Source organism: Yokenella regensburgei, from assembly GCF_003634235.1.
Classification (GTDB): domain Bacteria; phylum Pseudomonadota; class Gammaproteobacteria; order Enterobacterales; family Enterobacteriaceae; genus Yokenella; species Yokenella regensburgei.
The window spans coordinates 573,911-748,436 of sequence record NZ_RBIZ01000004.1; the positions used below are offsets into that span (position 1 = coordinate 573,911).

Annotated in this window: 169 protein-coding genes, 3 tRNA genes, 2 rRNA genes and 1 other RNA gene (1 of these 175 only partly in view); 85 read left to right on the top strand and 90 right to left on the bottom strand. The window is 54.4% G+C overall.

Annotated features, from left to right (window positions below):
• From C7387_RS14160 to sstT, 3 genes are all read left to right on the top strand, one after another.
• Positions 1-105, top strand: the 3' end of a protein-coding gene (locus C7387_RS14160) for a Gfo/Idh/MocA family protein (RefSeq protein ID WP_120816937.1). It extends 894 nt beyond the left edge of the window; 105 of the gene's 999 nt are visible here — the last part of the coding sequence; the start codon falls outside the window, past its left edge; its stop codon occupies positions 103-105.
• Between the two features lie 273 nt (positions 106-378).
• Positions 379-1,347, top strand: a complete 969-nt coding sequence (locus tag C7387_RS14165) for a TerC family protein (protein WP_038255932.1) — start codon at positions 379-381, stop codon at positions 1,345-1,347.
• Between the two features lie 202 nt (positions 1,348-1,549).
• Complete coding sequence (sstT, locus tag C7387_RS14170) at positions 1,550-2,794, top strand: serine/threonine transporter SstT (protein WP_120816938.1); 1,245 nt, start codon at positions 1,550-1,552, stop codon at positions 2,792-2,794.
• A 45-nt stretch (positions 2,795-2,839) separates the two neighbouring features.
• Here the strand turns inward: sstT and C7387_RS14175 are convergent, their stop codons facing one another.
• Positions 2,840-4,327 carry a UxaA family hydrolase gene (locus tag C7387_RS14175; protein ID WP_006818197.1) on the bottom strand — a complete coding sequence of 496 codons (1,488 nt, stop codon included), beginning with the start codon at positions 4,325-4,327 and terminating at the stop codon, positions 2,840-2,842.
• Positions 4,328-4,345: 18 nt separating this feature from the next.
• Positions 4,346-5,758 (bottom strand): glucuronate isomerase, encoded by a 1,413-nt coding sequence (uxaC, locus tag C7387_RS14180; protein WP_120816939.1) that lies wholly within the window; start codon positions 5,756-5,758, stop codon positions 4,346-4,348.
• 468 nt (positions 5,759-6,226) lie between these two features.
• Here uxaC and C7387_RS14185 point away from each other — a divergent pair, with 468 nt between their 5' ends.
• The 11 genes from C7387_RS14185 to C7387_RS14235 all read left to right on the top strand — a co-directional run bounded on the left by C7387_RS14185 (position 6,227) and on the right by C7387_RS14235 (position 13,557).
• Positions 6,227-7,525 carry an MFS transporter gene (locus C7387_RS14185; RefSeq protein WP_038255938.1) on the top strand — a complete coding sequence of 433 codons (1,299 nt, stop codon included), beginning with the start codon at positions 6,227-6,229 and terminating at the stop codon, positions 7,523-7,525.
• A 123-nt stretch (positions 7,526-7,648) separates the two neighbouring features.
• Entirely contained in the window at positions 7,649-8,425 is a 777-nt protein-coding gene (exuR, locus tag C7387_RS14190; RefSeq protein ID WP_006818193.1) for a transcriptional regulator ExuR, read from the top strand.
• A 362-nt stretch (positions 8,426-8,787) separates the two neighbouring features.
• Positions 8,788-9,450 (top strand): DedA family general envelope maintenance protein YqjA, encoded by a 663-nt coding sequence (yqjA, locus tag C7387_RS14195; RefSeq protein ID WP_006818192.1) that lies wholly within the window; start codon positions 8,788-8,790, stop codon positions 9,448-9,450.
• Positions 9,451-9,452: 2 nt separating this feature from the next.
• Positions 9,453-9,836: an EnvZ/OmpR regulon moderator MzrA gene (gene mzrA / locus C7387_RS14200; RefSeq protein WP_006818191.1), complete on the top strand. Its 384-nt coding sequence runs from the start codon at positions 9,453-9,455 to the stop codon at positions 9,834-9,836.
• Positions 9,837-9,995: 159 nt separating this feature from the next.
• Entirely contained in the window at positions 9,996-10,364 is a 369-nt protein-coding gene (locus C7387_RS14205; RefSeq protein WP_038256096.1) for a DUF1090 domain-containing protein, read from the top strand.
• Positions 10,365-10,376: 12 nt separating this feature from the next.
• Positions 10,377-10,682, top strand: coding sequence for an ElaB/YgaM/YqjD family protein (locus tag C7387_RS14210; RefSeq protein ID WP_006818189.1), 306 nt, complete (start codon positions 10,377-10,379; stop codon positions 10,680-10,682).
• Between the two features lie 2 nt (positions 10,683-10,684).
• The gene (locus C7387_RS14215; protein ID WP_038256098.1) at positions 10,685-11,083 is read left to right on the top strand and encodes a phage holin family protein; all 399 of its coding nucleotides are present in this window, start codon (positions 10,685-10,687) and stop codon (positions 11,081-11,083) included.
• Positions 11,080-11,379 (top strand): YqjK-like family protein, encoded by a 300-nt coding sequence (locus C7387_RS14220; protein ID WP_006818187.1) that lies wholly within the window; start codon positions 11,080-11,082, stop codon positions 11,377-11,379. The genes C7387_RS14215 and C7387_RS14220 overlap by 4 nt, the downstream gene beginning before the upstream one ends.
• 253 nt (positions 11,380-11,632) lie before the next feature.
• A complete protein-coding gene (locus C7387_RS14225) occupies positions 11,633-12,025 on the top strand; it encodes a DoxX family protein (RefSeq protein ID WP_006818186.1) in 393 nt (130 codons plus the stop codon).
• Positions 12,026-12,098: 73 nt separating this feature from the next.
• Positions 12,099-13,085: a glutathione S-transferase family protein gene (locus C7387_RS14230; RefSeq protein ID WP_120816940.1), complete on the top strand. Its 987-nt coding sequence runs from the start codon at positions 12,099-12,101 to the stop codon at positions 13,083-13,085.
• A gap of 106 nt (positions 13,086-13,191) precedes the next feature.
• On the top strand, positions 13,192-13,557 hold the full coding sequence (locus C7387_RS14235; protein WP_006818184.1) for a DUF805 domain-containing protein: 366 nt from the start codon (positions 13,192-13,194) through the stop codon (positions 13,555-13,557).
• Positions 13,558-13,601: 44 nt separating this feature from the next.
• Here C7387_RS14235 and C7387_RS14240 read toward each other — a convergent pair whose 3' ends face one another.
• A complete protein-coding gene (locus tag C7387_RS14240; RefSeq protein WP_120816941.1) occupies positions 13,602-14,498 on the bottom strand; it encodes a LysR family transcriptional regulator in 897 nt (298 codons plus the stop codon).
• Positions 14,499-14,603: 105 nt separating this feature from the next.
• Here C7387_RS14240 and C7387_RS14245 point away from each other — a divergent pair, with 105 nt between their 5' ends.
• A complete protein-coding gene (locus tag C7387_RS14245; RefSeq protein WP_120816942.1) occupies positions 14,604-15,305 on the top strand; it encodes a pirin family protein in 702 nt (233 codons plus the stop codon).
• Positions 15,306-15,340: 35 nt separating this feature from the next.
• Here C7387_RS14245 and C7387_RS14250 read toward each other — a convergent pair whose 3' ends face one another.
• From C7387_RS14250 to C7387_RS14300, 11 genes are all read right to left on the bottom strand, one after another.
• The gene (locus C7387_RS14250; RefSeq protein ID WP_120816943.1) at positions 15,341-16,648 is read right to left on the bottom strand and encodes an L-cysteine desulfidase family protein; all 1,308 of its coding nucleotides are present in this window, start codon (positions 16,646-16,648) and stop codon (positions 15,341-15,343) included.
• 30 nt (positions 16,649-16,678) lie between these two features.
• Positions 16,679-18,010, bottom strand: a complete 1,332-nt coding sequence (locus C7387_RS14255) for an SLC5/6 family protein (RefSeq protein ID WP_006818180.1) — start codon at positions 18,008-18,010, stop codon at positions 16,679-16,681.
• A 292-nt stretch (positions 18,011-18,302) separates the two neighbouring features.
• A complete protein-coding gene (locus C7387_RS14260) occupies positions 18,303-18,710 on the bottom strand; it encodes a Spy/CpxP family protein refolding chaperone (RefSeq protein ID WP_006818179.1) in 408 nt (135 codons plus the stop codon).
• Positions 18,711-18,842: 132 nt separating this feature from the next.
• Positions 18,843-20,207, bottom strand: coding sequence for an L-serine ammonia-lyase (tdcG, locus tag C7387_RS14265; protein WP_040903286.1), 1,365 nt, complete (start codon positions 20,205-20,207; stop codon positions 18,843-18,845).
• An 83-nt stretch (positions 20,208-20,290) separates the two neighbouring features.
• A complete protein-coding gene (gene pflB / locus C7387_RS14270; RefSeq protein ID WP_038255945.1) occupies positions 20,291-22,585 on the bottom strand; it encodes a formate C-acetyltransferase in 2,295 nt (764 codons plus the stop codon).
• Positions 22,586-22,605: 20 nt separating this feature from the next.
• Entirely contained in the window at positions 22,606-23,814 is a 1,209-nt protein-coding gene (tdcD, locus tag C7387_RS14275) for a propionate kinase (RefSeq protein ID WP_006818176.1), read from the bottom strand.
• Positions 23,815-23,855: 41 nt separating this feature from the next.
• Positions 23,856-25,187 carry a threonine/serine transporter TdcC gene (gene tdcC, locus C7387_RS14280; protein ID WP_006818175.1) on the bottom strand — a complete coding sequence of 444 codons (1,332 nt, stop codon included), beginning with the start codon at positions 25,185-25,187 and terminating at the stop codon, positions 23,856-23,858.
• Between the two features lie 27 nt (positions 25,188-25,214).
• Positions 25,215-26,204, bottom strand: coding sequence for a bifunctional threonine ammonia-lyase/L-serine ammonia-lyase TdcB (gene tdcB, locus C7387_RS14285; RefSeq protein WP_006818174.1), 990 nt, complete (start codon positions 26,202-26,204; stop codon positions 25,215-25,217).
• Between the two features lie 103 nt (positions 26,205-26,307).
• On the bottom strand, positions 26,308-27,246 hold the full coding sequence (gene tdcA / locus C7387_RS14290) for a transcriptional regulator TdcA (protein WP_038255947.1): 939 nt from the start codon (positions 27,244-27,246) through the stop codon (positions 26,308-26,310).
• A gap of 773 nt (positions 27,247-28,019) precedes the next feature.
• Positions 28,020-28,396, bottom strand: an RNA gene (gene rnpB / locus C7387_RS14295) — RNase P RNA component class A.
• 45 nt (positions 28,397-28,441) lie between these two features.
• Positions 28,442-29,251 carry a DeoR family transcriptional regulator gene (locus C7387_RS14300; protein WP_006818167.1) on the bottom strand — a complete coding sequence of 270 codons (810 nt, stop codon included), beginning with the start codon at positions 29,249-29,251 and terminating at the stop codon, positions 28,442-28,444.
• 250 nt (positions 29,252-29,501) lie between these two features.
• Here C7387_RS14300 and kbaZ point away from each other — a divergent pair, with 250 nt between their 5' ends.
• From kbaZ to C7387_RS14355, 11 genes are all read left to right on the top strand, one after another.
• Complete coding sequence (kbaZ, locus tag C7387_RS14305) at positions 29,502-30,797, top strand: tagatose-bisphosphate aldolase subunit KbaZ (protein WP_038255953.1); 1,296 nt, start codon at positions 29,502-29,504, stop codon at positions 30,795-30,797.
• Positions 30,798-30,810: 13 nt separating this feature from the next.
• Positions 30,811-31,284, top strand: coding sequence for a PTS N-acetylgalactosamine transporter subunit IIB (agaV, locus tag C7387_RS14310; RefSeq protein ID WP_006818165.1), 474 nt, complete (start codon positions 30,811-30,813; stop codon positions 31,282-31,284).
• Between the two features lie 10 nt (positions 31,285-31,294).
• Positions 31,295-32,074, top strand: coding sequence for a PTS N-acetylgalactosamine transporter subunit IIC (gene agaW, locus C7387_RS14315; protein ID WP_006818164.1), 780 nt, complete (start codon positions 31,295-31,297; stop codon positions 32,072-32,074).
• Positions 32,064-32,945, top strand: a complete 882-nt coding sequence (gene agaE, locus C7387_RS14320; protein ID WP_006818163.1) for a PTS N-acetylgalactosamine transporter subunit IID — start codon at positions 32,064-32,066, stop codon at positions 32,943-32,945. The genes agaW and agaE overlap by 11 nt, the downstream gene beginning before the upstream one ends.
• Before the next feature lie 15 nt (positions 32,946-32,960).
• On the top strand, positions 32,961-33,395 hold the full coding sequence (gene agaF / locus C7387_RS14325) for a PTS galactosamine/N-acetylgalactosamine transporter subunit IIA (RefSeq protein ID WP_120816944.1): 435 nt from the start codon (positions 32,961-32,963) through the stop codon (positions 33,393-33,395).
• Positions 33,392-34,525, top strand: coding sequence for an N-acetylglucosamine-6-phosphate deacetylase (nagA, locus tag C7387_RS14330; protein WP_038255957.1), 1,134 nt, complete (start codon positions 33,392-33,394; stop codon positions 34,523-34,525). The genes agaF and nagA overlap by 4 nt, the downstream gene beginning before the upstream one ends.
• Before the next feature lie 285 nt (positions 34,526-34,810).
• The gene (locus C7387_RS14335) at positions 34,811-35,965 is read left to right on the top strand and encodes an SIS domain-containing protein (protein ID WP_120816945.1); all 1,155 of its coding nucleotides are present in this window, start codon (positions 34,811-34,813) and stop codon (positions 35,963-35,965) included.
• A 12-nt stretch (positions 35,966-35,977) separates the two neighbouring features.
• On the top strand, positions 35,978-36,850 hold the full coding sequence (kbaY, locus tag C7387_RS14340; RefSeq protein ID WP_006818159.1) for a tagatose-bisphosphate aldolase subunit KbaY: 873 nt from the start codon (positions 35,978-35,980) through the stop codon (positions 36,848-36,850).
• A 117-nt stretch (positions 36,851-36,967) separates the two neighbouring features.
• On the top strand, positions 36,968-38,539 hold the full coding sequence (malX, locus tag C7387_RS14345) for a maltose/glucose-specific PTS transporter subunit IIBC (RefSeq protein WP_006818158.1): 1,572 nt from the start codon (positions 36,968-36,970) through the stop codon (positions 38,537-38,539).
• Between the two features lie 12 nt (positions 38,540-38,551).
• Positions 38,552-39,727: a MalY/PatB family protein gene (locus C7387_RS14350; protein ID WP_120816946.1), complete on the top strand. Its 1,176-nt coding sequence runs from the start codon at positions 38,552-38,554 to the stop codon at positions 39,725-39,727.
• 23 nt (positions 39,728-39,750) lie between these two features.
• Positions 39,751-41,640: an alpha-galactosidase gene (locus C7387_RS14355; RefSeq protein WP_120816947.1), complete on the top strand. Its 1,890-nt coding sequence runs from the start codon at positions 39,751-39,753 to the stop codon at positions 41,638-41,640.
• Positions 41,641-41,722: 82 nt separating this feature from the next.
• Here the strand turns inward: C7387_RS14355 and rsmI are convergent, their stop codons facing one another.
• A complete protein-coding gene (gene rsmI / locus C7387_RS14360) occupies positions 41,723-42,583 on the bottom strand; it encodes a 16S rRNA (cytidine(1402)-2'-O)-methyltransferase (protein WP_006818155.1) in 861 nt (286 codons plus the stop codon).
• A gap of 64 nt (positions 42,584-42,647) precedes the next feature.
• On the opposite strand from rsmI, the gene C7387_RS14365 reads away from it, so the two are divergent.
• The 4 genes from C7387_RS14365 to dolP are packed head-to-tail and all read left to right on the top strand — an operon-like array spanning position 42,648 to position 46,366.
• Complete coding sequence (locus C7387_RS14365) at positions 42,648-44,810, top strand: penicillin-binding protein activator (RefSeq protein ID WP_040903174.1); 2,163 nt, start codon at positions 42,648-42,650, stop codon at positions 44,808-44,810.
• Positions 44,768-45,157, top strand: coding sequence for a YraN family protein (locus C7387_RS14370; protein ID WP_006818153.1), 390 nt, complete (start codon positions 44,768-44,770; stop codon positions 45,155-45,157). Before C7387_RS14365 ends, C7387_RS14370 begins: the two co-directional genes overlap by 43 nt.
• A 27-nt stretch (positions 45,158-45,184) precedes the next feature.
• Entirely contained in the window at positions 45,185-45,775 is a 591-nt protein-coding gene (gene diaA / locus C7387_RS14375) for a DnaA initiator-associating protein DiaA (protein ID WP_006818152.1), read from the top strand.
• A 15-nt stretch (positions 45,776-45,790) separates the two neighbouring features.
• A complete protein-coding gene (gene dolP / locus C7387_RS14380) occupies positions 45,791-46,366 on the top strand; it encodes a division/outer membrane stress-associated lipid-binding lipoprotein (protein ID WP_038256102.1) in 576 nt (191 codons plus the stop codon).
• Positions 46,367-46,403: 37 nt separating this feature from the next.
• Here dolP and C7387_RS14385 read toward each other — a convergent pair whose 3' ends face one another.
• From C7387_RS14385 to C7387_RS14395, 3 genes are read right to left on the bottom strand one after another with little or no spacing between them, the layout of a single operon-like run.
• Entirely contained in the window at positions 46,404-47,441 is a 1,038-nt protein-coding gene (locus tag C7387_RS14385) for a permease (protein ID WP_120816948.1), read from the bottom strand.
• A gap of 36 nt (positions 47,442-47,477) precedes the next feature.
• Positions 47,478-48,122 carry an NAD(P)H-binding protein gene (locus tag C7387_RS14390; RefSeq protein ID WP_038255968.1) on the bottom strand — a complete coding sequence of 215 codons (645 nt, stop codon included), beginning with the start codon at positions 48,120-48,122 and terminating at the stop codon, positions 47,478-47,480.
• Between the two features lie 4 nt (positions 48,123-48,126).
• The gene (locus C7387_RS14395) at positions 48,127-48,555 is read right to left on the bottom strand and encodes a YhbP family protein (RefSeq protein ID WP_038255970.1); all 429 of its coding nucleotides are present in this window, start codon (positions 48,553-48,555) and stop codon (positions 48,127-48,129) included.
• 44 nt (positions 48,556-48,599) lie between these two features.
• Here C7387_RS14395 and C7387_RS14400 point away from each other — a divergent pair, with 44 nt between their 5' ends.
• Positions 48,600-48,896, top strand: a complete 297-nt coding sequence (locus tag C7387_RS14400) for a GIY-YIG nuclease family protein (RefSeq protein WP_112471506.1) — start codon at positions 48,600-48,602, stop codon at positions 48,894-48,896.
• Here C7387_RS14400 and C7387_RS14405 read toward each other — a convergent pair.
• Together C7387_RS14405 and ubiT are read right to left on the bottom strand one after the other, a co-directional pair.
• Positions 48,883-49,386 (bottom strand): GNAT family N-acetyltransferase, encoded by a 504-nt coding sequence (locus C7387_RS14405; protein WP_006818146.1) that lies wholly within the window; start codon positions 49,384-49,386, stop codon positions 48,883-48,885. The two genes, C7387_RS14400 and C7387_RS14405, sit on opposite strands and share 14 nt — an antisense overlap.
• The gene (ubiT, locus tag C7387_RS14410) at positions 49,380-49,904 is read right to left on the bottom strand and encodes a ubiquinone anaerobic biosynthesis accessory factor UbiT (RefSeq protein ID WP_038255973.1); all 525 of its coding nucleotides are present in this window, start codon (positions 49,902-49,904) and stop codon (positions 49,380-49,382) included. Before ubiT ends, C7387_RS14405 begins: the two co-directional genes overlap by 7 nt.
• Before the next feature lie 213 nt (positions 49,905-50,117).
• Between ubiT and ubiU the strand changes: the two genes are divergently transcribed.
• From ubiU to C7387_RS14425, 3 genes are all read left to right on the top strand, one after another.
• Positions 50,118-51,113, top strand: coding sequence for a ubiquinone anaerobic biosynthesis protein UbiU (gene ubiU / locus C7387_RS14415; RefSeq protein WP_006818144.1), 996 nt, complete (start codon positions 50,118-50,120; stop codon positions 51,111-51,113).
• Between the two features lie 8 nt (positions 51,114-51,121).
• Positions 51,122-52,000 carry a U32 family peptidase gene (locus C7387_RS14420; protein WP_006818143.1) on the top strand — a complete coding sequence of 293 codons (879 nt, stop codon included), beginning with the start codon at positions 51,122-51,124 and terminating at the stop codon, positions 51,998-52,000.
• A 79-nt stretch (positions 52,001-52,079) separates the two neighbouring features.
• Positions 52,080-53,087, top strand: a complete 1,008-nt coding sequence (locus C7387_RS14425; RefSeq protein WP_120816949.1) for a luciferase-like monooxygenase — start codon at positions 52,080-52,082, stop codon at positions 53,085-53,087.
• Positions 53,088-53,172: 85 nt separating this feature from the next.
• On the opposite strand, the gene mtr is transcribed toward C7387_RS14425, so the two are convergent.
• The 12 genes from mtr to C7387_RS14490 form a co-directional block, all read right to left on the bottom strand.
• Positions 53,173-54,417, bottom strand: coding sequence for a tryptophan permease (gene mtr, locus C7387_RS14430; protein WP_038255976.1), 1,245 nt, complete (start codon positions 54,415-54,417; stop codon positions 53,173-53,175).
• Between the two features lie 150 nt (positions 54,418-54,567).
• Positions 54,568-56,484, bottom strand: a complete 1,917-nt coding sequence (locus tag C7387_RS14435) for a DEAD/DEAH family ATP-dependent RNA helicase (protein WP_120816950.1) — start codon at positions 56,482-56,484, stop codon at positions 54,568-54,570.
• Positions 56,477-56,557, bottom strand: a complete 81-nt coding sequence (yrbN, locus tag C7387_RS14440) for a protein YrbN (RefSeq protein WP_112471483.1) — start codon at positions 56,555-56,557, stop codon at positions 56,477-56,479. The genes C7387_RS14435 and yrbN overlap by 8 nt, the downstream gene beginning before the upstream one ends.
• 105 nt (positions 56,558-56,662) lie before the next feature.
• Positions 56,663-57,547, bottom strand: a complete 885-nt coding sequence (gene nlpI / locus C7387_RS14445) for a lipoprotein NlpI (protein WP_006818139.1) — start codon at positions 57,545-57,547, stop codon at positions 56,663-56,665.
• Positions 57,548-57,657: 110 nt separating this feature from the next.
• Entirely contained in the window at positions 57,658-59,793 is a 2,136-nt protein-coding gene (pnp, locus tag C7387_RS14450; RefSeq protein ID WP_120816951.1) for a polyribonucleotide nucleotidyltransferase, read from the bottom strand.
• 248 nt (positions 59,794-60,041) lie between these two features.
• Positions 60,042-60,311 (bottom strand): 30S ribosomal protein S15, encoded by a 270-nt coding sequence (rpsO, locus tag C7387_RS14460; RefSeq protein ID WP_035891092.1) that lies wholly within the window; start codon positions 60,309-60,311, stop codon positions 60,042-60,044.
• Positions 60,312-60,460: 149 nt separating this feature from the next.
• Positions 60,461-61,405 (bottom strand): tRNA pseudouridine(55) synthase TruB, encoded by a 945-nt coding sequence (gene truB, locus C7387_RS14465; RefSeq protein ID WP_006818137.1) that lies wholly within the window; start codon positions 61,403-61,405, stop codon positions 60,461-60,463.
• Positions 61,405-61,806, bottom strand: coding sequence for a 30S ribosome-binding factor RbfA (rbfA, locus tag C7387_RS14470; protein ID WP_006818136.1), 402 nt, complete (start codon positions 61,804-61,806; stop codon positions 61,405-61,407). The genes truB and rbfA overlap by 1 nt, the downstream gene beginning before the upstream one ends.
• Positions 61,807-61,895: 89 nt before the next feature.
• Positions 61,896-64,586, bottom strand: coding sequence for a translation initiation factor IF-2 (gene infB / locus C7387_RS14475; RefSeq protein ID WP_006818135.1), 2,691 nt, complete (start codon positions 64,584-64,586; stop codon positions 61,896-61,898).
• 24 nt (positions 64,587-64,610) lie between these two features.
• Complete coding sequence (nusA, locus tag C7387_RS14480) at positions 64,611-66,098, bottom strand: transcription termination factor NusA (protein ID WP_006818134.1); 1,488 nt, start codon at positions 66,096-66,098, stop codon at positions 64,611-64,613.
• A 27-nt stretch (positions 66,099-66,125) separates the two neighbouring features.
• Positions 66,126-66,578, bottom strand: a complete 453-nt coding sequence (gene rimP, locus C7387_RS14485; RefSeq protein WP_038255984.1) for a ribosome maturation factor RimP — start codon at positions 66,576-66,578, stop codon at positions 66,126-66,128.
• A 206-nt stretch (positions 66,579-66,784) separates the two neighbouring features.
• A tRNA-Met gene (locus tag C7387_RS14490) sits at positions 66,785-66,861 on the bottom strand.
• 329 nt (positions 66,862-67,190) lie between these two features.
• Here C7387_RS14490 and argG point away from each other — a divergent pair.
• The 4 genes from argG (at position 67,191) to C7387_RS14510 (ending at position 71,178) form a co-directional block, all read left to right on the top strand.
• The gene (argG, locus tag C7387_RS14495; RefSeq protein WP_120816952.1) at positions 67,191-68,537 is read left to right on the top strand and encodes an argininosuccinate synthase; all 1,347 of its coding nucleotides are present in this window, start codon (positions 67,191-67,193) and stop codon (positions 68,535-68,537) included.
• A 180-nt stretch (positions 68,538-68,717) separates the two neighbouring features.
• A complete protein-coding gene (locus C7387_RS14500) occupies positions 68,718-69,347 on the top strand; it encodes a winged helix-turn-helix transcriptional regulator (RefSeq protein ID WP_038255986.1) in 630 nt (209 codons plus the stop codon).
• A 145-nt stretch (positions 69,348-69,492) separates the two neighbouring features.
• Positions 69,493-70,536, top strand: a complete 1,044-nt coding sequence (gene ompA, locus C7387_RS14505; protein ID WP_120816953.1) for a porin OmpA — start codon at positions 69,493-69,495, stop codon at positions 70,534-70,536.
• A 90-nt stretch (positions 70,537-70,626) separates the two neighbouring features.
• Positions 70,627-71,178 carry a YfaZ family outer membrane protein gene (locus tag C7387_RS14510; protein WP_038255990.1) on the top strand — a complete coding sequence of 184 codons (552 nt, stop codon included), beginning with the start codon at positions 70,627-70,629 and terminating at the stop codon, positions 71,176-71,178.
• A gap of 43 nt (positions 71,179-71,221) precedes the next feature.
• Here C7387_RS14510 and C7387_RS14515 read toward each other — a convergent pair whose 3' ends face one another.
• The 7 genes from C7387_RS14515 to rlmE form a co-directional block, all read right to left on the bottom strand.
• A complete protein-coding gene (locus C7387_RS14515) occupies positions 71,222-71,584 on the bottom strand; it encodes a hypothetical protein (RefSeq protein WP_134436747.1) in 363 nt (120 codons plus the stop codon).
• Positions 71,585-71,794: 210 nt separating this feature from the next.
• A tRNA-Leu gene (locus C7387_RS14520) sits at positions 71,795-71,881 on the bottom strand.
• A gap of 12 nt (positions 71,882-71,893) precedes the next feature.
• The gene (secG, locus tag C7387_RS14525; RefSeq protein ID WP_006818126.1) at positions 71,894-72,226 is read right to left on the bottom strand and encodes a preprotein translocase subunit SecG; all 333 of its coding nucleotides are present in this window, start codon (positions 72,224-72,226) and stop codon (positions 71,894-71,896) included.
• 229 nt (positions 72,227-72,455) lie between these two features.
• Positions 72,456-73,793 (bottom strand): phosphoglucosamine mutase, encoded by a 1,338-nt coding sequence (glmM, locus tag C7387_RS14530; RefSeq protein ID WP_006818125.1) that lies wholly within the window; start codon positions 73,791-73,793, stop codon positions 72,456-72,458.
• Entirely contained in the window at positions 73,786-74,634 is an 849-nt protein-coding gene (folP, locus tag C7387_RS14535) for a dihydropteroate synthase (protein WP_038255993.1), read from the bottom strand. The genes glmM and folP overlap by 8 nt, the downstream gene beginning before the upstream one ends.
• 98 nt (positions 74,635-74,732) lie before the next feature.
• The gene (gene ftsH / locus C7387_RS14540) at positions 74,733-76,667 is read right to left on the bottom strand and encodes an ATP-dependent zinc metalloprotease FtsH (protein WP_006818123.1); all 1,935 of its coding nucleotides are present in this window, start codon (positions 76,665-76,667) and stop codon (positions 74,733-74,735) included.
• A gap of 102 nt (positions 76,668-76,769) precedes the next feature.
• On the bottom strand, positions 76,770-77,396 hold the full coding sequence (gene rlmE / locus C7387_RS14545; RefSeq protein ID WP_006818122.1) for a 23S rRNA (uridine(2552)-2'-O)-methyltransferase RlmE: 627 nt from the start codon (positions 77,394-77,396) through the stop codon (positions 76,770-76,772).
• A 122-nt stretch (positions 77,397-77,518) separates the two neighbouring features.
• On the opposite strand from rlmE, the gene yhbY reads away from it, so the two are divergent.
• A complete protein-coding gene (gene yhbY / locus C7387_RS14550; RefSeq protein WP_038256110.1) occupies positions 77,519-77,812 on the top strand; it encodes a ribosome assembly RNA-binding protein YhbY in 294 nt (97 codons plus the stop codon).
• Positions 77,813-77,964: 152 nt separating this feature from the next.
• Here the strand turns inward: yhbY and greA are convergent, their stop codons facing one another.
• Entirely contained in the window at positions 77,965-78,441 is a 477-nt protein-coding gene (gene greA / locus C7387_RS14555; protein WP_006818120.1) for a transcription elongation factor GreA, read from the bottom strand.
• Between the two features lie 248 nt (positions 78,442-78,689).
• Between greA and dacB the strand changes: the two genes are divergently transcribed.
• Positions 78,690-80,123 (top strand): serine-type D-Ala-D-Ala carboxypeptidase, encoded by a 1,434-nt coding sequence (gene dacB / locus C7387_RS14560; RefSeq protein WP_038255995.1) that lies wholly within the window; start codon positions 78,690-78,692, stop codon positions 80,121-80,123.
• 32 nt (positions 80,124-80,155) lie between these two features.
• On the opposite strand, the gene cgtA is transcribed toward dacB, so the two are convergent.
• From cgtA to rplU, 4 genes are all read right to left on the bottom strand, one after another.
• Positions 80,156-81,328, bottom strand: coding sequence for an Obg family GTPase CgtA (cgtA, locus tag C7387_RS14565; RefSeq protein ID WP_006818118.1), 1,173 nt, complete (start codon positions 81,326-81,328; stop codon positions 80,156-80,158).
• A 15-nt stretch (positions 81,329-81,343) separates the two neighbouring features.
• Positions 81,344-82,309 (bottom strand): DMT family transporter, encoded by a 966-nt coding sequence (locus C7387_RS14570; protein WP_006818117.1) that lies wholly within the window; start codon positions 82,307-82,309, stop codon positions 81,344-81,346.
• Positions 82,310-82,400: 91 nt separating this feature from the next.
• Positions 82,401-82,658 carry a 50S ribosomal protein L27 gene (gene rpmA, locus C7387_RS14575; protein WP_006818116.1) on the bottom strand — a complete coding sequence of 86 codons (258 nt, stop codon included), beginning with the start codon at positions 82,656-82,658 and terminating at the stop codon, positions 82,401-82,403.
• A 19-nt stretch (positions 82,659-82,677) separates the two neighbouring features.
• Positions 82,678-82,989, bottom strand: coding sequence for a 50S ribosomal protein L21 (gene rplU / locus C7387_RS14580; RefSeq protein WP_003025032.1), 312 nt, complete (start codon positions 82,987-82,989; stop codon positions 82,678-82,680).
• A 256-nt stretch (positions 82,990-83,245) separates the two neighbouring features.
• Between rplU and ispB the strand changes: the two genes are divergently transcribed.
• Entirely contained in the window at positions 83,246-84,217 is a 972-nt protein-coding gene (ispB, locus tag C7387_RS14585; RefSeq protein WP_038256002.1) for an octaprenyl diphosphate synthase, read from the top strand.
• A gap of 201 nt (positions 84,218-84,418) precedes the next feature.
• Positions 84,419-84,688: a DNA-binding transcriptional regulator SfsB gene (gene sfsB, locus C7387_RS14590; RefSeq protein ID WP_006818114.1), complete on the top strand. Its 270-nt coding sequence runs from the start codon at positions 84,419-84,421 to the stop codon at positions 84,686-84,688.
• A gap of 59 nt (positions 84,689-84,747) precedes the next feature.
• Here the strand turns inward: sfsB and murA are convergent, their stop codons facing one another.
• From murA to mlaF, 7 genes are all read right to left on the bottom strand, one after another.
• A complete protein-coding gene (murA, locus tag C7387_RS14595; protein ID WP_006818113.1) occupies positions 84,748-86,007 on the bottom strand; it encodes a UDP-N-acetylglucosamine 1-carboxyvinyltransferase in 1,260 nt (419 codons plus the stop codon).
• 52 nt (positions 86,008-86,059) lie between these two features.
• A complete protein-coding gene (ibaG, locus tag C7387_RS14600) occupies positions 86,060-86,314 on the bottom strand; it encodes a BolA family iron metabolism protein IbaG (RefSeq protein WP_038256112.1) in 255 nt (84 codons plus the stop codon).
• A gap of 126 nt (positions 86,315-86,440) precedes the next feature.
• Positions 86,441-86,731 (bottom strand): lipid asymmetry maintenance protein MlaB, encoded by a 291-nt coding sequence (gene mlaB / locus C7387_RS14605; protein ID WP_038256004.1) that lies wholly within the window; start codon positions 86,729-86,731, stop codon positions 86,441-86,443.
• Positions 86,731-87,366 (bottom strand): phospholipid-binding protein MlaC, encoded by a 636-nt coding sequence (mlaC, locus tag C7387_RS14610; RefSeq protein WP_006818110.1) that lies wholly within the window; start codon positions 87,364-87,366, stop codon positions 86,731-86,733. The genes mlaB and mlaC overlap by 1 nt, the downstream gene beginning before the upstream one ends.
• A gap of 19 nt (positions 87,367-87,385) precedes the next feature.
• Positions 87,386-87,940 (bottom strand): outer membrane lipid asymmetry maintenance protein MlaD, encoded by a 555-nt coding sequence (gene mlaD, locus C7387_RS14615; RefSeq protein ID WP_006818109.1) that lies wholly within the window; start codon positions 87,938-87,940, stop codon positions 87,386-87,388.
• A gap of 4 nt (positions 87,941-87,944) precedes the next feature.
• Positions 87,945-88,727, bottom strand: coding sequence for a lipid asymmetry maintenance ABC transporter permease subunit MlaE (mlaE, locus tag C7387_RS14620; protein WP_038256005.1), 783 nt, complete (start codon positions 88,725-88,727; stop codon positions 87,945-87,947).
• Between the two features lie 7 nt (positions 88,728-88,734).
• The gene (mlaF, locus tag C7387_RS14625; RefSeq protein ID WP_038256007.1) at positions 88,735-89,550 is read right to left on the bottom strand and encodes a phospholipid ABC transporter ATP-binding protein MlaF; all 816 of its coding nucleotides are present in this window, start codon (positions 89,548-89,550) and stop codon (positions 88,735-88,737) included.
• 212 nt (positions 89,551-89,762) lie between these two features.
• On the opposite strand from mlaF, the gene C7387_RS14630 reads away from it, so the two are divergent.
• Genes C7387_RS14630 through npr form a run of 11 tightly spaced genes read left to right on the top strand, consistent with a single transcriptional unit; the run spans position 89,763 to position 97,668 of the window.
• A complete protein-coding gene (locus tag C7387_RS14630; protein WP_006818106.1) occupies positions 89,763-90,740 on the top strand; it encodes a calcium/sodium antiporter in 978 nt (325 codons plus the stop codon).
• Positions 90,741-90,754: 14 nt separating this feature from the next.
• Positions 90,755-91,741, top strand: a complete 987-nt coding sequence (gene kdsD / locus C7387_RS14635; protein WP_006818105.1) for an arabinose-5-phosphate isomerase KdsD — start codon at positions 90,755-90,757, stop codon at positions 91,739-91,741.
• A 14-nt stretch (positions 91,742-91,755) separates the two neighbouring features.
• Entirely contained in the window at positions 91,756-92,322 is a 567-nt protein-coding gene (gene kdsC / locus C7387_RS14640; protein WP_006818104.1) for a 3-deoxy-manno-octulosonate-8-phosphatase KdsC, read from the top strand.
• On the top strand, positions 92,319-92,894 hold the full coding sequence (gene lptC / locus C7387_RS14645; protein ID WP_006818103.1) for an LPS export ABC transporter periplasmic protein LptC: 576 nt from the start codon (positions 92,319-92,321) through the stop codon (positions 92,892-92,894). Before kdsC ends, lptC begins: the two co-directional genes overlap by 4 nt.
• Positions 92,863-93,420 carry a lipopolysaccharide ABC transporter substrate-binding protein LptA gene (gene lptA, locus C7387_RS14650; RefSeq protein WP_006818102.1) on the top strand — a complete coding sequence of 186 codons (558 nt, stop codon included), beginning with the start codon at positions 92,863-92,865 and terminating at the stop codon, positions 93,418-93,420. Before lptC ends, lptA begins: the two co-directional genes overlap by 32 nt.
• 6 nt (positions 93,421-93,426) lie before the next feature.
• A complete protein-coding gene (gene lptB / locus C7387_RS14655) occupies positions 93,427-94,152 on the top strand; it encodes an LPS export ABC transporter ATP-binding protein (protein ID WP_006818101.1) in 726 nt (241 codons plus the stop codon).
• Positions 94,153-94,198: 46 nt separating this feature from the next.
• Positions 94,199-95,632 (top strand): RNA polymerase factor sigma-54, encoded by a 1,434-nt coding sequence (rpoN, locus tag C7387_RS14660; RefSeq protein ID WP_038256025.1) that lies wholly within the window; start codon positions 94,199-94,201, stop codon positions 95,630-95,632.
• 22 nt (positions 95,633-95,654) lie between these two features.
• Positions 95,655-95,942 (top strand): ribosome hibernation promoting factor, encoded by a 288-nt coding sequence (gene hpf, locus C7387_RS14665; protein ID WP_006818098.1) that lies wholly within the window; start codon positions 95,655-95,657, stop codon positions 95,940-95,942.
• Between the two features lie 57 nt (positions 95,943-95,999).
• A complete protein-coding gene (gene ptsN, locus C7387_RS14670; protein WP_006818097.1) occupies positions 96,000-96,488 on the top strand; it encodes a PTS IIA-like nitrogen regulatory protein PtsN in 489 nt (162 codons plus the stop codon).
• A 56-nt stretch (positions 96,489-96,544) separates the two neighbouring features.
• Complete coding sequence (rapZ, locus tag C7387_RS14675; RefSeq protein WP_006818096.1) at positions 96,545-97,399, top strand: RNase adapter RapZ; 855 nt, start codon at positions 96,545-96,547, stop codon at positions 97,397-97,399.
• Entirely contained in the window at positions 97,396-97,668 is a 273-nt protein-coding gene (gene npr, locus C7387_RS14680; RefSeq protein ID WP_006818095.1) for a PTS phosphocarrier protein NPr, read from the top strand. Before rapZ ends, npr begins: the two co-directional genes overlap by 4 nt.
• A gap of 60 nt (positions 97,669-97,728) precedes the next feature.
• On the opposite strand, the gene mtgA is transcribed toward npr, so the two are convergent.
• The 4 genes from mtgA to mnmL all read right to left on the bottom strand — a co-directional run bounded on the left by mtgA (position 97,729) and on the right by mnmL (position 102,671).
• Entirely contained in the window at positions 97,729-98,454 is a 726-nt protein-coding gene (gene mtgA / locus C7387_RS14685) for a monofunctional biosynthetic peptidoglycan transglycosylase (protein WP_006818094.1), read from the bottom strand.
• The gene (gene elbB, locus C7387_RS14690) at positions 98,451-99,104 is read right to left on the bottom strand and encodes an isoprenoid biosynthesis glyoxalase ElbB (RefSeq protein ID WP_038256027.1); all 654 of its coding nucleotides are present in this window, start codon (positions 99,102-99,104) and stop codon (positions 98,451-98,453) included. The genes mtgA and elbB overlap by 4 nt, the downstream gene beginning before the upstream one ends.
• A gap of 235 nt (positions 99,105-99,339) precedes the next feature.
• Positions 99,340-101,673 (bottom strand): aerobic respiration two-component sensor histidine kinase ArcB, encoded by a 2,334-nt coding sequence (arcB, locus tag C7387_RS14695; RefSeq protein WP_120816955.1) that lies wholly within the window; start codon positions 101,671-101,673, stop codon positions 99,340-99,342.
• A 77-nt stretch (positions 101,674-101,750) separates the two neighbouring features.
• A complete protein-coding gene (mnmL, locus tag C7387_RS14700) occupies positions 101,751-102,671 on the bottom strand; it encodes a tRNA modification radical SAM protein MnmL/YtqA (protein ID WP_120816956.1) in 921 nt (306 codons plus the stop codon).
• 683 nt (positions 102,672-103,354) lie between these two features.
• Between mnmL and gltB the strand changes: the two genes are divergently transcribed.
• Both gltB and C7387_RS14710 read left to right on the top strand, forming a co-directional pair.
• Entirely contained in the window at positions 103,355-107,815 is a 4,461-nt protein-coding gene (gene gltB / locus C7387_RS14705) for a glutamate synthase large subunit (RefSeq protein WP_006818090.1), read from the top strand.
• A 9-nt stretch (positions 107,816-107,824) separates the two neighbouring features.
• On the top strand, positions 107,825-109,243 hold the full coding sequence (locus C7387_RS14710) for a glutamate synthase small subunit (protein ID WP_006818089.1): 1,419 nt from the start codon (positions 107,825-107,827) through the stop codon (positions 109,241-109,243).
• A 39-nt stretch (positions 109,244-109,282) separates the two neighbouring features.
• On the opposite strand, the gene C7387_RS14715 is transcribed toward C7387_RS14710, so the two are convergent.
• The gene (locus tag C7387_RS14715; RefSeq protein ID WP_006818088.1) at positions 109,283-109,909 is read right to left on the bottom strand and encodes a protein disulfide oxidoreductase DsbA; all 627 of its coding nucleotides are present in this window, start codon (positions 109,907-109,909) and stop codon (positions 109,283-109,285) included.
• Between the two features lie 109 nt (positions 109,910-110,018).
• Positions 110,019-110,390, bottom strand: a complete 372-nt coding sequence (locus C7387_RS14720; protein WP_006818087.1) for a helix-turn-helix domain-containing protein — start codon at positions 110,388-110,390, stop codon at positions 110,019-110,021.
• Between the two features lie 201 nt (positions 110,391-110,591).
• Here C7387_RS14720 and C7387_RS14725 point away from each other — a divergent pair, with 201 nt between their 5' ends.
• Entirely contained in the window at positions 110,592-111,476 is an 885-nt protein-coding gene (locus C7387_RS14725) for a LysR substrate-binding domain-containing protein (protein WP_038256035.1), read from the top strand.
• Positions 111,477-111,632: 156 nt separating this feature from the next.
• Here the strand turns inward: C7387_RS14725 and nanQ are convergent, their stop codons facing one another.
• The 10 genes from nanQ to zapE all read right to left on the bottom strand — a co-directional run bounded on the left by nanQ (position 111,633) and on the right by zapE (position 120,133).
• A complete protein-coding gene (gene nanQ, locus C7387_RS14730) occupies positions 111,633-112,097 on the bottom strand; it encodes an N-acetylneuraminate anomerase (protein ID WP_120816957.1) in 465 nt (154 codons plus the stop codon).
• On the bottom strand, positions 112,094-112,969 hold the full coding sequence (gene nanK / locus C7387_RS14735; protein ID WP_120816958.1) for an N-acetylmannosamine kinase: 876 nt from the start codon (positions 112,967-112,969) through the stop codon (positions 112,094-112,096). Before nanK ends, nanQ begins: the two co-directional genes overlap by 4 nt.
• Positions 112,966-114,450, bottom strand: a complete 1,485-nt coding sequence (locus C7387_RS14740) for an MFS transporter (RefSeq protein ID WP_120816959.1) — start codon at positions 114,448-114,450, stop codon at positions 112,966-112,968. Before C7387_RS14740 ends, nanK begins: the two co-directional genes overlap by 4 nt.
• A 63-nt stretch (positions 114,451-114,513) precedes the next feature.
• Entirely contained in the window at positions 114,514-115,407 is an 894-nt protein-coding gene (gene nanA / locus C7387_RS14745; protein ID WP_120816960.1) for an N-acetylneuraminate lyase, read from the bottom strand.
• Positions 115,408-115,539: 132 nt separating this feature from the next.
• Positions 115,540-116,322 (bottom strand): transcriptional regulator NanR, encoded by a 783-nt coding sequence (gene nanR / locus C7387_RS14750; RefSeq protein ID WP_038256044.1) that lies wholly within the window; start codon positions 116,320-116,322, stop codon positions 115,540-115,542.
• Between the two features lie 109 nt (positions 116,323-116,431).
• Positions 116,432-116,923 carry a ClpXP protease specificity-enhancing factor gene (sspB, locus tag C7387_RS14755; protein ID WP_006818080.1) on the bottom strand — a complete coding sequence of 164 codons (492 nt, stop codon included), beginning with the start codon at positions 116,921-116,923 and terminating at the stop codon, positions 116,432-116,434.
• A 4-nt stretch (positions 116,924-116,927) separates the two neighbouring features.
• Positions 116,928-117,566: a stringent starvation protein SspA gene (sspA, locus tag C7387_RS14760; RefSeq protein WP_006818079.1), complete on the bottom strand. Its 639-nt coding sequence runs from the start codon at positions 117,564-117,566 to the stop codon at positions 116,928-116,930.
• Between the two features lie 314 nt (positions 117,567-117,880).
• Positions 117,881-118,273 (bottom strand): 30S ribosomal protein S9, encoded by a 393-nt coding sequence (gene rpsI / locus C7387_RS14765; protein WP_000829815.1) that lies wholly within the window; start codon positions 118,271-118,273, stop codon positions 117,881-117,883.
• Between the two features lie 15 nt (positions 118,274-118,288).
• A complete protein-coding gene (gene rplM, locus C7387_RS14770; protein WP_006818076.1) occupies positions 118,289-118,717 on the bottom strand; it encodes a 50S ribosomal protein L13 in 429 nt (142 codons plus the stop codon).
• Positions 118,718-119,005: 288 nt separating this feature from the next.
• Entirely contained in the window at positions 119,006-120,133 is a 1,128-nt protein-coding gene (gene zapE, locus C7387_RS14775) for a cell division protein ZapE (RefSeq protein ID WP_006818075.1), read from the bottom strand.
• Between the two features lie 195 nt (positions 120,134-120,328).
• Here zapE and zapG point away from each other — a divergent pair, with 195 nt between their 5' ends.
• The 3 genes from zapG (at position 120,329) to degS (ending at position 123,424) form a co-directional block, all read left to right on the top strand.
• A complete protein-coding gene (gene zapG, locus C7387_RS14780; protein ID WP_038256051.1) occupies positions 120,329-120,727 on the top strand; it encodes a Z-ring associated protein ZapG in 399 nt (132 codons plus the stop codon).
• Between the two features lie 171 nt (positions 120,728-120,898).
• Positions 120,899-122,266: a serine endoprotease DegQ gene (gene degQ / locus C7387_RS14785; protein WP_038256053.1), complete on the top strand. Its 1,368-nt coding sequence runs from the start codon at positions 120,899-120,901 to the stop codon at positions 122,264-122,266.
• 87 nt (positions 122,267-122,353) lie between these two features.
• Positions 122,354-123,424: an outer membrane-stress sensor serine endopeptidase DegS gene (gene degS / locus C7387_RS14790; protein WP_006818072.1), complete on the top strand. Its 1,071-nt coding sequence runs from the start codon at positions 122,354-122,356 to the stop codon at positions 123,422-123,424.
• Between the two features lie 52 nt (positions 123,425-123,476).
• Here the strand turns inward: degS and mdh are convergent, their stop codons facing one another.
• Positions 123,477-124,415: a malate dehydrogenase gene (mdh, locus tag C7387_RS14795; RefSeq protein ID WP_006818071.1), complete on the bottom strand. Its 939-nt coding sequence runs from the start codon at positions 124,413-124,415 to the stop codon at positions 123,477-123,479.
• Positions 124,416-124,811: 396 nt separating this feature from the next.
• Here mdh and argR point away from each other — a divergent pair, with 396 nt between their 5' ends.
• The 3 genes from argR to yhcN-B all read left to right on the top strand — a co-directional run bounded on the left by argR (position 124,812) and on the right by yhcN-B (position 126,268).
• Complete coding sequence (gene argR, locus C7387_RS14805; protein ID WP_006818069.1) at positions 124,812-125,282, top strand: transcriptional regulator ArgR; 471 nt, start codon at positions 124,812-124,814, stop codon at positions 125,280-125,282.
• Positions 125,283-125,632: 350 nt separating this feature from the next.
• Complete coding sequence (gene yhcN / locus C7387_RS14810; protein ID WP_038256055.1) at positions 125,633-125,896, top strand: peroxide/acid stress response protein YhcN; 264 nt, start codon at positions 125,633-125,635, stop codon at positions 125,894-125,896.
• 105 nt (positions 125,897-126,001) lie between these two features.
• On the top strand, positions 126,002-126,268 hold the full coding sequence (gene yhcN-B / locus C7387_RS14815; RefSeq protein ID WP_006818067.1) for a DUF1471 family stress response protein YhcN-B: 267 nt from the start codon (positions 126,002-126,004) through the stop codon (positions 126,266-126,268).
• Between the two features lie 52 nt (positions 126,269-126,320).
• Here yhcN-B and C7387_RS14820 read toward each other — a convergent pair whose 3' ends face one another.
• From C7387_RS14820 to aaeX, 5 genes are all read right to left on the bottom strand, one after another.
• Positions 126,321-126,593: a barstar family protein gene (locus C7387_RS14820; protein WP_006818066.1), complete on the bottom strand. Its 273-nt coding sequence runs from the start codon at positions 126,591-126,593 to the stop codon at positions 126,321-126,323.
• Positions 126,594-126,613: 20 nt separating this feature from the next.
• A complete protein-coding gene (locus tag C7387_RS14825) occupies positions 126,614-128,068 on the bottom strand; it encodes an NAD-dependent succinate-semialdehyde dehydrogenase (protein ID WP_120816961.1) in 1,455 nt (484 codons plus the stop codon).
• 85 nt (positions 128,069-128,153) lie between these two features.
• Positions 128,154-130,121, bottom strand: a complete 1,968-nt coding sequence (gene aaeB / locus C7387_RS14830; protein WP_038256057.1) for a p-hydroxybenzoic acid efflux pump subunit AaeB — start codon at positions 130,119-130,121, stop codon at positions 128,154-128,156.
• Positions 130,122-130,126: 5 nt separating this feature from the next.
• Positions 130,127-131,059, bottom strand: coding sequence for a p-hydroxybenzoic acid efflux pump subunit AaeA (aaeA, locus tag C7387_RS14835; RefSeq protein ID WP_006818063.1), 933 nt, complete (start codon positions 131,057-131,059; stop codon positions 130,127-130,129).
• A 7-nt stretch (positions 131,060-131,066) separates the two neighbouring features.
• The gene (aaeX, locus tag C7387_RS14840) at positions 131,067-131,270 is read right to left on the bottom strand and encodes a p-hydroxybenzoic acid efflux pump operon protein AaeX (protein WP_006818062.1); all 204 of its coding nucleotides are present in this window, start codon (positions 131,268-131,270) and stop codon (positions 131,067-131,069) included.
• Positions 131,271-131,404: 134 nt separating this feature from the next.
• Between aaeX and aaeR the strand changes: the two genes are divergently transcribed.
• On the top strand, positions 131,405-132,334 hold the full coding sequence (aaeR, locus tag C7387_RS14845; protein WP_006818061.1) for an HTH-type transcriptional activator AaeR: 930 nt from the start codon (positions 131,405-131,407) through the stop codon (positions 132,332-132,334).
• Positions 132,335-132,341: 7 nt separating this feature from the next.
• Here aaeR and fucR read toward each other — a convergent pair whose 3' ends face one another.
• From fucR to fucP, 5 genes are read right to left on the bottom strand one after another with little or no spacing between them, the layout of a single operon-like run.
• The gene (gene fucR, locus C7387_RS14850) at positions 132,342-133,061 is read right to left on the bottom strand and encodes an L-fucose operon activator (RefSeq protein ID WP_120816962.1); all 720 of its coding nucleotides are present in this window, start codon (positions 133,059-133,061) and stop codon (positions 132,342-132,344) included.
• A gap of 51 nt (positions 133,062-133,112) precedes the next feature.
• The gene (gene fucU, locus C7387_RS14855) at positions 133,113-133,535 is read right to left on the bottom strand and encodes an L-fucose mutarotase (protein WP_120816963.1); all 423 of its coding nucleotides are present in this window, start codon (positions 133,533-133,535) and stop codon (positions 133,113-133,115) included.
• Positions 133,536-133,552: 17 nt separating this feature from the next.
• Positions 133,553-134,983, bottom strand: a complete 1,431-nt coding sequence (gene fucK, locus C7387_RS14860) for an L-fuculokinase (protein ID WP_120816964.1) — start codon at positions 134,981-134,983, stop codon at positions 133,553-133,555.
• 54 nt (positions 134,984-135,037) lie between these two features.
• Complete coding sequence (gene fucI, locus C7387_RS14865) at positions 135,038-136,813, bottom strand: L-fucose isomerase (RefSeq protein WP_120816965.1); 1,776 nt, start codon at positions 136,811-136,813, stop codon at positions 135,038-135,040.
• Positions 136,814-136,823: 10 nt separating this feature from the next.
• Positions 136,824-138,146, bottom strand: a complete 1,323-nt coding sequence (gene fucP, locus C7387_RS14870) for an L-fucose:H+ symporter permease (RefSeq protein ID WP_006818056.1) — start codon at positions 138,144-138,146, stop codon at positions 136,824-136,826.
• A gap of 472 nt (positions 138,147-138,618) precedes the next feature.
• On the opposite strand from fucP, the gene fucA reads away from it, so the two are divergent.
• Positions 138,619-139,266, top strand: coding sequence for an L-fuculose-phosphate aldolase (gene fucA / locus C7387_RS14875; RefSeq protein ID WP_120816966.1), 648 nt, complete (start codon positions 138,619-138,621; stop codon positions 139,264-139,266).
• A gap of 37 nt (positions 139,267-139,303) precedes the next feature.
• On the opposite strand, the gene tldD is transcribed toward fucA, so the two are convergent.
• The 7 genes from tldD to mreB form a co-directional block, all read right to left on the bottom strand.
• Positions 139,304-140,749, bottom strand: a complete 1,446-nt coding sequence (gene tldD, locus C7387_RS14880) for a metalloprotease TldD (RefSeq protein ID WP_006818053.1) — start codon at positions 140,747-140,749, stop codon at positions 139,304-139,306.
• A gap of 63 nt (positions 140,750-140,812) precedes the next feature.
• Complete coding sequence (gene yhdP / locus C7387_RS14885; RefSeq protein ID WP_120816967.1) at positions 140,813-144,610, bottom strand: AsmA2 domain-containing protein YhdP; 3,798 nt, start codon at positions 144,608-144,610, stop codon at positions 140,813-140,815.
• Positions 144,611-144,638: 28 nt separating this feature from the next.
• Entirely contained in the window at positions 144,639-146,108 is a 1,470-nt protein-coding gene (rng, locus tag C7387_RS14890; protein ID WP_006818051.1) for a ribonuclease G, read from the bottom strand.
• A complete protein-coding gene (locus C7387_RS14895; RefSeq protein ID WP_120816968.1) occupies positions 146,098-146,691 on the bottom strand; it encodes a Maf family protein in 594 nt (197 codons plus the stop codon). Before C7387_RS14895 ends, rng begins: the two co-directional genes overlap by 11 nt.
• A 7-nt stretch (positions 146,692-146,698) precedes the next feature.
• A complete protein-coding gene (gene mreD, locus C7387_RS14900) occupies positions 146,699-147,187 on the bottom strand; it encodes a rod shape-determining protein MreD (RefSeq protein WP_006818049.1) in 489 nt (162 codons plus the stop codon).
• Complete coding sequence (mreC, locus tag C7387_RS14905; RefSeq protein ID WP_006818048.1) at positions 147,187-148,215, bottom strand: rod shape-determining protein MreC; 1,029 nt, start codon at positions 148,213-148,215, stop codon at positions 147,187-147,189. The genes mreD and mreC overlap by 1 nt, the downstream gene beginning before the upstream one ends.
• Before the next feature lie 68 nt (positions 148,216-148,283).
• Positions 148,284-149,327 carry a rod shape-determining protein MreB gene (mreB, locus tag C7387_RS14910; RefSeq protein WP_006818047.1) on the bottom strand — a complete coding sequence of 348 codons (1,044 nt, stop codon included), beginning with the start codon at positions 149,325-149,327 and terminating at the stop codon, positions 148,284-148,286.
• Here mreB and C7387_RS22900 point away from each other — a divergent pair.
• Positions 149,305-149,637 carry a hypothetical protein gene (locus tag C7387_RS22900; RefSeq protein WP_147287520.1) on the top strand — a complete coding sequence of 111 codons (333 nt, stop codon included), beginning with the start codon at positions 149,305-149,307 and terminating at the stop codon, positions 149,635-149,637. The two genes, mreB and C7387_RS22900, sit on opposite strands and share 23 nt — an antisense overlap.
• Here C7387_RS22900 and csrD read toward each other — a convergent pair.
• Positions 149,634-151,574: an RNase E specificity factor CsrD gene (csrD, locus tag C7387_RS14920; RefSeq protein WP_006818045.1), complete on the bottom strand. Its 1,941-nt coding sequence runs from the start codon at positions 151,572-151,574 to the stop codon at positions 149,634-149,636. The two genes, C7387_RS22900 and csrD, sit on opposite strands and share 4 nt — an antisense overlap.
• Before the next feature lie 218 nt (positions 151,575-151,792).
• Between csrD and acuI the strand changes: the two genes are divergently transcribed.
• The 13 genes from acuI to C7387_RS14985 all read left to right on the top strand — a co-directional run bounded on the left by acuI (position 151,793) and on the right by C7387_RS14985 (position 163,833).
• Complete coding sequence (gene acuI / locus C7387_RS14925) at positions 151,793-152,767, top strand: acrylyl-CoA reductase (NADPH) (protein WP_120816969.1); 975 nt, start codon at positions 151,793-151,795, stop codon at positions 152,765-152,767.
• 77 nt (positions 152,768-152,844) lie between these two features.
• Complete coding sequence (gene msrP / locus C7387_RS14930; protein ID WP_120816970.1) at positions 152,845-153,846, top strand: protein-methionine-sulfoxide reductase catalytic subunit MsrP; 1,002 nt, start codon at positions 152,845-152,847, stop codon at positions 153,844-153,846.
• Positions 153,846-154,445: a protein-methionine-sulfoxide reductase heme-binding subunit MsrQ gene (gene msrQ / locus C7387_RS14935; protein ID WP_006818042.1), complete on the top strand. Its 600-nt coding sequence runs from the start codon at positions 153,846-153,848 to the stop codon at positions 154,443-154,445. Before msrP ends, msrQ begins: the two co-directional genes overlap by 1 nt.
• A gap of 234 nt (positions 154,446-154,679) precedes the next feature.
• Positions 154,680-155,132: a type II 3-dehydroquinate dehydratase gene (aroQ, locus tag C7387_RS14940; RefSeq protein WP_038256074.1), complete on the top strand. Its 453-nt coding sequence runs from the start codon at positions 154,680-154,682 to the stop codon at positions 155,130-155,132.
• 22 nt (positions 155,133-155,154) lie between these two features.
• A complete protein-coding gene (gene accB, locus C7387_RS14945; RefSeq protein WP_006818040.1) occupies positions 155,155-155,616 on the top strand; it encodes an acetyl-CoA carboxylase biotin carboxyl carrier protein in 462 nt (153 codons plus the stop codon).
• An 11-nt stretch (positions 155,617-155,627) separates the two neighbouring features.
• Positions 155,628-156,977, top strand: coding sequence for an acetyl-CoA carboxylase biotin carboxylase subunit (gene accC, locus C7387_RS14950; protein WP_006818039.1), 1,350 nt, complete (start codon positions 155,628-155,630; stop codon positions 156,975-156,977).
• 93 nt (positions 156,978-157,070) lie between these two features.
• Positions 157,071-157,313 carry a YhdT family protein gene (locus C7387_RS14955; protein ID WP_006818038.1) on the top strand — a complete coding sequence of 81 codons (243 nt, stop codon included), beginning with the start codon at positions 157,071-157,073 and terminating at the stop codon, positions 157,311-157,313.
• Positions 157,303-158,754: a sodium/pantothenate symporter gene (gene panF, locus C7387_RS14960; protein ID WP_006818037.1), complete on the top strand. Its 1,452-nt coding sequence runs from the start codon at positions 157,303-157,305 to the stop codon at positions 158,752-158,754. The genes C7387_RS14955 and panF overlap by 11 nt, the downstream gene beginning before the upstream one ends.
• Positions 158,755-158,765: 11 nt before the next feature.
• Positions 158,766-159,647, top strand: a complete 882-nt coding sequence (prmA, locus tag C7387_RS14965; protein WP_120816971.1) for a 50S ribosomal protein L11 methyltransferase — start codon at positions 158,766-158,768, stop codon at positions 159,645-159,647.
• 360 nt (positions 159,648-160,007) lie between these two features.
• Complete coding sequence (gene dusB / locus C7387_RS14970; protein WP_006818034.1) at positions 160,008-160,973, top strand: tRNA dihydrouridine synthase DusB; 966 nt, start codon at positions 160,008-160,010, stop codon at positions 160,971-160,973.
• Positions 160,974-160,997: 24 nt separating this feature from the next.
• Entirely contained in the window at positions 160,998-161,294 is a 297-nt protein-coding gene (fis, locus tag C7387_RS14975; RefSeq protein ID WP_000462905.1) for a DNA-binding transcriptional regulator Fis, read from the top strand.
• Between the two features lie 145 nt (positions 161,295-161,439).
• Complete coding sequence (locus C7387_RS14980; protein ID WP_006818033.1) at positions 161,440-161,607, top strand: DUF2556 family protein; 168 nt, start codon at positions 161,440-161,442, stop codon at positions 161,605-161,607.
• A 150-nt stretch (positions 161,608-161,757) separates the two neighbouring features.
• Positions 161,758-163,833 (top strand): putative bifunctional diguanylate cyclase/phosphodiesterase, encoded by a 2,076-nt coding sequence (locus C7387_RS14985; RefSeq protein ID WP_038256084.1) that lies wholly within the window; start codon positions 161,758-161,760, stop codon positions 163,831-163,833.
• A 4-nt stretch (positions 163,834-163,837) separates the two neighbouring features.
• Here the strand turns inward: C7387_RS14985 and envR are convergent, their stop codons facing one another.
• Entirely contained in the window at positions 163,838-164,488 is a 651-nt protein-coding gene (envR, locus tag C7387_RS14990; protein WP_006818031.1) for an acrEF/envCD operon transcriptional regulator, read from the bottom strand.
• Positions 164,489-164,843: 355 nt separating this feature from the next.
• Between envR and C7387_RS14995 the strand changes: the two genes are divergently transcribed.
• From C7387_RS14995 to C7387_RS15025, 7 genes are all read left to right on the top strand, one after another.
• Positions 164,844-165,983 carry an efflux RND transporter periplasmic adaptor subunit gene (locus C7387_RS14995; RefSeq protein ID WP_120816972.1) on the top strand — a complete coding sequence of 380 codons (1,140 nt, stop codon included), beginning with the start codon at positions 164,844-164,846 and terminating at the stop codon, positions 165,981-165,983.
• Positions 165,984-165,996: 13 nt separating this feature from the next.
• Entirely contained in the window at positions 165,997-169,104 is a 3,108-nt protein-coding gene (locus C7387_RS15000; RefSeq protein WP_120816973.1) for an efflux RND transporter permease subunit, read from the top strand.
• Positions 169,105-169,419: 315 nt separating this feature from the next.
• Positions 169,420-169,641 (top strand): lipoprotein, encoded by a 222-nt coding sequence (locus C7387_RS15005; RefSeq protein WP_038256116.1) that lies wholly within the window; start codon positions 169,420-169,422, stop codon positions 169,639-169,641.
• Positions 169,642-169,983: 342 nt separating this feature from the next.
• Positions 169,984-171,009: an amino acid ABC transporter substrate-binding protein gene (locus tag C7387_RS15010; protein WP_038256090.1), complete on the top strand. Its 1,026-nt coding sequence runs from the start codon at positions 169,984-169,986 to the stop codon at positions 171,007-171,009.
• A 67-nt stretch (positions 171,010-171,076) separates the two neighbouring features.
• Positions 171,077-172,258 (top strand): amino acid ABC transporter permease, encoded by a 1,182-nt coding sequence (locus C7387_RS15015; protein ID WP_038256092.1) that lies wholly within the window; start codon positions 171,077-171,079, stop codon positions 172,256-172,258.
• Between the two features lie 9 nt (positions 172,259-172,267).
• Positions 172,268-173,371 (top strand): amino acid ABC transporter permease, encoded by a 1,104-nt coding sequence (locus C7387_RS15020; protein ID WP_120816974.1) that lies wholly within the window; start codon positions 172,268-172,270, stop codon positions 173,369-173,371.
• 8 nt (positions 173,372-173,379) lie between these two features.
• Entirely contained in the window at positions 173,380-174,138 is a 759-nt protein-coding gene (locus tag C7387_RS15025; protein WP_006818023.1) for an amino acid ABC transporter ATP-binding protein, read from the top strand.
• A gap of 55 nt (positions 174,139-174,193) precedes the next feature.
• Here C7387_RS15025 and rrf (C7387_RS15030) read toward each other — a convergent pair.
• From rrf (C7387_RS15030) to rrf (C7387_RS15040), 3 genes are all read right to left on the bottom strand, one after another.
• Positions 174,194-174,309 (bottom strand): 5S ribosomal RNA (gene rrf / locus C7387_RS15030).
• Positions 174,310-174,348: 39 nt separating this feature from the next.
• A tRNA-Thr gene (locus tag C7387_RS15035) sits at positions 174,349-174,424 on the bottom strand.
• A 14-nt stretch (positions 174,425-174,438) separates the two neighbouring features.
• Positions 174,439-174,526 (bottom strand): 5S ribosomal RNA (gene rrf / locus C7387_RS15040); the annotation flags it as partial.

The following is a 174,526-nucleotide window of genomic DNA, read 5'->3' on the forward strand; positions in this document are numbered from 1 at the left end:
GGTCTCGAGGTCAGCCGTATTACCGCGAAGGTGCAAACTGAAATCCGTCGTCAGACGGGCGTGCGTTTCCCGGCGGATGACGCCAGCGCCGCCGCGACTGCGTAAAGGATTGTAAAATCCCCCAGGCGGGACATTGACGAAAGTCGTGTCCCGTCATATTTTGTCTCCCGCAAAGGGGAGTAACTTCCTGGTCGGTTGATCGTCATTACGATGTGTGCAAAACCACATCCGGTCGCCGGGCAACAAGAAAGCCATATGATGAAATTGGGCTTTCTTGTTGTAAGTGAGACCTTGCCGAAAGGCGAGGTCCGTGCAAAAAAAGCTGCAGCGGCTATCGTCTTTCGACGTTAGCCGTTTTTTTTTGCGTAAGGAAAATCTATGAATAGTGTCGGCACACCGTTGCTGTGGGGCGGATTCGCGGTCGTTGTGGTTATTATGCTGGCTATCGACCTGCTGCTGCAGGGGCGACGCGGGGCGCAAACCATGTCGATGAAGCAGGCGGCAGGTTGGTCCATCCTGTGGGTGACGCTCTCGTTGCTGTTTAACCTCGCTTTCTGGTGGTATCTGGCAACGACGCAGGGGCGCGAAGTCGCCGACCCGCAGGCGCTGGCATTCCTCACCGGCTACCTCATCGAGAAATCGCTGGCGGTGGATAACGTCTTCGTCTGGCTGATGCTGTTCAGCTACTTCTCTGTGCCGCCTGCGCTGCAGCGTCGGGTGCTGGTCTACGGGGTACTTGGCGCTATCGTGCTGCGTACGGTGATGATCTTCACCGGAAGCTGGCTGATTTCGCAATTTGAATGGCTGCTGTACGTCTTCGGCGCGTTCCTGTTGTTCACCGGCGTGAAGATGGCGCTGGCGAAAGAAGACAACGAAGGTATCGGCGACAAACCGCTGGTGCGCTGGCTGCGCGGACATCTGCGCATGACCGACAAGCTCGATAGCGAGCACTTTTTCGTGCGCCACAACGGCCTGCTGTACGCCACTCCGCTGCTGCTGGTGTTGATTCTGGTTGAGCTTAGCGACGTTATCTTTGCGGTCGACAGTATTCCGGCTATCTTTGCGGTGACGACAGATCCGTTTATCGTTCTGACCTCGAACCTGTTTGCGATCCTCGGTCTGCGTGCGATGTACTTCCTGCTGGCGGGCGTGGCGGAGCGCTTCTCGATGCTGAAGTACGGCCTGTCGGTGATCCTGGTGTTTATCGGTATCAAGATGCTGATCGTCGATTTCTACCACATCCCTATCGCCATTTCGCTGGGCGTGGTGTTTGGTATCCTGGCGGCGACCCTTATTCTCAACGCCTGGGTTAACCACCAGAACGACAAGAAAAAGTTAGCCAAATAAGTCACTCAAACCAACCGCACAAATGTTAATATTCGGTTGGTTTTTGGTTAAAAAATTAGACGCGGGCGAGGAATTCAGCATTTCTCGCTTTGCTCCCTCCCCAAATTCCTTATACTCAGCCAGGCAAACACTCGTTGCATCCTGCTAAGCGTGGCCAAAGAGCCATCGGGATGAAACCACATCACACTCAAAGGAAGAGCCTATGACCGTTCAACGTCATTCGGGGCTGCTGCATCGTTTTGCGCAAGGCAGCCTGGTTAAACAAATTCTTATCGGCCTGATTCTGGGCATTTTACTCGCGTGGATCTCTAAACCTGCCGCAGAAGCCGTTGGCCTGCTGGGGACGCTGTTCGTCGGTGCCCTGAAAGCCGTCGCACCTGTGCTGGTATTAATGCTGGTGATGGCTTCTATCGCCAACCACCAGCAGGGGCAGAAAACCAGTATCCGTCCGATACTGTTCCTGTATCTGCTGGGTACCTTCTCCGCGGCGCTGACCGCCGTGCTGTTCAGCTTCCTGTTCCCTTCGACACTACACCTCACCACCGGCGCGGGCGACATCACGCCGCCATCGGGCATTGTTGAAGTGCTGCGCGGGCTGCTGCTGAGCATGGTCACGAATCCGGTAGATGCGCTGCTGAACGCCAACTACATCGGCATTCTGGTGTGGGCAGTCGGTCTTGGCTTCGCCCTGCGTCACGGCAGCGAGAGTACAAAAAACCTGATTAACGACGTCTCTTCCGCGGTGACCTTTATGGTTCGCGTGGTGATTCGCTTTGCGCCGATCGGTATTTTTGGTCTGGTTTCTTCCACGCTTGCCACCACCGGTTTTGAAACCCTGTTTGGTTACGCGCAGCTGCTGGTCGTGCTGGTTGGTTGTATGCTGCTGGTCGCGCTGGTCATTAACCCGCTGCTGGTGTTCTGGCGCATTCGCCGTAACCCATATCCGCTGGTGCTGACCTGCCTGCGTGAAAGCGGTGTGTATGCTTTCTTCACCCGTAGCTCTGCCGCTAACATTCCGGTGAACATGGCGCTGGCCGAGAAGCTGAACCTGGATCGCGATACCTATTCGGTCTCTATTCCGCTGGGGGCGACTATCAATATGGCCGGGGCGGCAATCACCATCACCGTTCTGACCCTTGCTGCCGTACATACGCTGAATATCCCGATGGACTTGCCTACCGCGTTGCTGCTGAGCGTGGTGGCCTCGCTGTGCGCCTGCGGGGCATCCGGCGTGGCAGGCGGTTCTCTGCTGCTGATCCCGCTTGCCTGTAACATGTTCGGTATTCCAAACGATATCGCCATGCAGGTAGTGGCGGTTGGCTTTATCATCGGCGTGCTGCAGGATTCGTGCGAAACTGCGCTGAACTCCTCAACCGACGTGCTGTTCACCGCTGCCGCCTGTATGGCAGAGGATGACCGTCTGGCGAAGGATGCCCTGAGAGGGTGATCCGGATACAAAAACGGCACCCGAGGGTGCCGTTTTGCTTTTCCTTTACAGCGTGACGCCGCTTTTGAACAGCGCCAGCTCGCGGAAGTCGTTACGCTCGTTGCAGGTTTGTTTGCCGCTCGCCACATCCACCATCAGGTCAATAAAATCAGTCAGTAACTGATCCATCGCTTTACCGTGAATCAGCTGTCCGGCGTCGAAATCTATCCAGTGCTTCTTCTTTGCCGCAAGCTCGCTGTTGGTCGCGATTTTCACCGTCGGCACAAAGCCGCCGTACGGCGTGCCGCGGCCGGTACTGAACAGCACCATATGACAGCCAGCCCCCGCCAGCGCGCTGGTCGCCACCGCGTCGTTCCCCGGTGCGCTCAGAAGGTTCAGGCCCGGTTTGTGCAACCGTTCGCCATAGCGCAGTACGTCCACCACCTGGCTTGAGCCCGCTTTCTGCGTGCAGCCCAGCGACTTCTCTTCAAGCGTGGTGATCCCACCCGCTTTGTTGCCCGGCGACGGGTTTTCATAAATCGGCTGATTGTGAGCGATAAAGTACTGTTTGAAGTCGTTCACCATGGTCACGGTTTTCTCAAACGTTGATTCATCGCGACAGTGGCTCATCAGGATCTGCTCTGCGCCGAACATCTCCGGCACTTCGGTCAGTACCGTCGTGCCACCGTTGGCTATCACGTAATCGGAGAAACGACCCAGCATCGGGTTGGCGGTGATGCCGGACAGACCATCAGAGCCGCCGCATTCGAGGCCGAATTTCAGCTCGCTGAGCTTACCCGGCTCGCGCTTATCGTGGCGCATCACGTCATACAGCTGGTGCAGATGCGCCACACCATCTTCCACTTCATCATCCTGCTTCTGGCAGATCATGAAGTGCACGCGCTCAGGATTGAAATCTCCCAGCGTTTCGCGGAAGGCGTCAACCTGGTTGTTTTCGCAGCCAAGGCCAATCACCAGCACCGCTCCGGCGTTAGGATGACGAACCATGTTCTGCAACATGGTGCGGGTGTTCACGTGGTCATCACCCAGCTGCGAACAGCCGTAGGTGTGGCTGAAAAGAAAGACGCCGTCGGTGCCTTCGGCATCATGGGTCTCTTTCAGAAAACGATTCTGGATCTGGCGGGCAATGCCGTTGACGCAGCCGACCGTCGGCAGGATCCACAGCTCGTTACGTACGCCAACGTCTCCGTTGGCGCGACGGTAGAGTTGTACCTCCCGATCGGCAGGCTGCACGGTGCTGTCCGCCACAACCGGCTGGTAGCTATACTCATCAAGATCGCTCAGGTTGGTACGCGCGTTATGGGAGTGAATGTGCTCCCCTGGCAGAATATCCGCCAGCGCGTGGCCAATGGGCAGGCCGTACTTGACGATATTCTCCCCTTTCGCTATCTCCCGCAGGGCAAACTTATGCCCGCGAACGACATCCTGGCGCAAGGTAACCACCTGCCCATCCACCGAAACTTCCGTGCCCGCGGCAATATCCGCCAGCGCGACCACCACGTTATCCAGTGAATGGATCTTAATGTATTGCATATCAACCAACCTCAGGACTTAGTTCAGTTCAATGGCGAAGTAATCACGGGCATTGTTGAAGCAGATGTTGCGCACCATTTCACCCAGCAGCTGAATATCCGCCGGTGCTTCACCTGCCGCCACCCAGCGGCCAATCATCTGGCACAGGATGCGACGGAAGTACTCGTGACGGGTGTAGGAGAGGAAGCTGCGGCTGTCGGTCAGCATGCCGACAAAGCGGCTCAGCAGACCGAGCTGTGCCAGCTGTGTCATCTGGCGCTCCATTCCGTCTTTCTGGTCGTTAAACCACCAGCCGGAACCAAACTGCATCTTGCCCGGCATGCCTTCACCCTGGAAGTTGCCGGTCATGGTGCCCAGCACTTCGTTGTCGCGCGGGTTCAGGCAATAGAGGATAGTTTTCGGCAGCAGATTTTCTTCATTCTGCTTGCTGAGCAGCTTAGAGAGCTCTTCCGCCAGCGGGCGATCGTTGATGGAGTCAAAGCCGACGTCCGGCCCCAGCAGTTTGAACTGGCGCTGGTTGTTATTGCGCAGTGCACCGATGTGATACTGCTGCACCCAGCCGCGACGGGCGTACTCAGCACCCAGCCACACCAGCACCGCCGTCTTGAACTGCGCCACTTCATGTTCGCTCAGCGATTCACCGGCCAGGCGGCGGGCGAGAATGCTATCAAGCTCGCTTTCGCTCGCATCGGCAAACAGGACGACGTCCAGCGCGTGGTCAGAGACCTTACAGCCGTGGGCGGCAAAGTGATCCAGACGCTTGCTGAGCGCGGTCTGCAGGTCGGTAAAGCGACGGATGTCAGTGTCTGAAACTTCGCCGAGCTTCGCCATGTAGTCGTTAAAGGTCGCCTGCTCAATGTTGAAGGCTTTGTCCGGGCGCCAGCTCGGCAGCACTTTCACGCTGAAGCTGCGGTCTTTAGCGATGGCCGCGTGATGCTCCAGGGAATCCACCGGATCGTCGGTGGTGCCCGCCATCTTCACATTCATCTGCTGCATAATTCCGCGGGCGGAGAAACGATCCTGTGCCAGTAACTCATTGCACTGGTTCCAGATTTCGTCAGCGGTTGCCGGGGAGAGCAGCTTACCTGTAATACCAAACGGGCGACGCAGTTCGAGGTGCGTCCAGTGGTATAACGGGTTGCCGATGGTATGCGGAACGGTAGCGGCCCAGGCGTCAAACTTCTCACGGTCAGAAGCGTCGCCGGTACACAAGCGCTCGGCCACGCCGTTAGTACGCATTGCACGCCACTTGTAGTGGTCGCCTTTCAGCCAGATGTCATACAGATTTTTAAAGCGATAATCCTCCGCAACCTGCTGCGGCGGCAGGTGACAGTGATAATCAAAAATCGGCTGATCTTTGGCGTAATCGTGGTACAGACGGCGGGTAAACTCGGTGTCGAGCAGGAAATCTTCAGTCATAAACGGGGTCATTAGCGTCTTCCTCTTAGCGAGAGCGTCAGATGTTTATCTGTAATGCTGACAAAGTTATCACACCAATTTCCAGCCACCGAAGATTTTTTCGTGAGTTAGATCAATAAACGCCGACAAAAAAAGTACCCTCAAAGAGGTAAAACGCCCCGCGTACCGCACCAGCTCTGGCTTTATGCAGCCTGAATAAAGACCCTACTAAGATTCCTTCTTTTGTGATGTCACTCACCTTTTAAAGTTGTATGACAAGTTATCTTTCTGCCGTCGCAACCTATCAGCCGACGGAATGCATTTCCGATGTTTTAAGCATCAGATTTTACGGTACGGATACCGAATTAAGCACAAGCACTGATGGCAAGGTTCGGGCCGTACCGGATATTTTCGGCTTCGCCCCACCGTTACATCACCTACTCCGCCTGGAATGGAAGATGGCCGCGCAGAACGCGGATATAACATAACGATGAGGTTTACATGCGTAAGATTAAAGGGTTACGTTGGTACATGATCGCACTGGTGACGCTAGGCACCGTGCTGGGTTACCTGACTCGTAACACCGTGGCGGCCGCAGCGCCAACACTGATGGAAGAGTTGCACATCTCTACCCAGCAGTACTCCTATATCATTGCAGCCTATTCTGCTGCTTACACCATCATGCAGCCTGTTGCGGGCTACGTTCTTGATGTTCTTGGTACCAAAATTGGTTATGCCTTCTTCGCTGTAACCTGGGCTGTCTTCTGTGGCGCGACTGCGCTTGCCGGAAGCTGGGGTGGACTGGCGCTGGCGCGCGGTGCAGTAGGTGCCGCTGAAGCCGCGATGATCCCGGCCGGCCTGAAAGCGAGTTCTGAGTGGTTCCCGGCGAAAGAGCGTTCTATCGCTGTAGGCTACTTCAACGTGGGTTCTTCTATCGGTGCGATGATTGCTCCACCGTTGGTCGTATGGGCTATCGTGATGCACAGCTGGCAGATGGCGTTCATCATCTCCGGTGTGCTGAGCTTTGCCTGGGCGATGGCCTGGCTCATCTTCTACAAACACCCGCGCGATCAGAAAAAATTATCCGAAGAAGAACGTGAATACATCATCGGTGGTCAGGAAGCTCAGCACCAGACCGACAATAGCAAGAAAATGTCTCCGTGGCAGATCCTGCGCACCCGCCAGTTCTGGGGCATCGCGCTGCCGCGTTTCCTGGCTGAACCGGCGTGGGGGACGTTCAACGCCTGGATCCCGCTGTTCATGTTCAAAGTGTATGGTTTTAACCTGAAAGAAATCGCCATGTTCGCCTGGATGCCGATGCTGTTTGCTGACCTGGGATGTATCGTCGGTGGTTACCTGCCGCCGCTGTTCCAGCGCTGGTTTGGCGTGAACCTGATTGTTTCTCGTAAACTGGTGGTCACCATGGGCGCGGTACTGATGATTGGCCCGGGTATGATTGGTCTTTTCACCAGCCCGTATATCGCGATTGCGCTGCTGTGCGTCGGTGGTTTTGCTCACCAGGCCCTGTCAGGTGCGCTGATTACGCTCTCTTCCGATGTTTTCGGGCGTAACGAAGTGGCGACCGCTAACGGTCTGACCGGGATGGCGGCGTGGACTGCCAGCACCCTGTTTGCCCTGGTCGTCGGTGCTCTGGCTGATACCATCGGCTTCAGCCCGCTGTTCGCCGTGCTGGCGGTGTTCGATATCCTGGGTGCAATTGTTATCTGGACGGTGCTGCAAAATAAACCGGCCTCGGAAACCTCCGGTGGTGGGGTTGGCGATACCGCCGCGCAGAATTAGCGCTCCCGCACATTCCTGAGCTAAGCCGCCGTACTGGCGGCTTTTTCGTTGCCAGAAAGATGGAGCCAGGACGGTAAAAGTGGTATAACAAATCTATAATGCTGTACCTTGCCTGGAGCGCATATGGAACTCACCGAATCACGTCGTTTGTATCAACAGCTTGCCGCCGAGCTTAAAAGCCGTATTGAGCAAGGGGTATATCTTGTTGGTGACAAACTGCCCGCCGAGCGCGTTATCGCCGATGAGAAAAACGTCAGCCGGACCGTGGTGCGTGAAGCCATTATTATGCTGGAGGTTGAGGGTTACGTTGAGGTGCGCAAAGGCTCCGGGATCCACGTTATTGCCAGCCAGCCGAAGCATTACCAGGTACCGGATGAGTCGCTGGAATTTGCCAACTATGGCCCCTTCGAACTGCTGCAGGCGCGTCAGTTGATTGAGAGTAACATCGCCGAGTTTGCCGCCACCCAGGTCACCAAGCAGGACATCATGAAGCTGATGGAGATCCAGGAGAAAGCGCGCAAAGAGAAGTGCTTCCGCGACTCCGAGTGGGATCTGCAGTTCCACGTTCAGGTGGCGCTGGCAACGCAGAACACCGCGCTTGCCGCCATCGTAGAAAAAATGTGGACTCAACGCGTTCATAACCCGTACTGGAAGAAACTGCACGATCACATCGATGCGCGTACCGTGGATAACTGGTGCGACGATCACGACCAGATCCTTAAGGCACTGATTCGCAAAGATCCGCATGCCGCGAAACTGGCAATGTGGCAGCATCTGGAGAATACCAAGCTGATGCTGTTTAACGAAACCAGCGACGACTTCGAATTCAACGCCGACCGCTATTTGTTTGCGGAAAACCCGGTAGTGCATCTCGATACCGCCGCTAATGGCACAAAATAAGCCTCTTCTCATTGCCGGGGCAGGTCAGACCGCTCTGTCCCGGTAAGCAAAATACATATTGTGTCAGCGTTTGTAAAAAGCCTCGCACCCTTTCCCCGCAACCCGCAAAATCTAACCTCAACAACGTGCAATTTCTCTGACCAAATAGCGGCAGAGTTGTTACAATTAAATGCACTTCGTCGTTCCGTGCGTCAGACTTTACTGACCTCAGATAATCGACATGGAACAGTCAGGAACGCGCTATTCGCGAGTTTACCCAGGCGATTTGAGTTGCAGGATGGGTATAAAAAGAAAATGACAATCTCGCCGCGTTGTTACACCGCGTTCAGACGTGACGTTAACCGAAGTACCGGGGATTGAGAATGGAATTATTGAATCAATTACTTCATGCCTTGTGGAGCCAGGATTTCGAGACTCTGGCCAACCCCTCCATGATTGGCATGCTCTATTTTGTTTTGTTTATGATCCTGTTCCTTGAGAACGGGTTACTGCCCGCCGCATTCCTGCCAGGCGATAGCCTGCTGGTGCTGGTTGGGGTACTGATCGCAAAAGGTGCGCTGGGCTTTGGCGAAACGCTGGCCCTTCTGACGATTGCGGCAAGCCTTGGCTGCTGGGTGAGTTACATTCAGGGACGCTGGCTTGGCAATACCCGGGTGGTACAAAACTGGCTGTCGCATCTGCCGGCCCACTATCACCAGCGAGCGCATCACCTGTTCCACAAGCACGGGCTCTCTGCGCTGCTCATCGGTCGTTTTATTGCCTTTGTGCGTACGCTGCTGCCAACCATCGCCGGGCTCTCGGGTCTGAGCAACGGACGTTTTCAGGTCTTTAACTGGCTGAGCGGCCTGCTGTGGGTGCTTATCCTGACAACCCTTGGCTTTATGCTGGGCAGAACGCCGGTCTTCCAGAAATATGAAGCTGAGCTGATGTCATGCCTGATGATACTGCCGGTAGCTTTACTGGTGTTCGGTCTCATCGGCTCTCTGGTCGTACTGTGGAAGAAGAAACACGGAAGCCGTAGCTAACCATGGTGACAAAAAACCTTAACCTGCGCCGGGTCTCAATGGGAGTCGGCGCAATGGTCTTTCTGCTGCTCGCCCTGTATCTCTGGGCGGCATTGCAGCGGCACGAATCTACACTGGCGATTCGTCCAATAAGCCAGGGAGCCAGCACACCCGATGGCTTCTCTATCTGGCACCATCTTGATGCTAACGGTATTCGTTTTAAGAGCATTACGCCGAAAGACGACACCCTGCTTATCAAGTTTGACTCGCAGGCGCAAAGTGCTGCAGCCAAAGAGGTGCTGGACCGCTCCCTGCCCCATGGTTACGTCGTTGCGCTGCTCGACGAGGAAAGCACTACCGCCCTCTGGATTGCCCGTCTGCGCGACGGTACACACCGCTTCGGCTAACCTTCAATGTTCTGAATCTGCGCCAGGGTACTGCAATCTGGTTGGTTATTCGCGTCAGACTAACTATGATTGAATAGGCATCACCGTCTACACACCCCTGATTAACTGGAACGGAGCACATCATTTTGATGAGCTTCAGGCACAATGGAAGGTTCATACATGAAATACCGCATCGTCATTGCCCTGGTTTTTGCTTCTCTCAGCAGCGCGGTCTATGCTGCTTCTCCTTGTAAGGATAAAGCGCAGGATATTCAGCGCGAGATAAGCTATGCCGAGAAACACCACAATCAGCATCGTGTAGACGGCCTGAAGAAAGCCCTGAGCGAAGTCAATGCGCACTGCAGCGACAGCCAGGTCCTTGCCGATCACCAGAAGAAAATTGACAAACAGAAAGCAGATGTCGCTGAACGCAAGGATGATCTGCGTGAAGCCCAACAGAAAGGCGATCCTGACAAGATCAAGAAACGTGAACGAAAACTTGAAGAAGCGCAGGATGAGCTAAAAGCGCTGGAATCTCGCGATTACTAACAGGAGAACATCATGTCAAAAGATACTACGTCAGAAAATCTACGCGCTGAACTGAAATCACTGGCAGATACGCTGGAAGAAGTGCTGAATACCTCCAGTGATAAGTCAAAAGAAGAGCTGGGCAAATTGCGCAGCAAAGCAGAGCGAGCGCTCAAAGACAGCCGTCATCATCTGGGTGAAACCGGTGATGCCATCGCGAAGCAAACCCGTGAAGCCGCCGCGCGTGCAGATAACTATGTGCGTGAGAATCCGTGGACCGGCGTCGGCATCGGTGCTGCGGTCGGTGTGATACTGGGCGTTCTGCTCACGCGTCGTTAATGATGTCTGACTCACACCACGCGCAGGGCCCGGGCAAAAGCGTACTGGGCATTGGACAGCGCATCATCACCTTACTGGTGGAGATGGTCGAAACGCGTCTGCGGCTGGTTGTTGTTGAGCTGGAAGAGGAGAAAGCGAATCTCTTCCAGTTGCTGCTGATGCTCGGCCTGACCATGCTGTTTGCCGCCTTCGGATTGATGAGTCTGATGGTTCTTATCATCTGGGCCGTCGACCCGGAGTATCGTCTTAACGCGATGATTGCCACCACGGTGGTGCTGCTCTCGGCAGCGCTCATCGGCGGCATATGGACGATGCGAAAAGCGCGCCGCTCAACCCTGCTGCGCCATACCCGTAAGGAACTGGCTAACGACCGCGAGCTGCTTGAGGATGAAAAGCCATGAGCAGCAAGCAGGAGCTCGCGCGCCGCAAGGCGCATCTGCTGAGCACCATCCAGCAGCAGCGCCTCGACTTATCCACCTGCCAGCGTGACTGGGTAAGCGCGACGCAAAGCTACGATCGTGGCTGGAATATGCTGCTCAATCTGCGCTCCTGGGCGCTGGTTGGCAGCAGTATTGCGGCAGTCTGGTCGGTACGTCACCCGCGCTTTCTGATCCGCTGGGCGAGGCGTGGCTTCGGCCTCTGGAGCGCCTGGCGCATGGTCAAAAGCACGCTACGCCAGCAGCAGCTTCGTTCTTGATCCTCACCCGTTAGTGCCGGGTGGCGGCTTCGCCTTACCCGGCCTACTTTTCCCCGCTTATCAAGCCTGTCTTTTGCCTTCCGTCTTTCACGTTAATTACTCAATATCTTTGAAAAAGATCGACAGTTTTCCTTGCTAACAATTGATCTCCGTCACGCTTACACTCCTCTCCATCGACAGCAATCACGCGGTATCTCCGCGAAATTGCACACTAAATCAATACAGCCGCCGTTTGGGTTATCTGGAGAGTAAAATGAAAAAATTAGAAGATGTTGGTGTACTGGTAGCACGCATTCTGATGCCAATCCTGTTCATTACCGCAGGCTGGGGAAAAATCACCGGATATGCGGGTACCCAACAGTACATGGAAGCGATGGGCGTCCCGGGCGCGCTGCTGCCACTGACCATCCTGCTCGAATTTGGCGGCGGTCTGGCAATCCTGTTCGGTCTGCTGACCCGTACTACGGCGATCATCACCGCAGTCTTTACGCTGCTGACCGCGTTCATCTTCCACAGTAACTTTGCGGAAGGCGTTAACTCTCTGATGTTCATGAAAAACCTGACCATCGCAGGCGGCTTCCTGCTGCTGGCCGTCACCGGTCCGGGCGCTTTCAGCATCGACCGCGTGCTGAACAAGAAGTGGTAACACCGCTATACTGAACTGAATATGAAAAACGAGGGGCTCTCCCCTCGTTTTTGCCATCTGAAGGAGGGAGAAAATGGGACAACTGATTGACGGCGTCTGGCATGACACCTGGTATGACACCAAATCCACCGGCGGACGGTTTAAACGTTCGGTCTCTGCTTTTCGCCACTGGCTGACCGCCGATGGTGCACCAGGCCCAAGCGGTGAAAGCGGCTTTGCCGCCGAGAAGGACCGTTATCATCTCTATGTATCGCTGGCCTGCCCCTGGGCGCACCGCACGCTTATTATGCGCAAGCTGAAAGGGCTGGAACCCTTCATTTCGGTTTCCGTGGTGAATCCACTGATGCTGGAAAATGGCTGGACCTTCGACGACGATTTCCCGGCAGCCACCGGTGATACGCTGTATCAGCATGAATTTCTGTACCAGCTGTATCTGCATGCCGATCCGCACTACACCGGGCGGGTAACGGTACCCGTACTTTGGGACAAAAAGAATCACACCATCGTCAGCAACGAATCCGCTGAAATCATCCGTATGCTCAATACCGCCTTTGACGGCCTGGGCGCGCGTGCGGGCGATTACTACCCGGTGGAGCTCCGCAGCCAGATTGATGAGTTAAACAGCTGGATCTACGACAACGTCAATAACGGCGTCTACAAGGCCGGTTTTGCCACCAGCCAGGAAGCTTATGACGAAGCGGTTGCGAAAGTGTTTGAATCGCTGGCTCGCCTGGAGCAAATCCTCGGCCAGCACCGCTACCTGACCGGCGATCGTCTGACGGAAGCCGACATTCGTCTGTGGACGACGCTCATTCGTTTTGATCCGGTCTACGTTACGCATTTCAAATGCGATAAACACCGTATCAGCGATTACCTGAATCTGTACGGTTTCCTGCGCGATATTTACCAGATGCCGGGCATTGCGGAAACGGTGAATTTTGACCATATTCGCACGCATTATTACCGCAGCCATAAAACCATTAATCCTACGGGTATTATCTCAATCGGTCCGTGGCAGGATCTTGACGAGCCCCACGGCCGCGACGAACGTTTCAGATAAATTTATCGGGCATCCATGGATGCCCTTTTTTATTTCTCAGCCACCGACTATCCTTATTTCGATTGCTTAGGAAGCAAGTGATTGACCGTTAATTGAGGCAAGGAATATGGACTGGTATCTAAAAGTACTTAAGAATTACATTGGATTTGGTGGCCGCGCACGACGTAAAGAATACTGGATGTTTGTGCTGGTCAGCTTCATCCTCGCGGCAGTGATCAGTATTATTGACAGAATACTGGGCTGGGAACACAGCAACGGTGAAGGCGTCCTGACGACGATTTACGGTCTGCTGGTACTGATCCCAAGCTGGGCTGTTCAGTTCCGCCGTCTGCATGATACCGACCGTACAGCCTGGTGGCTGCTGCTGTTGCTCATTCCGATTATCGGCTGGATTGTTATTCTGGTGTTCAACTGCCAGAGCGGCACGCCGGGGTCAAACCGTTTTGGTCCGGACCCTAAACTGAACCCATAACGCTCTCAGGCCGGGCACACACAATGTACCCGGCCTGTTTTATTCTACTTCTTACCGAACAGCCTCTGGATCTCACGCAGGCACCAGGATTTGGCTTCTCCCATGCTGTCACGCCGCCACGCCATGATGATATCCACCTCGTTGGTATACTCCGGGCTGACCACCCGCAGACGCCCTTCGGCAATATCCTGTTCGACCAGCGGATAGGGCATCGTTGCCACTCCCAGACCTGCCAGCAACGCCTGGCGCTTATCTTCAATCGTACTGACGGTCAGACGCGGCTGTTTATCCAGCAACTGAACCGTCAGTACCGGGCGCTCGCGCGCGGTGTCCGCCACCGCCACTCCGCGATATTTCACACGGGTCACTTCAGAGAGCGGCTCTGGCTCCTGGTGAATCGGGTGATCCGGTGAGGCCACATAGACGTTCATTATTGAATAGAGCTTGCGGGAGTTAATTTCCGAGGAAGAACGGAAATGCATATCAGGGGCGATAACAATATCCGCTCTTCCCTGCTCCAGCCGCTCCCAGGCTCCGGCCAGCACTTCGGTGATAATAGAGAGCTGGGTATTCGCTTTCACGGCAAGCTTTTCCACCAGCGGGAAGAGCTCCGGGGTGGGCACCAGCGCCTCGGTGACTATCGTCAGGTGCGTTTCCCAACCACGCGCCAGCGCTTCAGCATCGGTGGTCAGTTTGTCGGCCGCCTCCAGCAATACCCGGCCACGTTCGAGTAACATACGCCCGACGTTGGTGAACTTCGTTCGATGTCCTGAACGATCAAACAACACCACATCCAGCTCTTCTTCCAGCTTCTGCATGGTGTAACTCAGGGCGGAAGGGACGCGTCCCAGTTCATCTGCCGCCGCCGCAAAGCTGCCTCGTCGGTCGATTGCATCCATGACGCGAAGCGCCTCCAGCGTCAATGCTCTTTCTTTAGCCATCGAGTTCTCATTCAGGAAATTTGAACATACCCGGCAGAATATCTGGCTAACAATGCAGCGTCCATACCTTTACCATTGTTTTAGTGTAAAGAGAGGTCAAGAATCATGATTACGACAAGAACCGCCAAACAATGCGGACAAGCAGACTTCGGCTGGCTGCAGGCCCGCTACACCTTTTCCTTTGGACACTACTTTGACCCGAAACTGTTGGGTTATGCCTCCCTGCGCGTTCTGAACCAGGAAGTGCTGGCACCCGGCGCGTCATTTCAGCCACGCGCATATCCGAAAGTCGATATTCTGAATCTGATCCTGGAGGGAGAAGCGGAGTACCGCGACAGTGAAGGTAACCATGTCCAGGCGAAAGCCGGTGAAGCATTGCTGATAGCCACCCAGGCGGGCGTCAGCTACAGCGAGCACAATCTCAGCAAAGATAAATCCCTGACGCGCATGCAGCTCTGGCTGGATGCCTGCCCGGAGCGTGAAAACCCGCCGGTGCAGAAAATGAAAATTGCCAATACCGGGCAACAGCTGCTGGCTTCGCCGGATGGCGAAAACGGTAGTCTGCAATTACGCCAGCAGGTGTGGATCCATCACATCGAGATGGCAAAAGGTGAGCAGATGAGTTTTAAGCTTCATGGTCCGCGCGCGTATCTGCAGTCAATTCACGGCACGGTCCATGCGTTGACCTCGCAAGAGGATAAGCAGGGGCTGACCTGCGGTGACGGCGCGTTTATTCGCGATGAAGCAAACATCACGCTGGTAGCCGATACGCCTCTGCGCGCATTGTTGATTGATTTGCCCGTGTAAAAAGATCCCTCTCCCTCAGGGAGAGGGTCCCTTAACTATCCCTTACTCGCCATAATCTCAATGATCTGCCGGTCAGTCTGCTGCATCGAACGACAGGCCAGCGCACAAAGGTTGGCGATAGACTGCTCGACATCATCCGCCACAATCCCTTCATTACCGGTTACTGCGGTGTTATCCAGCGCCATCAGCACCGCTTTCCACGCCGATGTGGCGCTGGTTGAGACTTTCATCGCACAGCTGTTGGAAGCCCCGTCGCAGATCATCCCACTGACATCACCAATCATGCTGCTTATCGCTTTGGCAATGGTGTCGTAGTGGCCATCCACCAACCATGCCATGCCTGCAGCAGCCCCCATCGAAGCGGTCGTTGCCGCACACAGCGCCGACAGCCTCGGCAGCTGATAGTGGATGTAGATAGCGCTCAGGTGCGACAGCATCAGCGCACGCGCCAGCTTCTCTTCCCCCGCGTTGAAGTGTTCAGCCACCACCACCACCGGCAGCGTTGCGGCTATCCCCTGATTACCTGAGCCCGAGTTGCTCATCGCTGGCAGCGTCGCTCCGCCCATACGCGCATCTGATGCCGCGCTGGTACGAATGACGATTTCACTCGACAGATCGTGGGTCATCAGCCCGCGAGCGCACTGTTTCTCAAGCGTTGCACCGATGTGCAGCCCCCATTCACGGCGTAGCCCCTCGCGAGACAGCGCATCATTGAGGCGTGCTGCGTCGAGGATGAAGCGAATATCCTCCAACGGTACCTGGTTGATAAAATCGAAGATCTCGTGCAAAGAGGTCTGCCCCAGCACCTGCAGCGGGCACTCCTGTTCGTCTACCGCCGTCGTTTCATCGAGCGTAAACCGCACTTCACCCTGTTTCTCGATACGAGTAATGCGGGTATGCCCTCCGGCAATCGTGACGCAGGCCCACTCATCGCCTGCGTACACTTTTGCCCGCGAAGAGAGCACTTCCTCACACGGCTCTTCGAGCATGACCCGAACCGCACCGCTTGCCAGCATCTGTTTGGCGCTGGAAACGGCCTCCACGGAGGCCTTATTCAGCACTTCCAGTCCAGCGCTGGCATCACCGCCGAGGGCACCGAGCGCGGCAGCAATGGGCAGCCCCACCATCCCGGTCCCCGGAACCGTTACGCCCATCCCGTTTTTCATCAAATTCGGCGACACCCAGGCTTCAATACGATCCACCCGCCCGTTGAGCTGCGCGGCGGCCGTGGCGCTGGCCAGCGCCAGAGAAACCGGCTCGGTACATCCCAGCGCAGGTTTTACTTCTTCCTGCACCGCGCGGATGTATTTTTTCCATAATGAATGACTTTCAGGGTTCAACATAATCACAACCTTAATACGTAATATTCTGCATCAGGAGAATGCGAGGAACGGTGAAACGCACAACAGCAGGCCGGTTACAATAATCAGCATCAGCGATGCGCCTTTGTATTTATGCAGTGCCGGTACTTTGTAGACCAGCCACGCCGGGATAAGGCAACCCACCATGCCAAAAATGGGGCTACAGATAGAGGTGAAGCTCAGGACCGGGGCATTCAGCACGATGGCGCTCCATGCCAGCAGGATGGCAAAGATCATAATCCCGCGCTGGACGTGTTTTTCATTGATGCTTTCAGCCGGATATTTACGACGCAGCAGGTTCATCACAATCCCCTGCGTGGCTTCACGGAAGCCCAGGTACACCCCGAAGAAGGCCGTCATCACCGCGAAAATATTGAGCACCACGCTAACGACTTTCACCCAGCCAGCACCATCACCGCTAATAAACTGGGCGGCAATCGCCAGCGCCGAAATATTTTGCTCGTAGGCTTTTACCGCTTCGTCATGCCCCATGGCGAGAGTGAATGACACGGCGTAGAAAAAGACGGTTACGAACAAAATGCCGAAGGCAATATTCATGGCTCGCAACGCTTTATGCCGTGCCACTTCAATCGATTTTTCACGTGAGCGATAAGAGATAACCATCGGGCTCAGGGTCTGAATGAAGAGGATCGACGTCAGGGTAAACGGCAGCGTAATGATGGCGTTTTTGATCAACAGCCCCATCGGCGGCAGTGCGCCAATATTGTGCAGATGCCACAAACCAATCATCGACAGGCCAAGCGCGGCAACCACCAGCAGTTTGGTCAATACCATAAAGCTTGAAATCTTAAACAGCAGCTGTTCACCGCGTGACGAAATTGCCACCAGAATACAAATCAGCACCAGGCCATAGAATGGGTTTTCAGACATTAAGCCATCGGTTACACCGAAAGTGTGCAAATAAGAAGCACTGTCGTTCGTGATAGCGGTGGAATAAACAAACATCCAGATAACCAGCATCACAAAATAAAGTGCACCGAGCAGTATGCCCCAGTTTTTACCCAGATAACCGCTAATTACGCTAGGATAATCTTTGCACTCTGGTGATTCCGCCAGAGTATTAATAAACAACCGCTGGAACAGATACATAGCGGGATAACCAATGACCGAGGAGAGTAAAAATACCCACAACCCCATCAGCCCCACCTGTACGGGTAAAAATACAATACCGGCACCGATAGCCATCCCAATACTCATGATGACCCAGCCGGTATCGGTGCTATCGAATTTAATCGCTTCCCGCCATTCGCTTTCACTCATATTTGCCCGCCGGGCAGGCGAACCATCATCCAGAATTACGCTATTATTTGACGCCGTTTCCATAACGTTCTCGCTTGTGTAGGTAGAGGTTTATTTTAATTATTCCGTTGCGATAATCGGACTATATTTGCAGGCGAGTTTTCTTTTAATGCGAAAAATCATACTCCTGAACAAAGAGAAAAAAGTCACAAGATTTGTATGGTTTTAGGCGATCGCTGACAAGAGTTTTCTACGTAATCAAGAAAAAGAGTATTTTTTTCTAACAGAATTGCTTGTGAGAGGCATATCACATTATATACAGCAAGAATAAAAAAAGCCCCGGTCAAAGGCCGGGGCTTAGCGAAGTACGCAGGCGTTATTCAGCAACAGCCTGCTGAATCAGATCGTCTCGTACCTGCTTACGCTGTTCAGGAGTCAGCACCTGATTAACGTCAAAGTAGTATTTCACGCGATAGTAGCGCACCTGCTGATCCACTTTGCTGAAAGCGGACAGCTGATTTTTGACCGTCGCTTCATCCCATTTACCAGACTGAATGACGTTAAGCAGCGCACCGTCTTTCACGTCTTTCATGGAGATGTTTTTCACGTTGTCAGCCATCTGCTGATGCAGGGTTTTGATTTTCGCGACCTGATCGTTCGTCAGCTTGAGATGCTGAACGATAGGATCCTGAGCCGGTGCCGGAGCGACTTCGGCCGCCTGCGCTGCCACGGAGAAACCTGTTACGGCAACGGCCAGTAACGCGATACGAGTAAATTTCTTCATAAGTTGATCCTGAAATTATCCGGTTAAAAAGCCAGGCAATTATTTTTCACTCTGACATAAATGTATGTAAGTAATTATTCATACAATTTTGTATTTAATGAAACTTGCACTGGCTTTGCCGGCTTTCAGGGCTTAATCACAAACCACTTTGATGGCGAGCCCTCCGCGTGAGGTTTCGCGGTATTTGTCGTTCATGTCTTTCCCGGTTTCGTACATGGTTTCAATCACTTTATCGAGAGAAACCCGCGCTTCGCTGGTGCGATGCAGTGCCATGCGCGCTGCGTTCACCGCTTTCACTGCGTTAATCGCATTACGTTCGATACACGGGATTTGCACCTGGCCGGCAACCGGATCGCAGGTTAGCCCCAGGTTATGCTCCATGGCGATTTCTGCCGCTACGCATACCTGCTGCGGACTACCGCCCAGAAGCTCCGTCAGGCCAGCGGCCGCCATCGAACACGCGACACCGACTTCCCCCTGACAGCCCACTTCGGCGCCAGAAATCGAAGCGTTCATCTTGTACAACGCGCCGATGGCTCCGGCAGCGAGGAAATAGCGCGCTACCGAGTTAGCATTCACCGTGCGGCGGAACTTGTCATAGTAGGCCAGCACCGCCGGAACAATACCGCATGCGCCGTTGGTTGGCGCCGTCACCACTCGTCCACCTGCCGCGTTCTCTTCGCTGACCGCGAGCGCGAACATGTTGATCCAGTCGATAACGATCATCGGATCCTGGGAGACGCGATCGCTCGATACCAGCATTCGCCGCAAAGCGACTGCACGACGCGGTACGGTCAACGGCCCCGGCAGCACGCCTTCGGTATTGATCCCACGCTCAATACAGGTGGTCATGGTTTGCCAGATCTGTGCAAACCCGGTATCGATCTCCTCTTTGCTGCGCAGCGCCAGTTCGTTCTGCATCATCAGACCGGAGATCGATAGGCCGTGCGTATTACAAAGCCGTAGCAGTTCACTGGCGGAGCGATACGGATACGGCACCGGCTGTTCGATGCTGTGATCCTGGCCAAACTGCTCCTCTTCAACGATGAAGCCGCCGCCGACGGAGTAATAGGTTTTCGTCAACAGCGGGCTATCACCCTGCCAGGCGGTAATACGCATACCATTTTCATGGCGAGAGAGCGCCGTATCGTGGAAGGCAACGCTTTCCGGCATCGGGAAGATAACGCTCGCCTGCCCTCCGGCAATCGCCAGTCGCCCGCTTCGGGTGACTTCCTCAATGAAGGCAGGAATAGCATCAATATCCACATTCTGCGGGCTATTGCCTGCCAGCCCCATAATAACGGCGGTGTCGGTCGCGTGACCTTTGCCAGTGAGAGAGAGCGAGCCATAGAGATCGACGCTGACGCGGTCGGTTGTCGCCACTAAGCCACAACGCGTCAGTTCATCAATGAAGGATTTTCCGGCGTTCATTGGCCCCACGGTGTGAGAACTGGAAGGACCAATACCAATCTTGAAAATATCGAATGAGCTAATCATATTCAGCACCAGGTCAAAAGTGAGTGATATCCCTGAGCAGGCCGCCGGGTGGCGGCCTGTCATGCTGACGGCTGGATGAATTATCAGAGCGCCTGGGTGAAGGTACGCGAGATAACATCCTGCTGCTGTTCGCGGGTCAGGGCGTTAAAGCGCACCGCATAGCCCGACACACGGATAGTCAGGTTCGGGTAGTTCTCCGGATGTTCGATAGCATCGAGCAGCATGTCGCGGTTCATCACGTTGACGTTCAGATGCTGACCGCCCTCCACCGCCGCTTCGTGGTGGAAGTAACCATCGAGCAGGCCAACGAGGTTGGTTTTCCGCACGCCTTCGTCTTTACCCAGCGCCGCCGGGACGATCGAGAAGGTGTAAGAGATACCATCTTTGGCATAGGTGAACGGCAGCTTGGCGACCGACGTCAGCGACGCTACGGCACCTTTACGGTCACGGCCGTGCATCGGGTTCGCACCCGGCGCAAACGGAGTTCCCGCACGGCGACCATCCGGCGTGTTACCGGTCTTCTGTCCGTACACCACGTTTGAGGTGATGGTCAGAATAGACTGTGTCGGAACCGCGTTACGGTAGGTTGGCAGCGCTTTGATTTTCTTCATAAAGCGTTCCACCAGGTCGCAGGCAATACTGTCCACGCGATCGTCGTTGTTACCGTACTGCGGATACTCGCCTTCAATTTCGAAATCGACCGCCAGACCGTTTTCGTCACGCACCGGCTTCACGCGGGCATATTTGATAGCGGAGAGGGAATCCGCCGCCACCGACAGGCCAGCCATACCACAGGCCATGGTGCGATAAACGTCGCGATCGTGCAGCGCCATCAGCGAAGCTTCATAGCTGTACTTGTCGTGCATGTAGTGAATAAGGTTCAGCGCACTGACGTACTGCGTTGCCAGCCAGTCCATGAAGTGATCGAGGCTGCTCATCACCGTGTCATAGTCCAGCACATCATCCATTAGCGGCGCGGTTTTCGGGCCGACCTGGATTTTCAGCTTCTCGTCCACGCCGCCGTTAATCGCGTACAGCAGGGTTTTCGCAAGGTTCGCGCGCGCGCCGAAGAACTGCATCTGCTTGCCGATGACCATCGGGCTCACACAGCAGGCGATAGCATAATCGTCGCTCTCGAAGTCCGGACGCATCAGATCGTCGTTTTCGTACTGCAGCGAAGAGGTTTCAATCGACATCAGCGCGGCGTATTTCTTGAACGCCACCGGCAGCGCTTCCGACCACAGGATAGTCAGGTTCGGCTCCGGCGCCGGGCCCATGGTGTGCAGGGTGTGCAGATAACGGAAGGAGCTCTTCGTCACCAGCGTGCGGCCATCCAGCCCCATTCCGCCGATAACTTCGGTTGCCCAGATAGGGTCGCCGGAGAACAGCGTGTCGAATTCCGGCGTACGCAGGAAGCGCACCATACGGATCTTCATGATGAAGTGATCGACCAGTTCCTGTGCTTCACGCTCGGACAGCACACCGTTACGCAGATCGCGTTCAATGTAGACGTCGAGGAAGGTGGCGGTACGGCCAAGCGACATGGCGCCGCCGTTTTGTGACTTCACCGCTGCCAGGTAGGCAAAGTACAACCACTGTACCGCTTCACGGGCGTTGGTCGCCGGGCGAGAAATGTCGTGGCCGTAGCTCGCCGCCATTTCCTGAATTTGCAGCAGCGCACGACGTTGTTCTGAGAGCTCTTCACGCAGACGAATGGTCGCTTCGAGATCTTCACCACGCTCCAGACGTGACTGCAGATCGGCAAACTGCAGCTCACGCTCACGCACCAGATAACGGATACCGTACAGCGCAACGCGACGGTAGTCGCCGATGATGCGTCCACGGCCATAGCCGTCCGGCAGACCGGTCAGAACACCAGATTTACGACAGCGCAGCATTTCCGGGGAGTAAACATCAAATACGCCCTGGTTATGAGTTTTGCGCAGGTGGGTGAACATATATTCAAACTGCGGGTCCATTTCACGACCATAAGCGTCAAACGAGCTTTTGATCATGTTGATCCCGCCGTACGGGTGCAGCGCACGCTTCAGCGGCCGATCGGTTTGCAGGCCGACGATGGTTTCCAGCGCTTTATCAATGTAGCCCGGCGCGTGGGCCGTAATGGTCGTTGCAACGTTGGTATCAAAATCAACCGGAGCATGCGTGGCATTCTCGGTGCGGATACCGTCCATCACTTTTTCCCACAGCGACGTGGTCGCCGGGGTGGCGTCGGCAAGGAAAGATTCATCACCTTCATAAGGCGTATAGTTATTCTGAATAAAATCACGAACGTTAATTTCGTTTTTCCATTCAGAACCAAAGAATCCCTGCCAGGCGTCGGTATACAGCATATCGCCGGTATCGATATTTACCTTCATGAAATTAATCTCTCTCAGAATTAAGCGTATTCAACAGGCGCGCTAATTTTCCCTAAATGAATGGCATCAAGCGCAATCATTTTTTCTTCATTGGTAGGAATTACCGCACATGTCACTCGGGAATCTGGCAGGGAAATAATGCGCTCACCGGCTTTTCCCGGTAATTTATTTTTCTCACTGTCGAGATGAATGCCGAGTACCTGTAAATGTTCAATCACCAGTTGGCGAATAAGAGTGGAGTTCTCTCCAATTCCGCCGGTAAAAATAATGCCGTCTAAACGATGCAGCGCCATGGCGTGACCACCAATATGGCGGGCAATGCGGTGGACAAAGGTTTTGATGGCTAACTGGGCATGGTAATGGCCTTCGTGCCAGGCCTTTTCCAGCGCCCGCAGATCGGAAGAGAGGCCAGAAATACCCAGCAAGCCAGACTCCTTATTCACCACACGTTCCAGGTCGCTCAGCGACTGGCCTGTCTGGTTGGCTATCCACGTCATAGCACCGAAATCAACATCGCCACAGCGGGTGCCCATCATCAGGCCTTCCAGCGGCGTCATACCCATTGAGGTGTCTACGCTCTCGCCGTTGCGCACCGCGCAAATCGAGGCACCGTTACCTAAGTGAGCAATCACTAACCCAGAATCCTGCTCGCTTAAACCAAGCAGTTCATGCGCTCGCTGGGAGACATAGCGATGCGAGGTGCCGTGGAAACCGTAACGACGCACGCCCAGCTCTTCAAAATAGCGCCACGGTAAACCATACAGGTAGGCTTCTGGCTCCATGGTCTGGTGGAAGCTGGTGTCAAAGACCGCCACCTGCTTCACGCCCGGGAACAGCCGGCGGGAAGACTCTACACCACTCAGGTTGGCATAGTTGTGCAGCGGTGCCAGCGGGGAAACCTGGCGAATTAATTCAATCACTTCATCAGTAATTAATACTGATTCATTAAAGATGCTACCGCCGTGGGCAATACGGTGACCAATTAAGGCCACGCTGTCCATGAGATCTCTTTTTTCCAGTTCGAAGGTAATGGCTTCGAGGGCACATTCATAATCCTGGTGAGCCAGCGGAGCTGGCTCACCTCCATTAACACTTAAACATGCACTCTCTGTATTAATACCTTCTGCAATACCCGTCAACAGCACATTCTGGGTATCTGCATCAATCACCGAAAACTTAATCGATGAGGACCCACAATTAATGACCAGCACTACAGATAAATCCATCATTTTATTTCTCCGCCCATCCTGACTTTGGGCTCTACAGATAATTAGAACAGTTTGTAGACAATATTCAGGATGGTCAGCAGACCAATCACGGTAACGAAGATATTGTCAGCTTTGCCTTTGTACTTCGCCAGAGACGGCGCTTTACGAATCGCGTACATCGGCAGCAAGCACAGCAGGGAAGCGATAATCGGTGCGCCCATGGCTTCAATCAGGTCCAGGATGTTCGGGTTGGCGTAAGCCACGACCCAGGTGGAACCCATGATGAAGATCATGCTGATAGTGTTCAGTTTGCCGACGGAGACCTTGGTCTTATCGCCTTTGTAACCAAACTTGAGCACCAGACCGTTCAGACCTTCCAGCGTGCCGAGGTAGTGGCCGAAGAAGGATTTGAAGATGGCAACCAGCGCGATGATAGACGCGGCAAACTCAAGAACCGTAGCGAAGGTAGATTTGCTGCCGGTCATGGTGGAGAAGTGGTTCGCCAGATAGGACAGCACTGGAATGTTCTGCGCTTTCGCTTCCGCCATGTTGGCCGGAGAGAGCGTGAACAGGCAGCTGAAGGCGAAGAACATCACCACGGCAACCATCAGCATGCTGGCACGAGAGATAATCTGAGAACATTTACGCTCGGTGAAGTCGCGGCCAAAGTCTTTCTCATACTCTTCACGCTTGGACACCACAAACGAAGAGACGATGGGTGAGAAGTTGAAGGAGAACACCATGATGGAGATACCCAGCCACACGGTAACCAGAATGCCATCGTGACCGGTCAGGGCGATATCACTAAGGTTCACATCCTGAATCACTGATGCGTTCCAGTAAGGGATAAGCGACAGGGAAATCAGTACCAGGCTCGCGATGAACGGGAACACCAGGAAACTCATTACCTTAACCATCAGGTCTTTACCAAACCAGATAACAAAGGCCATCAGCAGCAACAGGAATAGTGCGACCACGCCACGGTTGAGGGCGGCATAGCCCAGCTGGTTTTCCCAGAAGGTCATAAAGGTGTTGGTAATGGTTACGCCATAAATCCACAGCAGCGGACAGATAGCGAAGAAGTACAGCAGGGTAATGATAACGCCACCGGTCTTACCGAAATGCTCCTCAACGGTTTCAGTAATGTTTCCGGAAGGGTTTTTACCCGACAAGCACAGGCGCGCCAGTGCACGGTGGCACAGGAAGGCAATCGGGTACGCCAGTACCAGCATGATAAGGATAGGGATTAAACCGCCGTAACCTGCGCGAATAGGGAAGAACAGTACCCCGGCACCGATCGCGGTGCCGAACAGTCCAAGAGTCCAGGTGGTATCGGATTTACGCCATAGCGAGGCTTTTGCCTGGCTGGCGATGATGGTATCTGTGTTACTCATATCGTGTCCTTAGCAAAAAAATAACAATTAAGCACCGACAAAGCCGGTAATTTGTGAAACACGCGAGAGGTCAATATTGCCTCCGGAAATAATGCTGACGGTTTTCCGTTTCTGAATATAATCATCGAGTTTGCCGCTCAGCAGCGCAGCAGAAGCCAGGGCACCAGCACCTTCGGTGATGACTTTATTACGCTGAATGAGGGCGATCATGCTGTCACGAATTTCGTCTTCGGTGACCAGTACAATATCGTCCACCAGTTCACGGACGATTTCGAAGGTTAAGTTGCCAGGACGCGCGACGTCACAACCGTCGGCGAGTGTTGGGTTAATACGGTGGTTAGTAATTTCACCGGCATAGAAAGAAGCCGCCATGCCGTGAACGTTTTCTGACTGAACGCCGATAATTTTAATCGTCGGGTTGATAGATTTAATCGCCGTCGCGATACCGGCAATTAAACCGCCGCCGCCGATTGGCACAATCACGTTATCCACATCGTACAGATCCTGCAGAATTTCCAGACCAATGGTACCCTGGCCGGCAATAACGTGTGCATCATCGTACGGTGGGATAAAGATACGGCCTTCCATTTCAACGATTTCGCTCGCTTTAGCGATAGTATCGTTGAAGCTGTCGCCGTGCAGAATCACTTCTGCAGAGTAGTCCTGAGTCGCCGCTACTTTTGATTTTGGCGCCCCTTTCGGCATCACGACTTTGCCGTCAATCCCCAGCATGGCACAAGAAAGCGACACCCCTTGAGCATGGTTACCCGCAGAACATGCCACAACCCCTTTGCGACGCTCAGCATCCGTCAACGAGCTCAGTTTGTTATAAGCCCCACGAATTTTGAACGACCCGGTGCGCTGCATGTTTTCAAATTTGAGGAATATTTCACCTTTGCACTGCTCACTCAAATAATTTGAGCGCGGCATCCCTGTTTTATATATTTTTCCTTCGAGTCTTTGTTTCGCTACCTGGATATCATCAAGAGTGACCGGGAGATCATAGGTAATATGCATTTTATACTCTCTTCAGAATTAGACCTAAATTTATGTAAAATCTGGGCATCAGAGTTCTGAAATACAGAAACTCTGGGCTTGGTGTTGTGAAATTAAATTTAAATTAAATATTTTCTACAAATTGCCTTCGTCTGGTGCAGTTTTGCGATGAATATTGTTTTGCCAGCTCAACAAGTACCGAAGCTGATTTTTTAATTCGATAATTTTTAGACCACACCGCGGCATAACGTGCGACCGGTAATTCATCCTCAACGGGCAGCGTAATGAACTGGTTCGAACCGAATGGCGCCGTCATGTCGCACGGTATCACGGTCAGGAAATCGGCATTCAGGACCAGGTTATAAATGGTGACTACGGAGTCGGTTTTTACGATGTTTTCAGTGCTGATGTGGTGGTTCTGGAGGGTGTTGAGGAGTTCTTTGTAGTAGCCCATATTCGTGTCCGGTAAAACCCACTGTTCGTCTTTCAACGACTCCAGTGTGGTGGTACCCGTGCACGTTCGTGACTGACTGGCGACAACCGCAAACTCTGACTCAAACAGCGACTCCACATGCAGATCCTGTAGCTGCATGTCCTCACTCAGCGTTCCGATAGCAAAATCCAACCGTCCATCTCGCAGTGCGGGAAGGAAGGAGGAGAGCTGCGCTTCATACATGGAGACGTGCGCTTTCGGAAACACCTCTTTAAATGTCTTCATCATACTCGACAGAAACGTGAAACCGATGAGTGACGGGTAGCCGAAAGAGACGTCGAGCACGCTGCTGCAGCTCAGACTGTTCATTTCACTCACCATGTTTTTCATCTCACGGGTGATGGACTCCGAGTAGGCCAGCAGCACTTGCCCAGCGCTGGTCAGCGTAACCCCGGTGTTTTTCCGCACCATCAGCTCGATACCGAAGTAAGATTCAATGTCATTGATTACCTTACTAACGGCTGGTTGAGTCAGTCCAAGTTGTTTGGCTGCCGAACCAATTGAACCGCTCCGGATAACTTCCTGGAAAACGACCAATTGCTGAGTTTTTGGCAGAAGAACATTATCCATATCACTCTTCCCGTATTTCATGTTTCGAACAGAATTTTAATAAATATTGCCATCGGGGGTATGTGCTGTTACTCACAATTTGCCGGAACGCATGTTCAACACAGGTCACGAAATACGATAAAACACCATATTATCAATATGATAGACAAAACATCATTCGCTATTTGGCTGACTTTTATCAATAAATAATGAGGTAATAACTTTAATTTATGGCGATAACGATGAGGCCTAAGACCCTATTTAATGGTCGGGTATAAGACCATATTTCAAGCAATTAACGCGCAATTACTCACCACATCATTTATTAATAAAATTTGAAGATATAAAATAAATTTTTAAATTTAGAGGTGTCGCAATTAAATATGCGCCACCCATCACATTAAATTGTTAAACATACGGAGATGTTAATATATATTTATCATTTCATTGAGATATTAAATAACAAAACAAAAACATATAACCATGATTTGCAACACTGCTTTTTTTGCTATTTTTTGGTGAATTCAGGCGTGATTCAAGTCACATGCAGAATAAGAAACTAACAACAGAGTCACTGGCAACAGATTTGTGGAGTTTGTCGCAATTTTCCGAAAAAGTCTCAGAGAGGTCGGGCAGGAAAAAGCAAAAACCCCGCCGAAGCGGGGTTTTTTGAAGAGTTGAAGCTGACCGATAAGCCGCTTTCTTTTGGTATAGCGTCGTGGACAGTCATTCATCCAACCGTGACCACTCAACTTACATAAGCAAAAACCCCGCCGAAGCGGGGTTTTCTGAAGAGTTGAAGCTGACCGATAAGCCGGGTTCTGTCGTGGACAGTCATTCATCTAGGCCAGCAATCGCTCACTGGCTCAAGCAGCCTACCCGGGTTCAGTACGGGCCGTACCTTGTGAACCCCTATTTGGCCTTGCTCCGGGTGGAGTTTACCGTGCCACGGACTGTTACCAGCCGCGCGGTGCGCTCTTACCGCACCCTTTCACCCTTACCTGATCCCGCTTGCGCGGGCCATCGGCGGTTTGCTCTCTGTTGCACTGGTCGTGGGTTTCCCCCCCAGGCGTTACCTGGCACCCTGCCCTATGGAGCCCGGACTTTCCTCCCCTCCGCCCGTCTCCCCCGAAGAGGACGACGACGAAGCGGCGACTGTCTGGTCAGCTTCGGCGCGCAGTATAGTGGGTTTAAGCCGCAATGTCACGGCTCCACACTATTCCCGAACCAGAATCACTTCAATGCCGGAACGTTGCAGCTCTTTCAGGCTCTCGACCGGCACGCCCTCATCGGTAATCACCATGTCGATTCTCTGGGTGTCGATGATTTTATGCAGGCTGGAACGGTTGAACTTACTGGAGTCGGTGACCACGATAATGCGTTCGGCCACTTCGCACATCCGGCGGTTCAGTCGCGCTTCGTCTTCATTATGCGTGCTCACACCGCGTTCGGTATCAATGGCATCCACACCGAGGAACAGCATGTCGAAGTGGTAATTCTGCAGCGACTGCTCGGCCTGGTCGCCATAAAAGGAGAGCGACTGGCGACGCAGGTGCCCACCGGTCATCAGGAGCTCCACCCCTTCGGCTTCGAGTAGCGCCGCGCCAACGTTCATCCCGTTGGTCATCGCGATAACGTCATGATGGTGACGCATCATGCGGGCAATTTCATATGTTGTGGTACCGGAGTCGAGGATAACCCGGTGCCCTGGCTGAATAAGCTCTGCCGCTGCCCGGGCGATCCCACGCTTCAGGGCCGTGTTGAGGGAGCTTTTGTCCTCAACGGACGGTTCGCTCCCGGTGGCGTTACCTTCACAGATAAGTGCTCCGCCATAGGCACGAACGGCAATCCCCTGCTTTTCTAAAAACGCCAGATCGTTGCGAATCGTCACCGTCGAGACGCCAAACAGCGCAGAAAGATCGTTGACCTGAACGCTTCCCTGCTGCCGCAACCGCTGGATTATCTGCTCGCGTCGTTCACTGGTGCCAGTGACGCGCCTATCCGTTGAAGAGTCGGTGCTGCTCATACGTGATCCTTTAGTCAAATCTTTCGTTTCATTTCGATTGGTCTATTAACACCTTTCTTTTGCACGAATGCAAGTGCTGTTCAGGGATTAATGGTGATAGAGACAGCATTCAGATGCTTTCATTATGTTTCTTTTGTGAAACAGATCGGAAAACTATTATCTTTCGTTTTATTTTTATAACACCTTACTGCAGTATTAAATGAAACAAAACGAAAGATGAGTGCCGGAACTATCCGCTACGGAGAGGAAAGTGAAACATCTGACAGAAATGGTGAAGCAGCACAAACAGGGAACCGCTACGGGTATTTATGCGGTTTGCTCGGCACATCCGCTGGTGCTGGAATCCGCCATCCGCTTCGCTAAGAAGCATGACACCCCACTACTTATAGAAGCAACGTCTAACCAGGTCGATCAGTTTGGCGGCTATACGGGTATGACTCCCGCAGACTTCCGCGGTTTTGTCTGCCAGCTTGCCGACAAGCTTGACTACCCGACCGCACAGCTGATTTTAGGTGGCGATCACCTGGGCCCGAACCGCTGGCAAAAACTGCCGGCGGCCGAGGCCATGGCTCACGCCGACGACTTAATTAAAAACTATGTGGCCGCCGGATTCAGCAAAATCCATCTCGACTGCAGTATGTCCTGCGCGGACGACCCGGTACCGTTAACCGATGAGATAGTCGCATCACGTGCGGCGAGGCTTGCCAAAATTGCTGAGGCCACGGCGCAGGAGCATTTCGGTGAGTCATCGCTGGAATACGTTATCGGAACCGAAGTTCCAGTACCGGGCGGTGCGCATGAAACGCTGACCGAGCTTGCCGTGACTACGCCTGAAGCCGCTAAAGCTACCCTGCAGGCTCACCGCCATGCATTCGAAGCCGAAGGCCTGAGCGCTATCTGGCCACGAATTATTGGCCTGGTGGTTCAGCCTGGCGTTGAGTTTGACCACACGCACGTTATCGATTACCAGCCGCAAAAAGCGGTGGCGTTGAGCAAGATGGTAGAAGAGTATGACACTCTGGTATACGAAGCCCACTCCACGGACTACCAGACGCCTCAGGCGCTGCGTCAGTTAGTGGTGGATCACTTCGCCATTCTGAAAGTTGGCCCGGCGCTCACCTTTGCGCTGCGTGAAGCACTGTTCTCACTCGCCGCCATTGAAGAAGAATTGCTGACGGCGAAAGCCTGTTCCGGGCTGCGCCATATTCTTGAAAACGTCATGCTGGAACATCCGGAATACTGGCAAAACCATTATCACGGTGACAGCAACGCCCGCCGTCTGGCGCGCGGCTACAGCTACTCCGACCGCGTGCGCTATTACTGGCCGGACGGGCAGATTGATGAAGCCTTCGACCAGTTAGTTCGTAATCTGGCCGACGACCCGATTCCACTGCCGCTTATCAGTCAGTATCTGCCGCTGCAGTACAGCAAGGTCCGCGCCGGGGAGCTTACCGCCACGCCGCGCGAATTAATCATCGACCACATCCAGGACGTCATACGTCAGTATCACGACGCATGTCAGGGTGTTCAGACCCACAAAGAATAAGAGGAATTCCACGATGCCCAATATCGTTCTAAGTCGTATTGATGAGCGTTTGATTCACGGTCAGGTCGGTGTGCAGTGGGTCGGATTCGCTGGCGCAAACCTGGTGCTGGTCGCTAATGATGAAGTGGCTGAAGATCCGGTACAGCAAAACCTGATGGAGATGGTGCTTGCAGAAGGGATCGCCGTGCGTTTCTGGTCGCTGCAAAAAGTGATCGACAACATTCACCGTGCCGCCGATCGCCAGAAAATTCTGCTGGTCTGCAAATCTCCTGCTGATTTCCTCAAGCTGGTTGAGGGCGGTGTGCCGGTCACGCGTATCAACGTTGGCAACATGCATTATGCCGATGGCAAACAACAAATCGCCAAAACGGTTTCCGTCGATGCTGATGACATTACCGCCTTCAGTGGCCTGAAAGCTGCCGGTGTGGAATGCTTCGTGCAGGGTGTCCCGACCGAGACTGCTATGGACCTCTACAAACTACTCTGAGGGATTCGCGATGGAAATCAGTCTATTACAGGCTTTTGCTCTGGGCATTCTTGCCTTTATCGCTGGCCTGGATATGTTCAACGGCTTAACACACATGCACCGGCCGGTGGTCCTCGGTCCGCTGGTTGGCCTTATCCTCGGCGATCTGCATACCGGTATTCTTACCGGTGGTACGCTGGAACTGGTGTGGATGGGCCTCGCACCGCTGGCTGGCGCGCAGCCACCTAACGTCATTATCGGCACCATCGTCGGCACCGCGTTTGCTATTTCCACCGGTGTTAAACCCGAAGTTGCCGTCGGCGTTGCGGTACCGTTCGCTGTCGCCGTGCAGATGGGTATTACCTTCCTGTTCTCAGTGATGTCCGGTGTGATGTCACGCTGCGATCGCATGGCGGCGAACGCTGACACTCGCGGCATTGAGCGAGTGAACTATCTGGCGATGCTGGTGCTGGGGATTTTCTACTTCCTCTGCGCTTTCCTGCCGATTTATTTCGGTGCCGAACACGCTAAAACCGTGATTGATGTCCTGCCGACGCGCCTTATCGATGGTCTCGGCGTTGCGGGCGGCATCATGCCAGCTATCGGCTTTGCCGTACTGCTGAAAATCATGATGAAAAACGTCTATATCCCTTACTTCATCATCGGCTTCGTTGCCGCCGCATGGCTGAAACTGCCGGTGCTGGCAATTGCCGCCGCGGCGCTGGCCATGGCCCTTATCGATCTGATGCGTAAAGATCCGGAACCCACTGTGTCTCAGGCCCAGAAAGAGGAATTTGAAGATGGCATCTAATCAAACCACCCTGCCTTCAGTCACGGAAAGTGAAGAGAAGACCCTGCTGACCGGCGTCAACGAAAACATCTATGAAGATCAGACGATTGGTGAAGAGTTAACGAAAAAGGACATCAACCGTGTGGCATGGCGCTCCATGCTGCTGCAGGCGTCTTTCAACTACGAACGTATGCAGGCCTCCGGCTGGCTGTACGGTCTGCTGCCTGCGCTGAAGAAGATCCACACCAACAAGCGTGACCTGGCCCGAGCCATGAAAGGGCACATGGGGTTCTTTAATACCCACCCGTTCCTGGTGACTTTTGTTATTGGCATTATCCTCGCGATGGAGCGCTCCAAGCAGGATGTGAACAGCATCCAGAGCACCAAAATCGCCGTAGGCGCACCGCTGGGCGGCATCGGTGATGCGATGTTCTGGCTGACGCTGCTGCCTATTTGCGGTGGTATCGGTGCAAGCCTGGCGCTGCAGGGCTCTATCCTCGGCGCGGTGGTCTTTTTCGTGATGTTCAACGTGGTACATCTGGGGCTGCGTTTTGGTCTGGCGCACTATGCTTATCGGATGGGGGTGTCAGCCATTCCGCTTATCAAAGCCAACACCCGTAAGGTGGGCCATGCGGCGTCTATCGTCGGGATGACGGTTATCGGTGCTCTGGTGGCGACCTATGTTCGCCTCAATACAACGCTTGAAATCACCGCGGGTGATGCGGTCGTTAAGCTGCAAACTGACGTTATCGATAAACTAATGCCGGCCTTCCTGCCGCTGGTTTATACCATGGGGATGTACTGGCTGGTGCGCCGTGGCTGGAGCCCGCTGCGCCTGATCGGTATCACCGTTGTCCTGGGTGTTGTGGGCAAATTTGCTCACTTCCTGTAAGTCTTAGGAGTCATGATGTTAGGCATTATTCTTTGCGGTCACGGCGGGTTCGCCAGCGGTATGGAACAGGCAATGGAGCAAATCCTGGGCGAACAGCCGCAGTTTGTCGCCATCGACTTTCCGCAGGCCTCCACCACGGCGTTGCTGACCTCGCAGCTTTCTGAGGCAATTAACGCACTCGACCCTGAGCAGGACATCGTTTTTCTCACCGACCTGCTGGGCGGAACCCCCTTCCGCGTGGCATCGACGCTGGCGATGCAAAAGCCCGGGCGGGAAGTGATAACCGGAACCAACCTGCAGCTGCTGCTGGAGATGGTGCTGGAGCGTGACGGTCTTAGCAGCGAGGCGTTCCGCCTGCAGGCGCTGGAGTGCGGCCATCGGGGGCTGACAAGCCTGGTGGATGAAATGGGACGTTGCCGCGAAGAAAAGGCGGTTGAGGAAGGGATATGAGCATGCTGCTGCGTGCCCGGCGTGTACTCAGCGAAATCGGCTGGCTTGACGACCATCAGTTGCGTATCGACGACGGGGAAATCGTGGCCATTGAGCCCATCCCGTCCGGCGTGACGGTGCGCGATGCCGAACTGCTGTGTCCGGCATACATCGACCTCCACGTCCACGGAGGCGACGGGGTCGATGTGATGGACGACGCGCCGCAAACGCTGGACATTCTGGCGATGCACAAAGCGCGGGAAGGGGTAGGTGCATGGCTGCCAACCACTGTAACTGCGCCGCGCGAGTCGATTGAGTCCGCGCTGCAACGCATCGCCCAACGTATACACCACGGCGGGCCAGGCGCGCAGGTGCTTGGTAGCTATCTCGAAGGGCCGTACTTCACGCCGCAGAACAAAGGCGCACACCCGCCGGAACTGTTCCGCGAACTGGAAATAGCAGAACTCGACGCGCTTATCGCCTGCTCGCAAAACACGTTGCGCGTAGTCGCCCTCGCCCCAGAAAAACCGGGGGCGTTAGCGGCTATTCGTCACCTTAAGCAGCGCGGTATTCGGGTCATGCTCGGCCACAGCGCCGCAACCTACGCGCAAACCATTGCCGCGCTGGATGCCGGTGCCGACGGGCTGGTGCACTGCTTCAACGGCATGACCGGTCTGCATCATCGCGAGCCGGGCATGGTGGGCGCGGGGTTAACCGACCCTCGCGCCTGGCTTGAACTGATTGCCGACGGTCATCACGTTCACCCGGCCGCCATGCGGCTGTGCTGCCAGTGTGCCAAAGATCGCGTGGTGCTGATAACCGATGCCATGCGTGCCGCCGGAATGCCCGACGGGAAGTACGACATTTGTGGCTACGACGTCGAAATGAAAGACGGCGTCGTCCGCACCGCTACCGGCGGGTTAGCGGGCAGTACGCTGTCGCTTGATGCAGCAGTACGTAACATGGTTGAGCTTGCGGGCGTCAGCGCCGAAGCGGCGATTCGCATGGCCACTTTGCATCCAGCAGCGCTGATTGGCGTTGACGACCAGTTAGGTTCCATCCGCATCGGTAAACGGGCAAACCTGATTGCCCTCGACGCGGGTTTGCAGGTGCAACAAACCTGGGTTCAAGGTCAGGCTATCCCCCTATAGCCGTTTCAATGTGTGTCTCTTGTTCCCTGCGTGGCTCCCCGCGCAGGGCTTTTTATTCCCCTTTCGAAAGCTTTTGTTCTCCCTCCCTCGTTTAAAAGAAAGGTAAAGCAGCCTTATCAGGGATCACACTTTGCGTTTTATTTCACTTTCCTTCGTTGAACTTTCGATTTCTTTTCTGTAGATTTCACTTATCGACTTACGTAATTAAGTGAAACGAAACGAAAGGCAATCCACAACATAACGGAACCTGTCTGACGCTGATTTCACGCGACTAAGGACTGAGTTATGCCTGAAACCTATATCCCCGCCCCTGCCAAAACCGGCACCTGGACCGAAGAAGAGATCCGCCAGCAGCCTGGTACCTGGATCCGCTCGTTAACCCATATCGACAGCATCCGTCAGGCGATCGACAGCTTCCTCGCCCCGCTGCTGCGTAAAAACGATCTGCGCATCGTCCTGACCGGTGCCGGAACTTCCGCATTTATTGGTGACATCATTGCACCGTGGCTGGCGCGCCACACCGGGAAAAACTTCTCTGCGGTACCGACGACCGATCTGGTCACCAACCCAATGGATTACCTGAAGAGCGACAGCCCGCTGCTGCTCATCTCTTTTGGCCGTTCCGGAAACAGCCCGGAGAGCGTTGCGGCAGTCACGCTGGCTAACCAGTTCGTGACCGAGTGCTACCACCTGGCGATCACCTGTAACGAAGCGGGATCCCTCTATCAGGACGCTCACAACAGCGACAACGCCTTCGCGCTGCTGATGCCAGCTGAAACCCACGATCGTGGTTTTGCGATGACCAGCAGCATCACCACCATGATGGCAAGCTGCCTGGCGGTATTCGCACCGGAAGTCATCAACAGCCGTACTTTCCACGATGTGGCTGACCGCTGCCAGAGCATTCTGCAGTCGCTCGGTGATTTCAGCGACGGCGTGTTTGGCCGCCAGCCGTGGAAGCGCGTGGTCTATCTCGGCAGCGGTGGTCTGCAGGGTGCTGCCCGCGAATCAGCGCTGAAAGTACTGGAGCTTACTGCCGGTAAAGTTGCCGCGTTCTACGACTCCGCAACCGGCTTCCGCCACGGGCCGAAATCGCTGGTCGACAGCGAAACGCTGGTGGTGATGTTCATTTCAAGCCACCCCTACACCCGCCAGTACGATCTCGATCTATTGACCGAACTGCGCCGCGACAAACAGGCGATGCGCGTGGTAGCGATCGCCGCCCAAAGTGATGCGATCGTTGAAGAAGGCCCGCACATTCTGCTGCCAGCCTCCCGCGATTTCATCGACGTCGAGCAGGCCTTCTGCTTCCTGATGTACGCCCAGGTTTTCGCACTGACGGAATCACTGCACTGCGGCAACACCCCGGATACCCCTTCCGCCAGCGGCACCGTAAACCGCGTGGTGAAAGGCGTCGTTATTCATCCATGGCTGGCCTGAGAGGATTAAGAGATGGGTATTATTTCTACGAAGTACCTCCTGCTGGACGCACAGGCGAAAGGCTATGCGGTTCCGGCATTCAACATTCACAACGCCGAAACCATCCAGGCAATTCTGGAAGTGTGCCACGAAATGCGATCGCCGGTGATCCTCGCCGGTACACCGGGCACCTTCAAACACATCGCGTTTGATGAAATTTACGCGTTGTGTGAAGCCTACTCCAACACCTACGACATGCCGCTGGCGCTGCATCTGGATCACCATGAATCACTGGCGGACATCAGTCGCAAAGTTGATGCAGGTGTGCGCAGCGCAATGATCGACGGTAGCCACTTCCCGTTTGCCGACAACGTGAAGCTGGTGAAATCCGTGGTCGATTTCTGCCATCTCCACGACTGCAGCGTTGAGGCCGAACTGGGCCGTCTTGGCGGCGTTGAAGACGACATGGACGTGGACGAAGAGAGCGCGTTCCTGACCGACCCGCAGGAAGCCAGACGCTTCGTTGAGCAGACCGGCGTTGACAGCCTGGCCGTCGCCATCGGTACCGCCCATGGCCTGTACACCAAACGGCCGAAAATCGACTTCCAGCGCCTGGCCGAAATTCGTGAAGTGGTGAACATCCCGCTGGTACTGCACGGCGCAAGCGATGTGCCGGATGAGTTCGTCCGCCGCACCATTGAGCTTGGCGTGTGCAAAGTTAACGTAGCCACCGAGCTCAAAATCGCCTTCGCCGATGCGGTGAAGAAGTGGTTTGCCGACAACCCGGAGGGGAACGATCCACGCTACTACATGCGTGTGGGAATGGACGCCATGAAAGAGGTGGTGAGAAGCAAAATTACCGTTTGCGGATCGCAAAACCGCCTGTTGTTGCCCGCCGAAGTCTGAATACCGTCGCATCAGAACATCATTAAAAAATAACTATAAGCCTCGCAAAAACGAAGGCGCATCCTTAAACCGGGGTGCGCCTTCCATTAAAATTATTGTATCCGAGGAGTCCCCTACATGACGCAGGAAAAGTCGTTTAAATCGAAAGCGTGGGAGTTTTTTCAAAGCCTGGGGAAAACCTTTATGTTTCCCGTCTCCCTGCTGGCCTTTATGGGGTTGTTGTTGGGCGTTGGTAGCTCAGTCACCAGTCCTTCAACCATTAAAAGTTTTCCCTTTCTGGGCGGTGAGCTCACTCAGCTGACCTTTGGTTTTATCGCGATGGTGGGCGGTTTTGCCTTCACCTATCTGCCCATTATGTTCGCCATGGCTATCCCGATGGGACTTGCCACCCGTAACAAAGCCGTCGGTGCCTTCGCCGGTTTCGTCGGCTATATGCTGATGAACCTCAGCATTAACTACTATCTCACCGTCACCCACCAGCTTGCCGATGCGGCGACCATGAAGCAGGTTGGTCAGTCGATTGTGCTGGGTATTCAGACACTGGAAATGGGGGTACTTGGCGGGATCGTCGTCGGCGTTATCACGTATTTCCTGCACGAGCGCTTCCAGGACACCGTGCTGCACGATGCCTTCGCCTTCTTCGGCGGTATTCGATTTGTCCCTATCATCACCGCACTGACGCTGTCCCTGGTCGGTCTGTTTATTCCACTGCTTTGGGAATACGTGGCGATGGGCATCGCCGGTATTGGCCATATTATTCAGGGTACCAGCGTCTTCGGTCCGTTCCTGTACGGCGTGGGGGTTCTGCTGCTTAAACCCTTCGGCTTACACCACATTCTGCTGGCAATGGTGCGCTTCACCCCGGCAGGCGGGGTTGAAATGGTCGGCGGCCAGGAAGTGGCTGGCGCACTGAACATCTTCTATGCCGAGTTGAAAGCCGGCATGCCGTTCAGCCCGCACGTTACCGCGTTCCTCTCTCAGGGCTTTATGCCGACGTTTATCTTCGGTCTGCCTGCGGTCGCCTACGCCATTTACCGCACCGCTCGCCCGGAAAACCGCCCGGTCATCAAAGGACTGCTGCTCTCCGGTGTACTGGTTTCCGTGGTTACCGGGATCTCCGAGCCTATCGAATTCCTGTTCCTGTTTATCGCCCCTGCCCTGTATGCCTTCCACATTGTGATGTCGGGCCTGGCGCTGATGGTTATGGCGATGCTTGGCGTCACTATCGGTAACACCGACGGCGGGATCCTCGATCTGCTGATCTTCGGCGTAATGCAGGGGCTTTCCACCAAGTGGTATCTGGTTATTCCGGTCGGTGCGGTCTGGTTCGCTATCTACTTCTTCGTCTTCCGTTGGTACATCCTCAAGCACGATATCAAAACGCCGGGTCGTGAAGAGGACACCGAAGGTGCCGCTCAGGCGGTGGCCAGCAATACCAAAGCGCGTGGCAAATCGAAATACGATCACGGACTTATCCTGAGCGCGCTCGGTGGCAAAGAGAACATTGATTCACTCGATAACTGTATTACCCGCCTGCGCCTGGTGGTGAAAGACATGAGTAAAGTCGACCAGCAGTCACTGAAAGACGCGGGAGCGCTGTCGGTGGTGGTGCTGGATGCGCACAGCGTTCAGGTCATTATCGGCCCGCAGGTACAGGGTGTGAAAACAGGTATCGAAGCATTAATTTAACCGGGGGTTGTTGTGTTTGATTTTGACAAAATTATCGAGCGTAAAAGTGATAAATGCCGCAAGTGGGATCATGCTTTCGTCTGCTCCCGCTTTGGCAACGTCCCGGAGGATTTCATCCCGCTGTGGATTGCCGATATGGATTTCACTTCACCACCGGCGGTTATCGACGGCTTTCAGCGCATCGTGTCGCACGGCACCTTTGGCTACACGTGGTGCTTTGATGAGTTTTACGACGCGGTTATCGGCTTTCAGCGTGAGCGCCACCACGTCAGCGTTGAGAGATCGTGGATAACCCTGACCTACGGCACCGTCTCCACCCTGCACTATACGGTGCAGGCTTTCTGCAAGCCGGGCGACAGCGTGATGATGAACACGCCGGTTTACGATCCTTTTGCGATGGCAACGGAGCGCCAGGGCGTACAGGTGCTGGCAAACCCGCTTCGCGTGGAGGACAACCGCTACCATCTCGATTTCGAACTGATGGAGGCGCAGTTCAAAGCCCACCAGCCGAAGCTCTATTTCTTCTGCTCACCGCATAATCCATCCGGACGTATCTGGAGCGTGGCCGAGATCCGCCAGGTCTCTGACCTGTGTCAGCGTTATGGCGTGATTCTGGTGATTGATGAAGTGCACGCCGAGCATATTCTCGACGGCCAGTTCGTAAGCTGCCTGAGCACAGGCGCTGCCGCGCTGGATAACCTTATCGTCCTCACCTCGCCGAACAAAGCCTTCAACCTCGGCGGGTTGAAGACGTCGTATTCGATGATCCCGGACGACAAACTGCGCCAGCGTTTTCGCCAGCAGCTGGAGAAGAACTCCATAACTTCACCGAACATTTTCGGCGTCTGGGGGATCATTCTGGCTTATCAACACGGACTGCCGTGGCTCGACGAGCTGAACGTCTACCTGCGCAATAACGCCCTGTATCTGGCCGACGCCATCAAAACGCACTTCCCGCACTGGAAGATGATGACGCCGGAGTCGTCGTATCTGGCGTGGGTGGATATCAGCCAGGACGATCGCAGCGCTTCTGAACTGACACAGCACTTCGCCCAAAAGGCGGGGGTGGTGATTGAAGACGGCAGCCACTACGTACAGAACGGCGAAAACTATCTGCGTTTTAACTTCGGCACCCAGCGTCACTGGCTGGAGCAGTCGATCGAGCGAATGTTAACTCACTATAAATAAACGAAAACAAGGACCTCTGCCCCATGAAAAAAGTGCTCAATGTTTCGTTACTCGCCCTGCTGGTATCAAACAGCGCCTTTGCGGCGAACTATGCGCTGAATAACGAAAATATGGCCATTACCTTCGACGACGCTAATTCGGCAACGGTAATTAAAGATACCCGCGCCAACCACCAGCTGTCGCCGCAGGAGCTGTTTTTCCTGACGCTACCGGATGAGAAAGTTATTCACGCCGCCGACTTTAAAATTAAGCACGTCGACAAGCAGGATAACGCCATCCGCATCGATTACAGCCACCCGGATTTCAACGTTACCGTGACGCTGAATCTGCTGAAAGGAAAATACGCCAGCATCGACTACACCATTGCCGCCATAGGCAAAGCCCGTAACGTAGCGAAAATCACCTTCTTCCCGACGAAGAAGCAGGCGCAGGCACCGTACGTGGATGGCGCGATCAACAGCTCGCCGATCGTTGCCGATTCGTTCTTTATTTTGCCGAACAAGCCAATTATCAATACCTACGCCTATGAGGCGACCACGAATCTTAACGTCGAGCTGAAAACGCCCGTTCAGCCGGAAACACCGGTGAGCTATACCGTGTTTTTCGGCACCTTCCCGGAAACCAACCAGCTGCGCCGTAGCGTGAATCAGTTCGTTGATGCCGTGCGCCCGCGTCCGTATAAACCGTATCTGCACTACAACAGCTGGATGGATATCGGCTTCTTCACAACCTACACCGAGAAAGACGTTATCGGACGTATGGACGAGTGGAATAAAGAGTTCATCACCGGCCGGGGCGTGAAGCTCGACGCCTTCCTGCTCGACGATGGCTGGGACGACCGTACCGGCAGATGGCTATTTGGCCCGGCGTTCAGCAACGGCTTTGGCGTGGTGAAGGACAAAGCCGAGAGCCTGCACAGCTCGGTAGGTCTGTGGCTGTCGCCGTGGGGCGGCTACAACAAACCGCGTGATATCCGCGTGTCGCACGCCAAAGAGTATGGTTTCGAGACCGTCGACGGCAAACTGGCGCTTTCCGGGGCGAATTACTTCAAGAACTTCAACGAGCAGATAACCCGTCTTATCAAAGACGAGCACATCACCTCGTTCAAGCTCGACGGCATGGGCAATGCCAACTCACACATTAAGGGCAGCCCGTTCGCTTCGGACTTTGATGCCTCTATTGTGCTGCTCGACAACATGCGTAAAGCCAACAAAGACCTGTTCATTAACCTGACCACCGGTACCGATGCCAGCCCGTCGTGGCTGTTCTATGCCGATTCCATCTGGCGCCAGGGCGATGACATCAACCTGTATGGCGTGGGCTCTCCGGTGCAGCAGTGGATGACCTATCGCGATGCGGAAACCTACCGTTCTATCGTACGTAAAGGGCCGCTATTCCCGCTGAACTCATTGATGTATCACGGTATTGTTAGTGCAGAACATGCCTACTACGGGCTGGAGAAGGTACAAACCGACAGCGATTTTGCCGATCAGGTCTGGAGCTACTTCGCCACCGGCACCCAGCTGCAGGAGCTGTATATCACGCCGTCAATGCTGAACAAGGCGAAGTGGGACACCCTGGCGCAGGCGGCGAAATGGTCGCGCGACAACGCCAGCGTGCTGGTTGATACCCACTGGATCGGTGGGGATCCGACCGCGCTTGAAGCCTACGGCTGGGCGTCATGGAGCAAAGACAAAGCGATCCTTGGTCTGCGTAATCCATCGGACAAACCGCAAACCTACTATCTGAATCTGGTGAAGGATTTTGAGCTGCCGCAGGGCGCGACCTCGCAGTTCACCCTGAAACCGGTCTATGGCAACAACAGTACTATTCCGGCGAACTACAAAGAAGCGGTAGTGATTACGCTTAAACCACTGGAAACGGTGGTACTGGAAGCAACCCCACTGAAATAACCCACCATGCGTACTGCCCGGCCCCCGGGCAGTACGCTCGTAATGGCTTTTCTTCCGCCAGGCGGTCGCTATTGGTAATGCATTACCCCTGCTGCTCCAGCGCATATTTGTAGAGCGCGTTTTTCTTCACCCCGTGAATTTCGGCTGCCAGTGCCGCGGCTTTCTTCAGAGGCAACTCGGCCTGCAGCAGCGCCAGAGTACGCAGCGCGTCGGCGGGCAGCGCGTCTTCTTCGGCCTTATGACCTTCGACAATCAGCACCATCTCGCCTTTGCGACGGTTCTCATCTTCTTTCACCCACGCCAGCAGCTCGCCGATAGGCGCGCCGTGAATGGACTCCCAGGTTTTGGTGATCTCACGCGCCAGTACCACGTAGCGAGACTCGCCCAGCACCGTGCAGATGTCCTCCAGGCTCTCAAGCAGTCGATGGGTTGATTCATAGAAGATAAGGGTACGCGGCTCTTCTTCCAGCGCCTTCAGGGTATCGCGGCGCCCTTTTGATTTGGCAGGCAGGAAGCCTTCATAGCAGAAACGATCCGAAGGTAACCCGGCTGCGCTCAGCGCAGCGATTGCCGCACACGGCCCCGGCAGCGGCACCACGCGGATACCGGCTTCACGACAGGTGCGTACCAGATGGTAGCCGGGATCGTTAATCAGCGGAGTCCCGGCATCGGAGACCAGCGCGATGTTCTGCCCCTCTTTCAGCTTCGCTAAAAGTGTTTCAGCTTTTTGCTGTTCGTTGTGGTCATGCAGGGCAAATAAACGGGCGCTGATCGCGAAATGCTGCAGCAGCAAACCGGTGTGTCGGGTGTCTTCTGCGGCAATTAAATCAACAGACTGCAACACAGTCAGCGCGCGCTGGGTGATATCAGCCAGGTTCCCAATCGGAGTGGGAACAATGTAGAGCTGACCTTGAGAATTATCCGCGGATTCGTGTTGTTTCATTGTGTCGTCCGTATAGCCGATTTAATATTGAGCATTGCGTATAAAAATAATCACTGGATACAGTATGGTACCGTCTACTCTTTTACGTTCGAAAGCCGCACGCTGTCTGCCTCTCGTTGTGGCAGCGTTATTTTTCGCCGGCTGTGGCACCAAAGCGCCAGACCAGAGCGCCGCCCATCTTCAGGGCACCGCGCAGGCGGATTCAGGCTACTATCTCCAGCAAATGCAGCAAAGCGCTGATGATAGCAAGACCAACTGGCAATTACTCGCCATTCGTGCACTGCTGAAGGAAGGGAAGAGCCAGCAGGCAGGCGAGCTGTTCGCCCAGTTGCCACAAAACCTCAGCGCTGAACAGCGCCTTGAGCAGTCTCTGCTTGCCGCCGAACTGAAGCTGGCGCAGAAAGATTTCGCCGGTGCCCTGGCGCTGCTGACAAAAATCACGCCAGCAGATCTTGAAGCGCCGCAGCAGGCCCGCTACTGGCAGGACCGCATTACCGCCGAACAGGGTAAACCGTCCCTGTCGCTGCTGCGTGCACTGATTGCCCAGGAGCCGCTGCTGAGCGCGGTGAAAGACAAACAGAGTAACATCGACGCCACCTGGCAGGCGCTTTCAGCAATGACCCAGGATCAGGCCAAAACGTTGGTTATCAACGCGGACGAAAACGTCCTGCAGGGCTGGCTGGATCTGCAGCGCGTCTGGTTTGAGAACCGCAGCGACGCCAACATGATGAAAGCCGGGATCAAAGACTGGCAGACCCGTTACCCGCAGAACCCGGGCGCCAAAATGCTGCCGAGCCAGCTGGCGAATGTGCAGAACTTCAAAGCCGCCTCTGCTAACAAAATTGCCCTGTTCCTGCCGTTAAACGGCCAGGCGGCGGTATTTGGTCGCGTGATCCAGCAGGGTTTTGAAGCCGCAAAAAATGGCAACATCGGTACGGTTTCCGGTAGCGCAGTCCCTTCGCAGGTCGCACAGGTCGCGAACGTTAATCAGGCCGTGGTGAGCCCGTCACAGGCTGAAGTCAGCGATCTTACCGGCAGCAGCCCGGCAGCCGCACAGGCGCCGACACCGGCACAAACTCAGGCCCCGGTACAAACGCCAGCTGCCGAGCAGGTTCAGGCTCCAGCGCCGACCGCCGCCCCGGTGCAAACGCCGGTGCCAACGTCTGCGCCAGCGCAGGCACCAACCACTACGGATAGCACCCAGGCCGTTGCGCCAGCACAGCCCCAGGCGGTTGTCGCCGCACCGTCCAACCCGTCAGCAGAACTGAAGATTTACGACACTACGGCTCAGCCGATGGATCAGCTCCTGGCCCAGGCACAGCAGGATGGCGCCACGCTGGTCGTTGGCCCACTGCTGAAAAACAACGTCGACGAACTGCTGCGTAGCAACACGCCGCTGAACGTGCTGGCGCTGAACCAACCGGAGGCCGTACAGAACCGCGCTAACATTTGCTACTTTGCGCTCTCTCCGGAAGATGAAGCCCGTGATGCCGCACGCCACATCCGCGAGCAGGGTAAACAATCTCCGCTGCTGCTTATCCCGCGTAGCGCACTCGGCGATCGCGTAGCGAAAGCCTTTTCCGATGAATGGCAGAAACAGAGCGGCGGCATTGTGCTGCAGCAGCGCTTTGGCTCCATCTCTGAGCTGAAAATGGGTGTAAACGGCGGTGCGGGTATCGCCCTGAGCGGCAGCCCTGTCGCCTCCAGCGTGCCACAGCAGCCCGGCGTGACCATCGGCGGCCTGACCATTCCGGCCCCGCCAACGGATGCGCAAATCACCAGCGGTGGTAAAGTTGATGCAGTCTACATCGTCGCCACACCGGAAGAAGTGGCCTACATCAAACCGATGATCGCCATGCGTAACGGCAGCCAGGCCGGTGCTACGCTGTATGCCAGCTCCCGCAGCGCTCAGGGTACCGCCGGTCCGGACTTCCGTCTGGAGATGGACGGTCTGCAGTACAGCGAAATTCCGATGCTGGCAGGCAGTAACCCGGCGTTAATGCAGCAGGCGCTCGCCGCCGTTCGCAACGACTACTCCCTGGCTCGCCTGTATGCTATGGGCGTGGATGCCTGGACGCTTGCCAACCACTTCTCGCAAATGCGCCAGATGCCTGGTTTTGAATTGAATGGTAACACCGGCGATCTGAGCGCCACCCCGGACTGCGTGATCAACAGGAAGTTGTCATGGCTCAAATACCAGCAGGGACAAATCGTTCCGGCCAACTGACCGGGAAACAAACCGGCGACGCGTGGGAACAGCAGGCGCGTCGCTGGCTGGAAAACAAAGGTCTGCGGTTTATTGCCGCTAACGTGCGCGGCAGGCGCGGTGAAATTGACCTCGTCATGCGTGATGGCCACGTAACCGTGTTTATTGAGGTTCGCTACCGGCAGTCAGCCAGCTACGGCGGCGCTGCCGCCAGCGTGACCCGCAGCAAGCAGCAAAAGCTGCTTCACACTGCCCGTCTGTGGCTTGCAGGTCACAATGGGAGCTTTGACACTGTGGATTGCCGTTTCGATGTGGTAGCCTTCACCGGCAATCAGATCGAGTGGTTACAGAACGCCTTCGGCGAATAGCGTCATTTTGAAAAGTTAAGGGATATCGTGCTCGAAAGAATTAAAGCCTGCTTTACGGAAAGCATTCAAACCCAAATCGCGGCAGCAGAAGCGCTTCCGGATGCCATCTCCCGTGCAGCAATGACGCTGGTGCAGTCCCTGCTTAACGGCAACAAAATCCTCTGTTGTGGTAATGGCACCTCTGCCGCCAACGCACAGCATTTTGCTGCCAGCATGATCAATCGCTTTGAAACAGAGCGTCCTAGTTTACCCGCCATTGCACTTAATACCGATAATGTGGTCTTAACGGCGATTGCTAACGATCGCCTGCATGAAGAAATCTATGCAAAACAGGTGCGTGCGCTAGGTCATGCCGGAGATGTGCTGCTGGCGATTTCAACGCGCGGCAACAGCCGTGACATTGTGAAAGCCGTTGAAGCCGCCGTCACCCGCGATATGACTATCGTTGCCCTCACCGGCTATGATGGTGGTGAGCTGGCCGGTTTACTCGGTCAGCAGGATGTGGAGATCCGCATTCCTTCTCATCGCAGCGCGCGCATCCAGGAGATGCACATGCTGACCGTCAACTGCCTGTGCGATCTGATTGATAATACGCTCTTCCCACACCAGGACGATTAAGGAGTACATATGAAGGTGAAGGCATTTTCGCCCCTCGCAGTCCTTATTTCCGCGCTGCTGCTTCAGGGATGCGTTGCCGCGGCGGTAGTTGGTACTGCCGCTGTCGGAACGAAAGCCGCAACCGATCCGCGTAGCGTAGGCACGCAGGTTGATGACAGCACGCTGGAACTGCGCGTGAATAGCGCCCTGTCAAAAGACGAACAAATTAAGAAAGAAGCCCGTATTAACGTGACCGCTTACCAGGGCAAAGTGCTGCTGGTGGGCCAGGCGCCGAACAGCGAACTCTCCTCCCGGGCGAAGCAAATCGCCGTCGGCGTGGACGGTGCCACCGAAGTGTTTAATGAAATTCGTATTGGGCAACCCATCAGTCTTGGCACGGCATCCTCCGATACCTGGATAACCACCAAAGTCCGCTCGCAGCTGCTGAGCAGCGACCAGGTAAAATCCTCCAACGTGAAGGTGACAACCGAGAACAGCGAAGTCTTCCTGATGGGGCTGGTCACCGATCGTGAAGGTAAAGCTGCCGCCGATATGGCGAGCCGGGTGAGCGGCGTGAAGCACGTCACCACCGCGTTTACCTACCTCAAGTAGCCCGTATTATGGCCCGCCCAGCGGGCCATTTTTTTGCTTACAGCAGCGCCAGCGCCCCCACTACGCTACCACTCAGCACCACCAGCCCCCCGGTCAGCCACAGCGCTTTTGCCGGAAACGCATTTCTCAGCATGATGAGCGAAGGGACGCTCACCGCCGGAAGCGTAATCAGCAACGCCAGCGCGGGTGCCGTGCCCATTCCGGCCAGCATCATGGTCTGCACGATGGGAATTTCTGCCGCGGTCGGGATAACGAACAGACACCCGGCAAGCGCCATCGCAATAACCCAGAACAGCGTGTTACCCACCAGGCCATCGACATGAGGGAACAACCAGACCCGCGCGGCTCCCAGCACCAGTACCGCCAGAATATAGACCGGGATAGTGCTCCAGAAAAGCGACCATAGCGCCCTCAGCCAGCGGCTGAAAAAGCCGTCCTGCGGCTCCGACTTTATCGCTTCGGGCACCGCGGCTGGAAGCGGTGTCTCCTTCACCCACTTCTGCACCAGCGTGGCGACCACCAGCACGGTTGCCAGACCCGCCACCAGCCGAATCAGGGTAAACTGCCAGCCCAGCACAAACCCCATGAACACCAGCGTAGCGGGGTTCAGCAACGGGTTACCCAACCAGAAGGCCAGCGCCCCGCCCATCGACACCTGCTGTCGCCGCATTCCCGCGGCGACAGGCGCTGCACAGCAGGTGCACATCATCCCGGGCAGAGAGAATAGCGTCCCCAGCAGCGTTCCGCGAAAGCGTGTTTGTCCCAGCGTTCGCTGTAGCCAGTCACGCGGAATAAGCACCTGAACCAGAGAACCGAGAATGACCCCAAGCACCGCCGCCTTCCACACCGCGAGGAAATAGACCAGCGCGTAATCCCATGCGGCGCGCAGTGGGTTGCCGTCAGCCCCGGCAAGGATCGATTTACCAATACTGTGAGTTTCTGCGGCGGTGAAGGCTTTGCCGTAATAGGGCTGCCACTTCACATACCAAAGGCCGACGGCCAGAACGAGAAAAAAGAGTGCGGGCTTCCACCACTGTCGTGGTGTTGCCGCCTGAGATGAAGACTGACCAGCCATAGCATTCCCCGGGGAGAGTCGATAAGTCGGGGAATACTACGCCTCGTTTTGTGCAATATCACGCAGTTTTGCTGACGAGATAATATTGACGCCATCCCGCGACGGGGAACGAGCCTCATGCAGCATTGCCCGCGCCACGTCTCTGGCTTTAATCGATTTCCAGTTACCCGGCAGGAAGGAAAATAGCGGCGCCAGCAGGGATTCATTAAAACGCTGCTGCTTGCGATCGCCCAACAGCATCGACGGGCGGACAATGGTCAGACGCTCCCAGGATTGTGCCATCAGCGCCTCTTCCATCTTCCCTTTTACCCGGTTGTAGAAGAACGGAGAGTGGGCGTTTGCTCCCATGGAGCTGACCACCAGCATATGCTTCGCGCCCAGGCGCAGCCCGGTCAGCGCGGTGTCGACCACCAGCGTGTAATCGGCATGAATAAAGGCTTTTTTGCTCCCGGCATCCCGCCGCGTGGTGCCAAGGCAGCAAAACACCACGTCCACGGCAGACTGAACTTCAGCCAGTGCATCGGTTAGCTGCGTATCGTAGGGGTTAAAGACGCCAGGGAGCGGCTCCAGCGGACGACGGGTAGGGGCAGCGATGGCGGTGATCCGCGGCTCCCGCATCAGCATACGCAGTAAGCACCCACCAACTAATCCGGTGGCACCGGTAATAAGCACCTGACTCATAGATTCACTCCTGTCGCTGCCAGTGAATTTTCTTACCAAACCCCAGTGTGTTATCCGTAAATTTTAGTTCATCGATGCGAATTTCCCACACTGGCGCTGACATTACGCGTGCCACCGGGAAGCGGCGATTGTAGCGTGCCCGGGCAGCGAGGCTCTCCTCCCCATCCAGGCGACGAATTTCGCCTCTGAACTGTACGCCACGGATCAGGGCGACCGTCTTCGGCTGACCGTTGACCGTACCCGCAACCCGGGCGTGCTGGCCCGACATCTGCGCGTGACGGGTAGAGTCATCGCTCAGCAGGTAGAAAGCCATGCGCTCAGGGTCAAAAAGGTAAAACGCGTTGGCGCACCACAGGTCACCATCCCGGGCAACGCACCAGGTCACCACATGTTGCTTTGCCAGCCAGCGTTGGATAGCGTCAGGCGTTTCCATCTTGAATGCTCCTTATGATAGGCTGCGTTCACCTTAACATATTGATGATTCGGAACGTGCGCTGGTTTCTTTATCTTATTCGTTGTGCAGACAATCGCCTTTATACCGGTATTACGACGGACGTGGAGCGGCGTTTTGCAGAGCATCAGGCGGGAAAGGGAGCGAAAGCGCTACGGGGAAAAGGTGAACTCCAGCTGGCTTTTCACCGCGAGGTGGGTGAACGCTCACTTGCGCTACGGCTGGAGTACCAGATTAAACAGCTGACGAAGCACCAGAAGGAGCGCCTCGTCGCCGGAGATGGATCGTTTGAAACGCTGCTGGCGCGTCTTAGAAACGATTAAAGTGGTCGCAGTACTCGACCTGGCCATGGACCCCGTTCAGCGCATCATCTGCCAGACGGTGCACCATGAAAGCCTCTTCCGTGCCCGGCCAGCGGCAGCGTAGATCGTACTTCGCCGCTGTCTCAAAACCGAGCTTCTGATAGAGCTCTGGCTCGCCAAGGGTCACCACAGCGGCATAGCCAAATTCATTGAGTGAATCCAGCCCTTCATAGACCAGCTGACGGCCAATCCCCTGACCCCGGTAGCTTTCATCCACCGCCAGCGGCGCGAGCCCAACCCACTGCAGCTCTTCGCCTTCTACCGACACCGGGCTGAACGCAACATAGCCAACCACCTGGCCTTCATCGTCGGTCGCCACCAGTCCAAGGGTAATTAGCCCATCTTCCCGCAGGTCGTGGACCAGCTTCGCTTCCCCATCGCTTTCAAATGAGCGGCGCAGCAGCGCGTCAATACCCGGGGCATCGATCCCTATTTCAACTCGAATCAGCATGGCTCACCTACCGATGTGTGTTTGGTTGTCGGCTCGCTGGAAAGCCCAGCTTCAACAAAGTCTGCCAGTTGCATCAGCATCACGCGAAGCGCTTTCGGCATCTGCTCAAGCTCAATGGCGTCCATCAGGTTTTTGACGTAAAGCCCAAGCTCCGTATCACCTTCAATCACCAGGCGACGCTGGAAGAAGAGCGTGTCCGGATCCTGCTTACGTGCCGCGATCATCAGCAGATCGCTGGCATCGGCGCTAAAGCTCACGTCAGCCTCGGCAGATTGACTCACCACCAGGCGATCGTTATCAACGCTGGTAAACCACTTGAGGTTGATATCGCGCACTTCAATGCTCAGCCAGCGCCCTTCAAGGAAGTCCAGTTCACCGTCCGCCAGCGCCTGGCGAAATTGCCACGTGAGCACCTGTTCCAGTACCTGACGCTTTAAGGCGAATGGCGTCAGCTTCACGGGCACGCTCAGAAGAGACGGCCCCATATGCACCAGACGTGAACGCAGTTTATCTAACACAACTTTACTCCCTGAATTCTGTAATCCGGATATTCTGCCACATCCGATAAATGACATAGCGGCGTAAATCAACAAATTCACCACAGCCTAACAATAGTGCCATCAATACGCTTTTAACTGCCCCAAATCAAAAATTATCACCGATGGGTTAACTAAAATCCCAGTTCGTTAACAATTCTGGCGACCGCATGGTCGCGATGCTCAGGAAATATTATGGAGCTGCTCTGCCCTGCCGGAAACCTCCCGGCGCTTAAGGCGGCCATTGAGAACGGCGCAGATGCCGTCTACATCGGGCTGAAGGATGACACCAACGCCCGTCACTTTGCCGGCCTTAACTTCACCGAAAAGAAACTGCAGGAAGCCGTCAGCTTTGTGCATCAACATCGCCGTAAGCTACACATTGCCATTAATACCTTCGCGCATCCGGACGGTTACGCCCGCTGGCAGCGTGCGGTAGATATGGCCGCGCAGCTGGGTGCCGATGCCCTTATCCTTGCCGATATCGCCATGCTTGAGTATGCCGCAGAACGCTATCCGCATATTGAGCGTCATGTCTCCGTTCAGGCATCTGCCACCAACGAAGAGGCGGTGCGTTTCTATCATCGCAACTTTGACGTGGCGCGCGTCGTGCTCCCCCGCGTACTGTCCATCCATCAGGTTAAGCAACTGGCACGCGTTACGCCAGTGCCGCTGGAGGTCTTTGCTTTCGGCAGCCTGTGTATTATGGCGGAAGGTCGCTGCTACCTTTCCTCTTATCTGACGGGCGAATCCCCCAACACCGTGGGTGCCTGTTCACCTGCCCGCTATGTGCGCTGGCAGCAAACGCCACAGGGGCTTGAATCACGCCTCAATGAGGTGTTGATCGACCGCTATCAGGATGGTGAAAACGCCGGTTATCCGACGCTGTGCAAAGGACGCTATCTGGTCGACGGTGAGCGCTATCATGCGCTGGAAGAGCCCACCAGCCTGAACACGCTTGAGCTACTGCCTGAGCTGCTGGCAGCCAACATCGCCTCGGTGAAAATTGAGGGGCGTCAGCGCAGCCCGGCCTACGTGAGCCAGGTCGCGAAAGTGTGGCGTCAGGCTATCGATCGCTGCAAAGCAAATCCACAAAACTTCGTTCCCGAGTCGGCCTGGATGGAGACGCTCGGTTCAATGTCGGAAGGCAGCCAGACAACGCTCGGCGCCTATCACCGCAAGTGGCAGTAGGAAACGTGATGAAATATTCCTTAGGACCGGTGCTCTATTACTGGTCAAAAGAGACGCTGGAAGATTTCTACCAGCAGGCGGCGAACAGCAGCGCCGACGTCATTTATCTGGGCGAAGCGGTATGCAGCAAGCGCCGTGCGACCAAAACCGGCGACTGGCTGGATATGGCTAAAAGCCTTGCGACCAGCGGCAAACAGGTGGTGCTTTCCACCCTCGCGCTGGTACAGGCGTCGTCGGAGCTCGGCGAACTGAAACGCTATGTCGATAATGGCGATTTTCTGCTTGAAGCCAGCGACCTCGGCGTGGTGAACCTCTGCGCCGAGCGCAAGCTGCCGTTCGTGGCGGGCCATGCGTTGAACTGCTATAACGCGGTCACCCTGCGCCTGCTGCTAAAACAGGGTATGGTGCGCTGGTGCATGCCGGTTGAGCTCTCCCGCGACTGGCTGGCAAACCTGCTTACTCAGTGCGATGAACTCGGCATCCGTAACCAGTTCGAAGTGGAAGTACTGAGCTATGGTCATCTGCCGCTGGCTTACTCCGCCCGTTGCTTTACTGCACGTTCAGAAGACAAACCAAAGGATGAGTGCGAAACCTGCTGCATTAAGTACCCGAACGGTCGCAGCATGCTGTCGCAGGAAAACCAGCAGGTGTTTGTACTCAATGGTATTCAGACCATGAGCGGTTATGTCTATAACCTGGGCAACGAGCTGGCTTCGATGCACGGCCTGGTTGATATGGTACGTCTGTCGCCGCTTGGCACTGATACCTTTGCGATGCTTGACGCCTTCCGCGCCAATGAAAATGGCACAGCACCGTTGTCACTCGCACCGCACAGTGACTGCAACGGTTACTGGAAACGCCTTGCCGGCCTGGAGTTGCAGGCCTGATAAAAGCTCACTTTGTTAACAGCTTTCGCTAATCTTTAATGCAGTATTGCAGGATTATCCGGTAACAAAGTGAGCCGTTATGACTGATAAAACCGTTACGTTTTCGGTGCTGGATCTGGCACCGATCCCCGAAGGATCCTCCGCGAAGGAGGCCTTCTCTCACTCTCTCGATTTAGCGCGCCTGGCCGAAAAGCGTGGTTATCACCGCTACTGGCTGGCAGAACACCATAATATGGTGGGGATCGCCAGCGCCGCGACCTCCGTACTGATTGGCTACCTGGCAGCGAATACCACCACGCTGCATTTGGGTTCCGGTGGCGTCATGCTGCCCAACCACTCGCCTCTGGTGATTGCCGAGCAGTTTGGCACTCTGAACACCCTGTATCCCGGCCGTATCGATTTAGGTATTGGTCGTGCGCCAGGCAGCGATCAGCGCACCATGATGGCACTGCGCCGCCACATGAGCGGCGACATCGACAACTTCCCGCGCGATGTCGCCGAGCTGGTCGACTGGTTCGACGCAGTAGATCCGAACCCCCACGTTCGTCCGGTCCCTGGTTATGGGGAAAAAATCCCGGTGTGGCTGCTGGGCTCCAGCCTCTACAGCGCGCAGCTGGCAGCTCAGCTTGGCCTGCCCTTCGCCTTCGCCTCACACTTCGCGCCGGATATGCTGCACCAGGCGCTGCATCTCTACCGTACCCACTTCAAGCCTTCCGCACGGCTGGAAAAACCGTATGCCATGGTGTGCATCAATATCATCGCCGCCGACAGCAACCGCGACGCGGAATTCCTGTTCACCTCGATGCAGCAGGCGTTCGTGAAGCTACGTCGTGGTGAAACCGGGCAACTGCCGCCGCCGGTGGAGAATATGCACCAGCTGTGGTCTGCATCAGAGCAATACGGCGTGCAGCAGGCGCTCAGCATGTCGCTGGTTGGCGATAAAGCAAAGATACGCCATGGGCTGGAGTCAGTGCTGCGCGAAACCCAGGCCGATGAGATTATGGTTAACGGGCAGATATTCGATCATCAGGCCCGTTTGCATTCGTTTGATTTGGCGATGCAGGTGCGTGAGGAGATGGCGGGTTAGTGTTGTTTGCCCGGTGGCGCTACGCTTACCGGGCCTACAGGATAGCCCAGGCCGGATAAGGCGCAGCCGCATCCGGCATAATCTTCTACTGGTAAACAGGCAGCAGATTAAAGCTCGACAGGAAATGCACCACCACGTTACCGATACCAAACACGAGGATCAGCGCAATCATCGGCTTACCACCCCACACGCGGAACTGCGGGCTGCCAAAGCGTTTACGTGATGCGCGAGCCAGCAGCGCCGGAACAATGGCAGCCCAGATGGTTGCCGCCAGTCCTGCATAGCCAATGGCATACAGGAAGCCGTTCGGCCACAGCAGACCACCGACGATCGGCGGCAGGAAGGTCAGCAGCGCGGTTTTGAAACGCCCCAGCGGAGAATCGTCAAACTTGAACAGGTCTGCCAGGTAATCAAACAGCCCCAGCGTTACGCCAAGGAACGAACTTGCTACGGCGAAGTTTGAGAACACGACCAACAGCAGATCCAGGCTACGGCTGTTCAGTACGCCGCTCAGCGCCTGCACCAGCACATCGATGTTACCGCCCTTCTGCGCAATACCGATAAACTCCGGACGCGGAATGTTACCCATTGTCCCCAGCAACCACACCACGTACAGCGCCAGTGCCAGCAACGTGCCATACACCAGGCATTTCACGATGGTACGAGGATCTTTGCCATAGTATTTCATCAGGCTTGGAACGTTGCCGTGATAGCCAAATGAGGCCAGACAGAATGGCAGCGTCATCAGCAGGTAAGGCATGTACGAAGTATTTGCTTCTGCGACGTTCAGCAGCGTAGCGGGCTGCACGTGCCCAAGCAGGCTACCGAAGGTCAGGAAGAAGGTAATCACTTTTGCACCCAGTACGATAGCCGTCATTCGGCTCACCGCTTTGGTGCTTAACCAGACGATAAAGGCCACCAGCAGCGCAAAGCCAAAACCGGCTGCCCGTGCCGGAACGTTCAGCGACATCTCGCTAAAGGTGTGATGCAGAATCGAACCACTCGCAGAGATATACGCGTAGGTCAGGATGTAGAGTACAAAGGCAATGGAAATGCCGTTCACTACGTTCCAGACGTTGCCCAGCAGATCTTTGGTGATGGTGTCAAAGCTTGAACCAATGCGGTAGTTGAGGTTCGCTTCAAGGATCATCAGCCCCGAATGCAGCATACAGAACCAGGTAAAAACCAGCGCCGCCAGCGACCAGAAGAACCAGCTGCCCGCCATCACCACAGGCAGAGAGAACATGCCTGCACCGATAATGGTGCCGCCGATAATTACCACACCGCCAATGAGTGACGGTCGGGTTGCTGTGGTCGTGAGTGTTGCCATGCGGGCCAGTCTCCAGGAAATTCATTCATCCGATAACGTGACGCACTGTACCAGTACACGAGTACAAATGGAATAAAAAAAGCCCCAATCATCAAGATCGGGGCTGTATATTTTACTTTACGTCAATAAACGCAGGTTTTTACGCGGCGATTATGCGTCACGACGACGGCTGCTGCCGTTGTCATCACGACGCGGAGCGCGCGGAGCACCATTGTCATCACGACGCTGACCGCGATGGCCTTCGCGACGTTCGCCGGAGAAGCGACGACCTTCGCCACCACGACCGCCTTCACGACGTTCGCCACCGAAACCACGACCACCGCCACGACGCTCACCGCCACGGTCCGGACGCGGTTGCGCGTCGCCCAGCAGCTGCATGTTCATCGGTTTGTTCAGGATGCGGGTGCGAGTAAAGTGCTGCAGTACTTCGCCCGGCATACCTTTCGGCAGTTCGATAGTGGAGTGAGAGCCAAACAGCTTGATGTTACCGATGTAACGGCTGCTGATGTCGCCTTCGTTGGCAATCGCGCCCACGATGTGACGAACTTCAACACCATCATCACGGCCCACTTCAATGCGGTACAGTTCCATATCGCCAACGTCACGACGCTCGCGACGCGGACGGTCTTCACCACCACGCTCCGGACGATCGCCACGCGGACCACGATCGTTACGATCGCCACGACGTTCGAAACGATCGTCACGGTCACGGAACTCACGCTTCGGACGCATCGGTGCATCCGGCGGCAGGATCAGCGGACGTTCGCCCTGTGCCATCTTCAGCAGAGCGGCAGCCAGCGTTTCCACATCCATCTCTTCGCCTTCAGCGGTCGGCTGAATTTTCGCGAGCAGTGCACGGTACTGGTCAAGATCGCTGCTTTCCAGCTGCTGCTGTACTTTCGCGGCGAATTTCTCCAGACGGCGTTTGCCCAGCAGTTCTGCGTTCGGCAGTTCTACTTCCGGAATGGTCAGCTTCATCAGACGTTCGATGTTACGCAGCAGACGACGCTCGCGGTTCTCAACAAACAGCAGCGCACGGCCAGCACGACCCGCACGGCCGGTACGACCGATACGGTGAACGTAAGATTCGGTATCCATCGGGATATCGTAGTTAACGACCAGGCTGATACGCTCAACGTCCAGGCCACGTGCCGCAACGTCGGTTGCGATCAGGATGTCCAGACGACCGTCTTTCAGACGATCCAGGGTCTGCTCACGCAGGGACTGGTTCATGTCACCGTTCAGTGCAGCGCTGTTGTAACCGCTACGCTCCAGGGCTTCAGCCACTTCCAGGGTCGCGTTTTTGGTACGAACGAAGATAATCGCCGCATCAAAATCTTCTGCTTCCAGGAAACGAACCAGCGCTTCGTTTTTACGCATGCCGTACACAGTCCAGTAGCTCTGGCTGATGTCCGGGCGAGTGGTTACGCTTGACTGAATGCGCACTTCCTGCGGCTCTTTCATGAAGCGGCGGGTAATGCGACGGATAGCTTCCGGCATAGTTGCAGAGAACAGTGCGGTCTGATGACCGTCCGGGATCTCCGCCATAATGGTTTCTACGTCTTCGATGAAGCCCATGCGCAGCATTTCGTCAGCTTCATCCAGCACCAGACCGCTCAGTTTGGAGAGATCCAGGGTGCCACGTTTCAGGTGATCCAGCAGACGACCCGGCGTACCGACGACGATCTGCGGCCCCTGGCGCAGTGCGCGCAGCTGCACGTCATAACGCTGGCCGCCGTACAGGGCAACCACGTTTACGCCGCGCATATGTTTAGAGAAGTCCGTCATTGCTTCAGCAACCTGAACCGCCAGTTCGCGGGTCGGTGCCAGCACCAAAATTTGTGGTGCTTTCAGTTCCGGATCAAGATTGTTAAGCAGCGGAAGAGAGAACGCTGCAGTTTTTCCGCTCCCGGTCTGGGCCATACCCAGAACGTCGCGGCCGCCCAGCAGATGCGGGATACACTCTGCCTGGATCGGGGATGGTTTTTCGTAACCCAGATCGTTGAGTGCTTCAAGGATAGTTGGTTTCAGACCCAGATCTGCAAAAGTGGTTTCGAATTCAGCCATGTAGTACGTGTGCCTCAATATGAATGGCGGCCAGTCTACATAACTCATCGTGAAAAATTACGGCAATTTTCATTGAAAAGTGTGAACCGGCTCAAATTAGTTGAATTAACGAACAATAAAGCCCTCACCCGTTAAGGTGATGGCAATCAAAAAGATTTCGGGCTGATTTGTTCGTCAGCTATTGCTGGTCCGATTCTGCCAGGTCATCTTGCTCCTGGCCCAAGAGCGACAATTCCAACAATGCGTATCGGTGCTCAACAAAGTTATGAACGTTGTTAGCAACCGCCAGTTTGAACAGTGCCGTAGCGCTGTCCTTATCCCCCAGACTTAGGTAGTACTTACCTAAATAGAAGTTGGTTTCACTGAGATGCTCAGCGAGCGAGGTGTTATCCGTTGCGTCCGCCTTCAGTTTTTCCATCAGCGTTGCTTCGCTAATGTCACCGAGGTAGAACTCGACAATGTTCCATCCCCATTGTTCTTTATCCGACTTCTCGAAGCGCTGTTTCAGTGCTTCACGTGCCTGCTTCTCATCGAGCTTCCGCTCAACGATGTAAAGCCACAGGCTTCGGAAAGGATCATTGGGATCGTCTTGATAAAACGCCAGCAGATCATCTTGCGCTAACTTAGTGCGACCGCCGTAATACAGTGCGATGCCGCGATTTAAGTACGCGTAATTGTAAGTTGGATCAAGCTCAAGTACAGAATCAAACGCTTCATAAGCAGCATCAAAATTGCCTGCCTGCGTTAAATAAATGCCTAAGTAATTGAATACTTCAGGCATATCCGGTCGAATGGCCAGCGCTTGTGAAAAATCATTACGCGCTAGTGCCCTCAGACCGAGACTATCATACAACACTCCGCGCTCATATAAAAGCTGTGCGCGTTCGTCATCGGTTAAAGCCCGACTGGCAAGAATTTGTTCCATGCGTGCCAGAATCACTTCTTGCTGTAAAGTCGGTTGCAGTGGCACTGCGAGGACTTCACTCTTCCGCCAGGAGGAATTACTGCATCCTGCCAGCGTGAGTGCTGTCGCAACGAAACACCAGCGCAAAAAAGGCTTCATTTCCCACTCCCGAAGACAACAATTGGATGAACGTCCTGTTCCCCGGTTGCTAACAAGGCATCCTGCCGGGTCAATACGCCCTCTGCCGAAGCAGAGGGCAAATGGCAACCTTACTCGCCCTGTTCCGCGGCCGGAGCTTCCGGCGCGGCAGCAGGCTGAGACTGCTCGGTTGCTTCTTTGATGCTCAGACGTACGCGGCCCTGGCGATCGACTTCCAGAACTTTAACCGGTACTTCCTGGCCCATCTGCAGGTAATCGGTCACTTTCTCTACGCGCTTATCAGCGATCTGAGAGATGTGAACCAGACCTTCTTTACCGCCACCGATGGCAACGAACGCGCCAAAGTCAACGATACGGGTCACTTTACCATTATAGATACGACCTACTTCGATCTCTGCAGTAATTTCTTCGATACGACGAATCGCGTGCTGCGCTTTGTCGCCATCGGTTGCTGCGATCTTCACGGTACCGTCATCTTCGATTTCGATGGTGGTGCCGGTTTCTTCGGTCAGGGCACGGATAACAGAACCGCCTTTACCGATAACGTCTTTGATCTTGTCCGGATTGATCTTGATGGTGTGAATACGCGGAGCGAATTCAGAGATATCACCGCGCGGTGCGTTGATAGCCTGTTCCATCACGCCCAGGATGTGCAGACGTGCACCTTTAGCCTGGTTCAGAGCAACCTGCATGATCTCTTTGGTGATACCTTCAATTTTGATATCCATCTGCAGCGCAGAGATACCTTCGCGGGAACCCGCTACTTTGAAGTCCATATCGCCCAGGTGATCTTCGTCGCCCAGGATGTCAGACAGAACAACAAAGTTGTCGCCTTCTTTCACCAGACCCATCGCGATACCCGCAACGGCGGCTTTCACCGGAACGCCCGCGTCCATCAGTGCCAGAGAAGCACCACACACGGAAGCCATGGAAGAAGAACCGTTAGATTCGGTGATTTCGGAAACCACACGAACGGTGTACGGGAATTCATCCGCAGTCGGCATCACTGCCAGCACACCACGTTTCGCCAGACGACCGTGACCAATTTCACGACGCTTCGGCGAACCAACCATACCGGTCTCACCAACGGAGTACGGAGGGAAGTTGTAGTGGAACAGGAAGCTGTCAGTACGCTCGCCCATGATTTCGTCGATGATCTGTGCATCGCGGGCAGTACCCAGCGTTGCGGTGACCAGCGCCTGAGTTTCACCACGGGTGAACAGTGCGGAACCGTGAGTACGCGGCAGCACGCCAGTACGGACGTCCAGACCACGGATCATGTCTTTTTCACGACCATCGATACGCGGTTCGCCGGCCAGAACGCGGCTACGAACGACGTTTTTCTCGATAGCGTGCAGAATTTCGCCGAGCTCGTTAGCGTCCAGCGCTTCGTCTTCAGCAACCAGGGTCGCGATAACTTCAGATTTGATAGCATCAACCTGAGCGTAACGTTCCTGTTTGTCGGTGATGCGGTAAGCATCGCTCAGACGGGATTCAGCCAGGGCTGCAACGCGCGCGTTCAGTGCAGCGTCAACCACTTCCGGCTGCCAGTCCCAACGCGGTTTACCGGCTTCTTTCACCAGATCGTTGATGTTCTGGATAACAATCTGCTGCTGCTCGTGGCCAAAGACCACCGCGCCCAGCATCTGATCTTCGCTCAGCAGTTCAGCTTCGGATTCAACCATCAGGACAGCGGCTTCAGTACCGGCAACAACCAGATCCAGTTTGCTGGAAACCAGCTCTTCTTTGGTTGGGTTCAGTACGTACTGGTCGTTGATGTAACCAACGCGAGCAGCACCGATTGGGCCGTTGAACGGAATGCCGGACAGAGACAGCGCGGCGGAAGCACCGATCATCGCCACGATATCCGGGTTAACCTGCGGGTTAACGGAAACCACGGTCGCGATAACCTGAACTTCGTTCACGAAACCTTCCGGGAACAGCGGGCGAACCGGGCGGTCAATCAGACGCGCGATCAGGGTTTCGCCTTCGCTCGGACGGCCTTCACGACGGAAGAAACCACCCGGGATTTTACCGGCAGCGTAGGTACGCTCCTGGTAGTTAACGGTCAGCGGGAAGAAGTCCTGACCCGGTTTAGCTTTTTTCTGGCCAACAACGGTAACGAATACCGCGGTGTCATCCATATTAACCATGACAGCAGCCGTTGCCTGGCGTGCCATCATGCCGGTTTCCAGAGTGACGGTATGTTGGCCGTACTGGAATTTACGAACGATCGGATTAAGCAAAATAATATCCTTTACGTAGTTAAGGGGCAGCAAACCGCTTCGGGTATACCGCCCCATGCACCCGATCCTCTTGCATCCTCGCGACTAATGACAACCCTAACCCGTCACGGGTGAAGCCTCTCATTAGCCGCGCGAACCTCTGCAATGAAGATCATTTAAAGCAACAATACATTAGTTTCCAGTGAATTGCTGCCATCGGCTTGAAAAAAGGGGCCATGAAGGCCCCTCTTTTTTGAAACTCGCCAGACTTAGCGACGCAGACCCAGACGCTCGATCAGCGCGGTGTAGCGTGCAACATCTTTACGTTTCAGGTAGTCGAGCAGTTTACGACGCTGAGAAACCATACGCAGCAGACCACGACGGCTGTGGTGATCTTTTTTGTGCTCTGCAAAGTGGCCCTGCAGGTGGTTGATCTGAGCAGTCAGCAGAGCTACCTGAACTTCGGTAGAACCGCTGTCGTTTGCACCACGACCGAACTCGGAAACGATTTGAGCTTTAGCTTCAACGCTTAGAGACATTTTGAACTCCAGAATTAAAAAGAAAGAAAGGGTGCCGATCTCTAATTCAGCCACCCCAGGTGTAACGCCAAATCAATTGTTAAACAATTGAACGAGCGTTAAGCCGCAATATTCTACTCGTAGCCATCATTGATCGCAAGATGAGTGGATTATTGCGGGTATTCAACAACCAGACGACGCGGTGCCACACGGCCCTCATCGTCGATTTCGCCCATACCGATGAACGCTTCTTCTTCACCTTCGGTGACGCGAACCAGACCTTCCGATGGCGCCTGCGAGGCACGAACCGGTTGGCCATTCTTAAAGTACGCGGCAACTACCGTCGGGATGTTCACCCGTGGGAAGTCGGATGCCGGGCTGTCCATCGGCATCAGCAGCGGATCCAGCAGCTCTGCCGCCGGTATCGCCTGCTGCTCTGCCTGCTCGACCAGCTCACGCAGCTGCTCGAGCGTCACCATCCGCTCAACCGGATATTTGCTGACTGCCAGACGGCGCAGGTAAATAACGTGCGCTCCGCAGCCGAGCTTTTCACCTAAATCGTCAATAATGGTACGAATGTAGGTGCCCTTCGAGCAGTGGATTTCAAGCTCCAGCTCATTCCCCTCATGGCGAATAAACAGCAGCTCGTAGACGGTGATCGGCCGGGCTTCGCGCGGTACTTCAATACCCTGGCGGGCGTATTCGTACAGCTTTTTACCCTGATACTTCAGCGCGGAATACATCGAGGGTACCTGCTCGGTATTGCCACGAAAACTTTCCAGCGCTTCTGCCAACTGCGCGTCATTAAACGTCACCGGACGCTCCTGGACGATTTGACCGTCGGCATCGGAGGTATCGGTACGCTGGCCCAGACGGGCAATCACGCGATAGCGTTTATCAGAGTCCAGCAGGTACTGGGAAAACTTGGTCGCTTCGCCCAGGCAGATCGGCAGCATGCCGGTTGCTAATGGGTCCAGCGCACCAGTATGTCCGGCACGGTTGGCGTTATAGATACGCTTCACCTTTTGCAGAACATCATTGCTGGACGCGCCCTGCGGTTTATCCAGCAGCAGCACGCCATGCACATCGCGACCACGACGACGAGGACGACTCATCAGTCCTCCTTGCTGTCGTCCGGGTTCACACGACGTTCATCGTCATGTTTCACCACGCTGGTCACCAGGTTAGACATACGCATACCTTCGACCAGCGAGTTGTCGTAGAAGAAGGTCAGCTCAGGCACAATGCGCAGGCGCATGGCTTTGCCGAGCAGAGAACGGATGAAACCAGACGCTTCCTGCAGGGCTTTAATCCCCGCTTTCACCGCTTCTTCATCTTTGTCGTTCAGGAAAGTCACGAACACTTTGGCATAGGCCAGATCGCGGGACATCTCAACACCGGAAACGGTGGTCATCATGCCCAGACGCGGATCTTTAATTTCGCGCTGCAGGATGATTGCGATCTCTTTTTGCATCTCCTGGGCCACGCGCTGCGGGCGACCAAATTCTTTCGCCATAATAAATTCTCCAGACAAAAAAGGGGCCAGAAGCCCCTTTTAAAATTAACTGCCGGGGGCGCGAGGCGATCCCGGCTTACCATCAGCAATTACGCAATAGTACGCTGGATCTCGATGATTTCGAATACTTCGATCATATCGCCAACGCGAACGTCGTTGTAGTTCTTAACACCGATACCACATTCCATGCCGTTACGGACTTCGTTAACGTCATCTTTGAAGCGGCGCAGGGATTCCAGCTCGCCTTCATAGATAACCACGTTGTCGCGCAGTACGCGGATCGGGTTGTGGCGTTTAATGAGACCTTCGGTAACCATACAGCCCGCGATCGCACCGAATTTCGGTGATTTGAACACGTCACGAACTTCAGCCAGACCAATGATCTGCTGTTTCAGTTCCGGAGACAGCATGCCGCTCATTGCCGCTTTAACTTCGTCGATCAGGTTATAGATGACGGAGTAGTAACGCAGATCCAGGCTTTCAGCATCGATAACTTTACGCGCAGAAGCATCAGCACGTACGTTGAAGCCAACCAGGATAGCGTTGGAAGCTGCTGCCAGGGTTGCGTCGGTTTCGGTGATACCACCTACGCCAGAACCGATGATCTTCACTTTAACTTCGTCGGTAGACAGTTTCAGCAAGGAGTCGGAAATCGCTTCGACAGAACCCTGAACGTCAGCTTTCAGAACGACGTTCACTTCGTGAACTTCGCCTTCGGTCATGTTGGCGAACATGTTCTCGAGTTTAGATTTCTGCTGACGAGCCAGCTTAACTTCACGGAATTTGCCCTGACGATACAGTGCAACTTCACGCGCTTTCTTCTCGTCACGAACCACGGTCACTTCATCACCCGCAGCCGGAACACCGGACAGACCGAGGATTTCAACCGGAATAGACGGACCCGCTTCCAGCACTTCCTGACCCAGTTCGTTACGCATTGCACGAACGCGGCCGTATTCGAAGCCACACAGAACGATGTCGCCTTTGTTCAGCGTACCTTCGCGAACCAGAACGGTTGCCACCGGACCACGACCTTTATCCAGGAAGGATTCGATGACTGCACCGCTTGCCATACCTTTGCGAACCGCTTTCAGCTCCAGAACTTCAGCCTGCAGCAGGATAGCGTTCAGCAGGTCATCAATACCGGTACCTGCTTTTGCAGATACTGGGATGAACTGCGCTTCGCCGCCCCACTCTTCCGGCATAACGCCGTACTGAGACAGTTCGTTTTTAACGCGATCCAGGTCAGCTTCCGGTTTATCGATTTTGTTGACTGCAACTACCAGAGGCACCTGCGCCGCTTTCGCGTGCTGGATTGCTTCAATGGTCTGCGGCATCACGCCATCGTCAGCCGCGACAACCAGAACCACGATATCCGTCGCCTGAGCACCACGAGCACGCATAGAGGTAAACGCGGCGTGGCCCGGGGTATCCAGGAAGGTGATCATGCCGTTATCGGTTTCTACGTGGTAAGCACCGATGTGCTGGGTAATACCACCCGCTTCACCGGAGGCCACCTTCGTGGAACGAATGTAGTCAAGCAGAGAGGTTTTACCGTGGTCAACGTGACCCATGATGGTCACAACCGGTGCACGCGGTTCAGCCGCAGCGCCAGTATCACGGTCGCTCATTACGGCTTCTTCCAGCTCGTTCTCACGACGCAGGATAACCTTGTGACCCATCTCTTCTGCAACCAGCTGTGCCGTTTCCTGGTCGATAACCTGGTTGATGGTCGCCATTGCGCCCAGCTTCATCATCGCTTTGATGACCTGAGAGCCTTTAACCGCCATCTTGTTGGCCAGATCGCCAACGGTGATGGTTTCGCCGATCACAACGTCACGGTTAACGGCCTGAGCCGGCTTCTGGAAGCCCTGCTGCAGAGCGGAACCTTTACGCTTACCACCTTTACCGCCGCGAACCGCTGCACGAGCTTCTTCACGGTCAGCTTTGGATTCAGCGTGCTTGTTGCCTTTCTTCTGAGGACGAGCCGCTTTTGATGCTGTGCGAGCACGACCACGACCACCTTCAACTTCACGGTCGTTTTCATCTTCAGCCTGGCGAGCATGCTGGGAAGTGGTAACGTGATAATCGCTCTTATCTTCTTCCACTTTTTCCTGCTCAGCCCAGGCACCCGCATTCTCTTCGGCCATACGGCGAGCTTCTTCCGCTACGCGAGCTGCTTCAGCTTCAAGCTTGCGACGCGCTTCTTCTTCTGACTTACGCTTCAGCTCAGCAGCTTCGTTTTCACGGCGAGCTTTTTCAGTCAGGGCGGCTTTGGTTTTTTCGTCGATTTGTTGATTGCTCACTTTGTCTTTTTCCGCTGCTTCACGTTTAGCCTTGTCGGCGGCGTCACGCTTCGCTTGTTCTGCGGCCTCACGTTCAGCTTTAAGTTGCGCCTCGCGCTTAGCAGTTTCTTCTGCTTCACGACGGGCTTTTTCTTCCGCTTCACGCTGCGCTTCTTCTTCTGCCGCGAGACGCTCAGCTTCTTGCGGATCACGTTTCACAAAGGTGCGTGTTTTGCGGACTTCGATCTGTACCGATTTACTTTTACCACCGGTACCCTGAACGCTCAACGTGCTGCGCGTTTTACGCTGCAACGTCAGTTTGTCAGGTGCTGAACCGTGTTCACGGTTCAGGTGTGCTAACAGGGTTTGTTTCTCTTGCGCGGTCACAGAGTCATCAGCCTTCTTCGGGATGCCTGCATCAGCAAATTGCTGTACCAGGCGGTCCACTGAGGTCTGAATCTCTGCGGCCAGCGATTTTACGGTTACATCTGTCATGCTGTTCCTTCCTGCTACAGTTTATTACGCTTCGTCGCCGAACCAGCAAATGTTGCGTGCGGCCATGATGAGTTCACCCGCTTTCTCGTCGGTCATCCCTTCGATATCAGACAGGTCATCAACGCCTTGTTCAGCGAGATCTTCCAGCGTACAAACACCACGGGCAGCCAGTTTGAAGGCCATTGCACGATCCAGACCTTCAAGGTTCAGCAGATCGTCAGCCGGTTTCTTATCACCGAGGCTTTCTTCCTGGGCCAGCGCCAGAGTAGTCAGTGCGTTTTTCGCACGTTCACGGAGAGCTTCTACGGTCTGTTCGTCCAGGCCGTCAATTTCCAGCAGCTCTTTGATTGGCACATAGGCCAGTTCTTCCAGCGTGGAGAAGCCTTCTTCTACCAGCACTGTTGCGAAATCTTCATCAATATCAAGATATTTGGTGAAGGTATCGATAGCAGCGTGCGCTTCTGCCTGATGCTTCGCCTGCAGGTCGTCAACGGTCATCACGTTGAGTTCCCAGCCGCTCAGCTGCGATGCCAGACGCACGTTCTGACCGTTACGGCCGATAGCCTGCGCCAGGTTGCCCGCTTCAACAGCGATGTCCATGGTGTGTTTGTCTTCGTCAACGACGATAGACGCCACATCCGCCGGAGCCATAGCGTTGATAACGAACTGCGCCGGATTGTCGTCCCACAGTACGATATCGATACGCTCGCCGCCCAGTTCGGTAGAAACCGCCTGAACACGAGCACCGCGCATACCAACGCAAGCACCGACCGGATCGATACGCTTGTCGTTAGTTTTTACCGCGATTTTCGCACGGGAGCCAGGATCGCGAGCAGCCGCTTTAATCTCGATAACTTCTTCGCCGATTTCCGGCACTTCGATGCGGAACAGTTCGATCAGCATCTCAGGTTTTGAACGGGTCACGAACAGCTGCGCACCGCGCGCTTCAGGACGTACCGAGTACAGTACGCCGCGAATGCGGTCGCCCGGACGGAAGTTTTCACGCGGCAGCATGTCTTCACGCAGGATAACGGCTTCAGCGTTGCTACCGAGATCCAGGGAAATGTTGTCACGGTTCACTTTCTTCACCACGCCGGTGATGATTTCACCTTCGTGCTCACGGAACTGATCGACCACCATCGCGCGCTCAGCTTCACGTACTTTCTGTACGATAACCTGTTTTGCGGTCTGGGTAGTGATACGGTCGAAAGTGACGGATTCGATCTGATCTTCAACGTACTCACCCACGTTCAGGCTTTCGTCTTCGTAGCGTGCTGCTTCGAGGGTGATTTCTTTCGTCGGCTGGGTCACTTCTTCAACGATAACCCAACGGCGGAAGGTGTCGAAGTCGCCGCTTTTGCGATCGATCTCTACGCGAACGTCAATTTCCTGTTCGTATTTTTTCTTTGTTGCCGTTGCCAGTGCACTCTCCAGCGCTTCGAAAATTTTCTCACGCGGCAGCGCTTTCTCGTTGGAAACGGCTTCAACAACAGCCAAAATTTCTTTGTTCATCGGGGCCTTTCACCTCAATCCAGACTGTTAAAAGTGGGGAACCAGGTTCGCCTTCTGGATGTTACTCAGCGCGAACACTTCATCTTTGCCTTCGACAGTTACTGTTATCATTTCACCGTCAACCGCTTTAATGATGCCCTGCCATTTGCGACGGTTCTGTACCGCCATACGCAGGACCAGTGTGGCCTCTTCACCCAGGAAACGCGTGTAGTGTTCCGCGGTGAACAGAGGACGGTCGAGACCTGGAGAAGACACTTCCAGGTTGTAGGCAACAGTAATGGGATCTTCGACGTCCATTACCGCGCTGACCTGGTGACTGACATCAGCACAATCATCAACGTTGATGCCATTTTCACTATCTATATAGATACGCAGCGTCGAAGTGCGGCTGCGAACAAATTCGATGCCGACCAGCTCGAAACCCAAAGCTTCAACCGGTGCAGTGAGCATCTCAGTTAATTTTTGCTCTAATGTGGACAAACCCACCCCCAAGACATAAAAAAAGGGCGTAAAGCCCAGTTATTCTGTAGTCAGATAACAAAAAACCCCGATAAATCGGGGCTTTAGATAACTGAACCCTATAACCGCTGACGCGGTCTGGAACATTTTCCAGGAGATTTCTTTCAAATCCAGCTACGAAGCCCTATGTCTTCACAGTATATTTGAAAAAAATCTCAATGGGAAAATGGTTGCGGGGGCCGGATTTGAACCGACGACCTTCGGGTTATGAGCCCGACGAGCTACCAGGCTGCTCCACCCCGCGCCTGAAACGTGGCATATTTTACTCATCTTGAGTAAAAAGTGCAAATACTGCTGGGATTTGGTACCGAGGACGGGACGTTAAATCGGCTTGCAGTATATTGAAAAATGCCCCCTGGTGTCAACCTTATCCGCGCGGCTTTTTTCCGCATAGATCCGCTATGCTTATGCAGATACATTTTTGCGGTCAGGAAGAAAATCTCAAGAAAAATTCGGGAACCCCTTCCTGTTCCACATAAAAAATGATTAAATGAAAACTCACTAAAATTGCATAAACATGCAATTACGAATTCATAATGATTCCATCATAGTCTGGCGAGCAGGGTTTTACTTATGACGACGATTCTCAAGCATCTTCCAACAGGCCAACGCGTTGGCATCGCTTTCTCCGGTGGGCTGGACACCAGTGCTGCGCTGCTGTGGATGCGCAAAAAAGGCGCGGTTCCCTATGCCTATACCGCTAATCTGGGGCAACCCGACGAAGATGACTATGACGCTATTCCACACCGTGCGATGGAATATGGCGCTGAGAACGCCCGCTTAATCGACTGCCGCAAACAGCTGGTCGCCGAAGGTATTGCCGCCATTCAGTGTGGCGCATTCCATAACACCACCGGCGGTCTGACCTACTTCAACACCACTCCTCTGGGCCGTGCCGTGACGGGTACCATGCTCGTTGCCGCGATGAAAGAAGACGGCGTGAACATCTGGGGCGACGGTAGCACCTATAAAGGCAACGACATTGAGCGCTTCTACCGCTATGGTCTGCTGACCAACGCCGAGCTGCAGATTTACAAACCGTGGCTCGATACCGACTTCATCGACGAGCTCGGTGGTCGTCTGGAAATGTCTGAGTTTATGATTGCCTGCGGTTTCGACTACAAAATGTCGGTTGAGAAAGCCTACTCGACCGACTCCAACATGCTGGGTGCCACCCACGAAGCCAAAGACCTGGAGTTTCTCAACTCCAGCGTGAAAATCGTGAACCCGATTATGGGCGTGAAGTTCTGGGATGAGAATGTCAAAATCGCCGCAGAAGAAGTCACCATCCGCTTTGAGCAGGGGCATCCGGTCGCGCTGAACGGCAAAACCTTCAGCGATGACGTACAGCTGATGCTGGAAGCTAACCGCATCGGTGGTCGTCACGGTCTGGGCATGAGCGACCAGATTGAGAACCGTATCATTGAAGCGAAAAGCCGTGGTATTTACGAAGCGCCGGGGATGGCGCTGCTGCACATCGCCTACGAGCGTCTACTGACCGGTATCCACAACGAAGATACCATTGAGCAGTACCACGCCCACGGTCGCCAGCTGGGTCGTCTGCTGTATCAGGGTCGCTGGTTCGATCCTCAGGCACTGATGCTGCGTGATTCACTGCAGCGTTGGGTGGCAAGCGCCATCACCGGCGAAGTCACGCTTGAGCTGCGTCGCGGTAACGACTATTCCATTCTGAATACCGTCTCTGATAACCTGACCTACCAGGCCGAACGTCTGACCATGGAGAAAGGCGACTCCGTGTTCTCACCGGACGATCGTATTGGCCAGTTGACCATGCGTAACCTCGATATCATCGACACGCGGGCAAAACTGTTTGGTTACAGCCAGACCGGCCTGCTCTCGACCTCAGCCGGCAATGGCCTGCCGCAGGTTGAGAATCTGGAACACAGCGACAAGAAATAAGCGGGTCGTACTCCGCCCAGGGCTGATACGTGAAAGCGTGTCAGCCTTGTGCATTTTTAAACAACAAAAAGTTTGCGACCTCACGGAACGTAACTAAAATGTTATGCTTGCCATTTTCACGCGGGTAATTCGGTCTATAATTTTTCATCAACTGACTTTCATTTATTTCATGAGGCATTCATGCAAATCTGTCCTCCAACCAGACCCGAGCAGGCTATCTCTCGTCTGATTAACACACTTTTGCCGCATGCGACACCCATGAATATTCCTTCTCGTAAGCGAATTACATGGAAACAGAAAGAAGAGGCAAATTTATATATTTTCCTTGAGGGTGAGCTCTCTATTCTTCGCACCTCTGATAATCTGGTGTTGGTCACCGTCTACGAACCCCATCTGTTTGGTGTCGCGGAAATGTTTCAACCTTTACGCAGCCACGCACTACGTCCGGAAGTGAAATCGACGATATTACGTATTGAGGCCAGCAAGGCCAAAGCTATCTTTCGTGAAGAGAACCTTTGGGAGGACGTGACAGCACTACTCTCCTATCACACGGCGTATATGGGATACCGTGACGATCTGGTACTCCAACAGCGCACCTACTCGGTGATACGTAATCATCTACTGGAAATGATCCTCCTGCCGGAAGAGACACGTATGCGGGTTTCTATTCTGGAATATATACAAGATCGCACACATTTATCCCGCAGCAGTGTCCTGAATGTATTATCCGCACTAAAGAAAGGGGAATATATTGATTTTATCCGCGGCGGATATTTACGTAGCATTAAGTTATTACCTGAAAAGTTTTGACATATTATTAAATGCGCATGGATGCCATTTAAATTTAAACAAAACAATGATTACCCTCTCACATATTTAGCTTTATCGTAGCGGCCTGAAATAATTACATTTTCATTCTTTGACCATCCCACATTATGGTCCAACAGGATTCGCTATGAAAAAAACACTCGTTGCATTACTCGTCTTAAATTCCTGCGCGGTTTCTACCGCTTTCGCTGCTGCTGACGCCGGCACCTGGTACGGCGGTGCTAAACTGGGCTGGTCGCATTATTTCGACGCCAGCGGTAACGGCAACTTCAACGATTCTCTGCAGGGTGCCTCCGACTTTAATACCGACAGCGACAACGTTGGCGGCGGTGTATTCGGCGGCTACCAGATCAACAACTGGCTGGCGGTTGAAGGTGGCTATGACTACCTCGGCAATATGCAGGTGAACGGTAATAACGGTGTAAACGGCGGCAAAATGAAGAGCCAGGGCCTGCAGCTGTCAATGAAAGCCAGCTACGCCATTAATGACGCCTGGGACATCTACGGTCGTGCGGGTGCCATGGGCTACCGTGCTGAATCTGATGTTGCCGGTCACAACAACTTCGAAACCGGTGTACGTCCTCTGGCTGCGGTAGGTACCGAGTATGCGTTCACCCCAGCTCTGGCCGGTCGCCTGGAATACCAGTGGGTCAGCAATGTAGGTAACTCCAATCAGATTGGCATCAGCGCTGACTCCAGCACCGTAACCGCTGGCATCGTTTACCGCTTCGGTCAGAACGAGGAAACGCCAGTGGTTGCCCCGGCACCGACTCCGGCGCCGGTTGTCGCTGAAACTAAAACCTTCAACCTGAAATCTGACGTCATGTTTGCCTACGACTCAGCAACGCTGACGCAGGAAGGCAAAATGGCCGTTGCCCAGCTGTACCAGTCCCCAGAACTGCAGGCAGCAAAAGACAAATCCACGATGGTTATTGGTTACAGCGACCGTACCGGTTCCGCAGCCTACAACCAGCAACTCTCCGCTGAACGTGCACAGGCCGTCGCCGAAGCGCTTATCGAGCAGGGTATGCCGGCAAATAACATCAGCACCGAAGGCCGTGGCGCCACTGAATCCGTTACCGGAACCCAGTGCGACAGCCTGACCGGCAGCGCGCTGAAAAGCTGCCTGGCACCGGACCGTCGCGTCGTTATCAATATCACAGGTCAGTAAGACGCCCTGCTTCGCGTAGGCATGCTTACGCATTTGGTTTTTGTTTGCCCGATTGTCAGTCGGGCTTTTTTATATCTGCGAGAAACAATGATGACAAATTCTGCTCTGAAAACCGGTATTCTGGCGATCGCCATGATCGCATCAACCAGCGCTTTCGCTGACGTTAATCTTCATGGCGAGGCCGGTGATAACTACACGAACCTGTCGGCCACCTTTGGCGGCTCCGAGCCGGGATTCACGTTCACCGGCAACTGGGCGCATAGTGATAACGACGGCGATGTCGCGGGTTTGGGTATGGGTTATAACTTCCTGCTGGGATCGATTATGGTCAACTTTGGCGGTAAGGCGATGTACCTGAACCCAAACAAAGGTAATGAAGGTTATGCCGTCGCATTGGGCGGTGGGGCAACCATCCCGCTTGGCGATCGTTTCGCGCTGTTCGGTGATTACTACTACTCACCGGACTCTCTGTCGAGTGGTGTAAAAGACTACACCGAAGCCGGCGCTGGCGCGCGTTTCCAGATCACCAAATCATTCAACGTGGAAGCGGGTTATCGTTATATCGATATGGAAGGGAAAGATGGTCACCAGGACAACGTGCTGGCCGATGGGGCCTATGCGGGGATGAACTTCAGCTTCTGACCATCATAAACCATGACCGGCCGCCCTGGCCGGTCTGGATGTATCACGATTTAAGCGTCAGCGGTTTTAACACCTGGCTTATCTTCTCAAGCCCAGGCTGATTACTTTCCTTCAAATAATGATCGTTCATCGCGGCAAGCTCATCGAGTTTGGTCAGCGCGGCGTACACGCTCTGCACTTCACTATTTCTCGCGTCCAGCACATCTTCCGGCCTGATATTCTGCAGATACTCAGTTTTAAGATCCTGCCTCAGGGTATTAATGCGCTGCGAGTTGTCGCGGTGACGGCCCTTCAGGCTGCTGTTTGCCTCTCCTGTCGGTGATGACACACTCTGGTTCACCACTGGTATCGACAACGATTTAATATCGTTGACCGTTTCCTGAGACTGGCTGCTACACCCTGCCAAAAAAAGGGCTCCTGATAACATCAACATTTGGTAATAACGCACGACCGGATCCTGCTTCAGCATAAAAAATATTCGGTAGCGAACATTATCTGTTTTGCCAGAGGTGGAGCCAGTACAGGTTTGTTTATTAATAAATGCCGGAATGGGATCGTTAAGGGGAAAATACAGACGAAAAAAAAGACGTCTTTCGACGTCTTTCTTCTGGAATATTGGTACCGAGGATGGGACTCGAACCCACAAGCCCGTTAGGGCACTACCACCTCAAGGTAGCGTGTCTACCAATTCCACCACCTCGGTACGACTTATAACTTAGTGCGGGATATCGCTGCTCGGCTGGGCCGGAGCTGCTGGCTGAGTCTGCTCGGTTTTCGCCGGTGCGCTCAGTGATTCCCACTCGCTTCCTTTGTTGGTCTTGTTGGTATTCAGGTTACCCAGAACCAGACTGATGATGAAGAACAGCGTCGCCAGTACTGCAGTCATACGGGTCATAAAGTTGCCTGAACCGCTGGAACCAAACAGTGTAGCGGAAGCACCTGCTCCGAAGGAGGCTCCCATATCAGCGCCTTTACCTTGCTGCAGCATGATCAGACCTACCAGGCCAACCGCTACAATAAGGAAAACTACTAAAAGAGCTTCGTACATAATCAACCTGTTCCTTGCGGGGATACCGCATGCCAATTGCTTCGACCAATAAAGCGGGACGTTTTAACGTTTCCCACTGAAGCGGGTGTGAATACTAACCAAAGCGAATAACCTTCGCAAGGGCAATTTCATCGCATTGTATCAAGTGCGGAAAAAAACAGCAAAAAGCACATCTTTGCTCATTAAAAAGGCGACTTACGCCGCCTTTTTAAGCACATAGCGCGGGGTGTTACACCGCTTTTACTGCATCAGCAATACGATGGGCAAACTCGCTGACCTGCGCTTCATCTTCGCCTTCCACCATCACGCGAATCAACGGCTCGGTGCCGGATTTACGCAGCAGTACACGGCCACGGCCAGCCAGCGCCGCTTCAACATCTGCCGTCACCTGTTTCACGGTTTCGTTTTCCAGCGGGTTCGCTGAGCCTGCGGTGTAACGTACATTCACCAGCAGCTGTGGGAACATTTTCATCCCGCTACACAGATCGTGCAGAGTCATGTGGTTACGCACCATCGCCGCCACCACCTGCAGGCTCGCCACGATACCGTCACCGGTCGTGGTCTGATCCAGCAGAATCACATGGCCGGAGTTTTCCGCGCCAATGCGCCAGCCTTTTTCCTGCAGCATTTCCAGCACGTAGCGGTCGCCCACTTTCGCACGGGCAAACGGAATACCCAGCTGCTTCAGCGCCAGCTCAAGGCCCATGTTGCTCATCAACGTGCCGACGGCTCCGCCGCGCAGCTGGCCCTGACGCAACCCTTCACGGGCAATGATATAGAGGATCTGGTCGCCATCGACCTTGTTACCCTGATGGTCAACCATGATGACGCGATCGCCGTCGCCATCATAAGCAATACCGAGGTCGGCTTTCTCAGCCACCACGCGCGCCTGCAGGGCACGTACATCGGTAGCCCCCACTTCTTCGTTAATGTTCAACCCATCCGGCTCGCAGCCCATGGTGATAACTTTCGCGCCCAGTTCGCGGAAAACGCTCGGCGCAATGTGGTAGGTCGCACCGTTTGCGCAGTCCACCACCACCTTAAGCGAAGCCAGGCTCAGCTCATTCGGGAAGGTCGCCTTACAGAATTCGATGTAACGTCCGGCGGCATCCACGATGCGACTGGCTTTACCCAGCTCGGCGGAATCAACACAGGTAATCTCTTTTTCGAGTTCAGCTTCGATAGCTTCTTCCACTTCATCCGGCAGTTTGGTGCCATCGATAGAGAAGAACTTGATGCCGTTGTCGTAATACGGGTTATGGGAAGCAGAAATAACGATCCCTGCTTCGGCACGGAAGGTGCGTGTCAGGTAAGCCACCGCCGGAGTCGGCATCGGGCCGGTGAAGGAGGCAGAAAGCCCCGCCGCCGCCAGGCCTGCTTCCAGTGCAGATTCCAGCATATAGCCAGAGATACGGGTGTCCTTACCGATAATCACCTTACGTGAGCCATGACGTGCCAGCACCTTCCCTGCCGCCCAGCCGAGCTTCAGAACAAAATCAGGTGTAATAGGCGCATCACCAACGCGACCACGGATCCCATCGGTACCAAAATATTTACGGTTACTCATAACGTTTATTTTCCCTTGCTGACAGCGTCGCTTCGACCACGCGCATCGCCTCTACCGTTTCTTTTACATCATGGACGCGAATGATTTGCGCACCCTGCATGGCGGCAATAACCGCGCAAGCCAGGCTGCCACTCAGACGTTCCGAAGGCCCTACGTTAAGCAGTTGCCCCACCATGGATTTACGCGACATCCCCACGAGCAACGGCAGATCAAAGTGGTGAAACTCGGACAGTCGTGCGAGCAATGCGTAATTGTGGGAGAGATTTTTACCGAAACCAAAGCCCGGGTCGAGCAACAATTTTTCTTTTGCGATACCGGCACGTTTACAGCGTTCGATCTGCTCAATAAAAAAGCGATTCACGTCGGCGTATACGTCATCGTAATGCGGCGCTTCCTGCATCGTTTTGGGCTGCCCTTGCATATGCATCAGACACACCGGTAAGCCGGTCTGTGCAGCAGCTTCGAGCGCGCCTGGTTCGCTCAGCGAGCGAATATCATTGATGATGTGCGCCCCCACGCGTGCCGATTCGCGGATAACTTCGGGTTTTGAGGTATCTACCGAAATCCAGACTTCAAAACGCTGGGCAATAGCTTCTACCACCGGAATAACCCGCTCAAGCTCCTCTTCTACGCTGACATCCGCCGCACCTGGGCGAGTGGACTCGCCGCCGATATCAACAATGGTTGCCCCGGCATTAATCATCAGGTTGGCGTGTTTTACCGCTTCAACCAGCGTGTTGTGCGTGCCGCCATCGGAGAACGAATCAGGAGTTACGTTGAGGATCCCCATCACATGAGGAAAATTGAGGTCGAGCGTGGTGCCCTGAGCGGTCAGCTTCATCGTCTTATCCATGCTTTTTTATGATTACTGGAATGAGAAAACCCCGGAGCAAGCCCCAGGGTTTTTGATAAGAAACGCAGTCATCAACAGCAGATAACTTATTTGTCACCCAACTGTTCTGACATGGTGTTGCCCGGCGTTGGCGTACGCGGTTCATCAACCGGACGTGGCGCACGCGGGGTGCCATTGTTGTCAGAATTGTTCGGCGTATTTGGATCTTCCCACCCTGCCGGAGCACGCACTTCGCGACGCGCCATCAGGTCATCGATCTGCGGAGCATCGATGGTCTCATATTTCATGAGCGCATCTTTCATCGAGTGCAGAATATCCATGTTATCGTTCAGGATCTGACGGGCGCGATTGTAGTTACGCTCAATCAGCGCTTTCACTTCCTGGTCGATGATACGAGCCGTTTCGTCAGACATGTGCTTCGCTTTCGCCACGCTACGTCCGAGGAACACTTCGCCTTCTTCTTCCGCATACAGCAGCGGACCGAGTTTGTCAGAGAAGCCCCACTGAGTGACCATGTTACGTGCCAGGTTAGTCGCGACTTTAATGTCGTTAGACGCACCGGTCGAAACGTGTTCCACACCGTAGATAATCTCTTCTGCCAGACGACCGCCGTACAGGGTGGAGATCTGACTTTCAAGCTTCTGACGACTGGCGCTGATAGCATCGCCTTCCGGCAGGAAGAAGGTCACACCCAGCGCGCGACCGCGCGGGATAATCGTCACTTTATGCACCGGATCGTGCTCCGGTACCAGACGACCAATAATCGCGTGACCCGCTTCGTGGTACGCCGTAGACTCTTTCTGCGCTTCCGTCATCACCATGGAGCGACGTTCCGCACCCATCATGATTTTGTCTTTCGCTTTTTCAAACTCAACCATCGACACAACGCGCTTGTTACCACGAGCGGCAAACAGCGCAGCTTCGTTGACGAGGTTTGCCAGATCCGCACCGGAGAAACCAGGAGTACCACGGGCAATGATTGCCGCATCGATATCCGGCGCCAGCGGTACACGGCGCATATGCACTTTCAGGATCTGCTCACGACCGCGAACGTCCGGCAGACCAACAACAACCTGACGGTCGAAACGACCTGGACGCAGCAGCGCAGGGTCCAGTACGTCAGGACGGTTAGTTGCCGCGATAACGATGATACCTTCGTTACCTTCAAAGCCGTCCATCTCAACCAGCATCTGGTTCAGTGTCTGCTCACGTTCATCGTGACCACCGCCAAGCCCAGCACCACGCTGACGACCCACGGCATCGATTTCATCGATGAAGATAATGCAAGGTGCCGCCTTCTTAGCCTGTTCGAACATGTCACGCACACGAGATGCACCAACACCAACGAACATTTCAACGAAGTCAGAACCTGAAATGGTGAAGAAAGGCACTTTCGCTTCGCCAGCAATCGCCTTCGCCAGCAGCGTTTTACCGGTACCTGGCGGGCCCACCATCAGGACACCTTTAGGAATTTTACCGCCCAGCTTCTGGAAACGGCTCGGCTCGCGCAGGTATTCAACCAGTTCCGCCACCTCTTCTTTCGCTTCGTCGCAACCGGCAACGTCAGCAAAGGTGGTTTTGATCTGATCTTCCGTCAGCATGCGGGCTTTGCTCTTGCCGAAGGACATCGCCCCCTTGCCGCCTCCGCCCTGCATTTGGCGCATGAAGAAGATCCAGACACCGATCAGCAGCAGCATCGGGAACCAGGAAATGAAGATAGAAGCCAGCAGGCTTGGTTCTTCCGGCGGTTCACCAACAACTTTGACGTTTTTGGTCAGCAGGTTATCAAGCAGCTTAGGATCGTTAACCGGAATGTAAGTCGTGTAACGGTTACTATCTTTCTTGGTAACGTTGATCTCACGTCCGTTGATACGCGCTTCGCGAACCTGGTCATTATTGACCTCTTGCAGGAAGGTTGAGTAATCCACCTTACGGCCGTTCGACTCGCTGGGCCCAAAGCTCTGGAATACTGACATCAGCACAACGGCAATGACCAGCCAGAGTATTAGGTTTTTCGCCATGTCACTCAAGGGATTAACCTCTTATTACAACTGTGTTAAAAACAGCGTCAGGATACTATATATCCAGTTTCTTTCAAAATTTCGCCTGAAATCCACCGTCTATCATTTTCGCCCGGTCGCTACAATGTACACTTCACGCGAACGTGCGCGGGAAGAGTCCGGCTTACGAACCTTCACTTTCGTAAACAGGGAGCGAATTTCCTTAAGATACTCCTCGAAACCTTCGCCCTGGAACACTTTGACTACAAAACTACCACCTGGCGCCAGTACATCTCGACACATTTCGAGCGCCAGTTCCACCAAATACATGGCTCGCGGAATATCAACCGCCGGTGTTCCACACATGTTTGGTGCCATATCTGACATGACTACCTGTACCTTACTGTCACCAACACGCTCAAGTAACGCCTTCAGCACTAATTCATCACGAAAATCGCCCTGAAGGAAGTCCACACCGACGATTGGATCCATTGGTAAAAGATCGCAAGCAATGATGCGACCCGCCCCACCGATTTGTGTCACAGCATACTGTGACCATCCTCCGGGAGCTGCACCGAGATCGACGATGGTCATTCCCGGCTTAAAAAGTTTGTCACTTTGCTGTATTTCATCAAGTTTAAACCAGGCACGGGAACGTAACCCCTTTTTCTGTGCCTGTTGAACATATTTATCGCTAAAGTGTTCCTGGAGCCAGCGGCTCGAGCTGGCAGAACGCTTTTTACCTGTCATTTAACTTTCCATCCGGGTTCATCATATACACCGACGTAAATTTCGACGCGGTAGTTTGGCGATATTAGGGAGATGGCGGTAGAATGTACCGTTTTCAATCCCAACGTAAGCAAAAATATACGATGAATCTGAGTACTAAACAAAAACAGCACCTCAAAGGTCTGGCACATCCGCTCAAGCCTGTTGTTATGCTTGGCAATAATGGTTTGACCGAAGGGGTACTGGCCGAGATTGAACAAGCGCTGGACCATCACGAACTGATCAAGGTGAAAATCGCCTCGGAAGACCGCGACACCAAAAACCTGATCGTTGAAGCTATCGTTCGTGAGACCGGTGCCTGTAACGTACAGGTCATCGGTAAAACGCTGGTTCTGTATCGTCCAACTAAAGAGCGCAAAATCTCGCTGCCACGCTAAGGATATCCTAAAGTCGAACACAACATTGTGTAAAACGAGGGGTTTCCGCAAGCAGACGAGCAAAATGCCATGCTCTTTACGTTGATAAAAGGCCGCTATGCGGCCTTTTTCTTATCTTTACAAACTGTCAACAAATGTGACGAAGGCCAAAATCAAAGGTATTCCACTTTGATGATTTCGTACTCCACTTCACCACCTGGCGTGCGGATAACGACAACGTCGTCCTGCTCTTTACCAATCAGCCCACGGGCGATAGGTGAGTTCACAGATATCAGGTTTTGCTTGAAGTCAGCCTCATCGTCACCAACGATGCGATAGGTCTGCTCCTCATCGTTATCCAGATTCAGCACGGTGACGCTGGAACCAAACACCACACGACCGTTATTGGGCATTTTACTGATATCGATAACCTGCGCATTCGACAGTTTCGCTTCAATATCTTTGATGCGTCCTTCACAGAAGCCCTGCTGTTCACGGGCGGCATGATATTCCGCGTTTTCTTTCAGGTCGCCGTGTTCACGTGCATCAGCGATGGCCGCAATAATTTCAGGACGGCGAACGGATTTCAGGAACTCCAGTTCTTCGCGCAGTTTATCAGCACCGCGTAAGGTCATCGGAATAGCTTGCATTTGTTATACCTCTTCATCATTCCTTCGGGGAGCGGCTACTGACCGCTCCGGAGCCTCTTCCTGGCACAGATCGGTGGCTGGCAGGATAAGAGCAAAAGAAAACTGACCCGGAAGCATTGTCCCAGGTCAGCAGCAATTTTTTAATTTGATGCGTATTTTACCCCGAAGTTCACTATGGGTCATCGTTTACTTTTCAGGGCGATGCGCCGTAGTATGACGGCTTGATTCCAGGTTGTTAGCGCGAGATTATGCGATTCTCCAGATTTATCATCGGATTGACCACCAGTATAGCGTTCAGTGTCCAGGCGGCGAATGTTGAGGATTACCTTAGTCAACTTCCCGCAGGTGCCAATCTTGCGCTCATGGTCCAGAAAGTAGGTTCTCCTACGCCACAAATTGACTATCACGGTCAACAGATGGCGCTGCCCGCAAGTACCCAGAAAGTTATCACTGCGCTGGCGGCCCTGCTGCAGCTCGGCCCTGATTTCCGCTTTACCACCACGCTGGAAAGCAAAGGCAACGTTCAGGGCGGTGTATTGAAAGGCGATCTTATCGCCCGTTTCGGCGGCGATCCGACCTTAAAGCGCCAGGATCTGCGCAATATGGTCGCCACCCTGAAAAAATCCGGGGTCGAGAAAATCGAAGGCAACCTGCTTATCGATACCTCCGTCTTTGCCAGCCATGATAAAGCCCCAGGCTGGCCGTGGAACGATTTAACCCAGTGCTTCAGTGCTCCACCGGCGGCGGCCATCGTTGACCGCAACTGCTTCTCCATTTCCCTATACAGCGGTCAGAAGCCTGGCGATCTGGCGTTTATTCGCGTGGCGTCATACTACCCGGTTACCATGTTCAGCCAGGTGCGCACGTTGCAACGTGGCTCAGGTGAGGCACAGTATTGCGAACTGGACGTCGTGCCGGGCGATTTAAACCGCTACACCCTGACTGGGTGCCTGCCGCAGCGCGCAGAGCCTCTGCCGCTGGCATTTGCCATTCAGGACGGCGCGGCCTACGCCGGGGCGATCCTCAAAGACGAGCTTAAGCAGGCAGGCATTACCTACAGCGGCACGCTTCTGCGCCAGACTCAGGTCAATGACCCGGGCACAGTGATTGCCAGCAAGCAATCCGCCCCGCTTCACGATCTGCTGAAGATCATGCTGAAGAAATCCGACAACATGATTGCCGATACCGTCTTTCGTACCATTGGCCATGCCCGCTTTGGTGTTCCGGGAACATGGCGTGCGGGTTCTGATGCGGTACGCCAGATCCTTCGTCAGCAGGCTGGGGTTGATTTCGGAAACACCATCATCGCCGATGGTTCCGGGCTTTCACGTCACAATCTGATTGCGCCAGCCACCATGATGCAGGTGCTGCAGTACATTGCGCAGCACGATAACGAGCTGAACTTTATCTCAATGCTGCCGCTGGCAGGCTACGACGGCTCTCTGCAGTATCGTGCGGGTCTGCACCAGGCTGGGGTGGATGGTAAGGTCTCGGCAAAAACCGGTTCGCTGCAGGGTGTTTACAACCTCGCTGGTTTTATCACCACCGCCAGCGGCCAGCGTATGGCCTTTGTGCAGTACCTTTCAGGCTATGCGGTAGAGCCGGCCGATCAGAAAAACCGCCGAATTCCACTGGTTCGCTTCGAAAGTCGTCTGTACAAAGATATTTACCAGAATAACTAAGTAAAAAGGCTCCCATCGGGAGCCTTTTTTGATTAACGCTTGTAGATAAATTCGACGCCTTCTTCGTCGTCCTCATCCCAGTCGTCATCCCAGTCTTCATCGTCTTCGACTTCAACTTCTTCAAGCTGTTCGCGATGATAGTCTTCCCACATAAACTCGACTTTCTGCGCGACTTTCTCTTCTTCCGTCTGAACAATCGGATTTTCGATGATAAAGGTCATCACATCCCAGCACAGGTCCTTCACACCCACCTGGCTCGCCGCAGAGATAAGATAGAACTTATCTTCCCAGCCCAGCGCCTGCGCGATAGCTTTCGCTTTCTCTTCAGCAGCCGCTTTGTCCATCAGGTCAATTTTGTTGAAGACCAGCCAGCGTGGCTTCTCTGCCAGTTTCTCGCTGTATTTTTCCAGCTCGCCAATAATAATGCGGGCGTTCTCAACCGGATCGGAACCGTCGATAGGATCGATATCGATGAGGTGCAGCAGAACGCGGCAACGCTCAAGATGCTTCAGGAAGCGGATACCGAGGCCTGCCCCTTCCGCAGCGCCTTCAATCAGTCCTGGAATATCGGCAACCACAAAGCTCTTCTCGTTGTCCATACGGACGACGCCAAGGCTTGGAACCAGCGTGGTAAACGGATAGTCAGCGACTTTCGGCTTCGCCGCAGAAACGGCGCGAATGAAGGTAGATTTACCGGCATTCGGCATCCCCAGCATCCCAACGTCTGCCAGCAGCATCAGCTCCAGCTGCAGGTCACGTTTATCACCCGGCGTACCCATAGTCTTCTGACGCGGGGTACGGTTAACGGAGGATTTAAAACGGCTGTTGCCGAGGCCATGCCAGCCACCCTTAGCCACCATCAGGCGCTGACCGTGTTTGGTCATGTCGCCCATCACTTCGCCGGTGCCCTGGTCAATGACGCGGGTACCAACAGGAACTTTCACGCTTACGTCTTTCCCGCGCTTGCCGGTACAGTCACGGCTCTGGCCGTTCTGTCCACGCTCGGCACGGAAAGATTTTTCGAAACGGTAGTCGATAAGGGTGTTCAGGTTTTCGTCGGCTTCTAACCAGACGTCACCGCCATCACCGCCGTCACCGCCGTCCGGCCCCCCTTTCGGGATATACTTTTCGCGGCGGAAGCTGACGCAACCATTACCGCCATCGCCTGCGACCACAAGGATCGTTGCTTCATCAACAAACTTCATTTTACTCTCCGTAAATCATTCGCCTGAGCGAGGTACCGGCATACCTGCTTCACGCTTGCGTAAGCCGCCCCAAAGACGATGACCAATGGCGGAATACATCGCGCCCGCAACCACGACAAACGCACCGAGGTAACCTAAAAGGTTTAACATCGGTCTGGCGAAGAAATCGGGCCAGGCCAGGGATAATAAATCCGAAAATAACAGGGTAAACAGCGGTGTCAGGGTGATTAACGCACTCACCTGCGCCGCCTGCCAGCGCGCCATGGCTTCCGCCAGCGCACCGTACCCCACAAGGGTATTCAGCCCGCAAAAAATCAGGCAGGCCAATTGCCAGTCGCTCAGTTCAAAAATTTTGCCTGGAGCGGCCAGCGGCAATAATGCAATTGTACATAAAGTGTACAGCAAAAAGAGGATCTGCTGTGATGCAAGACGACGCAATAACACCTTTTGCGCGACACCGTAGCTGACCCATACCGTCGCGGCAGATACACCAAAAATAACGCCCCAGGTGTAATCCGTCAGACGGGTAAAAATCTCTACCAGACTGGTATTGAAAAACATCACCAGGCCGCAGAGCAGCATAATGGCGCCAATAATCTGCGTGCCGCGCATTTTCTCTTTCAGCACCACGACGCTTGCCACCATCATACCTACCGGTGACAGCTGCCCAATCACCTGGGATGCCGTCGGGCTGAGGTACTGCAACGATGAGCTAAACAGAATAAAGTTTCCGAAAAGCCCCCCGGTTGCAATAGCCAGCAGCGCCAGCCAGCGCGGGTTACGAAAGATGCGCAGCGGCGGAAGCCTGCCCTTGATAGCCAGAATGGCGCCAAGACCAAGACTTGCCATCAGGAAGCGATAGAACACCACCGTTGGCGGCTCCATCACCTCAAGCACCTGCTTCATAGCAATGGGTAATGCACCCCAGCACACCGCTGTGGTGAGCGCCAGGATAATACCAATGCCTGCCTGCTGCTTCATGCCCGTTTCCTGCAGAAATTTACCGGACTTCTAATGTAAAAAGCCCCGCAACGAGTTGCGGGGCTCTAATCCGTTTCAGGACGCGAAAAACTTATTCAGCTTCGATGCTGATGAACTTACGGTTTTTCGGGCCTTTAACTTCGAACTTAACTTTACCGTCAGTCAAAGCGAACAGAGTATGGTCACGACCGCAACCAACGTTGGTACCTGCGTGGAACTTGGTGCCACGCTGACGAACGATGATGCTACCTGCCAGAACTGCTTCACCGCCGAAACGTTTTACGCCCAGGCGTTTTGCTTCTGAATCGCGACCGTTACGAGTGGAGCCGCCAGCCTTTTTATGTGCCATTTAAATCTCTCCTCAGGTCTTAGGCGCTGATGCCAGTAATTTTCACGTCAGTGAACCACTGACGGTGGCCCTGCTGCTTACGGTAGTGTTTACGACGACGAAACTTAACGATTTTAACTTTCTCGCCACGACCGTGAGCAACAACTTCAGCTTTGATTACGCCGCCATCAACGAAAGGAACGCCGATTTTGACTTCTTCACCGTTTGCGATCATCAGAACTTCAGCGAATTCAACAGATTCGCCAGTTGCGATGTCCAGCTTTTCCAGGCGAACGGTCTGACCTTCGCTTACTCGGTGTTGTTTACCACCACTTTGGAAAACCGCGTACATATAAACTCCGCTTCCGCGCACGTCATCGAGTGATTCTGAGTGCGCTATAAATATTCACAATAGGGCGCGAATATTACGCAAAACGCGCGGCTTTGACAAGAGCGATCATCGATTGATGCAGAAAAAAAACACAACGCACACGGCGACGTTTATCTGGCGCGTTTTTTCAGTACAATTGCGGCTACAATTCTAATACAAACTCTCTGCTATCTCTTTTGGATAGATGGAAAACAGGACATTAAGCCCGGCTTTTGCGATGAATCTAGAAAAAATCAATGAGTTAACCGCGCAAGACATGGCGGGAGTCAACGCAACCATCCTCGAGCAGCTCAACTCTGATGTGCAGTTGATCAACCAACTGGGGTATTACATCGTCAGCGGCGGTGGTAAACGCATTCGCCCGATGATTGCTGTGCTGGCAGCGCGAGCGGTGGGTTATGAAGGCAATGCGCATGTCACAATTGCCGCCCTAATCGAGTTTATCCACACCGCTACCCTGCTTCACGACGATGTGGTGGATGAATCGGATATGCGCCGCGGTAAAGCGACGGCTAACGCAGCGTTTGGTAATGCCGCAAGCGTGCTGGTTGGTGATTTCATCTACACGCGCGCGTTTCAGATGATGACCCGCCTTGGCTCGCTCAGAGTGCTTGATGTCATGTCTGAAGCAGTAAACGTCATTGCCGAAGGCGAAGTGCTGCAGTTGATGAACGTGAACGATCCGGACATCACTGAAGAAAACTATATGCGCGTTATCTACAGTAAAACCGCACGCCTGTTTGAAGCCGCGTCTCAATGCTCCGGTATCCTGGCAGACTGTACGCCTGAACAGGAACAAGGGCTTCAGGACTATGGCCGCTATCTTGGCACAGCTTTCCAGCTGATTGACGATTTACTCGATTACAGCGCAGACGGTCAGACCCTTGGCAAGAACGTGGGTGACGACCTGAACGAAGGCAAACCTACGCTGCCGCTGCTGCACGCGATGCGTAACGGTACCGCTGAGCAATCTGCCATGATTCGCGAAGCGATTGAACAGGGTAACGGCCGCCATTTGCTGGAGCCGGTTCTTGAAACCATGGCGGCGTGCGGTTCGCTGGAATGGACCCGTATGCGTGCCGAGCAGGAAGCTGATAAAGCAATTGCTGCCCTGCATTCCATTCCGGAATCTCCGTGGCGTGAAGCCCTCGTGGCGCTGGCACACATCGCCGTACAGCGCGACCATTAATCCCCTCTCTCTCCCGCGCAAATGCGCGGGAAAGTTCCATAAAAACAGTATTCATTTTCCCGTATTTACCTGTTTCCTTGATATTTTCTGAATATGCATTCTATTTAGTCGAACTTTTTAGAACCACAGGCTTTCCGGGGTTATAGTAAGTTCGTCGTGAAGTCTGGCGACGCTCTGAAATGTCACTGACAGGGAGAAAGCATGGAAAAGTTCATTGACTGGCATCCGGCCGATATCATTTCCGGATTACGTAAGAAAGGCACGTCGATGGCGGCGGAGTCACGAAAAAACGGACTCAGTTCTTCGACACTGGCGAATGCGCTAACCCGCCCATGGCCGAAAGGCGAGCTTATTATCGCGAACGCACTCGGCACCGACCCGTGGGTCATCTGGCCATCGCGCTATCACGATCCTGTTACCCATGAGTTTATCGACAGAACGCGTCTGATGCGTCAACGTAAGAAGCTGTAAAGCAGGCAGAAGCACCCCCCGTGCCAGACTGGCAGGGGGCTGCATCAGAGAGGCAGGCGTTATTCGCCTTTCACACGTTCGATGTTAGCACCCAACGCGCGCAGTTTATCTTCGATACGCTCATAGCCGCGATCGATATGATAAATACGGTCAACCAGGGTCGCCCCTTCCGCAATACAACCCGCCAGCACCAGGCTTGCAGAAGCACGCAGATCGGTCGCCATCACCTGGGCACCAGACAGTTTTTCCACCCCGTGGCAAATCGCCGTATTGCTTTCGATTTCCGCGTGCGCACCCATACGAATCAGCTCTGGGATGTGCATGAAGCGGTTTTCGAAGATAGTTTCCGTGATAACACCGGTACCTTCAGCGACCAGGTTCAGCAACGTAAACTGAGCCTGCATGTCAGTCGGGAAGCCCGGGTGCGGTGCAGTACGCACGTTAACCGCTTTCGGACGCTTACCATGCATGTCGAGGCTAATCCAGTCTTCACCGGTTTCAATTTCAGCACCCGCGTCGCGCAGCTTCGCCAGCACCGCATCCAGCGTATCCGGCTGGGCGTTACGGCAGAGAATTTTACCGCCAGAGATGGCCGCCGCGACCAGGAAGGTCCCGGTTTCGATACGGTCAGGCAGAACACGGTATACGCCGCCACCCAGACGTTCTACGCCTTCAATGGTGATGCGATCGGAACCCTGGCCGGTGATTTTCGCACCGAGGGTGTTGAGGAAGTTAGCCGTATCAACGATTTCCGGCTCACGCGCGGCGTTTTCGATGATGGTGGTACCTTCCGCAAGGGTTGCGGCACTCATGATGGTGACGGTCGCGCCAACGCTGACCTTGTCCATCACGATATGGGCGCCTTTCAGACGACCATCAACCGAAGCCTTCACATAGCCTTCTTCCAGCTTGATCTCAGCGCCCAGCTGTTCCAGGCCGGTGATGTGCAGGTCGACCGGACGTGCACCAATTGCACAACCGCCAGGCAGAGAAACCTGCCCCTGACCAAAGCGCGCCACAAGCGGGCCCAGCGCCCAGATAGAGGCACGCATGGTTTTGACCAGTTCGTAAGGCGCACAGTAAACGTCTACCGGGCCGGCATCAATCCATACGGAGCCATTACGTTCAACTTTTGTGCCCAGCTGGCTCAGCAGTTTCATCGTGGTATCGATGTCTTTGAGCTTCGGTACGTTCTGGATCTCTACCGGCTCTTCTGCCAACAGGGCTGCAAAAAGGATCGGCAGCGCGGCGTTTTTGGCACCTGAGATGGTGACCTCGCCCTGGAGCCGCGTCGGCCCCTGCACACGAAATTTATCCATTAATTCTGGTCTCTTTTAAAATTCATACTTGCCGGGACGGTCTCGTCCCGACTCAAAAGCCGTTTAGCTTGCGATCACGTTCCCACTCTTGCGGTGTATACGCTTTGATCGACAAGGCATGGATGCGGTTGTCGGCGATGTACTCCATCAAAGGAGCATAGACCGATTGCTGTTTCTTGACGCGGCTCATGCCGTCAAACAATTCACCCACAGCAATAACCTGAAAGTGACTGCCATCGCCAGAAACGTGGACTTCCTTAAGGGAGAGTGCGTTCATCAGCACTGTCTGAATTTCATGATTTTCCATGGGTTCAAATTTCATCTGATAGTAAAAACAGCCCATCATCTTAGAGGAAAGTGGCGCTGTCTTAAACAAGCAAAAAGCCCCATCCTGAAAATAGACGGGGCTTTAAATAATAACGTACTGAAAGATTTACGGGATCATATCCGCAGGCAGGTTATATAACTGGATAAGCGTCTGTAAATTTTCACTCTTGCCGATGACGCTCGCTTCTCTGCCCTGCGCGCGAATATCGGCAATTAAATGGATGAGTAGCGCCAGCCCTGCGGTATCGACACGGGTCACGGCAGAAAGATCTATGCTGGACGCCGCTTTAGTGGCCTGTGCACGCGCTTCCCACAGGGGCACGAGCCAGTCCTGATCCAGCTCGCCCTGTAACCGCAGACAGCCGTCTTCACAGCTCCAGCGTAGTTCATTAGCCATTATTTTTTCTGTTCCAGGGTGATCGGCTGTTTGGCGATAGACTGCAGTTCCGCCGTCAGACCGTCGATCCCTTTGGTACGCAGCAGATCGCTCCACTCGTTCTGTTTGGTGGTGATCATGCTTACGCCTTCCGCAATCATGTCATATGCCTGCCAGTTGCCGGTCTGGCTGTTCTTACGCCACTGGAAGTCCAGACGTACCGGCGGGCGACCGTTCGGATCAAGGATGGTCACGCGGATAGGCACAATAGTCGCATCGCCCAGCGGCTGTTCCGGAGCAATCTGGTAAGTCTGGCCGTGGTACATCGCCAGCGCCTGACCGTAAGCCTGCTTCAGATACTCACGGAATGCGGTGAAATAGGCTTCACGCTGTGCGGGAGTGGCGTCTTTGTAGTAACGACCCAGAACCAGCGCACCGGCATACTTAATCTGCACGTACGGCAGCAGTTCCTGATCCACAACGTCACGCAGGTAATCCGGATTGGCACGGATTTTCGGCTGTTCTGCTTTCAGACGGCCGAAGGTTTTCGCTGCCGCTTCATTCATCAGCTTGTAGGGATTGGTCTGGTCAGCCGCGGTGGCCGCCGTGAGTGGGGCAATCACCAGCATGGCGATCATCAGCAAGCGTTTAATCATCTCTCATTTCTCCCGTGATTTAATTCGTCGTGCCAGCGGCAGACGGCGCAGCGGTAGTATGGTCTCCGCTGCTTCCTTGTGCATCGCCAGAACTCTTATTGTCACTGCCTTTACTGTTGTAGAGGAACTGCCCAATCAGGTCTTCAAGCACAATGGCAGACTTCGTATCCTGGATAGTGTCGCCGTCTTTAAGAATAGCCGTTCCCAGTTCAGGATCTTCAAAGCCAACGTTCAGCGCCAGATACTGTTCGCCCAGCAGGCCAGAAGTGCGAATCGCCAGAGAACTGGTATCCGGAATATGGTTGTAGCGCTCTTCGATATCCATCTCTACGCGCGGCAGGTAGGTTTTTGGATCAAGCGTAATGTCGGAGACGCGGCCAATCACCACCCCGCCGATGCGGATCGGGGAGCGTGCTTTCAGGCCACCAATGTTGTCGAAGGTGGCATACAAGCGGTATGTTGGCTCCGTGCGCAGCGAGGTTACATTGGCTGCCTGCAGGCAGATAAACAGGGCCGCCAGCAGTGCAATCAGCAGAAAAATACCAACCCAAATTTCACTTTTTTTCGTTTGCATGAACTCAATTCCCAAACATCAGTGCCGTCAGCACAAAATCCAGCCCAAGGACTGCCAATGACGAATGTACAACCGTACGCGTTGTCGCCCGGCTAATCCCGGCCGAAGTAGGGATAGCATCGTACCCGTTAAATAATGCAATCCAGGTCACCGTAATCGCAAATACCACGCTCTTAATCAGGCAGTTAACCAGATCGAGGCGCCAGTCGACGGCGTTTTGCATCGCCGACCAGAAAAACCCGCTGTCGATACCTTTCCAGCTCACACCAACCAGTGAACCACCCCAGATACCCACGGCAACAAAGATAATAGTCAGCAGCGGCAGCGAGATTACCCCAGCCCAGAAGCGCGGTGCAATCACGCGACGCAGCGGATCCACCGCCATCATCTCCATGCTGGAGAGCTGTTCCGTCGCGCGCATCAGGCCTATTTCTGCCGTCAGCGCCGAACCGGCACGACCGGCAAACAGCAGGGCCGCGACAACAGGCCCCAGTTCACGGAGCAACGAGAGCGCCACCAGCATGCCAAGGCTTGATTCCGCACTGTAAGTGGTGAGGACCAGATACCCCTGCAGGCCGAGCACCATGCCAATAAACACCCCGGACACGAGGATAATCAGCATCGACAACACACCCACGTTGTACAGCTGGCGTATCAGCAACGGAGCGTGCCTACGAAAATCGGGTTTACCGACAACGGCATTGAATAACATTAACCCGGCGCGGCCAAAGGTGGCGGTGGTTTTAATCCCCCTGCGCCCCAACGCGGCCAGTGCATTTAACAGCATGAGCAGCTTAACTCCCTGAACCTGGTAAAAGGTCGTGACGATAATCCCCTGCAGGATAGCGGAACGGTACCGGTCCGTCAGCGATACCATCAAGGAACTGACGGACGCGCGGGTCGGTGTTTTCCTGCAGTGACTGCGCGCTACCGTGAGCGACAATCTTTTTATCGGCGACGATATAAGCGTAATCGGCAATACTCAGCACTTCCGGCACGTCGTGCGAAACCACCACACAGGTCACGCCCAGGGTGCTGTTAAGCTCTGAAATCAGTTTTACCAGCACACCCATCGTGATGGGATCCTGACCGACAAACGGCTCATCAAACATGATGAGGTCAGGCTCAAGCGCGATAGCACGCGCGAGCGCCGCACGACGAGCCATACCACCGGACAACTCCGACGGCATCAGCCTGGCAGCGCCACGCAGCCCAACCGCTTCAAGTTTCATCATGACCGTACTTCTCAGCAACGCCGGTGGCAGACGGGTATGCTCCCGCAGCGGGTAAGCGACGTTATCAAACACGTTCATGTCGGTAAACAGCGCGCCGGACTGGAACAGCATACTCATCCGCTTACGGACGGTATAAAGCCGCGAACGCGACATCTGCGGAATATTTTCCCCATCAAACAGGATTTCACCGTTATCCGGCGGAATTTGCCCGCCGATAAGCCGCAGCAGCGTGGTTTTCCCAATCCCTGACGGCCCCATGATCGCGGTGATCTTACCGCGGGGTACCGACAGTGAAATGTTGTCGAAGATCGTGCGATCGCCCCGGGAGAAACTCACTCCCTGGATCTCGACGATATTCGCTGCAGTCTGGCTCATTGGATCATCCTTTCTAAACCTCATGGGGTCAGCATGACGCGTTATTTCGCCATGAACCCATCATTTTTACAGAATCTTACCCGCACAAGTTAGCGAAAGCTGGCATTTGTTTTACTTTTACGACGCATAAAGTCAAAATTAAGAATTCGTTACGTTCTTTGGCCAGGCCTTGCGTCACGGACCGACGATTATACCTGAAGAAAGGATTTTAGATGCTCTTAGCGACGGCACTGTTAATTATTGGTTTACTTCTTGTGGTCTACAGTGCCGACCGACTGGTTTATGCCGCCTCTATTTTATGTCGATCGCTTGGGATCCCACCGCTGATCATTGGGATGACGGTAGTGAGCGTCGGAACATCACTTCCTGAGATCATCGTCTCTTTTGCAGCGTCAACCCATGGCCAGATAGATCTGGCGATTGGTACAGCCATTGGGTCGAACATCGTCAATATCCTGCTAATCCTTGGTTTAGCGGCAGTTCTTCATCCCTTTACCGTGCATTCTGATATCCTGCGACGCGAGTTGCCGTTAATGTTAGTCGTCACGTTGCTGACGGGTTGTGTTCTGTATAAAGGCTCGCTGACGCTGATGGACGGTTTTTTCCTGTTGGCGCTGGCGGTGCTGTGGCTACTGTACATTGTGAAAGTCGCTCGTCTGGCGGAACGGCAAGGTAACGATAGCCTGACCCGCGAACAAGTCGCGGAGCTACCGCGGGATGGCTCGCTCCCGGTGGCGTGCCTGTGGCTGGGAGTAGCATTAATTATTATGCCGATGTCGACCCGCATGGTGGTCGATAATGCCACCGTGCTGGCTAACTATTTTGCCATGAGCGAGCTGACGCTTGGTCTGACGATAATCGCTATTGGCACCAGCCTGCCGGAGCTGGCAACCGCGATCGCCGGCGCACGTAAAGGTGAGGACGATATTGCGATTGGCAATATCATTGGTGCCAATATATTTAATATCGCGATAGTCCTTGGCCTGCCCGCGCTGATAGCGCCGGGGGACTTCGATAATCAGGCTTTTCTGCGAGATTATGGCGTTATGGTGCTGGTCAGCATCGTATTCGCCCTGCTCTGCTGGCGCCGTAAGCGGCAGATCGGCCGTGGTGCTGGCGCGCTGTTAATTGGCGGTTTTTTCCTGTGGCTGGCGATGCTGTACTGGGTAGCACCGCTTTTTATTGAATAAATCGGAAAATCACTATGTCGCAACTAGATTTGCAACCGGATTTTGACTTTCAGCAGGCAGGACGTGAAGTCCTGGAAATTGAACGTGAAGGTCTGGCACAGCTCGATCAGTATATTAATCAGGATTTTGCTCAGGCCTGCGAGAAGATATTCTATTGCAGCGGCAAAGTGGTGGTCATGGGGATGGGCAAATCTGGTCATATTGGCCGGAAGATGGCCGCGACCTTTGCCAGCACCGGGACCTCGTCGTTTTTTGTCCACCCGGGCGAAGCGGCGCACGGCGATCTCGGGATGGTCACTCCACAGGATATCGTGATTGCGCTGTCGAACTCCGGTGAATCCAACGAGATCCTCGCGCTGATCCCGGTGCTTAAACGTCTGCAGGTACCGCTTATCTGCATGACCAGCCGTCCGGAAAGCAGCATGGCGCGGGCCGCAGACATCCACCTGTGTGTCAAAGTCCTGAAAGAAGCCTGCCCGCTGGGTCTGGCCCCGACTTCCAGCACCACTGCGGCACTGGTTATGGGAGATGCGCTCGCGGTGGCGCTGTTGAAAGCGCGCGGCTTTACTGCCGAAGATTTCGCGCTTTCTCATCCAGGTGGCGCACTGGGCCGCAAGCTGCTGCTGCGGGTTAATGACATCATGCACACAGGCGATGAAATCCCGCACGTCAGCAAAGACGCTTCGCTTCGCGATGCGCTGCTGGAAATCACCCGTAAGAATCTGGGTATGACCGCTATCTGCGATGACCAGATGCAGATCCAGGGTATTTTCACCGATGGTGACCTGCGCCGGGTCTTTGATAACGGTACCGATATGCGTAACCTCAGCATTGCCGATGTCATGACGCCGGGCGGGATCCGTATTCGCCCAGGCACCCTGGCGGTTGATGCCTTAAACCTGATGCAATCCCGCCATGTTACCTGCGTACTGGTTGCCGATGGCGACCATTTGCTGGGTGTGGTACATATGCATGATCTGCTGCGCGCAGGCGTAGTGTAATTAAGGACGAAAGAATGAGTAATGCTGGTGCATCAGTGGCGACCTGCTACGGTCCCGTGAGTGCAAAGGTGATGGCAAGCGCGGAAAATATCCGCCTGTTGATCCTCGATGTGGACGGCGTCATGTCCGATGGCCTCATTTATATGGGCAACAATGGCGAAGAGTTAAAAGCCTTTAACGTCCGCGATGGTTATGGCATTCGCTGTGCGCTGACTTCCGGCATTGAGGTCGCGATCATTACCGGGCGGAAGGCTAAACTATTAGAAGATCGTTGCGCCACGCTTGGCATCACCCACCTGTATCAGGGTCAGTCAGATAAACTGCTGGCATACCGCGAGCTGCTGGAGAAACTCTCGCTTTCTCCGCAACAAGTGGCCTATGTAGGGGATGACCTTATCGACTGGCCGGTCATGGCGGACGTCGCGCTCGGCGTTGCCGTCGCCGATGCCCATCCGATACTGATTTCACGCGCGGATTACGTTACCTATATCAACGGTGGTCGTGGAGCGGTACGAGAAGTCTGTGATTTGTTACTATTGGCACAGGGCAAGCTAGAGGAAGCCAAAGGGCAATCGATATGAGCAAAACCAGACGTTGGGTTATCATTCTGCTATCGCTGATTGCGCTGATTCTTATCGGCGTAAATCTGGCGAGCAAAGACGATACGAAGGAGATAGTCGCCAACCCTAACGAACCGACTTACAAGAGTGAGCACTCCGATACGGTCGTCTACAGCCCAGAGGGTGCGCTGACTTACCGCTTGATTGCGGAGCACGTGGAGTATTTTTCTGACCAGGCCATTTCGTGGTTTACCAACCCGGTGTTGACCACCTTTGACGTCAACAAAGTGCCAACCTGGTCAATTAAGGCCGATAAAGCCAAACTCACTAACGACCGCATGTTGTATCTGTACGGACACGTTGAAGTTAACGCGCTGACGGCAGACTCACAACTGCGTAAAATTACAACGGACAACGCTCAGATTAACTTGATCACTCAGGATGTCACGTCTGATGATCTGGTAACACTGTACGGAACCACATTTAATTCCAGCGGCCTGAAAATGCGCGGAAATCTACGCAGCAAAAACGCCGAGCTGATTGAAAAGGTTAGAACCTCATATGAAATTCAGAACACACAAACTAAGCCTTAAATTAGCGCTCGCCAGCACGCTGCTGGCGGCCAGTCTGCCGGCACTGGCGTTAACCGGTGATACCGATCAGCCTATTCATATTGAGTCTGACACTCAGTCGCTGGACATGCAGGGGAACATCGTCACCTTCACCGGTAACGTCGTCGTGACCCAGGGCACCATCAAAATCAATGCCGATAAGGTCGTGGTAACGCGTCCGGAAGGCGAAAAAGGCAAAGAAGTGATCGACGGTTTTGGTAACCCGGCGACCTTCTACCAAATGCAGGACAGCGGCAAACCGGTGAAAGGTCACGCCTCTAAAATGCATTATGAACTGCAGAACGATTTCGTGGTGCTGACCGGCAATGCGTATCTTGAACAGCTCGACAGCAACATTACAGGCGACAAGATAACCTACCTGGTCAAAGAGCAGAAAATGCAGGCCTTTAGCGATAAAGGCAAACGCGTGACCACCGTTCTGGTACCGTCACAGCTGCAGAACAAAAACGGCAACAGCCCGGCTCCGGCGCAAAAGAAGAGTAACTAATTCGTTATGGCAACATTAACTGCAAAGAATCTCGCCAAGGCTTATAAAGGCCGCCGCGTGGTGGAAGATGTCAGTCTGACCGTCAACTCCGGCGAGATTGTGGGCCTGCTTGGCCCTAACGGTGCGGGTAAAACCACCACCTTTTATATGGTGGTCGGCATCGTTCCACGCGACGCGGGTAATATTATCATCGATGATGAAGATATCAGCCTGCTGCCGCTGCATGCCCGCGCCCGTCGTGGCATTGGCTACCTGCCGCAGGAAGCGTCCATTTTCCGCCGTCTGAGCGTGTACGATAACCTGATGGCTGTACTGCAGATCCGTGACGATCTCAGCAACGAACAGCGCGTCGATCGCGCCAACGAGCTGATGGAAGAGTTCCACATTGAGCACCTGCGCGACAACCTCGGTCAGGCGCTTTCCGGTGGTGAACGCCGCCGTGTGGAAATCGCCCGCGCCCTGGCTGCCAACCCGAAATTCATCCTGCTTGATGAACCTTTCGCCGGTGTAGACCCGATCTCCGTTATCGACATCAAACGCATTATCGAGCACCTGCGTGACAGCGGTCTCGGTGTCCTGATAACCGACCATAACGTCCGCGAGACGCTGGCCGTCTGTGAGCGAGCTTATATTGTGAGCCAGGGACACCTCATAGCTCACGGAACGCCAAAAGAAATCCTCGAAGATGAGCATGTTAAGCGCGTCTACCTTGGGGAAGACTTCAGACTCTGATAGGGTAGTGTCATTGTTGTAACTCCTGGAGATTAATGACCTGAACATGAAGCAAGGTTTGCAGTTAAGACTCAGCCAACAGCTCGCCATGACGCCGCAGCTGCAACAGGCCATTCGCCTGCTACAACTCTCGACGCTGGAGCTTCAACAAGAGCTTCAGCAAGCGCTGGAGAGCAATCCGTTGCTTGAGCAAACCGATCTTCACGATGAGGTCGACACCACGGAGACACCGGACAAGGAAACCCTTGATACCGTTGACGCCCTCGAACAAAAAGAGATGCCGGAAGAGCTTCCGCTCGACGCCAGCTGGGATGAAATCTACACCGCCGGAACGCCGTCTGGCACCGGCGCGGACTACATCGACGACGAACTGCCGGTCTACCAGGGAGAGACCACTCAGTCACTGCAGGATTACCTGATGTGGCAGGTGGAGCTGACCCCGTTCTCGGATACCGACCGCGCCATTGCCACCTCGATTGTCGATGCGGTCGATGACACCGGATACCTCACTATTTCCGTTGAGGATATTCTGGAAAGTATCGGCGACGACGATGTCGGTATCGAAGAGATTGAAGCCGTGCTCAAACGCATTCAGCGCTTCGATCCGGTCGGCGTGGCGGCGAAGGATCTTCGCGACTGCCTGCTTATCCAGCTCTCCCAGTTCAGCAAAGAGACACCGCGTCTGGAAGAGGCGCGGCTCATCATTAGCGATCATCTCGATCTGCTCGCCAATCACGACTTTCGCTCCCTGATGCGTGTTACACGTCTGAAAGAAGAGGTGCTGAAAGAGGCGGTGAACCTGATCCAGTCGCTGGATCCACGCCCCGGGCAGTCAATTCAGACCGGAGAGCCGGAATATGTCATCCCCGACGTGCTGGTACGCAAGATGGGTACCCGCTGGGTCGTAGAGCTCAACTCCGACAGTATCCCGCGCCTGCAGATAAACCAGCAGTACGCAGCCATGGGTAACAACGTGCGCAACGAAACTGACGGTCAGTTTATCCGTAGCAACCTGCAGGAAGCGAAGTGGCTCATCAAGAGCCTGGAAAGTCGTAACGACACGCTCCTGCGCGTCAGCCGCTGCATCGTCGAGCAGCAGCAGGCCTTCTTTGAACAGGGCGAAGAGATGATGAAACCGATGGTACTGGCCGATATCGCCCAGGCCGTCGAGATGCATGAATCGACGATTTCACGCGTGACAACGCAGAAGTATCTGCACAGTCCGCGCGGTATTTTTGAGCTTAAATATTTCTTCTCAAGTCACGTGAATACCGAGGGCGGCGGCGAAGCCTCTTCTACGGCAATTCGCGCACTGGTGAAGAAGTTAATTGCCGCGGAAAATCCCGCGAAACCACTGAGCGACAGCAAGCTAACCTCTATGTTGTCTGAACAGGGCATTATGGTGGCCCGCCGTACCGTCGCGAAGTACCGAGAGTCTCTGTCCATTCCGCCATCAAACCAGCGTAAACAACTGGTCTGATAAAACTGATAAGGAAGACACTATGCAGCTCAACATTACAGGACACAACGTCGAAATCACCGAGGCATTGCGCGAATTTCTTAATTCGAAATTCAGCAAACTCGAACAATATTTCGACAGGATCAATCAGGTCTATATTGTGTTAAAAGTGGAGAAAGTGACCCATGTGTCAGACGCCACCCTGCATGTCAACGGTGGTGAGATTCATGCCAGTGCGGAAGGTCAGGATATGTATGCTGCGATTGACGGTTTGATAGACAAACTGGCGAGACAGCTGAACAAGCATAAAGATAAACTAAAACAACACTAATTGTCCGAGCACTCGCCTGATACAGACCTCTGCATCAGGCGATGCTCAGGTGAAATTATGATGAACAACGATTCGGCTCTTCAACTGAGCAATGTCCTTAACCAGGAATGTACCCGTAGTGGCGTCCACTGCCAGAGTAAAAAGCGCGCGCTGGAAATTATCAGCGAGCTGGCCGCCAAACAGCTAAGTCTGCCCCCGCAGGTGGTGTTCGAAGCCATTCTCACCCGCGAAAAAATGGGCAGTACCGGTATCGGTAATGGCATTGCCATTCCGCACGGTAAACTGGAAGAGGATACGCTGCGCGCCGTTGGCGTCTTTGTGCAGCTGGAAACCCCGATTGCGTTCGATGCCATCGACAACCAGCCGGTGGATCTGCTTTTCGCCCTGCTGGTCCCTGCCGATCAGACGAAAACGCATCTGCATACGCTATCGCTGGTGGCCAAACGTCTGGCGGATAAGACTATTTGCCGGCGCCTGCGGGCTGCACAAAGTGATGAAGAGCTCTACCAAATCATTACGGAAGCCGAAGGCAGTGATGATGCGTAAGAGGCAGATTACAGGATGATGTGTTTACCCTTTTTCGTACTGAGGAGAAACGGTACATGGTACTGATGATCGTCAGCGGTCGTTCAGGCTCGGGGAAATCCGTCGCCCTGCGCGCGCTGGAAGATATGGGTTTCTACTGCGTGGACAACCTGCCGGTAGTGCTGTTACCCGAGCTTGCCAAAACGCTGGCTGACCGCGAGATCTCGGCTGCCGTCAGCATCGACGTGCGTAACATGCCCGAATCCCCGGAGATTTTCGAGCAGGCGATGAACAACCTGCCGGACGCGTTCTCTCCACAGCTGCTTTTCCTCGACGCCGATCGCAATACGCTGATTCGCCGTTACAGTGATACTCGCCGTCTGCACCCGCTCTCCAGTAAAAATCTGTCGCTGGAAAGCGCTATTGATGAAGAAAGCGCCCTGCTGGAGCCGCTGCGCTCACGCGCGGATCTTATTGTCGATACATCAGAGATGTCGGTGCATGAGCTGGCAGAAATGCTGCGTACTCGTCTGCTTGGCAAACGCGAGCGTGAGCTGACAATGGTGTTTGAATCCTTCGGCTTCAAGCACGGTATTCCGATTGATGCTGATTACGTGTTCGACGTTCGTTTCCTGCCGAACCCGCACTGGGACCCTAAGCTGCGTCCAATGACCGGCCTGGACAAACCGGTAGCGGCCTTCCTCGACAGGCACACAGAAGTTCACAATTTTATCTACCAGACCCGCAGCTATCTCGAGTTATGGTTACCGATGCTGGAAACCAATAACCGAAGCTACCTGACGGTTGCCATCGGTTGTACCGGCGGTAAGCACCGTTCGGTGTATATCGCCGAGCAGTTGGCCGACTATTTCCGCTCCCGCGGGAAGAACGTTCAGTCACGTCACCGGACGCTGGAAAAACGTAAAACATGACCGTAAAACAGACCGTTGAGATAACCAACAAGCTGGGCATGCACGCTCGCCCAGCCATGAAGTTGTTCGAACTGGTTCAGGAGTATGACGCTGAGGTGCTGCTGCGCAACGATGAAGGCACCGAAGCGGAAGCCAGCAGCGTTATCGCGCTGTTGATGCTGGATTCCGCAAAAGGTCGCCAGATTGAAATAGAAGCCAGCGGCCCGCAGGAAGTCGAAGCGCTGGCGGCGGTCATCGCACTGTTTAACGCCGGTTTTGACGAAGACTAATCAGTGAAAACCAGGTCGGATAAGACGGTTACGTCGCTATCCGGCCTCCCCACCAATTCATTAGTGCAGCTTATTGTCCTGCATAAATCCTTCCCCTCCGAGCTGTCGCATCTGACGCAGGATCCACGCCTGGCGGCTGCGGACATACCCTGAAGGCGCACTGGCTTTATAGCGCAACGGGGCGGGCAAAACCGCGGCCAGTAGCGCAGCTTCTGACATTGTTAAACGACTGGCGGGCTTATGGAAATAGCGCTGTGAGGCTTCTTCAACCCCGAAGACCCCTTCACCAAATTCGGCGACGTTAAGGTACACCGTCAGGATCCGCTTTTTGCTCCAGACGGTTTCAATCCCCACCGTCAGCCCCGCTTCAAGGCCTTTGCGCAGCCAACTACGACCGTCCCACAAAAAAACGTTCTTCGCTGTCTGCTGCGAAATGGTGGAGGCACCGCGAACGCGCGAGGTGTTACGCTCGTTGTGCGCCAGCGCTTTTTCGATAGCGGCGACGTCAAACCCCCAGTGGTCCGGGAATTTCTGATCCTCGGCGGCAATCACCGCAAGCCCCATCCACGGTGATATCTCATCCATGCCCACCCAGTCTGAGTGGGCAACATAGCCAAAATCACCGCGCATCCAGGCACCCAGTTGACGCTCAATCATCACTGCGGAGAAGGGCACCGGCAGCACGCTGAACAGTACAATACCACCGCCCCAGAATACCGCCAGCACCAGCAGAACACGGATAATCAGGCGTTTTGCCCATGCCAGCGGGGAGCGACCTCGACTCATTCAGCCAGAACCAGCACACGGGCGACCAGCTTATCAATACCGGTCGCCGCTTCCGCAATGTTCTGTGCCAGCATGTATGCCGGCGTGGTCACGACTTTATGGTCTTCATCCACAACAATGTCATCAACCGGGCATGGTACATGTTCCGCTCCCATCGCTTCGAGTACTTCCGCAGTGTCGATATCGGTACCAATAGTGATACGCAGCGGGAAATCGAAAATCTTCGGCAGCATCGCCGGGGCGATACACATAAAACCAAGCGGTTTACCCGCCGCATGCATTGCCTGTGAAAGCGCCAGAAGGTCAGCATCAACCACACATTCGGCACCCTGTGAGGCAAAATTGCTCAGGTTTTTAGCCGCACCAAAGCCACCGGGAACCACCAGCGCATCCAGCTCGCTGGCACTGGCGCTCGCCAGGGGGCGGATCGCGCCACGGGAAATACGTGCGGCTTCAATAAGCACATTACGCGTTTCCGCCATTGGCGCACCGGCGAGGTGATTGACCACGTCAGACTGGCTTTTATCCGGCGCAAAACAGACTGCTTCAGCGCCAGCACGGGAAATTGCCAATAGCGTCAGGACTGCTTCATGAATTTCTGAGCCGTCATAAACGCCACAACCACTCAGCACGACACCTACTTTTTTCATCTCTCGATCCTTAATCAAAACTGGATAAAGCCAATTAAATATTCTGATTTAGTCGCCATGCTTCACACATTTTACTGATTCACGTAACAAAATATTTAAGATTTGCTATCTTAATGGGCGTGCAATCCGAATCCTCAGGTTGCGTCCGAGTATTATCATTCCAACAATCAATCCCGGCGCAGCCACGATTTCCCTGGTGTTGGCGCAGTATTCGCGCACCCCGGCCTGGCCGGGGTCATTTTTTTCCAGCCTGAGCAACCCACGCCTTCAGCATTTCAACGTCCTGTTGCCATTCGCTTTTCATCTCTTCAACCCATTCACCAACGTTATCCCACCAGGCGGGCAGATCGGGAGACTGGATCTGTTGACCCAGCTGCTGGATGTGACGAAGGCCTACGGAGCCCGCAGCACCTTTGATTTTGTGTCCTTCTTCCACAATGCCTTTCTGGTCCCGGGCGGTGAGATTAGACTCCAGAACCGCGAGATACCCCGGCATCATCTTCTCGAACACGGCAAGGCCGTCGGTAATCAGTTTTGGTCCCACCAGCTCGATATACTGCTGGAGCATATCGGTATCCAGTACGGTCTGCGTTTTGCTGCTGTCGGTCGCTGTCACTACGTCCTCCTCTTCACAGGTATCCCAGAACTTCTTAATAATAGAGGTCAGCGCCGGGACGGACAGCGGCTTACTCAGCACGTCGTCCATTCCGGCATCAAGATATTCTTTTTTGTCTTTCAGTACGTTAGCCGTCAGCGCCACCAGCGGCGGCAGCTCATCGGACTGATAGCGCTGCTTCAGCTCGCGGGAAATATCCAGCCCGGTCATGTCCGGCAACTGAATATCCAGCAGCACCAGGTCATATTCACCCGGGGCAAACATCTCCAGCGCGGCTTTCCCGGTCATCGCCACATCCACGCTGTTGCCAAGTTTCTCAAGCACAGAGCGGGCTACAATGACGTTCAACTCAATATCTTCAACCAGCAGCACATGCAGAGCCGGCAGCGGCATATCGTCATCTTCAAGAGTGCCATCAACTTCTTCCGCCACCGCAGGCGCATGCACGGTTAAAGTAAAGACGGAGCCATGGCCCGGCCGGCTACTGACGGTGATATCCCCGCCCATGTTTTTCGCCAGTCGACGCGAAACGGCAAGACCAATACCGGTCCCTGTCGCCGGTTTGCCACCGTGACTGTCTTTCACCTGATAGTACATGGCGAAGATCTTATCCTGCTCGTTCTGCGGAATACCGATCCCCGAGTCTTCCACCTCGAAGTGCAGCATATCGCCTTCATCGTAGCGCACGCGCACTGCAACGTTCCCTTGCTGAGTAAATTTGACGGCGTTGCTAATTAAATTCCACAGGATCTGGCGCAGGCGCGTACCGTCGGTAATGACCTTATGCGGCAGCGGCTGAGCGGGCTCCATCACAAAGCGCAGACCTTTCTGCTGCGCCTGCAGGCCGGAAAGGTTTTCGAGGTCTGCGAGGAAGCTGGTGAAGTCGACCGGCTGGTTATCGAGCTGAACCTTGCGGCGCTCCATCTTGTCCATGTCGATGATGTCGTTAAAGATGTTGCCTAACGTCACCGCCGATACGTGAATGGTTTTCAGGTATTTTTCCTGCTCACTGGTGAGATCGGTATCCAGCAGAATACGGCTTAAGCCGACGATGCCGTTCAGCGGTGTGCGCAGTTCATGGCTGATGGTCGAAATGAAGGTCGTCTTGTCGCGGCTGGCGCGCTCAAGCGCATCCTGATAGCGCTTACGCTCGGTAATATCGCGGCCAAATCCCATCAGACCATGGCGTTTCCCCACCCGGTCGTAATACGGCACTTTACGAATTTCGAAGCAGGCTTTGCGTCCATCCGGATAGTCCAGCCACTGCTCATAGGTCAGCGACACGTTATGGCGAAACACCTTCTCGTCGGTTTCCATCACCTTCGCCGCCGCCTCTTCGCTGTATACGTCCTGCGGCTTCAGATTAACCAGCTGTTTTTCACTCTTCCCGGTTAACAGCTCCATCGCCCGGTTACAGCCGGAGAACTCTTTATCTTCATTACGATAGAAAACCAGGTCGGGAGAGGCATCGAGGAAAGAACGCAGGAAAGAGGATTGCTGTTCGAGCTGAATCTGCGCTTCTTCACGCTCTTTCATTTCAATTTTCAGACGTTCAAGGGTCGCCTGACGCTCAGCTTCCGCTTTCTCACGATCGCTGATTTCCTGGTTCAACTGCGCAATGTTGTCTTTTAGCTGAACGTTGAGCTTCAGGTCACGCTCGCGCATCTCTTCAAGTTTTTCAACAAGCCGGGACAGGCGCTGACGCGACTCTTCAAGCTGCTCTACCACCACCGAGAGGAAATACACCGCCCAGGGCGTGATTAACAACCCAAAGAAGATTGAACGGATAACGTCAATGCTCTCAACCTGGCCGTGCAGCACCATGGTCACGGCCATCTGCACCACAATCGCCAGCACCACCAGCGCGAGTGCAAGCAGCATGGAAAAACGCACCAACCCGAGCTTCATCATCAGGTCGACGTAATACTGCGCAAGTAAACGGATTTGCTTCATAGGGGATCCCTTCGCCACATCTTCGCTCAATAATACCCAATTCTGAGCGAGGCGTTGAAGGAAGTGTAAAAAATGCGTTATGGGATCCAGCAAGAACCGACGGCAGATCCCTGAACACCATGAGCATTGAGGTATTTGTCGAGCTCTACCATCCCGGTCCAGCGGTTTTCACACCACAGTGGAGCGAGCAGCGTTGGCCGCCGCGCGCTGGCGGAAATACGATGATAGACCACCTCTGCCGGGGTGTGACGAATCATCTCTCCGGCGGTCACCGTGTATTCATCAAGCGCAATACCGTCAAGCCTGCCCGCTGCCCACGCCTTCGCCATGATACTGCCGGTGACGATGTGTAACGGGTGCAGCTTAATACCGTCAACACCGGTATCAACAACCCGTTCAAGAGTTTGCAGACACTCGGTTTGTCCTTCACCCGGCAGACCAACAATCAGATGTGAGCACACCTTCAGCCCCCGTGCCCGCGCCAGTCGGGTGGTATTCTGATAACAGGCAAAATCATGGCCGCGGTTAATGCGATGCAGAGTTTTATCATGTGCCGACTGCAGGCCCAGCTCCAGCCAGACTTCATAGCCCTGCTCGTGGTAATCGCTCAGCAAATCAAGCACGGCTTCAGGAACGCAGTCCGGACGCGTACCAACGCACAGGCCAACGATGCTCGCCTGGGCCACGGCCTGTTGATACATCGAGCGCAGCACCTGCACTTCCGCAAAGGTGCTGGTGTAGGCCTGGAAATAGGCCAGATAACGTTTAGCCCGGTTCACCCTCAGAGCCTGATGCGCCAGCTGTTCGGCAATAGAGCTGTGCTGCTGCGCTTCATCAGCAAAGGAGGCGACATTACAGAAGGTACAGCCGCCACGGCCGATGGTGCCATCGCGATTCGGGCAACTGAACCCACCGTGCAGCGTGAGTTTATGAACCTTTTCGCCATAACGGCGCGTAAGATCCCCACCAAACATATTGACTAATTTCTGTAACTGCATAATCTGGTAAACCGGCCTCAACAAAGGGGCCAAGCCTGCCATTTTTACGCTCTGTTGGCGATGACCTGGATCAATCGCCACGGCCGCCTTTTATTTATTGCATATTCAAGCACAATTACTGCAACTTCATTCAGCCTAAAGGCAATGACTTTTACTTATGTCAGAACGCTTTTTTTCACTATTCTTCGGCATGGTAAAAAACAGAGGCATGAAGCGACTTTAGCAGCATTACCAGGATAAAAATCTGTCGGAAATGTCGACTTTAGCACACTAAAGGGCTAATACCGCTTTCATACAGTGAGACAGATCACACTCAATCGCCACTTCCCTGACAGAATCTTTACGATAAAATTACTGATATATCATTACTTATCATTAACATAACTACCTGCTAGCACATTTTTCTATCAATAAGTTTGCCATTTGACCTGTGTGCAGATTCCCGATAAGTTGGAAATCCGCTGGAAGCTTTCTGGATGAGCGCTCTGCTCATCATATTTATGCAGTAATTGAGATTCCCTCTGAAGCAAGTCCTCAATACTTGTGCACCGATGCGAAAAGGATACTAGAGGGCGAATGCGAGGCAGGTGTATGAAACACCGAACCCCGTCGCCATGCCCTTGCTGCGCCTGCGCGCAATCGGTTCGGAGGTCGTCCCGTAGAGCCTGGGGAGGTTCACTGATATGTTGTACGATAAATCCCTTGAGAAGGATAACTGTGGTTTCGGCCTGATCGCCCACATAGAAGGCGAACCTAGCCACAAGGTAGTGCGTACCGCCATTCACGCACTGGCCCGTATGCAGCACCGTGGAGCGATCCTCGCCGATGGTAAAACCGGCGACGGTTGCGGCCTGCTGTTACAAAAACCGGACCGTTTCTTCCGCCTGGTGGCTGAAGAACGCGGCTGGCGTTTAGCCAAAAACTACGCCGTCGGGATGATTTTCCTGAACAAAGACGCTGAACTGGCAAGCGCTTCCCGCCGTGTGGTGGAAGAAGAACTGCAGCGTGAAACGCTGTCGATTGTCGGCTGGCGTGACGTGCCGACCAACGAAGGCGTGCTCGGCGAAATCGCCCTCTCCTCCATGCCGCGCATCGAGCAAATCTTTGTTAACGCCCCGGCAGGCTGGCGCCCGCGCGATATGGAGCGTCGTCTATTCATCGCTCGTCGCCGTATCGAAAAACGTCTGCAGGAAGACAAAGACTTCTACGTCTGTAGCCTGTCTAACCTCGTGAACATCTATAAAGGTCTGTGTATGCCGGCGGATCTGCCGCGCTTCTACCTGGATCTTGCGGATCTGCGTCTGGAGTCGGCCATCTGCCTGTTCCACCAGCGCTTTTCCACAAACACCGTGCCGCGCTGGCCGCTGGCACAGCCGTTCCGCTATCTGGCACACAACGGCGAGATCAATACCATCACCGGTAACCGCCAGTGGGCCCGCGCCCGTACCTATAAATTCCAGACTCCGCTGATCCCGGATCTGCAGGACGCTGCGCCGTTCGTCAACGAAACCGGCTCCGACTCAAGCTCCCTCGACAACATGCTCGAGCTGCTGCTGGCAGGCGGAATGGATATCGTGCGCGCCATGCGTTTACTGGTGCCGCCTGCCTGGCAGAACAACCCGGATATGGACCCGGAGCTGCGCGCCTTCTTCGACTTTAACTCCATGCACATGGAGCCGTGGGACGGCCCGGCAGGTATCGTCATGTCCGACGGTCGCTTTGCTGCCTGTAACCTCGACCGTAACGGCCTACGCCCGGCGCGCTACGTCATCACCAAAGACAAGCTCATCACCTGTGCCTCAGAAGTCGGCATCTGGGACTACCAACCGGATGAAGTGGTTGAGAAAGGCCGCGTGGGCCCGGGCGAGCTGATGGTTATCGACACCCGCGGGGGCCGGATTCTGCACTCGGCGGAAACCGATAACGATCTGAAGAGCCGTCACCCGTACAAAGAGTGGATGGAGAAAAACGTCCGTCGCCTGGTGCCGTTCGAAGATCTGCCGGATGAAGACGTCGGCCACCGCGAGCTGGACGACGATATGCTCGCGAGCTTCCAGAAACAGTTTAACTACAGCGCGGAAGAGCTGGACTCGGTTATCCGCGTGCTCGGTGAAAACGGTCAGGAGGCTGTAGGCTCGATGGGTGATGATACCCCGTTCGCCGTGCTTTCCAGTCAGCCGCGCATCATTTACGACTACTTCCGTCAGCAGTTTGCGCAGGTGACTAACCCGCCAATCGATCCGCTGCGCGAAGCACACGTGATGTCCCTTGCCACCAGCATTGGCCGCGAGATGAACGTGTTCTGCGAAGCAGAAGGCCAGGCGCACCGTCTGAGCTTTAAATCGCCGATCCTGCTGTTCTCCGACTTCACCCAGCTCACGACCATGAAGGAAGAGCACTACCGCGCTGACCGCCTGGATATCACCTTTGATGTCACCGAGGCCACACTGGAAGAGACGGTAAAAGCGCTGTGTGACAAAGCCGAACAAATGGTCCGCAACGGCACCGTTCTGCTGGTGCTCTCGGACCGGAATATTGCAAAAAACCGTCTGCCGGTACCGGCGCCGATGGCGGTGGGCGCTATCCAGACTCGTCTGGTAGATAAGAGCCTGCGCTGCGACGCCAACATCATTGTCGAAACCGCAAGTGCCCGTGACCCGCACCACTTCGCGGTGCTGCTGGGCTTTGGCGCGACGGCTATCTACCCGTATCTGGCCTACGAAACGCTGGCAAAACTGGTCGACAGCAAAGCTATCGACAAAGACTACCGCACGGTGATGCTGAACTACCGTAACGGCATCAACAAAGGCCTGTACAAAATCATGTCCAAAATGGGCATCTCGACCATCGCCTCCTACCGTTGCTCGAAGCTATTTGAAGCGGTTGGCCTGCATGCCGACGTTTCTGGTCTTTGCTTCCAGGGCGCGGTGAGCCGTATCGGCGGTGCTGGCTTCGACGATTTCCAGCAGGATCTGCTGAACCTTTCCAAGCGCGCGTGGCTTGCCCGCAAGCCGCTGGCTCAGGGTGGGCTGCTGAAGTACGTTCACGGCGGTGAATACCACGCCTACAACCCGGACGTGGTGCGCACCCTGCAGCAGGCGGTGCAGAGCGGTGAATACAGCGATTATCAGGAATATGCGACGCTGGTGAACAACCGCCCCGCCGCCACCCTGCGCGATCTGCTGGCGCTGAACCCGGACGGTACCGCCGTCAGCCTCAACGATGTCGAACCGGCAAGCGAGCTGTACAAACGCTTTGATACCGCCGCGATGTCCATCGGCGCGTTGAGCCCGGAGGCTCACGAGTCGCTGGCGGAAGCAATGAACAGCATCGGCGGTAACTCCAACTCCGGCGAGGGCGGTGAAGATCCGGCTCGCTACGGCACGAATAAAGTGTCACGCATTAAGCAGGTGGCCTCGGGTCGCTTCGGCGTGACTCCGGCGTATCTGGTCAGCGCCGACGTGATTCAGATTAAAGTGGCTCAGGGCGCGAAGCCGGGCGAAGGCGGTCAGTTGCCGGGTGATAAAGTCACCCCATACATCGCAAAACTGCGCTACTCCGTCCCGGGCGTCACGCTGATTTCACCACCGCCGCATCACGATATCTACTCGATTGAAGATCTGGCGCAGCTGATTTTTGACCTCAAACAGGTCAATCCAAAAGCGATGATCTCAGTGAAACTGGTGTCTGAACCGGGCGTGGGCACTATTGCCACCGGTGTGGCAAAAGCCTATGCGGACCTCATCACCATCGCCGGCTACGACGGCGGCACCGGTGCAAGCCCGCTTTCCTCCGTGAAATACGCGGGATGCCCGTGGGAGCTGGGGCTGGTGGAAACGCAGCAGGCGTTGGTTGCCAACGGTCTGCGCCACAAGATTCGTCTGCAGGTGGACGGCGGTCTGAAAACCGGCCTCGACATCATCAAAGCGGCAATCCTTGGTGCGGAAAGCTTCGGCTTCGGTACCGGCCCGATGGTGGCGCTGGGCTGTAAATACCTGCGTATCTGCCACCTGAACAACTGCGCGACCGGTGTTGCTACCCAGGACGATAAGCTGCGTAAAAATCACTACCATGGTTTGCCGTTCAAAGTGACGAACTACTTCCAGTTCATCGCCCGTGAAGTGCGTGAGCTGATGGCCGAGCTTGGCGTAACGCGCCTGGTTGACCTGATTGGCCGTACCGACCTGCTGAAAGAGCTGGAAGGCTTCACCGCCAAACAGCAAAAACTGGATCTCGGCAAACTGCTGGAGACTGCTGAACCGCACCCGGGGAAAGCGGTGTACTGCACCGAGCACAACCCGCCGTTTGATAACGGGGTGCTTAACGCTCAACTGCTGCAGCAGGCGAAACCGTTCGTTGATGACAAGCAGAGCAAAACATTCTGGTTTGATATCCGTAATACTGACCGCTCCGTTGGCGCATCTCTCTCTGGTTATATCGCCCAGACTCACGGCGACCAGGGCCTGGCGGCGGATCCTATTACCGCTCACTTCAGCGGTACCGCCGGGCAAAGCTTCGGCGTGTGGAACGCCGGCGGCGTTGAGTTGTACCTGACTGGCGATGCCAACGACTACGTCGGCAAAGGCATGGCAGGTGGTCTGCTGGCGGTACGTCCGCCGGTGGGTTCTGCCTTCCGTAGCTGTGATGCAAGCATCATCGGTAATACCTGTCTGTACGGTGCCACCGGGGGTCGCCTGTATGCGGCGGGCCGCGCGGGCGAACGTTTTGGCGTGCGTAACTCTGGTGCCATCACCGTCGTCGAAGGCATTGGCGACAACGGCTGTGAATACATGACAGGCGGTATTGTCTGCGTGCTCGGTAAAACCGGCGTCAACTTTGGCGCGGGCATGACCGGTGGCTTCGCTTACGTACTGGATGAAGACGGTGACTTCCGCAAACGCGTGAACCCGGAGCTGGTGGAAGTGCTGGCGGTAGACACGCTCGCTATCCACGAAGAGCACCTGCGTGGGCTTATTACCGAGCACGTGCAGCATACCGGCTCTTCGCGTGGAGAGGAGATCCTCGCCAACTGGCCAGCGTTCTCAGCGAAGTTTGCCCTGGTTAAACCGAAGTCCAGCGATGTCAAAGCACTGTTGGGTCACCGTAGTCGTAGCGCAGCTGAGCTGCGCGTGCAGGCGCAGTAAGGAATTCAGATGAGCCAGAACGTATATCAATTTATCGACCTGCAGCGCGTTGACCCGCCGAAGAAAGCGCTCAAGATCCGCAAAATTGAGTTTGTGGAGATTTACGAGGTGTTTTCCGAAGGCCAGGCCAAGGCGCAGGCAGACCGCTGTCTTTCGTGCGGCAACCCGTACTGCGAGTGGAAGTGCCCGGTGCATAACTACATCCCGAACTGGCTGAAGCTCGCCAACGAGGGGCGTATTTTTGAAGCCGCCGAGCTGTCGCATCAGACTAACACTCTGCCGGAAGTCTGCGGCCGCGTGTGCCCACAGGACCGCCTGTGCGAAGGTTCCTGTACCCTGAACGATGAGTTTGGCGCCGTCACCATCGGCAACATCGAACGCTATATCAACGATAAAGCGTTCGAAATGGGCTGGCGTCCTGACATGACTGGCGTTCGCCAGACCGACAAGAAAGTGGCGATTATCGGCGCTGGCCCGGCGGGCCTCGCCTGCGCCGACGTGCTGACCCGTAACGGCGTTAAAGCGGTGGTATTCGACCGTCATCCGGAAATCGGCGGCCTGCTGACCTTCGGGATCCCGGCCTTTAAGCTGGAAAAAGAGGTGATGACCCGCCGTCGCGAAATCTTCACCGGAATGGGTATCGAGTTCAAACTTAACGTCGAAGTCGGTCGTGACGTGCAGTTAGACGACCTGCTGAAAGAGTACGACGCGGTATTCCTCGGCGTTGGCACCTATCAGTCTATGCGCGGTGGTCTGGAGAATGAAGACGCAGACGGTGTATTTGACGCCCTGCCGTTCCTCATCGCCAATACCAAGCAGATTATGGGTTACGGTGAAACCACCGACGAGCCGTATGTCAGCATGGAAGGTAAGCGCGTGGTCGTTCTTGGCGGGGGTGATACCGCGATGGACTGCGTACGTACCTCCGTTCGCCAGGGCGCGACTCACGTTACCTGTGCCTATCGTCGTGACGAAGAGAACATGCCGGGTTCAAAACGCGAAGTGAAAAACGCGCGCGAAGAAGGTGTCGAGTTCCAGTTCAACGTGCAGCCTTTAGGCGTTGAGGTGAATGCTAACGGTAAGGTAAGCGGTGTGAAAATGGCGCGTACCGCAATGGGCGAACCGGATGCCAAAGGCCGTCGTCGCGCGGAAATCGTTGCGGGCTCAGAGCACGTCGTCCCTGCTGACGCGGTAGTAATGGCGTTTGGTTTCCGCCCGCACAGCATGAGCTGGCTGGAGAAACATAGCGTTGAGCTGGATCCACAGGGCCGCATCGTGGCGCCGGAAGGCAGCGAGAATGCCTTCCAGACCAGCAACCCGAAAATCTTCGCCGGTGGTGACATCGTGCGCGGTTCGGATCTGGTGGTTACCGCGATCGCCGAAGGTCGTAAAGCGGCGGACGGCATCCTGAACTACCTGGAAGTTTAAGCCACAGCGAGTGGGGGTTTACTGCCCCCACTCGTTCACTCATTTTTTCTCAACCAGCGCGCTCACGACTTCCGCAAACGCCGGGGCATAACCCTCTGGTGTATTCACACCAATACCGTTATTGCGCACCTGATACTTACCTTTGACATAAAACGATGGTGTCCCCGTCACGCCAAACTGCTCGGCGGCTCGCTCCTGTTTTTCTGTCAGCGCTTTCACGGCAAAGCTGTTTTTAGCGGCATCATATTCATCAGCTGAAACCCCCGCATGCAGAAAGACCTGGCGAATATCCGCATCGCTGTGAATGGTTTTACTTTGCTGCACCGCCGCGAAGAGCGTCTGCTCCACCCGCGATTCCACCCCCAGCGCTTTAGCCACTGACCAGGCTTCCGTAAGCGATTTACCCATCGCCCCCATCGAGCTGACATGGTATTTCTCGGTTTTGGCACCGTCCGGTAACCGTTTATCAATGGCTTCACCGACTTTATAAGTACCGGAAAACGCCGCACAGGGTGGGCAATAAAAGGAGAAAAACTCAACCACCTCCGGGGCCCCCGCCACCGGTCTGGCAAGCGTGGTATATTGCGTGCCTTCACTTAACGGTGCCGCCATGGCGAAAGAGGCACTTAGCGTCAGTACCGCCCCAAGCGCGATATTTTTTAACATACCTTATTTCCCTATAACTTAATAAAAAACCAAAGAATTATGCGCCGGTATTATTCTCCTGTTTGTCTCAGGAAACGCGAAGATATGTAAACCAATGCAAGGAATGCGCTTATACATCCAGCTCAATACAGTTTTCGCAGGCCATATTTTTACGACAGTTCCCAGGAGTACATCCGGTCACACGCTTAAACTGGCAAGAAAACACCTGCTGCGATGAAAAGCCATATTGCGGGTAAAGCTCAGCGAAGGGAATCGATGAATATTTAATATCATCGATGATATGTCTTATTCTGACCTTACGGAAAAAGTTCGCCACGGTGTCATGGCTGGTTTCCATGAAAATTCGCTGCAGGTAGCCTTTGGAATAACCAGATATTGTAGAGATCTCATCCAGCGTGTGTTGATGGAATAGGTTACTTGAAAGCCTCTCGATCAAATCGATAATGACTGAGCGATGCAATATTTCAGTACTCGTTTTCATGGTCCTCCCGGTGGCACTTTATAAAAAGAGTGCCCAGATGACGCAAGCAATAAAAAGAAGAAGAGCCGATAGCGGAATATAGTATGCAAACTTGTCCTGGTTCATAGCCACCTCAATGTTTGTTCTGAGGCAGAGTTTAGTGCTATGGTTTCGTTTATAAAATCTAATTATTTTAAACGAACCGTTTAGGAGTGCTAATCAGTGAATCTCACCCTGAAGCAACTCATTGTTTTTATGTCGGTGATCCGTCATACCAATCTTAGCGCCGCAGCGGAGGCGCTGCACATGACGAAAGGTGCGCTTTCGCAAAATCTGGCCGCCCTGGAGCAACAGCTGGGCACCCGGCTTTTTGACCGGCGACATGCCCGGCTCTATGTCAACCAGGCCGGGATGAATCTCATCCCCCTCGCCGATGAGCTACTCACCAGAGCAAAATATCTCGAAGAGAAGTTCAGCCACAGCGCCGCGCCACCGGCCATTAAGGTGGGTTGTACTAAATCTATCGGCTCGTTTCTGCTGCCAGCGATGCTGAGCGATTTTAAGCGTGAAGCCGGGTGGTTGCCGGAAGTGATTACGGAGAATATTCACGCAATCCATGGCTTGCTCAACCGCTTTGACATTGATATTGCCTTGCTGGAAGGCCCGGTGGTAGATATCTCTCAGCAAAGCCAGCTCTGGATGCAGGATGAGATGGTTGTGGTTGCCTCACGCTCACATCCACTGGCAGGCGAGAGCGTCGTTTCTTACGCACGGCTGAGTCAGGAAAAGTGGATCCTGAGGGAAACAGAATCTGCCAGCCGCCATTACTTTGATAATCAACTAGCAATGAAGCTCGATAATCCACAAATAGCGATTTCACTCAATAGCTTCGATGCCATTTTGTCCAGCGTGCATCATCAGTTAGGTATCACCTTTATTTCGAGAGCCTGCCTGAATAACCCTTTCTACGGCCCACACCTGGTTCAGCTAGCCGTCGAAGACTCTTTTTTCCGTAATCTCTATATTGTGTACCAAAAAGAGAAATACCTTTCCCCGCCGATTGTCGAGTGGGTGAACTTTCTTAAATCACAGGTCAGCAAAGATTAAAAAAATCCCGCCCTGCGGATTAAAGGGCGGGATAAAAGGTTCCACTCAATCAAGGTGAATATCAGTGGGAACCACTCGGGGTCATACTATCAAAATAGATTAACTATTAAAGAACTATCATCGAAAGTGGTAATAAAGGTGACTTTCTGTGAAATTTCACCCGGGTTCAGCGAACTCCAGTTTTATCACCACTTTCTTTATTTCCTGTGGTGCAGTCAGACTACACCCTGGCTTATGCGGTTCGCTGGGCATGAATATCACAAATTCCCCAGCAGTCAGCGTCAGGCACTGTTCTTCTGTCATAGTGCGACACAGCTGATAGTCATCGCTCTCATGCCAGTCCCCGCACTCGCGAGCACTGCCGTTTTCGCCGTAGTAGATCTGCTCCTCTCCCGCCAACAGGATCTGGATATCGATATAGCGTCGGTGCAGCTCGGCCTGTTTCTCCTCCGGCCGCTGGGTGACAAACTGCATCACATTCATGAAAAGCCTGTCTCCCTGCAGCTTATAGCGGCCGGGCTCCAGTTTAGCGGGTGCCAGCGACAGCGCCCTGTCGATAGCAGCAATAAGAGACGGTGATAATCCCGCCGCCTGCAGATGTTGAATATTTCCGGTGATCATCGTGTGACTCCTTGTGCCCACAGGGCGGCTCCCAGCAACCCTGCATCATGTCGATAATGCGCCGCACGCAGGGGGGTCTGGAAAGCAGCGGGCTGCTCGGCCAGAAAACCACGAACCTGTGCCAGATAGCCCTCTGCCAGACCAACACTTCCCCCGACAACAGCACATTCGCAGTCGGTCAGTGCCTTAACATCCGCAATCAGCGCCGCCAGCGTACGGGCGGAGTGAGCCACCAGTTCGCAGGCCTGACTATCCCCCCACGCTGCGCGAGAGAAAATCGTTTTGCAGTCGAGGCCCTGCAGGTTGCCGCTAGCGGCAGCGGCAATTCCCCGGCCCGAGGCAATCGCTTCGACGCAGCCGATACGGCCACAGCCACAGCGCGGACCATGCGGATCTGCCTGCGTATGACCAATATGCCCTGCCAGACCGCCCGGGCCGATCAGCAGCTTTCCACCGCTAACTAGCCCACCGCCGACGCCGGTAGAAACCGTGATAAACACCATCTCCTGCACCGGAACCCGCAGCGCATGGAATTCCGCCAGCGCCGCCGCCTGGGCATCGTTCAGCGCGACACAAGGCAACCCGCTTAGCGCGGAAAGCGTCTCGACCAGCGGAAAAGCCGCCAGTCCGCCGAGGTTAGCGGGGTTAATTGCCGTCAGTACGCCTTGATGGATAATCCCCGTCGAGGCAACGGCGATGCGCACAGCGCCAGGCAGCAACGGTTGGATCAGTGATTTCAATGCTCCGGCCAGCGCCTGTGGCGTGTGGCTCGCCGGTGTCGGAAGCTCGCGTCGGCTGACTATCTGCAAATTATCACCAACCTGCGCTGCCGCCAGTTTGGTACCACCAATATCGATGGCAAGTGTGGTCATGGGTGCGTCCTCACATTGCTTTTCACTGCGCGAGTCACCGCACCGCTGAATGGTTTTCCGTCGATGGCATCGTGCGTGCGCAACGCTTCTGGCCGCAGCCAACGCTGCACGCGAGAAGGCATATCAAGGCCAATCAGCAGAATGACCACGAAGGTCAGCCCGAATGAGAGCGATCCCAACGCAGTTCCCAGATCCAGACGCTGAGCGATAAGTGCGCCGATCACCGGCGCCAGCGCGCCACCCAGAGCACCTACGTTATAGGTAAAACCAAGACCTGCCGCCCGTTGATCGGTATCGAAATAGCCACCGATGAGCTTCGGCAGGATCCCGGAGATCCCCTGACCAAGCATCTGCTGGAAGAAGAGCAGAAAGCCGAGGATCCAGATGCTGGATCCGCCTATCGCGAACACCGGAATGATCAGGACCTGAGAAGCCAGCAGACTGCAGACATAGGCTTTACGAGTACCGAGCCAGTCACCGAGGAAACCGCCGACGATGCAGCCCACCGCCGCACCAAAACCACTGAAAAACAGAACCCGTGCCACCGTGGAAGGGTCGTAGCCCAGTTCGGTTTTCAGATAGGTCGGCAACAGTGCCTGAATGGGCCATGAGTAGAGGAAAGCGAACAGCACCACGACCATCAGCATGACGCCTGTAGGCCAGCGTTTACCGCTGCTTTGCACCATAAAGCTGATAAAGATCCCGGCACACAGTAGCCCCAGCAGCGCGACAATCGCCGCGTTACGCATGTCTCCGGCAAAGCACAACCACAGGGATGCACCGGCCACCAGCGTCATGACTACGTTCAACACCCGGTACTTACCGCGATAGAGAATATCCACCATGGTGCGTACCGGCGCTTTTCCAGCATGACGTTGCTTCCAGTCTTCTGCCTCAGGAATGTTTTTACGTAACCACAGGGCAAAAATGATGGGCAGAATGCCGATGAAAAACAGCGCCCGCCAGCCCCACACCGGAACCACCAGGCTATAAACCTGAGCGGCTACCACCGCTCCCACCGAAAAACCAGAGATAAGAAAACCACTGGCCTTGTTGCGTAAATGCTTTGGCCAACTTTCAATGACGTAGGTTGCGCTCGATCCGTACTCTCCCGCCATTCCCATGCCAATAACCAGGCGGGCAATGAACATAGTCGTGAAACCTGGGGCAAAGCCGCAGGCAAGCGTACCGACAGAAAACAGGACAATGCTGGACACCATAGCCAGGCGGCGGCCGTAGCGATCGCCAAGCGCCCCCAGCATCAATCCACCAAACCAGCGAGAGATAAAGGCCGCCGAGATAAGGCTTGCCGCCTGTACCGTCGTCAGACCAAACTCACCCTGTATTTCAGTCAGAACCAGAGCAATCAGGACAAAATCAAAACCATCGAGCAAATACCCAAGCCAGGCGGCGGAGAACGCCCGCCATTGTGCCTTGTTGAGATGGCGATACCACGGGATGTTTGGGGCAGAAGTACTCATTTTACTCTCCCGACAATTCTATTGTGGTGGAGCCGGACAGCAGCAGTGCCATCCGGCAATAGATTAGCGTTTTTCCGCCATTAGTTGCTCAGCCAGAGCCTTAAGTTCAGGCAGGAATTGCTCATCCACCGGTGAAAACGGTTTACGACATAGCGGAACCGCCACCACATCCATAAAGTGCAGTACCGTTTTCAGGCCACGGAATACGCCGGTTTTGATAAGCAGATCGATGACGCTGTTACACTCGGTTTGCAGCCGCTGCGCCGTCGCGATATCACCTTCCTTCAGCGCTTTTACGATGTTCAGATAGCGCCAGCCCATAATGTTGTATGTGCTGCCGATCCCGCCGTCGGCTCCCGCCAGCAGTCCGGAGGCAAAGATTTCGTCGTAACCGTTGTAAAGCACCAGATCCGGATGCGCGCGACGGATCTGCTCCATTTGATAGAGATCGCCGGAAGTCTGCTTTAGAGCACCAACGCCCGGCAGCGTGACCAGCGTGCTTATCTGCTCAAGGCTCAGCTTCACGCCACTCAACGCCGGAATGTTGTAGACCACCATCGGCAGACCATCCGCCGAGTCGATGATCGCCCGGTAGTGCTCGCAGTGCTCTTCAAAGCTGAAGGGGTAGTAGAACGGCGTGACAGCAGACACCGCATCAAAACCGTACCGACTGGCGGCGTGCGCCAGCTGTTGGCTTTCTGCGGTGCTGACACTGCCCACGTGGGCGATAAGCGCCACCTTCCCTTTCGCCTCTTCCGCCACAATTTCAAGTACCGCTTCGCGCTCAGACAGGCTCTGAACAAAAGCCTCACCGGTGGAACCGCCTACGTACAAACCATCAATGCCCTGCTCAATGTTGAAGCGCACCAGGCGGCGCAGGCTCTCTTTATCGAGACGCTGCTGCTCGTCGAACGGAGTCAGGAGTGCGGGCATAACCCCACGTAAGTTCACAGCCATAGAAACCTCTCTGTCATATTTGAATTACCGGCATACCTTTATACCTGTTATACCAGATCAAATAAGCAGCAGCTCAATAGCAAAATTCTATTGTGCGATCGGCTTCACTAAATACCGATCGTCAGGATCGTGTTACTTGCGGGGTGTTTTTCCCTGACCGAAAGCGTGCCAGGTGGCAGAAACGCTGTTGAGATGGGTTTGCAAAGCGCGATCCGCCTCGTCCGGATCGTGACGACGGATGGCATCGACGATGGCGATATGCTGTTGATAGCTGACGGTATTATGCTGCAACAGCTCTTTCTCTGGCACCTTCGGTCGGGCGGCGATCAGCCAGTCCAGAAGCGCAACGTGGATAGCCATAAAGATCGGGTTGCCGGGAATTTCCGCCAGCACGCGGTGGAAATCAACGTCTGAGCGAATGAACAGGGTGTTGTCATCCAGCGTCTGGCTATTCAGCTCCAGCGCTTTCGTGAGTAGCGCAATCTGTTCATCACTGGCGTTTTCCGCCGCGTAACGCACCAGGCTCGATTCAAAAAACAGGCGTAGCTGTTCAAAATGCGCAATGCCGCCGGGGTGGGCAAGAAAATCTTTCGCCATCCCGGAGAGTTCACCAATGATGGTATCGGCTGATGGCCGGGAGACGCGAGCACGTTCACCGTTGTTAATCTGCACCAGACCTTTGCGTTTCAGGGCAGCCAGCGCTTCTCTGACCGAGGGGCGACCTACGTTGAAGAAAGTCATCAGCTCACGCTCGGAAGGCAGCTGCTCTCCTTCAGCAAACTCGCGCCGACGGATCATTTGCTCCAGCTCTTCTTCCACCATCTCAGACAGTTTTTTGCGCGCCAACGGGCGACGGCGCAGGCTGCGGCCAATGGTGTCGGAAGCGTTGTCGGCTGAAGGATCAAATGCGTTCATAGGCCCATAGCGTTGATAAGTGACGGCTTTCTTTATCTTATCACAGGAATTTTTAACTGGGTAAACGGGAAGCCGATAACAAAACAGGCCCCGCGGGGCCTGTCAGCAATTACTTCACGACCCGCAGCGACGGGCGACCACCGCGCGGTGGCGGCGGAGTGTCGTCAGGATCGTGATCGTGATCCGGCTTATCACCGTCAATCACCGACATTACGGTCTCGTTCTCTTCAGAGACATCGCCGTCGTCGTTAAGGCTGGGTACTTCTTCGTCGTAGGCTGCTTCTGGCTCAAACATAGTGCCAGCGCCGTTCTCACGTGCGTAAATGGCCAGCACTGCCGCCAGCGGAACAGAAACCTGACGCGGAACGCCGCCGAAGCGCGCATTAAAGCGAACGTCGTCGTTAGTCAGTTCCAGGTTCCCCACCGCACGCGGCGCGATGTTCAGGACAATCTGACCGTCACGAGCGTACTCCATCGGCACATGAACCCCTGGCAGCGTGACATCCACCACCAGATGCGGCGTCAGCTGGTTATCCAGCAGCCACTCATAAAAGGCTCGCAGCAGATAAGGACGGCGTGGAGACAGTTGTGAGACATCCATTCAGTTAGCCTCGACCAAGACGCATTTCACGCTCGGCTTCAGTTAAGGAAGCGAGGAAAGAGTCACGCTCGAAGACACGAGTCATGTAGGCTTTCAGCTCTTTCGCACCCGCGCCCACGATTTCGATGCCAAGTACCGGCAAACGCCACAGCAGCGGCGCCAGGTAGCAATCCACCAGGCTGAACTCGTCGCTCAGGAAGTAAGGTTTCTGAGTGAAGACCGGCGCAATCGCCTGAAGTTCTTCACGCAGCTGCTTACGTGCAGCATCCGCCTGAGCAGCAGAACCGGTCGTGATGACGTTCATCAGCGTGTACCAGTCTTTCTCGATACGATGCATATAAAGACGGCTTTCACCACGCGCAACCGGATATACCGGCATCAGCGGCGGATGAGGGAAACGCTCGTCCAGATATTCCATAATGATGCGGGATTCCCACAGGGTGAGCTCACGATCCACCAGCGTCGGTACGCTTTGATTCGGGTTGAGGTCAATCAGATCCTGAGGTGGGTTGTCCTTCTCCACGTGTTCTATCTCAAAACTAACACCCTTCTCAGCCAGCACAATGCGGACCTGATGGCTATAGATGTCAGTAGGACCAGAAAACAGCGTCATTACCGAACGTTTGTTGGCAGCGACAGCCATGAAAACCTCCAGGTATATTCAGAATTTTTACTGCTACCGGCCACACGGTGACCAGCCAGATAAAAGGCCCCATTCGCAAGGAATACACTTTTTGTTCCATAAGAAACCAAAAAATGAACAATCCCCGGCATTTGGGCAGAAAATTGGATGATAGTTTACCAGATTTTAACGACGATGTGGTGAGGGGATTCTGGAAATGCTGAAAAAGACCAGGAATTCAGCGCAGCATGGTGAGAAACACGCGTTATGTCCATAAAAAAACCCGCCGAAGCGGGTTTTTTCGCCAATTGTTCTCCTGCAGATGCAGGAAGCAATTAACGCTTGGAGAACTGCGGACGACGACGTGCTTTACGCAGGCCGACTTTCTTACGTTCAACCTGACGAGCATCACGAGTAACGAAGCCAGCTTTACGCAGTTCGCCACGCAGGGACTCGTCGTACTCCATCAGAGCGCGGGTGATACCGTGACGGATCGCACCAGCCTGACCAGAGATACCACCACCTTTAACGGTGATGTACAGATCCAGTTTCTCAACCATGTCGACCAGTTCCAGCGGCTGACGAACTACCATGCGGGCAGTTTCGCGACCGAAGTACTGTTCCAGAGAACGCTGGTTAATAACGATTTTACCGTTGCCCGGTTTGATGAACACACGAGCTGCGGAACTTTTGCGGCGACCAGTGCCGTAGTATTGATTTTCAGCCATTGCCTATAATCCCGATTAGATGTCAAGAACTTGCGGTTGCTGTGCCGCGTGGTTGTGCTCGTTGCCCGCGTAAACTTTCAGTTTACGGTACATAGCACGACCCAGCGGGCCTTTTGGCAGCATGCCTTTAACCGCGATTTCAATCACACGCTCAGGACGGCGGGCAATCATCTCTTCAAAGGTCGCTTCTTTGATACCACCGATGTGGCCAGTGTGGTGGTAGTACATTTTGTCTTCGCGCTTGTTGCCGGTTACAGCAACTTTTTCTGCGTTCAGAACGATGATGTAGTCACCAGTATCAACGTGCGGAGTGAATTCCGCTTTGTGCTTACCGCGCAGGCGACGAGCCAGTTCGGTAGCCAGACGGCCCAGAGTTTTACCGGTCGCGTCAACAACATACCAGTCGCGTTGTACGGTTTCTGGTTTAGCTGTAAAAGTTTTCATTAAAAGCTTACCCAAGTAATAAGTTACACGTTGGTGAACACCCAAACGTTTTAGTCAGTTGAGGCTCACACGACAAAGTCCGGCAAACCTACCCCTTCGAATAGCAAATGCCAGCACATAGAAAGTTTTGGGAAAAAACCTTCTCGTAACGTGGGGTCGCAAGATTATAGAGAAGTCGAGGTCAAAGATCGACCCCTTTATATGCTTTGCCGCGGGTTTTTCGGGGTTTGGGGGTGTGCGGCCTGACGCCCTCCCCCCCAACCCTTCTCCCACGGGGAGAAGAGGCATTTATGGCATATGCGATTTCTTAAGATACTCTTCACTCTGCATCTCCTGCAGACGCGACAAGCAGCGCTGAAATTCAAACTTCAGACGCTCGCCCTGATAGATCTCATATAAAGGCACGGCAGCGCTTACCACCAGCTTGACGTGGCGCTCGTAGAACTCATCCACCAGCGCGATAAAGCGGCGGGCTTCGCTCTCCATCAGGCGGGTCAGCACCGGTACATCAAACATCAACACGGTGTGGAACAGGCGCGAGAGCGCAATGTAGTCGTGCTGGCTGCGGGCATCCACGCACAGCGTGGTAAATGACACCGCCAGCGTCTGGTTCTCTACGCCCATGGTCTGCAGCGCGCGATGGTTTATTTCAAGCTCCGGCGCGTGCTCACGCGGCGCACCGGCCAGCGCCAGCCACAGCGCATCCATCTGCTGCATGGTTTCCGTGTTAAGCGGCGACAGCCACAGATGAGCCTGGGTCAGCGTGCGCAGTCGGTAATCCACCCCGGCATCAACGTTCATGATGTCACAGTGCTCTTTAATCGCCTCAATTGCCGGTAAGAAGCGCGCACGCTGCAGGCCATTACGATACAGACCGTCGGGCGCAATATTCGACGTTGCCACAAGCGTAATGCCGCGGGCAAACAGCGCCTTCATCAACCCGCCGAGCAGCATGGCGTCGGTAATGTCGGAAACAAAAAACTCGTCAAAGCACAGAACGTCAGTTTCGGCCTTGAAACGGTCGGCGATGATTTCCAGCGGGTCGCTGTGCCCTTGCAGCTGCGTCAGCTCTTCATGCACGCGCAGCATGAAGCGGTGGAAATGCAGACGCTGCTTACGCGTTCCCGGCAGGCTCTGATAGAAAAGATCCATAAGCCAGGTCTTGCCACGCCCCACACCGCCCCACATGTAAAGACCTCGTACCGGCGTCCGGGCCGTTGCCGTCTCTTTCTTACCCCACAGCTTCCCGAATTTTGCTTTCAGCCCGCCGCCTGTGGGGGGAGCCTCTTTGCTGATGGTCAGCTCCTGCCAGATAACGTCGAGCCGGCTCACGGCCTCGCGCTGGACATCGTCCGCCTGGTGGGTGCCCTCGTTGAGTGCCTGGATATATCGCGATGTTGGGGTAAGGCTTTGCATAAGTTATTGTTATTCCCTGAAAAGCAACTTGCAGTCGTTCACAGTTGTCGAAAAAAAAGCCGTTCTACACTACGTGATGATACGCCAGGATTCCACTTCTAAGGAAATAGCGGTTATAGTGGCACTATCGGGCGCGGGCAAGGAGTCGCCTCTCGGCCAACACCCTACGGAACAACAAAACAACGGGAGAAGTTCATGACCTGGGAATATGGGCTAATTGGGTTAGTCGTCGGCCTCATTATCGGCGCCGTCGCCATGCGTTTTGGCAACCGCAAATTACGTCAACAACAGGCCCTGCAGTACGAACTGGAAAAAAACAAAGCAGAGCTCGAAGATTATCGTGAAGAGTTAGTCAGCCATTTTGCCCGCAGCGCGGAGCTGCTTGATAACATGGCGCACGATTATCGTCAGCTGTACCAGCACATGGCGAAAAGCTCCAGCAGCCTGCTGCCGGAAATGACCGCGGAAACCAATCCGTTCCGCAACCGTCTGGCCGAGTCCGAAGCGGGCAACGACCAGGCCCCGGTGCAGATGCCGCGCGACTACTCCGATGGCGCGTCTGGCCTGCTGCGCGGTGGTGCGAAACGCGATTAATCGCACATCCGCTAAAATTTATTTACGGGCGCGCCTTCTGCGCCCGTCTCTTCTTCCTCACCCCAGCTATTATTTAATCGTTACCCGCATTGTTACCCGGTTAAAATTTCAATAACATCATACTGTTTTTGGGAATTTTACTTACCCATCAGGTTACGAGAGCCAGCATCAATGAAGAAATCTACTTTGCTGTTGAGTGCGTTAGCGTTAAGCGTTGGTTTATCTCTCTCTGCGTCTATGCCTGCGGTAGCCTCGCTGCCAACACAGGTGCCAGGCCAGGGGGCGCTGCCGAGCCTTGCGCCGATGCTGGAAAAAGTCCTGCCTGCCGTGGTGAGCGTTCAGGTAGAAGGTACGGCGGTGCAGAGCCAGCAGGTTCCTGACGAGCTGAAAAAATTCTTTGGCGACCAGGGACCCGACGAGCAGGCACAGCCGTTTGAAGGCCTGGGCTCTGGCGTCATCATCGACGCCGCGAAAGGCTACGTGCTGACCAACAACCACGTGGTGAGCCAGGCGCAAAAAATCAGCGTCCAGCTCAACGACGGCCGCGAATTCGACGCCAAACTGATCGGCAGCGATGAACAAAGCGACATCGCGCTGCTGCAGTTGCAAAACGCCAGCCACCTCACGCAAATCGCCATTGCCGACTCCGACAAGCTCCGGGTCGGTGATTTCGTGGTGGCCGTAGGTAATCCCTTCGGCCTTGGCCAGACGGCCACCTCGGGCATCGTCTCCGCACTGGGGCGCAGTGGGCTGAACCTCGAAGGGCTGGAGAACTTTATTCAGACCGACGCCTCCATCAACCGCGGTAACTCCGGCGGCGCCCTGCTCAACCTGAACGGCGAACTGATTGGTATTAACACCGCCATTCTGGCACCTGCGGGCGGTAGCGTCGGCATCGGCTTTGCTATCCCCAGCAACATGGCCCGCACGCTTTCGCAACAGCTTATCCAGTTTGGCGAAATCAAACGTGGGCTGCTTGGGATTAAAGGCACCGAGATGAGCGCCGACATCGCCAAAGCCTTTAAGCTGGATGTGCAGCGCGGCGCGTTTGTCAGCGAAGTCTTGCCAAACTCCGGTTCGGCAAAAGCGGGGATTAAGTCGGGCGACGTGATTGTTAGTCTGAACGATAAACCACTCAGCAGCTTTGCCGAGCTGCGTTCGCGTATCGCAACGACAGCGCCGGGCACCAAAGTGAAGCTCGGTCTGCTACGCGACGGCAAACCGCTTACCGTTGAAGTGACGCTGGATAAAAGCACCTCTTCGACCGCCAGTGCAGAACTTATCGCCCCGGCACTTCAGGGCGCCGCTCTCAGCGATGGGCAAATGAAGGATGGCACTAAAGGTGTCTCTATCGACAGCGTCGAGAAGGGCAGCGCCGCCGCGCAGATTGGTTTGCATAAAGATGACATCATCATCGGCATTAACCGTGAACGCATCCATTCTATCGCTGAATTACGCAAAGTGATGGAAGCCAAGCCGTCCGTCATCGCCTTGAATGTGGTGCGCGGCAATGAAAGCATTTATCTGCTTTTGCGTTAAACGCCCCACTCCGGGCAGCGCCGACGTGTGCTGCCCGGATAACTCGTGCTATGCTTCGGCTGTTTACTCACCAGTGATATCGGCATTATGCTCGCAAAGCTCATACGTTCGACTGCAATTGGATTGATTGTTGGCGGCATTCTGCTCGCCGCGCTTCCCTCGTTACGCCAGTTTGGCGCCACAACTTCGGCAACCTTCGACAGTGGCGACGAATCTCCTGTCAGCTATAACTCTGCGGTACGACGCGCGGCACCCGCCGTGGTTAACGTCTATACCCGCGGGCTGAACAGCACCGGCCAAAATAAGCTGGAGCTACGCACCCTCGGTTCCGGCGTGATTATGGACGAACGTGGCTACATTATTACCAACAAGCACGTGATAAGTGACGCAGACCAGATTATCGTCGCCCTGCAGGATGGCAGGGTGTTCGAAGCCCTGGTGGTCGGCTCCGATAGCCTGACGGATCTTGCGGTACTCAAAATTAACGCCAACGGCGGCCTGCCGGTGATCCCGATTAACCCGAAGCGCGTACCGCACATCGGTGATGTTGTGCTGGCCATCGGCAACCCCTTTAACCTGGGGCAAACGACGACACAGGGGATAATCAGCGCGACCGGTCGTATCGGCCTCAACCCAAGCGGTCGACAGAATTTCCTGCAAACAGATGCCTCTATCAACCACGGCAACTCGGGGGGCGCACTGGTGAACTCCCTGGGTGAGCTGATGGGTATTAACACGCTCTCCTTTGATAAGAGTAACGACGGCGAAACTCCGGAGGGCATTGGTTTTGCGCTTCCGGTTCAGCTGGCGACCAAAATCATGGATAAGCTTATCCGTGACGGCCGCGTCATTCGTGGTTATATCGGCATTGGTGGGCGCGAAATCGCACCGATGCACGCCCAGGCTGGCGGCGGTATCGACCAGATTCAGGGGATTGTCGTCAACGAAGTTTCCCCTGGTGGCCCGGCAGCGCTTGCCGGCATTCAGGTGAACGACGTTATCCTGACGGTGAATAACAAACCGGCTATCTCTGCCCTGGAGACCATGGACCAGGTGGCAGAGATCCGCCCCGGTTCGGTTATCCCGGTGGTAGTGATGCGTGAAGATAAGAAGATAACCATCGAAGTTACCGTTCAGGAATACCCCGTCACCAACTGACAGGCATAAAAAAACCGGAGCCAATGGCTCCGGTTTTGACATCTGACGCCGGTTACTTGTTAACGAACTCTTCGCCAAGCGTAATGTCTTTCTTCAGCGTATCCAGCATGCCTTCCATCGCCTGCTGTTCAAATGCGCTCAGCGCACCGATAGCCTTATGCTCTTCGATACCGTTTTTACCCAGCAGCAGCGGCTGAGAGAAGAAGCGCGCGTGCTGGCCATTACCTTCAACATAAGCGCATTCCACCACGCCTTTCTCACCCTGCAGGGCACGAACCAGCGACAGGCCGAAACGCGCTGCAGCCTGACCCATAGACAGGGTTGCAGAACCGCCACCCGCCTTCGCTTCCACCACTTCGGTGCCCGCGTTCTGGATACGTTTGGTCAGGTCAGCCACTTCCTTCTCAGAGAAGCTCACGCCCGGGATCTGCGACAGCAACGGCAGAATGGTCACGCCAGAGTGACCACCGATAACCGGGACTTCAATCTCGGTCGGCTGCTTGCCTTTCAGCTCTGCGACAAAGGTGTTAGAGCGGATGATGTCCAGCGTGGTCACGCCAAACAGTTTGTTTTTGTCATAAACGCCGGCTTTTTTCAGCACTTCTGCGGCAATCGCCACCGTCGTGTTTACCGGGTTAGTGATAATACCGATGCAAGCTTTCGGGCAGGTTTTAGCAATCTGCTGCACCAGGTTTTTGACAATCCCAGCGTTAACGTTAAACAGGTCAGAGCGATCCATACCTGGCTTACGTGCAACACCTGCGGAGATCAGCACGACGTCAGCACCAACCAGTGCCGGAGTCGCGTCTTCACCGCAGAAACCTTTAATTTTCACATCAGTTGGGATATGGCTAAGATCGACTGCCACGCCTGGGGTGACCGGCGCAATATCATACAGGGAGAGTTCTGAGCCTGAAGGCAGTTGGGTCTTAAGTAGTAGGGCAAGCGCCTGGCCAATACCGCCAGCTGCGCCGAGGACTGCGACTTTCATCCTTAAACTCCTTATTATGGTTAATGTAATCTACCGTCCATTGCGGTGACCTTAATTTAGCATGCAAATGATGGCAATAAGATCGCGTCAGGAATGCGGGGTTTGTAGAGTTTCAATAATCTTTTAACACTCGAATCTCCCGAAAACCGCCTGGAGGTTGACTGCTGGTTACAATACACCCTGCCAGACCCGCAAAACAACATCATTTTCATAACATTTGATTTACTTTTGCCCTTATTTTCGTCCCGTGACACAGGCATGTTTCTTAATAACGAAATTTGATAAAATCATCCCCTTTCATAACATTATTTCAGCCTTTTTCATGGCAGATAGTTTGCATAAAAATTCATTCATATGCATAATAATGTTGTTTTTCCACCATAATATGGGTGACTTATGCGAAGCTCGGCCAAGCAAGAAGAGTTAATTAAAGCGTTTAAATCGCTGCTCAAAGAAGAAAAGTTTAGTTCTCAGGGGGAGATTGTTCAGGCTCTGCAGGAAGAAGGCTTCGAAAATATCAATCAGTCCAAAGTCTCTCGCATGTTGACGAAGTTTGGCGCCGTGCGCACGCGCAATGCCAAAATGGAGATGGTGTACTGCCTTCCGGCTGAACTGGGCGTTCCGACTACCTCCAGCCCGCTGAAGAACCTGGTACTGGATATCGATTACAACGACGCCGTTGTTGTTATCCATACCAGCCCTGGCGCTGCGCAGCTCATCGCACGCCTGCTGGACTCACTGGGTAAAGCAGAGGGCATTCTCGGTAGCATTGCCGGTGATGACACTATCTTCACCACCCCAGCCCGTGATTTCTCAGTGAAAGATCTCTACGAAGCCATTCTGGTGCTGTTCGAACAAGAGCTCTGATTCCCCTACCCTCTGGCTGCCGGTCAGAGGGTAAACCTGCCTTACCGCAACCAAAGCGCAACATTCTCCTGCCGTTACTTTAACAAATAGTGCGTTTCTCCACCCCGAATCATTCACATGGCGAATACTTTCGCACGAAATGCTAACTCATCACATCCATTTGTTTTATTTGAATATTTCAATAAAACACACACTCTCACAAGGCCTTTTTGCCTATTTTTTAAGCAAGTTGTTGCCAGTGCAACAATTAGCAGGGTATTAATTTTTTCCGTGACGAGTGTATACTTAATTTTGTGATGAGGGTCACGAAAAACATTGACCCCAGTAAAAGATTCGACGAGGTATTGAAAATGAATATGAAGAATAAAGTTGCCATGATCGGCATCCTGTCATCCCTCTCTTTCGCCACTTTCGCTGCGGACTCTATCAACAGCGAACAGGCTCAGAACCGTCAGTCCATCGGCACCATTTCTGTAGGTGCAGTTAACTCTTCTCCGATGGATATGCGTGAAATGCTGAACCAGAAAGCCCAGGAGCAAGGTGCGACCGCATATCGCGTGATTGAAGCACGCAGCGGCGACCACTGGCATGCCACGGCAGAGCTGTACAAATAAGTTTTAACGGCACCAGACCCTGTAAATGACTACGGCACCAGGCATAAAAAAAGCAGTAGAAACCTTCTCGCCGTGGAAATGAGACCCTATTGAGGAGTAAAGATTATGAAACGCACACTGATTATCGCATCTCTTGGTTTAGCTTCTGTTCTGTCATTCGGCGCCAACGCGGCAGCTCATCAGATCAGCGCTGAACAGGCACAAAATCTGCAATCCATGGGCACTATCTCCGTTTCCCAGGTAGGTAGCGCACCGATGGATATGCGTCAGGAACTGGCAGCGAAAGCGGAAAAAGAGGGTGCCACATCCTACCGCATTATTGAAGCCCGCTCCGGTGACACCTGGCACGCAACGGCTGAACTGTACAAATAAACCCTCGTCGTCTTTTACCCGACGACTTGCCCCCGCCCCGGCGGGGGCTTTTTTATAGCTGTACGTTAAAGCGAAGCTGTCCTCCCAGCTCCTCTTCCGCCTCATCAAACAGCAGAATCAGTGCGCCAAAACGTCGACGCTGAGTCTCGCTAATATGGATGAATTCAATATCCATCGGCAGCGGTAACGCATTGAGGGTCACCACATCCCAGAGCGAATCCAGATCGCTGACCTGCTCACGATCGAGTGAGAACGTCTGGCAAAACTGCCGGTAGAAATCATCCATGCTTTCGATTTCATCAAAATCAAAGGTATAGACTTTCATTCTGCTGCCCCATTCCTGCCCTATAAACCGCCCAGATGCAGAGTTTTCACTTCAAGGAACTCTTCCAGCCCCAGAACAGAGCCTTCACGCCCAAGCCCGGATTCTTTCACTCCCCCAAATGGCCCAAGCTCCGTTGAGACCGCACACTCGTTGATGCCGATCATGCCACTTTCGAGGGCTTCCGAGACGCGAAACACGCGCTGTAAGTTCTGAGTATAGAAGTAAGCCGCCAGACCATAGGGTGTATCATTAGCACGCTGAATGACTTCTTCCTCACTACTGAAGCGGAAACAGGCCGCCAGTGGGCCAAACGTCTCCTCCTGCGCCAGCTGCATGTCATCATGGCATTCACCCAGCACCGTTGGCTGCCAGAAGCAACCGCCCAGCGCGTGCGCTTTACCGCCTGCCAGCACCTTAGCGCCTTTAGCAACCGCATCGTTAATATGTTCCTGAACTTTCTTCACCGCCGAAGGTTCAATCAGCGGGCCGACGATAACCCCTTCTTCAGCGCCATTACCCACCTTGAGTGCACTGACCGCCTCTGCAAGCTTGCGGGTGAACGCATCGTACACGCGATCGTGAATGAAGAAGCGGTTAACGCTGACGCACACCTGGCCTGCGTTGCGGAATTTATTGGCAACGGCGCCTTTTACCGCGGCGTCGATATCCGCATCGTCAAAGACGATGTAAGGTGCGTTGCCACCAAGCTCCATCGAGACCTTTTTCATGGTCTCCGCTGCATTACGCATCAACGTCTTACCCACCGATGTAGAGCCGGTAAAGGAGATTTTCCGCACCTCGTGGCTCGCCATAATGGCATCGCTTATCTCCTGGGTATTCCCCGCGACCGCGTTAAGTACCCCGTCCGGCACCCCGGCTTTTTTGGCCAGCACCAGCAGCGCAAAGGCGCAGAGCGGCGTGTTATTTGCAGGTTTGATGATCCCGGTACAGCCCGCCGCCAGCGCCGGACCTAGCTTGCGGGTCAGCATCGCCATCGGGAAGTTCCACGGCGTAATCGCCGCGACGACGCCAATCGGTTCACGGGTGGCGAGAATGCGTGAGCCTGGTTTCACAGGGGGAATAATTTCACCGTTAGCACGTTTGCCCTGCTCGGCAAACCACTGAATAAAACTTGCGGCATACTCCACCTCACCTTCAGCTTCTTTTAGCGGTTTTCCCTGTTCGGTGGTCATTAACCGGGCGAGCCAGGCTTTGTTTTCAACGATCAGTTGATACCATTTATTGAGAATTTCTGAGCGCACTTTCGCCGGGGTTGCACGCCAGCCGGGAAAGGCTTTGTGGGCGGCAGCAATGGCGGCTTCGGCTTCTTTCTTACCTGCCTTCGCCACTTTGGCGATAACGTCACCAGTCGCCGGGTTTACTACATCGAACGTGGTCTCAAGGGGTTTCCAGATGCCGTTAACCAGATACCCGGTCTGAAACAGTTCGTTATCCTGCAGTGCCTGAATGGTCATTTGTCCTCCTGATGGGTGGTGTCCTGCACAACCGGTAAGTATAGCCATAAAAAAACCGACGCTTTTGGCGTCGGTTCTCAGGTTTTTAGCTATCCGTGAGCGCGTTCTGGTACTTATTCAGCATCCCCACGAGCCGTTTCACCGGTTCGGTTACCTGCGGCGGGGCATCCCAGGTTCGTAGTTTTTCCTGATAGACATCCAGCTCTTCCAGTAATTGCGTAAAGTAAAGACGGCGCTTCACATCGCTGCTGGCGGCAATCACCTGATCCGCCGTCCGGCGCAGCTGACGATGGAACAGCGACAGGTCGTCATTCACCGGTACGGGCGCATCGCGCAGGCGCTGGTGAGCAATGATAAGCGTCAGCGCCAGACGGAATTTCGCGAGATCGCCGGGAAACTTGTTCAGCAGCAGAAACAGCTGCTGGTACAGCGCGGGCAGGTGATTCTCTTTGCGCCGTACTGTGTTAGTAGTCATTGCCGATACCGCCGCTGACACAAACTGGTTCAGCAACACGCGGCCGGTACGCGTCTGCGAGTTATCACGCACCAACGAGATGACCATCAGCGCCAGGAAGCACCCCACCAGCTGACCCAGCGCACTATCGAGGAACTGGCTGAAATGAAAGGTCATCGGGTTATCCAGCACCAGAATGTTGATGGTACTGGCGAGCGCCCCCAGCGAGCCAAGGCGTCTTTTCTGTACCTCAATGCCAATGAAGAACGCCAGCACCGCGAGGCTCAGGCACAGTAGCAGCATACTTTGTTGGGTTGAGGGAATGATGATAAGGAAGAACAGCGCCCCAAGCGGCAGCGCCGCCAGCGTGCCGTACAGAAAATCAATCGCCACCATGCGCGGGTTCGGCAGACGCATGGCAAGCGATGTCACCACCGCAATCATCACCATCGCCCCGCTGCCGGAAGTCCAGCCGGTCCACAACCAGAACAGCGTACCCAGCACGCAGGAGAGAGTGGTACGCCAGAAGTTAACCATGGCGTGATGGCGCTCTGCGGATTCGGCGCGCACAACAACTTCGCCCTGCAGGATCTCCTCTTCCCGGGCGCTGATTTTGGTGTTGCTCACCACCCCACGTTTTAGCAGCTGATAGCGCGTTGCGGCACCAACCCAGCTATAAATCGTCACCGGCGTATCGTGCTGCCCGGTCCAGGCGAGGATCCGCCGCATCCGTTTCAGCTGGCGGTTAGCCTCCTGCGGCGTATCGACCGGCTCTTCAAACATTTCACGCCAGCTATCGGTAATCAGCTCCGGGCGGGTATTCTGGATCAAATAGGTTTCGCAGGCCTGGGTAATCAAGGTCAGTGAAAGCGTGTTCAGCGCTTTAAGGCGACGATTGGCTTTCGCCCAACGCGACGATTCGATATGCAGGTTGCTGCGCATCCCTTCCAGCGCCTGGGTGCGACGAACCAGCGCGCTCCAGGCTTTATCAACCTCTTCGCCATCACCGTGACGAATACACAGCTGCATCAGCTGATACTGTGCTACCAGCAGCGCATCGAGCTCCCGGTCAATCTCCTGTTTGATAGATCGCGGCGAAAACAGCAGATCGGCGGCGATCGCACAGACGATACCAATCACAATCTCGCTGCAGCGCTCTACGGCGAACTGCGGCGTCAGCAGGGGGTTGGGTTGGATAGTGATAATGATGATGAGTGCGGTATACCCGGCAAGCCCCCAGGCGTAGGAGTTTTCCACGCGGACCAGCGAAGAGATCCAGGTACAAAAGCCTGCCCACACGCAGCACACCAGTACCATCAGCAACGGTGCACGGATCATCAGAATAATAATGGTCAGCGCCGCAATACAGCCGATAAAGGTCCCGATAATTCGCAACATTCCGCGATAGCGAATGGCCCCGGAGTAGGGTTCACCACCGGCGGCAAACGCCGGTCCTGCCGCGACGATTGCGGCGGTCAGCACCGCCCAGCGCGGGGTTTCCAGCTCAAAATGAAAGCCCACAAACAGCGCCAGCACGACGGCGCAGGCAAGCTTCAGCGCAAAGCGAATATGCTGGTTGGCAATGCTGAAAATACCCATTGCGATTAACCAAACTCACGCAGGCGCAGCGCCATCTTCTGGAAGAAGGTCATCTCACGCGCGTCGCGGTCTTTCGGCCCGGTAATAACCACCGTTGCGGTGGTACCGGCAGGCCATAGATTCCCACGCTGCTCATCAAGGTGAATACGCACCGGTACGCGTTGAGCAAGACGCACCCACTCAAGGTTGGAATCAACGGTTGCCATCCCTTTCACATCGTTACTGCTACTGGCGTTAGTGACACCTGCAGCCACGCTGTCGACGCTACCGCGGATCACCACTGAACTGCCGAGCGGGGTGATTTCGGCCCGGTAGCCCGGTCGCACACCCTCAAGTTTGGTCTCTTCCATGTAAGCCATCACGTAGAATGAGCCCTCTTTTACCAACGCCACCGCCGCAGAGCCACGGGTGATAAATTCGCCGGTATAGACGTTGAGGTTGGTTATCCAGCCGTCGGATGGCGCACGAATGGTGGTACGCTCGAGATCCAGACGCGCCAGGTCACGCGAAGCCTGGGCTTTCGCCAGCTGATGCTGAACGGTTTGCAGAACGTTATTCGCCTGGTCAATCTCTTCACGCGACATGGCCTGAACACCGAGCTGATTACGACGACCCGCTTCGCGACGCTTCTCGTTTGCCAGCACCTGGTAATAGGCCACGTCGGCTTCGGCTTCTTCAAGCGCTTTCTGGTAACGGGGTTGGTCGATAACAAACAGCACCTGGTTTTTCTTAACCAGTTGGTTATCCTTGACGTTAACCTCGGTAATGAGACCGGCGACATCCGGGGCAATAGCGACAACGTCAGCGCTGAAGCGCGCATCGCGCGTCCACGGCGATTCCGTGTAGTAAACCCAGGCGCGAAAAATGGCGATGAATGCCAGGATAACCAGTATCAGGGTGATGGCTGTACGGGAGATTTTTCTTGTTAGTGTTTTCACAGCGACCTCAAACGAACAAGCGCGATATCAGATAAAAAAGACAGCAGTACAGCGCAGTATTAAACAGCGCAGGGTGCCAGACAAAATCATAGATCCCGGTCGGGATCAGCACCCGTCGCACCAGCCAGAAGATGGCCAGCGACAACAGCAACTCAAAGAAGATCGGCGGAAACGACAAGCCGAAAATCACGATGACGGGAAACAGACTCATGTTGACCTTGATTAGCGAGAATGCGGGAGCAGGTTAGCGGGTGTTTTTCTTATCCAGCTAACAGTATATTAACGTAACAGTGATCCCCTTATCTATAATATGTGATCTAAATCACTTTTAAGCCAGAGTGAATAATGGAACGACTAAAACGCATGACGGTGTTCGCCAAAGTGGTCGAGTTTGGCTCCTTCACCGCGGCGGCACGACAGCTCCAGATGAGCGTTTCTTCTATCAGCCAGACCGTGTCAAAACTGGAAGATGAGCTGCAGGTCAAGCTGCTCAACCGTAGCACCCGCAGCATTGGCCTCACCGAAGCCGGAAAAATTTACTATCAGGGCTGCCGCCGCATGCTGCATGAAGTGCAGGACGTGCACGAACAGCTCTACTCATTTAATAACACCCCGATCGGCACGCTGCGCATTGGTTGTTCTTCCACCATGGCGCAAAATGTCCTCGCCAATATCACCGCCGAGATGCTGAAAGAGTATCCAGGGCTCACGGTGAATCTGGTCACCGGGATCCCGGCACCGGATCTTATCGCCGATGGTCTGGATCTGGTTATCCGCGTGGGCGCACTGCAGGATTCCAGCCTGTTCTCCCGCCGGCTGGGCTCGATGCCGATGGTGCTATGCGCGGCAAAAAGTTATCTGCAGCAGGCCGGAATACCGGAGAAACCCGCCGATCTCGCCAATCACTCCTGGCTTGAGTATAGCGTGCGCCCGCACAACGACTTTGAGTTGATAGCGCCGGAAGGAATAACCACCCGCCTGAGCCCTCACGGGCGTTTCGTCACAAACGATCCGATGACCATTAGCCGCTGGCTGGTGGCGGGGGTCGGGATCGCCCTCGTGCCGCTGATGTGGGTGATCAATGAAATCAATCAGGGGATCCTCGAGATCCTGCTGCCGCGCTACCAGTCGGATCCGCGGCCGGTCTACGCGCTGTATACCGAAAAAGACAAACTGCCTCTGAAGGTACAGGTCTGCATCAACGCCATGACCGAATATTTTGTTGAGGTGGGTGAGCGCTACAAAGGAATGTCGGGGCGCGGAGAGTTACAGTAGTGCGCCATCAGGGGGCGTAATCGCCTTGTGCGTCGGAGATAAGCTGAGTAACGTCGCCGATGTTACCGATCATCACCTCTCCGGCGCGGTTGAATTTGCTTTTATCGATGAGCAGCAGCGACTGCTGTGCTCTTCGCAGCAGCAGTGACTTAAAATCAGCGTTGTAAACGTTGGATTCCCACAGCACGCCCTGGGCGTCGACCCCCTCGCAGGAAAAAACAAATAGATCGATCTCCAGCGACTTCACCTGTGAAAGCAGCGCCGGGTTAACATAGCAGCCGTACTTTCGCTCAAGCTTGCCACCGGAGCTGATAAGCGTTATCCGCTCACGCTTACTTAACTCATGGCAAATCGGGTGGCTATTGGTAAACACGGTGAGATTAACGTCCGGCAATTGGCGCGCCAGATACCAGCAGGTGGAGCTGGCATCCAGCGCAATCACCATGCCTTCGTCTATCCACGACAGCGCTTCACGAGCGATATCAGCTTTATGCGCATAGTGGCTTTTCAGGCGGATGTGAAACGGATCGCCGCTGTCCTGGCTGTCGCGGCGAATGGTTTTGGCCCGCCCGTAGCTGCGCAGGATCTTACCCCGCTCCTGCAGCTCGCTCAGATCCCGGCGAATCGTTTCCTTACTGACACCCAACCGCGCGGCGAGATCCTCCGTCGTCAGGCTCTCATGCTGGACTAATAACTCGATAATAGCCTGCTGGCGCGCCAGTTTCATTCCGTCTCTCCCGTCTCACGTTATCGCCTGCCCGTCGTGGCTTCGCAGAGATTACGGCGTAACTCCTTTCTTTAACAGGATATTGCCGTACTTCGCGCACTCACCTGTGATTACGATCGCAAAGGCACGCTGCGCGCGCTCATAGAACGCAAAGCGGCCGATGCGCAGGATCTCCGGGCAGGGCTTTTCCCCTGCCAGCGCATCCCGATAGCGGGCTTCAACGGTGGGATCGAGCGTGTCGCCATCGACCGCCGCCATCATCACCAGCGGCGGCGCATAGGCATCGAGTTCGAAAAGCGGGATCACCGCCGCCAGCAGGCTGCTCACCGCCAGCCCATCGGCACGAATCACCTGCGGTCCCAGGCTATGGGCCGGGAAATGCGCATCGGCGAAGATAATCTCATCACCGTGCCCCATCTCCGCCAGCACCTTTAACAGCGTGGGCGAAATCAGCGGCGATATGGTTTTTAACATGTCACTCTCCTTGCACATTAGTTCCGGTATACCAGTTCAGGCAGAGCCACTGGCGATGTTTCCGGGTAGTAATAACGGTACTGGTAACACACCTGATCACGCGCCTGTTCCGGCGAGCGGAATTCCCCAACACCGAACCAGGCAAACATTGCCGCCCCCGAGACCGTTGTTTCGGCATCATCCAGCACCTTAACGGGGATCCCGAGCACATCGGCTTTCATCTGGTTCCACAGCGTATTGCGTGAACCGCCGCCCACCAGCAACAGCTCTCTGGCACGAAAACCGCCTACCGTTTCCAGGGTTTGTAAGTCACGGTGCAGACGCTCGGTCAATCCTTCCAGCGCGGCGCGGTACATCTCGCCTCGGGTGGTGTTGAGCGTAACGCCCTGCCAGCCAGCGCTGGCATCTGAGAGCAGATCGCACTGCATGCGCAGCCCGCTATTGCTCGTGGTGGCGCGTCTGGCTTCATCAATTACCGTCTGCCACGGCGTTTCTCGTCCCCACAGTAAATCGCGCACCCACTCCAGTACGCCGGATGCCAGCCACTGCATCCCTGGGTTGAATATTCCCTTCTGGCTGTCCAGCTCGCAGGTTGACCCCGGGATACGGCTCAACAATGCCGTGTCAGTCTGGCTGCTGCGTGCCATTAAAATTTCCCAGGTCCCCGAAGAGAGCACGGGTTCATCCTGGCCAGCACCTGCGCCAAACAGGGCAAACTGGGTATCGTGCCCGGCAGAAATCACTGGGATCCCCTGCGGCAACCCCAGGCGCTGCGCCATTGCTGACTGCAATTCACCGATAACCTCTCCGGCTTCCACCAGGCGTGGAAAAAGACGGCGTGGAATACCGGTCGCAGAGAGAATATGTTCACTGAAATCTCGCCGGTGGATATCCAGCATCTGGCTGGTACCCGCCATGGTCATATCGGTGGTCATCTCGCCGGTCAGGCGATGGTTGATGAGCGAGGAAATAAAAAGCCAGCTGTGCGCCCGCTCCAGCAACTGCGGGTGATTTTCGCAAAGCCATACCAGTTTATATAATGTATTGAAACTGAACGCTCCCACGCCGGAAATCTGTTGCAGCATCTGTGGTGACAGATAGCGGGCAATGCTCTCCATCACCGCCGCCGTGCGTGGGCACTTCCAGCTGATAACCGGATAAAGCAGTTCACCGTGTGCATCCACCAGCGCCCCATCAACGCCAAAAGTGGTCACCGTCATGGCACGAATATGGCAATCCGCGAGCTCGCTCGACAGCGAATGGCAGCACTCGCTAAAGCGCTGAAGGATGTCCGTCAGCGACCACTGATGCCAGTGCGCGTGCTCCGCCGCGGGTTCGCTGGCGTTGGCGGTCGTCGCCCGCGCCACGATCCGCCCCTGGCGATCGACCGCAATCGCACGAACGTTGGTCGCACCGCAGTCCAGCACCAGAATAACGTCTTGTTTCATCGTCACTCCTTGAAAGACAACGCCCCCCACCCGCAATGGTGAGGGGCACGGCGATTAACGTTTGTAGAGCGGACCGTAGTTCTGGCAGGCGCGATAATCTTGCCCTTCGCTGTCCATACCGTGTGCCGCCCAGGAAGAAGGCCGGTAAATAGCCGACTCCTCAACGTTATGCATACAGACCGGAATACGCAGCATAGATGCCAGGGTGATAAAGTCGGCACCAACGTGACCGACGGTCAGCACGCCGTGGTTTGCCCCCCAGTTCGCCATCACCGAATAAACATCGCTGAACGGCCCTTTGCCGGTCAGTCGCGGCGCAAACCAGGTGGTTGGCCAACTGGAGTCGGTACGCTTATTGAGGATATCGTGCACGTCGTCCGGCAGTTCTACGCTCCAGCCTTCGGCGATCTGCAGCACCGGTCCAATTCCCTTGATGATATTCACCCGGGTCATGGTAAACGGCACACCGCCTTCGGTCAGGAACTGTGAAGAGAAACCGCCGCCGCGGAAATACTCATGAATGGCCGGGCACCACTCGGTTGCCGCGAGGCAGGCATCGGCCTCCTGCTGGCTGATATCCCAGTGCGGTTTCATGGTTGGCTGACCTTCAGTATCACGCTGCTTGCAGGTGCCATCGAGCGCCGCCGAGCCAGAGTTGATCAGGTGAATGATGCCGTGGGCTGCATGACCGGTAAGGGCTTTACCAGTGACGCGCTGCACCGCTTCCGGCGACCAGTAAGTTCGCACGTCAGCAAACACCTGCGCCGTGCCGGTGAGCTGATGACCAAACAGCATCGCTACACCGTTCAGGCTGTCGTTTTCCGTCGCAACCACCAGCGGTTCACGAATACCGTTCCAGTCGAACGAGCTGTTGAGCAGCGCTTCGGCGGTATCACCGTTAGGGTATTGATCGGTCCAGTGACGCTGGCCCTGGAAACCGGCCGCTATGGCGTTGTAGCCAAGCGACTCCTCAACGCGCCCGATATCGGCAAGCTTCGCATTACCCTGCATCATGTCGCGAATGCACATCGCCATCAGCAGGCTTTCACGCAGCACCTCCCGGCTCTGCGCCTCATTGCGCTGATACTGTTTGGCGTTTTTATCTTTGCCATAACGGAAGTGTTGGTCCGCCCACGCCAGCGCCAGTTCAAGCTCGGCTTCATCGTAGATGTTGTGATCGATACGGCGGCGCAGTTCGGTCATATCGACAGCCTGTACCTTCATTCCAAGCCATGACTCAAAGAAGTTATGATCGACAATCGAGCCCGCAATCCCCATCGACACACCGCCAACGGAGAGGTAGCTTTTGCCCTTCATGGTGGCAACCGCCAGCCCGGCGCGAGCGAAGCGCAGCAGCTTTTCTTCCACATCGGCCGGAACCGAGGTGTCGCCCGCATCCTGCACGTCGTGCCCATAGATGGAGAATGCCGGGATCCCCTTCTGACTGTGCGCCGCCAGCGCCGCAGCGAGATACACAGCACCCGGGCGTTCGGTACCGTTAAAACCCCAGATAGCCTTCGGACGCAGCGGATCCATGTCGATAGTCTCGCTGCCGTAGCACCAGCACGGGGTCACGGTGATGGTGAGCCCTACCTGGTGGCGGCTAAACCTCTCCTCACAGGCAGCAGCTTCCGCCATACCGGCAATACACCCATCGGCAATGACGCATTCAACCGGTGCGCCACACGGGTGGCGAAGCTTTTCACTGAGCAGCGCGGCGGTGGTTTTCGCCATGTTCATGGTCTGCTCTTCCAGCGATTCACGAACGCCCATCCGGCGGCCATCAATCACTGGGCGGATACCTATCTTCGGTAAACTTTGCTTTTTCATTCTGGAACCCTCAAATATGCGTTGTCTGGATTGCCGGTTGCGAACGGAAACGGGCAAAAATGAAGATGATGGCGAAGCACAGGGCAGGAACCAGCTCCGCCATCGGGATGTTGCCAGCAGCATCGCTGACGAAGCCCATGACCGGGGTCACGATGCCGCCGCCAATAATGGTCATGACGATAAAAGACGAGCCATACTTCGTATCCTGGCCAAGGTTTTTAATCCCCAGCGAGAAGATGGTCGGGTACTGAATGGACATGAATGCACTGCACAACGTCAGCGCCAGCAGGCCAGCATGGCCGCCGCTGAACGCAGAGAACAGGCACAGCAGCATGGCGATAAACGCGTAGATAGCCAGCACCTTGTGCGGGGCGAAGCGGCGAATCAGCCAGGTACCGCTGAAACGCCCGATAAAGAAGCACACCATCGTGCCGGTCAGATAGTTGGCGGCAAAGCCCGGCGTCATGCCCGGGATCTCTTCGATGGCATAGCGGATCAGGTAGCTCCAGCAGGCGGTTTGCGCCCCGACGTAACAGAACTGCGCCAGCACCGCCCAACGCCAGTGACGCAGATGCATCAGACGACGAAGTGAGATCAGAAACGACCCCTGCTGCGAGCCATCGTGACTGTCGCTGCTGATGCTCGGGAAGCGGGTGAAGAGGATAAATAGCGCCACTATCAGCACCACCGCCACGATAATCATGTAGGGCGTTTGCACTGCCAGCACCAGGCTGTGCTTATAGGCGCTGAGCGCTTCCGGTGCCATGCTGTCCAGCACCTCTTGCGACTGGTGTGGGACGTTCGAAAGGATCAGGCTTTGACCAAATACCACCGCGATAATGGCGCCAAAAGAGTTGAAGGTTTGCGCCAGGTTCAGACGGAAGTGCCCACCCTCTTCCGGGCCTAATACCGTCACAAACGGGTTAGCCGCCGTTTCAAGGCACCCCAGTCCGGCGGCAATAATAAATAAGCCAATCAGAAACAGGGTATAATTCATCACTTCGGCGGCAGGCCAGAATAACGCTGCCCCAATGGCGTATAAGCCTAACCCTGTCAATATCCCGGCTTTATAACTGAGTTTTTTCATTAATATTCCGGCCGGAATTGGCACCACGAAATAGCCGAAATAAAAAGCTGACTGAATCAAGCCAGCCTGAAAATTAGTTAACGTAAATGCCTGCTGAAATTGCGGAAGAAGAATATCATTTAGATTATTAGCAACCGCCCACAGAAAAAAGAGTGAACAGAGTAGAGCAAAAGGTACGACATAACTCCTGTTTTTCTCACCGGCGGCTACCCGGTAGTTTTGCGATTGTACTGATATGTTGCCCATAGCATCCTCGTCAGGTCAGAAGCGTTCAACGGCCTACAGTGGAAGGGTGAGATCAGACGCAGCAGCATGCCTGCTAAGTGAACTCTGGGCTTCATTCTCAAATAAAAAGATGCCGTTAATATGAGCCCAGTCACACTTAACGTTTTCTCTGTGATATTCTGTGATTACAATCACTTTAATTTATAAAAAGGCATGACCGTTTTAGAAGAAATTGATTAAAACCCACCATAAGGATGCCCGATTCATTTATTAATTCATCAAACGGTCAATCTCATTAGTTTTAATTAAAAATGACCGTTTATAAAAAAGCACTCGACAACGGACATTTTTATTTTCGAATCGCGCACGAATAACCATCCTCATCCCCAAAGAATATTGACTGCCATCACAGAATAACGCGCCGGGATTTCCCATCAGTAACTTCACGTTGAAGATGAACGTAATTATCTGCGTTTCGAAAGAGAGGATTAGTATGGAAAGATCACAACTGGCGCGGCAGGTGATCGATACCTGTCTGGAAATGACCCGTCTGGGACTGAACCAGGGAACAGCGGGCAACGTCAGCGTTCGTTATGGCAATGGTCTGCTGATAACCCCTACCGGGATCCCGTATGAAAAGCTGACGGAATCACACATCGTCTATATTGATGCCGACGGCAAGCATGAAGAGGGGAAACTCCCTTCAAGCGAGTGGCGCTTCCATATGGCGGCTTATCAGGCGCGCCCTGATGCCAATGCGGTAGTCCATAATCATGCGGTACACTGTACGGCAGTATCGATCCTCAATCGTCCGATCCCGGCGATCCACTACATGATCGCCGCCGCCGGTGGTAATTCCATTCCCTGTGCACCTTACGCCACTTTCGGTACGCGAGAGCTCTCGGAACATGTCGCTGTCGCGCTGCAAAATCGTAAAGCCACCCTGCTGCAGCATCACGGGCTGATTGCCTGTGAAATGAATCTGGAGAAAGCGCTATGGCTGGCGCATGAAGTGGAGGTGCTGGCGCAGCTGTACCTGAGCACGCTGGCGATCGTCGATCCGGTGCCGGTGCTGAGCGATGAGGCCATCGCGATTGTGCTGGAGAAGTTTAAAACCTATGGGCTGCGGATTGAAGAGTAGAAAAAAGGCGGCTGATGCCGCCTCTTTTTATTTCAGGTTACGCCGTACCGCCGACGGTGAGGTTATCAACCTTGAGCGTAGGTTGACCGACACCTACCGGCAGGCTTTGCCCCTCTTTACCGCAGACGCCGACGCCTTTGTCGAGCATCAGATCGTTGCCGACCATCGAGATCTGCTGCATCGCTTCGATCCCGGAACCAATCAGCGTCGCCCCTTTCACCGGACGAGTCACTTTACCTTTTTCGATCAGGTACGCTTCCGAGGTGGAGAAAACAAACTTGCCGGAAGTAATGTCTACCTGGCCGCCGCCAAAGTTCGGTGCGAAGATCCCGTAATCCACTGATTCGATGATCTCCTGCGGCGTCGATTTACCTGCCAGCATATAGGTGTTGGTCATACGCGGCATCGGCAGATGCGCATAGGACTCGCGACGACCGTTACCGGTAGGTGCAACCCCCATCAGACGCGCGTTAAGTTTGTCCTGCATATAGCCTTTGAGGATCCCGTTTTCGATCAGCACATTGTACTGACCCGGAGTGCCTTCATCGTCGATAGAGACCGAACCACGGCGATCGCTCATAGTGCCATCATCAACTACGGTGCAAAGCTCAGAAGCAACCAGTTGCCCCATCTGACCGCTGAAGACCGAAGTTCCACGACGGTTGAAGTCGCCTTCCAGACCATGACCAACCGCCTCATGCAGCAGCACGCCAGGCCAGCCAGCGCCCAGTACCACCGGGAAGGTCCCCGCCGGTGCCGCTTCGGCACTGAGGTTGACCAGCGCCATGCGCACGGCTTCACGCGCCCAGGCGTCTGCACGCACTTCGCCATCTTCGTCGGCGAGGAAATAGTCATAGCCAAAACGTCCGCCGCCGCCGCTGGCACCGCGCTCGCGTTTGCCTTCGTCTTCTACCAGCACGCTCACAGAAAGACGTACCAGCGGGCGAACATCCGCCGCCAGGGTACCATCAGTTGCTGCGACAAGAATGAGTTCATAAACGCCGCTCAGGCTGGCAGAGACTTCCTGCACTCGCTTATCGGTGGCACGGGCCACTTTGTCGACCCGACGCAGAATATCGAGCTTCTCTTCACGGCTCATGCTCTGCAGCGGATCGATAGAGGTATACAGCGCCTGGTGCTCAACCGCTCCCAGGGTTTTCACTTTGCCATCGCCGTTATCACGAACGATGGTGCGTGCCGCCCGGGCACTGTTTTCCAGCGCCGTCAGGCTAATCTGGTCGGCGTAAGCAAAACCGGTTTTCTCACCGCTCACTGCGCGCACGCCAACGCCCTGATCGATATTGTAAGAACCATCTTTAATGATGCTGTCTTCTAAAACCCAGGACTCGTGATAGCTCGACTGAAAGTAGAGATCGCCATAGTCGAGACGGCGCTCGGTCAGTTGACCAAGAATGGCAAAAAGATCCTGATGGCTCAGGCCATTTGCCGACAATAAATGTTCACTTACCAGGTTCAGACTCATCGTTTTGCTACTCTTTAATCGGTGTATCTTATGAGAGTGAGGCAATTCAGCGCCTCCGTCAAATCATTGCGCTTTATCGCTGCGCGCCTGGCGCAGCACCTCATTAATCTGCGGCTGGTCAATCGGTCCTTTGATGCGATAGCGCAGGATAGAGACCTTATTCCACAGCGGGCCAAGCACCTTGCTGGCGGCAAAGACCGCCGCACCGACAATCGGGTTCACCACGAACGCCGCCGCGACGCCGACGGTCGCAGAGATTTCTGGCGCCACCACGGCTTGCATATCCAGCTCACGGCGTACCAGATCCACTGAGCCTTTCATCGCAATATCCGCTTCCAGGCCATCGACCAGTGTGTCATCGGTATGCAGCACCCCGTCTTTAATCCACGCGGTACTACGGATGGAGTCGTAGTAGAAGCCTTCGCTGAAGGTATCGCTGAAGTCAAAACGCAGCTTACGCAGCAGCGCATCGACGCTCAGCAGACGCAGCAGCTGCCCGGCATGACCGGTGCTGAGATCGGTAAACTCCCCTTTGCCCAGCCGGGTTTTCAGGATCCCGTTGAGGGAAGCCACATCTGGTTTCCACGGCTCTGCCCGCCAGTGTAAATCGTAATCCGAAGTCAATGACGAGCCGCGTACCGGTGTGGCAACGCCGAAGAAGCTGGTGGCAACGTCGAGTTTTTCGGCACGGACTTTACCTTTCAGTGACGTCCGCTGACCGGTCGGGCTATTGACCCAGACGCCCTCTGCGGTCACCCGACCAACGCCGGTATCAAGCAGCCCGCCGGTCAGGCTCAGCGTATCTCCGGTAATAGCGAAGTCACCGTCGATACGGCCATATTTTTGCCCCCACAGCCAGCACTCGGCACAGCGGAGCTGCAGGTCTGGCCAGCCGCGGAAACTAATACGTTCATTACCGGAAAGAATGCCGTCATTGCTCTTCGGAGAAGACTTGTCCGCGCTCGGGTTGTAGTAAAGATAGCGAATCGCTGCCTGCCACGGTGCCTTGTTACGCATCGTCAGACTTGCGTTGATTTCACGCCCCTGGGCCTCAACTCTTGAACCGTCCGCCGTCGGCTGGGACACCACGCTCAGGTTATTCCACTGCTGTCCGGCAAAGGTCAGCGACGGCGTGCGAAGCGTGACACGCTCCGGGAAGCTGGCGGCGCTGCTGACGTTATCTGCCGCCCCTTGCTGGAACAGTGCCAGCCACTGCGCGCCGTCCATCGGCGGCAGGTTAAGCTCAACGCCTGACTGCTCTGGCAGAGGGGGGATACTGCGGCTGTCGGAGGTCCAGATAGCGCGGTCAAGGGTGAGCTTTTTCCCGAGCAGCCAGCGGCTGTTGACGTGATTAGCTGCACCAAATTTACCGTTCAGATTAAAGCTATCCATCCCGCCTTCGACGTTAATTTTCACCGGCAGGGGCATCCCTGCAGGCTTATCCACCGGAGAAGGTAAGTGACTGCTTACATTCTTCAGGTCACCGGTAATGTCTACCGTGTAGGTGGTACTGCCTTTGTACGGAATGGCGATACCGACTTTCCCTTCCCACGGGACGCTGCCGCTCAGCGCATCATTTACCGCTTTCGGCAGAACCCCGGTCTTCGTCGGCTGCCAGTTGGCGTCCATTCCAACATTCACCTGATAAGCCTTTGGCCCTTCCTCAGTGGAGAAATTCAGTTTCAGCGGCTGATTAAACCAGTTGGCGGTCAGGGTATCACTCTGCAGATTCCCGTTCACAAAGCTGAACTTACCGCTGAGATTTTTTAACGTGCTATCCAGCGGCTTGATATACAGGCTGTTATCTTTGAGCAGCACGTCCCCTTTGGCCGTCACCAGCTTGCCGTCCAGCGGGATATTGAGGTTCAGATGCGCATTAACCGCGCCGTCAATCTGCAGTTCATCAAGCGTCGCGCCAAGAGAAGTATCCAGCGGCGTATCCTGGAAGTACGGGCCCACTTCCTTACCCGGCCCCTGAATATCCGCATCGATCAGCAGTTTTTCTTTCGCGTAATCCGGGATATCTGCGGTAAGGTTTTTCGCCGTCACGCCGCCAAGCTGCACGCTGTCGGCTTTCATGAACAACCCGTCGTTAACGAAGTTGAGGTTGATGTCGAGGTTGGTCAGCGCCGGCCAGTCCGGCTGGAAGGCGAAGGTTGCGTTGCGCAGCGGCACCCATACCTGGAACTGCCCTTCGTTATGCTTATACGGGAAGAGATGCGGGTTGCCGCCGTATACCAGCGTTGCATTGTCCGACTCCCCGCCCTGAATGGCACCGCTGAGATAATCCACCAGCGCTTTACCCATCAGGTTTTCCGGGAAGTAACGCCATGCCTGGCCACCGTCGTGAGTGCTGATCCCGGCCAGGATCCCAAGCCAGGGTTCATCTCCTTCCGGCTGCAGATAGCGGAAACCACCGCGTGCGCGAACGCCCGTCGCGGTGACATCAATATCGCGCCCGTCCAGCATGAATCCCTTTTCATTCTTCACCCAATTCAGGCGGGCGACGCCTTTTTGGATCTCCAGCGGAGCGCGAAAGACCGTTTCATACGGCATTTTCGCATCTTCCATCGCCACGGATAATGCGCCGTTTTCAACGCTACCCTCGATGTGTCCGGAGAAATGCTCCGCCCCCGGCAACAGCTTCCACTGTTTCCAGGCAAGATTGCTCCAGCTCGCTTTAAAACGCGTTTGTTCGGTTTGTTGTAACGGGATATCCACCGCCAGCGCATCGATGTTGCCGGTTGGCTGCGCGGTATGCCAGATTTCACCAAGCGACGGCGACAGCTTCTCGGCAATGGGTAATAAGCCGGTCAGGCCGCTGAGGGAGAGATGGGTGGCGCGCAGGCGCAGCTCATCGCTGCGAACATGATTTGCACCGCCGACTTCTTCAGCCGGAACCCAGGCCAGCGCCAGAGCGCCTTTCGGCCAGCGCTTACCATCGACAGAAATGCGGGTATCCGGAACCTTCAGTTCCCAGCCCTGGGCTACCCGGTTGAGGTGGGCGGTCAGGTTATCCACATCGAGCTGATGCATCTGCTGGGTGCCTTTCCAGCTGGCCCCGCCTTTCTTCAACCACAAATCGCCGCTGTCGACTTCGCCTTTATCGAGCGTCATCCAGCCTTCCAGGCTGAACTGCGCCGTCTGCAGCGCGATGTTGTCTTCCATCCAGCGACCAAGCCACGGCTTCACGTCGATATCGTCCGCCTGCAGCCAGACGCGGCCTTTATTCAGAATGCCATTTTCATCGCGCAGATCCATGCGCACCTTCATCACCCCGTGCTGGCCGGTAAGGCTTGAGAGGCTCAGTTCCCCTTCCGCCCGGTGACGGTTTTTACCGTTAAGCCAGGTAAGCTGCGGAACGGCAAGCTCGGCCCGCTGACCGGAGAGCGTCAGGAAACTCAGGTGACTGTCGCGAAGGGTGAAGTGGTCGAACTGGCGCAAAAACAGATCGCTGATGCGGTCAGTTTCAATGCCTTCACCGCTGTCGTTGCTCTGCAGCGGAGTGTTGGTATGAATGTTGAGCTGCCAGAAGGTGAGATCGCGGAACTGCCAGCGCATGTGCAGCAGGCTTTGCCACACGTCCAGCGCCAGAGTGACACGCTTAACGGAGAGTTCGCCCCCATCTTTCAGTCCGGCGGTAATATCGCGGACGTCGAGCGTGGGGCCATAGTTTTGCCAGCTGGCGCTCATCTGCGACGCCGAGACTGGAATGCCGGTGGAGGCGGTGATTTTTTGCAGGATCTGCGGGCGCCACGAATCGAGCTGCGGCAAGGCGAGGCGCAGGCCACTCACCAACAGCGCAACGATGACAATCAATGTTGCCACGGTGAGCAGCAAAATCCCCGGCAGTCGCCTCACACCTCTCTCCTTGCGTTACGCGTCATCCCTACATCATGACCACATCAAACTGCTCCTGATTATAGAGCGGTTCGATTTGCACTTTGACCTGCTTGCCGACGAAGATTTCTACTTCCGCAAGCGCGTGGGACTCTTCCCCTTTCAGGGCTTCAGCAACCGCCGGTGATGCGTACACCAGGAAGCGGTCGGAATCATAGGCATGATGAACACGTACAATTTCACGCATGATTTCGTAGCAGACCGTTTCCACGGTTTTTACCGTGCCACGACCATGGCAAGTTGGACACTCGTTACACAGCACATGTTCCACGCTTTCACGCGTTCTTTTACGCGTCATTTCCACCAGCCCCAGCTGGGAGAAACCGTTAATGCTGGTTTTCACGCGGTCTTTGCTGAGCGCCTGCTCCAGGGAGTGAAGCACCCGCCGACGGTGATCCTCGTTACTCATATCGATAAAGTCGATGATGATAATGCCGCCGAGATTGCGCAGGCGCAGCTGACGAGCAATGGCCTGGGTCGCTTCGATGTTAGTGTTAAAAATCGTATCATCGAGGTTGCGATGACCGACAAACGCCCCGGTGTTGATGTCCACGGTGGTCATCGCTTCGGTTTGGTCGATAATCAGGTAACCACCTGATTTCAGTTCAACTTTACGTTCGAGTGCGCGCTGGATCTCGTTCTCCACATCAAAGAGATCGAAGATCGGCTGACGGCCGCTGTAGTGTTCCAGTTTGCTGGTCATTTCCGGAATATACTCGGCGGTAAACTCCAGCAGGGCGTCAAACGTCAGGCGGGAGTCAACGCGAATACGGTCGAGCTGTGCATCGGCAAAGTCGCGTAATACGCGCTGCGCCAGCGCCAGTTCGCCATACAGCTGATAGCGGCTCTGGTTGCGTTTTTTACGCTCCATCACTTTCGTCCAGACACGCTTCAGATAGGCGGCATCCGAGGCCAGATCGACCTCCGGCACCCCTTCTGCGGCAGTACGGATGATGAATCCGCCCTGTTCGTCGCAGTAGTCGGTGACGATCTTTTTCAGCCGCTCGCGTTCCGCTTCGCTTTCGATGCGCTGTGAAACCCCAACGTGTGCCGCTCCCGGCATGAACACCAGATAGCGCGAAGGCAGAGTGATGTCGGTGGTCAGACGGGCGCCTTTGGTACCCAGCGGATCTTTCACCACCTGTACCATCAGATCCTGCCCCTGGCGCACCAGCTCAGAGATGTCGCGGACGGTGAACTGTTTTTGCTCTTCCCCGGCCACGCACTCGGTGTGCGGCATGATGTCAGAGGCGTGTAAGAACGCCGCCTTATCGAGACCAATATCTACAAAAGCCGCCTGCATACCAGGTAGGACACGACTGACACGACCTTTGTAGATATTGCCTACTATTCCGCGCCGCGCTTCACGCTCAATATGGATTTCCTGAAGAATACCGCCGTCGATGTACGCCACCCGCGTTTCCGATGGCGTCACGTTTACTAATAATTCAGCCGTCATGTTTGTCCCTTCTTTCACGCAACGAGTTAAAGTTACTCAGCAACTCATACGTCTCCACTAGTGGTAAGCCGACCACAGCGTGGTAGCTGCCGTTTATCTTCCTGACAAAACAGCCACCCAGCCCTTGAATACCGTATGCACCTGCTTTATCTAATGGCTCACCGCTGGCCACATAGGCGACGATGTCCTGTTCTGAGAGCACTCTGAAGGTTACGTCTGTCGTGACCAGGCAATCCAGGGTGTGCTGGCTGTCAGCCAGCGCCACGGCGGTCATCACCTGATGTGTTTTGCCGGACAGCATCCGCAGCATAGCGGCCGCATGTTCGGCATCACGAGGCTTTTCAAGCACTTCACCATTGAGGATAACAATAGTATCGGCACCGAGCACCGGCAAATCCTGGGTCGTCAGCGCGACACCCGCCTGGGCTTTTTCCCGCGCCAGGCGCGACACATACTGTGACGCAGCCTCCTGAGGGCAACGCTTCTCTTCAATTCCCGGGACGACTTTCTCAAACGAGAGGCCGAGTTGGGCGAGTAATTCCTGACGGCGCGGAGAGCCGGAAGCCAGATACAGAGCTTTCATAACAACCTTATTGCACGGCAAATTGCTGGCGCACTTTGCGCATCAGCAGGAAAAGCCACGGCCAGAGCACTCCGTTAACTACACTACTCCAGAACACTTCCGGTCGGAAAGAGACGTTGATCACTAAAAACTCAGCCCAGAAAACAATGATATCCACTGCCAGAGACAGCAGCATCACCACCAGCGCCTGTTGCCAGAGCGCCAGGTTCCGAAACAGCTGATATTTCAGTGCAACCAGGTAAGCCACAATACTCAGGGATAAGGCGCGAACACCCAGCGTCGAACCACTGATGAGATCCAGTATGGCACCCATCACGAAACCTGTGCCAACGTTCACGCGGTGGGGCAGCGCCAGGATCCAGTAAAGCAGGATCAGGAACACCCAGTTTGGCCGGAATACTTTAAGTTCATCCGGCCAGGGCATAACCTGCAGCAACAGCGCGATAAAAAACGAGAGCCAGATGACCCAACGGCCCTGGCTACGGTAATTAGCCACTACTGCCCTCCACGAGAGAGAGGCTGCGGCTGAATGGCCGTCGGTGCCGGTGCCGGAGCGGGTGTCGCGATACCGGTTGCCGGGGCCGGCATCGGTGCCGGTGGTCCAACCGTATCCGGTGGCGGCAGCACCTGCGGCATCATCTGCATCAGACGTTCATTAGCAACGCGATGGACATCTTCCGGCGACATAGGATTCGCACCGTTACGATCGGCACCCCACAACAGCAGCAGGTAACGCAGACGCTGCAAACCAGCGGTCGGACGCGCCTGAATCACGGTATATGCACGTTGGGTATCGAGTTTCACCGAAGAGACAACCGCTACCGGATAGCCTTCCGGGAAGCGACCCCCGAGGCCGGACGTCACCAGTACGTCGCCAACGCGAATGTCGGTATTTGCTGGCAGATGTTCGAGCTGCAGGTCGTCGGTACAGCCGTTACCGGCAGCAATAACGCGGATATCGTTACGCAGAACCTGAATCGGCAGCGCGTGGGTTGCATCGCAAATAAGCAGCACGCGGCTGGTCAGCTTGGCGACGGCCACTACCTGGCCCACAACGCCCTTGTCGCTGATAACCGGTTGACCTTCATAAACGCCGTTGACGCTACCTTTGTCGATAACCACCTGATCGCTGTAGGGATCGTTGACGGTGGAGATGACCTGGGTCACCATTTTTTGCTCATCCTGGCGCAGCGGGGATCCCAGCAGTTCGCGCAGACGCGCGTTTTCCTGCTTGTATTGCCCCAGCATCAGCAGATCGCTGTTTTTCAGCAGCAGCTCCTGACGTAACGCCCGGTTTTCGAGTTCAAGTTGATCGCGTGAAGCCAACGTCTGGGAAACGCTATCCAGCATTTCACGGGGTCCGTTGGAAATAAAATAGAATGGACTGACGGCGGTATCCATGTACGTTCGAATCTGACTGAACGTACCGAGGCGGCTGTCGGCAATAATGACACCCAGCGCCACCAGCACCGCCAGGATCAGGCGAAACTGCAGCGACGGGCCACGGCTAAAAATTGGCTTCATAGGCTATGCGTATTCTCGTGTCAGTGAAGTCAGGGGAAACGGGCTCGCTTCCCCTGGCCTCAGGCCGACTACTCTTCGCTGAACAAGTCGCCGCCGTGCATGTCGATCATCTCCAGCGCCTTGCCGCCGCCACGGGCTACGCAAGTCAGTGGATCTTCTGCAACTACGACAGGAATACCTGTCTCTTCCATTAACAGGCGGTCGAGGTTACGCAGCAGCGCACCACCACCGGTCAACACCATGCCACGTTCGGAGATGTCGGAAGCCAGTTCCGGCGGGCACTGCTCCAGAGCAACCATCACCGCGCTCACGATGCCGGTCAGCGGCTCCTGCAGCGCTTCGAGGATTTCGTTGGAGTTCAGGGTAAAGCCGCGCGGAACCCCTTCAGCCAGGTTACGGCCACGAACTTCGATCTCACGCACTTCGTCGCCCGGGTAAGCAGAGCCGATTTCGTGCTTGATGCGTTCAGCGGTCGCTTCACCGATCAGGGAGCCGTAGTTACGACGGACATAATTAATGATCGCTTCGTCGAAACGGTCACCGCCGATACGCACGGAAGAGGAGTAAACCACCCCGTTCAGGGAGATGACGGCAACTTCAGTGGTACCACCACCGATATCCACCACCATAGAACCGGTCGCTTCAGAGACTGGCAGACCAGCACCGATCGCCGCAGCCATCGGTTCTTCAATCAGGAACACTTCACGGGCACCTGCGCCCTGTGCGGATTCACGGATCGCACGACGTTCAACCTGAGTTGCGCCAACCGGTACACACACCAGTACACGCGGGCTCGGACGCATGAAGCTATTGCTATGCACTTGCTTGATGAAGTGCTGCAGCATTTTCTCAGTCACGAAGAAGTCGGCGATAACGCCGTCTTTCATCGGGCGAATTGCTGCGATGTTGCCAGGCGTACGGCCAAGCATCTGTTTAGCTTCATGACCGACGGCAGCCACGCTTTTGGGTGAACCGGCACGATCCTGACGAATAGCCACAACGGAAGGCTCATTCAGTACGATGCCTTGTCCTTTCACGTAAATCAGGGTATTCGCGGTACCCAGGTCAATGGACAGGTCATTGGAAAACATGCCACGAAATTTTTTCAACATACTAAGGGATAATCCTGAAAGCTGGGGCGGAAAACAAAATCCGCTTACTTTACCAACCACACGCAGCAGCGACAAGGCGCAAAAATCATCTGCTACGGTGAAAATTAGTGCAGTTCGTTTCCTTTGTTACAAATTTGTGCCCGACTCCTTCAGCGCCGATACTCCCGGCGGCGATCCTCGCCTGCATTTGCAACCTGTCAAAGGTCAGTCACTTGCATGTTATGCTGCAATAGTCTGTCAGGTAGTCAAGCACACCCCACAAGCACAGCGCGCGTTATTCTACGTGAAAACACGCCAAACGGCAGGTTAAACAGAGTATCTTTGCGAATATTTTTTCACACTGGTGTCAAGTGGCTGTGAGCCCGCAAAAAAATCGCCCTGACCGCCAGTCACACCGCACTCCGTCAGTACCAGCCACTCGCTTCGGCTGCGTAATCCTGTGGCATAAACCTGCGTTTCGGTCCCCTTACAGGCCTCCACCAGGCTTTGCACCAACAGCTGGTTTTCACTGCGCTTTTCGATATTGCGCACCAGCCCTGGGTGTAGCTTGATAATCTCAACGTTCAGTACCTTGATCCAGTCGGTACTGACCAGCGTCAAACCCGCCTGAATCACAGCGGCGCGTACCCCCAGCGCGTTAATTAAACGCATGACCGGTTGTAAACGGCTGATATGTTGACAAACATCCGCCTCTGCAAGTTCAAAAATAATGCGCTTGCGTTGCGATTTTTCACATTGCATCAACGTATCCCGCAGCCAGCGCTGGAATCGCGGGCGGATCAGCGATTCGACCGTCACCTGTAAAGCCAGATTTTCTTCCGGCCAGAAAGATAAGAACGGCAGCAAACGCGTAATCTGTAGTCTGTCGTACTCTTCTGACAGGCCAAACTGCAAAACCATCGGCATATATTCGGCGGCAATCACCTCTTCGTTCCCATCGTACAGGCGGCACATCAGCTCGCGATGATGCACATGACCGTTACGCGTCACCGCAGGTTTTTGATAGAAGCGTGGACCACCGCGGCTCAGCATTTGCTCGATCATCGTACGCCAGCGCACGTTGCCACGCCCCTTCTCCGGCAGCGTGTCGTCGTACACGGCCCAGCTGTTGCTTCCCTGCAGAACGGCATTACGGGTTGCAGCCTCTGCATGCTCCATCACCTGATCTTTGGTCTGCCCGCTGCGCCAGGCGCAAATGCCGATATGCATCATATCTTCGCGATCGCGGATCCGGGTTGGTGGTAGCGCATCAACCGCTTTCAATAACTGGCTCGCAATGCTGTCCGCTTCTTTCAGCGTACGGTGTGGAAGCAGTACGGCGAAGTCGCTGCGGTGATAGCGCGCCAGCAACGCACCGGGGTAACGCAGCATAAAAGTCGAGAGGAGATTAATAATTGTGAAGAGGTACTCTTCGGCGGCAGTTTGCCCCCAGTTATCGCGCAGCAGATCGAAGTCTGGCAGGCGAATCATCATCACAATGCCGTGGGAGCCAACCCGCTCCTGGTCTTCCAGCAGCGTTACAAGTTGGTTATCGAAGAACAGACGATTGTTGAGCCCGGTACGGGTATCCTGCGCGGCGTAGGAACGAATGAGCGTATCCATGCGGCTGCGCTGATCGCTGGCAAACTGGATTTCTGACAGTAATTTATCCAGCGCACTACTGGTGCGTGCAGGCCATTCGTGTACCGACCCTCGCACCTGCGGACCGCGCTCACCATTAAGGATCCTGGCCGAACGCAGATCCAGCAGCTCTTGTCCTGAAAGCTGACGACGCAGCCAACGTACGGCAAAAAAGATAACCATCACCATAAAGGCAATCGCAACGGTGAGCGGCGCCGTAGTCGATAATGAGTGGAAATAGTTCACCATCGGGTCCTGATACACCATACGGATGGTCATTCCAGGATGTTTTACTGACTCAACGTCAATATTGCGAAACTGATAGCTGCTCCCCGCCGGGCGATAGCTGCTGCCGCGTGAATGATTGAAAATCGACTTATGATCAACAATGAAGTCAACGCGGACGATATCAACCGGAACCAGTAGCTCATCAAGCTGGGTATCCAGTTTATCGAAAGAGGTGGTGATCAGACGGTTATCCAGCACGGTGGCAACCGCCTGGACCCTTTTTTGCAGCTTGAGCTGAATACCGTTGTAAAAGCTGAGCGAGCACCCGACCAGCGTGACAAAAATGGCCAGACCGACCAGCAGCGTCACAAAAGCGGAAAATTTCGTCGTTAATCGCATCCCTGTATTAACTCCGTTGATGAATAACCACCTGATCGATACCAGGCCCCAGGGTTAACGCTCCATAATAAGTAAGCACTAACTCGCAAAAAAGAGTACGCATACTACCAGAGCTGGTGGATCTGGCAATTTATTGCGCTACATCGGCATGACGTTTTCGTTAGCGAGTATAGTCTGCAGAAAATTTTTTCCAATCATCGCGCCATCGAGGACAGAAAATGCAGGCATTAATCTTAGAACAGCAGGACGGAAAAACGCTCGCGTCGGTACAGGTTCTGGACGAGCATCAGCTACCGCAGGGTGACGTCAGCGTCGACGTACAGTGGTCGAGCCTGAACTATAAAGATGCGCTGGCCATTACTGGTCTTGGCAAGATTATTCGCAACTTCCCGATGGTGCCGGGGATCGATTTCGCAGGCCGTGTTCACCACAGTGAAGATCCCCGTTTCCATGCCGGTCAGCAGGTGCTGCTCACCGGCTGGGGCGTTGGTGAAAACCACTGGGGCGGACTGTCGCAGCGCGCGCGAGTGAAAGGCGACTGGCTGGTTGCTATGCCGCAGGGACTCGATGCTCGTCAGGCGATGATCATCGGTACCGCTGGTTTTACCGCCATGCTGTGTGTGATGGCGCTGGAGGATGCCGGCATTCGCCCGGAGGATGGTGAGATTGTCGTGACCGGTGCCAGCGGTGGCGTGGGCAGTACCGCCGTTGCGCTGCTGCATAAGCTTGGCTATCAGGTAGCTGCCGTTTCAGGCCGTGAGAGCACCCATGACTACCTGCGCGCACTCGGCGCCAGCCGCATTCTGAGCCGGGATGAGTTCGCCGAATCTCGCCCGCTGGAAAAACAGCTCTGGGCAGGCGCGGTAGATACCGTCGGCGATAAGGTACTGGCGAAAGTGCTGGCCCAAATAAACTATGGCGGCTGCGTAGCTGCCTGCGGGCTGGCGGGCGGATTCGCGTTACCGACTACCGTCATGCCGTTTATTCTGCGTAACGTGCGTCTGCAGGGCGTGGATTCGGTGATGACCCCTGCGGTACGCCGCGCTGAGGCCTGGGCGCGCCTGGTTCGTGACCTGCCGGAATCGTTCTATACCCAGGCGGCAACCGAAATTAGCCTTGCACAAACGCCTGAATTTGCGAACAAGATAATCAGCAACCAGATTCAGGGGCGCACCCTGGTGAAAGTGGCCTAATCTTCAAATTTTTGTGACATATTCGCGTTAACCGACAGCCTCCGTCATGCTTAGAAAAAAGCCTGACGGAGGAAGTCATGAAAGCCAGAAAATTAACTGAAGCAGACGTTACCGCCGAGTCGGTTTTCAATCTGGAACGTCGCCAGATCTTAAAGATGCTTGGCATCAGCGCGACCGCACTCTCTCTTTCGACATCAGCACATGCCTCCCTCCTCAGTTGGTTCAAAGGCAACGATCGCCCGCCTGCGCCCTCTGGAAAACCGCTCGATTTCAGCAAGCCTGCACAATGGCAAAACAACCTGCCGCTCACTCCGGAAGACAAAGTCACCGGCTACAACAACTTCTATGAGTTCGGTCTGGATAAAGCCGATCCCGCCGCCAACGCCGGGTCGCTAAAAACCGATCCCTGGACGTTGACCATTAATGGTGAAGTGGCAAAGCCACTGACCCTGGATCACGATGCACTGACCACCCGCTTCCCGCTCGAAGAGCGTATCTATCGCATGCGCTGCGTCGAGGCCTGGTCGATGGTCGTCCCCTGGATTGGCTTCCCGTTGCATAAACTGTTAGCACTGGTTGAGCCCACCAGCCAGGCGAAGTATGTGGCTTTTAAAACCATCTTCGCCCCGGACCAAATGCCGGGCCAACAGGACCGGTTCATCGGTGGCGGGTTGCAATATCCATATGTTGAGGGCCTGCGTCTCGATGAAGCCATGCACCCCCTCACCATGCTGACCGTTGGTGTCTATGGTAAAGCTCTGCCGCCACAGAATGGCGCGCCAATCCGTTTAACCGTGCCGTGGAAGTATGGATTTAAGGGGATTAAATCTATTGTCAGCATCACGCTGACCCGCGAGCGTCCGCCCACCACCTGGAATCTGGCAGCCTCTAATGAATACGGTTTTTACGCCAACGTGAACCCGCATGTCGATCACCCTCGCTGGTCGCAGGCCACCGAGCGCTTTATTGGTTCCGGCGGAGTGCTGGATGTTAAACGTCAGCCGACGCTGCTGTTTAATGGCTATGCCGATCAGGTTGCTTCTTTATACCGTGGCCTGAATCTGAAGGAGAATTTCTAGTGCGATTGACCGCGAAACAGATAACCTGGCTCAAAGTGGCGCTGCACCTGGCGGCATTTTTGCCCTTTTTATGGCTGCTATGGGCAGGCAGCCACGGTGGTTTTAGCGCCGATCCGGCAAAAGATATCCAGCATTTTACCGGTAGGATGGCTCTGAAATTACTGTTAGCCACCTTGCTGATTTCCCCACTGGCGCGCTACGCTAAACAGCCTCTGCTTATCCGGACGCGCCGGTTACTGGGCCTGTGGTGTTTTGCATGGGCGAGTCTGCATCTCACCAGCTACGCGCTGCTGGAGCTTGGCATTAACAATCTGGCGCTATTAGGTGAAGAAGTCGTGCGTCGTCCGTACCTGACGCTGGGTCTGATTAGCTGGCTTATTCTGTTAGCACTTGCCGTCACTTCAACCCAGGCGATGCAGCGAAAACTGGGGCCCCGTTGGCAGAAATTGCACAACTTCGTCTATCTTGTCGCGATCCTCGCACCCATCCACTACCTGTGGTCGGTGAAGATCCTGTCGCCGCAGCCCATCATCTATGCGCTGCTCGCTATCGCCCTTCTGGCGTGGCGTTACAAGAAGTTCCGCCAGTGGTTACGCTAGTGCGTTAATCTGTGCAGCTTCCCGCAGATCTCTTATCAGCCGTGAATCTTTTGCCGATTGCGGTTGATAATCTTCCCTGATAAGACCAGTATTTAGCTGCCAATTGCTACGAAATCGTTATAATGTGCGACTTTGGTTTTCCTGACGGGGATTTTACCCCCCTGAAAGGGTGACAAGCGCACATCGAAGGTATATTTTGTTTTTTACCCGAGAATGGCAGGAGATAGCGGCACGATGGCTGATAAATTTCACATTTTGCTTTTAAACGGTCCGAACCTTAATATGCTCGGCACCCGAGAGCCAGAGAAGTACGGATCCCAGACGCTGACCGACATTGTAACGGGTTTGTCAGCAGAAGCGGCATCTCTGAATGTAGAGTTTGATCACCTGCAGTCTAACGCTGAGCACGTACTCATCGACCGAATTCATCAGGCTAAAGACAACGTTGACTATATCCTGATTAATCCGGCCGCGTTTACGCATACCAGCGTGGCCATTCGTGATGCGCTCCTGGCAGTCAGTATCCCGTTTATCGAGATTCATCTGAGCAATGTGCATGCACGCGAACCGTTCCGCCATCACTCATATTTGTCGGATATCGCCTCAGGCGTTATTTGCGGATTAGGCGCTGACGGTTATTCATACGCTTTACAGACGGCGGTAAAACGCCTGTCACAATCACACTAAACAAAGAGTACGGAACCCACTCATGGATATTCGTAAGATTAAAAAACTGATCGAGCTGGTTGAAGAATCAGGTATCTCCGAACTGGAAATTTCTGAAGGCGAAGAGTCTGTACGCATCAGCCGTAGCGCACCGAACGTGGGCTACCCGATGATGCAACAGGCTTATGCTGCACCGATGATGCAGCAGCCAGCACCGGTTGCGGCCGTCGCTCCTGCAGCAGAAGCGCCAGCTGCCGCCGCAGAAATCAGTGGTCACGTCGTACGTTCCCCGATGGTAGGTACTTTCTACCGCACTCCGAGCCCGGACGCGAAAGCGTTTATCGAAGTGGGTCAGAAAGTTAACGCAGGTGACACTCTGTGCATCGTTGAAGCGATGAAAATGATGAACCAGATCGAAGCCGATAAATCTGGCGTGGTGAAAGCGATTCTGGTCGAAAGTGGTCAGCCGGTAGAATTTGACGAGCCGCTGGTCATCATCGAGTAACGAGGCGAACAATGCTGGATAAAATTGTCATCGCTAACCGTGGCGAAATTGCTCTGCGAATTCTTCGTGCCTGTAAAGAACTGGGCATCAAGACTGTCGCTGTGCACTCCACTGCGGATCGCGATTTAAAACACGTACTGCTGGCTGACGAGACCGTATGTATCGGTCCGGCGCCGTCAGTAAAAAGCTATCTGAATATCCCGGCTATCATCAGCGCCGCTGAAATCACCGGCGCGGTGGCAATCCATCCGGGTTATGGCTTCCTGTCTGAAAACGCTAACTTTGCTGAGCAGGTTGAACGTTCTGGCTTTATCTTCATCGGCCCGAAAGCCGACACTATTCGCCTGATGGGTGACAAAGTGTCCGCGATCACCGCGATGAAAAAAGCGGGTGTTCCGACCGTACCGGGCTCTGACGGCCCGCTGGGTGAAGATATGGATGCCAACCGTGCCCATGCGAAACGCATCGGCTATCCGGTTATCATCAAAGCCTCCGGTGGCGGCGGCGGTCGCGGTATGCGCGTTGTGCGCAGCGACGCTGAACTGGCCCAGTCCATCTCCATGACCAAAGCTGAAGCGAAAGCGGCTTTCAACAATGACATGGTATACATGGAAAAATACCTGGAAAATCCTCGTCACATAGAGATCCAGGTACTGGCTGATGGCCAGGGCAATGCTATCTATCTGGCTGAACGTGACTGCTCTATGCAGCGTCGTCACCAGAAAGTGGTTGAAGAAGCACCGGCACCGGGTATTACCCCAGAACTGCGTCGCTATATCGGCGAACGCTGCTCTAAAGCCTGTGTGGATATCGGCTACCGCGGCGCGGGTACTTTCGAGTTCCTGTTCGAAAACGGTGAGTTCTACTTCATTGAAATGAACACCCGTATTCAGGTTGAGCATCCGGTTACCGAAATGATCACCGGCGTTGACCTCATCAAAGAGCAGCTGCGCATTGCCGCAGGCATGCCGCTGTCCATCAAACAGGAAGAAGTTCAGGTTCGCGGTCATGCGGTGGAATGCCGTATCAACGCCGAAGACCCGAATACCTTCCTGCCAAGCCCGGGTAAAATCACGCGTTTCCACGCGCCGGGTGGCTTTGGTGTGCGTTGGGAGTCTCATATTTACGCGGGCTACACCGTTCCGCCGTACTATGACTCAATGATCGGTAAGCTGATTTGCTACGGCGAAACTCGCGATATCGCAATTTCCCGTATGAAGAATGCGCTCCAGGAACTTATCATCGATGGGATTAAAACCAACGTTGACCTGCAGACTCGCATCATGAGCGACGAGAACTTCCAGCATGGTGGCACCAATATCCACTATCTGGAGAAGAAACTCGGACTTCAGGAAAAGTAATCTGCTAACGCAGCAAAAGGCCGGATCTTCCGGCCTTTTTTCTTTTTGGCCCCATGCGGTACAATCGCCGCTTTACTTAACCCTGGGAGCCTTATGGACAAACGTTTTGTTCAGGCACACAAGGAAGCCCGTTGGGCATTGTGGCTGACTCTCCTCTATCTTTTCGCCTGGTTAGTGACTGCTTACTTACCAGACTCCACGCTGGGATTTACCGGCCTTCCGCATTGGTTTGAAATGGCCTGCCTGCTGATGCCACTGGTATTTATTGTGCTCTGCTGGTTGATGGTGCGCTTTATCTTCCGTGATATCCCTCTGGAGGATAAGCATGCAGACTGAGATTATCGCCGTTCTGATTATCTATCTGATTGTCGTCTTCGGTTTGTCTATCTACGCCATGCGCCAGCGCAGCACAGGAACGTTCCTCAGCGAATACTTCCTCGGCAGCCGTTCTATGGGCGGGTTCGTACTGGCGATGACGCTCACGGCGACCTATATCAGCGCCAGCTCATTCATCGGTGGGCCAGGAGCGGCCTACAAATACGGTCTTGGCTGGGTGCTGCTGGCGATGATTCAGGTCCCCACTATCTGGCTCTCGCTCGGTATCCTGGGTAAAAAATTCGCTATTCTCGCACGGCGCTATAATGCGATAACGCTCAATGACATGCTGCAGGCCCGTTATCAAAGTCGGGCGGTGGTGTGGATTGCCAGCGTCAGTCTGCTGGTGGCGTTTGTCGGGGCGATTGCCGTGCAGTTCATCGGCGGTGCTCGCCTGCTGGAAACCGCGGCCGGCATTAAGTATGAAACCGGGCTGTTGATTTTCGGGGTGACGATTGCGCTGTATACCGCTTTTGGCGGCTTCCGCGCCAGCGTGCTCAACGACACCATGCAGGGCATGGTGATGCTTATCGGAACACTGGTGCTGCTGGTGGGGGTTATCTACGCAGCAGGAGGCCTGCACAACGCCGTGCAGACCCTGGAACAGATTGACCCTAAACTGGTGAGCCCACATGGCGCTGACGACATCCTGACACCGGCGTTCATGACCTCGTTCTGGGTGCTGGTGTGTTTTGGTGTGATTGGCTTACCGCACACGGCCGTACGCTGTATTTCCTACAAAGACAGTAAAGCGGTGCACCGCGGCATTATCATCGGCACTATCGTGGTCGCACTGTTGATGCTCGGTATGCACCTTGCAGGCGCGCTCGGCCGTGCTGTGCTGCCCAATCTGACCGTGCCGGATCAGGTGATCCCTACGCTTATGGTGCAGGTGTTACCGCCGTGGGCGGCAGGCCTGTTCCTGGCGGCCCCGATGGCGGCTATTATGTCCAACGTTAACGCGCACCTGCTGCAGGCCTCCGCCACTATCGTGAAAGATCTGTGGCTGAGCGCGCGCCCGGCTAAAATACATAATGAGCACCGCCTGAAGCGAATTTCCACCTGGATGACCTTTGTGCTTGGCATTTTGATGATGCTGGCGGCGTGGCGTCCACCGGAGATGATCATCTGGCTGAACCTGCTGGCCTTTGGCGGCCTTGAAGCCGTATTCCTGTGGCCGTTGGTGCTGGGGCTTTACTGGGAACGAGCAAACGCGACAGGGGCGCTCAGCGCGATGATTGTCGGCGGCGTACTGTATGCGGTCCTGGCGACCTTTAAGATCCAGTACCTGGGCTTCCACCCGATTGTGCCCTCGCTGCTATTGAGTTTATTGGCGTTCCTCATCGGTAACCTTTTCGGTCGACCGGTAGCGGAAGCCCCTATTTTGACTACTGATAAATAAAGAGTTTTGCCATGCCTTGGATCCAAATGAAACTGAACACGACGGGTGCGAACGCAGAAGAGCTGAGCGACGCGCTGATGGAAGCTGGCGCCGTGTCGATTACTTTTCAGGATACCCACGACACGCCGGTATTTGAACCGCTGCCGGGTGAAACCCGCCTGTGGGGCGATACCGACGTTATCGGCCTGTTCGACGCCGAATTTGATATGAAAGAAGTGGTCGCGATCCTTGAGCATCATCCGCTGCTGGGTAGCGGATTTGTGCATAAGATCGAACAGCTTGAAGACAAAGACTGGGAGCGCGAATGGATGGATAACTTCCACCCTATGCGCTTCGGTGAGCGCCTGTGGATCTGCCCGAGCTGGCGCGACGTGCCGGATGTCAACGCCGTTAACGTGATGCTCGATCCGGGCCTGGCGTTCGGGACCGGTACCCACCCGACCACCTCGCTGTGTCTGCAGTGGCTTGATGGGCTCGATCTTGCGGGTAAAACCGTGATCGACTTCGGCTGCGGCTCCGGGATCCTCGCGATCGCCGCGCTGAAGCTGGGTGCGGCTAAAGCGATTGGTATCGATATCGATCCGCAGGCCATTCAGGCGAGCCGTGACAACGCCGAGCGTAATGGCGTGTCTGAACGTCTGGAACTGTACCTGCCAAAAGACCAGCCAGAGGCGATGAAAGCCGACGTGGTGGTCGCCAATATTCTGGCGGGCCCGTTACGTGAGCTGGCACCGTTAATCAGCGTGCTGCCGGTTGAGGGCGGTTTACTGGGACTTTCTGGCATCCTGGCAAGTCAGGCCGACAGCGTTTGCGAAGCCTACGCCGAACTCTTCACCCTCGACCCGGTGGTGGAGAAAGAGGAGTGGTGCCGGATTACCGGACGCAAGAAGTAATCAATCTTACGCGGCCTGCGGGCCGCGTTTTTGTTTCCAGTAGCCGCCGAATGATTCATAGAAATGCGAGCGAGATCGCATTACGATGCACTTTTTCGTTCACAAAAACAGCGTTTTGTTCGGCAATAATGCCTCTGCGGATAATAAAAAATGAGAAGTTTTACGATTTTATTATAGCGCACGAAATGACCACTTCCGATTAACGCAATGATTAATAAGACTATTTATTTTTCATCGGTTCACAGTCCCACGATTCATTGATCTGCGACAGTGGATTGCTCAAAGTTTGGCCTTTCATCTCGTGCGAAAAATGCGTAATATACGCCGCCTTGCAGTCACAGTATGGTCATTTCTTAACTCATGCGCATTGGACACCTTCAGCTCAGAAATCGCCTGATCGCAGCGCCTATGGCTGGCATTACTGACAGACCATTCAGGACGCTGTGCTATGAGATGGGAGCCGGGTTGACCGTTTCCGAGATGATGTCTTCTAACCCGCAGGTTTGGGAAAGCGACAAGTCCCGTTTACGGATGGTGCACATTGATGAACCAGGCATTCGCACCGTGCAAATTGCCGGTAGCGTACCTGAAGAAATGGCCGAGGCCGCACGTATTAACGTCGAAAGCGGCGCCCAAATTATTGATATCAATATGGGTTGTCCGGCCAAAAAAGTGAATCGCAAGCTTGCAGGTTCAGCCCTCTTGCAGCACCCGGAACTGGTCAAATCGATCCTGACCGCGGTCGTCAATGCAGTGGACGTTCCTGTGACACTTAAGATTCGCACAGGATGGGCTCCGGAACACCGTAACTGTGAAGAGATTGCCCAACTGGCTGAAGATTGTGGCATTCAGGCTCTGACGATCCACGGACGCACTCGCGCCTGTTTGTTCAACGGAGATGCTGAGTACAACAGTATTCGGGCAGTTAAGCAGAAGGTTTCCATTCCGATTATCGCGAATGGTGACATTACTGACCCGCTTAAAGCCAGAGCTGTACTGGACTATACGGGGGCGGATGCCCTGATGATAGGACGTGCAGCTCAGGGAAGACCCTGGATCTTTCGGGAAATCCAGCATTATCTGGACACTGGGGAGCTGCTACCCCCACTGCCTCTGGCAGAGGTTAAGCGCTTACTTTGCGCGCATGTTCGGGAATTGCATGACTTTTATGGCCACGCAAAAGGGTACCGAATTGCACGCAAACACGTCTCCTGGTATCTCCAGGAGCACGCTCCAAATGACCAGTTTCGGCGCACATTCAACGCCATTGAGGATGCCAGCGAACAGCTGGAGGCGTTGGAGGCATACTTCGAAAATTTTGCGTAATAGAAATAAAGAGCTGACAGAACTATGTTCGAACAACGCGTAAATTCTGACGTACTGACCGTTTCTACCGTTAACTCTCAGGATCAGGTAACTCAAAAGCCCCTGCGTGACTCGGTTAAACAGGCACTGAAGAACTATTTTGCTCAACTGAACGGTCAGGATGTTAATGACCTGTATGAGCTGGTACTGGCTGAAGTAGAACAGCCCCTGTTGGACATGGTGATGCAATACACCCGTGGTAACCAGACCCGCGCTGCCCTGATGATGGGCATCAACCGCGGTACTCTGCGTAAAAAACTGAAAAAATACGGCATGAACTAAGTCTGTTTATGGCGGATAAAAAGGCGCTCTTCGGCATGGGGAAGCGCCTTTTTTATTACCTCTCCTCAACTATCTCCCCCTTTCCTGTCCCTAAATTTCGTGTATATTGCCTGCCATTCTTCCTCATCATTTCAGGGTTTCGAACATGCTGCGCAAATATGGATGGGTCGTTCTTTTTGCTATCTTTATGTTCCTTTTCGATACTCTGATCATGCAGTGGATTGAGCTCATCACCGCCGAGTCCGCGCGCTGTCGCGATATGGATTCCGTCAACCCGCTTAAGCTCGTGAAGTGCTCAACGCTCGAGAACTGACACTGCCTGAAGGCGAGCTGTAGCGACATTTCCCATTGAAAAATCAGGGTCTTAAATCCCTTTGAGACACCTGCTGTCGGTGGTAAGGTCTCAGCCCGCATAGACTATCGCGCTTTCATCGCGTTTCACTGTGAATGAGTTGAAGACATCATGCTCGTTAGCCACTACGACCACATCCTTGTAGCCGTCTCCTTCCTGGTTGCCATCCTGGCGTCTTATACCGCACTGAATATGGCTGGAAGAGTGTCGATAAGCAGCGGCAGAACAGCCTATGTCTGGCTTATTGGTGGCGGTTGCTCGATGGGGGTGGGGATCTGGGCGATGCACTTCATCGGCATGCTGGCGATGGACCTCTCGATGCGTATCAGCTACGACAGCACGTTAACCGCGCTATCGCTGGTCATTGCCATCAGCGCCGCCCTGTTTGCCCTGTGGCTGGTCAGTACAGAGCAACTACGTCTGCGGCGTTTGCTCCCCGGCGCTCTGATTTTAGGTGCCGGTATTTCAGCTATGCACTATACGGGCATGGCTGCGATGGAGGTGGTGCCCCGCATCGTCTGGGACTGGCGCTGGGTAACGCTATCTATCATTATCGCCTTAGTGGCCTCTCTGGCAGCACTATGGTTAACCTTCCGTTTGCGCCATGAAGCGGCACAGGTAGCGTTAATGCGCCTGGGTGCCGCCGTACTAATGGGGATCGCCATCGCAGGGATGCACTATACCGGGATGATGGCGGCTCAGTTTCCACCGCATATGGCGATGCATCACGATGGCGTAAACAGCAGCTGGCTGGCGATTCTGGTCAGCGTCATCACGCTGTTCATCCTTGGTATTACGCTGCTGGTTTCCTTGCTGGATGCACGTCTTCAGGCGCGCACTTCCCTGCTTGCCTCTTCGCTGGCGGAAGCGAATAAAGAGCTCGCCCAGCTGGCGCTGCAGGATACGCTGACTCGCCTGCCGAATCGTATTCTCTTCGAGGACCGGCTCGAGCAGGCTATGAGTAAAGCCGACCGCGAAGGCACGCCGTTTGCGCTGCTGTTTATGGATCTCGATGGTTTTAAGGCGGTCAACGACGCCTTCGGGCATGATGTGGGTGACAAGCTGCTGGTCGCGGTCACCGAGCGCCTGCACCAGCCGCTGAAGGGTCAGTACACGCTGGCTCGGATCGGCGGCGACGAATTTGTGCTGATCGCTGAAATCAGCGCCCCGGATGATGCCGCCTCTCTCGCCAATTCGCTGGTTCATATCATCGATGAACCCTTCAACATTGAGCCCTACGAACTGGTGGTGACGCTGAGCGTCGGCATCGCAATTTATCCCCATGATGGTCATAACGAACGCGAGCTGATGTTCAATGCCGACGCCGCGATGTATCACACTAAGCATACTGGCCGGAATGGATACCATTTTTTCCAGCCATCGATGAACAACCTTGCCCAGCGTCAGCTGCAGTTGATGAACGACCTGTGGTTGGCGCAGGAGCGCCAGGAGCTGCATCTGCTGTACCAGCCTAAATTCATCGCGCCAGCAGGCCCGGTCGTGGGCTTTGAGGCGCTGCTACGCTGGCAGCATCCGCGACAGGGTTTACTCACACCAGAAGAGTTTCTGCCATTAGCGGAAAAAACCGGGCTTATCATTCCCATTGGTAATTGGGTTATCGACGAGGCCTGCCGCCAGCTCAAAATCTGGCGCGATCGTGGGCACCTTGACTGGACCATGGCGGTGAACCTGTCAACGCTGCAGTTTGAGCATGAGAATTTAGTCAGCAACGTGATGGGTAGCCTGCATCGCCACAATGTACCACCAGAGATGCTGGTCCTTGAGGTAACAGAAACGACGGCGATGACCAATCCGGAACAAAGTGTCGAAGTTCTCACCCGGCTCACTAATCTCGGCGTTAAGGCGTCGATTGATGACTTCGGTACGGGTTATTCCAGCCTGCTGTATCTCAAGCGCCTGCCCGCATGTGAGTTGAAAATCGACCGGGCATTCGTCAACGAACTCAGTGAAACCGGTGAGGATGCGACAATTGTTTCTGCAATCGTGGCGCTGGCGAAGACGCTCAATCTGAAGGTCGTTGCTGAAGGCGTTGAGACGGAGGCGCAGCAGAAATTCCTGACCCAGCTTGGCTGCAATACCCTGCAAGGCTTCCTGCTTGGCAAACCGGTGCTGCCAGAAGAGATTGCCGATACGCCTCTCCCCCATCGTAAAGAGAACGACTCATGACGCGCTAACAGGCGATTCTGGGGTGCCCGGCCACGTTCAGTGGCTGGACGTTAAGCGTCGCCATGATATTGTCCACCAGCAATGGCGCCTGCTGATAAAGGTTTATTTGCTCGGGATCCATCAACCAGTTTTTAATTATTCCACTGAAGAACCCCTGAAATATAACCAATACAATATCTATATTTATATCCGGCGAAAGAATCCCACGATGAATACATTCCTGCAACGTGGCGCGAAACTCCTCGCGGCTAAAACATATTTTTTTCCTGATCTCACTTTCTGCAATCATTCCTGGATAGAATTCACATTTATGATACAAAATTTGCATTAATGCCTGCTGCTTTGGCGTTTCTGCAACATAACGTAAGGAAGTAATGAGGCGCTCACGTAGACTCTGTAACGGGTCATTATTTTCTATATGTGTCAGTTGATGTTTAATAATGTCACGCAAAGGGATTTGCTGTTCCCACATCTCATTAAACAACTCCGTTTTACTGGTAAAGTGCCAGTAAATAGCCCCTCGAGTCACCCCGGCTGCATCAGCGATATCTGTTAACGTGGTGCTGGCTACACCGCGCTCGGCAAACTGTTGAATGGCCGCTTCAATCAGGGCCTGACGGGTCTTTAATGCGTCTGCTTTGGTCTTTCTTGCCATAAGAGTTCTCGCTTTCTGGACCGTGGTTGTATGGTGGTCACTTTTATGGTTATCCAGACTATTATTAACGATGCGTGCTAAATTTAATTAGGTAAAAAAGCGCTTTTAAAATAACCAACATCAATATAATCGCGGTATTCATTCACCACGCAAATAATGAAACAACCGAACTGCAGAATAATCATTATTACCGCGTGCTATTTTTGTGTTTGCGTGCCTTTACGCCCTATGAACAAATCACTCTCCCTTACATCCCCCTGTGATTATTTGTAGGATAGCAAACTGCTTTATTTCCTATTTATTTTTTTGATTCGGTTTTCGCCGTTCTCAAACGATCGGTTTAAAAGGAACTGCAATGACGACTCACGCCAGGGTTACTCTTTTATCCAGTTTATTTTTCCCACTTGTGTTTTTGACAGGTTGTGATGATTCGGGAAATCAACACGCGCAAGCCCCTGCACCGCAGGTCACCGTATTTACGGTTCAGGCGGCCCCATTACAGGTGACGACCGAACTCCCCGGACGAACATCTGCCTTTCGGGTAGCGGAAGTCCGCCCGCAGGTCAGTGGGATCATCCTGAAGCGCAACTTTATTGAAGGTAGCGATATCGAATCCGGTCAGTCGCTGTATCAGATAGACCCGGCCACCTACCAGGCCGCCTGGGATAGCGCCAAAGGCGACGAGTCGAAAGCCGAAGCGGCCGCTAACATTGCGCACCTGACGGTCAAACGCTACCTGCCTTTGTTGGGTACGCAGTATGTCAGCCGTCAGGATTATGACCAGGCCGTTGCCAACGCGCGCCAGGCAGATGCCAGCGTGCTTGCCGCCAAAGCGGCAGTGGAAAGCGCGCGCATTAATCTTGCCTATACCAAAGTTACCTCACCCATCAGTGGGCGAATTGGCAAATCCAGCGTGACTGAGGGCGCATTGGTGACCAACGGACAGGCAACGGCTTTAGCCACCGTACAACAGCTTGACCCGATTTATGTCGATGTGACGCAATCCAGTAATGACTTCATGCGCCTGAAGCAGGAAAGCCTTCAGCAGGGAAATAATAGCAATAACGTACAGTTGGTAATGGAAAATGGCCAACCGTACCCACTCAAAGGCTCCCTGCAATTCACCGATGTCACCGTCGATGAAAGCACCGGATCCATTACCTTGCGCGCCATTTTCCCAAATCCTCAGCATGCCCTTTTACCAGGAATGTTCGTTCGCGCCCGCATTGATGAAGGCACGCAGCCTGAGGCGATTCTGGTGCCGCAACAGGGGTTGACCCGAACGCCACAGGGTCAGGCTACCGTCATGCTGGTAGATGCGAAAAGCCAGGTTGAAACCCGCAATGTCACTGCCCCGCAGGCGATAGGCGACAAATGGCTTATTACCGAAGGCCTGGCATCTGGCGATCGCGTGATTATCAGTGGGCTGCAAAAAGTTCGCCCTGGGGTGACCGTCATGGCAGAGCCTGACGCTGCCGCTCCGGTCACGAAGTAAAGGATCGCCAATTATGTCCAGGTTCTTTATACAACGACCGATCTTCGCATGGGTGCTGGCCATCATTTTGATGATTGCCGGTGGCCTTGCCATTCTGCAACTGCCGGTCGCCCAGTACCCGACCATCGCGCCTCCGGCCGTTGCGGTAACGGCAACCTACCCAGGTGCAGACGCCCAGACGGTACAGGACACCGTGACCCAGGTTATCGAACAGAACATGAACGGTATCGATAATCTGATGTACATGTCGTCCACCAGCGATTCCGCCGGTAACGTCACCATTACTCTCACCTTTAACTCAGGAACCGATCCGGATATCGCCCAGGTACAGGTGCAGAACAAACTGCAGTTGGCGATGCCGCTTCTGCCTCAGGAGGTTCAGCAGCAGGGGATTGGCGTAGAGAAATCCAGTAGCAGCTTTTTGCTGGTTGCCGGTTTTGTTTCTGATAACAAAACGTTGTCGCAGGAGGATATTTCCGACTACGTGGCCTCTAACGTCAAAGACGCTATTAGCCGTACCAGCGGCGTAGGGGATGTTCAGCTCTTTGGGGCGCAATACGCCATGCGTATCTGGCTGGATCCTAATGCGCTGAACAAGTATCAGCTCACGCCGGTCGATGTCATTAATCAGCTTAAAACCCAGAATGACCAGATTGCTGCCGGGCAACTGGGGGGAACGCCGGCCGTAGCAGGCCAGCAGCTGAACTCATCAATCATTGCTCAGACCCGCCTGAAAGATGTCGATGAATTTGGTCGTGTGACGCTAAAAGTGAATGCGGACGGCTCTGTTGTGCATCTCAAGGATGTCGCACGCATTGCGCTCGGTGGCGAAAACTACAACATGGTGACCAAAATCAACGGTCAGACCGCCACCGGTATCGGCATTAAGCTGGCAACCGGCGCTAATGCACTGAATACCGCAGCGGCCGTGAAGAGTAAGCTTGCCGAGCTGCAGCAATTCTTCCCGCAGGGTATGAAAGTCGTTTATCCGTACGACACCACCCCATTTGTGAAAATCTCTATTCACGAGGTGGTAAAAACGCTGGTGGAAGCCATCATCCTAGTTTTCCTGGTGATGTACCTGTTCCTGCAAAACATTCGAGCGACGCTTATCCCGACCATCGCTGTACCGGTTGTACTACTGGGGACCTTCGCCATACTGGCGGCATTCGGCTACTCCATTAACACCCTGACCATGTTTGGGATGGTGCTCGCTATCGGGTTGTTGGTTGACGATGCGATAGTGGTCGTCGAAAACGTGGAACGTGTCATGGTCGAAGACCGGCTTTCCCCGAAACAGGCGACAGAGAAATCGATGTCGCAAATTCAGGGGGCGCTGGTCGGTATCGCCATGGTGCTTTCCGCGGTCTTTATCCCAATGGCCTTCTTCGGTGGATCCACCGGTGCTATCTATCGCCAGTTCTCCATCACGATTGTTTCCGCCATGGCGTTGTCAGTGCTGGTCGCGCTGATCCTGACCCCTGCGCTGTGTGCCACAATGTTGAAACCCATTGACCCTGAGCACCATGAAAACAAGCACGGTTTCTTTGGCTGGTTTAACAACAAGTTCGACAAGAGCGTCGATCACTACACCAATAGCGTCAGCGGAATACTTCGTAGCACCGGGCGTTATCTCATCATCTATGTGTTGATCGTGGCGGGCATGGCGGTACTGTTCTTACGTTTACCGACGTCATTTCTGCCGGATGAGGACCAGGGCGTGTTCATGACCATGGTGCAATTGCCGGCTGGTGCCACTCAGACCCGAACCCAGCAGGTGTTGGATCAGGTTGAACACTATTACCTCAACACTGAGAAAGCCAACGTACAGTCGGTATTTACGGTCAACGGTTTTGGCTTCAATGGCCAGGGGCAAAACTCGGGTATCGCGTTTATCAGTCTGAAACCCTGGGAAGAACGCTCTGGTGAGGCAAACAGCGTGGAAGCGATCATCGGTCGCGCAGGCAAAGCCTTCAGCCATATCCAGGATGCGATGGTCTTTCCGTTTAACCTGCCAGCTATTATGGAGTTAGGGACAGCGACCGGTTTTGATTTTGAGCTCATTGATAAAGCCAACCTCGGGCATAATGCGCTGACTCAGGCGAGAAATCAGCTGCTGGGAATGACCCGGGAGCACCCTGACGTCTTAACCCGGGTTCGTCCCAACGGTCTTGAAGACACGCCACAGTTCAAGCTGGATGTCGATCAGGAGAAAGCTCAGGCTCTGGGGGTGTCGATTTCAGACATCAACCAGACGATCTCCGCCGCGCTGGGCGGGACCTACGTTAACGACTTTATCGATCGTGGACGCGTGAAGAAAGTCTATGTGCAGGCTGACGCCCCTTACCGCATGCTGCCAACTGATATTAACAATCTTTTCGTACATAGCAGCAGTGGCGAAATGGTGCCTTTCTCTGCCTTTACCACCTCACACTGGACCTATGGTTCTCCGCGTCTGGAGCGCTACAACGGCACCCCTTCGATGGAGATTCTGGGTGAGGCTATTCCCGGAAAAAGTACCGGTGAAGCCATGGCGCTGATGGAGCAGCTGGCCAGCAAGCTGCCTAACGGGATTGGCTTTGACTGGACGGGGATGTCCTATCAGGAAAGGCTCTCCGGCAACCAGGCACCGGCGCTGTACGCTATTTCGCTAATCGTCGTGTTCCTGTGTCTGGCGGCTCTGTACGAGAGCTGGTCCATTCCTTTCTCGGTCATGCTGGTTGTCCCACTCGGCGTTGTCGGCGCCCTGCTGGCGGCATCACTGCGTGGGCTCAGCAACGACGTTTACTTCCAGGTCGGGCTGCTGACTACCATCGGTCTGTCAGCGAAAAACGCCATTCTGATCGTCGAGTTTGCGAAAGACCTGATGGATAAAGAAGGCGAAGGCATCATTGAGGCCACCCTTAAGGCCTCACGCATGCGTCTGCGGCCTATCCTGATGACATCGCTCGCATTTATCCTTGGGGTAATGCCTTTGGTTATCAGCAACGGAGCGGGAAGCGGGGCACAAAATGCCGTTGGGACCGGCGTGATGGGGGGGATGTTAGCGGCAACGCTGCTGGCCATCTTCTTTGTTCCGGTATTCTTTGTTGTTATCCGCAGACGCTTTGGCCGGCACTAAGTAGCGTTTTGTTTTATAAGGCACCTCAGGGTGCCTTTGTTTTGACTGTCGAAAAATTAAGTGTATTCTGAATATAACAGTCGTGACGCTAACGCTGTGAATATTATTAATTTATTAACCGACATAAAATCAAAAATCCATACTTTCTACACAATGCTGTGCATTCCTGCGCAAACCCTCCATTAAGTTTACATATCTCATATCTGGAGATAGTTTTAACAACGGCACACTAATTCTTCAGTGATAAAATACCTCTCACTCCCGCTCATTAAGATGTTTTACGGTATTAATAGCGGTTTATTCAGAGGTAACATGATGAAAAGATTAATCTCAGTCGCATTACTGACTGCCCTGCTTGCCGGGTGTGCTCATGACTCTCCTTGCGTTCCGGTGTACGATGACCAGGGAAGACTGGTGCATACTAACACCTGTATGAAAGGGACGACTCAGGATAACTGGGAAACCGCAGGGGCCATCGCTGGCGGTGCCGCCGCCCTCGCAGGGTTAACGCTGGGTATCGTAGCATTAACCAAATAAGCATGATAAAGCGCGGATATCCGCGCTTTGCTTTGCCGCATTCTGACTTATTTATTATCACAGCAATATTCACCCCCGAAATTACTCTTTCCTTATCTCAATATCTCTCAGATTTTTTGCGCTAATTTGTGGCGCAGGTTGTAATTTTGCACCATCGCGGGGCGATGAATTTTTCGTTTCCTGTCTACACTCACTTTATTGCTCGCCGCTGGCCGTTATTCAGTCGCTCGCAATTATGGCATCCCCTTTGCTTTAACAGGGATGGCCATTGCCACAGACAGGTTTCTGGTGTCGTCAGACGCCTTAATAAATAACGATAAATCTCGCCACACAGGATGCATTATGAAAAAGATAATGATTGCCAGCCTGGCTATTGCAGGCACGTTGTTTGCTGTCGCCAATCAGGCTCATGCTGGTGCTACTCTGGATGCCATCAAAAAGAAGGGATTTGTGCAATGCGGGATCAGTGACGGGCTGCCTGGCTTCTCTTATGCCGATGCGAATGGCAAGTTCACCGGCATTGATGTCGACGTCTGTCGCGGTATTGCCGCTGCCGTATTCGGTGATGCGGAAAAAGTGAAATATACCCCTCTGACCGCAAAAGAACGTTTCACAGCCCTGCAGTCTGGCGAAGTTGATCTGTTATCACGCAATACCACCTGGACTTCTTCCCGCGATGCAGGGATGGGGATGTCGTTTACCGGTGTCACCTACTACGACGGGATCGGCTTCCTGACCCATAGCAAAGCCGACTTAAAAAGTGCCAAACAGCTTGATGGCGCTACCGTCTGTATTCAGGCAGGGACTGACACTGAGCTGAACGTCGCCGATTACTTCAAAGCTAATAACATGAAGTACACGCCGGTGACCTTTGACCGCTCCGACGAGTCTGCCAAAGCGCTGGAGTCCGGGCGCTGCGATACTCTGGCCTCCGATCAGTCTCAGCTGTATGCGCTGCGCATCAAGTTAAGCAACCCGGCCGACTGGATCGTACTGCCGGAAGTTATCTCTAAAGAACCTCTGGGTCCGGTGGTCCGTCGTGGTGACGACGAATGGTTTGCCATTGTGCGCTGGACGCTGTTCGCCATGCTGAATGCCGAAGAGATGGGCATCAACTCGAAAAACGTCGACGAAAAAGCAGCCAAACCCGCCACGCCGGATATTGCTCATCTGTTGGGTACAGAGGGCGACTACGGCAAGGATCTGAAACTCGACAACAAATGGGCCTATAACATCATCAAACAGGTCGGTAACTACAGCGAGATTTTTGAACGTAACGTGGGTTCTGAAAGTCCGCTGAAGATTAAGCGTGGCCTGAATAACCTCTGGAACAACGGTGGGATCCAGTACGCTCCGCCGGTGCGCTAGTTTTTGTGCAGTAACGGGTACCGCTCTGGCGGTGCCCAGCCCAGAGTTTTGCTCGTTGAGGTTTGTTATGTTCCGTCGCCGCCCTGTTGCAAAAGGTACGCTCTCATTCTCTAACCCCACGGTTCGCGCCTGGCTTTTCCAGATCCTCACGGTGCTGGTGATTATCATTGTCGCGGTCTGGTTAATCCATAACACGCTGACCAACCTCAACCATCGGGGGATCACCTCCGGCTTTGCCTTTCTCGATCGTAGCGCGGGCTTCGGTATTGTTCAGCACCTGATTGATTACGAAGAGGGGGATACCTACGGTCGGGTGTTCCTGGTGGGTCTGTTAAACACCCTTCTTGTTTCCGCGCTATGCATTGTTTTTGCTTCGTTTATTGGCTTTTTTCTCGGTCTGGCTCGTCTGTCCGAGAACTGGTTATTACGCAAACTATCGACGATATATATCGAGACGTTTCGCAATATTCCGCCACTGTTGCAGATCTTCTTCTGGTACTTTGCGGTACTACGAAATCTTCCTGGTCCGAGACAGGCCGTTAACGCTTTTGATCTGTTTTTCCTGAGTAACCGTGGGTTATACATTCCGGCACCCCAGCTCGGCGAAGGGGTCATTGCATTCGCAGGCGCTGCAGTACTCGCGCTGGTGATTTCTTATGGTCTGTTTCGCTATAACCGAACCCACCAGATCAAAACCGGCCAGCTCCGACGTACCTGGCCCGTCGCGGCCGCTCTGATTATCGGTTTACCGCTGTTATCGCACTGGGTTTTTGGCGCTGCTATGCATTGGGATGTACCGGAGCTGCGCGGATTTAACTTCCGTGGCGGTATGGCACTGATCCCTGAATTGGCTTCGTTAACCATTGCGCTATCGGTCTACACCTCTGCGTTCATCGCTGAAATTATCCGTTCAGGGATCCAGGCGGTACCTTATGGACAACATGAGGCCGCACGCTCCCTGGGACTGCCAAACCCGGTCACACTCCGCCAGGTGATTATTCCGCAGGCGTTAAGGGTCATAATTCCTCCTTTGACCAGCCAGTACCTGAACATTGTCAAAAACTCCTCGCTGGCTGCAGCAATCGGCTATCCGGATATGGTATCGCTGTTCGCCGGAACGGTCCTTAACCAGACCGGGCAGGCCATCGAGACCATTGCTATTACCATGTCGGTTTATCTGGTCATCAGCCTGACGATTTCGTTGCTGATGAATCTGTACAACCGACGTATTGCCCTGATTGAGCGCTAAGGAGCGATGATGACTAAAGCACTGCTCTCTCCCTCCGCGCATCCTGGCAAATCACGGCCTCCCGGCGCCCTGAGTTGGATACGTAAGAATCTGTTTTCCGGATGGGTAAACTCCCTGCTGACGCTGTTTTGCTTATGGCTGCTCTGGCAGATTATTCCGCCGCTGGTGAACTGGGCATTTCTTCACGCGAACTGGACCGGCTCAACGCGCGCGGACTGTACCCGTGCCGGTGCCTGTTGGGTCTTCATCCATGAACGGTTCGGGCAGTTCATGTATGGGCTCTACCCGCACGATCAGCGCTGGCGAATTAATCTGACACTCGCCGTCACTCTGCTGAGTATCGTGCCAATGTTCTTAAAGAAGATGCCGCAGCGTGGGCGATATATCGCCGGATGGGCCATCCTGTACCCTGTCTTCGTCTGGTTACTGCTTTATGGTGGTTTCATTGGGCTGGAACGCGTTGAAACGCGTCTTTGGGGCGGGTTAACCTTAACGTTGATCATCGCTTCAGTGGGTATTGCTGGTGCGCTGCCGCTCGGGATCCTTCTGGCACTGGGAAGGCGATCAACCATGCCCATCGTGCGTATCCTGTCGGTGATTTTTATCGAGTTCTGGCGCGGAGTACCGCTCATCACCGTGCTGTTTATGTCTTCGGTGATGCTGCCGCTGTTTATGTCCGAGGGCGTTACCATCGATAAGCTTATTCGCGCACTGGTTGGTGTCATCCTGTTTCAGTCAGCTTACGTGGCGGAAGTCGTTCGCGGCGGATTGCAGGCCCTGCCGAAAGGTCAGTACGAGGCAGCAGAGTCACTGGCTCTCGGTTACTGGAAAACTCAGATCCTGGTCATTCTTCCCCAGGCACTGAAGCTTGTGATCCCTGGTCTCGTGAACACCATTATCGCCTTATTTAAGGATACCAGCCTGGTGATCATCATCGGGCTCTTCGATCTCTTCAGCAGCGTGCAGCAGGCAACGGTTGATCCCGCCTGGCTTGGCATGTCGACCGAAGGATACGTTTTTGCTGCACTGATCTACTGGATCTTTTGTTTCAGCATGTCGCGCTATAGCCAGCATCTGGAGAAGCGTTTTAATACCGGGCGATCGCCGCACTGAGGGTCACTATGAGTCAAATTACTATGCAACCTGCCAACGCGATGATTTCACTGGAAAATGTGAATAAATGGTTTGGTCAATTCCATGTCCTGAAGGATATCAATCTGCAGGTCAGACAGGGGGAACGTATTGTGCTCTGTGGACCATCCGGCTCCGGGAAATCGACGACGATTCGCTGTATTAATCACCTTGAGGAACACCAACAGGGAAGGATCGTAGTGGATGGCATCGAGCTGAATGAGGATGTGCGCAATATTGAGCGCATCCGCCAGGAGGTAGGGATGGTATTCCAGCATTTTAACCTTTTCCCCCACCTGACGGTTTTGCAAAACTGCACGCTTGCGCCTATCTGGGTACGGAAAATGCCAAAGAAAGAGGCCGAAGCTCTGGCGATGTACTATCTCGATCGGGTACGTATTGCCGAACATGCCAACAAATTCCCTGGACAGATTTCAGGTGGCCAGCAGCAGCGTGTCGCTATCGCACGCTCTCTGTGCATGAAACCGAAAATTATGCTGTTTGATGAACCAACCTCAGCTCTCGATCCTGAAATGGTTAAAGAGGTACTGGATACCATGATTGGTCTGGCACAGTCAGGTATGACAATGCTGTGCGTGACCCATGAAATGGGCTTCGCCCGCACGGTAGCAGACAGAGTCATCTTTATGGACAGGGGGGAAATCGTTGAACAGGCGCCGCCGGATGAGTTCTTTGCACGTCCCAAATCGGAGCGCACGCGGGCATTTCTGTCACAGGTCATTCATTAGAAAACGGCCAAAAGCAAAAAACCCCAACCTTTCGGTTGGGGTTCTTCTAATTGATGTCTGACAGTGTCCTACTCTCACATGGGGAGACCCCACACTACCATCGGCGCTACGGCGTTTCACTTCTGAGTTCGGCATGGGGTCAGGTGGGACCACCGCGCTAAAGCCGTCAGACAAATTCTTTTCTAAAGTGCCAAACTTTAACCAAAAAACTGGTGCTGATACCCAGAGTCGAACTGGGGACCTCACCCTTACCAAGGGTGCGCTCTACCAACTGAGCCATATCAGCACACTTAAATTGATGCCTGGCAGTGTCCTACTCTCACATGGGGAGACCCCACACTACCATCGGCGCTACGGCGTTTCACTTCTGAGTTCGGCATGGGGTCAG

Excerpts from the sequence above, each read along its gene's own strand:
- C7387_RS14165 (WP_038255932.1), top strand. The coding sequence starts at position 379 with ATGAATAGTGTCGGCACACCGTTGCTGTGGGGCGGATTCGCGGTCGTT.
- sstT (WP_120816938.1), top strand. The coding sequence starts at position 1,550 with ATGACCGTTCAACGTCATTCGGGGCTGCTGCATCGTTTTGCGCAAGGC.
- C7387_RS14175 (WP_006818197.1), bottom strand. The coding sequence starts at position 4,327 with ATGCAATACATTAAGATCCATTCACTGGATAACGTGGTGGTCGCGCTG.
- uxaC (WP_120816939.1), bottom strand. The coding sequence starts at position 5,758 with ATGACCCCGTTTATGACTGAAGATTTCCTGCTCGACACCGAGTTTACC.
- C7387_RS14185 (WP_038255938.1), top strand. The coding sequence starts at position 6,227 with ATGCGTAAGATTAAAGGGTTACGTTGGTACATGATCGCACTGGTGACG.
- exuR (WP_006818193.1), top strand. The coding sequence starts at position 7,649 with ATGGAACTCACCGAATCACGTCGTTTGTATCAACAGCTTGCCGCCGAG.
- yqjA (WP_006818192.1), top strand. The coding sequence starts at position 8,788 with ATGGAATTATTGAATCAATTACTTCATGCCTTGTGGAGCCAGGATTTC.
- mzrA (WP_006818191.1), top strand. The coding sequence starts at position 9,453 with ATGGTGACAAAAAACCTTAACCTGCGCCGGGTCTCAATGGGAGTCGGC.
- C7387_RS14205 (WP_038256096.1), top strand. The coding sequence starts at position 9,996 with ATGAAATACCGCATCGTCATTGCCCTGGTTTTTGCTTCTCTCAGCAGC.
- C7387_RS14210 (WP_006818189.1), top strand. The coding sequence starts at position 10,377 with ATGTCAAAAGATACTACGTCAGAAAATCTACGCGCTGAACTGAAATCA.
- C7387_RS14215 (WP_038256098.1), top strand. The coding sequence starts at position 10,685 with ATGTCTGACTCACACCACGCGCAGGGCCCGGGCAAAAGCGTACTGGGC.
- C7387_RS14220 (WP_006818187.1), top strand. The coding sequence starts at position 11,080 with ATGAGCAGCAAGCAGGAGCTCGCGCGCCGCAAGGCGCATCTGCTGAGC.
- C7387_RS14225 (WP_006818186.1), top strand. The coding sequence starts at position 11,633 with ATGAAAAAATTAGAAGATGTTGGTGTACTGGTAGCACGCATTCTGATG.
- C7387_RS14230 (WP_120816940.1), top strand. The coding sequence starts at position 12,099 with ATGGGACAACTGATTGACGGCGTCTGGCATGACACCTGGTATGACACC.
- C7387_RS14235 (WP_006818184.1), top strand. The coding sequence starts at position 13,192 with ATGGACTGGTATCTAAAAGTACTTAAGAATTACATTGGATTTGGTGGC.
- C7387_RS14240 (WP_120816941.1), bottom strand. The coding sequence starts at position 14,498 with ATGGCTAAAGAAAGAGCATTGACGCTGGAGGCGCTTCGCGTCATGGAT.
- C7387_RS14245 (WP_120816942.1), top strand. The coding sequence starts at position 14,604 with ATGATTACGACAAGAACCGCCAAACAATGCGGACAAGCAGACTTCGGC.
- C7387_RS14250 (WP_120816943.1), bottom strand. The coding sequence starts at position 16,648 with ATGTTGAACCCTGAAAGTCATTCATTATGGAAAAAATACATCCGCGCG.
- C7387_RS14255 (WP_006818180.1), bottom strand. The coding sequence starts at position 18,010 with ATGGAAACGGCGTCAAATAATAGCGTAATTCTGGATGATGGTTCGCCT.
- C7387_RS14260 (WP_006818179.1), bottom strand. The coding sequence starts at position 18,710 with ATGAAGAAATTTACTCGTATCGCGTTACTGGCCGTTGCCGTAACAGGT.
- tdcG (WP_040903286.1), bottom strand. The coding sequence starts at position 20,207 with ATGATTAGCTCATTCGATATTTTCAAGATTGGTATTGGTCCTTCCAGT.
- pflB (WP_038255945.1), bottom strand. The coding sequence starts at position 22,585 with ATGAAGGTAAATATCGATACCGGCGATATGCTGTATACCGACGCCTGG.
- tdcD (WP_006818176.1), bottom strand. The coding sequence starts at position 23,814 with ATGATGGATTTATCTGTAGTGCTGGTCATTAATTGTGGGTCCTCATCG.
- tdcC (WP_006818175.1), bottom strand. The coding sequence starts at position 25,187 with ATGAGTAACACAGATACCATCATCGCCAGCCAGGCAAAAGCCTCGCTA.
- tdcB (WP_006818174.1), bottom strand. The coding sequence starts at position 26,204 with ATGCATATTACCTATGATCTCCCGGTCACTCTTGATGATATCCAGGTA.
- tdcA (WP_038255947.1), bottom strand. The coding sequence starts at position 27,246 with ATGGATAATGTTCTTCTGCCAAAAACTCAGCAATTGGTCGTTTTCCAG.
- C7387_RS14300 (WP_006818167.1), bottom strand. The coding sequence starts at position 29,251 with ATGAGCAGCACCGACTCTTCAACGGATAGGCGCGTCACTGGCACCAGT.
- agaV (WP_006818165.1), top strand. The coding sequence starts at position 30,811 with ATGCCCAATATCGTTCTAAGTCGTATTGATGAGCGTTTGATTCACGGT.
- agaW (WP_006818164.1), top strand. The coding sequence starts at position 31,295 with ATGGAAATCAGTCTATTACAGGCTTTTGCTCTGGGCATTCTTGCCTTT.
- agaE (WP_006818163.1), top strand. The coding sequence starts at position 32,064 with ATGGCATCTAATCAAACCACCCTGCCTTCAGTCACGGAAAGTGAAGAG.
- agaF (WP_120816944.1), top strand. The coding sequence starts at position 32,961 with ATGTTAGGCATTATTCTTTGCGGTCACGGCGGGTTCGCCAGCGGTATG.
- nagA (WP_038255957.1), top strand. The coding sequence starts at position 33,392 with ATGAGCATGCTGCTGCGTGCCCGGCGTGTACTCAGCGAAATCGGCTGG.
- C7387_RS14335 (WP_120816945.1), top strand. The coding sequence starts at position 34,811 with ATGCCTGAAACCTATATCCCCGCCCCTGCCAAAACCGGCACCTGGACC.
- kbaY (WP_006818159.1), top strand. The coding sequence starts at position 35,978 with ATGGGTATTATTTCTACGAAGTACCTCCTGCTGGACGCACAGGCGAAA.
- malX (WP_006818158.1), top strand. The coding sequence starts at position 36,968 with ATGACGCAGGAAAAGTCGTTTAAATCGAAAGCGTGGGAGTTTTTTCAA.
- C7387_RS14355 (WP_120816947.1), top strand. The coding sequence starts at position 39,751 with ATGAAAAAAGTGCTCAATGTTTCGTTACTCGCCCTGCTGGTATCAAAC.
- rsmI (WP_006818155.1), bottom strand. The coding sequence starts at position 42,583 with ATGAAACAACACGAATCCGCGGATAATTCTCAAGGTCAGCTCTACATT.
- C7387_RS14365 (WP_040903174.1), top strand. The coding sequence starts at position 42,648 with ATGGTACCGTCTACTCTTTTACGTTCGAAAGCCGCACGCTGTCTGCCT.
- C7387_RS14370 (WP_006818153.1), top strand. The coding sequence starts at position 44,768 with ATGGCTCAAATACCAGCAGGGACAAATCGTTCCGGCCAACTGACCGGG.
- C7387_RS14385 (WP_120816948.1), bottom strand. The coding sequence starts at position 47,441 with ATGGCTGGTCAGTCTTCATCTCAGGCGGCAACACCACGACAGTGGTGG.
- C7387_RS14390 (WP_038255968.1), bottom strand. The coding sequence starts at position 48,122 with ATGAGTCAGGTGCTTATTACCGGTGCCACCGGATTAGTTGGTGGGTGC.
- C7387_RS14395 (WP_038255970.1), bottom strand. The coding sequence starts at position 48,555 with ATGGAAACGCCTGACGCTATCCAACGCTGGCTGGCAAAGCAACATGTG.
- C7387_RS14400 (WP_112471506.1), top strand. The coding sequence starts at position 48,600 with ATGATTCGGAACGTGCGCTGGTTTCTTTATCTTATTCGTTGTGCAGAC.
- C7387_RS14405 (WP_006818146.1), bottom strand. The coding sequence starts at position 49,386 with ATGCTGATTCGAGTTGAAATAGGGATCGATGCCCCGGGTATTGACGCG.
- ubiU (WP_006818144.1), top strand. The coding sequence starts at position 50,118 with ATGGAGCTGCTCTGCCCTGCCGGAAACCTCCCGGCGCTTAAGGCGGCC.
- C7387_RS14420 (WP_006818143.1), top strand. The coding sequence starts at position 51,122 with ATGAAATATTCCTTAGGACCGGTGCTCTATTACTGGTCAAAAGAGACG.
- C7387_RS14425 (WP_120816949.1), top strand. The coding sequence starts at position 52,080 with ATGACTGATAAAACCGTTACGTTTTCGGTGCTGGATCTGGCACCGATC.
- mtr (WP_038255976.1), bottom strand. The coding sequence starts at position 54,417 with ATGGCAACACTCACGACCACAGCAACCCGACCGTCACTCATTGGCGGT.
- C7387_RS14435 (WP_120816950.1), bottom strand. The coding sequence starts at position 56,484 with ATGGCTGAATTCGAAACCACTTTTGCAGATCTGGGTCTGAAACCAACT.
- yrbN (WP_112471483.1), bottom strand. The coding sequence starts at position 56,557 with ATGAAAATTGCCGTAATTTTTCACGATGAGTTATGTAGACTGGCCGCC.
- nlpI (WP_006818139.1), bottom strand. The coding sequence starts at position 57,547 with ATGAAGCCTTTTTTGCGCTGGTGTTTCGTTGCGACAGCACTCACGCTG.
- rpsO (WP_035891092.1), bottom strand. The coding sequence starts at position 60,311 with ATGTCTCTAAGCGTTGAAGCTAAAGCTCAAATCGTTTCCGAGTTCGGT.
- truB (WP_006818137.1), bottom strand. The coding sequence starts at position 61,405 with ATGAGTCGTCCTCGTCGTCGTGGTCGCGATGTGCATGGCGTGCTGCTG.
- rbfA (WP_006818136.1), bottom strand. The coding sequence starts at position 61,806 with ATGGCGAAAGAATTTGGTCGCCCGCAGCGCGTGGCCCAGGAGATGCAA.
- infB (WP_006818135.1), bottom strand. The coding sequence starts at position 64,586 with ATGACAGATGTAACCGTAAAATCGCTGGCCGCAGAGATTCAGACCTCA.
- nusA (WP_006818134.1), bottom strand. The coding sequence starts at position 66,098 with ATGAACAAAGAAATTTTGGCTGTTGTTGAAGCCGTTTCCAACGAGAAA.
- argG (WP_120816952.1), top strand. The coding sequence starts at position 67,191 with ATGACGACGATTCTCAAGCATCTTCCAACAGGCCAACGCGTTGGCATC.
- C7387_RS14500 (WP_038255986.1), top strand. The coding sequence starts at position 68,718 with ATGCAAATCTGTCCTCCAACCAGACCCGAGCAGGCTATCTCTCGTCTG.
- ompA (WP_120816953.1), top strand. The coding sequence starts at position 69,493 with ATGAAAAAAACACTCGTTGCATTACTCGTCTTAAATTCCTGCGCGGTT.
- C7387_RS14510 (WP_038255990.1), top strand. The coding sequence starts at position 70,627 with ATGACAAATTCTGCTCTGAAAACCGGTATTCTGGCGATCGCCATGATC.
- secG (WP_006818126.1), bottom strand. The coding sequence starts at position 72,226 with ATGTACGAAGCTCTTTTAGTAGTTTTCCTTATTGTAGCGGTTGGCCTG.
- glmM (WP_006818125.1), bottom strand. The coding sequence starts at position 73,793 with ATGAGTAACCGTAAATATTTTGGTACCGATGGGATCCGTGGTCGCGTT.
- folP (WP_038255993.1), bottom strand. The coding sequence starts at position 74,634 with ATGAAGCTGACCGCTCAGGGCACCACGCTCGACCTCAATTTTCCTCAT.
- ftsH (WP_006818123.1), bottom strand. The coding sequence starts at position 76,667 with ATGGCGAAAAACCTAATACTCTGGCTGGTCATTGCCGTTGTGCTGATG.
- rlmE (WP_006818122.1), bottom strand. The coding sequence starts at position 77,396 with ATGACAGGTAAAAAGCGTTCTGCCAGCTCGAGCCGCTGGCTCCAGGAA.
- yhbY (WP_038256110.1), top strand. The coding sequence starts at position 77,519 with ATGAATCTGAGTACTAAACAAAAACAGCACCTCAAAGGTCTGGCACAT.
- greA (WP_006818120.1), bottom strand. The coding sequence starts at position 78,441 with ATGCAAGCTATTCCGATGACCTTACGCGGTGCTGATAAACTGCGCGAA.
- dacB (WP_038255995.1), top strand. The coding sequence starts at position 78,690 with ATGCGATTCTCCAGATTTATCATCGGATTGACCACCAGTATAGCGTTC.
- cgtA (WP_006818118.1), bottom strand. The coding sequence starts at position 81,328 with ATGAAGTTTGTTGATGAAGCAACGATCCTTGTGGTCGCAGGCGATGGC.
- C7387_RS14570 (WP_006818117.1), bottom strand. The coding sequence starts at position 82,309 with ATGAAGCAGCAGGCAGGCATTGGTATTATCCTGGCGCTCACCACAGCG.
- rpmA (WP_006818116.1), bottom strand. The coding sequence starts at position 82,658 with ATGGCACATAAAAAGGCTGGCGGCTCCACTCGTAACGGTCGCGATTCA.
- rplU (WP_003025032.1), bottom strand. The coding sequence starts at position 82,989 with ATGTACGCGGTTTTCCAAAGTGGTGGTAAACAACACCGAGTAAGCGAA.
- ispB (WP_038256002.1), top strand. The coding sequence starts at position 83,246 with ATGAATCTAGAAAAAATCAATGAGTTAACCGCGCAAGACATGGCGGGA.
- sfsB (WP_006818114.1), top strand. The coding sequence starts at position 84,419 with ATGGAAAAGTTCATTGACTGGCATCCGGCCGATATCATTTCCGGATTA.
- murA (WP_006818113.1), bottom strand. The coding sequence starts at position 86,007 with ATGGATAAATTTCGTGTGCAGGGGCCGACGCGGCTCCAGGGCGAGGTC.
- ibaG (WP_038256112.1), bottom strand. The coding sequence starts at position 86,314 with ATGGAAAATCATGAAATTCAGACAGTGCTGATGAACGCACTCTCCCTT.
- mlaB (WP_038256004.1), bottom strand. The coding sequence starts at position 86,731 with ATGGCTAATGAACTACGCTGGAGCTGTGAAGACGGCTGTCTGCGGTTA.
- mlaC (WP_006818110.1), bottom strand. The coding sequence starts at position 87,366 with ATGATTAAACGCTTGCTGATGATCGCCATGCTGGTGATTGCCCCACTC.
- mlaD (WP_006818109.1), bottom strand. The coding sequence starts at position 87,940 with ATGCAAACGAAAAAAAGTGAAATTTGGGTTGGTATTTTTCTGCTGATT.
- mlaE (WP_038256005.1), bottom strand. The coding sequence starts at position 88,727 with ATGCTGTTAAATGCACTGGCCGCGTTGGGGCGCAGGGGGATTAAAACC.
- mlaF (WP_038256007.1), bottom strand. The coding sequence starts at position 89,550 with ATGAGCCAGACTGCAGCGAATATCGTCGAGATCCAGGGAGTGAGTTTC.
- C7387_RS14630 (WP_006818106.1), top strand. The coding sequence starts at position 89,763 with ATGCTCTTAGCGACGGCACTGTTAATTATTGGTTTACTTCTTGTGGTC.
- kdsD (WP_006818105.1), top strand. The coding sequence starts at position 90,755 with ATGTCGCAACTAGATTTGCAACCGGATTTTGACTTTCAGCAGGCAGGA.
- kdsC (WP_006818104.1), top strand. The coding sequence starts at position 91,756 with ATGAGTAATGCTGGTGCATCAGTGGCGACCTGCTACGGTCCCGTGAGT.
- lptC (WP_006818103.1), top strand. The coding sequence starts at position 92,319 with ATGAGCAAAACCAGACGTTGGGTTATCATTCTGCTATCGCTGATTGCG.
- lptA (WP_006818102.1), top strand. The coding sequence starts at position 92,863 with ATGAAATTCAGAACACACAAACTAAGCCTTAAATTAGCGCTCGCCAGC.
- lptB (WP_006818101.1), top strand. The coding sequence starts at position 93,427 with ATGGCAACATTAACTGCAAAGAATCTCGCCAAGGCTTATAAAGGCCGC.
- rpoN (WP_038256025.1), top strand. The coding sequence starts at position 94,199 with ATGAAGCAAGGTTTGCAGTTAAGACTCAGCCAACAGCTCGCCATGACG.
- hpf (WP_006818098.1), top strand. The coding sequence starts at position 95,655 with ATGCAGCTCAACATTACAGGACACAACGTCGAAATCACCGAGGCATTG.
- ptsN (WP_006818097.1), top strand. The coding sequence starts at position 96,000 with ATGATGAACAACGATTCGGCTCTTCAACTGAGCAATGTCCTTAACCAG.
- rapZ (WP_006818096.1), top strand. The coding sequence starts at position 96,545 with ATGGTACTGATGATCGTCAGCGGTCGTTCAGGCTCGGGGAAATCCGTC.
- npr (WP_006818095.1), top strand. The coding sequence starts at position 97,396 with ATGACCGTAAAACAGACCGTTGAGATAACCAACAAGCTGGGCATGCAC.
- mtgA (WP_006818094.1), bottom strand. The coding sequence starts at position 98,454 with ATGAGTCGAGGTCGCTCCCCGCTGGCATGGGCAAAACGCCTGATTATC.
- elbB (WP_038256027.1), bottom strand. The coding sequence starts at position 99,104 with ATGAAAAAAGTAGGTGTCGTGCTGAGTGGTTGTGGCGTTTATGACGGC.
- arcB (WP_120816955.1), bottom strand. The coding sequence starts at position 101,673 with ATGAAGCAAATCCGTTTACTTGCGCAGTATTACGTCGACCTGATGATG.
- mnmL (WP_120816956.1), bottom strand. The coding sequence starts at position 102,671 with ATGCAGTTACAGAAATTAGTCAATATGTTTGGTGGGGATCTTACGCGC.
- gltB (WP_006818090.1), top strand. The coding sequence starts at position 103,355 with ATGTTGTACGATAAATCCCTTGAGAAGGATAACTGTGGTTTCGGCCTG.
- C7387_RS14710 (WP_006818089.1), top strand. The coding sequence starts at position 107,825 with ATGAGCCAGAACGTATATCAATTTATCGACCTGCAGCGCGTTGACCCG.
- C7387_RS14715 (WP_006818088.1), bottom strand. The coding sequence starts at position 109,909 with ATGTTAAAAAATATCGCGCTTGGGGCGGTACTGACGCTAAGTGCCTCT.
- C7387_RS14720 (WP_006818087.1), bottom strand. The coding sequence starts at position 110,390 with ATGAAAACGAGTACTGAAATATTGCATCGCTCAGTCATTATCGATTTG.
- nanQ (WP_120816957.1), bottom strand. The coding sequence starts at position 112,097 with ATGATCACCGGAAATATTCAACATCTGCAGGCGGCGGGATTATCACCG.
- nanK (WP_120816958.1), bottom strand. The coding sequence starts at position 112,969 with ATGACCACACTTGCCATCGATATTGGTGGTACCAAACTGGCGGCAGCG.
- C7387_RS14740 (WP_120816959.1), bottom strand. The coding sequence starts at position 114,450 with ATGAGTACTTCTGCCCCAAACATCCCGTGGTATCGCCATCTCAACAAG.
- nanA (WP_120816960.1), bottom strand. The coding sequence starts at position 115,407 with ATGGCTGTGAACTTACGTGGGGTTATGCCCGCACTCCTGACTCCGTTC.
- nanR (WP_038256044.1), bottom strand. The coding sequence starts at position 116,322 with ATGAACGCATTTGATCCTTCAGCCGACAACGCTTCCGACACCATTGGC.
- sspB (WP_006818080.1), bottom strand. The coding sequence starts at position 116,923 with ATGGATGTCTCACAACTGTCTCCACGCCGTCCTTATCTGCTGCGAGCC.
- sspA (WP_006818079.1), bottom strand. The coding sequence starts at position 117,566 with ATGGCTGTCGCTGCCAACAAACGTTCGGTAATGACGCTGTTTTCTGGT.
- rpsI (WP_000829815.1), bottom strand. The coding sequence starts at position 118,273 with ATGGCTGAAAATCAATACTACGGCACTGGTCGCCGCAAAAGTTCCGCA.
- rplM (WP_006818076.1), bottom strand. The coding sequence starts at position 118,717 with ATGAAAACTTTTACAGCTAAACCAGAAACCGTACAACGCGACTGGTAT.
- zapE (WP_006818075.1), bottom strand. The coding sequence starts at position 120,133 with ATGCAAAGCCTTACCCCAACATCGCGATATATCCAGGCACTCAACGAG.
- zapG (WP_038256051.1), top strand. The coding sequence starts at position 120,329 with ATGACCTGGGAATATGGGCTAATTGGGTTAGTCGTCGGCCTCATTATC.
- degQ (WP_038256053.1), top strand. The coding sequence starts at position 120,899 with ATGAAGAAATCTACTTTGCTGTTGAGTGCGTTAGCGTTAAGCGTTGGT.
- degS (WP_006818072.1), top strand. The coding sequence starts at position 122,354 with ATGCTCGCAAAGCTCATACGTTCGACTGCAATTGGATTGATTGTTGGC.
- mdh (WP_006818071.1), bottom strand. The coding sequence starts at position 124,415 with ATGAAAGTCGCAGTCCTCGGCGCAGCTGGCGGTATTGGCCAGGCGCTT.
- argR (WP_006818069.1), top strand. The coding sequence starts at position 124,812 with ATGCGAAGCTCGGCCAAGCAAGAAGAGTTAATTAAAGCGTTTAAATCG.
- yhcN (WP_038256055.1), top strand. The coding sequence starts at position 125,633 with ATGAATATGAAGAATAAAGTTGCCATGATCGGCATCCTGTCATCCCTC.
- yhcN-B (WP_006818067.1), top strand. The coding sequence starts at position 126,002 with ATGAAACGCACACTGATTATCGCATCTCTTGGTTTAGCTTCTGTTCTG.
- C7387_RS14820 (WP_006818066.1), bottom strand. The coding sequence starts at position 126,593 with ATGAAAGTCTATACCTTTGATTTTGATGAAATCGAAAGCATGGATGAT.
- C7387_RS14825 (WP_120816961.1), bottom strand. The coding sequence starts at position 128,068 with ATGACCATTCAGGCACTGCAGGATAACGAACTGTTTCAGACCGGGTAT.
- aaeB (WP_038256057.1), bottom strand. The coding sequence starts at position 130,121 with ATGGGTATTTTCAGCATTGCCAACCAGCATATTCGCTTTGCGCTGAAG.
- aaeX (WP_006818062.1), bottom strand. The coding sequence starts at position 131,270 with ATGAGTCTGTTTCCCGTCATCGTGATTTTCGGCTTGTCGTTTCCGCCG.
- aaeR (WP_006818061.1), top strand. The coding sequence starts at position 131,405 with ATGGAACGACTAAAACGCATGACGGTGTTCGCCAAAGTGGTCGAGTTT.
- fucR (WP_120816962.1), bottom strand. The coding sequence starts at position 133,061 with ATGAAACTGGCGCGCCAGCAGGCTATTATCGAGTTATTAGTCCAGCAT.
- fucU (WP_120816963.1), bottom strand. The coding sequence starts at position 133,535 with ATGTTAAAAACCATATCGCCGCTGATTTCGCCCACGCTGTTAAAGGTG.
- fucK (WP_120816964.1), bottom strand. The coding sequence starts at position 134,983 with ATGAAACAAGACGTTATTCTGGTGCTGGACTGCGGTGCGACCAACGTT.
- fucI (WP_120816965.1), bottom strand. The coding sequence starts at position 136,813 with ATGAAAAAGCAAAGTTTACCGAAGATAGGTATCCGCCCAGTGATTGAT.
- fucP (WP_006818056.1), bottom strand. The coding sequence starts at position 138,146 with ATGGGCAACATATCAGTACAATCGCAAAACTACCGGGTAGCCGCCGGT.
- fucA (WP_120816966.1), top strand. The coding sequence starts at position 138,619 with ATGGAAAGATCACAACTGGCGCGGCAGGTGATCGATACCTGTCTGGAA.
- tldD (WP_006818053.1), bottom strand. The coding sequence starts at position 140,749 with ATGAGTCTGAACCTGGTAAGTGAACATTTATTGTCGGCAAATGGCCTG.
- rng (WP_006818051.1), bottom strand. The coding sequence starts at position 146,108 with ATGACGGCTGAATTATTAGTAAACGTGACGCCATCGGAAACGCGGGTG.
- C7387_RS14895 (WP_120816968.1), bottom strand. The coding sequence starts at position 146,691 with ATGAAAGCTCTGTATCTGGCTTCCGGCTCTCCGCGCCGTCAGGAATTA.
- mreC (WP_006818048.1), bottom strand. The coding sequence starts at position 148,215 with ATGAAGCCAATTTTTAGCCGTGGCCCGTCGCTGCAGTTTCGCCTGATC.
- C7387_RS22900 (WP_147287520.1), top strand. The coding sequence starts at position 149,305 with ATGCCACGAAATTTTTTCAACATACTAAGGGATAATCCTGAAAGCTGG.
- mreB (WP_006818047.1), bottom strand. The coding sequence starts at position 149,327 with ATGTTGAAAAAATTTCGTGGCATGTTTTCCAATGACCTGTCCATTGAC.
- csrD (WP_006818045.1), bottom strand. The coding sequence starts at position 151,574 with ATGCGATTAACGACGAAATTTTCCGCTTTTGTGACGCTGCTGGTCGGT.
- acuI (WP_120816969.1), top strand. The coding sequence starts at position 151,793 with ATGCAGGCATTAATCTTAGAACAGCAGGACGGAAAAACGCTCGCGTCG.
- msrP (WP_120816970.1), top strand. The coding sequence starts at position 152,845 with ATGAAAGCCAGAAAATTAACTGAAGCAGACGTTACCGCCGAGTCGGTT.
- aroQ (WP_038256074.1), top strand. The coding sequence starts at position 154,680 with ATGGCTGATAAATTTCACATTTTGCTTTTAAACGGTCCGAACCTTAAT.
- accB (WP_006818040.1), top strand. The coding sequence starts at position 155,155 with ATGGATATTCGTAAGATTAAAAAACTGATCGAGCTGGTTGAAGAATCA.
- accC (WP_006818039.1), top strand. The coding sequence starts at position 155,628 with ATGCTGGATAAAATTGTCATCGCTAACCGTGGCGAAATTGCTCTGCGA.
- C7387_RS14955 (WP_006818038.1), top strand. The coding sequence starts at position 157,071 with ATGGACAAACGTTTTGTTCAGGCACACAAGGAAGCCCGTTGGGCATTG.
- panF (WP_006818037.1), top strand. The coding sequence starts at position 157,303 with ATGCAGACTGAGATTATCGCCGTTCTGATTATCTATCTGATTGTCGTC.
- prmA (WP_120816971.1), top strand. The coding sequence starts at position 158,766 with ATGCCTTGGATCCAAATGAAACTGAACACGACGGGTGCGAACGCAGAA.
- dusB (WP_006818034.1), top strand. The coding sequence starts at position 160,008 with ATGCGCATTGGACACCTTCAGCTCAGAAATCGCCTGATCGCAGCGCCT.
- fis (WP_000462905.1), top strand. The coding sequence starts at position 160,998 with ATGTTCGAACAACGCGTAAATTCTGACGTACTGACCGTTTCTACCGTT.
- C7387_RS14980 (WP_006818033.1), top strand. The coding sequence starts at position 161,440 with ATGCTGCGCAAATATGGATGGGTCGTTCTTTTTGCTATCTTTATGTTC.
- C7387_RS14985 (WP_038256084.1), top strand. The coding sequence starts at position 161,758 with ATGCTCGTTAGCCACTACGACCACATCCTTGTAGCCGTCTCCTTCCTG.
- envR (WP_006818031.1), bottom strand. The coding sequence starts at position 164,488 with ATGGCAAGAAAGACCAAAGCAGACGCATTAAAGACCCGTCAGGCCCTG.
- C7387_RS14995 (WP_120816972.1), top strand. The coding sequence starts at position 164,844 with ATGACGACTCACGCCAGGGTTACTCTTTTATCCAGTTTATTTTTCCCA.
- C7387_RS15000 (WP_120816973.1), top strand. The coding sequence starts at position 165,997 with ATGTCCAGGTTCTTTATACAACGACCGATCTTCGCATGGGTGCTGGCC.
- C7387_RS15005 (WP_038256116.1), top strand. The coding sequence starts at position 169,420 with ATGAAAAGATTAATCTCAGTCGCATTACTGACTGCCCTGCTTGCCGGG.
- C7387_RS15010 (WP_038256090.1), top strand. The coding sequence starts at position 169,984 with ATGAAAAAGATAATGATTGCCAGCCTGGCTATTGCAGGCACGTTGTTT.
- C7387_RS15015 (WP_038256092.1), top strand. The coding sequence starts at position 171,077 with ATGTTCCGTCGCCGCCCTGTTGCAAAAGGTACGCTCTCATTCTCTAAC.
- C7387_RS15020 (WP_120816974.1), top strand. The coding sequence starts at position 172,268 with ATGACTAAAGCACTGCTCTCTCCCTCCGCGCATCCTGGCAAATCACGG.
- C7387_RS15025 (WP_006818023.1), top strand. The coding sequence starts at position 173,380 with ATGAGTCAAATTACTATGCAACCTGCCAACGCGATGATTTCACTGGAA.